The 228,897-nt window shown below is 58.1% G+C and carries 199 protein-coding genes, 6 tRNA genes, 3 rRNA genes, 1 other RNA gene and 16 pseudogenes (2 of these 225 running past the window's edge); 119 read left to right on the forward strand and 106 right to left on the reverse strand.

Annotated features, from left to right (window positions below):
• From ACZ1GU_RS02975 to ACZ1GU_RS02985, 3 genes are all read right to left on the reverse strand, one after another.
• On the reverse strand, positions 1 to 446 hold the beginning of the coding sequence (locus tag ACZ1GU_RS02975; RefSeq protein WP_472646632.1) for a tryptophan 2,3-dioxygenase. It extends 469 nt beyond the left edge of the window; the window shows 446 of its 915 coding nt (coding positions 1-446); its start codon is at positions 444 to 446; its stop codon lies off the left edge, out of view.
• Positions 447 to 654: 208 nt separating this feature from the next.
• Complete coding sequence (locus ACZ1GU_RS02980) at positions 655 to 1,692, reverse strand: LacI family DNA-binding transcriptional regulator (RefSeq protein WP_472646633.1); 1,038 nt, start codon at positions 1,690 to 1,692, stop codon at positions 655 to 657.
• A 9-nt stretch (positions 1,693 to 1,701) separates the two neighbouring features.
• Positions 1,702 to 3,036 (reverse strand): MFS transporter, encoded by a 1,335-nt coding sequence (locus tag ACZ1GU_RS02985; RefSeq protein WP_472646634.1) that lies wholly within the window; start codon positions 3,034 to 3,036, stop codon positions 1,702 to 1,704.
• A gap of 170 nt (positions 3,037 to 3,206) precedes the next feature.
• Here ACZ1GU_RS02985 and ACZ1GU_RS02990 point away from each other — a divergent pair, with 170 nt between their 5' ends.
• The 3 genes from ACZ1GU_RS02990 (at position 3,207) to ACZ1GU_RS03000 (ending at position 7,739) form a co-directional block, all read left to right on the forward strand.
• Positions 3,207 to 5,660, forward strand: coding sequence for a TonB-dependent receptor domain-containing protein (locus ACZ1GU_RS02990; protein ID WP_472646635.1), 2,454 nt, complete (start codon positions 3,207 to 3,209; stop codon positions 5,658 to 5,660).
• A 79-nt stretch (positions 5,661 to 5,739) separates the two neighbouring features.
• A complete protein-coding gene (locus tag ACZ1GU_RS02995; protein WP_472646636.1) occupies positions 5,740 to 6,855 on the forward strand; it encodes a glycoside hydrolase family 68 protein in 1,116 nt (371 codons plus the stop codon).
• Complete coding sequence (locus ACZ1GU_RS03000) at positions 6,852 to 7,739, forward strand: ROK family protein (protein WP_472646637.1); 888 nt, start codon at positions 6,852 to 6,854, stop codon at positions 7,737 to 7,739. Before ACZ1GU_RS02995 ends, ACZ1GU_RS03000 begins: the two co-directional genes overlap by 4 nt.
• A gap of 201 nt (positions 7,740 to 7,940) precedes the next feature.
• On the opposite strand, the gene ACZ1GU_RS03005 is transcribed toward ACZ1GU_RS03000, so the two are convergent.
• A tRNA-Ser gene (locus ACZ1GU_RS03005) sits at positions 7,941 to 8,032 on the reverse strand.
• A gap of 278 nt (positions 8,033 to 8,310) precedes the next feature.
• Here ACZ1GU_RS03005 and ACZ1GU_RS03010 point away from each other — a divergent pair.
• From ACZ1GU_RS03010 to ACZ1GU_RS03025, 4 genes and pseudogenes are all read left to right on the forward strand, one after another.
• Entirely contained in the window at positions 8,311 to 9,198 is an 888-nt protein-coding gene (locus ACZ1GU_RS03010) for a DUF1134 domain-containing protein (protein ID WP_472646638.1), read from the forward strand.
• Between the two features lie 98 nt (positions 9,199 to 9,296).
• Positions 9,297 to 10,473 (forward strand): annotated as a pseudogene (locus ACZ1GU_RS03015) (amino acid aminotransferase).
• A 10-nt stretch (positions 10,474 to 10,483) separates the two neighbouring features.
• Positions 10,484 to 10,681 (forward strand): GNAT family N-acetyltransferase, encoded by a 198-nt coding sequence (locus tag ACZ1GU_RS03020; RefSeq protein WP_472646639.1) that lies wholly within the window; start codon positions 10,484 to 10,486, stop codon positions 10,679 to 10,681.
• A 20-nt stretch (positions 10,682 to 10,701) separates the two neighbouring features.
• Positions 10,702 to 11,043, forward strand: coding sequence for a GNAT family N-acetyltransferase (locus ACZ1GU_RS03025; protein ID WP_472648690.1), 342 nt, complete (start codon positions 10,702 to 10,704; stop codon positions 11,041 to 11,043).
• On the opposite strand, the gene ACZ1GU_RS03030 is transcribed toward ACZ1GU_RS03025, so the two are convergent.
• Genes ACZ1GU_RS03030 through ACZ1GU_RS03055 form a run of 6 tightly spaced genes read right to left on the reverse strand, consistent with a single transcriptional unit; the run spans position 11,040 to position 15,008 of the window.
• Positions 11,040 to 11,663 (reverse strand): riboflavin synthase, encoded by a 624-nt coding sequence (locus tag ACZ1GU_RS03030; RefSeq protein ID WP_472646640.1) that lies wholly within the window; start codon positions 11,661 to 11,663, stop codon positions 11,040 to 11,042. The two genes, ACZ1GU_RS03025 and ACZ1GU_RS03030, sit on opposite strands and share 4 nt — an antisense overlap.
• Before the next feature lie 17 nt (positions 11,664 to 11,680).
• On the reverse strand, positions 11,681 to 12,628 hold the full coding sequence (gene ribD / locus ACZ1GU_RS03035; protein WP_472646641.1) for a bifunctional diaminohydroxyphosphoribosylaminopyrimidine deaminase/5-amino-6-(5-phosphoribosylamino)uracil reductase RibD: 948 nt from the start codon (positions 12,626 to 12,628) through the stop codon (positions 11,681 to 11,683).
• A 32-nt stretch (positions 12,629 to 12,660) separates the two neighbouring features.
• Positions 12,661 to 13,137, reverse strand: a complete 477-nt coding sequence (locus tag ACZ1GU_RS03040) for a hypothetical protein (protein WP_472646642.1) — start codon at positions 13,135 to 13,137, stop codon at positions 12,661 to 12,663.
• A 46-nt stretch (positions 13,138 to 13,183) separates the two neighbouring features.
• Entirely contained in the window at positions 13,184 to 13,906 is a 723-nt protein-coding gene (locus ACZ1GU_RS03045) for a M48 family metallopeptidase (protein WP_472646643.1), read from the reverse strand.
• Positions 13,903 to 14,391 (reverse strand): YcgN family cysteine cluster protein, encoded by a 489-nt coding sequence (locus ACZ1GU_RS03050; RefSeq protein ID WP_472646644.1) that lies wholly within the window; start codon positions 14,389 to 14,391, stop codon positions 13,903 to 13,905. The genes ACZ1GU_RS03045 and ACZ1GU_RS03050 overlap by 4 nt, the downstream gene beginning before the upstream one ends.
• On the reverse strand, positions 14,379 to 15,008 hold the full coding sequence (locus ACZ1GU_RS03055) for an SCO family protein (RefSeq protein ID WP_472646645.1): 630 nt from the start codon (positions 15,006 to 15,008) through the stop codon (positions 14,379 to 14,381). The genes ACZ1GU_RS03050 and ACZ1GU_RS03055 overlap by 13 nt, the downstream gene beginning before the upstream one ends.
• 99 nt (positions 15,009 to 15,107) lie before the next feature.
• Here ACZ1GU_RS03055 and ACZ1GU_RS03060 point away from each other — a divergent pair, with 99 nt between their 5' ends.
• The 5 genes from ACZ1GU_RS03060 to ACZ1GU_RS03080 all read left to right on the forward strand — a co-directional run bounded on the left by ACZ1GU_RS03060 (position 15,108) and on the right by ACZ1GU_RS03080 (position 17,907).
• Positions 15,108 to 15,758, forward strand: coding sequence for an ankyrin repeat domain-containing protein (locus ACZ1GU_RS03060; protein ID WP_472646646.1), 651 nt, complete (start codon positions 15,108 to 15,110; stop codon positions 15,756 to 15,758).
• 12 nt (positions 15,759 to 15,770) lie between these two features.
• A complete protein-coding gene (locus tag ACZ1GU_RS03065) occupies positions 15,771 to 16,430 on the forward strand; it encodes a COQ9 family protein (RefSeq protein WP_472646647.1) in 660 nt (219 codons plus the stop codon).
• 164 nt (positions 16,431 to 16,594) lie between these two features.
• Complete coding sequence (gene ssb / locus ACZ1GU_RS03070; RefSeq protein ID WP_472646648.1) at positions 16,595 to 17,119, forward strand: single-stranded DNA-binding protein; 525 nt, start codon at positions 16,595 to 16,597, stop codon at positions 17,117 to 17,119.
• 165 nt (positions 17,120 to 17,284) lie between these two features.
• Positions 17,285 to 17,680, forward strand: a complete 396-nt coding sequence (locus ACZ1GU_RS03075) for a hypothetical protein (RefSeq protein ID WP_472646649.1) — start codon at positions 17,285 to 17,287, stop codon at positions 17,678 to 17,680.
• The gene (locus ACZ1GU_RS03080) at positions 17,677 to 17,907 is read left to right on the forward strand and encodes a helix-turn-helix transcriptional regulator (protein WP_472646650.1); all 231 of its coding nucleotides are present in this window, start codon (positions 17,677 to 17,679) and stop codon (positions 17,905 to 17,907) included. The genes ACZ1GU_RS03075 and ACZ1GU_RS03080 overlap by 4 nt, the downstream gene beginning before the upstream one ends.
• Here ACZ1GU_RS03080 and ACZ1GU_RS03085 read toward each other — a convergent pair.
• Together ACZ1GU_RS03085 and ACZ1GU_RS03090 are read right to left on the reverse strand one after the other, a co-directional pair.
• Positions 17,885 to 18,421 carry a YceD family protein gene (locus tag ACZ1GU_RS03085; RefSeq protein ID WP_472646651.1) on the reverse strand — a complete coding sequence of 179 codons (537 nt, stop codon included), beginning with the start codon at positions 18,419 to 18,421 and terminating at the stop codon, positions 17,885 to 17,887. The genes ACZ1GU_RS03080 and ACZ1GU_RS03085 overlap by 23 nt on opposite strands.
• A complete protein-coding gene (locus ACZ1GU_RS03090) occupies positions 18,418 to 18,945 on the reverse strand; it encodes a ubiquinol-cytochrome C chaperone family protein (protein ID WP_472646652.1) in 528 nt (175 codons plus the stop codon). The genes ACZ1GU_RS03085 and ACZ1GU_RS03090 overlap by 4 nt, the downstream gene beginning before the upstream one ends.
• A 238-nt stretch (positions 18,946 to 19,183) precedes the next feature.
• Between ACZ1GU_RS03090 and ACZ1GU_RS03095 the strand changes: the two genes are divergently transcribed.
• The 6 genes from ACZ1GU_RS03095 to ACZ1GU_RS03120 all read left to right on the forward strand — a co-directional run bounded on the left by ACZ1GU_RS03095 (position 19,184) and on the right by ACZ1GU_RS03120 (position 24,958).
• Positions 19,184 to 19,666, forward strand: coding sequence for an outer membrane protein assembly factor BamE (locus ACZ1GU_RS03095; protein ID WP_472646653.1), 483 nt, complete (start codon positions 19,184 to 19,186; stop codon positions 19,664 to 19,666).
• A 45-nt stretch (positions 19,667 to 19,711) separates the two neighbouring features.
• A complete protein-coding gene (gene hslV, locus ACZ1GU_RS03100) occupies positions 19,712 to 20,272 on the forward strand; it encodes an ATP-dependent protease subunit HslV (protein ID WP_472646654.1) in 561 nt (186 codons plus the stop codon).
• A 23-nt stretch (positions 20,273 to 20,295) separates the two neighbouring features.
• Positions 20,296 to 21,594 carry an ATP-dependent protease ATPase subunit HslU gene (gene hslU / locus ACZ1GU_RS03105; protein WP_472646655.1) on the forward strand — a complete coding sequence of 433 codons (1,299 nt, stop codon included), beginning with the start codon at positions 20,296 to 20,298 and terminating at the stop codon, positions 21,592 to 21,594.
• Positions 21,594 to 21,989 (forward strand): ACT domain-containing protein, encoded by a 396-nt coding sequence (locus ACZ1GU_RS03110; RefSeq protein WP_472646656.1) that lies wholly within the window; start codon positions 21,594 to 21,596, stop codon positions 21,987 to 21,989. Before hslU ends, ACZ1GU_RS03110 begins: the two co-directional genes overlap by 1 nt.
• A 91-nt stretch (positions 21,990 to 22,080) precedes the next feature.
• The gene (locus ACZ1GU_RS03115) at positions 22,081 to 23,292 is read left to right on the forward strand and encodes a M16 family metallopeptidase (protein WP_472646657.1); all 1,212 of its coding nucleotides are present in this window, start codon (positions 22,081 to 22,083) and stop codon (positions 23,290 to 23,292) included.
• Entirely contained in the window at positions 23,243 to 24,958 is a 1,716-nt protein-coding gene (locus tag ACZ1GU_RS03120) for a M16 family metallopeptidase (protein WP_472646658.1), read from the forward strand. Before ACZ1GU_RS03115 ends, ACZ1GU_RS03120 begins: the two co-directional genes overlap by 50 nt.
• Here ACZ1GU_RS03120 and ACZ1GU_RS03125 read toward each other — a convergent pair whose 3' ends face one another.
• The 3 genes from ACZ1GU_RS03125 to ACZ1GU_RS03135 form a co-directional block, all read right to left on the reverse strand.
• The gene (locus tag ACZ1GU_RS03125; protein ID WP_472646659.1) at positions 24,959 to 26,791 is read right to left on the reverse strand and encodes an ABCB family ABC transporter ATP-binding protein/permease; all 1,833 of its coding nucleotides are present in this window, start codon (positions 26,789 to 26,791) and stop codon (positions 24,959 to 24,961) included.
• A gap of 69 nt (positions 26,792 to 26,860) precedes the next feature.
• Positions 26,861 to 27,814, reverse strand: a complete 954-nt coding sequence (locus ACZ1GU_RS03130; RefSeq protein ID WP_472646660.1) for a retropepsin-like aspartic protease — start codon at positions 27,812 to 27,814, stop codon at positions 26,861 to 26,863.
• Between the two features lie 94 nt (positions 27,815 to 27,908).
• Complete coding sequence (locus ACZ1GU_RS03135) at positions 27,909 to 29,450, reverse strand: lipopolysaccharide biosynthesis protein (RefSeq protein ID WP_472646661.1); 1,542 nt, start codon at positions 29,448 to 29,450, stop codon at positions 27,909 to 27,911.
• Positions 29,451 to 30,071: 621 nt separating this feature from the next.
• Here ACZ1GU_RS03135 and ACZ1GU_RS03140 point away from each other — a divergent pair.
• From ACZ1GU_RS03140 to ACZ1GU_RS03180, 9 genes are all read left to right on the forward strand, one after another.
• Positions 30,072 to 31,557 (forward strand): 16S ribosomal RNA (locus tag ACZ1GU_RS03140).
• A gap of 176 nt (positions 31,558 to 31,733) precedes the next feature.
• A tRNA-Ile gene (locus ACZ1GU_RS03145) sits at positions 31,734 to 31,810 on the forward strand.
• Positions 31,811 to 31,820: 10 nt separating this feature from the next.
• Positions 31,821 to 31,896 (forward strand) — tRNA-Ala (locus ACZ1GU_RS03150).
• A gap of 270 nt (positions 31,897 to 32,166) precedes the next feature.
• Positions 32,167 to 34,955, forward strand: a 23S ribosomal RNA gene (locus tag ACZ1GU_RS03155).
• A gap of 131 nt (positions 34,956 to 35,086) precedes the next feature.
• Positions 35,087 to 35,202 (forward strand): 5S ribosomal RNA (gene rrf, locus ACZ1GU_RS03160).
• The 16S, 23S and 5S rRNA genes sit together here with 3 tRNA genes alongside, the layout of an rRNA operon.
• A 115-nt stretch (positions 35,203 to 35,317) precedes the next feature.
• Positions 35,318 to 35,394: transfer RNA gene (locus ACZ1GU_RS03165), tRNA-Met, on the forward strand.
• 161 nt (positions 35,395 to 35,555) lie between these two features.
• A complete protein-coding gene (locus ACZ1GU_RS03170; protein ID WP_472646662.1) occupies positions 35,556 to 36,857 on the forward strand; it encodes a FecR domain-containing protein in 1,302 nt (433 codons plus the stop codon).
• Between the two features lie 27 nt (positions 36,858 to 36,884).
• On the forward strand, positions 36,885 to 38,354 hold the full coding sequence (locus ACZ1GU_RS03175; RefSeq protein WP_472646663.1) for a CHASE2 domain-containing protein: 1,470 nt from the start codon (positions 36,885 to 36,887) through the stop codon (positions 38,352 to 38,354).
• Positions 38,314 to 39,060, forward strand: a complete 747-nt coding sequence (locus ACZ1GU_RS03180) for a sensor histidine kinase (RefSeq protein WP_472646664.1) — start codon at positions 38,314 to 38,316, stop codon at positions 39,058 to 39,060. Before ACZ1GU_RS03175 ends, ACZ1GU_RS03180 begins: the two co-directional genes overlap by 41 nt.
• A gap of 18 nt (positions 39,061 to 39,078) precedes the next feature.
• On the opposite strand, the gene ACZ1GU_RS03185 is transcribed toward ACZ1GU_RS03180, so the two are convergent.
• The 13 genes and pseudogenes from ACZ1GU_RS03185 to ACZ1GU_RS03245 all read right to left on the reverse strand — a co-directional run bounded on the left by ACZ1GU_RS03185 (position 39,079) and on the right by ACZ1GU_RS03245 (position 52,352).
• Positions 39,079 to 39,360 (reverse strand): hypothetical protein, encoded by a 282-nt coding sequence (locus ACZ1GU_RS03185; protein WP_472646665.1) that lies wholly within the window; start codon positions 39,358 to 39,360, stop codon positions 39,079 to 39,081.
• Between the two features lie 259 nt (positions 39,361 to 39,619).
• Positions 39,620 to 40,321, reverse strand: a complete 702-nt coding sequence (locus ACZ1GU_RS03190; RefSeq protein WP_472646666.1) for a response regulator transcription factor — start codon at positions 40,319 to 40,321, stop codon at positions 39,620 to 39,622.
• A gap of 161 nt (positions 40,322 to 40,482) precedes the next feature.
• A complete protein-coding gene (locus tag ACZ1GU_RS03195) occupies positions 40,483 to 42,351 on the reverse strand; it encodes a methyl-accepting chemotaxis protein (protein ID WP_472646667.1) in 1,869 nt (622 codons plus the stop codon).
• A 148-nt stretch (positions 42,352 to 42,499) separates the two neighbouring features.
• Complete coding sequence (locus ACZ1GU_RS03200) at positions 42,500 to 43,963, reverse strand: methyl-accepting chemotaxis protein (protein WP_472646668.1); 1,464 nt, start codon at positions 43,961 to 43,963, stop codon at positions 42,500 to 42,502.
• Positions 43,960 to 45,495, reverse strand: a complete 1,536-nt coding sequence (locus ACZ1GU_RS03205; protein WP_472646669.1) for a putative bifunctional diguanylate cyclase/phosphodiesterase — start codon at positions 45,493 to 45,495, stop codon at positions 43,960 to 43,962. The genes ACZ1GU_RS03200 and ACZ1GU_RS03205 overlap by 4 nt, the downstream gene beginning before the upstream one ends.
• Positions 45,496 to 45,641: 146 nt before the next feature.
• Positions 45,642 to 46,496, reverse strand: coding sequence for a CheR family methyltransferase (locus ACZ1GU_RS03210; RefSeq protein ID WP_472646670.1), 855 nt, complete (start codon positions 46,494 to 46,496; stop codon positions 45,642 to 45,644).
• The gene (gene cheB, locus ACZ1GU_RS03215; protein WP_472648691.1) at positions 46,487 to 47,542 is read right to left on the reverse strand and encodes a chemotaxis-specific protein-glutamate methyltransferase CheB; all 1,056 of its coding nucleotides are present in this window, start codon (positions 47,540 to 47,542) and stop codon (positions 46,487 to 46,489) included. Before cheB ends, ACZ1GU_RS03210 begins: the two co-directional genes overlap by 10 nt.
• A 75-nt stretch (positions 47,543 to 47,617) precedes the next feature.
• Positions 47,618 to 47,974, reverse strand: a pseudogene (locus ACZ1GU_RS03220) (response regulator); the annotation flags it as partial.
• Between the two features lie 56 nt (positions 47,975 to 48,030).
• A complete protein-coding gene (locus ACZ1GU_RS03225; RefSeq protein ID WP_472646671.1) occupies positions 48,031 to 48,471 on the reverse strand; it encodes a chemotaxis protein CheW in 441 nt (146 codons plus the stop codon).
• Positions 48,468 to 48,665 (reverse strand): hypothetical protein, encoded by a 198-nt coding sequence (locus ACZ1GU_RS03230; protein ID WP_472646672.1) that lies wholly within the window; start codon positions 48,663 to 48,665, stop codon positions 48,468 to 48,470. Before ACZ1GU_RS03230 ends, ACZ1GU_RS03225 begins: the two co-directional genes overlap by 4 nt.
• A 4-nt stretch (positions 48,666 to 48,669) precedes the next feature.
• On the reverse strand, positions 48,670 to 48,942 hold the full coding sequence (locus ACZ1GU_RS03235; protein ID WP_472646673.1) for a hypothetical protein: 273 nt from the start codon (positions 48,940 to 48,942) through the stop codon (positions 48,670 to 48,672).
• Positions 48,896 to 50,875 carry a chemotaxis protein CheA gene (locus ACZ1GU_RS03240; RefSeq protein ID WP_472646674.1) on the reverse strand — a complete coding sequence of 660 codons (1,980 nt, stop codon included), beginning with the start codon at positions 50,873 to 50,875 and terminating at the stop codon, positions 48,896 to 48,898. Before ACZ1GU_RS03240 ends, ACZ1GU_RS03235 begins: the two co-directional genes overlap by 47 nt.
• An 85-nt stretch (positions 50,876 to 50,960) precedes the next feature.
• Positions 50,961 to 52,352 (reverse strand): MATE family efflux transporter, encoded by a 1,392-nt coding sequence (locus tag ACZ1GU_RS03245; protein WP_472648693.1) that lies wholly within the window; start codon positions 52,350 to 52,352, stop codon positions 50,961 to 50,963.
• Between the two features lie 111 nt (positions 52,353 to 52,463).
• On the opposite strand from ACZ1GU_RS03245, the gene ACZ1GU_RS03250 reads away from it, so the two are divergent.
• Positions 52,464 to 53,243, forward strand: coding sequence for a class II aldolase/adducin family protein (locus ACZ1GU_RS03250; protein ID WP_472646675.1), 780 nt, complete (start codon positions 52,464 to 52,466; stop codon positions 53,241 to 53,243).
• Positions 53,244 to 53,252: 9 nt separating this feature from the next.
• Here ACZ1GU_RS03250 and ACZ1GU_RS03255 read toward each other — a convergent pair whose 3' ends face one another.
• A complete protein-coding gene (locus tag ACZ1GU_RS03255; RefSeq protein ID WP_472646676.1) occupies positions 53,253 to 54,545 on the reverse strand; it encodes a hypothetical protein in 1,293 nt (430 codons plus the stop codon).
• Between the two features lie 110 nt (positions 54,546 to 54,655).
• Here ACZ1GU_RS03255 and ACZ1GU_RS03260 point away from each other — a divergent pair, with 110 nt between their 5' ends.
• Positions 54,656 to 55,222 carry a (2Fe-2S)-binding protein gene (locus tag ACZ1GU_RS03260; RefSeq protein ID WP_472646677.1) on the forward strand — a complete coding sequence of 189 codons (567 nt, stop codon included), beginning with the start codon at positions 54,656 to 54,658 and terminating at the stop codon, positions 55,220 to 55,222.
• Positions 55,223 to 55,244: 22 nt separating this feature from the next.
• A complete protein-coding gene (locus tag ACZ1GU_RS03265; protein ID WP_472646678.1) occupies positions 55,245 to 55,589 on the forward strand; it encodes an arsenate reductase family protein in 345 nt (114 codons plus the stop codon).
• Between the two features lie 4 nt (positions 55,590 to 55,593).
• Here ACZ1GU_RS03265 and ACZ1GU_RS03270 read toward each other — a convergent pair whose 3' ends face one another.
• On the reverse strand, positions 55,594 to 56,967 hold the full coding sequence (locus ACZ1GU_RS03270; protein ID WP_472648694.1) for an MFS transporter: 1,374 nt from the start codon (positions 56,965 to 56,967) through the stop codon (positions 55,594 to 55,596).
• Between the two features lie 115 nt (positions 56,968 to 57,082).
• Here ACZ1GU_RS03270 and ACZ1GU_RS03275 point away from each other — a divergent pair, with 115 nt between their 5' ends.
• The gene (locus ACZ1GU_RS03275; protein ID WP_472646679.1) at positions 57,083 to 57,715 is read left to right on the forward strand and encodes a class I SAM-dependent methyltransferase; all 633 of its coding nucleotides are present in this window, start codon (positions 57,083 to 57,085) and stop codon (positions 57,713 to 57,715) included.
• A gap of 5 nt (positions 57,716 to 57,720) precedes the next feature.
• Here the strand turns inward: ACZ1GU_RS03275 and ACZ1GU_RS03280 are convergent, their stop codons facing one another.
• Positions 57,721 to 58,368: a DUF7847 domain-containing protein gene (locus ACZ1GU_RS03280; RefSeq protein WP_472646680.1), complete on the reverse strand. Its 648-nt coding sequence runs from the start codon at positions 58,366 to 58,368 to the stop codon at positions 57,721 to 57,723.
• A gap of 231 nt (positions 58,369 to 58,599) precedes the next feature.
• On the opposite strand from ACZ1GU_RS03280, the gene lipB reads away from it, so the two are divergent.
• Both lipB and ACZ1GU_RS03290 read left to right on the forward strand, forming a co-directional pair.
• On the forward strand, positions 58,600 to 59,307 hold the full coding sequence (lipB, locus tag ACZ1GU_RS03285; protein ID WP_472646681.1) for a lipoyl(octanoyl) transferase LipB: 708 nt from the start codon (positions 58,600 to 58,602) through the stop codon (positions 59,305 to 59,307).
• Entirely contained in the window at positions 59,292 to 59,651 is a 360-nt protein-coding gene (locus ACZ1GU_RS03290; RefSeq protein ID WP_472646682.1) for a hypothetical protein, read from the forward strand. The genes lipB and ACZ1GU_RS03290 overlap by 16 nt, the downstream gene beginning before the upstream one ends.
• A gap of 1 nt (position 59,652) precedes the next feature.
• Here ACZ1GU_RS03290 and ACZ1GU_RS03295 read toward each other — a convergent pair whose 3' ends face one another.
• Positions 59,653 to 60,765, reverse strand: a complete 1,113-nt coding sequence (locus ACZ1GU_RS03295) for an alkene reductase (RefSeq protein ID WP_472646683.1) — start codon at positions 60,763 to 60,765, stop codon at positions 59,653 to 59,655.
• 67 nt (positions 60,766 to 60,832) lie between these two features.
• On the opposite strand from ACZ1GU_RS03295, the gene ACZ1GU_RS03300 reads away from it, so the two are divergent.
• Positions 60,833 to 61,732: a DMT family transporter gene (locus ACZ1GU_RS03300; protein ID WP_472646684.1), complete on the forward strand. Its 900-nt coding sequence runs from the start codon at positions 60,833 to 60,835 to the stop codon at positions 61,730 to 61,732.
• On the opposite strand, the gene ACZ1GU_RS03305 is transcribed toward ACZ1GU_RS03300, so the two are convergent.
• Together ACZ1GU_RS03305 and nadA are read right to left on the reverse strand one after the other, a co-directional pair.
• Complete coding sequence (locus ACZ1GU_RS03305) at positions 61,729 to 63,048, reverse strand: DUF2254 domain-containing protein (protein ID WP_472646685.1); 1,320 nt, start codon at positions 63,046 to 63,048, stop codon at positions 61,729 to 61,731. The two genes, ACZ1GU_RS03300 and ACZ1GU_RS03305, sit on opposite strands and share 4 nt — an antisense overlap.
• 41 nt (positions 63,049 to 63,089) lie before the next feature.
• Positions 63,090 to 64,091 carry a quinolinate synthase NadA gene (gene nadA / locus ACZ1GU_RS03310; protein ID WP_472646686.1) on the reverse strand — a complete coding sequence of 334 codons (1,002 nt, stop codon included), beginning with the start codon at positions 64,089 to 64,091 and terminating at the stop codon, positions 63,090 to 63,092.
• 99 nt (positions 64,092 to 64,190) lie between these two features.
• Here nadA and ACZ1GU_RS03315 point away from each other — a divergent pair, with 99 nt between their 5' ends.
• The gene (locus ACZ1GU_RS03315) at positions 64,191 to 65,798 is read left to right on the forward strand and encodes a class I adenylate-forming enzyme family protein (RefSeq protein ID WP_472646687.1); all 1,608 of its coding nucleotides are present in this window, start codon (positions 64,191 to 64,193) and stop codon (positions 65,796 to 65,798) included.
• 151 nt (positions 65,799 to 65,949) lie between these two features.
• Positions 65,950 to 66,414: a FecR family protein gene (locus ACZ1GU_RS03320; protein WP_472646688.1), complete on the forward strand. Its 465-nt coding sequence runs from the start codon at positions 65,950 to 65,952 to the stop codon at positions 66,412 to 66,414.
• 7 nt (positions 66,415 to 66,421) lie between these two features.
• Here the strand turns inward: ACZ1GU_RS03320 and ACZ1GU_RS03325 are convergent, their stop codons facing one another.
• Positions 66,422 to 67,294 (reverse strand): MBL fold metallo-hydrolase, encoded by an 873-nt coding sequence (locus ACZ1GU_RS03325; protein ID WP_472648696.1) that lies wholly within the window; start codon positions 67,292 to 67,294, stop codon positions 66,422 to 66,424.
• Positions 67,295 to 67,460: 166 nt separating this feature from the next.
• Here ACZ1GU_RS03325 and glpK point away from each other — a divergent pair, with 166 nt between their 5' ends.
• Positions 67,461 to 68,930 (forward strand): glycerol kinase GlpK, encoded by a 1,470-nt coding sequence (gene glpK / locus ACZ1GU_RS03330; RefSeq protein WP_472646689.1) that lies wholly within the window; start codon positions 67,461 to 67,463, stop codon positions 68,928 to 68,930.
• Positions 68,931 to 68,970: 40 nt separating this feature from the next.
• Here glpK and ACZ1GU_RS03335 read toward each other — a convergent pair whose 3' ends face one another.
• Both ACZ1GU_RS03335 and ACZ1GU_RS03340 read right to left on the reverse strand, forming a co-directional pair.
• Positions 68,971 to 69,423: a DUF1465 family protein gene (locus ACZ1GU_RS03335; RefSeq protein WP_472646690.1), complete on the reverse strand. Its 453-nt coding sequence runs from the start codon at positions 69,421 to 69,423 to the stop codon at positions 68,971 to 68,973.
• Between the two features lie 119 nt (positions 69,424 to 69,542).
• A complete protein-coding gene (locus tag ACZ1GU_RS03340; RefSeq protein ID WP_472646691.1) occupies positions 69,543 to 69,740 on the reverse strand; it encodes a YdcH family protein in 198 nt (65 codons plus the stop codon).
• Between the two features lie 254 nt (positions 69,741 to 69,994).
• On the opposite strand from ACZ1GU_RS03340, the gene ACZ1GU_RS03345 reads away from it, so the two are divergent.
• The 5 genes and pseudogenes from ACZ1GU_RS03345 (at position 69,995) to tilS (ending at position 75,713) form a co-directional block, all read left to right on the forward strand.
• Entirely contained in the window at positions 69,995 to 70,162 is a 168-nt protein-coding gene (locus ACZ1GU_RS03345; protein WP_472646692.1) for a YdcH family protein, read from the forward strand.
• A gap of 111 nt (positions 70,163 to 70,273) precedes the next feature.
• Positions 70,274 to 72,545, forward strand: a pseudogene (gene ptsP / locus ACZ1GU_RS03350) (phosphoenolpyruvate--protein phosphotransferase).
• A gap of 174 nt (positions 72,546 to 72,719) precedes the next feature.
• Positions 72,720 to 73,562, forward strand: coding sequence for a helix-turn-helix domain-containing protein (locus ACZ1GU_RS03355; RefSeq protein WP_472646693.1), 843 nt, complete (start codon positions 72,720 to 72,722; stop codon positions 73,560 to 73,562).
• 197 nt (positions 73,563 to 73,759) lie between these two features.
• Positions 73,760 to 74,713, forward strand: a complete 954-nt coding sequence (locus tag ACZ1GU_RS03360; protein WP_472646694.1) for a tetratricopeptide repeat protein — start codon at positions 73,760 to 73,762, stop codon at positions 74,711 to 74,713.
• The gene (tilS, locus tag ACZ1GU_RS03365) at positions 74,679 to 75,713 is read left to right on the forward strand and encodes a tRNA lysidine(34) synthetase TilS (protein WP_472646695.1); all 1,035 of its coding nucleotides are present in this window, start codon (positions 74,679 to 74,681) and stop codon (positions 75,711 to 75,713) included. The genes ACZ1GU_RS03360 and tilS overlap by 35 nt, the downstream gene beginning before the upstream one ends.
• A 35-nt stretch (positions 75,714 to 75,748) precedes the next feature.
• On the opposite strand, the gene ACZ1GU_RS03370 is transcribed toward tilS, so the two are convergent.
• The 5 genes and pseudogenes from ACZ1GU_RS03370 to zwf form a co-directional block, all read right to left on the reverse strand.
• Complete coding sequence (locus tag ACZ1GU_RS03370) at positions 75,749 to 76,567, reverse strand: L,D-transpeptidase family protein (RefSeq protein WP_472646696.1); 819 nt, start codon at positions 76,565 to 76,567, stop codon at positions 75,749 to 75,751.
• 162 nt (positions 76,568 to 76,729) lie between these two features.
• On the reverse strand, positions 76,730 to 79,504 hold the full coding sequence (locus ACZ1GU_RS03375; RefSeq protein ID WP_472646697.1) for a phosphoenolpyruvate carboxylase: 2,775 nt from the start codon (positions 79,502 to 79,504) through the stop codon (positions 76,730 to 76,732).
• A gap of 11 nt (positions 79,505 to 79,515) precedes the next feature.
• Positions 79,516 to 80,490, reverse strand: a complete 975-nt coding sequence (gene glk, locus ACZ1GU_RS03380) for a glucokinase (RefSeq protein ID WP_472646698.1) — start codon at positions 80,488 to 80,490, stop codon at positions 79,516 to 79,518.
• 3 nt (positions 80,491 to 80,493) lie between these two features.
• Positions 80,494 to 82,306 (reverse strand): annotated as a pseudogene (gene edd, locus ACZ1GU_RS03385) (phosphogluconate dehydratase).
• Positions 82,299 to 83,756, reverse strand: a complete 1,458-nt coding sequence (gene zwf, locus ACZ1GU_RS03390) for a glucose-6-phosphate dehydrogenase (protein WP_472646699.1) — start codon at positions 83,754 to 83,756, stop codon at positions 82,299 to 82,301. Before zwf ends, edd begins: the two are co-directional and overlap by 8 nt.
• Before the next feature lie 159 nt (positions 83,757 to 83,915).
• Between zwf and ACZ1GU_RS03395 the strand changes: the two genes are divergently transcribed.
• Positions 83,916 to 84,923 (forward strand): LacI family DNA-binding transcriptional regulator, encoded by a 1,008-nt coding sequence (locus ACZ1GU_RS03395; RefSeq protein WP_472648697.1) that lies wholly within the window; start codon positions 83,916 to 83,918, stop codon positions 84,921 to 84,923.
• A 10-nt stretch (positions 84,924 to 84,933) separates the two neighbouring features.
• Here ACZ1GU_RS03395 and ACZ1GU_RS03400 read toward each other — a convergent pair whose 3' ends face one another.
• The 5 genes from ACZ1GU_RS03400 to serS all read right to left on the reverse strand — a co-directional run bounded on the left by ACZ1GU_RS03400 (position 84,934) and on the right by serS (position 90,542).
• Positions 84,934 to 85,728, reverse strand: coding sequence for a transglutaminase-like domain-containing protein (locus tag ACZ1GU_RS03400; RefSeq protein ID WP_472646700.1), 795 nt, complete (start codon positions 85,726 to 85,728; stop codon positions 84,934 to 84,936).
• A gap of 271 nt (positions 85,729 to 85,999) precedes the next feature.
• Positions 86,000 to 87,337, reverse strand: a complete 1,338-nt coding sequence (gene rimO / locus ACZ1GU_RS03405; protein ID WP_472648698.1) for a 30S ribosomal protein S12 methylthiotransferase RimO — start codon at positions 87,335 to 87,337, stop codon at positions 86,000 to 86,002.
• Between the two features lie 54 nt (positions 87,338 to 87,391).
• A complete protein-coding gene (locus tag ACZ1GU_RS03410; protein WP_472646701.1) occupies positions 87,392 to 88,492 on the reverse strand; it encodes a potassium channel family protein in 1,101 nt (366 codons plus the stop codon).
• Positions 88,485 to 89,261, reverse strand: coding sequence for a 5'/3'-nucleotidase SurE (gene surE, locus ACZ1GU_RS03415; protein ID WP_472646702.1), 777 nt, complete (start codon positions 89,259 to 89,261; stop codon positions 88,485 to 88,487). Before surE ends, ACZ1GU_RS03410 begins: the two co-directional genes overlap by 8 nt.
• Entirely contained in the window at positions 89,262 to 90,542 is a 1,281-nt protein-coding gene (serS, locus tag ACZ1GU_RS03420; RefSeq protein WP_472646703.1) for a serine--tRNA ligase, read from the reverse strand.
• A 107-nt stretch (positions 90,543 to 90,649) separates the two neighbouring features.
• Here serS and ACZ1GU_RS03425 point away from each other — a divergent pair.
• The 3 genes and pseudogenes from ACZ1GU_RS03425 to ACZ1GU_RS03435 all read left to right on the forward strand — a co-directional run bounded on the left by ACZ1GU_RS03425 (position 90,650) and on the right by ACZ1GU_RS03435 (position 91,448).
• Positions 90,650 to 90,736 (forward strand) — tRNA-Leu (locus ACZ1GU_RS03425).
• 74 nt (positions 90,737 to 90,810) lie between these two features.
• Positions 90,811 to 90,975: pseudogene (locus ACZ1GU_RS03430) on the forward strand (response regulator); the annotation flags it as partial.
• Between the two features lie 44 nt (positions 90,976 to 91,019).
• Entirely contained in the window at positions 91,020 to 91,448 is a 429-nt protein-coding gene (locus ACZ1GU_RS03435) for a chemotaxis protein CheW (protein ID WP_472648700.1), read from the forward strand.
• 196 nt (positions 91,449 to 91,644) lie between these two features.
• Here the strand turns inward: ACZ1GU_RS03435 and sppA are convergent, their stop codons facing one another.
• The gene (gene sppA / locus ACZ1GU_RS03440) at positions 91,645 to 93,531 is read right to left on the reverse strand and encodes a signal peptide peptidase SppA (RefSeq protein ID WP_472646704.1); all 1,887 of its coding nucleotides are present in this window, start codon (positions 93,529 to 93,531) and stop codon (positions 91,645 to 91,647) included.
• Positions 93,532 to 93,874: 343 nt separating this feature from the next.
• On the opposite strand from sppA, the gene ACZ1GU_RS03445 reads away from it, so the two are divergent.
• The gene (locus tag ACZ1GU_RS03445) at positions 93,875 to 94,906 is read left to right on the forward strand and encodes an aspartate carbamoyltransferase catalytic subunit (protein WP_472648701.1); all 1,032 of its coding nucleotides are present in this window, start codon (positions 93,875 to 93,877) and stop codon (positions 94,904 to 94,906) included.
• Complete coding sequence (locus tag ACZ1GU_RS03450; RefSeq protein ID WP_472646705.1) at positions 94,903 to 96,132, forward strand: dihydroorotase; 1,230 nt, start codon at positions 94,903 to 94,905, stop codon at positions 96,130 to 96,132. Before ACZ1GU_RS03445 ends, ACZ1GU_RS03450 begins: the two co-directional genes overlap by 4 nt.
• A gap of 189 nt (positions 96,133 to 96,321) precedes the next feature.
• Here the strand turns inward: ACZ1GU_RS03450 and ACZ1GU_RS03455 are convergent, their stop codons facing one another.
• From ACZ1GU_RS03455 to ACZ1GU_RS03465, 3 genes are read right to left on the reverse strand one after another with little or no spacing between them, the layout of a single operon-like run.
• Complete coding sequence (locus ACZ1GU_RS03455; RefSeq protein ID WP_472646706.1) at positions 96,322 to 97,701, reverse strand: SPOR domain-containing protein; 1,380 nt, start codon at positions 97,699 to 97,701, stop codon at positions 96,322 to 96,324.
• A 53-nt stretch (positions 97,702 to 97,754) separates the two neighbouring features.
• Positions 97,755 to 98,273: a toxin-antitoxin system HicB family antitoxin gene (locus ACZ1GU_RS03460; protein WP_472646707.1), complete on the reverse strand. Its 519-nt coding sequence runs from the start codon at positions 98,271 to 98,273 to the stop codon at positions 97,755 to 97,757.
• A 16-nt stretch (positions 98,274 to 98,289) separates the two neighbouring features.
• Entirely contained in the window at positions 98,290 to 99,015 is a 726-nt protein-coding gene (locus ACZ1GU_RS03465; RefSeq protein WP_472646708.1) for an AAA family ATPase, read from the reverse strand.
• 235 nt (positions 99,016 to 99,250) lie between these two features.
• Between ACZ1GU_RS03465 and ACZ1GU_RS03470 the strand changes: the two genes are divergently transcribed.
• The 4 genes and pseudogenes from ACZ1GU_RS03470 to bfr form a co-directional block, all read left to right on the forward strand.
• Complete coding sequence (locus ACZ1GU_RS03470) at positions 99,251 to 100,300, forward strand: SPOR domain-containing protein (RefSeq protein WP_472646709.1); 1,050 nt, start codon at positions 99,251 to 99,253, stop codon at positions 100,298 to 100,300.
• Between the two features lie 104 nt (positions 100,301 to 100,404).
• The gene (locus ACZ1GU_RS03475; protein ID WP_472646710.1) at positions 100,405 to 101,703 is read left to right on the forward strand and encodes a DUF418 domain-containing protein; all 1,299 of its coding nucleotides are present in this window, start codon (positions 100,405 to 100,407) and stop codon (positions 101,701 to 101,703) included.
• A 111-nt stretch (positions 101,704 to 101,814) separates the two neighbouring features.
• Positions 101,815 to 102,018, forward strand: coding sequence for a (2Fe-2S)-binding protein (locus ACZ1GU_RS03480; protein WP_472646711.1), 204 nt, complete (start codon positions 101,815 to 101,817; stop codon positions 102,016 to 102,018).
• A gap of 160 nt (positions 102,019 to 102,178) precedes the next feature.
• Positions 102,179 to 102,643, forward strand: a pseudogene (bfr, locus tag ACZ1GU_RS03485) (bacterioferritin); the annotation flags it as partial.
• A gap of 89 nt (positions 102,644 to 102,732) precedes the next feature.
• Here bfr and ACZ1GU_RS03490 read toward each other — a convergent pair.
• The 4 genes from ACZ1GU_RS03490 to ACZ1GU_RS03505 are packed head-to-tail and all read right to left on the reverse strand — an operon-like array spanning position 102,733 to position 105,848.
• A complete protein-coding gene (locus ACZ1GU_RS03490; protein WP_472646712.1) occupies positions 102,733 to 103,581 on the reverse strand; it encodes a hypothetical protein in 849 nt (282 codons plus the stop codon).
• Between the two features lie 20 nt (positions 103,582 to 103,601).
• Entirely contained in the window at positions 103,602 to 104,066 is a 465-nt protein-coding gene (locus tag ACZ1GU_RS03495) for a DUF2721 domain-containing protein (RefSeq protein ID WP_472646713.1), read from the reverse strand.
• Positions 104,066 to 105,511 (reverse strand): ribosome biogenesis GTPase Der, encoded by a 1,446-nt coding sequence (der, locus tag ACZ1GU_RS03500; protein WP_472646714.1) that lies wholly within the window; start codon positions 105,509 to 105,511, stop codon positions 104,066 to 104,068. The genes ACZ1GU_RS03495 and der overlap by 1 nt, the downstream gene beginning before the upstream one ends.
• Positions 105,512 to 105,563: 52 nt before the next feature.
• A complete protein-coding gene (locus ACZ1GU_RS03505; protein WP_472646715.1) occupies positions 105,564 to 105,848 on the reverse strand; it encodes a DUF3297 family protein in 285 nt (94 codons plus the stop codon).
• 133 nt (positions 105,849 to 105,981) lie between these two features.
• On the opposite strand from ACZ1GU_RS03505, the gene ACZ1GU_RS03510 reads away from it, so the two are divergent.
• The 5 genes from ACZ1GU_RS03510 (at position 105,982) to ACZ1GU_RS03530 (ending at position 111,017) form a co-directional block, all read left to right on the forward strand.
• Positions 105,982 to 106,066: transfer RNA gene (locus tag ACZ1GU_RS03510), tRNA-Leu, on the forward strand.
• Positions 106,067 to 106,129: 63 nt separating this feature from the next.
• Positions 106,130 to 107,746, forward strand: a complete 1,617-nt coding sequence (tig, locus tag ACZ1GU_RS03515) for a trigger factor (RefSeq protein WP_472646716.1) — start codon at positions 106,130 to 106,132, stop codon at positions 107,744 to 107,746.
• Positions 107,747 to 108,014: 268 nt separating this feature from the next.
• Positions 108,015 to 108,719 (forward strand): ATP-dependent Clp endopeptidase proteolytic subunit ClpP, encoded by a 705-nt coding sequence (gene clpP, locus ACZ1GU_RS03520; protein WP_472646717.1) that lies wholly within the window; start codon positions 108,015 to 108,017, stop codon positions 108,717 to 108,719.
• A gap of 217 nt (positions 108,720 to 108,936) precedes the next feature.
• Complete coding sequence (gene clpX / locus ACZ1GU_RS03525) at positions 108,937 to 110,205, forward strand: ATP-dependent Clp protease ATP-binding subunit ClpX (protein WP_472646718.1); 1,269 nt, start codon at positions 108,937 to 108,939, stop codon at positions 110,203 to 110,205.
• 119 nt (positions 110,206 to 110,324) lie between these two features.
• Positions 110,325 to 111,017: an aspartate/glutamate racemase family protein gene (locus tag ACZ1GU_RS03530; RefSeq protein WP_472646719.1), complete on the forward strand. Its 693-nt coding sequence runs from the start codon at positions 110,325 to 110,327 to the stop codon at positions 111,015 to 111,017.
• Between the two features lie 110 nt (positions 111,018 to 111,127).
• Here ACZ1GU_RS03530 and ACZ1GU_RS03535 read toward each other — a convergent pair whose 3' ends face one another.
• On the reverse strand, positions 111,128 to 111,700 hold the full coding sequence (locus tag ACZ1GU_RS03535) for a fasciclin domain-containing protein (protein ID WP_472646720.1): 573 nt from the start codon (positions 111,698 to 111,700) through the stop codon (positions 111,128 to 111,130).
• Between the two features lie 256 nt (positions 111,701 to 111,956).
• On the opposite strand from ACZ1GU_RS03535, the gene ACZ1GU_RS03540 reads away from it, so the two are divergent.
• Positions 111,957 to 113,171 carry an acyltransferase family protein gene (locus ACZ1GU_RS03540; RefSeq protein ID WP_472646721.1) on the forward strand — a complete coding sequence of 405 codons (1,215 nt, stop codon included), beginning with the start codon at positions 111,957 to 111,959 and terminating at the stop codon, positions 113,169 to 113,171.
• Between the two features lie 3 nt (positions 113,172 to 113,174).
• Here the strand turns inward: ACZ1GU_RS03540 and ACZ1GU_RS03545 are convergent, their stop codons facing one another.
• From ACZ1GU_RS03545 to mtgA, 4 genes and pseudogenes are all read right to left on the reverse strand, one after another.
• Positions 113,175 to 113,945 (reverse strand): anti-sigma factor, encoded by a 771-nt coding sequence (locus ACZ1GU_RS03545; RefSeq protein ID WP_472646722.1) that lies wholly within the window; start codon positions 113,943 to 113,945, stop codon positions 113,175 to 113,177.
• A complete protein-coding gene (locus tag ACZ1GU_RS03550; RefSeq protein WP_472646723.1) occupies positions 113,942 to 114,526 on the reverse strand; it encodes a sigma-70 family RNA polymerase sigma factor in 585 nt (194 codons plus the stop codon). Before ACZ1GU_RS03550 ends, ACZ1GU_RS03545 begins: the two co-directional genes overlap by 4 nt.
• A gap of 8 nt (positions 114,527 to 114,534) precedes the next feature.
• Complete coding sequence (locus tag ACZ1GU_RS03555; RefSeq protein WP_472648702.1) at positions 114,535 to 115,503, reverse strand: cation diffusion facilitator family transporter; 969 nt, start codon at positions 115,501 to 115,503, stop codon at positions 114,535 to 114,537.
• A gap of 4 nt (positions 115,504 to 115,507) precedes the next feature.
• Positions 115,508 to 116,180: pseudogene (mtgA, locus tag ACZ1GU_RS03560) on the reverse strand (monofunctional biosynthetic peptidoglycan transglycosylase).
• A gap of 71 nt (positions 116,181 to 116,251) precedes the next feature.
• Here mtgA and ACZ1GU_RS03565 point away from each other — a divergent pair.
• The gene (locus tag ACZ1GU_RS03565; RefSeq protein WP_472646724.1) at positions 116,252 to 116,878 is read left to right on the forward strand and encodes a hypothetical protein; all 627 of its coding nucleotides are present in this window, start codon (positions 116,252 to 116,254) and stop codon (positions 116,876 to 116,878) included.
• A 3-nt stretch (positions 116,879 to 116,881) separates the two neighbouring features.
• Here the strand turns inward: ACZ1GU_RS03565 and rpoH are convergent, their stop codons facing one another.
• Positions 116,882 to 117,838 carry an RNA polymerase sigma factor RpoH gene (gene rpoH / locus ACZ1GU_RS03570; RefSeq protein ID WP_472646725.1) on the reverse strand — a complete coding sequence of 319 codons (957 nt, stop codon included), beginning with the start codon at positions 117,836 to 117,838 and terminating at the stop codon, positions 116,882 to 116,884.
• Positions 117,839 to 117,897: 59 nt separating this feature from the next.
• Positions 117,898 to 118,851: an RluA family pseudouridine synthase gene (locus tag ACZ1GU_RS03575; RefSeq protein ID WP_472646726.1), complete on the reverse strand. Its 954-nt coding sequence runs from the start codon at positions 118,849 to 118,851 to the stop codon at positions 117,898 to 117,900.
• Positions 118,852 to 118,879: 28 nt separating this feature from the next.
• Between ACZ1GU_RS03575 and ACZ1GU_RS03580 the strand changes: the two genes are divergently transcribed.
• The 4 genes from ACZ1GU_RS03580 (at position 118,880) to rnpB (ending at position 121,122) form a co-directional block, all read left to right on the forward strand.
• A complete protein-coding gene (locus ACZ1GU_RS03580) occupies positions 118,880 to 119,263 on the forward strand; it encodes a M67 family metallopeptidase (protein WP_472646727.1) in 384 nt (127 codons plus the stop codon).
• 10 nt (positions 119,264 to 119,273) lie between these two features.
• On the forward strand, positions 119,274 to 119,927 hold the full coding sequence (locus ACZ1GU_RS03585) for a histidine phosphotransferase family protein (RefSeq protein WP_472646728.1): 654 nt from the start codon (positions 119,274 to 119,276) through the stop codon (positions 119,925 to 119,927).
• 4 nt (positions 119,928 to 119,931) lie between these two features.
• On the forward strand, positions 119,932 to 120,669 hold the full coding sequence (locus ACZ1GU_RS03590; protein ID WP_472646729.1) for an N-acetylmuramoyl-L-alanine amidase: 738 nt from the start codon (positions 119,932 to 119,934) through the stop codon (positions 120,667 to 120,669).
• A 53-nt stretch (positions 120,670 to 120,722) separates the two neighbouring features.
• An RNA gene (gene rnpB / locus ACZ1GU_RS03595) (RNase P RNA component class A) lies at positions 120,723 to 121,122 on the forward strand.
• A 122-nt stretch (positions 121,123 to 121,244) separates the two neighbouring features.
• On the opposite strand, the gene ACZ1GU_RS03600 is transcribed toward rnpB, so the two are convergent.
• The 6 genes and pseudogenes from ACZ1GU_RS03600 to ACZ1GU_RS03625 all read right to left on the reverse strand — a co-directional run bounded on the left by ACZ1GU_RS03600 (position 121,245) and on the right by ACZ1GU_RS03625 (position 128,489).
• Positions 121,245 to 122,729: an FMN-binding glutamate synthase family protein gene (locus ACZ1GU_RS03600; protein ID WP_472646730.1), complete on the reverse strand. Its 1,485-nt coding sequence runs from the start codon at positions 122,727 to 122,729 to the stop codon at positions 121,245 to 121,247.
• 175 nt (positions 122,730 to 122,904) lie between these two features.
• A complete protein-coding gene (locus ACZ1GU_RS03605; protein ID WP_472646731.1) occupies positions 122,905 to 124,071 on the reverse strand; it encodes an autotransporter outer membrane beta-barrel domain-containing protein in 1,167 nt (388 codons plus the stop codon).
• Positions 123,993 to 125,099: a hypothetical protein gene (locus tag ACZ1GU_RS03610; RefSeq protein ID WP_472646733.1), complete on the reverse strand. Its 1,107-nt coding sequence runs from the start codon at positions 125,097 to 125,099 to the stop codon at positions 123,993 to 123,995. The genes ACZ1GU_RS03605 and ACZ1GU_RS03610 overlap by 79 nt, the downstream gene beginning before the upstream one ends.
• A gap of 408 nt (positions 125,100 to 125,507) precedes the next feature.
• Positions 125,508 to 126,290 (reverse strand): trypsin-like serine protease, encoded by a 783-nt coding sequence (locus ACZ1GU_RS03615; protein ID WP_472646734.1) that lies wholly within the window; start codon positions 126,288 to 126,290, stop codon positions 125,508 to 125,510.
• A 210-nt stretch (positions 126,291 to 126,500) separates the two neighbouring features.
• Positions 126,501 to 127,812 (reverse strand): annotated as a pseudogene (locus tag ACZ1GU_RS03620) (UDP-glucose dehydrogenase family protein).
• A 5-nt stretch (positions 127,813 to 127,817) separates the two neighbouring features.
• Positions 127,818 to 128,489 carry a metallophosphoesterase gene (locus tag ACZ1GU_RS03625; protein WP_472646735.1) on the reverse strand — a complete coding sequence of 224 codons (672 nt, stop codon included), beginning with the start codon at positions 128,487 to 128,489 and terminating at the stop codon, positions 127,818 to 127,820.
• Between the two features lie 416 nt (positions 128,490 to 128,905).
• On the opposite strand from ACZ1GU_RS03625, the gene ACZ1GU_RS03630 reads away from it, so the two are divergent.
• Positions 128,906 to 129,763: a TorF family putative porin gene (locus ACZ1GU_RS03630; RefSeq protein ID WP_472646736.1), complete on the forward strand. Its 858-nt coding sequence runs from the start codon at positions 128,906 to 128,908 to the stop codon at positions 129,761 to 129,763.
• A 120-nt stretch (positions 129,764 to 129,883) separates the two neighbouring features.
• Here ACZ1GU_RS03630 and ACZ1GU_RS03635 read toward each other — a convergent pair.
• Positions 129,884 to 130,622 (reverse strand): annotated as a pseudogene (locus tag ACZ1GU_RS03635) (SIMPL domain-containing protein).
• A gap of 105 nt (positions 130,623 to 130,727) precedes the next feature.
• On the opposite strand from ACZ1GU_RS03635, the gene ACZ1GU_RS03640 reads away from it, so the two are divergent.
• Positions 130,728 to 131,165 carry a VOC family protein gene (locus tag ACZ1GU_RS03640; RefSeq protein ID WP_472646737.1) on the forward strand — a complete coding sequence of 146 codons (438 nt, stop codon included), beginning with the start codon at positions 130,728 to 130,730 and terminating at the stop codon, positions 131,163 to 131,165.
• 29 nt (positions 131,166 to 131,194) lie between these two features.
• On the opposite strand, the gene nhaA is transcribed toward ACZ1GU_RS03640, so the two are convergent.
• Positions 131,195 to 132,418, reverse strand: coding sequence for a Na+/H+ antiporter NhaA (nhaA, locus tag ACZ1GU_RS03645; RefSeq protein WP_472646738.1), 1,224 nt, complete (start codon positions 132,416 to 132,418; stop codon positions 131,195 to 131,197).
• A 96-nt stretch (positions 132,419 to 132,514) separates the two neighbouring features.
• Here nhaA and ACZ1GU_RS03650 point away from each other — a divergent pair, with 96 nt between their 5' ends.
• The 5 genes from ACZ1GU_RS03650 (at position 132,515) to ACZ1GU_RS03670 (ending at position 138,780) form a co-directional block, all read left to right on the forward strand.
• A complete protein-coding gene (locus tag ACZ1GU_RS03650; protein ID WP_472646739.1) occupies positions 132,515 to 133,927 on the forward strand; it encodes a glycosyl transferase family protein in 1,413 nt (470 codons plus the stop codon).
• Positions 133,928 to 133,962: 35 nt separating this feature from the next.
• Positions 133,963 to 135,072: a hypothetical protein gene (locus tag ACZ1GU_RS03655; RefSeq protein ID WP_472646740.1), complete on the forward strand. Its 1,110-nt coding sequence runs from the start codon at positions 133,963 to 133,965 to the stop codon at positions 135,070 to 135,072.
• 90 nt (positions 135,073 to 135,162) lie between these two features.
• Positions 135,163 to 136,074 (forward strand): sulfite exporter TauE/SafE family protein, encoded by a 912-nt coding sequence (locus tag ACZ1GU_RS03660; protein ID WP_472646741.1) that lies wholly within the window; start codon positions 135,163 to 135,165, stop codon positions 136,072 to 136,074.
• Positions 136,071 to 136,835: a TIGR02186 family protein gene (locus ACZ1GU_RS03665; protein WP_472646742.1), complete on the forward strand. Its 765-nt coding sequence runs from the start codon at positions 136,071 to 136,073 to the stop codon at positions 136,833 to 136,835. The genes ACZ1GU_RS03660 and ACZ1GU_RS03665 overlap by 4 nt, the downstream gene beginning before the upstream one ends.
• Positions 136,836 to 136,932: 97 nt before the next feature.
• Positions 136,933 to 138,780: an ATP-binding protein gene (locus ACZ1GU_RS03670; RefSeq protein WP_472646743.1), complete on the forward strand. Its 1,848-nt coding sequence runs from the start codon at positions 136,933 to 136,935 to the stop codon at positions 138,778 to 138,780.
• Between the two features lie 127 nt (positions 138,781 to 138,907).
• Here the strand turns inward: ACZ1GU_RS03670 and ACZ1GU_RS03675 are convergent, their stop codons facing one another.
• From ACZ1GU_RS03675 to ACZ1GU_RS03685, 3 genes are all read right to left on the reverse strand, one after another.
• On the reverse strand, positions 138,908 to 139,645 hold the full coding sequence (locus ACZ1GU_RS03675) for a 7-carboxy-7-deazaguanine synthase QueE (RefSeq protein ID WP_472646744.1): 738 nt from the start codon (positions 139,643 to 139,645) through the stop codon (positions 138,908 to 138,910).
• Between the two features lie 189 nt (positions 139,646 to 139,834).
• The gene (locus ACZ1GU_RS03680; protein ID WP_472646746.1) at positions 139,835 to 140,755 is read right to left on the reverse strand and encodes a hypothetical protein; all 921 of its coding nucleotides are present in this window, start codon (positions 140,753 to 140,755) and stop codon (positions 139,835 to 139,837) included.
• Between the two features lie 4 nt (positions 140,756 to 140,759).
• Complete coding sequence (locus ACZ1GU_RS03685) at positions 140,760 to 143,552, reverse strand: valine--tRNA ligase (RefSeq protein ID WP_472646747.1); 2,793 nt, start codon at positions 143,550 to 143,552, stop codon at positions 140,760 to 140,762.
• A gap of 175 nt (positions 143,553 to 143,727) precedes the next feature.
• Between ACZ1GU_RS03685 and ACZ1GU_RS03690 the strand changes: the two genes are divergently transcribed.
• From ACZ1GU_RS03690 to ACZ1GU_RS03705, 4 genes and pseudogenes are all read left to right on the forward strand, one after another.
• Positions 143,728 to 144,840 carry an ABC transporter permease gene (locus tag ACZ1GU_RS03690; protein ID WP_472648703.1) on the forward strand — a complete coding sequence of 371 codons (1,113 nt, stop codon included), beginning with the start codon at positions 143,728 to 143,730 and terminating at the stop codon, positions 144,838 to 144,840.
• A pseudogene (locus ACZ1GU_RS03695) lies at positions 144,840 to 145,660 on the forward strand (ABC transporter ATP-binding protein). Before ACZ1GU_RS03690 ends, ACZ1GU_RS03695 begins: the two are co-directional and overlap by 1 nt.
• Before the next feature lie 42 nt (positions 145,661 to 145,702).
• On the forward strand, positions 145,703 to 146,650 hold the full coding sequence (locus ACZ1GU_RS03700) for an MlaD family protein (protein ID WP_472646748.1): 948 nt from the start codon (positions 145,703 to 145,705) through the stop codon (positions 146,648 to 146,650).
• Between the two features lie 14 nt (positions 146,651 to 146,664).
• Positions 146,665 to 147,330 (forward strand): ABC-type transport auxiliary lipoprotein family protein, encoded by a 666-nt coding sequence (locus ACZ1GU_RS03705; protein ID WP_472646749.1) that lies wholly within the window; start codon positions 146,665 to 146,667, stop codon positions 147,328 to 147,330.
• Positions 147,331 to 147,345: 15 nt separating this feature from the next.
• Here the strand turns inward: ACZ1GU_RS03705 and ACZ1GU_RS03710 are convergent, their stop codons facing one another.
• The 4 genes from ACZ1GU_RS03710 to crcB are packed head-to-tail and all read right to left on the reverse strand — an operon-like array spanning position 147,346 to position 150,591.
• Complete coding sequence (locus tag ACZ1GU_RS03710; RefSeq protein ID WP_472646750.1) at positions 147,346 to 148,041, reverse strand: ATP12 family chaperone protein; 696 nt, start codon at positions 148,039 to 148,041, stop codon at positions 147,346 to 147,348.
• On the reverse strand, positions 148,038 to 148,286 hold the full coding sequence (locus ACZ1GU_RS03715; protein ID WP_472646752.1) for a hypothetical protein: 249 nt from the start codon (positions 148,284 to 148,286) through the stop codon (positions 148,038 to 148,040). Before ACZ1GU_RS03715 ends, ACZ1GU_RS03710 begins: the two co-directional genes overlap by 4 nt.
• Complete coding sequence (locus tag ACZ1GU_RS03720) at positions 148,283 to 150,190, reverse strand: RluA family pseudouridine synthase (protein WP_472646753.1); 1,908 nt, start codon at positions 150,188 to 150,190, stop codon at positions 148,283 to 148,285. The genes ACZ1GU_RS03715 and ACZ1GU_RS03720 overlap by 4 nt, the downstream gene beginning before the upstream one ends.
• Positions 150,187 to 150,591, reverse strand: coding sequence for a fluoride efflux transporter CrcB (gene crcB / locus ACZ1GU_RS03725; RefSeq protein WP_472646754.1), 405 nt, complete (start codon positions 150,589 to 150,591; stop codon positions 150,187 to 150,189). The genes ACZ1GU_RS03720 and crcB overlap by 4 nt, the downstream gene beginning before the upstream one ends.
• A 115-nt stretch (positions 150,592 to 150,706) precedes the next feature.
• Here crcB and ACZ1GU_RS03730 point away from each other — a divergent pair, with 115 nt between their 5' ends.
• The 12 genes from ACZ1GU_RS03730 to ACZ1GU_RS03785 all read left to right on the forward strand — a co-directional run bounded on the left by ACZ1GU_RS03730 (position 150,707) and on the right by ACZ1GU_RS03785 (position 160,329).
• Complete coding sequence (locus ACZ1GU_RS03730) at positions 150,707 to 151,249, forward strand: DUF5655 domain-containing protein (protein WP_472646755.1); 543 nt, start codon at positions 150,707 to 150,709, stop codon at positions 151,247 to 151,249.
• A gap of 164 nt (positions 151,250 to 151,413) precedes the next feature.
• Positions 151,414 to 151,620: a 30S ribosomal protein S21 gene (gene rpsU / locus ACZ1GU_RS03735; protein WP_006834591.1), complete on the forward strand. Its 207-nt coding sequence runs from the start codon at positions 151,414 to 151,416 to the stop codon at positions 151,618 to 151,620.
• Positions 151,621 to 151,739: 119 nt separating this feature from the next.
• The gene (locus ACZ1GU_RS03740) at positions 151,740 to 152,318 is read left to right on the forward strand and encodes an FKBP-type peptidyl-prolyl cis-trans isomerase (RefSeq protein ID WP_472646756.1); all 579 of its coding nucleotides are present in this window, start codon (positions 151,740 to 151,742) and stop codon (positions 152,316 to 152,318) included.
• 12 nt (positions 152,319 to 152,330) lie between these two features.
• Entirely contained in the window at positions 152,331 to 152,633 is a 303-nt protein-coding gene (gene gatC, locus ACZ1GU_RS03745) for an Asp-tRNA(Asn)/Glu-tRNA(Gln) amidotransferase subunit GatC (RefSeq protein ID WP_472646757.1), read from the forward strand.
• Between the two features lies 1 nt (position 152,634).
• Complete coding sequence (gatA, locus tag ACZ1GU_RS03750) at positions 152,635 to 154,116, forward strand: Asp-tRNA(Asn)/Glu-tRNA(Gln) amidotransferase subunit GatA (protein ID WP_472646758.1); 1,482 nt, start codon at positions 152,635 to 152,637, stop codon at positions 154,114 to 154,116.
• Positions 154,113 to 154,559: an FkbM family methyltransferase gene (locus ACZ1GU_RS03755; RefSeq protein ID WP_472646759.1), complete on the forward strand. Its 447-nt coding sequence runs from the start codon at positions 154,113 to 154,115 to the stop codon at positions 154,557 to 154,559. Before gatA ends, ACZ1GU_RS03755 begins: the two co-directional genes overlap by 4 nt.
• Positions 154,546 to 154,887, forward strand: coding sequence for an FkbM family methyltransferase (locus tag ACZ1GU_RS03760; RefSeq protein WP_472646760.1), 342 nt, complete (start codon positions 154,546 to 154,548; stop codon positions 154,885 to 154,887). The genes ACZ1GU_RS03755 and ACZ1GU_RS03760 overlap by 14 nt, the downstream gene beginning before the upstream one ends.
• Positions 154,888 to 155,039: 152 nt before the next feature.
• Entirely contained in the window at positions 155,040 to 156,059 is a 1,020-nt protein-coding gene (locus tag ACZ1GU_RS03765; RefSeq protein ID WP_472646761.1) for a glycosyltransferase family 4 protein, read from the forward strand.
• On the forward strand, positions 156,052 to 156,219 hold the full coding sequence (locus ACZ1GU_RS03770) for a glutamyl-tRNA amidotransferase (RefSeq protein WP_472646762.1): 168 nt from the start codon (positions 156,052 to 156,054) through the stop codon (positions 156,217 to 156,219). Before ACZ1GU_RS03765 ends, ACZ1GU_RS03770 begins: the two co-directional genes overlap by 8 nt.
• A gap of 170 nt (positions 156,220 to 156,389) precedes the next feature.
• Entirely contained in the window at positions 156,390 to 157,889 is a 1,500-nt protein-coding gene (gatB, locus tag ACZ1GU_RS03775) for an Asp-tRNA(Asn)/Glu-tRNA(Gln) amidotransferase subunit GatB (protein WP_472646763.1), read from the forward strand.
• 231 nt (positions 157,890 to 158,120) lie between these two features.
• Positions 158,121 to 158,747: a TonB-dependent receptor plug domain-containing protein gene (locus tag ACZ1GU_RS03780; protein ID WP_472646764.1), complete on the forward strand. Its 627-nt coding sequence runs from the start codon at positions 158,121 to 158,123 to the stop codon at positions 158,745 to 158,747.
• Positions 158,680 to 160,329 carry a TonB-dependent receptor gene (locus ACZ1GU_RS03785; protein WP_472646765.1) on the forward strand — a complete coding sequence of 550 codons (1,650 nt, stop codon included), beginning with the start codon at positions 158,680 to 158,682 and terminating at the stop codon, positions 160,327 to 160,329. The genes ACZ1GU_RS03780 and ACZ1GU_RS03785 overlap by 68 nt, the downstream gene beginning before the upstream one ends.
• Positions 160,330 to 160,371: 42 nt before the next feature.
• On the opposite strand, the gene ACZ1GU_RS03790 is transcribed toward ACZ1GU_RS03785, so the two are convergent.
• A complete protein-coding gene (locus ACZ1GU_RS03790; protein ID WP_472646766.1) occupies positions 160,372 to 161,979 on the reverse strand; it encodes a peroxidase family protein in 1,608 nt (535 codons plus the stop codon).
• A gap of 203 nt (positions 161,980 to 162,182) precedes the next feature.
• Here ACZ1GU_RS03790 and ACZ1GU_RS03795 point away from each other — a divergent pair, with 203 nt between their 5' ends.
• On the forward strand, positions 162,183 to 162,695 hold the full coding sequence (locus ACZ1GU_RS03795; RefSeq protein WP_472646767.1) for a hypothetical protein: 513 nt from the start codon (positions 162,183 to 162,185) through the stop codon (positions 162,693 to 162,695).
• Positions 162,696 to 162,773: 78 nt separating this feature from the next.
• On the forward strand, positions 162,774 to 163,790 hold the full coding sequence (locus ACZ1GU_RS03800; protein ID WP_472646768.1) for a hypothetical protein: 1,017 nt from the start codon (positions 162,774 to 162,776) through the stop codon (positions 163,788 to 163,790).
• Between the two features lie 78 nt (positions 163,791 to 163,868).
• On the opposite strand, the gene ACZ1GU_RS03805 is transcribed toward ACZ1GU_RS03800, so the two are convergent.
• The 4 genes from ACZ1GU_RS03805 to ACZ1GU_RS03820 form a co-directional block, all read right to left on the reverse strand.
• Positions 163,869 to 164,171 (reverse strand): hypothetical protein, encoded by a 303-nt coding sequence (locus ACZ1GU_RS03805; protein WP_472646769.1) that lies wholly within the window; start codon positions 164,169 to 164,171, stop codon positions 163,869 to 163,871.
• Between the two features lie 152 nt (positions 164,172 to 164,323).
• Positions 164,324 to 164,575, reverse strand: a complete 252-nt coding sequence (locus ACZ1GU_RS03810) for a hypothetical protein (RefSeq protein WP_472646770.1) — start codon at positions 164,573 to 164,575, stop codon at positions 164,324 to 164,326.
• On the reverse strand, positions 164,511 to 167,135 hold the full coding sequence (locus tag ACZ1GU_RS03815) for a M16 family metallopeptidase (RefSeq protein WP_472646771.1): 2,625 nt from the start codon (positions 167,133 to 167,135) through the stop codon (positions 164,511 to 164,513). Before ACZ1GU_RS03815 ends, ACZ1GU_RS03810 begins: the two co-directional genes overlap by 65 nt.
• Before the next feature lie 140 nt (positions 167,136 to 167,275).
• Positions 167,276 to 169,519, reverse strand: coding sequence for an acylase (locus ACZ1GU_RS03820; protein ID WP_472646772.1), 2,244 nt, complete (start codon positions 169,517 to 169,519; stop codon positions 167,276 to 167,278).
• A gap of 152 nt (positions 169,520 to 169,671) precedes the next feature.
• Between ACZ1GU_RS03820 and clpB the strand changes: the two are divergent.
• Positions 169,672 to 172,249: pseudogene (clpB, locus tag ACZ1GU_RS03825) on the forward strand (ATP-dependent chaperone ClpB).
• 113 nt (positions 172,250 to 172,362) lie between these two features.
• On the opposite strand, the gene ACZ1GU_RS03830 reads toward clpB, so the two are convergent.
• Both ACZ1GU_RS03830 and ACZ1GU_RS03835 read right to left on the reverse strand, forming a co-directional pair.
• On the reverse strand, positions 172,363 to 175,413 hold the full coding sequence (locus tag ACZ1GU_RS03830; protein ID WP_472646773.1) for a TonB-dependent receptor domain-containing protein: 3,051 nt from the start codon (positions 175,411 to 175,413) through the stop codon (positions 172,363 to 172,365).
• 344 nt (positions 175,414 to 175,757) lie between these two features.
• The gene (locus ACZ1GU_RS03835) at positions 175,758 to 178,763 is read right to left on the reverse strand and encodes a TonB-dependent receptor domain-containing protein (RefSeq protein WP_472646774.1); all 3,006 of its coding nucleotides are present in this window, start codon (positions 178,761 to 178,763) and stop codon (positions 175,758 to 175,760) included.
• A gap of 400 nt (positions 178,764 to 179,163) precedes the next feature.
• Between ACZ1GU_RS03835 and ACZ1GU_RS03840 the strand changes: the two genes are divergently transcribed.
• The 9 genes and pseudogenes from ACZ1GU_RS03840 to ACZ1GU_RS03880 all read left to right on the forward strand — a co-directional run bounded on the left by ACZ1GU_RS03840 (position 179,164) and on the right by ACZ1GU_RS03880 (position 187,090).
• The gene (locus ACZ1GU_RS03840) at positions 179,164 to 179,718 is read left to right on the forward strand and encodes a hypothetical protein (protein WP_472646775.1); all 555 of its coding nucleotides are present in this window, start codon (positions 179,164 to 179,166) and stop codon (positions 179,716 to 179,718) included.
• Between the two features lie 133 nt (positions 179,719 to 179,851).
• Complete coding sequence (locus ACZ1GU_RS03845) at positions 179,852 to 181,024, forward strand: acetyl-CoA C-acetyltransferase (protein ID WP_472646776.1); 1,173 nt, start codon at positions 179,852 to 179,854, stop codon at positions 181,022 to 181,024.
• Between the two features lie 29 nt (positions 181,025 to 181,053).
• Entirely contained in the window at positions 181,054 to 181,839 is a 786-nt protein-coding gene (locus ACZ1GU_RS03850) for an SDR family NAD(P)-dependent oxidoreductase (RefSeq protein ID WP_472646777.1), read from the forward strand.
• 667 nt (positions 181,840 to 182,506) lie between these two features.
• Positions 182,507 to 183,913, forward strand: a complete 1,407-nt coding sequence (locus tag ACZ1GU_RS03855; RefSeq protein ID WP_472646778.1) for a hypothetical protein — start codon at positions 182,507 to 182,509, stop codon at positions 183,911 to 183,913.
• Positions 183,868 to 184,716, forward strand: a complete 849-nt coding sequence (locus ACZ1GU_RS03860; RefSeq protein ID WP_472648704.1) for a hypothetical protein — start codon at positions 183,868 to 183,870, stop codon at positions 184,714 to 184,716. The genes ACZ1GU_RS03855 and ACZ1GU_RS03860 overlap by 46 nt, the downstream gene beginning before the upstream one ends.
• A pseudogene (locus ACZ1GU_RS03865) lies at positions 184,683 to 184,841 on the forward strand (hypothetical protein); the annotation flags it as partial. The gene ACZ1GU_RS03860 and the pseudogene ACZ1GU_RS03865, both read left to right, overlap by 34 nt.
• A gap of 57 nt (positions 184,842 to 184,898) precedes the next feature.
• Entirely contained in the window at positions 184,899 to 185,360 is a 462-nt protein-coding gene (locus tag ACZ1GU_RS03870) for a YadA C-terminal domain-containing protein (RefSeq protein ID WP_472648705.1), read from the forward strand.
• A 298-nt stretch (positions 185,361 to 185,658) separates the two neighbouring features.
• Positions 185,659 to 186,531 (forward strand): crotonase/enoyl-CoA hydratase family protein, encoded by an 873-nt coding sequence (locus ACZ1GU_RS03875; protein WP_472646779.1) that lies wholly within the window; start codon positions 185,659 to 185,661, stop codon positions 186,529 to 186,531.
• A gap of 64 nt (positions 186,532 to 186,595) precedes the next feature.
• Positions 186,596 to 187,090, forward strand: a complete 495-nt coding sequence (locus ACZ1GU_RS03880; protein ID WP_472646780.1) for a MarR family winged helix-turn-helix transcriptional regulator — start codon at positions 186,596 to 186,598, stop codon at positions 187,088 to 187,090.
• Positions 187,091 to 187,208: 118 nt separating this feature from the next.
• On the opposite strand, the pseudogene ACZ1GU_RS03885 reads toward ACZ1GU_RS03880, so the two are convergent.
• The 7 genes and pseudogenes from ACZ1GU_RS03885 to ACZ1GU_RS03915 form a co-directional block, all read right to left on the reverse strand.
• Positions 187,209 to 188,206: pseudogene (locus tag ACZ1GU_RS03885) on the reverse strand (type II secretion system F family protein).
• 16 nt (positions 188,207 to 188,222) lie between these two features.
• Positions 188,223 to 189,194 (reverse strand): type II secretion system F family protein, encoded by a 972-nt coding sequence (locus tag ACZ1GU_RS03890; protein WP_472646781.1) that lies wholly within the window; start codon positions 189,192 to 189,194, stop codon positions 188,223 to 188,225.
• Positions 189,195 to 189,289: 95 nt separating this feature from the next.
• Positions 189,290 to 190,570, reverse strand: coding sequence for an AAA family ATPase (locus tag ACZ1GU_RS03895; protein WP_472646782.1), 1,281 nt, complete (start codon positions 190,568 to 190,570; stop codon positions 189,290 to 189,292).
• Between the two features lie 3 nt (positions 190,571 to 190,573).
• Positions 190,574 to 191,218 (reverse strand): CpaD family pilus assembly protein, encoded by a 645-nt coding sequence (locus ACZ1GU_RS03900; RefSeq protein ID WP_472646783.1) that lies wholly within the window; start codon positions 191,216 to 191,218, stop codon positions 190,574 to 190,576.
• Positions 191,219 to 191,239: 21 nt separating this feature from the next.
• Entirely contained in the window at positions 191,240 to 192,880 is a 1,641-nt protein-coding gene (locus tag ACZ1GU_RS03905) for a type II and III secretion system protein family protein (RefSeq protein WP_472646784.1), read from the reverse strand.
• Positions 192,881 to 192,972: 92 nt separating this feature from the next.
• Positions 192,973 to 194,091 (reverse strand): Flp pilus assembly protein CpaB, encoded by a 1,119-nt coding sequence (gene cpaB, locus ACZ1GU_RS03910; RefSeq protein ID WP_472646785.1) that lies wholly within the window; start codon positions 194,089 to 194,091, stop codon positions 192,973 to 192,975.
• A gap of 87 nt (positions 194,092 to 194,178) precedes the next feature.
• On the reverse strand, positions 194,179 to 194,697 hold the full coding sequence (locus ACZ1GU_RS03915) for an A24 family peptidase (RefSeq protein ID WP_472646786.1): 519 nt from the start codon (positions 194,695 to 194,697) through the stop codon (positions 194,179 to 194,181).
• A 139-nt stretch (positions 194,698 to 194,836) separates the two neighbouring features.
• Here ACZ1GU_RS03915 and ACZ1GU_RS03920 point away from each other — a divergent pair, with 139 nt between their 5' ends.
• The 3 genes from ACZ1GU_RS03920 to ACZ1GU_RS03930 all read left to right on the forward strand — a co-directional run bounded on the left by ACZ1GU_RS03920 (position 194,837) and on the right by ACZ1GU_RS03930 (position 197,143).
• The gene (locus tag ACZ1GU_RS03920; RefSeq protein WP_472648706.1) at positions 194,837 to 195,793 is read left to right on the forward strand and encodes an alpha/beta fold hydrolase; all 957 of its coding nucleotides are present in this window, start codon (positions 194,837 to 194,839) and stop codon (positions 195,791 to 195,793) included.
• Positions 195,793 to 196,905 (forward strand): NAD(P)/FAD-dependent oxidoreductase, encoded by a 1,113-nt coding sequence (locus ACZ1GU_RS03925; RefSeq protein ID WP_472646787.1) that lies wholly within the window; start codon positions 195,793 to 195,795, stop codon positions 196,903 to 196,905. The genes ACZ1GU_RS03920 and ACZ1GU_RS03925 overlap by 1 nt, the downstream gene beginning before the upstream one ends.
• Before the next feature lie 61 nt (positions 196,906 to 196,966).
• A complete protein-coding gene (locus ACZ1GU_RS03930; RefSeq protein WP_472646788.1) occupies positions 196,967 to 197,143 on the forward strand; it encodes a YegP family protein in 177 nt (58 codons plus the stop codon).
• A gap of 93 nt (positions 197,144 to 197,236) precedes the next feature.
• Here the strand turns inward: ACZ1GU_RS03930 and rnhA are convergent, their stop codons facing one another.
• Genes rnhA through ispH form a run of 3 tightly spaced genes read right to left on the reverse strand, consistent with a single transcriptional unit; the run spans position 197,237 to position 199,706 of the window.
• Positions 197,237 to 197,701, reverse strand: a complete 465-nt coding sequence (rnhA, locus tag ACZ1GU_RS03935; RefSeq protein WP_472646789.1) for a ribonuclease HI — start codon at positions 197,699 to 197,701, stop codon at positions 197,237 to 197,239.
• A gap of 42 nt (positions 197,702 to 197,743) precedes the next feature.
• Positions 197,744 to 198,697 (reverse strand): homoserine kinase, encoded by a 954-nt coding sequence (locus ACZ1GU_RS03940; protein ID WP_472646790.1) that lies wholly within the window; start codon positions 198,695 to 198,697, stop codon positions 197,744 to 197,746.
• Positions 198,698 to 198,716: 19 nt separating this feature from the next.
• The gene (gene ispH, locus ACZ1GU_RS03945; RefSeq protein WP_472646791.1) at positions 198,717 to 199,706 is read right to left on the reverse strand and encodes a 4-hydroxy-3-methylbut-2-enyl diphosphate reductase; all 990 of its coding nucleotides are present in this window, start codon (positions 199,704 to 199,706) and stop codon (positions 198,717 to 198,719) included.
• A 118-nt stretch (positions 199,707 to 199,824) separates the two neighbouring features.
• On the opposite strand from ispH, the gene ACZ1GU_RS03950 reads away from it, so the two are divergent.
• From ACZ1GU_RS03950 to tatC, 9 genes and pseudogenes are all read left to right on the forward strand, one after another.
• Entirely contained in the window at positions 199,825 to 200,475 is a 651-nt protein-coding gene (locus ACZ1GU_RS03950; protein WP_472646792.1) for a hypothetical protein, read from the forward strand.
• Positions 200,476 to 200,666: 191 nt separating this feature from the next.
• Positions 200,667 to 202,414, forward strand: a pseudogene (gene argS / locus ACZ1GU_RS03955) (arginine--tRNA ligase).
• Positions 202,415 to 202,449: 35 nt separating this feature from the next.
• On the forward strand, positions 202,450 to 203,166 hold the full coding sequence (locus ACZ1GU_RS03960; RefSeq protein WP_472646793.1) for an SPOR domain-containing protein: 717 nt from the start codon (positions 202,450 to 202,452) through the stop codon (positions 203,164 to 203,166).
• Positions 203,167 to 203,246: 80 nt separating this feature from the next.
• A pseudogene (nagZ, locus tag ACZ1GU_RS03965) lies at positions 203,247 to 204,266 on the forward strand (beta-N-acetylhexosaminidase).
• Positions 204,263 to 205,126, forward strand: coding sequence for a segregation and condensation protein A (locus tag ACZ1GU_RS03970; RefSeq protein WP_472646794.1), 864 nt, complete (start codon positions 204,263 to 204,265; stop codon positions 205,124 to 205,126). Before nagZ ends, ACZ1GU_RS03970 begins: the two are co-directional and overlap by 4 nt.
• Positions 205,123 to 205,833, forward strand: coding sequence for an SMC-Scp complex subunit ScpB (gene scpB, locus ACZ1GU_RS03975; protein ID WP_472646795.1), 711 nt, complete (start codon positions 205,123 to 205,125; stop codon positions 205,831 to 205,833). Before ACZ1GU_RS03970 ends, scpB begins: the two co-directional genes overlap by 4 nt.
• A gap of 91 nt (positions 205,834 to 205,924) precedes the next feature.
• A complete protein-coding gene (tatA, locus tag ACZ1GU_RS03980) occupies positions 205,925 to 206,167 on the forward strand; it encodes a twin-arginine translocase TatA/TatE family subunit (protein WP_472646796.1) in 243 nt (80 codons plus the stop codon).
• Between the two features lie 37 nt (positions 206,168 to 206,204).
• On the forward strand, positions 206,205 to 206,642 hold the full coding sequence (gene tatB / locus ACZ1GU_RS03985; RefSeq protein WP_472646797.1) for a Sec-independent protein translocase protein TatB: 438 nt from the start codon (positions 206,205 to 206,207) through the stop codon (positions 206,640 to 206,642).
• Position 206,643: 1 nt separating this feature from the next.
• Complete coding sequence (tatC, locus tag ACZ1GU_RS03990) at positions 206,644 to 207,486, forward strand: twin-arginine translocase subunit TatC (RefSeq protein ID WP_472648708.1); 843 nt, start codon at positions 206,644 to 206,646, stop codon at positions 207,484 to 207,486.
• Positions 207,487 to 207,600: 114 nt separating this feature from the next.
• On the opposite strand, the gene ACZ1GU_RS03995 is transcribed toward tatC, so the two are convergent.
• From ACZ1GU_RS03995 to ACZ1GU_RS04005, 3 genes are all read right to left on the reverse strand, one after another.
• Positions 207,601 to 207,822 (reverse strand): hypothetical protein, encoded by a 222-nt coding sequence (locus ACZ1GU_RS03995; protein WP_472646798.1) that lies wholly within the window; start codon positions 207,820 to 207,822, stop codon positions 207,601 to 207,603.
• A 358-nt stretch (positions 207,823 to 208,180) separates the two neighbouring features.
• On the reverse strand, positions 208,181 to 209,842 hold the full coding sequence (locus tag ACZ1GU_RS04000) for an amidohydrolase (protein ID WP_472646799.1): 1,662 nt from the start codon (positions 209,840 to 209,842) through the stop codon (positions 208,181 to 208,183).
• A gap of 10 nt (positions 209,843 to 209,852) precedes the next feature.
• Positions 209,853 to 210,755: an NAD(P)-dependent oxidoreductase gene (locus ACZ1GU_RS04005; RefSeq protein ID WP_472646800.1), complete on the reverse strand. Its 903-nt coding sequence runs from the start codon at positions 210,753 to 210,755 to the stop codon at positions 209,853 to 209,855.
• A gap of 110 nt (positions 210,756 to 210,865) precedes the next feature.
• On the opposite strand from ACZ1GU_RS04005, the gene ACZ1GU_RS04010 reads away from it, so the two are divergent.
• From ACZ1GU_RS04010 to ACZ1GU_RS04035, 6 genes and pseudogenes are all read left to right on the forward strand, one after another.
• Positions 210,866 to 212,131 carry a threonine ammonia-lyase gene (locus ACZ1GU_RS04010; protein WP_472646801.1) on the forward strand — a complete coding sequence of 422 codons (1,266 nt, stop codon included), beginning with the start codon at positions 210,866 to 210,868 and terminating at the stop codon, positions 212,129 to 212,131.
• 257 nt (positions 212,132 to 212,388) lie between these two features.
• Positions 212,389 to 213,232, forward strand: a pseudogene (locus tag ACZ1GU_RS04015) (arginyltransferase).
• 10 nt (positions 213,233 to 213,242) lie between these two features.
• Positions 213,243 to 213,674 (forward strand): hypothetical protein, encoded by a 432-nt coding sequence (locus tag ACZ1GU_RS04020; RefSeq protein WP_472646802.1) that lies wholly within the window; start codon positions 213,243 to 213,245, stop codon positions 213,672 to 213,674.
• A gap of 7 nt (positions 213,675 to 213,681) precedes the next feature.
• Positions 213,682 to 215,442 carry an autotransporter assembly complex protein TamA gene (locus ACZ1GU_RS04025; protein ID WP_472646803.1) on the forward strand — a complete coding sequence of 587 codons (1,761 nt, stop codon included), beginning with the start codon at positions 213,682 to 213,684 and terminating at the stop codon, positions 215,440 to 215,442.
• Positions 215,442 to 217,382 (forward strand): translocation/assembly module TamB domain-containing protein, encoded by a 1,941-nt coding sequence (locus tag ACZ1GU_RS04030; RefSeq protein ID WP_472646804.1) that lies wholly within the window; start codon positions 215,442 to 215,444, stop codon positions 217,380 to 217,382. The genes ACZ1GU_RS04025 and ACZ1GU_RS04030 overlap by 1 nt, the downstream gene beginning before the upstream one ends.
• A 662-nt stretch (positions 217,383 to 218,044) precedes the next feature.
• Complete coding sequence (locus tag ACZ1GU_RS04035) at positions 218,045 to 219,649, forward strand: translocation/assembly module TamB domain-containing protein (protein WP_472648709.1); 1,605 nt, start codon at positions 218,045 to 218,047, stop codon at positions 219,647 to 219,649.
• Positions 219,650 to 219,655: 6 nt separating this feature from the next.
• On the opposite strand, the gene ACZ1GU_RS04040 is transcribed toward ACZ1GU_RS04035, so the two are convergent.
• Positions 219,656 to 220,291 carry a lysozyme gene (locus ACZ1GU_RS04040; RefSeq protein ID WP_472646805.1) on the reverse strand — a complete coding sequence of 212 codons (636 nt, stop codon included), beginning with the start codon at positions 220,289 to 220,291 and terminating at the stop codon, positions 219,656 to 219,658.
• Entirely contained in the window at positions 220,288 to 221,037 is a 750-nt protein-coding gene (locus ACZ1GU_RS04045) for a hypothetical protein (RefSeq protein WP_472646806.1), read from the reverse strand. The genes ACZ1GU_RS04040 and ACZ1GU_RS04045 overlap by 4 nt, the downstream gene beginning before the upstream one ends.
• A gap of 186 nt (positions 221,038 to 221,223) precedes the next feature.
• Here ACZ1GU_RS04045 and ACZ1GU_RS04050 point away from each other — a divergent pair, with 186 nt between their 5' ends.
• Together ACZ1GU_RS04050 and ACZ1GU_RS04055 are read left to right on the forward strand one after the other, a co-directional pair.
• A complete protein-coding gene (locus ACZ1GU_RS04050; protein ID WP_472646807.1) occupies positions 221,224 to 221,433 on the forward strand; it encodes a helix-turn-helix transcriptional regulator in 210 nt (69 codons plus the stop codon).
• Positions 221,434 to 221,438: 5 nt separating this feature from the next.
• Entirely contained in the window at positions 221,439 to 222,134 is a 696-nt protein-coding gene (locus tag ACZ1GU_RS04055) for a hypothetical protein (RefSeq protein WP_472646808.1), read from the forward strand.
• Positions 222,135 to 222,271: 137 nt separating this feature from the next.
• On the opposite strand, the gene glnA is transcribed toward ACZ1GU_RS04055, so the two are convergent.
• The 5 genes from glnA to ACZ1GU_RS04080 all read right to left on the reverse strand — a co-directional run bounded on the left by glnA (position 222,272) and on the right by ACZ1GU_RS04080 (position 227,080).
• The gene (gene glnA, locus ACZ1GU_RS04060) at positions 222,272 to 223,681 is read right to left on the reverse strand and encodes a type I glutamate--ammonia ligase (protein ID WP_472646809.1); all 1,410 of its coding nucleotides are present in this window, start codon (positions 223,679 to 223,681) and stop codon (positions 222,272 to 222,274) included.
• A gap of 70 nt (positions 223,682 to 223,751) precedes the next feature.
• Positions 223,752 to 224,090, reverse strand: a complete 339-nt coding sequence (locus tag ACZ1GU_RS04065; RefSeq protein WP_472646810.1) for a P-II family nitrogen regulator — start codon at positions 224,088 to 224,090, stop codon at positions 223,752 to 223,754.
• A gap of 220 nt (positions 224,091 to 224,310) precedes the next feature.
• A complete protein-coding gene (gene argC / locus ACZ1GU_RS04070; protein WP_472646811.1) occupies positions 224,311 to 225,237 on the reverse strand; it encodes an N-acetyl-gamma-glutamyl-phosphate reductase in 927 nt (308 codons plus the stop codon).
• 19 nt (positions 225,238 to 225,256) lie between these two features.
• Positions 225,257 to 225,598 carry a hypothetical protein gene (locus tag ACZ1GU_RS04075; protein WP_472646812.1) on the reverse strand — a complete coding sequence of 114 codons (342 nt, stop codon included), beginning with the start codon at positions 225,596 to 225,598 and terminating at the stop codon, positions 225,257 to 225,259.
• 81 nt (positions 225,599 to 225,679) lie between these two features.
• Positions 225,680 to 227,080 (reverse strand): leucyl aminopeptidase family protein, encoded by a 1,401-nt coding sequence (locus ACZ1GU_RS04080; RefSeq protein WP_472646813.1) that lies wholly within the window; start codon positions 227,078 to 227,080, stop codon positions 225,680 to 225,682.
• 116 nt (positions 227,081 to 227,196) lie between these two features.
• Here ACZ1GU_RS04080 and map point away from each other — a divergent pair, with 116 nt between their 5' ends.
• On the forward strand, positions 227,197 to 228,024 hold the full coding sequence (map, locus tag ACZ1GU_RS04085) for a type I methionyl aminopeptidase (protein ID WP_472646814.1): 828 nt from the start codon (positions 227,197 to 227,199) through the stop codon (positions 228,022 to 228,024).
• Here map and ACZ1GU_RS04090 read toward each other — a convergent pair.
• Together ACZ1GU_RS04090 and ccmA are read right to left on the reverse strand one after the other, a co-directional pair.
• Positions 228,021 to 228,671 carry a heme exporter protein CcmB gene (locus ACZ1GU_RS04090; RefSeq protein ID WP_472646815.1) on the reverse strand — a complete coding sequence of 217 codons (651 nt, stop codon included), beginning with the start codon at positions 228,669 to 228,671 and terminating at the stop codon, positions 228,021 to 228,023. The genes map and ACZ1GU_RS04090 overlap by 4 nt on opposite strands.
• On the reverse strand, positions 228,668 to 228,897 hold the final stretch of the coding sequence (ccmA, locus tag ACZ1GU_RS04095) for a heme ABC exporter ATP-binding protein CcmA (protein ID WP_472646816.1). The gene runs 352 nt beyond the window's last position; the window shows 230 of its 582 coding nt (coding positions 353-582); the start codon falls outside the window, past its right edge; the stop codon is at positions 228,668 to 228,670. Before ccmA ends, ACZ1GU_RS04090 begins: the two co-directional genes overlap by 4 nt.

Here is a 228,897-nt window from a genome sequence, read left to right on the forward strand (position 1 = left end):
TCTGCGCGCTTGAGCCCGAGGCGGAATTCGAGTTCGCGGAACTGATGCGACTGCATCCCGGAGGCGCGCTTCAAAAAACCGCGGAACGTCACAAAGTCGTGCGGCGTCAGGGTGGCGAGCACTTCCCAGCTATGCGTCATATGCCGCAGGACGGTCTCGATCCGTTCGAGCGTTTTGCACGCTTGCGCGACGCGGTCTTGACGCATCTCGGCGACCAATTGAGCTGTTTCGTGCAAGACGAGCTTCATCCATAGCTCCATGCTCTGATGCATGATGATGAAGAGCATTTCGTCCGGCTTATCGGAAACCGGAACTTGGGCGGAAAGCAGCTTTTTGGTTTGCAGGTGGCTCGAATAGGTGAGCTCATTGTCCCACGTAATCGTTTCGCCTTCGATCACCGCTTCGAAGACATCTTGCCCGTCAATACTGTGTTTGCGCACGCTCATGCTGTGGTTCTCGCCTACTTTGCGGGGTCAACGGGCTATGGCCGATGTGCCCGTGTGCCTCAAGTGGCGAAGGTTTGATTGGCAAGGTGGCGGAGATGGAGGTGGCAGGCTTGAAGGTCCAAACAATTGATCCTGAGAACAAATTTCAATCGCCAGAAGTTACAGCTTCCACAATTGCTTCCACACCGACGCCATGATGCATCAGGTGTTAGGCACTGTCGCGAATCATGAGGCGAGGTGGCAAGACAAGGCTTTCTGTATCTTCACCAGCCAGGCGTCGCAGTAACAGGTCTACGAGGCCCTTTGCACCGGCGGCTATGTCTTGTCTGACTGTCGTGAGAGGCGGCACCGTTTGACTTGAAATTGGCAGGTCGTCGAAACCGACTATCTTGAGCTGGCGGGGCACTTCGATGCTGCGTTCCCGAAGTTCTTTGAGGCATGCGACTGCGATCGTGTCTGTTGCCGCAAAAATGCCGTCGACTTTTCCCTCGATTTCTCGCAAATGCCGTGCGATTTCCTCGCCGGTCCGCTCAGGCGACAAGTGAGTAGGAAGGGCGCGGATAGCTAGACCCAAATTTTCGGCGACTTCTTTCGCGCCAGCGAAGCGGGCGGCGAACTCTATCGGCTGCGTGTCGCCCAAGAATGTGAGGCTCTTGGCTCCCGACGCGATGAGCCTCTCGGCGGCGAGCTTTCCGCCTAAACGGTTGTCGGAACCGACCACACAATGTCGCTGTCCCTCTTGGTGGTTCCCCCAAACGACCATCGGCAGATAGCCATCTGCCACATCCTCAATCCGTTCAAACTGGTCGGACTGGCCAATCACGATCACGCCATCGACCATGCCAGAGCCGATGAAACGGTCGAGCCAATCTTCATCCTGAGCGGGAATGACACGCCTCAGCATGAGGTCATACCCCTTCTCGGTCAGCTCGTCTGCCAGGTAGCCCAGCAGGGTCATAAAGAAGGTGTCGGAGATCTGTTGTCTCACGTCATGGCCGAGCGGGATTGCGACGCCAATAACTCCTGTCTTTTGCCTCCGCAGCTTGCTCGCCATCTGGTTCGGTCGGAAGCCATGCTCGCGTGCTATGGCTTCGATCTTCTCACGCGTTTTCGTGTTAACGAGACTATTGCCGGCAAGCGCCCGCGAAACAGTGCCGGGCGAGACGCCTGCTATCTTGGCGAGGTCAGCGAGAGTGCGGACTTTGGTCGCGCTTTCTTCGTGATTATGAGCGTCTGCATCGGTCATTCTTACCTCTTAGCTCGCCAGAGCCTTTTGTTCACGCGGAACTCTGTGGCCCGCGTCAACAAAGAGGGTTGCGATCGCACCGACAATCATAAGCGCTCCGCCCAGAACCAGCACATTGCGCGGATCGCCGCCCAAAACTGGATTGTAGATCAGCGGCATCGTCAATGTCTGGAAAAGCATGGGGATGACGATGAACATGTTGAAGATGCCCATGTAGATACCATTGCGTTCCGCCGGAATGGAGTCGGCCAGCATTACATAGGTGTTCCCCATCATTCCGGCCCAGCCAATGCCAATGCCGAGCATGAGCGCGAAGAGAGCCGATGCCGTCTCCACTCCGGGAATGAGCAACATCGCAACTCCCGAGGCTGTCAAGCACACCGCATGGACAGATCGCGCGCCAAGCTTCGCCACGATCGGGATCAGTAACAATGCCCCCACGAAGGCAATGAAGTTGTACAGAGCGCCCGCCTGCTGTGTGGTCAGCGTTGCTTCGCGGAATGCTGCGCTGGACGGATCAGACGTATCGTAGATCGAGCGACCGACCGCGAACGTGATGTACTGCCAATAGGCGAACATGGCATACCATTGGCACAGCATGGCTAGCGCGAGTTGGCGCATCGGCCTTGGCATGTCGCGTATTGCGTCGACGATTTCCGCGAACGTGTCTTTCACGGTCAGCGGTTTCTGCTCCAGAACCGCCTTCTCATCCTCGGTCATTGGCAGTTCGGGAACGCGCCAGACCGACCAGACGATCGTCGAAATCGACAGGATCGCCCCGATGATGAATGCAATGCGGACGATCACCGGAATGCCGTTATCGTCCAGCACATCTTGCGCAACGAAGGCCGTCAGCAAAGTAGGCGCGAGATAGGACAGGGTTTGCGCAAGGCCCGTGAAAGCACTTTGAGTCAGAAAGCCGATCGATCTTTGGTTTGGTACGAGCCGGTCAGCAACATAGGCACGATAGGGCTCCATGGTGATGTTGTTGCCGGCATCAAGGATCCAGAGCAGCGACGCAGCCATCCAGAGCGTGGAGGAATAAGGCATCAGGAACAGGCTGATCGTGCAGATGATCGCACCGATAAGGAAGTAGGGTGTCCGCCGTCCAAAACGCGTGTTGGTGCGATCGCTCATCGCACCAACAATCGGCTGGATAATGAGGCCGGTCATGGGACCCGCCAGCCATAGGAGCGGCATTGTCGCTTCCTCGGCACCGAGAAATCCGTAGATCGGTCCCATATTGGCTTGTTGCAATCCGAAACTGAATTGTAGCCCGAAGAACCCGATGTTCATTTCAATGATTCGCAGCAGCGAAAGCCGTGGTTTTACGGCGGTTTGCATAGTTTCAAATCCTCTCGCTCGCCATTGTGTTACCGGCGTTGTGGTATTTTCGTGACATAGATTGCGCGCAATTGCAATCGTTTGCAATTTGCTGTTGCAATCGATTGCAATCAGATTATGCCTTATTGCGAATCGCGCAAAATGGTGCGAGCACAAAGGAGAGTTTTGCCATGAAGTTCCGTCACGCTTTGGCCTTCGGCGTCGCGCTGAGTGCCCTTTCTACCCCCGCTTTCGCACAGGATGCGGATACTGCCTCTGATGAAGGCGTTGATGAAGGCAACGTCATCATTGTTACTGCCGTTGCGCGCGGCCAGAACCGGCTCGAAAGTTCGGTTTCGGTCAGCACGGTCGGGGCCGAACAGATCGCCGATCTTGCTCCGCCTTCGTCAGCCGACCTTATTCGCCAGATCCCGGGCATTCGCTCGGAAGCATCAGGTGGTGAAGGTAACGCCAACATTGCTGTGCGGGGCCTGCCCGTTTCGACCGGTGGTGCGCGATATATCCAGCTGCAGGAAGACGGTCTGCCCGTTCTCGAATTCGGCGACATCATTTTTGGTAACGCCGACAATTTCCTCCGCGCTGACCGCAACGTCGCGCGGGTTGAAGCGGTTCGCGGTGGCTCTGCTTCCACATTTGCTTCAAACGCCCCAGGCGGTGTGATCAATTTCATCTCGAAGACCGGTCAGCGCGAAGGCGGTGCGATCCAAGGTACAATCGGTGTCGACTTTGAAACTTACCGCGTCGATTTCGATTATGGCGCGCCGCTCGACGACGATCTCTATTTTCATGTCGGCGGTTTCTATCGCACCGGCGAAGGGCCGCGCGATATTGGCTATAACGGCTATGATGGCGGCCAGATCAAGGCCAACATTACCAAGGAGTTCGATGGGGGCTACGTTCGCTTTCACGCCAAATTCCTTGACGACAGCACACCCACCATCTTGCCGCAGCCGGTTTTTGTCGGCGGCACGGATAGCGATCCTGACTATGATGCCATTCCTGGATTCGATCCACGTTCGGACTCGCTCTATAGTCCGCTGATCACCACCGCTTTGACACTTGATGGCGGTAACAATCCGACCACTTTCAACATCAACGATGGTCTCTCGGTTGAATCGCAAGCCTTCGGTGTTGAAGCCGAGATCGACGTGGGCTCCGGTTGGACTCTGACAAATCGCTTCCGCTACGCCAACAATTCCGGCAGCTTTGTTTCTCCTTTCCCAGCGAGTGCGGGTGCGGCGCAAGATATTGCTGATGGTATTGGCGGAGCTGGATCAAGCATCGTCTTTGCGACCGGTCCGAACGCTGGTGCGGCAGCAGATGCTTCAAGCATTGGTGGCAACGGACTGCTCAGCAATGTTGTGCTCTTCAATACCCGCTTGAACAGCCTGGACAACATCACCAACGACTTCCGCATCTCCAAAGACTTCGACTTTGGTAGCGGTTCGGCTATCTTTACCAGCGGCTTCTACCTTTCGCGTCAGGATGTCGACACCGACTGGCTGTGGACCTCGTTCGTCCAGACGGTTGAAGGTGACGGCAATGCGGTTCTCGTCGATATCGTCGATGCAGGAGGCAACACCGTCACCGACAATGGTGTAGTTGGCTTTGGCGCAAACTTCTTCGGCAATTGCTGCCGTCGCAATTACGATGTGCAGTACAGCACTTACGCGCCTTTTGCATCGCTTTCACTCGAGTTTGACCGCCTGACCCTCGATGCCAGCATTCGTTATGATTATGGCGATGCCAACGGCACGATCACCGGCGATGGTCCGGTCACCGACTTCGACTTTAACAATGATGGCGTGATCAGTACGCCTGAATCGCTGACCTCGGTACTTCCGCTGGGAGACGCGAGCCCGGTCAACTACGACTTTGGCTATTTCTCATGGTCGCTTGGTGCCAATTATCTGCTGACGGACGATCTGGGCATTTTCGCACGTTACAGCCAGGGTGGGCGCCACACCGCCGACCGCAGCCTTTTCTCGCCCGCCATCAGCCGCACCGATGGCGGCCTACCGGGCGGCGATGATGGCGTGATTGCCGATGTCAATCAGCTCGAAATGGGCTTGAAGTATCAGGGAAGCGGGTTGTCGATCTACGCCACCGGCTTCTATGCTGAAACCAGCGAGACGAACGTGGAAATCGCTCCTCTGCTTCTGACCGATACCGACTACGAAGCCTACGGTATTGAGCTTGAGGGTTCGTATTCGACCGGACCGTTCACTTTGAGCGCTGGTGCCACTTGGACCGATGCCGAAATCAAGGATTCGCTCAATGCAGCGGTCATTGGCAACACACCGCGTCGTCAAGCCGACTTTGTCTATCAGGCAACCGCCGCATACGATGACGGCTTCTTCAAAGCTGGCGCCAACCTGATCGGCACTACGGACAGCTTCACGCAGGACAACAACCAGCTTAAGCTGCCTGCATACGCCCAGGTGAACGCATACCTTGCCGTTCGCCCTGTCGACCGTGTCGAAGTGGCGCTCAACGCCAACAACCTGTTCAACAGCGAAGGCTACACCGAGGCAGAAGAAGGATCGATCCCGGCTAACGGTATCGTACGGGCTCGCTCTATCGCAGGTCGCACAATCGCCGCGTCGGTCCGTTTCGAATTCTGATGCGACGGACAAGGGCCGGCCAGACACCTCCCTGTTGGTCGGCCCTTATTTTTTCCAATCATTTGCTTAGGGTGCTGGCATGACGACTGCCTGGACCGCTGACTGCGTGCGCAAAATCAAAGACTCACGCATTCCGCGCATTCCAATTATCAAAGAGGATGGTCTCGGCACGCTCGATGCTGGACGCGTCTATTGGGATATGTGGCCGATACAGAACCAGGATGGCCGCGTTGCGTCGATCCACGGGCGCGAACTATGGATGGCTTTGTCCGCACCTGATCGGACCGATCCAAGCCTACGCCATTTCGAGGCGAAAATTCGCCTTATCGAGCGCAGGTCAGGAAGGTGGTTCGATCTCGGTGACGTTCTCCCTGAATTCACGGTAGACTATGAGCGCGAATGGGCGGGTTCTGCGGTCACCGATGGCGAAGGTGTTAGTCTGTACTTCACTGCTGCCGGAACAATTCAGCGTCCTGGGGGCTATCAACAGCGCCTCGTGGAAACGCATGCGATTATCGGCACAGATGGGCTACCGGACGCTTGGACCGCGCCCCGTGCATCAATCAGCGAATTGGCTCCCGAATATATGCTCGCAGACGCGCATGAAGGGGAAGCAGGCAAGATCAAGGCGTTCCGTGATCCGGCCTATTTCCGCGATCCTGTCGACGGGCAGGAGTATCTGATATTCACGGCCTCTCTCGCGGGTACCGGCAGCGATTACAACGGCGCAGTCGGTATCGCCCGGCGAACCGGCGATGGATGGGAGCTTTTGCCACCGCTTATCCACGCCGACGGCGTCAACAATGAGCTGGAACGTGCGCATGTCGTCCACCACCAAGGTTACTATTATGCGTTCTGGGCGACCCAAAGCACAACATTCGCGCCCGACCTGGGCCATGCGCCCAACGGCCTCTATGGTATGGTCGCCGACAGCTTGTTTGGTGAGTATCGTCCACTCAATGGATCGGGTCTGGTACTCGCCAATCCTGATGAAGAACCTCTTCAAAGCTACAGCTGGTTTGTGACGCGCGAGCTTCTCGTTTCCAGCTTCGTCGATTTTTGCGGCCTGAAGGGCACGCCTGTTCCTACCGATCCCGTTGAAGCCAGCAGACTGTTTGGCGGCGTACCCGCTCCACTTTTGAAGCTGACCATTGATGGTGATCGCTGCGAATTGGCGGAAACGGTGGAGGTATGAGTTCGGCAGGCAAACCGCTATTGGGTGGTATCGAGGCTGGCGGAACCAAGTTTGTGCTCGCTGTCGGACATTCACCGACCGAGATCATCGAACGGCATGAAATTCCTACGCGTGATCCTGCGACTACACTGGCTCAGGCCAGCGAGTGGTTTGAGGGTCAGGGGGCGATCAGCGCGCTTGGAATCGCGAGCTTCGGTCCTGTCGATCTCGATCGGTCATCGCCGCGCTGGGGTCACATAACCAACACGCCCAAGCCAGGCTGGGCAAATTTCGACTTGGCCGGTTACTTCGCTGAGCGCTTTGGAGTGCCAATCGGCTTCGATACAGACGTGAATGGGGCTGCACTCGCTGAATATGAGCACGGCGTGGGAAAGGGAGCATCATCGCTTGCCTACATCACCGTGGGTACCGGGGTTGGTGGAGGTCTCGTGCTTGACGGGCGAGCCGTCCATGGAGCTGCGCATCCAGAGATGGGCCACATCTTCCCACGCCGCCATGCGGGTGATCGCGAGTTTGAGGGAATATGCCCTCACCACGGCGACTGCCTAGAAGGACTGGCGAGCGGTCCGGCGATCAAAGCGCGTTGGGGAGCGTCGCTTTCCGAGTTACCGGCAGATTACATCGCGCATGAAATCATCGCCGATTATCTGGCGCAGCTAGCGCACTCTCTTATCGCTATGACGGCAGTGGAGATCATCGTTTTTGGCGGGGGCGTCATGAGAACGAATGGCTTGCTTGAGCGTGTGGACCGGAGGGCATCGGAACTCGGCGCAGCATATTTTCCAGGTGGGTCGAAGCAAAAGATCACCTCACCGGGACTAGATCACAATGCTGGTCTCGTAGGAGCGCTAATGCTCGCAAATACCGTCCAGCCGAACCACTAATTCACTGAAGTCCGCTTATAGGTCGTGAGGCGAACGTCCGGTTTGCTGATTTTCGGACCTCGAAACCGCCCTTTTGCAATCGGCCCAACTTCAGAGCTGTTGAAGTAGTTCGTGCAAGACCCTTAGTGACCGACCTATAGGGGTGCACAATTGGGAACAACGATCCAGCAAAACAGAAAAATCAAATATTTCAATAAAAAGTGGCGGAGACGGAGGGATTCGAACCCTCGATACCCGTTACCAGGTATGGTTCCTTAGCAGGGAACTGGTTTCAGCCACTCACCCACGTCTCCGCACGGGCAGCTGTTTGGCTGCGAGACCGGCGCTATAGTCGCGGTGATTGGCAGCGGCAAGCCACCTATTGAGCAAAATTGAGTATCGCGTCCGCCAAGGACCGAATTCCGCGCGTTGCCAAGCGCAAACATGCAGATTTCCCCGCTTCAACGCGCAATCAGATTCGGTTCGTCGTATTTTCGATTCGATTCATCGCCGGGCAATTGTCGGACGGTCATCAAAGGACTCTGCTCACCCGCGATACCGGCGTGATTTCGCAGTTTGAAAGGTCCGATCGATGAAGTTTTCTCAGCTGATTACCCGCACGGGCTTTGCGTTGGCAGGTGGCATTGCTTTGCTAAGCGCTCCGCTTGCCGCACAAGGCGTTGAAGAATTTGATCCGAACCGGGTTTATGACAGCGCAGCGCAGACCGATCTCGCGCCTATTGACGGTGATCTCGATCCGGCAAGCTCGACTGCAACCACTACTAACGCCCCTGTGCCAGTTCCCGCGCAAGGCGACACCACAGCGGATTGGAACGTGTCGGGCCCAGCCGAGACAGCACCTGTTACCTCGCAACCATCCTTCGATGATGAATTCGCAACCTATTCGACCGATAGCGAGGTCGCGCCCGAGTGGTCGGAACCTGGCGCAGTCAACGATGGCACGCTGCCAGAGGGAAACACCCAAGCGGCCAGCGATAGCACCTATGGCGAAGATGATTTGATCGGCGCAGCAGAAGGAATTTTCGGCAAAGGCGCCGAGGGGCTCGCGCGCATGATTCAGGATCTGCTTAAAGAACAAGGCCAACCCAATGGCTACATTGTCGGGCGTGAGGCGGGTGGTGCCTTCATCATTGGTGCGCGCTATGGCTCAGGCACGCTTCACCACAAGGTCGAAGGCGAACGCAAAGTCTATTGGACAGGTCCGTCGATTGGTTTTGATGCCGGTGCGAACGCGGCCAATACGTTCGTGCTGGTCTATAACCTCCATGACACCGAAGAGCTGTTCGAACGCTATCCTGCCGGTGAAGGGCAAGCCTATCTCGTAGGCGGCCTAAACGCGAGTTACATGCGCAAAGGCGATACTGTCCTGATCCCGATCCGGGTCGGCGCTGGCCTTCGGCTGGGCGTGAATGCCGGCTATATGAAGTTTTCCAAGAAACAGCGCTGGCTTCCGTTCTAAGGAATAGGCGTCGGATTGCCGGTTAAACTCAGGCAAACGGCAAAAACACGGATAGCCGCTTGCGAGTTGAGCACGCGCGGGGCATTGGCATTCGCGCTATGCTCAACCGACTCGAAACCCAATCGCCTGATGCGCTGCTCGCGCTCATCAAAATGTATGCCGATGATCCGAGGCCCGATAAGATCGACCTTGGTGTGGGAGTTTATCGCACTGGGCAAGGCGACACACCGGTCTTCGCAGCGATTAAAGCGGCGGAGCGAAATCTGGTCGATACGCAGGATTCGAAGAGCTATCTCGGTCCTGAAGGTGACATTGGGTTCGTTACAGCATTGATGCCCTATATCTTTGGCGAAGACGCGACGATGGGCGGGCGCGTTTCCGGAATGCAGACCCCGGGCGGCACAGGCGCCGTGCGTCTAGCCGCCGCTTTGGCGCAGAAGGCAGGGCTTGAGCGGCTCTACATGGGCACGCCAAGCTGGCCCAACCACGCGCAGATATTCGGCGATATTGAGCTGGAGTTTGTCCCGTTTGAACACGCTAAGGAGGACGGCAGCGCAAACCTTGATGCTCTGCTTGAAGCCATCCGTGGCGCTCCAGCCAATTCGGGCGTGCTGCTACATGGCTGCTGCCACAATCCAACTGGCGTCGACTACACGGTACGAGCAATGGGAAGCGATTGGCGACGCTATCGCCGAAACCGGTATCTTCCCGATTATCGACACTGCCTATCAAGGTTTAGGAATGGGACTGGAAGAGGATGCTACCGGGATGCGCAGCGTGCTCGCCAAAGTCCCCGAGGCTTTCATCTGCTACAGCTGCGACAAGAACTTCGGCATGTACCGCGACCGCGTTGGTGCGTTCTACATTATGGCAGACGATGCTGAAGTGTTAGAGAAGGCGTTCTCCAATGCGAATGCGCTTGCGCGGGCCAGTTGGTCCATGCCGCCGGATCACGGCGGCGCGGCGGTTCGGATCATCCTGCGCGATCCAGAATTGACTAAAATGTGGCTCGACGAGCTCGACACGATGCGCGAACGGATGCGCGACGTGCGCGATCGATTGGCAGAGGCTGGTCAGGCTGGCGGGGTCGACCTAACACCGCTTGGCAAGCAAAATGGGCTGTTTTCTGTGCTCCCCGTGAGCAAAGAACAAGTGGCGCAGCTGCGCGAGGATCATGGCATCTACATGGCGGCATCGGGCCGGGTGAACATTGCTGGTTTGACGATGGCCAACATTGACAAATTCATCGACGCCGTTGCTGAAGTGACTGGTTGAGGAAGCTCGCGTGGATCGCCAACCGACCTTGGATGGCGAGCGCGTACTGCTGCGCCCCTTGCACCAAGACGATTGGGGCGCGCTTTATGCGATCGCTTCTGATCCGGCGGTGTGGGAACAGCATCCGATGCACGATCGGTGGCGTGAAGAAGTGTTCCGGGAATTCTTTGCTGACGCCATCGCTCAGGGGGTGCTCTCGCTGTCATAGATAAGGCGAAGGATGAGATCATAGGCTCGTCTCGATTCCAGCATTTTGAGCCGGAAGCAGGGGGATCGGTCGAGATTGGCTGGACGTTCATTGCGCCACGCTATTGGGGGCGGGGCATAAACCAAGAAATGAAGCGGCTGATGCTCGCTCACGCATTCCAAAGTGTCGAGCGCGTCGACTTCCGCGTAGGCGAGACCAATTATCGCTCACGCATTGCACTGGAAAACATCGGCGCTAAACGCACGCGGGAGACGGAGCTTGCGCGCTATCAGAGCAAGCGCGTGCTGCATCTGGTCTATGCGATTGCCGCTACGGATTTTGCGAGCGGTCCTTTGATGACCGGCCCACAAAGCGCCGATTAGCCTGCGGCGGCCAAGCTCTGCATCCGCTTAAGATATCGAGCCAAGACGTCGATTTCGAGGTTCACATGAGCGCCCCCCTTAAGGTCGCCCAGTGTCGTCACCTCCCACGTGTGCGGGATGATGTTGAGCGAGAAAGTGCACGATCCGTCATCATTGTCGGCCACCTTGTTTACGGTCAGCGATACGCCATCGACGGTGATAGAGCCCTTGGGGGCAATGTAGGGAGCGAGCTCTGCAGGCGCGCGGATTTTGACCGTGTGCGATCCGCCAACTTCAACTGCGCTTTCCACTTCGCCCACTGCATCGACATGGCCGGTCACGATATGCCCGCCCAATTCATCACCGAGCTTTAGCGCTGCTTCGAGGTTCAGTTTCGACCCTGCATCCCACATTCCGGCAGCGGTCTTGGAGACGCTTTCGCCCGAAACATCGACCGCGAACCATGCGTTGCCTGCTTCACCGCCGCGTTCGACCACCGTCATGCATGCGCCAGAGCATGCTATCGAGGCTCCGATGGCGATGTCGGCCGGGTCATAGGGGCAGGCGATGCGCACGCGCAGATCGCTCAACTTTTCGGAGCTTTCGATGGTGCCGATGGCTGTGACAATTCCGGTGAACATGCGCGCGAAACTCCTGATTACCGCGTGCGCAGATAGGCGGTGAAGCTGTCGCTGCCAAGCTGGCGCTTTTCGCTTGCCTGCCAACGACCATGCGCGGCCTCAAGCGTGGGCAGGTCAAGCGCGCCAAGCGCGCGCATGCCATCTCCTATCACGATGGGCGCGCGGTAAATGTGCATCTCATCGACCAAGTCTTCTTTAAGAAAGCTCGCTGCCGTTTCCCCGCCGCCTTCGACATAGAGATATTGCACCCCGTCGAGCTGCGCGATTTGGTCAGGGCGGTTGATGACTTTGACGCCGTCAGGCGCGACACCACGGGTCAAAAGGACGCGCGCGGGGCTGCGATCCTCAAGGCCTGGCAGGCGGACATCCAAACGCGGATTGTCAGCGCGCCATGTCCCGCCGCCAACCAGGATCGCGTCATTGCGGGCGCGCTGGGCATGGACGTGCGCGCGGGCCGGCTCACCGGTGATCCAGCGGCTTGTCCCATCCGCCAGAGCGATGCAGCCATCGAGCGACATGGCCAGCTTAAGCGTGACGTAAGGCCGATCAAGCCCTGTGTTGCTCAGGTATCCGTCGAGGCTTTGTCGCGCCTCTTCGCAGTCGATGACGTCCACAAGAATGCCAGCCTCTTTGAGCCGCGCGATCCCAGCACTCGCTGTGCGCGGATCGGGATCAGTAATGCCGATTACAACTCGGGCTGGAGCGGCCTTTGCAAGCAAATCGGCGCAGCTCGGCCCGCGAGTCGACTTGTGTGCGCAGGGCTCGAGCGTGACAAAAACGGTAGCGCCTTTGGCTCCCTCGTCGCCGAGAGAGGAAAGTGCGTGCGCTTCTGCGTGGGGTCTCCCGCCAACTTGTGTCCAACCGCGTGCGATCAATCTGCCGCCGCGGATAACCAATGCTGCAACGCCTGGATTAGGGCTGCTTAGTGGGCGTGCACGCGCGGCCAAGCGGCTTGCAGCTGCCATCCAATCTGCGTCTGAGATTTGGTCCGGCGCGCCTATTGCGTGCCGCCTTCAGCGGTAGAGGCCTGATCTGCACTATCGCGCACGTTGGCTAGTACCTCCTGGCGCTCGGCCTCCGCCGCAGCCTCTTCGGCGGCGCGCTCCGCTTCAGCCCGTCGCTCCATTTCCTCGACATCGAAGCCGCTCGCCGCGCCCAAAGCTTTGTACGCCTCACGCTTTTGATCTTCGAGTTCGGCAATTTGCGCCGCGCGCTCGTCCTTGCGCTTTTGGTTCTCGATGTTCGAGGCAACGATCTCTTCGTCAGTGCGCCCGGGAGCAAAACTCGGAATGTATGTCACCGTGGGGCGCTCAGGTGGAATGTAAGCTGCCTCCGATGCCGCCCAACCGATGATCAGAGCTATCGGCACCATCGACACGCCAAGGATCGGCCAGCGATAGGGCTGTGGCTTCCGGATATATTCCCAGAAGTCGAGTGCACCGGTTTTGGGGTTGAAGCGCGATTTCGAGAGCATGTCGCGAATATAGGGCGTGAGCGCGCGCTATACCAGTGCAGGTTTCTCAACCAAAAGCCGAGTACAGCGAACGCCCATTTTCTTTTAGCCATCCATCGGCTTGCTTGATGTCATCTTCATAGATCTGATCAAGCAGCGCGTGAAAGGCCGGACTGTGGTCAAAGTGCACTAGGTGTGTGACTTCATGCGCGACCACTGAGCGGCGAACAAAATCAGGTGCTTGGACAAGGCGCCAATTGAGCCGGATGCGTTCTTTGTCAGAACAACTGCCCCAGCGTTTTTGCGCTCTCGACAAGGCGACAGGGACAGGGGCCAAATTGGCACGCGCCACATAGTCCCTCATGTCGCTCTCAAACAATCTCAAAGCTGTTCTTTCGAGCCAGCCTTTCAACCTTTTTTCGAGCGATTGTTCGGGACCGCCGACCTGCACTTGAGTGTCAACGAGCTTCGGTCGTCTTGGCATCTCGTATTGCCAATTGATGGTCAAACCTTGGCCTCGAAACAACAGTGTACTGCCCGCGCGAGGTGAAGTTCGGCGGGGAATTTTGGCAAGTTGCTGCGCCAGCCAGTCGGTTCTCGCGTGCGCGAATGCCAACGCTTCGCTATCGCGCGCCCAGTTGGGCAGGGTGATCCGGACTTCGCTTCCATCAGGCGCAAGTCGAAGGGTAAGCCGCCTGGCTTGCTTCATCCGCCGCAAGACTATGGGTAAGGTTTCGCCGCCCAGTTCAATCTCTTGTGAGAGCGGATTGCGGCGCATCCAATCGATCATGCACCGTGCTCGCTTTGGTCGATGTCAGAGCCAACGGTCCGCTTGGGGGCGCCCCAATCCACGATGTGATGTTCGAGCGGCCCGGCCTCGGTTTCGCTCACCACTCGCCCAGCAACCGAAACACCAGCGCGCTTAACTGCTTCGCGATCCCCGCTAATGAGATAGTGCCAGTCGGGGAGGCTGCGGCCTTCTGCGCGCCGACGATAGGCGCAGGATGACGGCAGCCAAGGCACTTCTTCGACAATGCTCATCGTCAATCGCAGGCAATCCGGCACGAACGCTTTGCGATTGCGATAATCGGTGCATTGCGCGGTTTCGCAATCAAGCAGCTTGCAGGCGACATTGGTATCCTCGATCTCGCCCGTGTCGGCATCTTCGATCTTATGCAGACAGCACCGGCCACAGCCATCGCAAAGTGCCTCCCACTCGGCCCGCGTCAGATCTGCGAGCTCGAGCTCCCAGAAGCGGTCCCTCAATTCACCCATTTCGACAGTTCTTCTGCGACAGCTTTCGGTCCTTGATCGGTCGGCAGCGTGGCCAATGGCTCACCCTCAGGGCCGAACAGATAGGTGATGGCGGAATGGTTGACGAGGTAGCCGCCGTCCGGAGTATCCTCGCCGCGCTCATAATAAACGCGAAAGTTATCAGCGGCGGTTTTGACCTGTTCAGGTGTGCCGGTGAGGCCGATGAGCTTGTCAGAAAACGCGCTAGCGAATTCACCGACGATTTCCGGCTTGTCGCGCTTTGGATCGACCGAGACGAAGATCGGCTGGATTTTGCTGGCTCTTTCTGGATCGCTCTCGGCGAATTGCGCAAGCCCTTGTGTGAAGCGCTGCACATCGGTCGGGCAGATGTCAGGGCAAAACGCAAAGCCGAAATAGATGATCACATATTGGCCGCGGAAGTCTTCCCATCGCACCGTCTGACCGTCGCTGTCGGTAAGTTCGAATGGGCCACCGATGGTTGCGCCAGCTAAGGGAGGTTCGGCTGCAGGGGCGTCGGCTGCGGGAGCAGAACATGCCGCCAGCCCCAGCGCGAGGCTGAATGTCACAAAACCGCGTCGAAAATTGCGGTGAATGGGTGCGATGGCGCGGTGGTTCATGGTCTGCTAACAGGGTCTCAGCAAAAGGTTGAAGTCGGACGAGGCCACCATAGATTGGCTTCAAAGCATATGTGGCATTGTTTGCGAAAGGTTCAAAGCGTGGGGCGCACTTTTTTACGCAGGGTTGGATTGGTCGCTGTGGTCGCGAGCGGATTGGCAGTGGGAGCAGGGCTGACAGGACTGGGCTTCGCACCGGCGGCCACCGCACAAGGCTTTTCAGTTGGCTATGAATTTCTGAAAGCGGTCGAAGATCGCGATGGCGATGCCGTCACGAACATGCTCAATGAACCGGGCACGACCATCGTCAATACCCGCGATATTACCACTGGCGATACCGGGCTACATATCGTTACAGCGCGGCGCGACAGTGTGTGGGTACGGTTTTTGCTTCAACGCGGGGCTAATCCCAATATCCGCAACAAAAAGGGCGTCGCGCCCTTGCAGGTCGCGGTCAGCCTTGGATTTATCGAAGGTGTCGAAGAATTGCTCAAGCGTGGCGCTGAGGTCGAGATCAGCGATCGTGCTGGCGAAACACCACTGATCGCAGCGGTCCACAAACGCGACACTTCGCTGGTGCGCTTGCTGCTCGACAAAGGTGCTAATCCGGATCGCGCGGACAATTCTGGCCGTACTGCGCGCGATTACGTGAACCTTATGAACTCCAACACGTTGATGTTGGAAGAGTTCGAACGCGCAGATGAAGAGCGCGCCAACAAAGAGGCTTCGGGCGGGAATTACGGCCCATCATAAGGATGCGCGAGCATGACTGATTTCGCTGACATGACTTTGGACGAGCTGCGCGTGGCGATCGCCCCGGATATTGCCGCCTCGGCGATTTTTGACGGCTGGAATGAAACGGCCTTGCTGGCCGCAGCGGACATGGCGGGATGCGATCCGGATGTCGCAAAGTTGGCGTTTCCCGGCGGTGCGATGGAGATGATCGCAGCTTGGATCGCCAGCGTCGATGCGCAAATGGAGGCCGAGTGGCCCAAGGAAAAGCTGGCCGAACTAAAGATCCGCGAGCGTATCCGTACCCTTGTCGCGTTTCGTTTGCAGGCGATTGACGGCCTTGACGAAGCATTGCGCCGCGCGCTTGCGATTATGTCTTTGCCGCAGAATGCACCGACGTCACTGAAGATGGGGTGGAATACGGCAGACCTCATGTGGCGACTCGCAGGCGATACGGCGACCGATTACAATCACTACACCAAGCGCACGATTCTGGCTGGCATTTACAGCGCAACGCTGGCTGTGTTCGTCAACGATGAAAGCGAAGGCAAAGAAGCGACCTACGCCTTTCTCGATCGCCGCATCGACGGCGTGATGAAGTTTGAAAAGGCCAAGGCAAAGTTCCTCGGTGGGGACCGCGAGACCTTCAGCCTGACGCGCTTTCTCGACCGCCTGCGTTATCCCAGCACTTAGGCGCACGGCTCTCTCAGGCGATATACGTAGAAACCACCATAATGGAGGTGGAAAAGCCCGTGCGGCGCTCGCCAGCGCGGGTGCGGTCGCTTATGACGGTAAGGGAATCGAGGTGGTGCGACGCAGGCTCGCACCGTCATCACGCATTTGGGAAGGTTTGAAAAATGGCGGGTTCGCTCAATAAGGTAATGTTGATCGGTAATCTGGGCGCGGACCCTGAAGTGCGATCGTTTCAGAATGGCGGGCGCGTTGCCAATCTTCGGATCGCGACGAGCGAGACCTGGAAGGATCGCAACACCGGCGAGCGTCAGGAACGCACCGAGTGGCATACCGTGGCGATTTTCTCCGAAGGTCTCGTCAATGTATGCGAGAATTACCTCAAAAAGGGCAGCAAGGTCTTTGTCGAGGGCAAGCTGCAGACCCGCAAATGGCAGGATCAATCCGGCAATGACCGCTATTCGACCGAGGTCGTGCTGCGCGGCTATGATGGTACGCTGACTATGCTTGACGGCCGCAGCGGCGGCGGTGGAGGAGGCGGCCAGGGCGGCGGCTATGGCGGCGGAGGCCAAGGCGGTTCGTCCGGCGGTGGCGGCTGGAACCAAGGGGGCGGCGGCTCCGACGGCGGGAATGGCGGTGGCTCCCAAGGCGGCGGCGGTTATGACGACCTCGACGATGATATTCCGTTCTAGGATTGAAAAACGACAATTTTTGCGAAGGCCTCGTGGGGAAACCTACGAGGCTTTTTTGTGCTCAATTTGGACTGGTCCAAGTCGCATCAATGTAAAAACAGTTTGACATTCGTGATAATATGTAAAAAGGTTTAGACATAACGAGACTGAAATGGATGTTTTGCAATGTCTTACAAATCGAAATTTTGGCTCTTCACAGTGCTTGCGTTCGGATCGTCGCTGATTGTGGGAGCAATTATCGGAAAGACCGTTCCAGCGAGCGGCGGTGTGGATAATCCGGCGTTAGTCCTGCCTTTGCTTCTGGGCTTGATCACTCTGCTTATGGGGGTCACGTGGCTGTGGTGGCAAAAGACGGATGACCTGCAGCAACAAGGCCAGATGTTCAGTTGGTGGTGGGGCGGCAATATCGGCGCACTAGTGATGATCGTCTCTGTGGTGGTCCTGACCGGTCGGCATAGCGATCTCAGTCTTGGCGCGATTTACATGTTTATGGCCCAGTTTGTGGGGTTCGTCGCGGTTTGGCTCGGCTGGAAATTCCGTGGCCGGGGCACAGCAGAATGAAGAACTGTTTGCGTGATCTGCGCAAAGGGCGCGGGCTTAATCAGGCGGATCTTGCGGAGGCTCTTGAAGTTTCGCGTCAGACGATCATCGCAGTCGAGGCGGACAAGTATGATCCTTCTCTGCCGATGGCCTATCGGCTAGCAGCGTATTTCGATGTCCCGGCAGAGGAGCTTTTTTCAATCCTTGGAAGGAGACGGGCGAGGCTTAGTCGCTCTTCAACTCCTTGAGCATTTCAGCGAGCGGCCCTTCCTCTTCGCCCTCCTGCGAAATGCCAGCAGACTTGCGCGCTGCATCTGCGTTTGGCCCTTCGGCGTACGGGTCAATCGCAAGGCCAAGGGACTGTGCGATCGCTTCACCCAAATCGAGGCAGTCGCCGGTGTACTCGACTTCATCAAGTTCATCAGCATCGAGTTCGATTTCAAGGTCTTCGCTATCCTCGGCCTGGGCGGCTCTTGTTGTGGTCGCATCTATGAAGCGCAAGGCTATCGGTTCGTTCACTTCGACGCCAAAGTTCTCGCCCGAAACCGAGCAGGCCTGCATGAATTGCGCATGCATCCCGCCATTGGCAAGCACTGCTGCGCCGTCTTGTTCGAGCGTAACTTCTGCCCGCAGAAACTCGATCGAGGTAAGGTCGAACCTTCTGGCGAGCGCGGCGCACTCTGCGCCACTGGCCTCGATCGTAACCGGCGCTCCGGGCAATTGCCGCAGTTTGATCTGGCGAGAGAGTTCTGGCTCGCTCACAGTGCAAAATCAGCTTTCAGCAAAGCCTCGTCGCTTACCGCAGCGAGCCTGATTGAGAGATCCTGCAGCTTTCTCGCCACGCAAGCAGCCGCGGCGCTTTCATCTTCGCCTTCGGCGAAAGTCGTGTTGCGCGCGACGGCTGCTGCCATTTTTCCAGCGTCTCCATCCAGCAATGCGCTGCGATATGCGCCAAGCCTACCGCCCAAAACGCTCATCAGTTTGCCAACGCGCTTACCAACGACCACATCATTGACGCCAAATTCGCGCAATTGGCCGTCCATATCCTCGACAAACAATTCAGCGAGCAGCGCACTTTCACTGCGCATATCAGCCGTCTCGACGCGCACAATCACGACGCTGAGCATGGCAGTGATCATATCGAACCGCCCGTCGACGCTATCAGCGACACCGCATTCTTCGTAAAAAGACGGCTCGCGCGCCAGCTCGACCACACGGTGCCATAGAGGGCGAACCTGCTCGCGCGGATCAGGTGCGAGGCCTAGCATTTTCGAGAGGAATGACATTCGATAACCTTTCGATGGCGCGGTACGGAATGCCGCGATGGGTGAACTACGAATTTTGCGGACCGCTTGATGCATTCAGCGAGAATTCAACCGTTTCACCCCAGCTCCCTGACGCAGCAGCGTTGCAACGTATGAACGAGGGCCGTAAAGCCTTGTTCCACGCGATATAGGACGCGGCGTTCGTCGGGCAATAGCAAGACGTGCTGCCGCGAATGCGAACGAAGGATTGTAGACAGTAATGATACGGATCGAAGGTGGAGCGCAGGTGGCGCGCAGGATCAAGACGCTGGCTTTGATTGCAGGCGCTGGCCTTGCGCTGTCTGGGTGCTCGTCAATCCGCGAATCGCGCGGCTACGTTGTCGACAACACTCTGCTGCAATCGATCCAGCCGGGTATTGATAATCAGCGCTCGGTTGAAGGCACGCTCGACCGCCCCAGTTTTACCAGCCAATATGGCGAGCCGACTTGGTACTATGTCTCTAGTGTAACAGGGCGCAGGCCGCTGGTGCGTCCGCGTATCCAAACGCACTCGGTTTTGGCTGTGAAATTTGACGCAGCTGGCAATGTTGCGTCAGTCGACAGCTCGGGCGTTGAGGACGTGGTTTATCTCTCTCCTGATGGCGATAAAACACCGACCTTGGGTCGCGAGCGCGGCTTCCTAGAAGATCTGTTCGGCAATATCGGCACTGTAGGTTCAGGTGGCCCTGCTCCTGGCCAGTAAACGAGGTTGCTTGATTGCTTCAGTTCAGGGCCCATATTGCGCCGCATGAACAATGATACGGCTAGCCACGGCCTAACCCAGTGGCATGGCACCACCATCGTTGGCGTAAAGCGGGGCGACAAGATCGTTGTCGCTGGCGACGGGCAAGTCTCGATGGGCAACACCGTGATGAAGCCCAATGCCCGCAAGGTTCGCCGGATCGGCGAAGGCGGCAAGGTTGTCGCCGGATTTGCTGGGGCAACTGCCGATGCATTCACTTTGTTCGAGCGGTTGGAGAAAAAGCTTGAGCAATATTCAGGGCAATTGCTGCGCGCCGCGGTTGAGCTCGCCAAGGATTGGCGCACCGATAAATACCTCCGCAATCTCGAAGCGCTGATGATCGTTGCCGACAGCGAAAGCCTGTTGGTGCTGACCGGCAATGGCGATGTGCTGGAGCCAGAGGGCGGGATTGCGGCGATTGGCTCGGGCGGCAATTACGCTCTCGCTGCGGCGCGCGCGATCGCCGAATATGAAGAAGATCCGGAGAGAATCGCGACCAAAGCGATGGCCGTCGCGGCCGAGATCTGCGTTTTCACCAATGGCAATGTGACCCTCGAAACCGTTTAGGTTTGCTGGGACTGAGAGAATTCATGGACAATTTGACACCCAAGGCGATCGTCGCCGCATTGGATGAACATATCATCGGCCAGAAAGATGCGAAGCGCGCGGTCGCCGTGGCGCTACGCAATCGTTGGCGGCGTCAGCGCTTGAACGCGGATTTGCGCGATGAGGTGACGCCCAAGAATATCCTTATGATCGGTCCCACCGGCTGCGGTAAGACTGAGATCAGCCGACGGCTTGCCAAGCTCGCCGAGGCGCCATTCGTGAAGATAGAAGCGACCAAGTTTACCGAGGTCGGCTATGTCGGGCGCGACGTCGAACAGATTGCTCGCGACCTTGCCGAGGAAGCGATCCGGCTGGAAAAAGAGCGTCGGCGTGAAGCTGTGCGCGAGGCGGCAAGCGATGCAGCGATGGAGCGTTTGCTTACCGCTCTGGTTGGCGACAATGCATCCGAAGCAACCCGCGAAAGCTTTCGCCAGCGAATCGTGCAGGACGCGATGAACGAGGTTGAAGTCGAAATCGACGTGACCGAAGCGCCCAACATGCCGTTCGACATGGGCAATATGGGCGGAAATGTCGGCATGATCGACCTTTCCGACATGATGGGGAAAGCCTTCGGCAAAACGCCGACCAAGCGTCGCAAGATGCGGGTGCCAGAGGCGTGGGACAAATTGGTTGATGAAGAGGCGGACAAGCGGCTCGACGATGATGATGTTGCGCAAACCGCTCTGCGCAATGCCGAGACCAACGGCATCGTATTCCTCGACGAGATCGACAAAATCGCAGTCAGCGATGTGCGCGGAGGCTCTGTCAGCCGCGAAGGCGTGCAGCGCGATCTGCTGCCGCTGATCGAAGGCACGACGGTTGCGACTAAATATGGTCCGATGAAGACCGACCATGTGCTGTTTATCGCAAGCGGCGCATTTCATGTCGCTAAGCCTTCAGACATGCTTCCCGAATTGCAGGGCCGCCTGCCGATCCGGGTCGAATTGCGCGCGCTCACAGAAGAGGACTTCGTACGCATCCTCGGCGAGACCAAGGCAAACCTGGTCGAGCAATATCGGGCCCTGATCGGCACCGAAGATGTGACGCTAGATTTCAACGACGATGCTGTTGCGGAGGTTGCGAAGATTGCCGCGCAAGTGAACGAAAGCGTCGAAAATATCGGCGCGCGACGTCTTCAGACGGTGATGGAAAAGTTGCTCGAGGAAATCAGCTTCGAAGCGGAAGAGCACAAAGGCGAAACCATCACGATTGACGCTGGCTATGTACGCAAACGGCTGGACGAGCTTGCGAGCGACAGCGACCTGTCGAAGTATATCTTATAATGACTGATCAGCCCGTCAGCGCGCTTGCTGATATGCTGGCGGGGATGGACCCGGTGCTGGATGATCAGGCGTATGTGTTTGCGAGCTCTTCCGGCGAGCCCGAATTCCAGTCTCCCTTCGCGATAATCGTTGAAGACGAGGGCAAAACCTTTGTCCGGCCTGCGGACGAAGGCGATAGCCAGCCGAAATTCTCCCGCATGACCCTACAAGTCCATTCCGACCTTGAAGGTGTCGGTCTGACCGCGGCGGTTTCGTCAGCGCTCGCAAATGCTGGAATTGCCTGCAATGTCATCGCCGCGTTTCATCACGATCACCTTTTCGTGCCGTGGGATCATCGCGGAGAAGCGCTGCAAATCCTCAAGGACTTATCGGACAACGCTCGTCGAAAAGTATAGGGCATTCGTCCCCGCGCACCCTTTCAAACTTGAGATCGGCGCCCGCCCGCGCTTTAGTGCAAGCAATTGAAATCCAATTGGGGACTGGTTCATGATGAAATACAAAATGCTCGCTGGCGCTGCCGCTGCCGCTATGGTTTTCGCGACACCTGCAATGGCGGATGATCACGCCGATACGGACGGCGCTCCGACGCTGTCAGCACCCAAGATAGAATACACCAGCTGGACCCTCGACAACGGGCTTACAGTCATCGCGCTGCCTGATGATTCGACAGCCAACGTTACTACCTCGCTGTGGTACAAGGTCGGGTCAAAGCACGACCCCGAAGGCCGGTCAGGTTTCAGCCATTTGTTCGAGCACATCTTGAGCCGCAAGACGGTCAACATGCCCTATAATCTGATCAACAAGCTGACCGAGGATGTCGGCGGTCAGCGCAATGCCTCGAACTGGATCGACCGTACCAACTACTTCGAGACGGTGCCTGCCCAATATCTCGAGACAATGCTGTGGACTCACCGCGAACGGATGGCTTTCCCGGTTGTCGATGCCGAGGTGTTCGAGAACGAGCGCAATGTGGTGAAGGAGGAACTTCGGACCCGCGTGCTCGCGCCGCCCTATGGCCGCTTGCAGCGCTTCGTGATCCCCGAAAACGCATACGATGTGCTGCCGATGCGGCGTCCGGGTATCGGATCGATCGAGGATTTGGATTCGGCTACGCTGGATGACGCACGCGCGTTCCACCAGGCCTATTATGGCCCCGATACCGCGACGCTGATCGTGGCCGGCAACTTCGAGATAGAGGAGCTGCGTTCGCTGGTCGATCAGTACTTCGCTGACATTGAACCGCGGGCAATCCCGATCAGCCTTGAAATCGAAGGTGAAGAGCCTGTCCGAACTGAACCGCGAGAAGTCAATGCGACCGCGCCCAATGTGCCGCTGCCTTTGGTGGGCGGTATTTGGAAAGCGCCATCGGTTATGGATGAAGATGCTGCCGCGATTGAATTGCTTACAGCAATCCTCGCGCGCGGTGATAATAGTCGCTTGCACAAAGCACTGGTTCGTACAGGCAAAGCTGTTCAGGCAACGCACTTCGATTCGATGACGATGGATGGCGGTTTCATTGCCAACTTCGCCGTGTTGAGTCCTGTGGCCCAGCCAGATGAAGCGCGCACAATCCTTAACGCGGAGTTGGAGCGTGTGCGGGCAGAACCGGTCACCGAAGCCGAGCTGCGCGAAGCGAAAAACGAGATTTTTGCGAGCGCGCTTTCTCAGCGTCAGACTGTCCGCGGTACGAGCCTTTGAACTGGGCGAAGCATTGGTTTCGACCGGCAATCCTGATGCGGCGGACTTGCGGCTTGAGCGGATTGCAGCCGTTACGGTTGAGGATATTCAACGCGTCGCTGCAAAGTGGCTGAACCCAAACGCCAAGGTTGCGATGACCTACACAGCCGGCGAGGACGATCCGAGCAGCTATGCAAATCCGGTTCCTCGCCCCGCTTACAGCACCGTCCCGCCTGCTACCGGGGAGCCACTTGAGCTGCTGCCCGAGGGTGAGCGGATGGTACCACCGCCTCCGGGTGAAAAACCAGAAGTTGTCCGGTCTGCCTTCGTTGACACCGAGCTCGCCAATGGCATTCCGCTCGTCAGCACACAGACAAGCAATGTGCCGATTGCGACTATCACTGTGGTGTTCCCAGGCGGGAATGCGAGCGATCCAGCCGGAAAAGCAGGGGTTGCTGGTTTCGCGGCGACCTTGGCTGACAAAGGCACGGCGACGCGCAGCGCGCCCGAAATTGCAGCTACGCTCGAATCGCTCGGTGCAAATGTAGGTTTCACCAGTGGTCTTGACGGGACATTTGTCAGCCTGACTGCGCCAAAGGTGAACCTTGCCGAGGCGGGTGAAGTCCTCGTCGATATCATTCAGAACGCAAGCTACCCGGCTGATGAGCTTGAGCGCGAACGCAAACGCGCGCTCGACGGCATCACCGCGGTCTATAAAGATCCTGGCTCGCTTGCAGGCCTCGTTGCGACCCGCGTGATGTATGGCGATGCGCCCTATGGCCGCGTTTCAACCGAGACCAGCATTCCGAAGATCACTCGCGAAGATCTGGCCGCTCATCGTGAGACCTATTGGCATCCGGCAGCGGCAAAGATCGTTGTGAGTGGCGGTATCAGCTCTGAAGAAGCCGAGAGCCTCGCCAGCGGATTGTTCGGTGACTGGACCAGCGACAGTGCGCCGCCTGCTCCCGTTTCAAACCCGGCTGGCAATGGCACGCAGCCTCGCACACTGGTGATTGATATGGAGGATGCAGGTCAGTCGGTTGTCATCGCCGGAGTTCGCGGCATCTCGCGCAAGGATGAGGATTTCTATCCCGTTTGGCTCGCAAACACAGTGCTTGGCTCCGGGTCAAACGGACGCCTGTTCGAAGAGGTGCGGACGAAGCGCGCGCTCGCTTACGGTGCATATTCCCAGCACGGCCAGGCTGCTGATGCATCAGTCTGGCGCGCTCAGGCTCAGACTGACCACAGCACGGTCGATGAAGTGGCTACGGTGTTCTTCGACGAGTTCGAAAAACTGTCCGAGCAACCAGCAACCGAAGAGGAAATCGAAAAGCGTCGTCTCTTCCTTGGCGGGGCAATCGCCCGCAGCCTTGAGACCAGCGGCGGGTTCAACGGTCAGGTTGCAAGCCTGATGCTGCAAGGTATCGAACCGGCGGAAGCCTTCGCGATCGCCGATCGCCTGTCGGATGTCAGCGCAGAAGAAGCGGCGGCAATCGCGGACAAGTATCTGACCGAAGAACGCACGTCACTCGTCGTAGTTGGCAAGGCTTCAGAATTCCTGAGCGAGCTCGAGGAACTGCGCGGCGAAGTTGAAGTCATTGCGTTCGACGATCTCGATCTGGCCGCCAGCGATCTTCGGAAAGCTGATTCTGGAACGAGTGAGAACGCCGGCGCCGCCGGAGAGTAACTAAACAACCGTTTCTGTCTCGCCGGGCGCTTCGCTCGCCTGGCGGGCCCACATTTCGGCATAAAGGCCGTCTTTGCTGAGCAGTGCGCTGTGCGTCCCTTGTTCAGCGAGGCGGCCTTTTTCGAGCACGATGATCTGATCGGCATCGGCGATGGTTGAAAGGCGGTGCGCAATGGCGATGGTCGTGCGTCCGGCCGAGATCCGGCGCAGCGTGCCGAGAATTTCCTGCTCAGTGCGCGTGTCGAGCGCGCTTGTTGCTTCGTCGAGTAGCAATATCGGCGGGTTCTTGACCAGAGTGCGAGCAATGGCAACGCGCTGTTTCTCGCCGCCTGACAGCTTGAGCCCGCGCTCGCCGACCATTGTATCGAACCCGTCCGGCAGGCTTTGGATCAGCGGCATCAGAGCAGCATCTTGCGCAGCCTTTCGGATCGTTTCTTCATCGGCATCTGCCGCGCCATAAGCAATGTTGTAGTGAAGCGTATCGTTGAACAGCACGCTGTCCTGGGGGACAATGCCGATTGCTTCGCGCACGCTGGCTTGCTGGACTTGAGCGATGTCTTGGCCATCGATCAGGATCCGGCCTGAAGTCGGATCGTAAAACCTGAACAGGAGTCGTCCGATCGTGCTCTTGCCTGCGCCTGACGGGCCGACGATGGCGACAGTGTTGCTGGCTGGCACTTCAAAGCTGAGCCCGTGCAAAATGGTGCGCTCTTCTTCGTAGGCGAAGGTCACATTGTCGAAGACGAGGCGAGGCTGCTTGACCACCAAACCCGGAGCGCCTGGCGCGTCGACCACTTCCATGTCGGTGTCGATCAGGCGGAACATCTCAGCCATGTCGACCAATCCCTGGCGGATGGTGCGATAGACCCAGCCAAGCAGGTCAAGTGGGCGAAACAGCTGCATCAGATAGGTGTTCACGAACACGAGGTCGCCGACAGTCAGCAGTCCGCGGCTCCAACCCCACACGGTGTAAGCCATCGCACCTGCCATCAGGGCGTTGGTGATCAGCGACTGCGTCATATTGAGGATGCCGAGCGAATTTTCGCTCTTTATCGCAGCTTCGGCGTAGGCCTTTGCCGCCTGACTATAGCGACGCTCTTCTCGATCTTCCGCGCCGAAATATTTCACCGTTTCAAAGTTGAGCAGCGAGTCGACAGCGCGATGTAAGGCCTGACCGTCGAGATCGTTCATCTCGCGCCTAAGTTTCGTGCGCCATTCGGTAATCCAGCGCGTGATCGCAATGTATGTGACAACCGTGAGGGCGGTTGCAGCAACGAGCTCCCAACCGAAATTGATGTAGAAGATGACGCCAACCGCGATCAGTTCGATGGCGGTCGGAGCAATGTTGAACAGCAGGAAGTAGAGCATCATGTCGATGCTCTTGGTGCCACGCTCGATGATTTTGGTTACCTCACCAGTGCGGCGGGAGAGGTGGAAACGTAGCGAGAGACGATGGAGGCGGTGGAATACATCTTCGGCAAGGCTGAGCGTGGCGGCCTGTCCGACCCGCTCGAACGTGATGTTGCGTAGATTGTCAAAAAGGAGTGAGGTAAACCGGCCTAGCGCGTAGGCGACCACCAATGCCAGCGCGACAGTCGCACCATCGCTGACCGGTCCAGCCATCTCATCGGCGGCGCCTTTGTAGGCAAAGGGAAGGGCGAGGGTGACGCCCTTGGCCGCGAGCACCAAGACCATGGCGATGACGATCCGCCAGCGTAGGCCCGGATTGTCCTTGGGCCACAGATAGGGGAGAAAGCGCTTTAATGTGTGCCAGCCTTCGGTCTCGACAGGCTTCGCCTTGTCAGCCTTAGAATAGGAAAAGTCGCTGCCCATCGTGCTCGCCCATGTGGGCGCGTGGAGACCAGCGCGCAAGTCCGCGCAAATCAATCAGCTTTATTCAAGTCACTTGGTTCGTGGAGTGTACGACTTGCGATTGAGATCGCGGGACACTCTGCGCGGCAGATCAAACAGGATGCGCTGACGCGAGAAGTCGATCGCCACCCGGTCGAACATCTTGAGGTGATTCATCCCCAACGACAATACCGGCTGATCTTTAAGTCCGAGCGCTTCGAAAGCAGGCGTATCAGCAAAAGTGATGGGGACATTGCGCAAGGTCACGCCTTCTATCTCGAGCGTACGAACGAAGGACATTTCACCTTGAAGCGAGACGCCGTTGACGTCGGTGGTCGTGACCTCTTGCGCGCGCTTGGTCCTGATGCGTTGCTGCAAGGCAGTATTAGCAAGGCTTGCCTGAGCGCCCGTGTCGATAATGACGGTTGCCGTCACCCCTTCGATTTCTGCGTTGGTTATGAGAAGCTGACCTAGCTTGTGCCGCGCGCGAACGACGATTTCAAACCCGCGTTGGCTGCCGCGCTTTTTGGTGACGTCTTCGACCAGCATCTCATCTTTGCGGAAGTCGATCAACACACGGAAATCTTGCAGGCTATCGAGCCCGATGATGCCGTCTGCTCCAACATGATGCCTGTAGAGTACAGGTGCAGCGAGATTGTGGATCGTGCTGTTGCCCATTTCCAGGCTGTCGAGTTCAACCAGAGGCACCGCACGGCGGCTCGCCATGCCCACCAAGGTCGCTGTTCCCAAAGATTCAAGGCCTAACGCATTATTGATTTCGTGGCTGACGGCGGTTGCCTGGCTGCCCGTATCAATCATGAAGTTGTATGGGCCGCTCCCGCCGATCGTGACCGGGATCGTCATGCGATCATGACGTTCTTCTTGAAGGCTCAGTATTTCGGCATCGGGATTGGCAAAACTAGGCGCAATCGATTGCTGCTCAGTGCTTTGCCCAAAGCCAATCGCGGCCATCGCCAATGCAGGGCCGTAATAGAGATAATGCATTTGCGTATCCTCTCCCGGGGATGCCGGTTTCAAAAGCTCAACCAATCCGCCAACGAGAGCTTATCAGAGGAGTTTCAGAATCCCAAACAAGATGTCAGGCCGAATTTTCGGCGTGCGCCAAGCCAGTGTCGCGGTTACGAAGAAGGTTCCATGTTTCCAGAACAAGTGGCCTCCAAGCGAACCAGAACGTAGCGGCATATACACTCGCGCCAGCGAGTGCATTGAAGGCAAGCTCGATCAATGGCGATTTGATCGGAAAGACTGATTGAAGGACTAACACGACACCAGCCATCGCACCGCACGCGAGAGCAACAGGAGCGACTTCTTTAACCAGAGCCAGCGGCGATACCCCAATTCGCGGTAATGTCATCGCCAAAGTGAAGCAGCAAAGCAGCGGCGCCGCGACCCACCAGGCGTGTACCAATCCTATCGCACCGTCATCCCCTTCAACAAATCCGCCATTAACGCCCCACAAGAACGCGAGCGGCATGATGATCGCTCCAACAATGCTGGTGGCGAGATAAACCTGCGTTCTTCCCATCGCGTTGGTCACTGGCGAACAAATAAAGTGTAGGGCCATAAACGGCATGACCAATGCGAGGCCTGCTACGATCGGAATCATCCCGGCCCACTTATCTCCAAACAGAGTGAGAATGGCCTGCTCACTCGTCAGAGAGAGTCCAACATAGATCGGCGCAGTGACCATCATCACCATGCGCGCTGTTTTCAGAAAGTAAGGGCCGAGCGGTTTGGTCGCGCGATGCAATTCAGAATAAGCGGCGAGGGCGACCTCATTGATTGGAGGAAGGAACCGCCCAGTGACGATCAACGTGAGGAATAAGGCTTCTGAGTAAAGGCCAAGATTATAGGTCGACATAGTGCGCCCGGCGATAACGATATCGCTCTGGCTTTGGATGATCCAGAATATCTGGCACAAGGTGAGTGTGCCCCCAAACGTCACAAGATCCCAGGCGCCGCGCGGGTCGAACACAGGCTTCACCAGAAGGCGTGCGGCCACAGACAATCCGATTGCTCGACTCGCGAACATTGCAATCGGCGCGTAAACGAGAGCCCAGACGCCCCAGCCAAACCATGCAAGGGCCAACGCCACGACGGCGCCGATGACGGCGGCCGCCATATTGACTTGGCCTTGCTTGCGAAACTCAAGCCGCCGCGCGAGCAACTCGGAAGGGAGCGCAGTGAAAGGCACCGTCAGGAATATGACAGCTTGCACCCGAAGCATTTGTTCGACCAGCGGCTCGCCAAAATAGGCTGCGGCAAAGGGGGCGAACACAAATTGTATCAGCGCCATCGCACCATTAAAAACGAGAAGCAGACCGAAGATCTGGCCTATGCGTCTTTTATCGACGTGTTTCGTCTGCACCAATGAGGTCGCAAAGCTCTGCCCATTGAGTATCGCAAGCGCGGTCAGCACGACCTGCGTCATCGCGAACAGGCCGTAATCGGTACCGGCTCGAGCAAGCGCACCACAAGAATGGTAGACGTCCAGGTAATGATCTGTGCAGCGACCTGAGTGCCCCAACGCCACTTCACCGCGGAACGTACGCGGTACGGCAAATCCGTCCGCGTCGCCTAATGGCGAATCATGGACCGAATCTGGTTCGGATCGTGGCATGGTTGAGCTCATGCAGGCGCGGATAACGCTTAAAAGTGAAGATTTGGCATGGAATCACGGGATGATTCTGCAAAATCCCGCACGCAAAAAGGGGTCCAATTGCCAATCCGCCCTTGAACGGTACGGGAGAAGCCCCATTTCATTCACTGTTGGGAGGGCGCAAATCCGCAGGAATCTGCGGTTGTTTCCAACTTTTGAAATAAAATTGCAAAAAGGCGTTGACCGAATCTGAGGTCGCCCATATATGCCCTCTCACCGACGCGGCGCTGACGGTTTCAACCGCCTCCATCGCGACGGTCGCCAACATCATACGGACAACCGGTCCCCCGGTGAAAATCGGGGAGCGATAGTTGTCCGCTTTTGCTTGTTGGATGGCTCTTTGACATCGTTAGATTATGATGAAGGGACATGTGGGCGACGGCGCCCGGTCCGAGGACCTCAAGGCCTCGGTAACCGGTTAACCTTAAGCCGATTGCCACATCCTTATCGCCTCCACAGGCGGTTTGTGATGATGCATGTTCATTCGTATCCATTACGTTTGACAGTGCAGGTATCGGCTCCTTGAAGCTCATGCCTAGCAGGTTGGCGGAGTTCGCTCCGTGCTTGCTTAGTATGTGACACAAACTTGAGAGTTTGATCCTGGCTCAGAACGAACGCTGGCGGCATGCCTAACACATGCAAGTCGAACGAACCCTTCGGGGTTAGTGGCGCACGGGTGCGTAACGCGTGGGAACCTGCCTTTAGGTTCGGAATAACTCAGAGAAATTTGAGCTAATACCGGATAATGTCTTCGGACCAAAGATTTATCGCCTTTAGATGGGCCCGCGTTAGATTAGATAGTTGGTGGGGTAACGGCCTACCAAGTCGACGATCTATAGCTGGTCTGAGAGGATGATCAGCCACACTGGGACTGAGACACGGCCCAGACTCCTACGGGAGGCAGCAGTGGGGAATATTGGACAATGGGCGAAAGCCTGATCCAGCAATGCCGCGTGAGTGATGAAGGCCTTAGGGTTGTAAAGCTCTTTTACTAGGGATGATAATGACAGTACCTAGAGAATAAGCTCCGGCTAACTCCGTGCCAGCAGCCGCGGTAATACGGAGGGAGCTAGCGTTGTTCGGAATTACTGGGCGTAAAGCGCGCGTAGGCGGCTTTTCAAGTCAGGGGTGAAATCCCGGAGCTCAACTCCGGAACTGCCCTTGAAACTGGATGGCTAGAATATTGGAGAGGTAAGTGGAATTCCGAGTGTAGAGGTGAAATTCGTAGATATTCGGAAGAACACCAGTGGCGAAGGCGACTTACTGGACAATTATTGACGCTGAGGTGCGAAAGCGTGGGGAGCAAACAGGATTAGATACCCTGGTAGTCCACGCCGTAAACGATGATAACTAGCTGTCCGGGCTCATAGAGCTTGGGTGGCGCAGCTAACGCATTAAGTTATCCGCCTGGGGAGTACGGTCGCAAGATTAAAACTCAAAGGAATTGACGGGGGCCTGCACAAGCGGTGGAGCATGTGGTTTAATTCGAAGCAACGCGCAGAACCTTACCAGCCTTTGACATCCTAGGACGGTTTCTGGAGACAGATTCCTTCCCTTCGGGGACCTAGTGACAGGTGCTGCATGGCTGTCGTCAGCTCGTGTCGTGAGATGTTGGGTTAAGTCCCGCAACGAGCGCAACCCTCATCCTTAGTTGCCATCATTTAGTTGGGCACTTTAAGGAAACTGCCGGTGATAAGCCGGAGGAAGGTGGGGATGACGTCAAGTCCTCATGGCCCTTACAGGCTGGGCTACACACGTGCTACAATGGCGGTGACAGTGAGCAGCTAACTCGCAAGAGCAAGCTAATCTCTAAAAACCGTCTCAGTTCGGATTGTTCTCTGCAACTCGAGAGCATGAAGGCGGAATCGCTAGTAATCGCGGATCAGCATGCCGCGGTGAATACGTTCCCAGGCCTTGTACACACCGCCCGTCACACCATGGGAGTTGGTTTCACCCGAAGATAGTGTGCTAACCTTTTAGGAGGCAGCTAGCCACGGTGGGATCAGCGACTGGGGTGAAGTCGTAACAAGGTAGCCGTAGGGGAACCTGCGGCTGGATCACCTCCTTTCTAAGGATTTTCACGAAAGCGCCGACGCTAGTCGTTGGAAGAGCTTCGTGATCTCCAAAGAACATTGCCGTCGTCCTCATGTCCTTTCATCAATCGGAAACAACGCTTCAGGGTGTTGTTATCCTGAGCCGGCTCACGCCCACTCGCGGCCTATTAGGCTGGCGAAGGACAGGTGTGGGCCTGTAGCTCAGTTGGTTAGAGCGCACCCCTGATAAGGGTGAGGTCAGAAGTTCAAATCTTCTCAGGCCCACCATTTACCTTAAGGGGCCTTAGCTCAGCTGGGAGAGCACCTGCTTTGCAAGCAGGGGGTCATCGGTTCGATCCCGATAGGCTCCACCAGGTATTTTATTCCGATTGTTTGAAAAGAAACGAGATCCCGCGCTTTAGCGGGTCAGGCGGATTTGCCGCCGATCATTTGACATTGTGAATGGGTTTTTAAATCGATGCCGTGGCGCATAGATTGTTTAGAAGGGTCTAGCCGACCCGTTTAAGCATTTAAGTCTATGCATCACAAATCAATCAAATTGATTATCTGGCTGAGATAATTCTCTACGCTATCGCGAAGATGGTGAGCTTTTATGCAGGCTTGTCGTTGATGGTGTAGATTCTCAAGCGTGAGGTAAGAGCATTTGGTGGATGCCTTGGCATGTACAGGCGAAGAAGGACGTGGCACGCTGCGATAAGCGTCGGGGAGTTGTGAGCAAACTTTGATCCGACGATTTCCGAATGGGGAAACCCACCTTCACCATTTCTTTCATTTTCTCTTCGGAGAGATTGAAAGAGGTGGATAAGGTATCACCTTAGTGAATATATAGCTTTGGTGAAGCAAACCCAGGGAACTGAAACATCTCAGTACCTGGAGGAAAAGACATCAACCGAGATTCCGTTAGTAGTGGCGAGCGAACGCGGACCAGGCCAGTGCCTTTTCATAAATTAGCAGAACTCTCTGGAAAGTGAGACCATAGTGGGTGACAGTCCCGTATGCGAAAGTGATTGAAAAGGACTTGAGTAGGGCGGAACACGTGAAATTCTGTCTGAACATGGGGGGACCACCCTCCAAGCCTAAATACTCGTACATGACCGATAGCGAACACAGTACCGTGAGGGAAAGGTGAAAAGCACCCCGATTAGGGGAGTGAAACAGTACCTGAAACCGGATGCTTACAAGCAGTTGGAGCCCCATAGGGGGTGACAGCGTACCTCTTGCATAATGGGTCAGTGACTTAATCTAGCATGCAAGCTTAAGCCGTTAGGTGTAGGCGAAGCGAAAGCGAGTCTGAATAGGGCGACTGAGTATGTTGGATTAGACCCGAACCCCGGCGATCTAGGCATGAGCAGGTTGAAGGTGCGGTAACACGCACTGGAGGACCGAACCGTTGCATGTTGAAAAATGCTCGGATGACTTGTGTTTAGGGGTGAAAGGCCAATCAAGCCGGGAAATAGCTGGTTCTCCGCGAAATCTATTGAGGTAGAGCGTCAGATTTTTGCCAATGGGGGTAGAGCACTGGATGGGCTAGGGCTGCGCGAGCGGTACCAAACCTAACCAAACTCCGAATACCATTGAGTCTAGTCTGGCAGACAGACGGCGGGTGCTAAGGTCCGTCGTCAAAAGGGAAACAGCCCTAACCTACAGCTAAGGTCCCCAAGTAATACCTAAGTGCGAAAGCATGTGGGAATCCCAAAACAACCAGGAGGTTGGCTTAGAAGCAGCCATCCTTTAAAGAAAGCGTAACAGCTCACTGGTCTAAATAAGGGTTCCTGCGGCGAAGATGTAACGGGACTAAAGGTATTCACCGAAGCTTAGGGTTGCAGTTTACTGCAGCGGTAGCGGAGCGTTCTGTAAGTTGATGAAGCGGAAGGGTAACCGACCGTGGAGATATCAGAAGTGCGAATGCTGACATGAGTAGCGATAAAGAGGGTGAGATGCCCTCTCGCCGAAAGACCAAGGGTTCCTGCTCAACGCTAATCGGAGCAGGGTTAGCCGGCCCCTAAGACGAGCCCGAAGGGGGTAGTCGATGGGAACCACGTAAATATTCGTGGGCCTGGTGGTGTGTGACGGTTTGTGGAAGTAGTTTGTCCTTATTGGATTGGGCAGGCTGCCAAGCAGATCCAGGAAATAGCCCCACCGTATAGACCGTACCCGAAACCGACACAGGTGGTCAGGTAGAGTATACCAAGGCGCTTGAGAGAAGTATCCTGAAGGAACTCGGCAAATTGCCTCCGTACCTTCGGAAGAAGGAGGCCCCGTTAGAAGGCAACTTTTAGCGGGGGGCACAGGCCAGGGGGTAGCGACTGTTTATCAAAAACACAGGACTCTGCTAAGTCGGCTTCAAGACGACGTATAGGGTCTGACGCCTGCCCGGTGCTTGAAGGTTAAGAGGAGGAGTGCAAGCTCCGAATTGAAGCCCAAGTAAACGGCGGCCGTAACTATAACGGTCCTAAGGTAGCGAAATTCCTTGTCGGGTAAGTTCCGACCTGCACGAATGGCGTAACGACTTCCCCACTGTCTCCAGGATATGCTCAGCGAAATTGAATTCTCCGTGAAGATGCGGAGTACCCGCGGTTAGACGGAAAGACCCCGTGCACCTTTACTGCAGCTTTAGAGTGGCATTAGGAAAGAACTGTGTAGAATAGGTGGGAGGCTTTGAAACTTGGGCGCCAGTCCGAGTGGAGCCAACCTGTGAAATACCACCCTGTTGTTTTCTGATGTCTAACCTAGGTCCGTTATCCGGACCAGGGACCCTCTATGGCGGGTAGTTTGACTGGGGCGGTCGCCTCCTAAAGAGTAACGGAGGCGCGCGATGGTATGCTCAGGCCGGTTGGAAACCGGCTGCGAGAGTGCAATGGCATAAGCATGCCTGACTGCGAGACCGACAGGTCGAGCAGAGACGAAAGTCGGTCATAGTGATCCGGTGGTCCCTCGTGGAAGGGCCATCGCTCAACGGATAAAAGGTACGCCGGGGATAACAGGCTGATACTGCCCAAGAGCTCATATCGACGGCAGTGTTTGGCACCTCGATGTCGGCTCATCACATCCTGGGGCTGGAGCAGGTCCCAAGGGTTTGGCTGTTCGCCAATTAAAGTGGTACGTGAGCTGGGTTCAGAACGTCGCGAGACAGTTTGGTCCCTATCTGCCGTGGGCGTCGATACTTGAAAGGAGTTGCCCCTAGTACGAGAGGACCGGGGTGAACATACCTCTGGTGTACCAGTCATGCCGCCAGGCGTGCCGCTGGGTAGCTATGTATGGACGGGATAACCGCTGAAAGCATCTAAGCGGGAAGCCTCCCTTGAGATTAGGTATCATCGAACCGTCATAGACCATGACGTTGATAGGCCGGGTGTGGAAGCGCAGTAATGTGTGTAGCTAACCGGTCCTAATAGTTCTGTTCGCGCTTGTAGAATCTGCACTGTCAACGAGAAGCCTGTTTGGCTCAGCGTTGATTGGCAAGAGAATTCCTCAAGCCAGATACGCCCTTACAACCCTCAAAAGGTTCATCGATTTAAACCCCTCTTTGCGCAGGCTTCATTGCTTGGTGGTCATAGCGTCTGTGACCCACCCGATCCCATCTCGAACTCGGTACGTGAAACCGGATAGCGCCGATGGTACTGTGTCTTAAGGCACGGAAGAGTAGGTCGCCGCCAGGCATTGCAGCTTGCGCAAATAGCGGGAAAAACCCATTCACTAGTCAAAGGGCTGGCCTTTTTAGGTTGGCCCTTTTGGCGTCTCTGGGCCAGATAGCTGAGACGCAATTAACGGTGCCGCGGGATGGAGCAGTCCGGTAGCTCGTCAGGCTCATAACCTGAAGGTCGTTGGTTCAAATCCAACTCCCGCAACCACCGTCTTCGAGCATCTATTGGAACACAGGTTGGCCTCGATGCATATTGGGGATTGCCGCGCAGCCCATTGCGCTAGCCATTGTAAAAATTCATTGCAAATCACGTGTCTTGATTTTTTGCGGGCGTTTCCCGTGCTATCATCATCGCACTAGGGGATTGCCATGAGAATTGCCGCTTTCAAATTGCTCGTATTGTCCTGGATTGCTGCTTTCGCTCTGCCATTGAGCGCCGCTCCAGAAGGCGAAATAACATATGAAGTGAAGCGCAACGACACGCTTATTGGTCTCACCAATCGCTATTTCGTGAACCGAGCGGCGCTTCGACAAGTGCAAACCCGCAACAAAATCACCAATCCTCGCCGTATGCCGATTGGACAGCGGCTCAAAATTCCGCGCCGACTGCTAAAATATCGCGACGTTGACCTGCTCTTACAGAGCTTCAAAGGTTCAGTCTCTATCCGGCAAGGTCAGCGCAATGTCGCGCCAAGGGTTGGTTTGGCTCTGCGGGAGGGTGCCGAAGTGACCACTCTGGCCAACAGCTTCGTTTCAATTGCTGGGGATGGAAATTCCCGGCTTTCGATCCCGTCGAATTCGCGGATACGGCTCGTGGATGCACGGAGTTATCTCATCAATAATCAGATCGATGTTCAGATACGCGTGCTGAAAGGCCGCGGTGAAGTTATTGCACCCAAGATCCGCGGTGATGGCCGCTTTCGCGTCGGAACACCCATGGCGGTAACCGCAGTTCGGGGCACTGAGTTCCGCGTCGGATTTGAGCCTGACACAGATGTCAGCCTGTCTGAAGTAATCGAAGGGCAGGTTTCTGTCGCCGCTGGCGGTTCGGAAACAAATCCCGCAGCTGGTTTCGGCGTGGCATCAGCTGGCGAGATGCTTGGAGAGCAGGAAAAGCTGCTCCCTGCTCCGGAACTTCTGGACGCAGGGCGCATCCAGACCGAAGAGACTGTCAATTTTGCGATTAAGCCCGTTGAAAGTGCATCTGGCTATCGGACTACGGTGGCGCGCGATGCGGGGTTCATCGAGGTTGTGACAGAGCAGGCCACGCCAGTACCTCTTGTTGTGTTCGACGAGCTCGAGGATGCGCGGTATTTCGTTCGTTCAAGACCGATTGCGGCAAGCGGCTTGGAAGGCTTTTCGCGCACTTACACTTTCCGCCGCAAGCGCGCGGGCGCTGAAGCAGGCGCAGAACCGGCTCCGTTTGCGGATGCGTTCAAGTTTGCCTGGAGAGCCCAGGGTTCGGGTAATGCAGTGTATGCCTTCCAGCTATGGAATGCTGCCAAGCCCGGCGAAATGCTGGTCGACGAAGTCGCGATCACTGATTCTGCGATAATCCTCTCCAATCTTGAACCGGGACAATATCGTTGGCGTGTAGCCAGCTTCGAAGTGGATGAAGGTGATGTCATCAAGGTTTGGACAGCAGCTCAGGAGCTTTCCGTAACCGAATAAGTCTGGGTGGGCTAAGACGGAATATCAATGAAGAGTTTCCGCCTCTTTGGTGAATGGATCACCCTGCTCGGTGTGACGATTCTACTCGTCTTCATCGCTTGGCAGCGGGACTGGGTTGAAAGGGTCGATTTCAGCCTCCTCGATCTTGTGTCGCAACAGCGCCTTTCAGAGCCTTCTCAAGATATTGTTTTGGTCGAGATTGATGATCGTGCTCTTTCGGCAGTTGGCAATTGGCCTTGGGATCGCGCCCGCCATGCAGAGCTGGTCCGGCAATTGTCGACCTACGATCCGCAGACAATCGTGATCGATATTCTGTTCGTCGATCCCGGTGATCCGGAAAGCGACGGGGCGCTTGCAGAAGCGGTCACGGAAGCGGGAAATGTGGTGCTGGCGCATACATTCGCCGCGCAAGCTGGCGGCGTCGATGATCTTGCACCGGTGTTGCCGATCCCAGAGCTTGCTCAAACTGCCGAGGATGTCGGACATGTCGCAGTTCGTCCTGACAGTGATGGGATTGTCCGTCGCTTTGCGCTCAAGCTTAATGTTGGAGGCGAGAGCTACCGGCACATGTCGCGTGTTGCTTTTGATCTTGCGAAACCAGACGCGGCGCAAGATGCAAGACCGTCTGGAGAACCCATCATCGCGATGCATGGGCCGGGGGCGTTCCGCTCCATTTCCGCCGTCGACCTGTTGTCGGCGCAGGTTCCGCGAGAATTTCTAGAAGGCAAAATTGTCTTGATAGGTGCCACGGCCCAAGGCTTGGGGGACCGCTACGCCGTACCCAACCACGCTGGCAGGATCATGACCGGCGTCGAGATCCAGGCCAACGTCATCAGTGCCTTGTTGCAGGACCGCACTATTCGTGAAGGTAGCCCAACATGGACGGGTGCATTGATGTTTGGCACAATCATTCTGCTGTTTATTGGGTTTTGGCAGTTGCCCCCGCAATGGGGTCTTCGCGTCTCATTGGTCCTAATCGCTGCCTTGATCCTAATCTCTGGTCTACTGATCATAAACGGCACTTGGTTGCCAGTTTTTCCAGCAATCTTGGGTATTCTCCTCGCCTATCCGCTTTGGGGTTGGAGACGATTGAGCGCGGTGAGCAGCTTTCTCGAAACTGAAGCGCGCGAACTGATGGCGCGCCCAGGCTCGCATGTTCCGCAAAACCAGTCAGGCTTTGATATGGTCGCCCAGCAGGTTTCTTTGGTGCGGGGGCTGATCGGGGCTACGCGCGAAAGACTGGCCTTCTTGCGCCGAACTTTGTCCGCCTCTCCCGACCCAATGATGGTGTTCGATGAACAAGGCAAAGCGGTGCTTATGAATGAGCGGGCGGAGAGCCTGTTTGGCACGGAGTCGGCGTGGACCGGGCTCGCGTTGTCCGAGATACTCGCGCAGAGCAAAGCCACCAGAGATGCCACAAAGCAGGAACTCCAGACGGTTGACGAGCCGCGTGTTTTTGGTCGCATCTTCCAGCGTAGAATTGGAAGAGCAAGGTAAGATCGTCACTTTGCGGGACATATCCTATATGCGCGAAGCCGAAGCGCAGCGGCGGGAAATGCTCGAATTTCTTTCGCACGATATGCGTTCTCCTCAGGCGGCGATCGTAGGTCTTGTCGGCCTCCCAACGAATAGTATGCCGATCGACGAACGTCTTGAACGGATCGAGGCTCAGGCGCGCCGAACGCTTAAGCTGACCGACGATTTCGTGCAGATTGCCCGGCTTGAGTATGAGGGCATCCAGCCCGAAGAAACCGATCTTTCTGCGCTGCTCTACGAAGCCCTCGACAGGGCTTATCCATTGGCGCAGCGCAAGGCGATATCGCTTGCGGCTGACATTCCTACTGATCCTCTTTTTTGCTTGGTTGACCCGTATTCGTTCTCACGCGCAATCGACAATCTGGTTGGCAATGCACTGAAATTCTCGACCGGTGGTAAGAGCATCACTCTGGGCCTGTCGCGCGATGAGCATAGCGGCATCGTCGTCACAGTTTCTGATGAAGGCCCAGGCCTTCCCCCTGAGCGTGTCGAAAATACGTTTGCCCGGTTTGGTGCACGCGAAACCGCTGCTGGCCCAAGTGCCGGCCTAGGCCTCGCCTATGTCAAAAAGGTGGTCGATGAGCATAATGGAACGATTGCGGTTCGCACCGAGGACAATATCGGCACCACTTTTGCGATCACATTGCCGGCGGAACGCGCCTGTTAATCGGCCAGCCGCTGCTATTTAGTCGGTGAGAATATTGTCCGTCAGAATTGCGGCCAAGTCCGTGAACGGCAGTTCGTCGCCCTCGCAAACCGTAGCTTGAGCGCTGCTGCGCTTCGCCAGTTTTCCGGAAGACCGATCAAACACGGCCAATCCGGCCTGCACGCGAACCGGAGTGCAGAGATCAAGCCACCGGGATTTCCGGGGTTCGCTGACAGGGCGAGGTTCGCGGTCCGATTTACCGGCTTCGCTAACATAGACGCCGACTTGAGCATCGCCGCTTGAGACTGAAAATTCGCCCACTGTTTCTGCATCTTTTGAAACAGCAATTCCTCGTCCGTTCAGAGCGTCCGTCAATGCTGCGTGCATAGCAAGGCGCTGGCTTTGTTCGGCTTCAGGCAACAGCAAGTGGATTGAACCGAGAATCGGTTTTGCACCGTCGCTCGTCTTGATTTCGGGTGTAGATCTGACGGCGCAGCCCGAAACGAGCGCCGGGAGGAGCAAAATGGATAAAAATGACCGTCCACCTGCGCTTAGATTGCAGGGGCGAACTCTCCCACCTTTAGCCGTCGCTTTGCTCATCGTTATAGGCATCCATTCGGTAGCCGAAGCCAAACACGGTGCTGATGACAAACCCATTGGCTGGGTTCAGCTTCAGCTTTGACCGCAGACGTGAAATATGCACGTCAACTGTGCGTGTCTCAAGTCCTGCGTTGCCGCCCCATACCTTCGAGAGCAAATAACCTCGAGACAGTGGCCGATCAAAATTCTTGAAGAGCAGGTCAATGAGGTCAAATTCCATCGAGGTAACCGCAACTGGTTCGTCATCTATTTCAATGGTCTTGGCTTTCCGATTGAGGTTATATTTCCCGTATGTGGCCTCAGTCTCTGGCTTGGCTGTGTCTGCTCGTCGACCGGCTGCTTCCACGCGCGCACGAATAACCTCATCAGATTCGGGCTTGGTGATGTAATCGACCGCCCCAGCTTCAAGCCCGTGCACGATGTCTTCCTTCGCGCCCCGGCTCGTGATCACGATAAAGGGTGGGGGCACATCAAGATTTTCCTGAGCCCAGCTGACGACCTCGGGGCCGGTCTTGCCCGGCATATTCCAGTCGAGCAAAACCACGTCATATGTCTCGCGTTGCAATGCCCTTTGCAGGTCCGTGCCAGTTCCAAACGTCTCGACCTCGTGCCCGGCAGTGAGGATCACAGCTTCGACTTGCTCAAGCAGTTCCTTTTCATCATCGGCAATGGCAACGCGCATAGGATCATTCTCCCGCCAATCAGTCGACGCAAACAGCACGCCCGCTTAGAGGCTTAGTGCAGGCTGAAATCGGCCGCAAGATACGGTCGGGGAGGGTGCCCGCCAAGGCGCGCGCTGTAAATTCTTATTGAACGCAGGCCCCGTGAAATTGCCCGATGATATTACGCGGCGCGGACTTCTTTGAGGAAGGCGTCGACCTGTTCGCTGAGCGTCCTTGCCTGCTCTTCCAAATCTGTCGCGCTTGTCAGCACCTGGCTCGCGGCGGCGCCTGTCGACAGGGATAGCTCGCGCACGTCTTCGATGTGACCAGAAACTTGTTCAGTGCCGCGCGCAGCCAGATCAATGCTGCGGGCGAGGTCTTGGCCTGCAACCGACTGCTGGTCTACCGCACTAGCGATCGAAATCGCTGTCGTCTCCAACTGGCGCACTTGCCCGGCGATCGAGCGCAGGGCGGAAACGCTGGCGCCCGTAGTGTCCTGCATCGCGCTGATTTGTCCTGCAATTTCTTCGGTTGCGCGCGAGGTTTGCATAGCGAGCTCTTTGACTTCGCTCGCCACAACAGCGAATCCGCGACCTGCTTCACCGCCGCGTGCCGCTTCGATCGACGCATTGAGCGCGAGCAAGTTGGTACGTTGAGCGATTGACTGAATGAGTTCGACAATCTGGCCCACTTCCTGCGCAGATGCTGACAGTTCCGAAATTGTGGTGTCTGCCTCTTCGGTCGCGCTGGTCGCAAGGCGTGCGAGCTCACTGGAAGATGCTGCCTGCCTGCTTATTTCGCCGATCGAAAGGGCGAACTCGTCACTCGCCGCAGCGGTACCGCGGTAGCCCCAGAATTCGCCTCTTGCATGTTCTGTGTGACTTCGAGCGTCTTCTCGCTCGATTGTTCGGCACGTCGAAGCCATTTTTGTGGCCGTAGCTTGCAACTGGCTCGATGCGGCAGCGACGCCGCTCACGACATCGCCAATTGTGTTTTCGAACTGGCGCGCAACGCTGGCAAGCAGATCCGCCCTGCGCTGCTCAGCTTCCTTCCGCTCGCGCTCGCGTTCTTCCTGGTGACGAGCCTGCTCGTCAGCTCGTCTTGCACGTTCCTGCGCCCAACTTTCCATTTTCCGGTTGGCCCGTTTGAACAGTTCGAGCGCATTGGCCATGTCACCAATCTCGTCTTTGCGTTCATGACCTGTGACTTCGAAATCCTGCCGCCCGCTGGCAAGCATGTTCATGCCATTTGTGATCTCGCTGATCTTTCCAGAGAAATGGCGCGAGAGATAACGTAGCCCGGAAACAAGGATGATTGAAGCGAGCAGGGCCAGCGCTGAAACTATGGCGATCATCGCAAAGAAGTAATTCACCCCGCTGCGGTGCAGCTCATCGGCATGATTCGACAAATCAATCGCAAATTGGCGCGAGTTTTCGAACACCGCTTCTCCCTCGCTTTCCAACTGAGCGGCGAGTTCGGCGATGCGTTCGGTTCGTCCGGCTCCAGCCTGTATGGAACTAAGAGCCTCAAAGGTGCTATTGTACTCTTCAAGATCGGTGGTGATCTGCGCCAAGCGCCCCGTCATTTCTGGGACCCGATTTGACAGCATCTGGTTGACCAGAGCGACTTGAGCCTTGGTAGCTTCAAAACTGTCGCGTTGGCGTTCCAGCACGCTGGTTTCAGCGCCAAGAAAGTATTTGACCGAGTTGTAGCGCAGCTCGCCAGCCATTCCGCGCAACTCGGTTGATGCAATTACCGCATCTTTGACTTGGTCAGTTGCCGTGTTTCGCGACCACAATTCGGCCATGCCAATCGCTAGCACCAAGACCATCGCAAATCCTGTGGCGAAAAATGTGCCAGTAATGAAATGGACTTTGCCGGCGAGACGCAAATCCCGGAACCAGGAAATGCGATCAAACAGATTCGTCGAGTTGCTGCTCGATGTCGCTTCAGTCAGCGCAAAATCATTCGAGAGTTCTTCGCGCATCTCACGCGCAAAATCGGGCAGCGCGAGTTCTTCACGTTCTTCATGCCCAGACATCATGTTCATTCGTGCATTTCCCGTCACTAAGGTGCGGATTATTTCCTGAACGAAAATGCTTTACAAATTATTGCTCGACCTTCCTCAGCCCGGTGGTTTTGGGGCGGGCTTTGGCCATCTGTTCTGTGTCTTAGCGACTATGGAGATTGGAAGTGCGCTAATTCGGCCTAATTTGAGCGAGGAAATCGTCCACCTGCAAACGCAGCGTGCTGGCTTGGCCTTGGAGTGTGTCCGCGCTCTGCAGCACTTGTGCCGCCGCTGAGCCAGTAGACAGTGACAGTTCGCGTACATCCTCAATATGGCCAGCCACATTGTGCGTACCGGCTGCTGCCATCTCCACGCTGCGTGCGAGATCTTGTCCGGCAACCGATTGCTGGTCGACCGCGCTCGCGATGGAGATTGCTGTCGTCTCCAGCTGGCGGACTTCACTTGCGATTGAGCGAAGAGCGCCGACGCTTGCATTAGTCGAGTCTTGCATCGCAAGGATTTGTTCGGAGATCTGCTCTGTTGCGCGGCTGGTTTGCATCGCCAACTCTTTGACTTCACTGGCCACAACAGCAAATCCGCGACCAGCTTCGCCGCCTCGCGCTGCTTCGATCGACGCGTTCAGCGCGAGCAGGTTCGTTCGACGAGCGATATTATGAATAAGATCAACAATTTCGCCGACTTGGATCGCTGATTGCGAGAGAGCAGACACTGTCGCATCGGCCTCGCTCACGGAATTGGTGGCCTTGCGCGCGAGCTCAGCCGAAGAGGTCGCCTGACGGCTTATTTCATCAATTGAAAGAGCAAATTCATCGCTGGCAGCGGCTGCCGCGCTAGCGCCTGTGTTGGCTTCTTCCATCGACTTTGCGACGTCGTCAGTTCGGGCGCTGGCTGTGGTAGCGGTTTTGGCCATTGCAGTGGCTGTAGACTGAAGCTGACTTGATGCAGCTGCCACGCCATTCACCACGTCACCAACGGTCTGCTCAAACTGGGTGGCCAGGTTCTGGAGCAATTGATCGCGTTCAAGGCTCGCCTCTTCTCGTTCCAATTCCTGTTGAGCCTTTGCGGCTAGCTCGGAATGGGCGTGATCTGCACGCTCGCGGTGCAGTTCGACCGCTTCAATGGCAGCAAGCCGAAGCTGTTCAATTTCGACGCTCATCTCGCCGTATTCATCAATGCGGTTTTGGTGCGGCACCACGATGTCGTGCTCACCCGATGAGATCCGCTTCATGCAATCGATAATCTGGCGCGAAGTGCGAATAATGTCGTTCCTGATTGCTTGGAACAAGATCAGCATGAAAGCGAAGCTAACGCCGACTGTGGCAACCATTGCAATACGGAGAACTTCAACCTCTGCCGCGGCTTCCGCCATCCGGTCCTGCTCGCCGCTTGAGATCGCATCAGAAATATGACCCAAGCCAACAAAAGCGAAGACCGCCGAGATGAGCACGATCAGCGCAGGCACTCCTACTGTGAGGAGCACTTTTTGACTCGTGGAGCGCCTACGGAACCAACGGGTCAACGGCCCGACCGAGGTGTCATACCGATAGGCGGCCTCGTTTGGTTCGATAACAGACCTGTTCGGCAGATCGCCGGCTTTATCTTCAGGCACCAATTCGGACTGCATCATATTCATTGGATTGCGCCCCCCGCGCGTTGTTTCCTAGTCTCGTCGGCACCCTCATTCCCAACGAGCAATTCGTCGATCTCTCCGGCTGGCAAAGCCTTGTAGTAGAGCCAGCCCTGGATCTGGTCGCATCCCGCCGTCCGGACCAAATCAGCCTGTTCTTGCGTTTCCACGCCCTCTGCGGTCACTGCCATTTTCAATGCCCGGGCGACGGTAATGCTCGATAACATCATCGCACGGCTGCCTTCGTCTTCACCCGCTTGAACGACCAGACTGCGGTCAAGTTTGAGCTTTTCAAAGCGAAATTGGCGAAGGAAACCGATGGAAGCATAGCCCGTTCCAAAGTCGTCGAGCGCCACATTCACACCAAAGCCCCGGATCACGTCCAACGTTCGCTCGGCAACGACCGGATCAAGTACCAGACAGGTTTCCGTGATTTCCAATTCGAGTTGTTCGGGAGGGAAGTCGGTTTCTTCCAAGATCTGGCCGAGCTGAATGGGAAATTCAGGATTGCGCAATTGCGCTGCCGAGATGTTTACGGACAGCTTGATATCGGGCCAGTTCGTCGCATCGCTAACAGCCTGGCGCAGCACCCAAAGACCAATCGCATTGATCAGCCCGCTTTCTTCAGCAACTGGAATGAAGATGTTTGGGCCAATATTCTTGCCATCAGGGCGGTTCCAGCGCAGCAAGGATTCGACCGCAACGATATGACCGTCATCGGCATCTACAAGTGGCTGATAAGCTAACGCGAATTCCTTGTTTGCAAGCGCAACGCGTAGCTCGTCTTCCAGTTGACGAACCGCCTCCCGGCTGCGGTCAAAAGCGTCGCTAAACCAGGTGCAGCGCATTTTGCCAGCACGCTTTGACATGGCCATTGCAACATCACTGCGCCGCATGAGTTCGGATGAATCCAACCTTTCCTCGGCGGACGTTTGAGACAAACCAATGCTTGCACCAATCGCAATTCGGCGTTCTTCCAGAGCGAGAGGCTTGGAGAGCTTTTCGAGGGCTCCTCGGCACATTCCCTCAAGGATCGTCCCAGCAACCGGCCCCGACATCATGATCGCAAATTCATCGCTACCAAGCCGGTAGCAGCGGGCCTCTTGCTGGCAATTCTCCTGAAGAATTTCCGCGCACTTCTGGATAAGTACGTCGCCGATCGAGTGACCGAAATGATCATTCACCTGCTTAAAACCGTCGAGATCCACAAGCGCGACGGCAACTTCACTCGGCAGGTCTTGAGCGGCTTTGATGTCTGTATGCAGCGTTTTTCGATTGGGCAGACCGGTCAGGCTGTCGACCTTATTGATCGATGCCAGTTCGCGGGCTTGGGAAAGGCCCAGTTTTCCGAGGAAGAAGATGGTCGCGGCGTAAACCAGCAAACCGGAAATCAGCAGAGCAGCCGGCGACCTGAATGCAATTGTGTCGCTGGCCAAAACGATAAGCGAAATTGCGCCGAAAATTGCGGATAAAACCACTAACGGGACCACCAGCAAGGTGGTCGGTGTGACCTTTATCCCCATTGTCTTTTGCGACACTTGCGTTCCCCGATCTGCGCTTTTGATGCGCATGCATTCAAGGATGCGGAGCTAAAGAAAAATGGCTAAGGAAGCGTAAACCTTAACAGCTTTGCTTATGTCGAATTCACCTATGGCCCGAGGGCACCCGCGTTGGTTGAGCACTATTAGCCGTTGGCTGCAATCGGCATCGGGCGCCGGGCATCACGTGCCGGGGCGTAGATACTTGGGCGCTCTGAAATAGGCGCGAAGGCGTCAGTTTGGCCGACGACGGTTTCACCCGCGCCGAGCATCAGATACCCATCCGGGGCGAGCGCGCCACGCAACCGCTCAAATGCGCTCGCGCGAGTGACTGGATCAAAATACAACAAAACATTGCGGCAAAGCACGAGATCGAATTTCTGGCGCGTAGGTGGTTCGCTCAAAACGTTGTGCTGCTGAAACCTCGTATATGCCCTGACATCATCGTGGATTTGCCAGCCGTCCTTCGTCTCATCAAAATGGCGCAGCATCTCGACAACACCTAGACCCCGCTGAACTTCAAATTGCGAATAGCGACCTTCGCGCGCGGAGTTGATCGCGCCATGCGAGATGTCGGTACCCAGAATGTCGATTGTCCAGCCTTCCCACCGGGCTATTTGATCAGCAAAGATCATCGCGATGGAATGCACTTCCTGTCCTGTGGAACAGCCAGCGCTCCAAATCGACAGGCGCTTGGTCTGAGAGCGCTTTTCTGCAAGCTCCGGCAAAATCTCATTCGGAATTTGATCGAAAGTGGGCTTGTCGCGATAGAAATAGGTCTCGTTGTTGAGCAGAGCCTCGACGACGTCTTGCGCCAGCTTGGATTGCCCCGGATTGGCGAGCAAGCAGACAAGCTGATCGACATTGCTGATGCCGTGCTCGCGGAAAACACCGGATAACGCTGTGCCAACGCGCCAGCGACGGCTTTCCGTCAATTGTTGTCCGGTTCGTGCAGCCAGCAGATCGGCGATAATGTTGTGGGATGCGTCGCTTACTTCCACGTCGCCGCACCGGTCTTTGCAAGGCCAGCTTGGCTTAGAATTGCCTCGCGCAGTTCGTCAGGCGCAGCAACAAGGCTCGCGAGCCCGGCCTTTGCGACGGCGCCGGGCATTCCCCATACGGCGCTCGTTTCTGCGTCCTGCGCGAAAATGCTTCCGCCAGCGGCAGCCAGTTCGCCGGCCCCTTCCGATCCGTCGCGTCCCATGCCGGATAGGATGACGGCGAGAACGCGGCCATCGCATTCACGGGCGAGGCTTGAAAGCATCGGATCAACCGAAGGCATGCAGCCGCTGCTAGCTGGAGTGTTTGAACATTGCGTGAAAAGCTGGTCGCCGCGGCGTTTGACGATCATATGACCATGGCCTGCGGCGATTGTGACTTCGCCTCGCCGGATCTCTGTTCCTTCATCCGCGATACGGGTGGCGCGACCACAGGCCATCTCAATCTGACGGGCAAATACCGGGATGAACGATGCCGGCAGGTGCTGTGTGATAAGGATCGGCAAATCGAATTCTGCCGGCAAATCACGGAGCAATTGATTGAGCGCGTGAATGCCCCCAGTCGATGCACCTATCGCCAGCACTTCAGGGCGTTTTCCGGTGGGTGGCACCGGGAGTTTCACAGCCGAAGCCCTGGCGCGCGCTTCGCTTGCGTCGGTGCCGGCCTTGTCAATTCCTCCCAAAGCACGGATCTTGGCCAGCAATTGGTCGCGATACTCGTCATTGAAACCGCCTGGGCGCGGCTTCAGCATCGTATCAGCAGCACCCATCGACAAGGCTGCCATCGTATGCTCGGCGCCGTCCTGGGTTAGCGATGAAACGACCAGAACTTGCACATTTTCAAGGGTCTCAAGTATTTTCGGTAGCGCATCGAGCCCACCCATACCCGGCATTTCCAAGTCAAGCAGGATGACATCAGCCGGCGCGGAATCGAGCTGCGAAATCGCTCGTTCTGCACTGCTGGCTGTGCCTGCGATCGCCATGTCGGGATCGCTTTCGACCATACGCTTGAAGACAGTCCGCACCGTAAGCGAATCGTCGACAATCATCACCTTTACAGCGGCATCGTTCTTGCTCGCTTCAGGTCTTGGCCGGGAAATTGGAAGGGGTGCGGTCACGCAGAATCCAACCAGCTGGAGTTTGATCTGAAGAGTTTCATGATCAAATGGCTTCATGACATACTCGTCGGCGCCAGCCTGGATCGCCTCACGTATGTGGGCCACGTCATTTTCGGTGGTGCAGAACACGACTTTTGGCGCGTCTCCGCCTGGCCGCTTACGCAACTGAGTTATAAATTCGATGCCGGTCATAACTGGCATATTCCAGTCGAGTAAGACGACATCTGGCATCTGCTCGTCGCACCGATCCAGACCCATCTGTCCATTTTCGGCTTCGTCTACGTTGAAGCCAAGCGTTTCGAGTATATGTCTCGAAACCTTGCGGATAACCCGCGAATCATCGACAATTAGACACGTTTTCATTGGGACCCCTGCTTTTTTATTTGCATGCGGGCTTACCCCCACCGGTAAGCAATTGCTTAAGCTGCCTCTCCGAGCGTTTCTGGACCGGCGATCAATTTGGGCAGGTCAATAAGGAGAGCTGGTCCCATTGCTGTTTCCACCATCCCGGTTGCGATACGGGTCCATTCCGGCCCAAATCCGCCACTGACCTTTTGCGCTTCGGATTGCGCCGTGGTGATGTCGTCTACGAGATCGACAATGAGCGCATAAGAGTGGTTTTCGACCTTAACGACAGCGCCGCGATGGTCGGTTTTGAACGGGGCTGGATCGATGCCCATCGCCAACCGGCAATCAATCACCGTGAGCGATTGGCTCCGCATTGCAGTGATCCCAGCGATAAAATCAGGCGTGCGAGGCACAGGAGTCAAATTTCCCAATTCGATAATTGAGGACACGTCATGCGCGTTCAAGACGCAGCGCCGACCCGCAATCTCTACGGTCACCATCAATTCGTTCATCGAGTGCCTCCTGCACGGGCGCGGCGCAGGGCTTCGATGACCCCTGCGCGATCATAACGATAAATCGATCCGTCATTGTCACTGGCTTCGGGCTGGCTGCGCAGGCGAATGCATTCACCTTGAACGGTAACCAGGGCGTCCTCGCCGTCATCCAGGACAATAGCTATGTCGCTTCCGGCATTGCTATCGCTCACAACGTCATAGCCGGCGGTACGTCACCAAAGGTCCTAGGATCGTCCGCGCCCAATCACTGTCAGGGATGTGACACGTCGGTTTGGCCGTTGCCTCGGGCGGTTCGCCAAAGCGAGAGAACAGTTCATGGCCATCAAGCAGCGCAACGGTTTGTCCTTCGATAAGAGTCAGCGCTTCTATCAATGGATCATCGTCCGCCGGCTTCAACTTGCCGGTTAGCTCGACAGCATCATCAACTTCTCGAACGGCGTAGAGCAGTTCGCATGCCTGATCGGTCATGCGCAGGAAGCGAATCTTGCCGCTCGGTACGTGCACCCACCGGGAGGCCAACCAGTGGCAGGATAACGCCGTCGATTACGGCGCGTTTGCCGTTCGGCGCGATGTCGATGTTTTCGGCCAGCGCGGTCTCGATGCGCTGGACCAGTTCAAGCCGGACTGCACAGCGGCGATCTTCATAGTCCGTGAAGAGCATTGCATGGCAGGCGTTCTCTTCTTGGGTGCTGCCTTCGTTCTCCTCGGTTTGAAGAGCGCGTGTGCGCGCATCAGACACCAGGTCATATGCAGCGGCAATATTGGTTACGTCGAGCAGGAGGATGGGTGACCCATCGTCGAGCAGGGTTGAGCCAGCGTAAACGCCGCTTTTCATGACGGCGGGCGCGAGTGGTTTCACGACCAGATCCCCGTGATGGTGGATTTTGTTCACCGCAAGCGCAAACAGGTCGCCGCTGGCTAGCCGCAGAATTACCATTGTTTGTTGCGCTCGCGCTTCGTCGGCGACGTGTAGCTCGAGAACCTCTGCAAGTTTGAGGCATGGGACGCGGTTGCCCCGGAATGTAATCAGAGACGTCTCGCCGACTTGCGTCGTGTCCAGCGCCTTTGACGATGCGTCGATGATCTCCTCGACATAGCTTTGCGGGATCGCAAAGCGTTGTTCGCCGATTTCGACTGTCAGACCAGCGATGATGCTGAGCGTAAGCGGAACCTTCAGGGTAAATATCGTGCCCACGCCAGGGGTGCTCGTAACGCTGATCGAACCGCCGACCTTTTCCAGATTGTCGCGAACGACATCAAGGCCAACGCCTCTGCCTGAGACAGCGCTGACTTCATCCGCGGTTGAAAAACCCGGCTCGAAAATCAATTGCAGGACTTTGTCGCGGCCCATGGCTTCGCGTTCGGAGGCTGTGAGCAACCCGGTTGAAACCGCTTTGTCAGCAATGCGTTGCTCATCGAGGCCATTCCCATCATCGCTCACGACGATCGAAATGGTGTTGCCAGATTGGCGCGCCGAAATCGACAGCATTCCAATTTCACGTTTGCCACCGGCAAGCCGCGCTGAAGGCGTTTCGATACCATGATCGATGGCGTTGCGAATGATATGGGTCAGCGGGTCGCGAACGGTTTCGATCATCTCGCGGTCGAGCTCGACATCGCCGCCTTCCAGATCGATCATGACCTGTTTGCCAAGCTCAGCAGAAAGATCACGGACCAGACGCGGCATTGCGCTGAACAGTGTTTCAATCCGCTGCATCCGCATGCGGGTCACCGCATCACGGACGTCTGAGAGAATGGAAGTCAGGCGCTCGAATGGACCGTCAATGGTCGGCTGATTGCCCGCTTGGCGAAGGCGGTGTCCCAAATCGTTGCGCGCCAGAACCATATCAGAAACGCCGCTCATCACACGATCAAGCAAGTCTACAGGAAGCCTGATCGAACGCTGGACAGAAGGGGAATTGTCGGGCCGCTGTGTGGCGCTCTCACTATCGCTGTCGTCGTATGCGTCGCACCCTTCGAGTAATTCCGTGGCGGGCGCATGTGTGGTTTCGGTCGATGCCTCGGCTGGAACGAAGCCTTCTTCCAAGGCAGAGATAAGGTGATCATCACCGCCAGCCGGCATGTCATGCCCAGCTTCGATAGCATCAACCATTTCGACAATCCGGTCTATGATCGCGAGCACTGCTGTGACTAGCGCGCTATCCGGTTCTCTGCGCCCCGCGCGGCAATCGGAAAGAGCATCCTCGGCGGCATGGCTCAACTCAGCAAGGCGAGGAAAATCGAAGAAGCCGCAATTGCCTTTGACCGTGTGCACAAAGCGAAAGATTGTATCCAGCCGCGCACGGTCTGCCGGATCAGCCTCCCAGGCGATAATCTCGCCTTCGCTAGCTTCCAACATTTCCCGGGTTTCTGCGACGAAATCCGCCAGCAGTTCATCCATGACGCCATTGCCCCTAATCGTTTCTGAGGCTCTCTATGGGCGATGATGGTTAACGAAGGGTCACCAGCCGGGCGCTGATGGCAGCTCAGGAAGCAGGTTTGCGGCGCAAGATATAAGCCACGATCAGCGTAGCAGTGACTGCGCCAAACAGGTTCGCTGCCAATTCGGCAGCATAGATGGCTTCGCTGCCCCAGCTCGATTGCAAGAACCAAGCGAATGGCAACATGACCAGGAACACACGGGCGAAGGACTGGCCCAGCGCAAAGCTGGCCCGGTCAACTGCGTTAAGGATTCCATTGCCGACAATGAGCAATCCGAACCCTGCATACCCCCAGGCCGCTATCTCCAGATACAGCGCGAATTCTTCGATTACTGCCGGGTCTTCGGTGAAGAAGTCAGCAAACCACTCACCCGCAGCGACCATCGCGATGGCGATTGCGAGACCCCAAACAAGGCAGAAACCTCCAGCATAGAGCGCGGCTTCGCGTGCGCGATCCAGTTTCCTTGCGCCCCAGTTTTGGCCGACTATCGCACCGATAGAACCGGACAGAGCCAGCAGCGGCACGACCGCAAAGCTCTGAAGGCGTCCGGCGGCTCCGAACCCTGCGACAGCGGCTTGCCCCTCCGCAGCTATCAGGGCCGTAAGAACGGAAAGTCCTATCGGATTGATCGCATTGGAACAGGCAGCGGGAACTCCAACCCGCAGAATAGAAATCATCGGGTCAATTATGCTCGCGCCGCGCAATTTTGCCGGATTGAACGGCAGATCAGTCTGCGACAGCAGGTAAAACGCCATCGCAAGTCCAAGTGCCCAGCCAATAATCGTTGCATAAGCGGCACCGACAATCCCAAAACCTTCAAATCCGAAAGCGCCAGTGATCAGGATCGGATCAAGCACCCAGTTGGCTGCGGCGTAAGTGACCGAAACATAGCTCGTCTTGCGCGCTTCGCCCTGGCCGCGCATCACGCCGTTCACGCCCATGATGGCAAGGATCAACGGGAACCCGGCGGCGTAGGGGACCATGTAGGTCATGATGATCGGCAGCAGATCGTCCGGCGCGTTCATCAGGCGGAACAACGGATCAAGCAGGAGATAGAGAGTGAGCGCCATGATGAGGCCGCTCACCACTGCAAAGATCACACCGAAATTCGCCCGTCGGGTTGCCTTATCATCTTCCCCTTCGCCCAGCGCTCGTGCAACCACCGAATTGATCCCGACCATCACGCCGACGCCCAAGCTGCTCAACGCTACCGATATCGGGAAAATGAAAGAGATTGCGGCGAGTTCAGCGCTGCCTAATTGACCGATGAAGTATGAATCGACCAAACCGATCGACATGATCGCGGCGACGCCGATCACCATCGGGAGTGTCTGGGAGACCAGATGGCCGGGAATGGAGCCTGTGGTCAGCTTGGCTGAATTGGTGCTGGACGCGCCCTCTTCATCAGTAGTCTTGGATTGATCAGAGCCGCTCATCGTCGACGCGACTAGCTGGATCAGCGCACCGCGCATAGCGAAATCCTTGTGCGGCGAACTCAAATCATGCGATATGCCCTTGCAGACGAGAAAAAGACAGGAATCGATACGATGGCAACTCAGCTCAAACCCGGTCAAACCAGCCTTAAAGATCAGGTCAGCAAGGAAGAGTGGCAGGCACGCTTGGATTTGGCCGCATGCTATCGCATCTTCGATCACCTCGGGTGGTCAGAATCGATCTACAACCACATTTCGCTGAAGGTTCCGGGTGAAGAGGACACGTTCCTCATCAATCCGTTTGGTATGCTCTATGACGAAGTGACCGCGAGCAACCTCGTGAAGATTGATGTCGAAGGCAACAATGTCGGCGGTTCCCCCTATATGGTGAACAAGGCTGGCTTCACGCAGCACGCCTATTTCCACAAGCATCTGGGCGAGAAGGCGGACGCGATCTGTCACGTGCACACCACCGCGACGATGGCCGTGTGCAGCCACAAGGACGGTTTGATGCCGACCAATTTCTACGCCTGCAATTTCCAGGATCAGATCGGCTATCACGATTTTGAAGGCGTGACGGTTCGCCCGGAAGAGGGAGAGCGGCTGGTCGAGAACCTAGGTAATCACTCGATCCTGATGTTGCGTAACCATGGGCCGGTTGTGATGGACAAGACCATCCAGGGCATGTTCGTGAAGATGTGGGCCCTTCAGCGTGCCTGCGAGATTCAGGTCGCGACGCTCGGAATGGGCAATCCCAATGTTGTCCCGCAAGAGGTGGTCGATGTGCACCAGCGCGATATCTCGGTCATGCAAGGCCAAGGCGGCGCGGGCATGTTCGACTTTGAAGCTTGGAAGCGCCGGGTCGACAAGATCGACGATAGCTGGCGTAACTAGGGCTTTGCCTTAGCCTTCCTGTTCCAGCGATGGGTTGGGGCAGGTGTAGACGCCATCATTTGTCGCGGATCCTTCACTCGCCATCAAGTTGGCGAGGAACGAGGTCTGCGTTTCGATCTGCTTTAAATAATCGGCGAAGGGGTGCTTTTCGCCATTCGCGGTGCGCTTGAAATCATAAGCAGTGACGGAAATGTCCTGCGCTGAAAGGCGCGGGTTATCGGCCAGATATTCGCAATAGTTTTCATAGCTGGATGCCATGCAGGTGACGCCGAAGCGCTCGCAACCGAGGAATCCCTTGGTGATCACCTCGTCATCCGGATTGATCCCATAGAGCAACCGCGCGCCCTTGGTCATGATCCCCGCGCGCGTATCGTCGGCTGAACCAGAGAAGGTCTTCACCGTGGTCGCCGGAGCCAGCAGCCCGATCGCGAGATCGCTGAACTGCGGGACGCGGTAAAAGCCTTCGGAAGCCGCTGCGTTGTCGGCAAAGCGCTGGTAGGCGAAGTCTTTCTCGTCATCGAGTAGCGGCAGGACATCGCCGGGATTGCCGACGGTGGAGCCGATAACGAACGCGCCTGAACTGTGCGAGAGCATTCGCACCTGCGCGCGCGCACCGCTTTGTGCCAGCGTATCGTTCATGGCGTTGAACATCGGGCGCATGTAGAACCCCACCAGCGGTCCGCTGGCTTGTGCTTGACCCCAGCATCTCACTCCAAGAGCGTCTGCGCAGCCATCCCAGAACACTTCGACAAACAAGGCGTTTTCATTTTCGCCAAGCGTCTGCCTGATCAAGCGTCGCGCCGCGATAAAGTCTGGGACCGCCTCAGCAAAGCGGGTGTTGAACCCATGAAAAAGGAACACGATTTTCGGTTCTTCGCCCTGCTTGAGCGCGCGACTTGCGATCACATCTCCGCGCGTGCGCCAGAGCGACAATTGGCTGTCATACCACGCGGACAGCTCGGCATATTCGCGTGCTTTTTTGGATAGATCATCCGAGCCCGCCCGCTCGATCGCCTCGCACAAGGTGCGGACTTCAGACGCCATCAGCTCTGACCGGCACGGTGACTTCCCGCCTGCGAAATGCTCAAACAGGCTGCCGTTCCAGTGATAATCGGCGATGGAATCCGCCGCCAGAGGTTCGCGCGGATAGACGCTGCCGAACCCGTCGACATAGACCCGCATCACATCGTCAGCAGGCGCGGCTGCAATCGCATCGAAATAGGAGATGCGGTGCGTGGTCGCGCAGGCGCTGAGCGTAACTGTCAGGGAAGCCAGCAAGGCCAGGCGAAGAGGGGCGAACATCAACTGTTTCCTCGGAAGGGGGTGGGAGGAGAGGCCTGCACATAAGGCGGTCGTGCAAAATCAGCAAAATTTGTTGGAACGATCAAGAGCAGGCGTTTAATGGCGGGTGAATGCCGCGCATGACAGTCAATGATCGCCCGGTCGAGTTCGACATGGAGCCTGATACGCCGCTGCTTTATGCGTTGCGCGAGGCTGCGAACCTGACCGGGACAAAAAGCTGCGGCGGGGGCGATTGCGTCGGCGCGTGCATGGTTCTGGTCGATGGCGCTGCTTTGCGGTCCTGCCTGATCACCATTGCTGAGGCAGAGGGCCGCTTTATCACGACGATTGAAGGATTGTCGCGCGATCGCTCGCATCCGGTCCAGCAGGCGATGGTGGCGGAACAGGCGATCCAATGCGGCTATTGCACGCCAGGTATCGTGATCGCAGCCGCAGCGCTGATCCAGCGCAATCCTTCGCCCAGCCGTCAAGAGATCGAAGAGGCGATCCCCAATATGTGCCGCTGCGGGGTCTATCCGCGCCTAGTGCGTACGGTGCAGCGCGCGGGCCGCGTGTTGCAGCGGCAAGAGAGCATCAGCGCAGCGCCTGCGCCGGGCATCAGCGCCGCCGATGCTGCCGAACAAGTGCCTGCATTGCGTGTCGTCAATGGTGACGATACGGCGGCGGCTGACGAATAGAGATTGAGACTAAGAGGACGAGATGAAAGCGACCATCTGGCACAACCCCAAATGTGGTACATCGCGCAAAACATTGGCGATTTTGGAGAACCTCAAGAACGTCGATCTGGCGGTGGTCGAATACCTCAAGGACCCACCAAGCCGCGAAAAGCTCGCTCAGCTCTATTCGGATGCCGGAATTACTCCGCAACAGGCCTTGCGGTTGCGCGGCACAGATGCCGAGGAGCGCGGGCTTCCCGATGCGGATGCTGACACGGTGCTTGATGCGATGGCGGCCGATTCAAGCCTGATGGAGCGGCCTGTTGTCGAGACCGAAAAGGGTGTCGCGATCTGCCGCCCGCAAGACGAAGTGCTTAAGCTGCTTTAGGCGTTCAAGCCTTTTCAGTCGTCAGCGTTGCATCCGATTGCAGGGTGCGCGCGCCAATCGCCAAGACGATCATGCAAAACGCGATGACCAAGCCGAAGCCGAGCCAATCGCTGATATTGTAGAGCCAAACTCCCAGGGCGGGCGCGTAAATGAAGCTTGCCCCGGCCACGCTGGCAACAACACCGGAAGCTTGGCCTTGCTCGGCGCGCGATACAGCCAGCGATGTGCCTGCGGTTGTGCCGGGCCTAAACAGACCGAAGCCAAGCGAAGCGATCGAATAACCAAGCGCGATGGTGTGCAATTGGTACGCCGCTCCCAGCACCGCGACCCCAAATGCAGCGATGACAATGCCCCAAAGGGTCGCGGCTCTCGGCCCGAGGTTGAGGCGCGGGATCAACCCCCATTGGGCGAGCAAGGTGGCGAGCGCGCCCGCCATCAGCACCAGACCAACAGGGCCAGCGCCTTCGGCAGGTGTCTCGCGCAAGCCAAGGCGATCGAGCACGAGGAAGCCCGAAATGCCGAGCACCATTGCCTGCGCGTGGCCGCCGAGCAAGCCTGCGATTACCCAGGGGCGCAGGCGCGGTTCAAACCATCTGAGGCGGCGCGGTTCCCCGGAAGGTTGCCTGCGTTCAGCCTCGTCATCCTCCTCCTCGTCGCTATGGTCGCTGCCCGATCCGGTAGAATAGGGGGCATCATAGGTGCGTCCGCGTGCGGGGAATTGCGGCTCGTCATCCGGCAAGCGAAATCGCAGTAGAACAAGCACGACCAGCGCCAGCACGGCGAAGCACAGGAACGGGCCGGTCAGGCCGATGTCCATGAACGGCAGGACCATCAGCGGCGCAAGCGCCGGACCGATCACCGTCCCGACGCCAAAGCTGGAGGCGATCAGCGACAGCGCATTGGTTCGCTCTGACCGGGCAGTGCGCGATGCAACATAGGCTTGCACCGCAGGCGGGGCTGCGCTGCCAAACCAGCCGAACAGGCTGCGCGCGGCGGCAAAGGCGATCAGCGTCCAGAACGCGGTCATATATCCGCTCAGGCCCGCCCACAGCGCGATGCCACACAAGGTCATCGAAACGACAAATCCGGTGAGGCCCAGTGCCATCATGGCTTTGCGGCCGCGCTGGTCAGACTTGCGTGCCCACATTGGTGCGCAGACAACCCAGAGCAGGGCTGACCAGCTGTAAGCCAAGCTGATCCAAACATCATTGACCTGCAATGCCGTGCCGATTGAGGGCATGACCGATTGCATCGCTGTGTTACCCGCAGCGGTGACGAGCATCACCATGAACAGCAGCGCCATCCGACCGTTTGAAATTGCACGCTGCGTCGCCACTGCAGATGTATTGACAGGATTTGGAGGGGCGGCGTTCGTCATAGCGTGCCGCAGCGCTAGGCCAGCGTGTTCACGGTTGCAATTGCCAATCCACGCTGTCACATCGCCTGCGAGACGGAAACGACGCTCTAATCGCGTCAGGTGGGGTCGAAAACGCATGAATTCCAATGATGTGGTAGTCGGCAAGCGGGCCAAATGGCGTGAGCGCTGGCGGCTTTATGCGGCGCAGTGCAGCGTGTTCTTTCGCGGCTTCCTTGAACATCCACGCATGGTTGGTTCTATCATTCCCTCCTCCAGATTCACGGTTAAGCGGATGCTTGAGCTGGTCGATTGGGGCAGGTGCGAGGTATTTGTTGAATACGGCCCCGGCATCGGTACGTTTTGCCGCCCGGTGCTGGAAAAGCTGCGCGGCGACGGCGCGTTGATCGTGATCGACACCAACCCGCTTTATATCGACTATTTGCGCAAGACGATCCGCGATCCGCGCTTTCACGCGGTTCTAGGATCAGCCGAGCATGTCGAGCAGCATCTATCGGACCTCGGCTTTGAACATGCCGATTATGTTCTGTCGGGTCTGCCGTTTTCGACGCTGCCAAGTGGGGTTGCGCCGGCTATCGCGAAGGCGACCTACGATGTGATAAAGCCTGGTGGCGCGTTTCTCGCCTACCAGTTCACCGCCGCCGTGCGTGACGAATCCGCAAAGTTTTTCGAGCGGATCGAGGCTGGGTTCGAGTGGCTCAATATCCTGCCGGTCAAGCTATACTGGGCGTGGAAGGAACCACGCAATTAGCCCGTCTATTCGAAGGTTTCGCTCACGTCCTCGGTCGAAGGACCTGCAAGCTGCTTGTATAGCGCAGCGTAGACCGCAATCGAAATCGTTGATGTCGCTGCGCCGATAAGCGCCTCGAAGAACGACATTGTCCAGAGCGACACAGTGTCGCTGGGGATTAGCGCGGCGACCAGACCAAACGCTCCCCCGACGAGTGTGGAAATGATCAGCAGAACGACGATCAAAAGCACCAGAAACAGCGCGACATAGCGCGTGTTGCCTTTGACAAGATCCCACGACCCTTTGATCGCGGCGAGTGGATTGAGGTTGCCCTCGATCGCCATAATGGGTCCGATAAGGACAAGCCGGAAATAGATGAAGACGGTGGCGATAAAAAGCGCGATGCCCAGAATTGCACCGACTGCGGCGCCGGCAATTGAAGACAATGCCGCAACTACGCCAAAGAACAAGCCGATCACCATACCGACCAGCACTGCTGCCAGAATGTAGGGGATCAAAGCCTTCAGACCGACATTGATAGCCTCACCGACAGTTGGTCGCTGGGTGCGGCCTAGCAGCGCCAGCAAGGCCAGAGTGCCAACAGTGCTGACCAGGCCATAGGCAACAATGTAGGGCCAATTGTCGCTGAAATACGCGCTTAGAGCAGCCTGCAACTGCTCCGGGTCTAGCCGCCGCAGCCTCAAGTTCGGCTGCCGGAGACAGCACGCCCAGCGCCAATGCGGGCAGGAACAGAAAAGCGCCTGCAACCACCACAACCAATTCGCGGTTTCCAAACAGCATCGCAACTGCATCGTCCCAGGCTTTTCCGATATCGAGTTTCACGTGTCGATCCCCTATAACTTTGCCACTTGATAACCGCGATAAACATCCCCACGCAATTGCTCATGTCTCACAATGCCCAATCCTCTTCGGTTCTTCAGGATATATCGCGCGCTATCGAGTGGCTGCGCGAGGATCGCCAAGTGCCCTACACCGAGGCGCTGGAGATGATGGAGGTGCGCAATATCGCGATTTCAGATGGCGAAGCGAGCGAGCTGATCTGGATGCTTGAGCACCCGCCAGTCTACACCGCAGGGACTAGCGCGGCAGACGATGAATTGCTCGACCCGCGGTTTGAAGTCGTGAAAGCAGGGCGCGGCGGGCGCTACACCTATCACGGCCCGGGCCAGCGGGTCGGTTATGTGCTGCTCGATCTCAAACAGCGCGGGAAGGATGTTCGGTGCTTCGTCCACGCCCTTGAACAATGGGTGATCGCCGCGCTCAAGGATTTCGGGGTGGAATCTTGGGCGGTCGATGGCCGGGTTGGGATCTGGACCAAAGATATTGACGGTCGCGAGGCCAAGATTGGCGCGATCGGCGTGCGTGTGCGCCGCTGGGTGACGATGCACGGCTTCTCGGTAAATCTAGATCCAGACCTTTCGCACTTTACCGGCATTGTACCGTGCGGAATTGATGAATTCGGCGTCACCAGTCTAGCGCGTTTGGGTCTCGACATTTCGCCCGCCAAGTGGGACGAGGCCCTGATTGCGCAATCCAGCGCATTTCTTGAAACGCTTGAAAAGGCAGAAGCCCGACGATGCGCGACAAAGTGACCGTTTTCCGCCCATTGGTTTTGGCTCCGCTGGCGCTTGTGCTGGCTAATTGCGGTGATGACGTAGCGACTGAAGAGGCGTCGACCAGCGATGCCGATGCGACCGCAAGCGGTGAAGTGCTGGGCGGCGCGATAAGCGACGATATGCTACCGCTCGATCAATTGCGGTCGCAATCACCCGCTGCGCCGCGCGCCGCTAGCACTGGCAGCAGCAGTTCCAACGCCAGCAGGTCCAACGATGACGATACTGGCGAGCCGAGCGAGCCTGCGAGCGACGAAACGCCAGAGGCCGATGTTTCCGACGAAGCACCGGCCTCCGAAAGCTCTAACGATAGCGAAGGCTGAATTAGGCGGCGCTGGCCGCCTTTTCTTCCTCCAGCGTTGGATAATCGATGTAGCCCTCTGCAATCGGGAAATACCAGCTTTTCGGCACGTTCACGTTCGGGTTGAAGTCCGCACCCACAGCGATCCGCTTTTCCAGATCAGGGTTCGATATATAAGGGCGACCAAAGCTCACCGCATCGCAGCGCCCGCTTGAGACATCGTCATCCGCTTCCTGCGCGGTGTAATCGGAATTGAGGATCAGCGCGCCTTTGTAATGCTCGCGGATCACTGCATCCTGCTTGGGAACGTCGGTCTGGCCGAAAGTGCCGTCGGGCCCAGGCTGGCGCAATTCGACGAACGCGAGATTCAAGTCGTCACACACTTTCGCTGCAGCGCCGAATGTTGCTGCCGGATTGCTGTCATCGGTACCTTGGCTATCGCCGTTTGGCGAGAGGCGAATGCCGACCCGGTCTGCACCCCACACGTCGATTAGCGCCTCCAGCACCTCGCGCATCAGGCGCGTGCGGTTTTCGGGCGAGCCGCCATATTCGTCTTCGCGGTGATTGGTGCCATCGCGCAGGAATTGGTCGATGAAGTATCCGTTGGCGCCGTGCAATTGCACACCGTCAAAGCCGGCATTCTTCGCGTTCTCTCCGGCGCGGTGGTAGTCATCGACCGTACGCTTGATATCATCGAGGGTTGCTGCACGAGCCTCGGCATAGGGCTGCTTGCCAATCGGCGTATGCGCTTCACCCGGAGCGGTCGTGGCGCTCGCTGACAAGGGCGCTTTGCCATCGAGGAAATAGGGATGGACGATCCGGCCCATATGCCACAGCTGCATGGCGATAAGTCCGCCTTCTTCCTTCACACCCTCGACAATCGGCTTCCACGCCTCGGTCTGTTCATCGGTCCAGATGCCAGGAGCAGACGGCCAGCCGAGCCCTTCGGCGCTGATGCCGGTAGCCTCGGTCAGGATAAGCCCTGCGCCTGCACGTTGGCGATAATAGGTGCCCATCATCGCATTGGGCACGAACATCGGCTCAGCCGCGCGTCCGCGTGTGAGCGGAGCCATGAAAATGCGGTTTTTGGCTTCAAGCGCGCCCATCGTGAGCGGTTGGAAGAGAGCGTCGTGCATTGGGTCTAGTCCTCTTTTGAAATGCTTTATGGTTCGCACTTGGCGTGTGGAACGCTAAGGCGCAAGCATGGAAAATCGCGGGGCTTCCCAAGAAAAGCTGTTTGATGTGCGCGCCGCGCTGCTGCTCGCAGCACTGCTCGGCGGCAATATCGCGCTCGCTTTGGGGCCGTGGTTCGTGCGCGAGGCTGATACCGGACCGGTAAGCGCGGCGTTCTGGCGGCTCTTCCTGGCACTGCCGTTCTTGGTGGTGTTCGCGAGAATGGCGGGGCAACCGCTTACGGGAATGCCGAGGAAGACGCTCGTTCTGGTCGCCATTGGCGCGACAGCGTTCGCGATGGACCTCGCCAGCTGGCATGTCGGCATCGGTCTGACGCGGCTGGGCAATGCGACACTGTTCGGCAATGCCGGGTCGATCATTCTGCTGTTCTGGGGATTTATCATCGCCCGCCTGCTTCCGCGCGGTATGGAATGGCTGGCGATTGTCTTTGCGCTCGGCGGCGCAGGGATATTGTTGGGCCGAAGCCTTGAAATTTCGACCGAGACCTTTGTCGGCGACCTGTTCTGCCTCACCGCAGGGGTGCTATACGCCGTCTATCTGCTGACCCTTCAGGGTGAGCGGGCGCGGTTCGGATCGTGGAGCCTGCTAGTATGGGTGAGCATCTTCGCCTGCCCGTCACTTCTGGCGCTCGCCCTCGCGCTGGGTGAGCCGGTCATGCCCACGAACTGGACGCCGATCCTGATCCTGTTCGTCACCAGCCAACTGATCGGACAGGGGCTGCTGGTTTATTCGCTCGGGCACTTCCCGCCGCTGATTATAGGGCTTGCGCTGCTGACCCAGCCGGCGGTAGCGGCGGTCATTGGCTATGCGCAATTCGGTGAGGTGCTGACACCGCTGGATATTACGGGAATGATCCTGCTCGGCGGCGCGCTCGTGGTTGCGCGCGCTTCTCGCAGCCGCGCCGCTTAGTCCCAGAACCTGCGATCAAACGCGCTGTGACGTTCTTCGACCATTTCGAGATCGGGACCCTTGAGCTTGGTCCGCGCCTGCTCGACCAACAGCCTACCGTGATTGCGTAGCACGCTGCGGCGCGCCTCGTCTTTGATTGGTGTTGCCGCATCGGCCAGCACATCAAGCATGACACGTGCTGCATTGGGGCTGGTGGCAACCGCGCTGCGCATGGCTCCAAACCCGCGCTCGGCATAGTGCGCGAAGCCATCGGGGCAGGGGATAACCGGACAACTATCTGCGTCTTCCCCGCACACATCCTTTCGCAAATCGCGCCGGCCAATCTCCGAGGTGGCAGCCCCCAGCCAATGCATCGCCGTAATCGCTGTAAAAGGGTCGTTGATACCGGGCGAAAGCGCTCGCAGCCCAATTTCAACCAACTCGTCGATCAGGAACTGAGGATCCTGTTCAGGTGTGCGGTAGGGGCCGAGAGTGAAATGTTCGCGCACCTTGTCGGCAATTTCGTCCGGATCTTTTCCATCGACATGCATAAGCGGCAGGTCGCGGTGCACGAAATCTCCGGTGCGCACGGTCAGCGAGAACGTGCAGTCATGCTCGCGCGCGAGCTCTTCCAGATCCGCGAAGTCGATCAATTGGACATAGCCCGTTTCGCAGGCGGCGACCGGCTCCCCGCCTTCGGGCTCTCTTGCCTCGGAGAACTGATCTTCGACCGGGTAGGTCTCGCGGATCGCATCGAGCAAGCGCGAACCGATGCCCTCAAGCACCTTGTTGATGCGAATGGAGGAAGGGATGTGGTTGAGAAAGAATACGAGGACAGCAACGCACAGTGCGAGCAGGATGTAGGCGACCAGAAGCGATAATTGCGGTGTGAAGCCCGGCAATGCTCCGGCAACCGCCCCGGTGCCAGTCGCAGGCGTCTCGTCTTCGGCGCGCACGCTGCGCAGCACGATCAGAGCGTAGACAAAGCTGCCGATGAATGTCGCAAGGCTAACCTGGTTTCCCTTGTCCTCAAGGAAGTTTGTGAGCAGCCTCGGGCCGTAATTTCCGCTCGCATAGGTCACCGCTACGAGCGTGATCGAGAAAACGGTCGCGGCCACTCCGATCATGCTGCCAGCCATCACGGTGAGCATGTCTGCCGCGCCCTTGGGACGGGCTGAAATCCACCAGTCTGCGTTATTCAGGAAGTCGGCGAAACCGCTGCGATCAAGCCACACCACAGCGAAGGCAAGCAGCGCGGCCCCGATCGAAAACAACGCAGGGTAGAACCAGTAATTGGAATTGAGCCGCGCCCAGAAGAATTGAATTTCCGCCTTCATGTCGAGCTAAACGCTCGAAACGCGGAAATGGGTATGGTCCTCTAATCCGCGCTAAAGGGAACTTTACCCAGATCGCCCATGCCGACAGTGCCGCCAGCCATGCCGAGCATGCGGTCGAGGCTCTTCTTCGCTTTCAGGCGCAAATCTTCCTCAATTTCGATCCGCGGCTCCAGATCGCGCAGTGCAACATAGAGCTTCTCCATCGTGTTGAGCGCCATGTAGGGGCAGATATTGCACGAGCAATTTCCGTCCGCTCCCGGTGCACCGATGAAGTTCTTCTCCGGCAGCGCTTTTTCCATCTGGTGGATGATGTGCGGCTCGGTTGCGACGATCAGCGTGTCGCCTTCAAACTCTTTCGCAAACTTCAGAATGCCGCTCGTCGAGCCGACATAATCCGCGTGGTCGACGATATTAGGCGGGCATTCGGGGTGCGCGGCGATTGGTGCATCGGGGTGCTGTTCCTTAAGCTTGAGCAGCTCCGTCTCGCTGAAGGCTTCGTGCACAATGCACACGCCTGGCCACAGCAGCATTTCGCGGTTGAACTTGCGCGCCAGATAGCCGCCAAGATGGCGGTCCGGGCCGAAAATGATCTTTTGATCTTCGGGGATTTGCTGGAGGATCGTCTCCGCGCTGGAGCTGGTGACGATGATATCCGAGAGCGCTTTCACCTCGGTCGAGCAATTGATGTAGGTCAGCGCGATGTGATCGGGGTGCGCCTCGCGAAAAGCGCGGAATTTATCCGGCGGGCAGCTGTCTTCGAGGCTGCACCCCGCATCCATATCTGGCAGCACAACGATCTTTTCCGGAGAGAGGATTTTGGCGGTGTCCGCCATAAACTTCACTCCGCAAAAGGCGATCACATCCGCATCGGTTTCAGCCGCCATTTGGCTGAGCTGGAGCGAGTCCCCGACATTATCGGCGATGTCCTGAATATCGGGCGTCTGGTAATAATGCGCCAGGATCACCGCATTGCGCTCTTTGCGTAGACGATCAATCTCGGCGAGCAAATCCTCGCCTGATGGCACTTTATTCTCAACGCTCATGAAAATGATCCCCGGCAATGTGTTGTTCTGGCGCTGATATAGGGTTTTTGCTGGGATTTGCGAGCGTTTTGGCTAGCATGTTCTCGAGGAGAGAGCGGCATGTATGAGCTGGACTTGAGCGAAGCCTATTGCCCGGCGCAGGAGGACACCGAGTATCGCGAGCGCACGATTGAGGATGTGCTGCGCGAGCAAGCCGCGATCCGGCCCGATGGCAAGGCTTTGCGCGAACTTCAGCCGGATGGTTCTCTGGGGCGCGAGTGGACCTTTGCCCAATTGCTAGCCGATAGTGAGAAGTGCGCGCGCGCGCTCGCCGCTCGTCATGCCGCTGGCACGCGCATCGCGATCATGGGCGGCAATTGCCCGGAATGGATCCTGGTTCAGCTTGGCGCGGCCATGGCAGGCCTGACGATTGTGACGGTGAACCCGTCTTTCACCCCGCGTGAAGTGCGCTATGTGCTCCAACAATCTGGCTCCAGCGCGGTCTATTACCAACCGCATGTGCGTGGGTCAGCCTTGCGACCGGTGGTCGACGAGGCAGCTGCGGGATTGCCAGCGAGCGCCTTCATAATCGACATTGAAGATCATGGCGAGCTGTTCGCGGGCGAGGGTGATGGTGAGCTGCGCGCAACCAAGCCGCACGACATCTGCATGATCCAGTATACGTCTGGCACAACCGGCTTTCCCAAGGGCGTGCTGCTGCATCAGCACGGGCTGGTGCAGAGCAATTACGATGTGTTTTCGCGCTGGAACTTGCGGCCCGGCGCGCAGGTGCTGTGCCCGTTCCCGCTGTTCCACACAGCTGGCAGCGCGGTGTGTGTGCTCGGCTGCCTGGCGCATGGGGCGACTATTCTGCTCGTCACCCTGTTCGATCCAGCAGCGGTGGTAAGCGCGATTGCGCGCGAGAAGCCAGAAGTGGTCGGCGGGGTTTCGACCATGATTTTTGCCATGATCGAGGCGGCCAAAGCCTCAGGCACAGACATTCGTTGCGTAGAAACGGTCATTTCCGGCGGGGCAATGGTGCAGCCGGAGCTGAACCGCGCGGCACAAGAGACGTTCGGAGTGCCGATCCTGATCGTCTATGGTCAGACCGAAACTTCGCCCGCGATTACCGCTGCTTGGCCGACTGATACGGGTGCGGAACTCACCGAGACGATCGGCCAACCGTGCAGCCATATGGAAGTCGCAATCCGGTCCCCAAGCGACAATTCGGTCTGCGCGGTGGGCGAGCAGGGCGAGATTTGTATGCGCGGCTTCAACATGATGGTCGGCTATAACGACAACCCTGAAGCTACGGCTGAGACCATCGATAAAGACGGCTGGCTGCACACGGGCGATCTCGGCAGCATGAGCGCGCGCGGTTACGTGAAGATAACTGGCCGGGTGAAGGAGATGATCATTCGCGGCGGCGAAAACCTGTTTCCGGCGGAAATCGAAGCGGCTTTGCTCGAACATCCTGCCATTGCCGAAGTCGCAGTTGCAGGCGTGCCGGATGAGAAATGGGGCGAGATTGTCGCGGCGTTCCTGCGCTTGGCAGACGGAGCAGAGCGCCCCGATGATGGCGAATTGAGCGCCTTTATTCGAGAGCGCCTTTCACCGCAAAAGACCCCTGCGCACTGGGTGTGGATGCAAGAGTTTCCGCTTACGGGATCCGGCAAAATTCAGAAATTCCAGCTCGCTGAGGCTTTTGCGCGCGGCGACTTGGCGTAGCTAAAATTGGGCCAGAAACCTCTCCATTTCGGAGCGGATAGGCTGCGCGTTAACCATCGCCGGTAACGCCCTTTTAACGCACCCGCTTAAGCCGGTTGGAAGATCAGCTTGCTATCCGGGAGGCTCGAAAGAGACTTTTGGGGGCTCTAAGATGATCAAACTGTTGAAGAAACTCGCTCTGGCATTCGCTCTACTTACAGGCAGCGCGGCAATGGCTGCGGATTCAGGATGGATTATCTCGGAGACCGATGGTCAGGTTTCGATCTCGCGCGGTGAAAAGTCGGTTTACGGTGCGAAAGGGACAAAGCTGCAAATCGGCGATGTTGTGCGAACGGGTAAGGGTGCCCGCGCGGTGCTCGTGCGCGGTGACGATTTCGTGATTGTCACTCCACAAAGGCAAGTCCGCATCGCTAAAGCCGAAAAGCAAGGCATTATCGCGCAAGCGTTTCAATCTGTCGGCAATATGATCTCTGGCGTGGCGAAGAAAAACAGCTCTCAACCCAATATGAACCAGCCCGCATCTGCGACAGTTGTGAAGGGATATGGGCGGGGTGGCAAAAAGCTCGATGCCAAGGAGCAAGAAGCCGCGGTCCATACGATCAACCCGGCGAATTGATGACGGCTTAGGCCGTGCTCCACACGCCATTGACGCACGCTACCAAGCCGCGCTTTTCCAAATCGATCAGGTGAGCCTCGACGCTCATCTCCGCTGCGCCGATCAAGCGCGGATCAAGCCCCTTGTACATCTCTGGAATGAACTCGGGGATCGGGCGGGCGCGCTCCCCCATCAAGCGCAGAATCTGGTTCTCGCGCTGACGGCGATGGCCGATCATCCCGCGCACCAATTGCCTAGGCTTGGTGATCGCCGCGCCATGCGCTGAGTGATAGACTTTATCCTCGCGCGCCTGCAGCTTCTCGAGGCTCGCCATATAATCACCCATATCGCCGTCGGGCGGGATCACGACACTGGTCGACCACCCCATCACATGATCGCCGGTGAAGAGCGCTTTGCTCTCCTCCAGCGCGAAGCACAGATGGTTTGACGTGTGTCCCGGAGTGTGCACAGCGGTGAGTGTCCATCCTTGCCCTCGCATTTGCTCGCCATCCTCGAGCACTCGGTCAGGCGCATAGGTGGTGTCGAAGGCTTCATCTGCGCGCGGACGATCTGACTTCAGCACCAGCGGCGCGCAGCCGACGATCGGCGCGCCGCTCCGCTCGGCCAAGGGGGCGGCGGCGGGCGAGTGATCGCGGTGGGTGTGGGTGCACATGATCGCGGCGACTTTGGCATCGCCGATGGTCGCCATGATCGCCTCAATATGTGCCGGGTCGTTGGGCCCCGGATCGATAACTGCGACGTCGTCTCCAGCGCCGACGACATAGGTTTGGGTGCCGGTGTAGGTATAGGGTGAGGGATTCGGCGCGAGCACGCGCCGGATCAACGGGTCGAGCTGCTCTGCGGTGCCTGTCGGCCAAGGTTTGGGCGGTAGTCCTGCCATGCACTTGCATATGGAGGCGAGTGTGGCAGAAGTCACGCCAGTCTTAATGTTCGGGCCATAGCCACCCGCACCCTCCACCCTTCCACCCGGATCATGACCCGGCGTGAAAATCCGGGTGGAAGGGTGGAGGGTGCGGGTGGCCAAGCGAAACGCAGGAAAGAAACGCATGGCCGACTACATTCTCGTGCTGGATGAAGGGACAACGTCCACTCGCGCGATGCTGTTCGCGAGCGATGGCAAGATGGTGGCGGTCGCGCAGCAGGAGCTGACGCAGCATTACCCGCAAGCGGGTTGGGTTGAGCATGATGCGGCGGAGATTTGGGACAAGACTTTGGCCTGCGCGCTTGAGGTGGTTCCCAAAGCAGGCGGCGCGGCCAGCATTGCAGCGATCGGCATCACCAACCAGCGCGAGACTGTTGTTGCTTGGGACAAAAATACGGGCGAGCCGCTGCACCGCGCGATCGTGTGGCAGGATCGGCGGACAGAGCCTTTCTGCGTCGAACTGCGTGCAAAGGGTCACGAAAGCGACGTGCAAGCCCGAACAGGCCTGCTGCTCGATCCCTATTTCTCCGGCACAAAGATGCACTGGCTGCTTGATAATTCGCCAGAGGTGAAAGCGGCAGCAGGAAAAGGTACGCTCGCCTTTGGCACCATCGAAAGCTGGCTGACCTTTAAGCTGACCGGCGGAGCGCACGTGTCAGACGCCAGCAATGCGAGCCGCACGCTGCTACTCGAACTGGGCGGGGCACAATTCGATGCTGGACTGTGCGAATTGCTCGGCGTGCCGCATGGCGCGCTGCCCGAAGTGGTCGATATGTCAGGTCGCTTGGGAGAGACCGATCCCGAGCTGTTCGGGCGTGCGATCCCCATCACTGGCATGGTCGGCGACCAGCAGGCTGCGACCATCGGGCAGGCTTGTCTGTCGCCTGGAGAAACCAAAGCGACCTATGGCACAGGCGCGTTTGTGCTCACCAATCAAGGGAGCATCATACCGCGCTCGCAAAACCGTTTGCTTGGCACGGTGCTGACACAGATTGGCGGCGAGCGGACTTACGCTATTGAAGGGTCAGTATTTGTGGCCGGCTCTTTGGTCCAATGGCTGCGAGATTCTCTTGGAATCGTCGATGTGGCAAGCCAGACCGAGGAGCTGGCTCGCTCGATTCCTGATACAGGCGGGGTTACCATCGTCCCTGCGCTGGCAGGCCTGGGCGCACCGCATTGGCGAGCCGAGGCGCGCGGGCTGATTTCGGGGCTAAGCTTTGCGAGCGGAAAGGCCGAGCTGGCGCGCGCTGCATTGGAAGCGATGGCGCATCAAACGCATGATCTGGCCGAAGCCTTCGCGAAAGACGGCACACGCTGGGCCACTCTACGGATTGACGGCGGGATGAGCGCCAATGACTGGATGGCACAAGACCTCGCCGACGTGCTGAACGTCACAGTCGAGCGGCCTGAATTCGTCGAGACGACCGCATTGGGCGCGGCGATGCTCGCGGCGGCTGGGGCTGGGCTTTACTCGGATCTTGATGCCGCGGCACAGGCAATGCGCGGCAAGCTCCACAGCTTTACGCCCGGCATGGATGCGGGCGTGCGCGAGGAACGGCTCGAGCGCTGGAAGAAGGCGTTGGCTGCGGCGTAGGTTTATTATGCCATAGCCGCCCACACCGTCGATGGGGGGGCTACCCGAATTCGCGGCCCAGACGATCCTGAAACGTACGCACGGGCGAATCCGGTTCAAATCCGCCGCGCCATGCCCGGTCAAGCCGTGCGATCCGCGCATGCAGCATAACGGTTTCTTCGATCAATTCGCAGGTCGCAGGCTCGAGCAGTACCAATTGCTCAGGGTCCACCGGGCGATCTTCGGGCAGCTCGCCGTGCCGACGCACCTGGGACTCGCTTAGCTCTCCCGAAAAGTAAGCGCGCTGATTGAGCAGCCAAGCCAGCGCATGCATCATCCGTGTGGTGGTTTTCAGCCCCTCGATCGACATTGCCAGACGAACACTGTCAACCTCGCCGCTCGACGGTTGTTTCATTCCGAGCGCAAAAACTGCGCGCACTTCATCCGCGAGGACAAGTGCTTCGCTGTAAAGCGCCTCGATGATTGGCTGGGACAGGTTGTTCTTGGAATCCATAACGGCCCCAATCGCTACGCCCGGTTTTTCCGACGCGCCAGATTGGTAACCAGAATATCCCGCCGAAAATGGCATTCCGTCCCTCGCTGGGACACAATCGCAAAGCTGCTTTGGGTAGCCTATGCGATGATATCGGGCAGCAGATTGTCTTCGATGAGGGCGATTTGATCTTTGAGCCGCAACTTGCGCTTCTTAAGGCGCGCGATTTGCAATTGGTCGGTTGATCCGGCCTGGATCAAAGCGTCGATAGCAGCGTTCAAATCACCATGTTCGGTGCGGAGCAATTCCAAGCGCTTTCGCAATTCTGCTTCGTTCACGTATCCAGATCCCTCGTGACCCATATTGGGTTTCTCATTCGCGTCGCAGGATAGGTAACGGCGCGGAGAAAATCGACCACAAAGTGCGTTGGCCCCCTGCGCCTGCCGCACAAAGCAAACATCGTCTCGCAATTCGATCAAGATCCGCTTTGAATCGTTTTCGGTTTGTGGTTGTATGTGGGCATGCGGTTCGTCCGCATTGGACGAGTCGCTCCATCAACGGGGTTCATCACCCCCTATTCAGGAGACTCTTTATGGCATCGTCAGCAGGATCATCCCACCTCAACGCGCTGGAAACAAAGCATGCAGGCCTCGAAGCCCGGCTTCGCGCAGAGATGAACCGGCCTGCTCCTGATGCTGCGACAATCCAAGCGCTGAAAAAACAGAAGCTACGATTGAAAGAAGAGATGGTCCAGAACTGAGCCGATTTGCGGCAAATCACGCCGCGAACCTAGCAGATTTCTGCCCAAACGCGCGGTGGCGACGTAGTGACGCTTTGCTTTTGTGCGGCGGTTCTCTAACCGGTATAGGCTATGAGTGCAGCCGCATCCGCCCGTCAGATTCTCACCCGCCTCCACGAGGTGATGGCCTCGCGCATGCATGCGCAGGGCAAACTCGACAAAGTGGTGCAGATTATTGGCGAGTCCCTCGATAGCGAGGTTTGCTCGATCTATTTGCTGCGCGAGAGCATGCTGGAGCTATTCGCGACTGAAGGCCTCAACAAAAGCGCGGTCCACGTTACCCGTATGGCGATTGGTGAAGGGCTGACCGGAACAATCGCCGACCGGGTTGAAACGCTCAACCTGGCTGAGGCGAAGGCGCATCCCGACTTCCAGTATCGGCCAGAGACTGGTGAAGATAAATTCCATTCCTTTGCCGGCGTGCCGATTGTCTATCGTGAGCGAGCCGTCGGAGTGTTGTGCGTCCAGCATGTCGAACCGCGCCGGTACGAAGAAGTCGAGATCGAAGCGCTGCAAACCACCGCGATGGTGTTGTCGGAGCTGATCGCGAACGCAGAGCTGGTCGACGAGGAGGAAGCCCGTAGCCTTGCTGAAGGGTTGACCGGAACCCAGACCCTGAGCGGGTTGACACTGGTCAAGGGTCTCGCGTCCGGCATCGCGGTATATCACCAACCGCGCGTGCAAATCGATCAAGTGATGGCCGACGATATCGAGGCCGAGCGCGACCGGGTCTATCGCGCTTTCGACAAGATGCGCGAGCAGATCGATAACCTGTCAAACCAGGCAGAGTTTGGCATTGGCGGCGAGCACGAGGAAGTGCTCGAGACATACAAGATGTTTGCCTATGACGAGGGTTGGTCACGGCGCATCAATGAAGCAATCGACAGTGGCCTCACGGCGGAGGCGGCGATTGAGCGGGTCCAGCAACGCACCCGGATGCGCATGCGCGAGATTGACGATGCGCTGCTGGCTGACCGGATGCACGATCTGGAAGACCTTTCCAATCGCTTGTTGCGGATCGTCTCGGGCCAATTGGGAACGGCGGCCAGCCAGGGCCTGCGGCGCGATACTATCTTGATCGCGCGCAATCTGGGCCCGGCTGAATTGCTCGAATATGACCGCCGCCGTCTGAAAGGCGTGATCCTTGAAGAAGGCTCGCTCACAGCGCATGTCGTGATCGTCGCGCGCGCAATGGGCGTGCCGGTTTTGGGACGCGCTTCGGGCCTTCGCGGGGTCATTCGCGAGGGCGATGAAGTGCTGCTTGACGCCGATCAGGCGACCGCGACGGTGCGGCCCAACGCGCAAATGGCGGAAGCGTTCGAAGCGCGCTTTGCGGAATCTCGCAAGAAGCAGGCCGCCTATGCAGAACTGCGCGATGTCGAACCGTTCACCCGCTGCGGAACACGCATTCAGGTGATGATGAATGCCGGCCTGCGCGATGATATGAGTGCATTGGCCAGCAGCGGCGCGGACGGCGTCGGCTTGTTCCGCACAGAATTTCAGTTCCTCGTATCAGCGACTTTGCCGCAGCGCGAACGGCAAACAAAGCTCTATCGCGACGTGCTAGAGGCGGCGGGCGACAAGCCGGTGATCTTCCGCACAGTCGATATCGGCGGAGACAAGGCCGTGCCTTACCTCGCCAGCGCCGAAGCCGAACAAGATGAAAACCCGGCGATGGGTTGGCGGGCTCTTCGGCTCGCGCTCGAACGTGACGGTCTGCTCAAAGTGCAGGCCCGCTCTCTGCTTGAAGCGTCAGTACGGGCGTCCGCTTTATGTAATGTTCCCGATGGTTTCCGAGCCATGGGAGTTTGACGCTGCAAAATCGGTGTTCGAGGATCAGCTGGCGTTCCTGCGCCGTAAGAAGAAGATGATCCCCGATGCAATCTATTACGGCGCGATGCTGGAAGTGCCAGCACTGGCCGAAATGCTCGATTTGCTCTGCCCCAAGCTCAGCTTCTTGTCGGTGGGTACCAATGACCTGACGCAATTCCTGTTCGCAGCGGACCGCGCGAACCCTCTGCTGGCACAGCGTTACGACTGGCTCAGTCACTCGATCATGCGGTTCTTGCGCCGGGTCACGCAATCTACCGTGGGGACAAATGTTGATCTGGGTGTATGCGGCGAAATGGGTGGTCGCAGGCTGGAGGCATTGGCGCTTCTCGGGATCGGGTTCCGGCGGCTTTCGATTACGCCGGCTGCTGTGGGCCCGATCAAGGAATTGGTGCGAAAGGTCGATCTGGCAGAAATCACCGAAGCGATGACAGGCTGGCTGTCTGACCCGAGTATCAACCTGCGCGATGAGTTGAGCCAATGGGCAGCTCAACGCGAAATCGAAACCGACTGACCTGTCCTTGTCGGCATTGACCGCTCGCCAGCGCCGCCCTGCCGCGCGGGGTTGCGGTGAGGCGTTAACTTGCTTGACAGTTGGGATGTCGACCGATTGTGTGGTAAATACGCCCGTCGGGTAATGAGAAGGCTCGCAAAAGAGCTATTTTGAAAAGGTCGTAAGGTTCGGGTCATGGACAACGAACAGCAAGCAGTTGTGGACGAGCTGCCACTCGAGGGTGTGGGCGCGAAAATGCGCCGCGCGCGCGAAGAAAAAGGGTTGTCGCTGCCTCAGGTCGCAGCTGAAACCCGCATTCCCGAACGCCATCTCACTTTGATCGAAGACGGCAATTTTGCCGCACTTCCTGCGCGCACCTATGCAATCGGATTTTCGCGAACCTATGCGCGCATGCTTGGTCTCGATGAAGTTGAAATCGCCGATCAGGTCCGGGTTGAACTGAATGAGACAGAAGCGGACAGGCAATACGCACCTGCGGGAATGGAGCCTGGTGACGCAGCGAAATTGCCATCGCGCGGGCTCGCCTGGGCCGGAGGCATTGCAGCCGTTTTGCTGATTGCTGGCATGGCGACATTCTATTCGACCTTCTACGGCGCCGGAACCGGGCCGGGATCTCTGATCGACCGTTCCGAGCCGCAAGTGGCTGAAAATGAAGCTGGCGAAACCGCCGGTGAAACAGCGACCGCCGCCACGGCCACTGCGTCTGCCGACGGGCAAGTTATCCTGACTGCGCTCGAAGATATGTGGGTGCGCATCTACGATGAACAGTATGATGCGGGTGGAGAGCCTTTGTTCGAAGGGACACTTAGTAGCGGTGAAACTTTCGAATTGCCTCGCAATGTCGCCGGGCCGCGGATCAACACGGGGCGTCCGGATGCACTGGAAATCACTGTTGACGGCCAGCCGGTCCCGAAGCTGGCTGAGGAGCCCATCACCTTGGGCGATGCGCAAATATCCGCAGCGGCTCTGCTGGCGCGGGCAAGCCAGCCGTCTCCCGCAGCAACGCCGGACACCTGACGACAGCTGATCGGGCGCAGAGGCAGGCCTGTCACATCGTTTGTCACAAGGTTTTACAGGCCGAAGCGCAAATTAACCAAGGATAACGCCGCCGCGCGCCCTCGACTTGGGAGGCCCTGCACGGCACAGATTCGTCATATGTTCATCCAGCGCCACGCATGCTGGCGCCGTGTTCAATGAAGAGAGGCCAAAGACCGATGCGCGCACTAATTCCCACCACCAGACTTCGTGTGATGGCGGCTGGCATAGCGGCTGCTGTTGTCGCGACCACGCCGGTTCCAAGCATCGCGCAGGAAAATTCCGAAGCGCGAATCCGCAAGCTTGAGTCGGAAATTCGCGCGCTTCAGCGCAGGGTGTTTCCGGGCGATGATGGCCGCTTTTTCGAGCCGCAGATTTCGCCAAGCTCTTCTGCGACCGGGGCCACATCCACAAACTCGACATCGACGACAGCGGTCACGGATATCCTTGCACGGCTCGATGCGATGGAAGTGCAATTGCAGCGGCTGACGGCGCTGTCCGAAGAAAATTCCAATGCGTTCGAGCAGATCGAAACCCGGCTGACCGCACTTGAAAGCAGTGGCAGCACTGTCGGGCCAGCCATCGGGGTCGGCACGGGGGCGGCGACCGGTGCTGCAACGGCCGTAACCGAAACTGCGTCGAACACCACAACGCAGGAAACCACGCCCACGCCAGCTGCGCAGACTGGCCCGAGTGCGGAGCGTCTTGCGGCAGTTCAAGCAATCACCAAGCCGATCACAGATGATCCGGCGGATGACGAATATTCCTATGGCTTCCGGCTTTGGAACGCGGGCTATTACCCAGAGGCTCGCCAGCAGTTGAACAGCTTTGTCGAGCGTTATGGCTCGCATTGGCGGGCTACCTATGCGCGCAACCTGCTGGGCCGCGCCTATCTTGATGACAACATGCCGGAAGAGGCCGCGCGCTGGTTCCTTAACAATTACCAGGCGGACAAACAGGCGGCGCGTGCACCGGACAGCCTGCTTTATCTGTCCGAAGCGATGATCGCGCTCAATGACACCAACCGGGCGTGCATTGCGCTTGCCGAGTTTGGCGAGATTTATCCCGCGCTAGCGGCGGGTCGCCTCTCCGGCATGTATGAGCGCAACCGTCAGCGGATCACCTGCAATTGATAGCCGGGTTGCAGCAGACCTAGTCGCACGGTTTCACGACGACTTGCATGCGCTCTGGCCGCCGATGGAGCGTGAGGGACCGTTAGGGCTCGCCGCATCGGGCGGTCCTGATAGCCTCGCACTCCTTCTGCTTGCCCATCAAGCCATGCCCGGCGAGATTGCGGTAGCCAGCGTCAATCATGGCCTGCGCGAAGAAGCGGCGAGCGAAGTCGCGTTGGTTGAGCGGCTGTGCGGCGAGCTGCACGTGCCGTTTACCGCGCTCGCGATCGAAGTCGGCAAAGGCAATCTGCAAGCCCGTGCGCGGGAGGCACGCTACGAAGCGTTGGCGCAATGGGCTGCGGCTAAAGAGCTGGGCGCGATTGCGACCGCGCATCACGCAGACGATCAGGCTGAAACCTTACTGATGCGGCTTAACCGCGGCAGCGGGCTGGCGGGGCTCGCCGGTGTGCGTGCATCGACTACGATCCACGGGGGCGATCTGCCGCTGCTGAGGCCGCTTTTGAGCTGGCGCAAGGCTGAGCTTGAGCGGGTTTGCGCTGATGCTGGAGTTACTCCGGCGAGCGACCCCTCCAACCACGATGAACGCTTTGACCGGGCGCGGATGCGTGCGGCGATAGGCGATGCCGATTGGCTCGACGTGCCTGCCATCTCCGACAGCGCCCAGCATCTCGCCGACGCCTTGCGTGCGGTCGAATGGTATGCCGAGGAAGATTGGGAAGAGCGGGTCGTTCGCGAGGATGGCGATGGCGGTGCCGCCTTCAAGTACTACGCCAATGTCCCGCGCGTGATCGCAATCGAGACAATTTGCCGAATCATCAATGAGATGGGCGGCAAGGCCGCTCGCAGCGAGGCGGCGCGCGCGTTTGACAGGTTATGGAATTTCGAAAACGCGTCTATCGCTGGCGTGCTGATCACACCCGATAGCGAGCGAATCGAAAAGCTAGGTGTAGAAATGAGGGTGTGGCGGTTCGCCCCCGAACCGCCCAGGCGCGCGCATTAGGCCCGCGCCCCGCGATTTGTCGCACACCCCTCGCTTCAGATGATGGCGTCCCCCACGCCGATCATCTTTCCGCGCGTGACGATCACCTTGTCGCCGCGTTTGGCGATGGCGAACAGCTTTGCTGCGAACTCTTCAGGCACTCCGACACAGCCGTGGCTGGCATAGCCATTCGCCACCGGCGATCCGTGAATGGCGATGCCATCCCAGGTCATCCGCAAAGTATAGGGCATGGGGGCGTTGTTATACTTCTCCGAGACGTTGTCCTTTTCCTTGGTCAGGATCGGGAACGTGCCGAGCGGTGTCGGGTGCGATTTCGTGCCGAGCAACGCGACAGCCGTGCCGATTTCGTGGCCATCGCGAAACGCGCTGATGACCCGCGCATCAAGGTCGACAGTGATGACGAGCTTGCCCCTTGCAGGCGCGCGGCTTTCATCCCAGAACCACTCACCGTAACGGATGGTCCCTTCGATCGGCAGGATGCTCTTTACGACGAAGTCGTCGTTCTTTTTCTTTGCGGCGCGGCGCGGTGCCGGCTCAGCAAGGGCGGGCGCCGCATCCTGAACCACTTCGCGCGAAATCATGCGTGCGGCAGTAACGCCGTCTTCGCGGCCCGCTTCCACTACGGGCACGTCTTCGCCAATTGGCGGGAGGCCAGCGGCCATTTCAACAGGGCTTGGGTCAAGTGCCTCGGCGGGTTCGCCGGTGCTCGGATCAATCGCACGGATTGCTTCATCGGCTACTTGTTCGGCAACATCTGCAGCTTCAGAGGCCGGTGTCTGATTGTCGGCGAGCGTCGACGTGCCAGCAAGTGCGGCGAGTCCTGCGACGGCGGCAAAAGGGAGAAGTTTTGTCACTTTAACCATGCCGCGCATTATGGAGTAAATTGCGGTGAGTCGCTAGAGGCTAACGCACAGGCGTCCCTTCGAGGGACGCAGTGAGGCGCAAAGCGTTAACGCGCTTAACCAAAGAATCGCCTTCTGGTGCTGCCCAAAGCTGGCCGTAGGGCTCGCAAACTCTTAGCCATGCGCGCCAAATTCGTTGGCAATCGCCGTCGTCAGCCGCAGCATCAGCGCATAGGCGCGCTCGATCGGATCAATGTAATCGCGGCCAATCTGCGCGTAGCCCTCATTATCGCCATCGGGATAGTCGCTGGGCGCATCCACAGCGAAGTCTTCCGGTTGCGGGAAGCTCGTCGGGAAGGCGCGGCGCAATTGCGCGAGCGCATCGTCGATCCGCAGGCTAAAGACCATTTCGAGCACGTCGTCGCGGCTAATATCGTTTGCGCGGCTGAAGGCCGGGATCGAGACAGCGCGCAGGAAGATGTGCTGCATCAAGGCTAGGCGAAGGGCTTGTGCCGCACCAATCGTGCGGCGCGTGTTCTCGCGGTTCTCAAGCGGCGCTTCATCCGGGATGAGCGCAAGTAGCCGGTGGAATTTCAGTGCATCGACCCGCAGGCGCGAGGCAAGGCGGCGGAAGACGCCGGTCCGGTCGTCCTTGGTGAGATATTCGGCCAGGGCTTCGCATGCAGTGGACAGGTGGCTTTCCGTGCCGCGATAGGGCCGGCTCGCCCAATAGGCGGAGTTGAAAAGCTCGCCATGCGCCGCGACTGTCTTGATGCTGGCGAGCGCGTTCGAAGCTCGCGCCAAACGGATCAATTGCCGCCCGCGCGCGCTTTCATTGATGAGCGTGGCGATGTCTTCGTAATTGCCATCAGCCGCGCTGCCGATGCCGGAAATCACATTCACCGGATAACCGAGCTGTTGCAGAATCGAATTGTGCGGGATCGCGCGGATCTGACGCAGCGACATGTCGCGATCAGCGGAGATATCCGACTGGCGGCGCGAGACGCGGCTGCCGGTCGAATTAAGCAGGCCCAGACCAAAGGCTGTGACCGCGCGCGAATAGGTCTGGCTGCGCAAATGCTGGCGCTGGTGCGTGCGGATCGCGCGGTAAAAGTCGAGGCTGATGTCGGTGCGGTGATAGAACGGGTCGTCTGCCGCCGCTGAATCGCTCATCGGCGCGATGGCGATACGGGTCAGTGTTGCGCGGGCAAGTTCTGGCGTTGCGAAAAACATATAGCCGTCGCCGCCTTGGAAGCTGACTTCGGGCTCAAGCGTGATGTCATGCTTGGCAAAGCGATTGCGCGCCCACGGGCTGAGCGGCCAGGCCAGCCGGTCTTCCATACCGCCCGGATGCGCGCCACGCCCCATGCTTTCGCCGTGGGTGTTGAAAATCAGAGCCGCGACATCGGTCAACCCGTTTTTCGCCATGGCCTGCGCCAAGCGGCTTTGCAGACGCTCGATGGCGAGGCTGGCGGAAATCTGCCCGACGAATCGCCCCGCATCGGAAAAGCCGGTCTGGATGCAGACCCGGCCGCGCTGACGAGAATAGCTCGCATATTCGGGCTCGGCGCACAGGGCATCGAGGAAACGCCCGCCGTGCTCCAGCGCGCTTTCGGTCTCGAACAAGGGCGAGACATCGACCTTGTCTTCGATCCCGAATAGCTTCGCGAAATAGAGTGCAGCGAGAATGGTCGAGGGTTGCTCGCACTCGGCGATCAGCATGCGGATCGGCGTGTCGGCGTCCACATGGCCCAGGATTTGCGCCATGGCGAGGAATTGCCGGATCGCGGTCGAGCTTTCGATCGCGAGCGAGGCGAAATTGGTGCGCAATGGTTTCACTTCGCCCAGCAGCTTGCGCAATGTCGCCATCGCGCCTTTGCTGGCCAGGTCGAGCGTGTTGTCGGGGTCGATCCGGCGACGGATGCCGTTATGGAGCTGCTTTGCGTTCACGCGGAAGTGAATATGCGCCATGCCGAGGCCGTCGGCCCGCATCGCGGCGGCGAGCGTCTTGAGCGCGACGGCCTTGTCTGGGTCGGCATCGCGCGCTTCGCTTTCCAGCTGCTCAATCAGCGGTATCAAGGATAGCAGCTTCGCCGGGTTGTCAGCGGTCAGGCGGTTGGCGGCGAGCGAAAGCGCTTCGGGCGAGGAAAGATCGCTAGTGAACTCGCGCGCGCTCAAACTTGCTTGCGTTTGCGCATCTTTGAGTGTCGCGATCAGAGTGTGGTCGGCGTCGATCGCGGCGAGGCTGTTGGCATAGCGCCCCAAACGCTCGGCCTTTTCTGCGAGGCGGAAGCCGATCGAGGTGTACCATTTGATATCGGTCCGCCCGTCCATGTCGTAGCCAACCCAGGTCGCAAAGCGGAACGGCACAGGGTTGAGGCTGTGCCACTCACTGGGCCAGTTGCTTTGCGCATGGCCGAGCACGTCAGAGACGATGGCGTCGCGCGCATCCTGCGCATGGGCGATGGCACGCATCGCGCGGCCATGCTCATATTGGAGCGTGATCGCCGGGCGGTTGGTGCCGGGGACACACACTTCCTCGCCGATGTCGGCGTCTTTACCCGCGGATTGCGCAACGGCATCGCTCTGCTCAGGCGTGAGCAAGAAAGTAGGGTGCGCGGTAAAAACGGTGTGCAGCGAAGGCGTTTCCCACGCTTTGCGCAGTGCATCGAGGCTGCTCGCGCCAACCAAGCTTTCCTTCAGCGCAGCGCGATTGTCTGCGGTTGTGACCGGCGCGACGAGGCGCCGCAACCGTGTCGCCCGTGATTTGAGGCTCACGCATTCAAGCTCCGCCACCATCGCTTCGAGCTGATCGAGATCCGTTTCGCCACCTTCAAGCGACCGCGACAGGTCCAGCCCTAGCTGAAACACCGGGTTAAACAGCGGCGTTTCCTGCGTTTTCTGGTGCAGCTGGCTGAGGCGTTCGTGCAGGTCGTTGACGGATTTCATAACTGTCTCGCTCAAAGATGTTCTCTCGCAAATGCTGTCGCTGCGCCGAGCAGGCCGGGTTGCGGGTGGCTGACGATTTTGACCGGGATGCTGGCCATCAGTTCCTGATAGCGGCCTTTGTTGCGGAAACGCCCCGCAAAGCCCGACGAAGCAAGCGTCTCGCGAATTCGGTATCCGAGCCCTCCTGCGATCACAACGCCTCCAAAGCCCCCTTGGACGAGCGCAATGTCGCCTGCCACGCTGCCCAGCGACATGCAAAAGCGGTCAACCGCAGCGGCGGCGAGGCTGTCTTCGCCGGCAACACCCTTGGTCCAGATTTCGACATCGTCGCACTCGGCGACGGTCCGGTTTTCGAGCGCCGCAAGCGTCTGATAAATATCGACAATGCCGGGGCCGGAGACCACGCGCTCCACCGACACGCGGTTATGCCGCTTGCGAAGCCGCGCAAGGATTGCATCATCGATTGTATCGACCGGCGCGAAGTCGACATGTCCTCCCTCGGTCGCTTGCACCCAGTAGGAGCCATCGCCGCCGCGCCACAAATGCGCGACGCCAAGGCCTGTGCCCGGCCCGATTACGCTGAGTGTTCCTGTCGGTGCGAGCGGCTGATCCGGCCCGGTCAGATGGATGAAATGCTCATCCGGCAGGCGCGCAACCGCGTGGGCGACGGCCTCAAAATCGTTCACTATCGTGTATTGCGATGTTCCCAGCTTTTCGTTCACGAGGGCGGGGCGGATGATCCACGGATTGTTGGTGAAGCGGATCACGTCGCCGGTGATCGGACCAGCGATGGCAAGCGCGACATTGTCGGGCAGCGCGCCGCCCGAGCGCTCACGATAATCCTCCCAGGCGGTCTGGAAGCTGACGTGGTCTTCGGTGTGAAGCGTTGTCGGTTCGCCCAGCTCGATTGTGCCATTCGCAGCGACGGTAGCGATGGCGAAGCGGGCATGGGTTCCGCCCAGATCAACCGCGACGATCTCCGTCATGTCCTAAAGCCCCGCGCTGGCTAGCATAGCGGACGCGCCTTGCTCAGCGCCGTCGGCTTGGAATTGAAGCATGCGGAACAGCTCGCGTCCAACGCCCCATTCCTGCGCCGGATCGGGCGCGGCCTCGCGCTCGGACAGGTCGGCGGTGGTCGATAGCTCTCCTGTCTCGGCGCAGACGGTGATCATGTCGCCATCCTGCAGTTTGGCGAGCGCGCCGCCGCCTTTGGCTTCCGGCGTGATGTGGATCGCTGCGGGCACCTTGCCCGAGGCGCCCGACATGCGGCCATCGGTGACCAGCGCGACCTTGTGTCCGCGGTTTTGCAGGACGGTGAGCGATGGGGTGAGGGCGTGCAGTTCAGGCATGCCATTGGCGCGCGGGCCTTGAAAACGGACCACGACGACGACATCGCGATCCAGTTCGCCCGCTTTGAACGCCGCGACAACATCGGCCTGTGTTTCGAAGATGCGGGCTGGCGCAGTGACGGTCCAGCGCTCGCGCTCCACAGCAGAGGACTTGAAGCAGGCGCGGCCCAGGTTGCCGGTCAGCAGCTTCATGCCGCCATCGGGCTGCACCGGGTCGGTTGCGGGGCGCAGCATGTCAAGATCGCGGCTTTCCGGCACATCGGCCCAGCTAAGCGATTGCGCCTCATCTATCACCGGCTCGCGCGTATAGGCGTCGAACCCCTCGTCCCAGACAGTCAGGATATCGCCATGCGCGAGCCCCTCTTCTAGAAGGGTGCGCGCGACATAGGCCATGCCGCCTGCCGCATGAAACTGGTTCACATCGCCCGAGCCATTGGGATAGACCCGCGCGACCAGCGGCACGACTGAGGAAAGCTCGGCCAGATCGTCCCAGTCGAAGATCACGCCAGCAGCCCGCGCCATCGCAGGGATGTGGATCGCGTGATTGGTTGAGCCACCCGTGGCGAGCAGGCCAATCGCTGCGTTGATGATCGCCTTTTCATCGACGACCTGCGCCAGTGTCCGCTCGCTCGTGCCCTTGAGCGCGGCGAGGCGGTGAACGGCGGCTCGATCCAGCTCCTGCCGCAATTTCGTGCCCGGAGTGACGAAGGCGGAACCAGGCACGTGCAGTCCCATCATCTCCATCATCATCTGGTTAGAGTTCGCCGTGCCATAGAAAGTGCAAGTTCCGGGCGAGTGATAACTGCCGAGCTCGCTTTCGAGCAGGGCGTCGCGGTCAACCTTACCCTCTGCGTAGAGCTGGCGTGTTTCCTGCTTCTGCTTGTTCGAAATGCCGCTGGGCATTGGGCCGGAAGGGACGAAGATCGCGGGCAGATGACCAAAGCGAAGCGCGCCGATCAGCAAGCCCGGCACGATCTTGTCGCAGATGCCGAGGCAAGCGACCGCATCATACATCTGGTGCGAGAGCGCCACGCCGGTTGATAGCGCGATGATGTCACGGCTGAAGAGCGACAATTCCATCCCGTCCTCGCCCTGCGTCACGCCGTCGCACATGGCGGGCGTCCCGCCAGCAACTTGCGCGGTCGCGCCGACTTCGCGCGCGTAAATCTTCAAGCGGTCGGGATAGCGGTACGTAGGGCTGATGCGCGCTCAGCATGTCATTATAAGCGCTGACAATGCCGACATTCGGCCCGCGTCCGGCCTTCATCGCGTTCTGATCCTCGAGCGCACCAGCAAAAGCGTGAGCAAGGTTGGAGCAGGCAATATCCTTGTGCTCCGGTTTGCGGTCGCCTTCGCGTCGCATCAGCTCGAGATAGGCGCTCCGCGATGCGCGCGAGTTCTCGATAACGCGATTTGTAACCGCGTGGATAGTGTCATGCAGGGGCTTATTCATGCCAGCTCACTCCGTCGCGTTCGGCCAGCGCAATGGCGGCGCTCGGCCCCCAGGTTCCTGCGCCATAAGTCTTCGGCGTGATACCGGTCTCGTTCCAGACAGCGCGGATCGCATCAACCCAGTGCCACTGCGCTTCCACTTCGTCGCGGCGCACAAACAGTGTCTGATCGCCACCGATGAGATCAAGCAGCAAGCGCTCGTAAGCGATCCGGCGATGCTGTCCTACAAATGCGTCGGGCATGGCGATGTCGAGCGGCACCTCGCGCAGGCGCACGCCATCTTGGCCGAGACCTGGGACCTTCGCCATGAGCGATAGGGAGATGTTCTCTTCCGGCTGAATGCCGATCACGAGTTTGTTGGGCAGCATGGTCGCGCCCATATCCTCGAAAATCGAGTGCGGAACACAGCGGAAATGAACGATAATCTCGGTTACGCGCTCGGGCAGGCGTTTGCCGGTGCGCATGTAGAACGGCACACCTTTCCAGCGCCAATTGTCGACATGCGCCTTGATCGCGGTAAAGGTTTCGGTGTTGCTGTCTTTGCCCAGCTCGTCATCATAGCCCGGCACAGCCTGACCCTCGATCGCTCCGGCGCGATATTGGCCGGTCACGGTTTCGCTGGCCTGCACTTTGCGCAGCGCGCGCAGCACCTTCACTTTCTCATCGCGCACCGCAGTCGCATCGAAGCTGGTTGGCGGTTCCATCGCCACGAGGGCCAGCAATTGCAGCATGTGATTCTGGACCATGTCGCGCAAAGCGCCAGCATCGTCATAAAAGGCAACGCGGCCTTCGAGACCAACCGTCTCCGCCACCGTGATTTGCACGTGGTCGATGTAGTTTGAATTCCAGATCGGCTCGAACAGAATATTGGCAAAGCGCAGCGCGAGCAGGTTCTGAACCGTCTCCTTGCCGAGATAATGGTCGATGCGGAAAATCCGATCTTCGGGGAAAGCATCGGCCACCGCGTCATTGATCACGCAGCTGCTTTCAAGGTCCGTGCCGAGTGGTTTTTCCAAGCACATGCGAACGTCGTCGCCCGTCAGCCCAGCATGTTTCAGCCCAGCAATGGTCGGGCCGAAAAGGCTCGGCGCAGTGGAGAGGAATATCGCCGTGCCGGTATGGCTCGGCCCCGCTTCCTTCACCTTTTCGGCAAGTGCATCAAACCCTTCAATCGTGCTCGCATCGAGCGCCTGATAGCTCAGCCGATTGAGAAAATTGGCCATCCCGCCCCGCCGTTCGTCTGGCAGATACGTTTCCAGCGCCTCGCGCGCCATATCGCGGAATTCCGCATCGCTCATCTCGCTGCGCGCGGTGCCTATTATCTTGAGGTCGGGGGACAGCAATCCATCCGCATCAAGCGCGCATAAGCTCGGCAAAAGCATCCGGCGCGCAAGGTCACCGCTCGCTCCAAACAGGAGCAAACGGTCGGCGCTGAGCTTGGGCTGGGTCATTCTGGGTCGTCTCCCCACGACGCTTCTATGGATTTCAGGTGTTTCGCTTCTAGCGTGAAGGGCGATCGTGGGCCATAGGTTCGCATAGCTATTCGTGTGCGGCGCCAGGCGCTATTGTGGCTGGGCGAGCGCGAGCGAGGGAGAAAGCACTTGGATAATGTGCGCAGACCAGTGCGGGTAACGAGTTTCGACGTGGCCGAGCGCGCGGGCGTGAGCCAGTCGACCGTCAGCCGCGCTTTGTCCGGCTCTGCGGTGATCAGCGAGGCGACGCGCAACCGTGTGCTCGAGGTTGCGAGCGAGCTTGGCTATTTCGTGGACGAGCGTGCTGCGCGGCTGCGGCGCGGTCACACGGGCACGCTGGCGGCGGTGGTCATCACCAAGCCGGGCGGTAGCGCGCGCGATGTGAACCCGTTTTCCTATGCGTTGCTTGGCGGGATTTGCGCGGCTGCGGCGGAGCACGGGCTAGAAGTGCTGGTCTCTCTGCAAGGCGAGGAGGAAAAGCTCTTCGGCCATTATGTCGAGCGCGGCCAGGCTGAAGGGCTGATCGTCATTGGAACGACGCTGAATAGGCCTGCGTGGGATTATTTTCGCGGTGTTGGCGAGACCAGCGAGCCTGTGGCTTATTGGGGCTCTCCGCTCGGCGATCTCGACTGGGTGTCATCCGACAATGATACCGGCGCGCGCATGGCTGCAGAGCATTTAGTTGAGGCAGGTTGCACAAACCTCGTCTGCGTCGGATCGCGGGGCGGGACGCAAAGGCAATTTGCCGAGCGCGCTGATGCGTTTTTGGCGCGCGCGCGAGAGCTTGGTGCGATAGCTCGCCTCGCAGAGATCGGTGATGAGGATGACCGGCACGATCAGGGGCTTGCCGTGGGCAAAAGGCTTCTTGAAGACAACGCGGTCGACGGGGTGTTTGCGGTCTGCGATGCGCTTGCCTTTGGGGTGCTCGAAGCCTTGAATTCGGTGGGGCGCAAGGTGCCGGACGACGTTAAATTAATCGGGTTTGACGGTCTTCAGGCGGGCGAATTGTCCAGCCCACCGCTGACCACGATCGAGCCTGACCTAGATCAAGCCGGGCGCTTGCTGGTTGAAGCGGTGACAGCGGGCGGGCCGCATTCGGGCATTCGCAGGGTTCCAGTGAAGCTGTTGAAGCGCGGAAGCGTGTGAGGGAAGGGGCTTAGCTGCCCCGCGTCACTGCAACCTTTGAATACTCGAAACTTGCGGGGCCGAAGGTCGTTAGAAAGCTGACATCGGCTGCATCGCGCCCGACGCCGATAATCGCGGTGTCTTCAGGTGTTGCCATACCGGTCGCATCGACCAGATGCCACGCGCCTTCGCCCTCGCGATCGGCGAGGTAAACCTGCGCCACCGCATGAAAATCCTGCGGCTCGACCCCCGGCGCATAGCATGCGACATAGCGCGCGGGGATCACCGAGGCGCGTGCCATCGCCACCAGCACATGCGCGTAGTCGCGGCAGATCCCGCGCCGCTCTATGAAGCTGTCGCCCGCCGTCGTATCCGGCCCGCTGGCACCCGGCTCATATGTGAAATTATGAGCGATCCAATTGCGGATTGCCTCGATCCGTGCGCCGCCGGATGTCCCGTCAAAAGTGTTCTCGACGAAGTTCTGAAACTGACCCACCACAATGTATCGCGATCCGAATAGAAATTCTGCGGTATCGCCGGGTAGTTGGTGAAGAGGCAAGGCGGGCAGAGCGGTGAGGTCGGCGGCAGATCGATTGATTGCGACTGCTACTGTGTAGCTTACTTCGCAACGCCCATTGCCGCTGATCCAGACCCGCTCGCTAAGGCCTTGATGCGCCGCGACGCGGCTCAAGCGGTCCTGGCCTAGAATGCTCGTTTTTGTATCGACCAATTGCTGCTCGTGGCCATCTGCCACCTCGAATTGCAGCAAGGCATCGCCCGGCTCGTCAAAGGTAAAAGCAAATTCGGCGTTGATCGAAAGTGTCATGGCTGAACCACCATTGGCGCGGGAATTGGTTCCAGCAAGACGAAAAGGGCCATTCTTAAGTTACGGGAGGCCATCATGTTGTGTGTGCATGCAATTTTCCTACTCGATAGACGCTTGATAGCCGGGAGATCTGTCCGGAATTTTCGCCCTGTCCTGTGATCGGATCGTTCGATTGATCGGGCGCGCTGTGATTGAGAAGAATTTTGCTTCTGGAGCGTGTAACATGCGGTTCATGTGTGGCTCATGTGCGATGAACCAAGCCACCTGCTCCCTACACAACCACCCCAAATAAGTCGTGTGCGTCAGCGTCCTCGACCTCGACATCGACGATGGCTCCAGCCGCAAGCGTCGCAGGAACGTTGCGCAGGTAGACCGCTCCGTCGATCTCGGGTGCGTCGGCCTGGCTGCGACCGGTTGCGCCGATGTCGCCGTCCTCGTCCGGCTCACCGACCTCGTCGATGATGACCGGCAGCGTGCGGTCGACCTTGGCGGTGAGCTTGGCGGCGGAGATGCGCTCGGTCACCTCCATCAGCTTCGCGTAGCGTTCCTCTTTGACCTCTTCGGGGACAGGATTGGGCAGGCTGTTCGCCGCCGCGCCTTCAACTGGCTCAAAGCGGAAAGCGCCAACGCGGTCGAGCTGCGCTTCCTCAAGCCAGTCGAGGAGATAGGCGAAGTCGTCTTCGGTCTCGCCGGGGAAGCCAACCACAAAGCTGGAACGGATCGCGATGTCGGGGCAGATGTCGCGCCAGCTCTTGAGCCGCGCGAGCACCTTCGCTTCGTTGGCGGGGCGCTTCATGGCTTTGAGCACCGAAGGCGCGGCGTGCTGGAACGGGATGTCGAGATAGGGAGTCAGCAGCCCCTCGGCCATCAGCGGGATGACCTTGTCAACATGCGGGTAGGGGTAGACGTAGTGCAGGCGGACCCAAGGCGCACAGCCTTCGGCGGTGCGCAATTGGCCCAGCTCGCGGGCGAGATCGGTCATGTGCGCGCGCGGCTCGCGGCCCTTCCACGGCTTGGTCTCGTGCCGGGTGTCGACGCCATAAGCGCTGGTGTCCTGGCTGATGACAAGCAGCTCCTTCGTACCTGCTTCGACCAGCTTTTCCGCTTCGCGCAGCACCGCGTCGATACGGCGGCTGGCGAGCTTGCCGCGCAGGTCGGGGATGATGCAGAACGCGCAGGAGTGGTTGCAGCCCTCGGAGATCTTGAGATAGCTGTAATGGCGCGGGGTAAGCTTGATGTCGTATTCGGACGGCTGCGGGATGAGGTCGACGAATGGGCCTTGGCTGGGCGGAGCATGCTCGTGAACCGCTTCGACCACTTGCTCGTACTGATGCGCGCCCGTGACGGCGAGCACTTGAGGGTGGGCAGCGCGGATCGCGTCAGCCTCTTCGCCCATACAACCGGTGACGATGACGCGGCCGTTCTCGTTAATCGCCTCGCCAATCGCGGCGAGGCTCTCCTCCTTGGCGCTGTCGAGGAAGCCGCAGGTGTTGACCAGCACGACGTCCGCGCCGGCGTAATCGGGGCTCATCGCATAGCCATCGGCGCGCAGGCGCGTGAGGATACGCTCGGAATCGACCAGCGCCTTGGGGCAGCCGAGCGAAACCATGCCGACGCGCTTCTGGTCTGGTAGAGAGGTAGTCGTGCTCACAACAGTTCCGCTCTATGCAGCCTCCTCGTTTTCGTGCCCGTCGCCATTGCTGTTCCCATTCTCGGTCGGCACGATTTCGACGACGACATCGCCGGGCTGGAGGTTTTGGCATTCCTCCTCCCAAAAGCCGATGGCGCGGCCCCCGCGATAGACGCGCAAGCCCCGCCCGCCAGTTTCAAGGTTCTCGATTGAGCAACCGCATTCCTCTTCGGTGATGACCCGTTCGACCAATTGGACCCGCCCTGTGACCGAAGCGAGGTCGGCGAGGTAGTCCGCAATATGCGCGCCGCGCGCGCTGCCTGCGAGCAGCAAGCCGGTGAAGCGCACCGGGTTGATGACGTTGTTTGCGCCCGCTTGCCGTGCCAGCAGCTCGTTATCATCGGCGCGAACCACGACGCTAATGGGCACACGCGGTGCAAGATGACGCACGGTCAGCGTGATCAGAATTGAGGTGTCATCGCGCCCGGCAGAGACCAGTACGCTTTGCGCCTCGCTGATCCGAACGGCCTTCAGCGTCTCATCGCGGGTCGCATCTGCGGCGATCACGTTGACACCAAGCTTTTCAGCTTCGTTAAGCCGTTCTTCGCTCGGATCGACGACCACGATATTGCTCGGTTCCATACCGCGCTCGATCAGTTCGGTGACGCTTTCCGAGCCTGACACACCGTAGCCGAGGACAACGACGTGCTTGGAAAGCTTCTCTTGGATGCGGGCCATGCGCCACTTCTCCCAGCTACGCTTGATGATGAAATTGTAGGCTGTGCCCACGAAAATGAAGAAAACCGCGAACCGGATTGGGGTCACAATTACAGCTTCGATCAGCCGCGCGCTGTCAGTGACAGGGGCGATATCGCCAAAGCCGGTCGTGGTGATCGATATCATCGTGAAATAGACGATATCGAGGAAGCTGACCTCGCCATCCACGCTGTCGACCAGGCCGTCGCGGTCGAACCAGTGGATCATCACGACAATGAAAATAAGGAACAGCGCAAGGCCAATGCGAATGCCGAGATCGCCCCAGACGGGAATCTTCACCGCGCGGCGTAGCGGCTTGAACTTCGTTTTGCGCTTAGGCGCTTTGGTTGAAACAAGCGTGTCGAGTTGCTTAGCCATCGCCTTGCACCTCGAACCGCGCCGCGAGCGCGCTCATCGACTGCTCGTGCGTTAAATCAAGCTGGAGCGGCGTGACGGCGATGTACCCCTCATCGATCGCCTCAAGGTCTGTGCCGTGGTCGAGTGTGTGCTCGATCGCATGCAGGCCGAACCAGAAATAGCGATGGCCGCGAGGGTCGCGTCCTTCGACGACCGAGCCGCGTGAGTAATCGTGAAACCCTTGGCGCACGATGCGGATCCCCCTGACCTCGCTCGATGCCACCGCCGGGAAATTGACGTTGACCAGTGTGCGCTCCGCAAAAGGCGCATCAAGCAGTGGCGCGATCACCTTTGCGCCCCATTTGCGGGCCGCGCTGAATGGGACATCATCGCCCATGCCTTCGCGGGCATATACTTGGCTGAGCGCAATAGAACGGACCCCCGCAAGTGCGCCTTCGATCGCGGCGGAGACTGTGCCGGAATAGGTGATGTCATCGCCCAAATTAGCTCCGCGATTGACCCCTGACAAAATGAGGTCGGGAGGATCGTCGAGCACTTCGCGCAGCGCCATCATCACGCTGTCGGTCGGCGTGCCGGTGACTGCGAAGCGGCGGTCTTCGAACTTCACCAGGCGGACGGGCCTGTTGAGCGTCAGCGAGTGGCCCGCGCCCGATTGCTCTTCGGACGGCGCGCAAACCCAGATGTCGTCTGAAAACTCGCGTGCGATTTGCTCAAGCACTTGGAGGCCAGGCGCGTGATAGCCATCGTCATTGGTGATGAGGATGCGCATCTACGCGGTGGGCTCCAACTTTGTCACACCGCCCATATAGGGGTGCAGAACCTCGGGCACCAGAACGCTGCCATCGGCTTGTTGGTAATTCTCGATTATCGCCACCAAAGTGCGGCCCACCGCAAGGCCGGAGCCATTGAGCAGGTGGAAGTATTCGCTCTTTTTGGAACCTTCCGGGCGATAACGCGCATTCATCCGGCGCGGCTGATACGTCCCGCCATCCGAGCACGAGCTGATCTCGCGGTAAGCACTTTGGCCGGGCAGCCAGACCTCAAGATCGTAGGTCTTCATCATCGCAGCGCCCATGTCTCCTGAGCACAGCGCCATGACGCGGTAATGCAGGCCGAGCGCTTGCAACAACCCTTCCGCGATGGCGGTGATGCGCTCGTGCTCTTGCTCCGCCTGTTCGGGCAAAGCGGCGACAATCATCTCAACCTTTTCAAACTGATGCTGGCGGATGAAGCCGCGCGTGTCTCGCCCGGCTGCACCAGCCTCAGAGCGGAAGCATGGCGTAAGCGCAGTGAGGCGCATGGGAAAATCGCTCTCAGCAAACAGTTGTTCGCGGAAGGAATTCCCGAGCACCATCTCCGAAGTGGAGATCAGTATGCGATCATCTTTGGTCCAGAATAGGTCTTCGCCGAATTTCGGCAGTTGGCCCGTGCCATATCCCGCTTCCTCGTTGATCAGCAGCGGCGGGTTACATTCGAGGAAGCCATGCTCGCGCGTATTGGTATCGAGCATGAATTGACCGAGCGCGCGGTGCAGACGGGCCATGTCGCCGCGCAGGAAAGTGAAGCGCGCGCCGGAGATTTTGGCTGCTGTTTCGAAGTCCATGCCGAGCGCGGGGGCAATGTCGGCGTGTTCCTGCGGTGTGAAATCGAATTCAGGCTTGGTGCCCCATTCGCGCAAGTAGACATTATCGTCTTCGCTCTCTCCATCGGGGACCGACGGATCGAGGACATTAGGTAGAGCGAGCAATGTGTCTTGAAGTTTCTTGCCGACTGTCCGTTCCTGCTCTTCAAGCGCGGGCATGTCCTGCTTGATCGTCGCGACTTCCGCTTTTAGCGCTTCGGCCTTGTCAGTGTCGCCCTGACCCATCGCCTGACCGATGGCTTTGGAGGCCTCGTTGCGGCGACTTTGCGCTTCTTGCAACTTGGTTTGGACTGCTCGGCGCTCTTCATCGAGCGAGATCAGCGTCTCGGCAATCGGATCAAGCCCGCGGCGCGCCATCGCCGCATCGAAGGCGGTCGGATCATCTCGAATGATGCGAATATCGTGCATGGCCAGCGCCTATGCCCCAGGGCCGCGCCAATGAAAAGTGCCTGAATGGCGGAGATGTCGGTTGACATGTTTTGGCGCATGGTCTTAAGGCCCGCCGCCTGTGGTGAGCCCAGATGGCGGAATTGGTAGACGCGCCGTCTTCAGGTGGCGGTGGGGGCAACCCCGTGGAGGTTCGAGTCCTCTTCTGGGCACCATTTGACCGTTTCTTGACACTCCCCAATATTCCAGCAAAACCCTAGAAAGCCGCCATTTTGCGGCAGTCTCGCGTCTGATCGAACAATTGCGCGGAAGTGTGCGCCACGCAGATCGACCGATTTTGGTTTTGACCACTGAGAGTTCCGAAGTGAAGATAGCGCCCGCCCGCGAAGCTGGTGCGACCGGCTGGATCGTCAAGCCATTCGATGCTGACAAGCTGGTCGCCGCCGTGCGCTGAGTAGCCCACTGAACCAACCGGAGGATGCTGAGCCCCGCGAACTGATTACCTTTGAAGTGCCCAATCAATTGTTTGGTATCGACATTGTGGCTGTGCGCGAAGTCCGCGCTTGGTCACCGGTAACCAAATTGCCGCGTGTTACTGACTATGTTGCAGGGGTGGTTAATCTGCGCGGCGCGGTCCTGCTGCTACTCGATCTGTCGGTGAGGCTGGGTTGGGGAAAGACCGAGGCGACCCCGCGCAATCCGATCATTGTCGCCGAACATGAAGGGCAATCACGCGGACTAATTCTTCATGGGGTGAACGGTATTGTTTCGATCGAGGAAGCCAGCTTGCAACAGCCCGATACCAGTGCGCGCGATTCGATCAGTGGCGTTCTGGAAGGGCTTTCACCTAAGGGTAACGAGATGGTCATGGTGCTGGATCTCAGCACCATCATGACTTCGGGACATGAACCGGAATTGGCCGCGTGAACAACACCGGTCATCCGCGACCAATACAGACCTGTCTCGCAGAGGTTTTGTTAGAGCTATCGGACGAGATCGAAAGCCTTGCATCAGCCCTGTGCGCAGGTTTGCGGATGGCCAAAGGACATTTTGAACGCATGCAGGGTCTGGATGTGGTTTCGCAATCAGCCTCCATGCAGCAGGCTGGCGGCGAAGCAACGAGTTACTGCGATGTCAGCAAGGCTCGGAACATTGCCAAGAGCGCCGCGCTGTGATTGCTTGATTTAGCACTCATTTGCACGGGGCATTCCAAACAATAAGCTTGCACACCATTCGTCCCGGAAAGTCGCTCTACATCGCTCGCAATCCGGCTGATCGTGATGTTGCGTTGCTGGGCCGCCAGCGCAAACAAATCCGTGCCTCGTGAAGCGCGTTTGCTTTCTGCATCGGTCAGCATCTGGCGCACCAGTGAATCGTATTCGTTCACGCCGCTGCCGAGGTAACGTGCATGATAGCTGCCTTCTTCAACTTCTGCCTTTTCTGCGACCCAAGCCAAAGCCTCTTCCACGCCGCCGAACTGGTCCACCAGTTTTAGCTGACGCGCAGTGCCGCCATCCCACACGCGTCCCTGCGCAATCTGATCGACCTGATCATTGCTCATACCGCGCGCTTTGGACACGCGATCAAGAAAGTCAGTGTATGTGTTGCTGATCGTCGCTTGAAGGATCTCGTCGATTTCCGGGGTGAAGCCGCCGATCAGATCGGGCTGACCTGACAAAGGCGTGGTGCGCACACCATCGGCATTGACGCCCCACTCTGCTGCTGCTTCCTCAAATGTAGGCAGCACAGCAAACACGCCGATTGAGCCAGTGATCGTCTCTGGCTGGGCGAAGATGCGATCGCCCGCGGTTGCGACCCAATAGCCGCCACTTGCCGCGACGTTTGCGAAGGAAATAGCAACCGGGATATCCTTGGCCCGGTAGCGTTCGATGGCTCGCCGAATTTCTTCAGAGGCCGTGACTGAGCCGCCAGGGGAGTCGACCCGCACGACGAGACCGGCAAGATCGTCATCGAGAGCTTTGTTGAGGATTTCAGCGATGCGGTCTCCTCCGGCAGAACCGGGGCCGGCATCACCATCTACGATCACGCCAGCGACTGTAACGACGCCGATGGCTTTGCCTGAACTATCCGGCGCGCTGTCGGCCAGGAACGGTCCATAGTCGCTGGTCGCATAAGCTCCCGGGGTCTTGTCTAAGCGATCTTCGCCGGCCAATTCTGCAACGCGCTTGCCAAATTCCACGCGGTCACCGAGTTTGTCGACGAGACCCGCCTCAAGCGCAGCCTGAGCCAGATCGCCGCTCGAGGCATTGATCCAATCGGTCGACTGGCCGGTTACCCGTTCGATATCGACCGAGGGGCGAGCCTTTTTGACATTGGCTTGCCATTCTTCCCACAACGCTCCCAGAAAGCCAGCTGCGTTTTCGCGCGCTTCATCGGACATCGAGCTGCGGGAATAGGGTTCAACCGCCGACTTGAATTCGCCGACGCGGTAAATGCGGGCATTCACATTCAGCCGATCGAGCAAATCAGCGTAATAGAGGTTACTGCCACCTGGTCCGGCAATGATCGCCCCGCCTAGCGGATCAGCCCAAACCTCACTGGCATGAGCGGCAAGGTGCATATGGTCATCACCATAGGCCAATGCGTAGGTCAGTACCGGTTTATCCGCCGCGCGAACACGCGCCATCGCATCGCCAACCGCTTGTAGGTGAACCTGTCCGCCGCCGACAAAACTGGAAAGGTCCAAAACCACTGCCTTGATCCGGTCATCGGTCGCAGCGGCATTTAGGGCAGTGACCAGATCGCGAGCCTGAAATTCCGCGACAGGGGCTTGCCCGGTCAGAAATGCCTGGAACGGGTCGATTTCCGATTTTTCTTCGACCACAAAGCCATCGAGCTCGATCAGCAAAGCGCCTTCGCGCACCTGGCCGGGGCTGGGGCGGGCAGAGAGGATCGCGAAAAGCGCTGTGAAAAACAGTAGCATGAAAAGCAGGACGAGACCGTCCTTGATGCCGACCAGCAATTTCCAGACTTTTCCGACGAAACTCATAAATATTCTTTCCTGTTGCGATGGCGTGCAAAGTAGAGCGCAATCCGCAAAGTTCCAGCGATTTTCTGATGGTTTGACGCCGAGCGCCTGATATCACTCGGCAAACGACTTTGTTGCGACTTTGTTGGGCCAAAATGGTGTTTTGATCTGGACGGTTGGTTTAATCCAACTTAGAGCGTCGCTGATGCAAGACCTTCTGTTGGAAATTGAGCAATTCTGCCGCCGATACGACATGTCTGAGACGCGCTTCGGCGAGTTGGCGCTCAATGACAAACCCTTCGTTTCGCAACTTAAGGCCGGGCGAGATCTGCGCGGCAGCACGGCAGAGAAACTGCGGCAGTTCATGGCTGAATATGAACAGAGCGCGCCTGCCAGCCCGAAGGCATCATCGCGTTTTCCGGCTGGGAGGCTGGCCTTTGCGCATCGCGATCTGACCGGCATTGGCCAGTTGGAGCGGCACGAAATTCTCTATCTGCTCGATCAGGCCGAACAATGGGTCGCACTCAACCGGCGGTCGTCGAAGCATACGGATCTGCTCGCCGGATTAACGATCATCAACGCCTTTTTCGAAAACTCCACGCGAACTCTGTTGAGCTTCGAGATCGCGGGCAAGCGTCTAGGCGCGGATGTGGTGAATATGCACGCGGCACAAAGCTCGGTGAAGAAGGGCGAGACGCTGATCGATACGGCAATTACTCTGAACGCTATGCGCGCCGATGCGATTGTGATCCGCCATGGCTCGAGCGGTGCGACGCAATTGATTGCTGATAAGGTCGATTGTCCGGTGCTCAACGCAGGGGATGGCAGTCACGAACACCCGACGCAGGCTTTGCTTGACGCTTTGGCCCTGCGCCATGCCTTGCAACGACGCGGTGAGACGGCGGAGGACTTCACCGGTCTCAACATCGTCATCTGCGGAGATATTCTGCACAGCCGGGTCGCGCGCTCGAACCTGCTCTGCTTGCAGGCTTTGGGTGCAAGCGTGAGGTTGTGCGCCCCGCCGGCTCTAATGCCAGCGGGCGTCGAGGCGATAGGCGCTCTGGCGTTCTCCAATTTCGATGCGGCTCTCGACGGCGCGGATGTTGTCATGATGCTGCGCTTGCAGACGGAGCGGATGTCGGGTCAATGCATCCCCTCGGCGCGCGAGTATCATCATCTTTATGGGCTGACGCAGCGGAGGCTCGAAAACGCAGCACCTGATGCTTTGGTCATGCATCCGGGCCCGATGAACCGCGGTGTCGAGATAGATAGCGAGGTCGCTGACATGCTCGACCGCTCGATCATCACGCAGCAGGTCGAGATGGGTGTGGCTATTCGCATGGCTGCGCTCGATATTCTGACCCGCAGAGCGCGCGGTGTGGAGGGCTGGGCATGAAACATCATCAGCCACTCACGATCACCAACGGCCAATTGGCCACGTCGAAAGGGATGGTCGAAGGCGCGATCCGGATAGAGGACGGCCTGATTGAGCAAGCGGGTGAGGGCGTGTCACCGCAAGAGGGCGACGAAACCATCAATGCGCGGGGCAAGATCATCGCGCCAGGTCTGATCGATTTCGGCGTATTCAGTATCGACAAACCCGCCTTTCACTTTGGCGGAATTACGCGCGCGGTTCTGATGCCCGATCAGTCGCCACCACTCGATTATCCCAGTCGGGTCAATTCGGTCGCCAAAAGCGGCAAGCCTGATCTTTGGGTTCACCCGCTAGCAGCCGCCACCCGCGCGCTGGAGGGTAAAGAGCTGGCTGAAATCGGATTGATGAAAGAGGCGGGTGCTCGAGGCATTGCCACCGGGCGGCGCTGGATCGCGGATTCAGGCACAATGCTGCGGGTGCTCCAATATGCCGCCATGCTCGACCAGACGGTCGTGACTCATGCCGAGGATGATGCGCTGGTAGGGAAAGCTGCGGCGACGGCGGGCGAGATGGCGACGCGGCTTGGTTTGCCGAGTGCGCCCGCTGAGGCGGAGGCTATCGCAATCGCCCGCGACATCGCACTGGCTGAAATGGCGGGCGCGCGGCTGCATTTCCGACAGGTAACGACCAAGGCTGGGTTCGACTTGATCCGTGCTGCTAAAGCGCGAGGCTCCAACATCACCTGCGGCATCACGCCCGCGCACTTCATGCTGTCTGATCTCGCCACTGCAGAATTCCGGACCTTTGCTCGGCTTTCCCCGCCTTTGCGCAGCGAGGCGGATCGTCAAGCGGCGCTCGAAGCGATTGGCGATGGCACTGTCGACGCGATTGCATCGGGCCATGATCCGCGCGGGGCGGAAGACAAACGCTTGCCATTTGCAGATGCCGAGCCGGGCATGGCGGGCGCAGAGACATTGCTCGCAATGACGCTGACCTTGGTGCGCGATGGCGTGATCGATATGGCGCGAGCTTTCCAGCTGCTGGCGAGCAATCCGGCTCGTCTCATTGGCGTGTCGGCTGGCGAGCTCAAGATCGGAATTGAAGCGGATGTTGCGCTCATTGATCCCGACGCTCCCTGGATTATCGACCGCACCAAAATGGCGGCAACGTCAGACAATACGCCATTCGACAGGCAGGGGGCGCAGGGTAGGGTGCTGGCGCTCTATAAGGGGGGAATGCAGGTCTAAGCCTGTCGGCAACTCGGTCGCGGAGCGGCCGCAAGCGAGACTGCGCGCCCGCAGCGATGCGATCTTTGATCGCGATGAGTTACGACATAACAGCCCTTACGGGCCGCTCGCAAAAAAATGCTCCCGATGACAGGGCCACCGGGAGCAGTCTCGCTATGGTTCTGGAGTGATCCAGAGGGAATAACTGGTTCAGCTGGTCCGCGCAGCGATGCGGATACCGTTGTCGATTGCACCTGCTGGCGGATTGATCTTGGCATAGGCGAAGCAGCCTTTGCCGCCTGAACGCACGGTCGAGCACATAGAGCGGGCGCTGCGCAGGCCAAAGCCAGCGGCGGCGACGCGGTAATAGGTTTTGCCTTTCACCTTCGCCTTCGTAATCACAACGTCGTGATCTTTTAGCTGCGGGTAGCGGCCCTTGTAGATTTCCCAGGCACGGTCGGCATGTTCACGTGTCGAGAAGCTGCCCAATTGTACCAAGTGCGTATCAGAGCCCTGATCGGTGAAGCCGGTCGATGCGCCTGATGCTGCCATGCGGCGCTGAGATGGCGCACGCTGCGCTGACGCAACGCGGGAAGGCGCGCGACGTTCGGCGCGTTCTTGATAATCAGCGGGTACGGCCTGAACGACTGGCTTCGACACGAAACGAGCGCGTTCTGGTTGGGCCTGTGCAACGCGGACGGGAGCTGGAGTTTCTTCTGCAGCCGATGAAGGTGCATCGGTCAGCGGATCAACACCGCTTGAGATGTTGAAGGCCAGCGCTTCGCTTTCGGTCGGCGCGGCTTCATAAGGCGCAGGAGCTTGTGCGGCAGCTTCTGCCACCATCACGTCCTGGCCAGGGAAATTATTGAGCGCGAGATATTGCGGTTGTCCGCCGTCGTTCGCTGGAGTGACATTTAGCAGGCCTGCAATGCGGGTCTGATATGCCTCTGGCTGGGTTTGTTGTGCCCATTCGGTCAAGCGAGCGTCAAGCTGATCGGCTGGAACGTCCTCTGCCGCCATGACGCGGGCAGCGCGCCAATTGCCGGCAAGCGAATAGGTATAGGCGAGGTTCTGGCGAACCTTTGCCGTGTTCTGGCCACCGCGAAGCGCGTTGGTCAAAACATGCACGCCGCGCTCTGGCTGACCGGCCAGCGCATAGGCGAGGCCGAGATCGGCTGGATCGATGTCAGCAGCCCAGTCATCGAGCTTGGCAATCGCGCTGCCATTGTCGCCTAGCGCGGTCCTGGCGAGCGCGTAGCTCAGGACAGTGCGCGGATCGGTATCGCCAAGGTCGAGAGCATCGTCAAAGCTGGTCGCAGCAGACTGGAAGCGGTCGGACTCGAGGTAAGCCGCGCCAAGCATCGCACGGAAACCTGCATTGCGAGGTTCTGCCAGGACAGCTGCCTCAGCATGGGTCACAGCTTTGCCAGCCTGGCCTTTTTCAAGCGCGACCTGAGCTTTGGCGAAAGAAGTTTGCGCCGGTGGAGCGGATGAAGTCGTACACCCGGCCAGCGCAACGCTTGCCAGTGCGGTCGAAACGATCAGGCTCATCTTCGGTCCGGTTGCCCGGTTTGCGATGGTGCTGTTCATAGTCATTCCCCTGTGAGTATCCGTGCTTTTCTGGTCAGCTATTCTGTCGCAGATCAGTCGCGCTGCATTTTTTCCGCGAGAGCATCGAGGTCGTCGATCTCGTCGAGCATCGCGTCGAGTGCGTCAGTGACCAGAGCTTGCGCGCTGACCCCTTGCATGGTGGCAGCAAGCCTAAGTTTGAGATGTCGTGTCGGGTCGAGCCGCAAAGTGAACGCCGCGCGACGGCCCTTCGATGCGACTGATTTCTTCGATATCTTGCGCTTCTTTGGCGATTTGGTTGGTGCTTCAATCACCCGTTCGACAAGCGCTTCCTGCTGACGAATGACTTCGGGTGCTACGCCGCCTTCTTCTTCGACCAAATCATCGGCACTTGCGGGAGTGAGCTGGACCACCTTGGCGGATGATTGCTCATCCTCGTCATCATGGCCCATGTCGTTCCAGCCCAGATCTTCAAGGTTTGCCGGAGTTCCGGCATCCGGAAGATTGGTAAGCTGCGGACGCATAGCCGGTTTGGCTCCGCCCTTGCGAGCGAGAAGCGCGGGATTGAGCGAGGCAAAACTTGCTTCTGACATCGCGCTGGTGCTCCTGTTATTGAGCGACGCGACGGCCAAAGCCACCGCCGCCACCAGCTGGTCGACCTACGCCAACAGCCTGTTGCTGAGTGCCCGGTGCGGCGAACACAGTGCGGCGGAAGTTCTTTTCGAGACGGTCCGAAATATACTTCCACAGAGCCGTCATTTCGGCAGCGCTTCGGCTTTCTGGATCGACTTCCATCACCGTGCGACCGTCGATCATCGACGCTGCAAAATCGGTGCGGTGGTGAAGTGTGATCGGAGCAACGGTGCCGTGCTGTGACAGCGCGACAGCGGCTTCCGAAGTAATCTTGGCCTTTGGCGTTGCGGCGTTGACCACAAATACCAGCGGCTTGCCAGCGCGCTCACACAGATCAACCGTTGCACCAACAGCACGCAGATCGTGCGGGCTTGGCCGGGTTGGGACCACGATCAGCTCGGCAACGCCGATAACCGATTGGATCGCCATGGTGATCGCGGGCGGCGTATCAATGACAGCCAGTTTGAAACCTTGTTGACGTAGAACCTGAAGGTCATTCGCCAGGCGAGCAACAGTGGTCTGTGCGAAGGCAGGATATTCCGCTTCACGCTCGTTCCACCAATCTGCCAGCGAACCCTGTGGGTCGATGTCGATAAGAACAACTGGACCAGCGCCAGCGCGCTGTGCCTGGACGGCGAGATGCCCGGAAAGAGTCGTCTTCCCCGATCCGCCTTTCTGCGATGCTAAAGCAAGTACACGCAAAGCCTTGGTCCCCCTGTTAGGCCAATGACGCCGCCCAATTGCGGCTTGGATGACAAGGGAGATCGCAGGATACCCCTAATTTACAGTTAACGAGGGGCTCGAAAGACGTGGGTATGCCTGTGCCAGCATCCCGATAGGCTTTGGCAACGAAATCCTAACTATCGATTCACTATAAACCCTGTGTGAATCGCGCGCTTGCCGTGCGGAAGACGTTTACGCATTGCATAAGAGATTGATGATGGTTCGACCAAACGCTTGCAAATCCGAACGAATTCTCGTCAAGGCATTCCTTAGTGCAGCTGGCGCTGCGCTGATGCTGGCCAGTGTTCCGGCCGCTGCTGAAGGTCTGTCGAATGATGTGAAGGCCGGTGTTGATGCTTGGAGCGCCGGCGATTTTACCGCTGCTGTTGAGCAATGGCGTGGTCCTGCCGGAGCGGGCGATGCCGATGCGCTGTTCAATCTCGCGCAGGCTTACAGATTGGGTCGCGGCGTTGCTGCGGATGTGTCGCGTGCGCGCGCTCTTTACGCCGAAGCAGCCCGCAAAGGCCATGTGAAGGCTGCTGATAATTATGGCCTGCTGTTGTTCCAACAGGGCGAGCAGGAGCAAGCCATGCCGCTGATTACCTCTGCGGCTGGACGCGGCGATCCGCGTGCACAATATGTTTTGGGTCTCGCTCACTTTAACGGTGATTACGCAACCAAGGACTGGGTCCGTGCCTATGCGTTGTTGACCTTGTCGCAGTCTGCTGGCCTGCCGCAAGCGAGCGATGCTGTCGCGCAGATGGATCAGTACATTCCGCTAAAGCAGCGCCAGCTGGCTCAGTCTGTTGCGCGCGACCTCGAAGCGGAAGCCGCCAAAGCGCGCGCTGCGCAATTGGCGAGCGCAGAATTGGGCCGGGTGACCGATGCTCCGAAGAGCGCGAGCAGCCCTGTTCCGGTTTCTATCCCTGCGCAGGCGTCGGTCGATAGTAACTTCAGCATCGAGAACGGCTCCTCTTCAAATCCCGCTCCGCGTCAGCCAGTGCGAGCGACACCGCCCGCAGCAGCGGCCGGTAATGGTCCTTGGCGTGTGCAACTTGGCGCGTTTGGTGTTGCGAGCAACGCCGATCGTCTGTGGAACAAACTGTCGCGTAACCCTGCCTTGGCTGGTTCGCGCAAGGTCCTGGTCCCTGCTGGCAAAGTTACACGCCTGCAAGCGGGCGGCTTTGCCTCACGCGGAGCTGCCCAAAAGGCGTGCAACACCTTGAAGGCACAAGGCCAGGGCTGTCTCGTTACGAAGAAGTAAAGCGTTGCGCTCTGCCAAGCGCCGAGATTTATCGATAGATTAGTAGTCTGGGCGCTTCCCCTTGTACTGATCCCTGTTACCATGCCCGTAATGGAGGGGAGCATATGAGTAACGCGCTGACGCCAGAGACGGCTGAACAGGTTGTTGGGGATGCCGGGGTCTCGAGCGGCCCGGCCAAGTTGGCCGACCGCATCGCCAGCCTCGATTTCATTCGCGGCCTTGCTGTTATGGGTATTCTATGCGCGAACATAGTCGCGTTCGGGCAGCCCTTTAATGCTTACATGTATCCCGACGCATTCCTTGTGCCCGCGGCTGATCCAGGCGGATGGCAATGGATTACGCAGTTCGTGTTGATCGATGGAAAAATGCGCGGACTTTTCACATTGCTTTTCGGCGCGGGTATGATTCTGTTCATGGAACGCGCGTGGGCTCGTGGCCAGTCGAGGTGGCTGCAAGCTCGGCGATTGGTATGGTTGCTCGCGTTTGGACTGATCCACTTCTATCTCATCTGGATTGGCGACATCCTGTCGTATTACGCAATGGTGGGATTGGTCGTATTGCTGTGCCTTAAATGGGCGGTGAAGACCCAGTTGGTCGTGGGATTGCTGGGCTATCTGGTCGGAGCGCTACTTTACGGTGCGATGATGGTCCCCTTGAGCTTTATCGCGGATACACCAATGGGTGACAGCGGAGCGTTTGCAGAGGCGCGCGCAGATCTCGAGCGCGGTAAGCAAGAGGCGCTCGCCGATGATGCCATTGAGACAGAACTCAAGCAATCGGGGGATTACACCGGCTTGATCGAGCATCGATTGACCGAGCATGGCACTGATCCCCTGACCAATATGCTGTTCTTCGCGCTCGAAACCTTCCCGCTCATGCTGATCGGGATCGCGCTATATCGAATGGGCTTTTTCAGCGGCGAGTGGGACAGCTCAAAAATGCGCCGTTGGGGCTGGATCGGCTTTCTAGGTGGTGGCGCGATTACGCTCGCAATCGGACTGTGGGTGAAATCAAACGGCTTCACCTATTACGGTACCTTGTCAGGCTTCATGGGATTGAGCGCTATCCCGCGCTTGTTCATGATCCTGGGCCTGGCCGCATTGCTGGTCGAGGCCGCGCCGAAGGCCACCGGATGGCTCGGCCAGCGCGTTTCAGCTGCCGGCAGAGCCGCCTTCACTAATTACCTTGGTACATCAATTCTGATGATGCTGGTATTCCACGGCTGGGCTCTGGGCCTATTCGGCGAACTCAACCGCCCGCAACTTTATCTGGTTGTGCTGATCACCTGGGTGATCATGCTGACTTGGTCGAAACCTTGGCTTGACCGCTTCCGCTTCGGACCGCTCGAATGGCTGTGGCGCTGCCTCACCTATTGGAAGCTGTTCCCGCTTCGACGTACCTGAGCGCAGGGCACACTCGAAGACCATCAAAAAATGAACACCCCTACTTGCAATTGAGAATAGTTCGCATAAATTGCTCTTGCAACTAATTCGCAGGAGTGATTCTCAAGCGCCATGTATGTGTGTATCTGCAATGCAATTCGTGAAAACGACCTGCGCCAGGCCGCGGTGAGCACTGGCGGCGATGCTGAATCAGTTTACGCGACTCTGGGAAAGCGGCCTAATTGCGGCCAATGCCTTGTGAAGGCTGGCAAAATTCTGGACCAGGAACGCGCCCTGTCAAATGCGACGGCTTCCTGCAAAGAACTCGCAATCTAAACTGAGATCGCGCTACTGCGAACCTCTCGCAAACTCCTGATTTACGTACATTTTTTCGCCCCCTTACCTTGAAAAAGGGTCCACTTGCGCGCATATACTATCGCAAGTCACCACCGTTCGTGCGTCACGTCGCGCCCCCCATTTTCAAGGAGCATCACCCATGAAGGGCGATCCAAAAGTTATCGAATTTCTCAACAAGGCGCTCACCAATGAGTTGACCGCGATCAACCAGTATTGGCTGCATTACCGCGTGCTCGACGATTGGGGAGTCACCAAGCTCGCCGAATATGAGCGTAAGGAGTCCATCGAAGAGATGGAGCATGCCGATAAGCTCGCCGAGCGCGTGCTGTTCCTCAACGGCCTGCCGAACTTTCAGGCAATTCACAATCTGCGCGTCGGTGAGACAGTCGAGGAAATCCTCAAAGCCGATATGGCGCTTGAAGAAGACGCGATCCCATTGCTGCGCGATGCGGTCGAATACAGCGAAAGCGTGCGCGACTATGTCAGCCGCGATCTGTTCGCGATGATCCTAGACAATGAGGAGGAGCACGTCGACTTCCTCGAAACGCAGTTCGACATGATCGAGCGGATGGGTCTGGAAAATTACGTCCAGCTTAATAGCCGCGCGGTACGGAGACGGCGGCGAGGGCTAGCCACTAGGATTCACAAGATCGTCACGGAGAAGGCGGAGCAGCGATGGTTGCTCCGCCTTTCTTATTCTGCCGTACCGTCCAAAACTTCCTGCGCTTGCGCCAATGAGACGCGAAGGCTCACGTCCCCCTGGTCGCTTAGTGTAGGAAGTGTCCGTCCGTCAGGAAGATAATATGCGTAGCCATATTGGCCGTCGGGCCGCGCCTCGTAAACGACACAAACCTCAAGATTGGCCATGCGATCCACCATCGCGAACAAGAAGGTGTTGGTCAGCAACTTATCCTCCGACCACCGTGTGTATGGTGTTTTGCTGTGGAGGGTTACACCAACATAGCCCGAATAGCAGAGCGCGTTGCCTGTGACTTCACGTTGCTGGAAAGTTTCAAACCAAACATCAGAGGAAAACTTGAGGAATACCCTTTCACCCGCTTCGTACGGGATTTCAGGTCGAAGTGCGTAGCTTTGGAAGTTCGAGAGGCCCGGTTTTGCGGTCCCCGAAAAATCAATGATGGAAGTAATGTCCGCGCTTTCCTCAAACAGGAGGTTGTCTGCGAGCCCGCCTTCAAGCGCCTCAAACTCTTCGATGATGTTGATCCCGGTGGCTTCCCAACCTTCAACCATTGGACCGGGTTTCAGCATTTCGGCGAAGATTGGCTCGACCGCGGTGTCGATGTCTTCGTCGGCACTGAACAGAGTGAAATACTGAATGAACTGATCGGCGGTCAGGCCTTCCGGCAGAATGTCTTGCGTCTTTCTAGAACCGAACAAACCCTCGGTTGTGCCTGGTTCGTCTGACGCCTGTTCTTCAACGTCATTCGCGCTGCTGGTGCCCTGTGCGAAAGCTGGAACTGCAAGGCTCGAAAGAAGTAAAGACAATGCGAGATCTGCCGTCATCCTGGTTGGCCTGCTCATTGTTACCAATCCTCTGAAAGCTATTGTTGAGGCCCGCGCGCAGCCAGCCTTGTCTCACGCAGGAAGACGAACAAAGCCGCGATCAGAAATGCTACGGTCAGCACCCATAACAGCGCGATGACCGTCCCGATTGGCGCGCTGATATAAGTCGATACGAAGAGCAACGCGATCACCACGCTGATAATCATCGCACCTGCCGATGCGAGCATGATCGCGCGCCGTGCCAATTGTCTGCGCACCCGCAGCCATTCGACCTCGCGCTTCTGTCGCGCGGTTTTGTCGGCTTCGTCCAGCGCATCGATCCGTTCGATCCGTCCGGCAAGCCACGTCAGCCGCGCCATGATTACATTCATTATGCTGCCGATACCCACCAACAAAAAGGCAGGTGCGAGGCTTGACTGGAGCGCGCGTTGCACCGCAGGCGTGCTCGACGTCCGTTCAAGCAAATCTGTCGCCATGTCAGCGGAGATAAGCAGATCGAGCATTATGTCTTGTCCGAGCCACCGCTGTAATTGCCCCCGCCGCCTTTGTTGGCGTTGTAGGGGTTCTTGGGACTTTTCAGCAGCACGCGCACCGGCACAGCGTCAAAGCCCAGCTTCGAACGGATTCCATTCACCAGATACCGCTCATAGCTTTTCGGCAAGGATTCGAGCCGCGTGCCGAACACAACAAAACGCGGTGGGCGTGTGCCGACTTGGGTAATATAGCGCAACTTGACCCGACGGCCTTTGGGAGCGGGCGGCGGGTTGGCGGCCAACGCATCGTCAAACCAGCGGTTGAGAGCGGCGGTCGGCACGCGCTTTGACCAGCTTTCACGAAGTTCAAATGCTGCGCTAAGCATCGTGTCGAGACCTTTGCCCGTCTTAGCACTCACCGCGAACAGCGGCAGCCCGCGCACCTGCGCCAAACCATCATCAAGCGCGGCGCGAATACCGTTGAACAGGCTACTCGGTTCGACCGCGATATCCCATTTGTTGATCGCAATCATGAGCGCGCGCCCTTCTTCAAGGCACATGCTCGCGATCTTCAAATCCTGATGCTCAAGCCCTTGCGTCGCATCGAGCAGAAGCACCACGACCTCGGCAAAGTCTACCGCGCGGCGAGCATCGGCGACCGAGAGCTTTTCGAGCTTTTCGACGACATTGCGCTTTTTGCGCATGCCGGCGGTGTCGATCAGTCGGATTTCGCGGGGCTCGTCCGTGTTGGGATCAGTCCATTTCCAATCGATCGCGATGGAATCGCGGGTGATGCCCGCTTCCGGGCCGGTGAGCAGGCGATCTTCGCCAAGTAGCCGGTTGATCAGAGTGGACTTGCCCGCATTGGGGCGTCCAACGATGGCAAGCTTGAGAGGGCCGAGCGGCTTCTCCTCATCCTCGCTCGCCTCGAACTGCTCGGCGGCTTTTACTGCATCCGCCTTGTCACCGATGATCGGGAACAAAGCGCTGAACAGGTCGGCGACACCTTCGCCGTGTTCGGCGGAAAGCGGAACAGGATCTCCCATGCCGAGCGCGTAGGCTTCGAGCACGCCAGCCTCACCTTGCTTGCCTTCCGCCTTGTTGGCGACAACCACAACGGGGACTTTCTCGCCTTCGATCTCACGTTGTTCGCGGAGGAAACGGGCGATCTCGTTATCGAGCGGGGTTAGGCCGGAGCGAGCATCGACCACAAACAGGATCGCGTCTGCTCCGGTGATGCTGACTTCAGTCTGTTTGCGCATGCGACCGGGCAGGGTGTCCGGGTCTTCATCTTCCCAGCCAGCGGTGTCCACAATGGTGAACTCTAAGCCTGCAAGCTCAGCGTCGCCCATGCGACGGTCGCGCGTCACACCGGGCTGGTCATCAACGAGCGCCAGCTTCTTGCCAACCAGACGGTTGAACAGAGTTGATTTGCCGACATTGGGCCGGTCGATAATGATAACCTGCGGTTTCATGCTGAATGCCAACTGGCCCGTGCGAGCCGTTATGGCAAGCAGCGGGTGCGGTTTAGTCCTTCTTCGCGACCGGTGGATTGTCGCCGAGATCTTCGAACCAAGCTTCAACAGGACCGGTCAGCTTGATTGTCAGCGGCTGTCCGCGGCGGTCAACGGTCTTGCCGGCCTGCACACGCACCCAGCCTTCAGAAATGCAGTATTCCTCAATGTCGGTGCGCACTCGATCCTTGAACCGGATGCCAACGCCGCGCTGCAGCACTTCAGAATCGAAGGCTTTGCTATTCGGGTTCACCGAGAGATGGTCAGGCGGCACATCGTTTTTGATTTCTTCAGTCATGCGGCGCCCTTTAATCGTGCCAGTGACAGGAAACAAGCGCGTTACGCTTGCCCTTTTGCGATTGGCGATATAGAGGCGCTGCGCAGATGCGCGCGGGGGGCTTTGAGTCTTCCGCGCGGCTTCGTCTGGGTACGCGGGCGTGGCGAAATTGGTAGACGCGCCAGATTTAGGTTCTGGTATCGCAAGATGTGGGGGTTCGAGTCCCTTCGCCCGCACCAATACCTCGCCCTGATCCCAGTCGGTTAGGAATTTTCGCTCAAAAAGGCTTCAGTTTAATCCCCATGCAAACCAAGCAAACCACAAACGAAGGCCTGAAGCGGGCCTACACGATCACTTTCACCGCAGCCGAGCTGTCGGACAAGATCGACGCCGAGATCAAAAAGATCGCGCCGCAGGTGAAAATGCCGGGTTTCCGCCCGGGTAAAGTGCCAGCCAACCTTGTGAAGAAGATGCATGGCGAGCAGCTGCACGCGCAAGTGCTCAACGACACAATTCGCGATTCCATTGATGAGCTCATGAAATCTGAAGAGCTGCGTCCGGCGATGCAACCTGCCGTCAAGCTCAATGAGGACTACGAAGAAGGCAAGGATGCAGAGATTTCGGTCGAGCTAGAAGTGCTCCCGGATATTGAGGCGCCAAGCACGGATGGCCTGACCCTCGAAAAGCTGATCGTTCCAGTCAAGGACGAGCAGATCAGCGAGGCGCTCGAAGGCTTGGCTGCTCAGAGCAAGAGCTACAAAGACGCCGCGAAAAGCAAAAAGGCAGTTGACGGCAACCAGTTGATTATCGATTTCGTTGGCAAATTGGACGGTGAAGAATTCGAAGGCGGCAAAGCGGAAGATGCGGCGCTGGTCCTCGGCTCGAACACGTTCATTCCAGGTTTTGAAGACCAACTGGTCGGCGTGAAGACCGGCGATGAAAAGACGATCACGGTCACCTTCCCGGAAGACTACCAAGCGGACCACCTTGCCGGCAAGGAAGCAACGTTTGATGTCACGGTGAAGCAGGTGAAGGTCGAGACTGACACCAAGATCGATGACGAGTTCGCCAAGAACCTTGGCCTAGATGATCTCGACAAGCTCAAAGAGATCATGAAGGGTCAGCTTGAACAGCAGACCGCTGGCCTGACACGCACACAGATGAAGCGCCAACTGCTCGACCAATTGGCGGGCGATCATGACTTTGCTGTGCCTCAGAATATGGTTGATGCCGAGTTCGATCAAATCTGGAAGCAGCTTCAGCAGGAAGCGCTTAACGAAGACAAGCCGGACGAAGCGATCAAAGAACTCGAAGCGGAAAAGGACGAGTATCGTTCAATCGCCGAACGTCGCGTGCGCCTTGGCCTGCTCTTGAGCGAAATCGGTCAAGCCAATGACGTGCAAGTGAGCGGTCAGGAAATGCAGATGCTGATCCAGCAGGCTGCTGCGCAATATCGCGAAGAAGACCGCGAGCGGTTCATGCAATACATCCAGCAGGACCCTATGGCTGCGGCCCAGTTGCGCGCTCCGCTCTATGAAGACAAGGTCGTCGACTTCCTGTTTGACAAGGCTGAAGTCACCGAGCGTGAAGTGACGCAGGAAGAACTGCAGGCAGCTATCGAAGCTGACGAAGCCGCGGAAGCCAAGCCAGCTTCCAAGCAGAAAGCTCCGGCCAAGAAGGCAGCGGTAAAGAAAGCGCCAGCGAAGAAGGCTGCGGCCAAGAAAGAATCAGCCAAGAAGCCAGCTACCAAAAAAGCCCCTGCCGAGAAGAAGCCTGCAGCGAAAAAGGCACCTGCGAAGAAGGAAGCCGCCAAAAACGCACCAGCCAAGAAGGCTGCTGCCAAGCCAACGAAGAAAGCCCCGGCCAAGAAGCCAGCAGCCAAGAAAGCTCCGGCTAAGAAAGCCGCCGCCAAGAAGTAGTCTGGAATCGGCCCATCTGGGCCGAGAACGCAGCCCTCTGAGTTGCGCTCCAGACCACCATGGCTCGAGACAGCCGCGCGTTATTGCGATGCGCGGCTGTTCTTTTTACGCGCCGGTTTGCGCCGTTCTGGCGTGTTCTCGCCGTGCATGCAGACCACAATTGCGCGAGATATCCCCGTTCAACGCGCGCGAAACGGTTAACCCCCTTGAACATTTTGGGTGCGCGTCCGACATAGCAGGGCCAATGCAAAGAAGGACCAAGCATCCCATGATCGATCTGTTCGACAAATCCGGCGAAACTCACGGCACTCAGGGACAATTTACCCACGACCCACTTACCGGCGCGCTTGTTCCAATGGTTGTCGAGCAGACTAGCCGCGGCGAACGCAGCTTCGACATTTTCTCGCGCCTGTTGCGCGAGCGGATCGTGTTCGTGACCGGCCAAGTGGAAGACGGAATGGCTTCGTTGATCACAGCGCAACTGCTGTTCCTTGAGAGCGAAAATCCTTCTAAGCCTATCTCTATGTATATCAACTCGCCTGGCGGCGTGGTGACCGCCGGCATGGCGATCCACGACACGATGCAGTACATCAAGCCGCGCGTTTCCACCGTTTGCATGGGGCAGGCGGCATCCATGGGAAGCTTCCTCCTTGCCGCTGGCGAGCCAGGCATGCGGGTCGCGCTTCCCAATGCGCGGATCATGATTCATCAGCCTTCTGGCGGCGCGCGCGGCATGGCGTCTGATATCGAGATTCAGGCCAAGGAAATCCTGCGCATCAAAAAGCGGATGAACGATCTTTATGTGAAATATACTGGCCAAGAGCTCGAAACGATCGAAAAGGCGATGGACCGCGATACCTTCCTCGAGGCTGACGAAGCCAAAGAGTTCGGTCTGGTCGATAAGGTTTTCGAAACCCGCCCCGAAGGCGAATCGAGCGATGATGAAAAGGGATCTGGCGGCGCACCTGAGTAAGCGCCTGGCCGGGCTGGCGATTCGCAAAGAATTGCCTGGTTCGGCTTCCCAGAGCGGGACATATGCAGCTTTGTTGCGCCATTTTTGCCGCCAAAACGGCGCAATCGCGCAAAAAAGCCCGCGTTAATGTTGATTCACAACCGACCCTATATATTGTCGGGTGATTGACCGAATGCCGTGTGGGATCCTCTGAATTTGCGGCCCAGGATGATAGGAAATGACCAAGTTGAGCGGATCAGACAGCAAAAGCACCCTGTATTGCAGCTTCTGCGGTAAGTCGCAGCACGAAGTGCGCAAACTCATTGCCGGGCCAACCGTATTCATCTGCGATGAGTGCGTTGAGCTGTGCAATGACATTATCCGCGAAGAGACGAAAGCTGGCATCGCTGGCAAGAAAGAGGGCGAGGTTCCAACCCCGTCAGAAATCTTCGCGACGCTCAACGATTATGTGATCGGTCAGGACAGCGCCAAGCGGAACCTCTCCGTTGCGGTGCACAACCACTACAAGCGTTTGAAGCACAGCGGTAAAACCGATGGTGTGGAGCTTGCCAAGTCGAACATCCTGCTCGTCGGTCCGACCGGCACGGGTAAGACTTTGCTCGCACAAACGCTCGCGCGCACGTTCGATGTGCCGTTCACGATGGCCGATGCAACGACGCTGACCGAAGCGGGTTATGTCGGTGAAGATGTCGAGAACATCATCCTGAAATTGCTTCAGGCTTCCGACTACAACGTAGAAAAAGCGCAGCACGGCATCGTCTATATCGACGAGATCGACAAGATCACGCGCAAGGCCGAAAACCCGTCGATCACCCGCGACGTATCGGGTGAGGGCGTGCAACAGGCACTGCTCAAGCTGATGGAAGGCACCACGGCCTCCGTACCGCCACAGGGCGGTCGCAAGCATCCGCAGCAGGAATTTTTGCAGGTCGACACCACAAACATCCTGTTCATTTGCGGCGGAGCATTTGCCGGTCTCGACAAGATTATTGCCGACCGTCTGCAAAAGCGCTCAATCGGCTTTGGCGCGCACGTCGCCGATCCGGACAAGCGCAAGGTCGGCGAACTCCTCGAAAAGAGCGAGCCGGAAGATTTGCTCAAATTCGGCCTGATCCCGGAATTTGTTGGTCGTCTGCCTGTGATCGCGACCTTGCACGACCTTGATGTCGACGCGCTGGTGACGATCCTGACAGAGCCGAAAAACGCCATTTCGAAGCAATATGGCAAGCTGTTCGACCTTGAAGACGTGGAGCTGACCTTCACTGACGATGCGCTCAAAGCGATCGCCGAACGCGCGATTCTGCGCAAAACTGGCGCACGTGGCTTGCGCTCAATCGTCGAAGGGATCCTGCTCGATACGATGTTCGACTTGCCCGATATGGAAGGCGTGAGCGAAATCGTGATCGACGCAGAAGTGGTCGAGGGTAAGAAAGACCCAGTCCAGGTGCTCGGCGGCAAGGACGACAAGAAAGAAGAAGCGGCTTAAGCCTTTGATGTGATCGCGAGCAAGCACTCGCCTAGCTCTTTCGCTTCAGCACCGACGGCTCTGCATCCAATAATTCGAGCGGCGATTGCCATGCTCGCTCGTCGCGATAATGACCACCCATGAAATGTATCGGCTTGATCGGCGGTATGAGCTGGGAGAGTTCGGCTCAGTACTATGCGATTATCAATCGCGCAGTGCGTGATCGACTGGGTGCTCCTCACTCGGCGAAATCAGTGATGGTCTCTCTCGATTTCGGTGAGGTTGAGCGGCTCCAGCAAAAGAACGATTGGTCCTCGCTACGCAAGTTGCTTGCTGAGAGCACCATGCAGTTGGAGGCGGGCGGCGCCGACTGCATTGTCCTTTGCACGAACACGATGCACAAACTGGCTTCGTCAATCGAAGAGGCTTCCCCACTGCCTCTAATACATATCGCTGATCCCACCGCCTCTGCGATCATGTCATCCGGGATCAAAAAGGCGGGACTTCTTGGAACGGCTTTCACCATGGAGCACGACTTCTACCGAGGACGACTGTCACAAAAGCACGGCCTCGAGGTTCTGATACCTATGGATGACGACCGCGCGGAAGTGCACCGCGTAATCTATGAAGAGCTGGTCGCCGGTAAAGTGCGTGACACTTCACGCGATGCGTACCGTGAGATCATCGTCAGTCTAGTTGATGCTGGTGCTGAGGGGATAATTCTCGGCTGCACTGAAATTATGCTGCTGGTCGGCGAAGAAGACAGCACAGTTCCTCTGTTCGATACTACCCGACTCCATGCGGAAGCGGCGGTGGACTTCGCGCTTGCGTAAAACAAAACCCCGCCCGACCAGGAGGGTGGTCGGACGGGGCCTTGGTTCGCGCTGCCTCACGTGGGAGGGAAGGGGAAGTGTGAGGCAACGCTAAGGCTAGAAACCTTGGATTAGGCCGGAAGGAACACTCCGTCGGTCACGTGGATCACGCCGTTCGAGGTCTTCACGTCAGCATTGGTGACTGCGGTCGAGCGACCAGCGGCGTCGGTGATCACCAACGTGCCGTCTGCAAGGCGTGCGGTGAGCTTGCCGCCCGAGACGGTCTCGATCGTGGCTTGACCGCCATGTTTGTTGATCAACTTGACGAGGTCGCCGCTCGTTATTTCGCCTGCCACTGCATGATAGGTGAGCACGTTCGTAAGCTGGCCCTTGTTTTCAGGCTTTAGCAGAGTGGAGACAGTGCCATCCGGCAGTTTTGCGAACGCGACATTGGTCGGGGCAAACACGGTGAATGGGCCCGGGCTCGAGAGCGTGTCGACGAGGTCAGCGGCCTTTACTGCGGCAACCAGGGTCTCATGGACGCCAGTGCTCTGCGCAGTCTCTACGATGTTTGCTGCTTGCTTCTTGGCGCTGTGGTGATGCGCGGTTGCTGGTACAGCGGCGACTACGGCAAGGCTGGTTGTCGCAGCGATTGCGGCTAAAGCAGCAGCATTGAACTTCGAGAAAACTGGGGTCTTGGGCATTGGGTATTCCTTTTCGCAAGAGCTCCCGTCCTTGCATGATGAGTTACGCAAGGCTGAGCATACCGGACGCAAAAATATTATCGCGAGGTGATTGGAGCGCTTTTTCCCGACCCAGACCCAGATGGCGTTAACACTTTCAAGCCGAGTGTTTGATTTTCGAACACGGCAACCCTTCGCGCTTCAACGTGGGCGGTTTCTGCTGCTTTATCTGCTCGGCTAAAGCCGACGGATCCACGGACACTTTCGCGAAGAAAGCATGACAAATTCAGCCAAGCCTCACTTCCATGACATCGACGGAGCGCGCTCTGTGCTGATGTTCCTGTCAGTCGCGCTGCATGCCGGAACGGTATATGCGCCCGCGCGCCCGTGGATCACCGGCAATACAGATCGGCACGATTTCTTCGATTGGCTGATCTTTGGATTTCACCTGTTTATCACGCCGACCTTCTTTTTCGTCGGCGGCTTCTTCGCGGTGATGTTGCTGTCGCGCAGGACATTTACCGATTTCCTCTGGAACCGGTTCCTGCGCACTGTCATCCCGCTGGTCACCATCGCGGTCACGTTCAACATGGTAGAACATTACCTGCGCTGGGTCGACAATAGCGGGCTAAGTGGTGTGAGCACATGGATCGCGAGCGAGGACTTCGTTCGGGTCTGGGCGAGCGGCGAATGGGCGTTGCACCTGTGGTTCCTCGTCAGCCTTGTACCGATGTTCATCCTCGCAGGTGTGATCCACAAGGTGTTGCCCGATCAATCCGCGGCGCGTCGCGGCGCGGTTTTTCTGTCCGACACCATTGCTGGCCTACTCGACAAGAGCTGGGCATTCGCGCTGTTTCTGTTAGTGCTGGCAGGGGCGAATACATTGAATTTCGCCATCGCGAGCCAGGTCCCGGGCGCTTATGATCTGATCTTTCCCGGCTTTCAGAGCTGGTACAAGCTGGTGAGCGAGTTTCCGTTTTTCGTACTTGGCGTCATGACGGCGCTGTCGCCGAGCTTGCTCAAGCGTCTCTTCCAGTGGCGCAGCTGGATGCCGGTTGCGGCAATCGTTGCGATTGGATTGCAACCGTACGCGCAACCTGATCAGGGCTTAGTTGAGGCGATGGCGATGCTGTTTGCCAATCAGCTGGCGATCTGGGTGCTGGTGCTGTTCATCCTGCAATTCTTCCATCGCTACTTCGCTGATCCCAGCCCGCGCACTGCATGGCTCGCTGATTGTGCGCTGTCGATGTATCTGTTCCACCACTGCCTGGTCTATATCTATGGCCGGATGCTCGTGCCGCTCGATTGGCCGATTGCGCTCGAATTCACGGTCCTGACTTTGGCAGCGGCGGGCACGGTGATCGCCATTCATGAGCTGCTGGTGCGCCGCCACGCGATTGTGCGGCTGCTCTTCAACGGAAAGACGGATATTGCGGCAGTGCGCAAGCAACCCGGACTTTGGCAGAGTTTCCGTCCTGCAAAGGCCAGATAAGCTTCAGACCTGTGTGAAAGCGCCTTGCGCGACTACCGGGCCGGCATCTTCGCCTTCTGGCTTGCCGCCGATCGGCTCGCGGGTAAGCACCACCTCAACCCCGTCACCCATTTTCCGAGCGATGTTATCGGGCAGCGTCACACTACGCACCTCGCCTGGCGCAACTACACCGAGCGATTGCAACTCGCTGCCATCTGCCGGGACAAGCCACAATTCGTGATCGTGCACTCCGTCAGCGGTGAGGCCGATGGCAGTCACCATCATGCGTTCGCTATCGGGCAGGTATGTGACGTCGAGCCGCAGGCCCGTCTCGCCGATTGGCACGGTCGCCATCAGCGGGTCAGCTGTCGCAACTGTTGCCGTAGGCAAAGGTCCGGGCTGTGTTCCCGGAGTGCCGCTTGGGAAGGCCAGGAAGGCGAGCGCCACGGCGGCTGCGGCGGAGGTAATCCCGGCCGTCCATTGCCAACGACGCACCTTTGCATTGAGGTCGATGATCTGAGCGCTCGAGGTCCCGCCTTTCACAGCAGTGCCTTCTTCAGCGATGGCAATGCGAGCGTGTATCTGGCGCCAGACATCCTCGCTCGGCTCCACGCCGGGCATCTCGTCGGTCCATGGCGCGAACCAATTATCCCACCAATCTTTGCGGGCCGCGAATTCTGGATCGGTCGCGAGCTTACCGCGCGCCGTGAGCAGCTCTTCACCCTCCAGCAGGCCGAGCGAGAACTCGGCTGCCATCATGGGGTTATCGTGCTTGATGTCTTTTTCCTCGCTCATTCGCTCGCCTCCAGGCAAGCGCGCAGGCGTTGTAGCCCGCGGCGGATCCAGCTTTTCATCGTGCCCAGCGGCACGTCAGCACTCTCGGCCAATTGCGCATAGGTTTTTCCATCGAAAAAGGCTGCGCGGATAAAGCGTTTGGCGCGGTCATCGAGCGTTTCGATACAAGTGTGAATTTGCGCGCTTTGCTCGGCATCGACCATCAGCGCATCAGCCAATGGAGCCTCATCGGGTAGCGGGCTGGCTTCTTCAACAGGAACTGCACCGCCGCGAACCTTGCCGGTGCGAAGCCGGTCAATCGCCCGATTGCGGGCGAACGTCGCCAACCACGAAATCGGGCTTGCCCGCGTGGGATCATAGCGATCGGCTTTCTGCCACAGATTAACATAGACGTCTTGCAAGGCGTCCTCGGCTTCCTTTCTATCGCCTAAGATACGCAGGCAAATCCCGAACAGTTTCACTCGGGTCGCGGTATAAATTTCTTCAAGAGCCGCGCGGTCACCCTCAGCGAGGCGAACCATCGCCGCCTTCAGTGCCTCGCGCGCCTCTGCGCTGGCCGGGGTTGGGGTGGAAGAAGACATGGTTGCCATCAACAGCCCGTGCCGCAATCGGCGCTGTCGCCGCGCTCAACCTGAATAGTCGCATGGTTGATGCCAAAGCGATCTTCGAGCGAGTGGGCGATTTGGTGCAGAAACTCGTCTGAACACGGCGCGCCCGGCATCACGAGATGCGCGGTCAGCGCGGTCTCGGTAGTCGACATTGGCCAGATATGCAGATCATGCACGGTTTCTACCCCTTCCAGACCCGCCAAATGACGGCGCACTTCGCCAACGTCAATCCTTGCAGGAACTGCAAGTAGGCCCATCTTCAAACTATCCTTGGCGAGACCCCAGGTTCCCCAAGCGATCATCGCGACGATTGCGAAGCTCACCAGCGGATCGATCCACCACAGGCCAGTCAGCACAATCGCGAGGCCTGCGATGACGACGCCGACCGAAACCAGCGCATCGGCGGCCATATGGAGATAAGCGCCTCTGATATTGAGGTCTTCTTGTCCGCGTAGAAATAGCATGGCCGTGCCGGTGTTGATCAGAACACCGATCCCGGCGACGATCATCATCACAATACCCTGCGGCTCTTGCGGTTCGAACAGGCGATGGAACGTCTCGAACAGGATCGCGCCGATAGCAATCGCAAGGAGCAGTGCGTTGGTCAGCGCTGCCAGGATGGTCGAGCTTTTAAAGCCGTAAGTGTAGCGTTCTGTCGGCGGGCGCTTCGCCGCATAGTTTGCCGCCCATGCCAGCAGCAGAGCGAGCACGTCGGACAGATTGTGCCCCGCATCCGCTACCAGCGCCATCGAGCCATAAAGGAGGCCGAAGGTCGCCTCGACCACGACGAACAGCGAGTTGAGCAGGATCGCGAAGATGAATGCGTTGCCAAAATCCTTGGGCGCATGGTGATGGCCGTGATGGTCATGCAATCCGTGGCAGTCGGTGTCGCCATCACCGCGACCCGGAGCATGCGAGTGGTTGTGCGTGTGGCTGTGTCCGTGCCCCATGCGGCTATTCATAGACGCACGATGCCAGCCCGTCACGCTTTACCACGCCAATCCGGGCGTTGATCGTGTTGCCATGACGCGCGAGCCAACCGCTCGGCCCAATCACCGCGCGTTTCTTGGGCAGGGGCAGGGCGAGCCGCCATGCGCGCTGCTTCCATAGTGCTCAAATTCGCAGCAGATTTGTCGAAATAGCGCTGCGCACCGGCCTCCGCGCCATAGGTGCCGATGCCTGTCTCAGCGACATTGAGATAGACTTCTATGATCCGCCTCTTGCCCCAGATCTTCTCGATCAGGAACGCGAAATAGGCCTCGATCCCTTTGCGGAAATACCCGCCGCCTTGCCACAGAAAGACATTCTTGGCGGTCTGCTGAGAGATCGTGGAACCGCCGCGAATCCGCTTGCCCGCGGCGTTGTTCTCGATCGCTTTCTCGATCGCCTCAGTGTCGAAGCCATTGTGCGAGCAGAACTTGCTGTCTTCGGCCGCGATCACCGCCGCGACGAGGTTCGGATCGATATTGTCGAGGCTCTCCCAATCCTTGGTCGCGCCGTTCGAGTCCATCGCCATCGTGGCGGTGTAGGGCACGGGCACAAATTTGAAGAGGATCACAAGACCAAGGCTGATCGCGATAAACCACAGGATGACCTTGGCCGTGATGCGAGCGAGCGTGCGGATCATTCCGGTGCGATTAGCCTTCGTTTTTGCAGTGTGCAATTGACCACGACGCGCTCGCTGCGCATGAGCGCTCCATGATCATCGTCATTGAAGGCATAAGCGCAGCTGGGAAATCGACCTATGCTAAGCAATTTGGCGAAGCGCACTGGGTGCCTGAGTTTCCCGAACGAGCGCCAGTGCTTGCAGTCGATGAGCCCGCTGAAGTTCATGCAGCTTATTGGGTGGAGCACAACGTGCGCCGCTTTCAAGCGGCGCTGGAAGTCGAGCGTGAGCACGGCTTTGCTATTTGCGATACTGAGCCGTTCAAGTTTCATTTTGACTGGTGCTTGGCGCGCGCGGGGTTCAAGACCTTCGAAGTGTTCAACGCCGCCATGCCGATTGCGCGCGAAGCTGTGGCCAAGAAGCGCTTAGGCTTCGCCAATCGTTACTTGGTCAAACCGATAGCACCTCATGTCGCTCGCGCTCAGAAAGAGGGCGACACGACCCGCACTCGCAGCCGGTTCGACATGCATCTGGCGCTGCAACCGCATTTGATGAACTGGTTTGGGGCGGTAGCGGACGTCTTACCCGACCGCGTCGCGTTTACCTTCCCAGAAAAGCGCGCTCTGTTGGCGGACATAAAAACCAAAACGCCGGAGGATGACCCCCGGCGCTTCGATGTTTCGGTGTTCGACGCGCTGTTGGCGCGTCTACCGGACTAGCGCTTACGCCACGCTAGGCAGTAGCCGCTCGCCCGCGATCCGCTGCATCGCCTTTTGCAGCTTCTCAAAGGCGCGCACTTCGATCTGACGGATGCGCTCACGCGATACGTCATAGACCTGTGACAGCTCTTCCAATGTCTGCGGCTTTTCCGTCAGGCGGCGTTCGGTGAGAATGTGTTGCTCACGTTCGTTCAGGCTACCCATGGCCTCTTGCAACATTTCGTGCCGCACATTGGCCTCTTCCGCATCGGCAACCATCTCATCCTGAAGCGGACGATCATCGGTCAGCCAATCCTGCCATTCGCCAGAACCGTCTTCGCCATTGCGCATCGGCGTGTTGAGCGAGCCATCGCCGCCCATCATCATCCGGCGGTTCATGTTGATGACTTCCTGTTCCGGCACGCCTAGATCGGTCGCGATCTTGGTCACGTCCTCTGGCGACAGGTCGGTGTCTTCGTATGCTTCGAGCTGCTTCTTCATCCGACGCAGGTTGAAGAAAAGCTTCTTCTGAGCCGCAGTGGTCCCCATTTTCACGAGCGACCAGCTGCGCAGAATAAACTCCTGCATCGAGGCCTTGATCCACCACATCGCGTAGGTCGCGAGGCGGAATCCCCGATCGGGCTCGAATTTCTTGACGCCCTGCATCAGGCCAACATTGCCCTCTGAAATGAGGTCGCTGACCGGCAGGCCATAGCCGCGATAACCCATAGCAATCTTGGCCACGAGCCGCAGGTGGCTTGAGACCAGCTGCGATGCGGCCTCTGGGTCCTCATGTTCCTGATAGCGTTTGGCGAGCATATATTCCTGCTCTGCCGTCAAAACCGGGTACTTTTTGATCTCCGACAGATAGCGGTTGAGGCTTTGCTCTCCGCTCAACGCCGGAACTGTGGTTTTGGTGTTACTCACTGTGTTTCCAACCTTTCTTACGTCGACCTCTGTGACCGGACCTCTGATGAGCATCCGATTTTTCGGGCCACTCGGTTACATATACGAGGCACAAGCGAAAAATGCTGCACCTTTCATCGATTAAAACGCATAAGTTCGTCGATTAGTTCCTGCATATCAGGGGGTAAATCCGCGCAAAAGCTGACTTTTTTATCCAAAATGGGGTGTAGGAAACCCAATTCTGCCGCGTGCAGGGCTTGCCGCGCGAATCCGAGCTTTGAAAGCAGGGGTTTCAAGGACTTTGGCGTTTTTCCGTAGATCGGATCTCCCAATAGCGGATGACCAATTGACGCACAGTGAACGCGAACCTGATGGGTCCGCCCGGTCTCGAGCCGGCATTCGAACACTGCGCTCGATTCGTGCCGCGAAAGTACCTTATAATGGGTTACCGCATGTTTGCCGCGCGAGGATTTCTTGTCGAGCACAGCCATTTTCTTGCGGTTGGCGTCAGAACGGCCAATTCTGCTCTCGATCGTGCCCTCTTTCTCTGGCGGAATTCCGCCGCAAATGGCGATGTACCGGCGGTGGACCGTGTGCTCGGCGAATTGCGCGGCGAGCCCTTCATGTGCGGCATCGGATTTGGCGATCACCAGTAGGCCGGACGTATCCTTGTCGATCCGGTGGACGATGCCAGGACGCGTGACGCCGCCAATGCCGCTTAATGTGCCGTGACAGTGGTGCAGCAGCGCGTTGACCAACGTACCATCGGGATTGCCCGCGGCTGGATGTACAACCATTCTAGCAGGTTTGTTGATGACGATCAGGTGTTCATCCTCGAAGACAACATCGAGCGGTATGTCTTGCGGCTTGGCCTCGGCTTCGACCGCTGCGGGCACGGAGATATAGAATGTAGCCCCTTCTGCGGCTTTCGCGCTCGCCGAGGTGGTAAGCGCGCCATCGACCGTCACGCGGCCCTCTGCGATCAAGGTCTGGATTCGAGCACGCGAAAGCTCGGTCGCTTCGGCCAGCGCCTTGTCCAATCGCGCTGGCGCAGTAATTTCCCCGGTGATGACTTGCGAACCAGACATGCTAGGGCCATGCGCGATGCCGATCAGCGTGACAAGAGATGTAATCAAAGCGCTGTCGCGTGCTGCCGAAGCTTCGCATCCTCAAGAAGCATGCGGCATTCTGACCGGCGAAGATGACCAGATCACCGGCTTTGTCGAGGCGCGCAATGTTCATGCCACGCCAGAAACCCATTTTGAGATCGATCCGCAGGCATTGATTGATGCGCATCGGTCTGCGCGCGATGGGGGGCCGCAAGTGATCGGCTATTTCCACTCGCATCCATGCGGGCCAGCGGCTCCTTCTTCCACCGACGAGGAAGTCGCCGCCAAAGACGGGGCAATTTGGGCGATTGCGGCGAAACGAGAGCTGGGCCTGTTCCGTGCGGGGGAAGGCAGGTTTGAATGGCTAGGCACGCACGAATTGGAGGGCTAAGACACATCTCATGACGTCACCAACTGATCTAGCGAGCCTGCTTTGCTCGCGCCTTTGCCACGATATGCTCTCACCAGTGGGCGCGCTTTCAAACGGATTGGAATTGCTCGCAGAAGAGCAAGATCCCGAAATGCGTGGCAAAGTGATAGAGCTGCTCGAACAAAGCGCCAAGATCAGCACGGATAAATTGAAGTTCTTTCGGCTGGCGTTCGGCGCAGCTGGCGGCTTTGGCGAAGCGGTTCCTGTGGAAGAGGCGCATGACGTGATCGAAGCACTCGCGTCGGATGCAAAGGACACCAAGCTCAACTGGGCGATCACTGAAAAAACCCTGCCCAAGCCGGCGATCAAAGTGATGCTCAACCTTGCTCAGATCGGTCTTGATGCGCTGATCCGCGGCGGCACGATGGATATCGGGGCAGAGCTACAAGACGGCAATGTCGAAATTGTGGTGCGTGCCAATGGTGACCGTATCGCTTTTGACGAGACGATCGGGCGTTTCCTGCAGAACGAGATTGGCGCTGGCGAGCTCAGCAGCCGTACCGCTGCCGCGTATATGATCGCGCAGCTAGCCGAGGAGTGCGGTGGCGGCCTGCAATATAAAGTGACCGATACGGCACTGGTTATGGGCGCTGTTATACCGCAACCCGAAGGGATGATCGGGTAGAGCGATGAGCGGCGGGGGAGGCAACGGTTCAGGCACTGGCGACGAGCTGGTCCACGCCGAACGCCTCTCGCCCAATTTCAACGAACGCAAAGTGCCGATCAACATGCTGGTCGTGCACTACACCGAGCTTGAGAGCGCGGAGGTGTCGATTAACCGCCTATGCGATCCCGATGCAGGGGTTAGCGCGCATTACCTGATCAGCGAAGAGGGCGAGGTCACGCGGTTGGTGCCCGAAGACAAGCGCGCCTGGCATGCGGGCCAGTCGTACTGGCGCGGCGAGAAAGACGTAAATTCAGCCAGTGTCGGGATTGAGCTGCAGCACCCGGGCCATGGCCTCGGTTATCGCGAGTTCGCTGACGCTCAGATCGAGGCTTTGGTCCCATTGATGGCGCGGATCGTAAAGCAATATGACATCCCGCGTGCCAATGTCGTGGGCCATTCAGACGTAGCCCCTGCGCGTAAGATCGATCCGGGCGAGCTGTTCCCCTGGGACCGGGTCGCGGATTACGGGCTTTGCCTTGCCAAGCCGGACAAGCTCGACCTTGGCGATCCGTTTGACACGGATGGGGCGTTTTACCTCGCGCTGGAGCGGTTCGGCTATGACATCACGGCGGGCATCAAAGCGGTCGAGGCGTTTCAACGCCGTTGGCGACCCGAGCTGATCGACGGCGTGATTGACCAGCAAATCGGTGCGATCCTGTTCCAATTGCTGCTTGACCGCGACCGCGGCATTTCGCGATAGCCAGCCTAGGGAAGGCTTGGCAGTTCGGTCCTTACGCCCTAAATCGAGCGTGTCAGGGGGCCAAGGCAGCCGCGAGCAGGTTTTACCGGTTCGAGGAAAGTCCGGGCTCCACGAAGCAAGGGTGGCGGGTAACGCCCGCCGTGCGCAAGCACAGGGAAAGTGCCACAGAGAGTATACCGCCGATGGAGGCTAAACCTCACAGGCAAGGGTGAAAGGGTGCGGTAAAAGCGCACCGGGGCTCTGGTAACAGCGTCCGCATGGCAAACCCCACCCGGAGCAAGGCCAAATAGGGGTCTCGCGCTGAAAAGCAGTGGCGCTTCGCCGCGAGAGACCCGGGTTGGCTGCTTGAGCGGCTTGGCAACAGGTCGCCTAGATGAATGGCTGCCCTTGGCGGGAAGGTCCCTTGGGATACCACCGTCAAGACAGAACCCGGCTTATGCGGCCCCCTGACGCTTTCTTGTCTTCTTAGTCGAATCTGCGACCATATCCTCGCTAGATCCGCATCGATGCTCTGCCCGCAAACCAGTCGGACTGGCTCAGATCGGGTCGCAATCGCGATGCGAAATGAAAAGGGTTCAAGCCGCCTGCATGCCGGCGTTCGGGTAGAGCTCATCGAGCGGTCTAGAGCGTCCATCCGCGCACACAATCCGAACATGATACCGCTTCATTGCTCGCGGGTTGGTCACGCCGACGCTGTGCGCGATTACGCCCACTTCCTTGCGCATCTGCTTGACGAAGTTCGCAACTTTGATCGCCTTGTCTGCGGGGTCGAGGCCGCGCTGGAGGCTCGGATCGTGCGTGGTGATGCCGGTGGGGCAGGTGTTCTTGTTGCACTTCATCGCCTGGATACAGCCAAGCGCAAACATGAAGCCGCGCGCGGAGATGACGAAATCGGCGCCCGCGCACATTGCCCATGCAACCTCGCTTGGCGTGACGAGTTTGCCGCTTGCAATGACCCGGATGCGGTTTTTCAGGCCGTGCTTGTCGCGCAGATCGACCAGCATCGGCAGCGCTTCACGTAAGGTCAGTCCGACATTGTCGATAAGTGGCAGCGGTGCAGCGCCAGTACCGCCATCACCCCCATCGACGGTGATGAAATCAGGAGCGCTCTGTGCTCCACGCTCATTGATTGCGCCAAATAGCTCTTCTAGCCAGCCATAGGCGCCGATCACGGTCTTGAAGCCGACCGGCTTGCCCGTCACTTCGCGGATGTGCGCAATCGCGTCGAGCAGATCGTCGATATTGCCGATATCGGGATGACGGTTAGGCGAGATAGAGGCGGTGTGCGGCTCGATACCGCGGATTTCGGCGATCTCTTCATTCACCTTGGCTGCGGGCAGGATGCCGCCTTTTCCAGGCTTCGCACCTTGAGAGAGCTTGATCTCGAACATGCGGACCTCATCATGGGCGGCAACCTCGCGCAGCTTCTCGTCCGAGAGGTTGCCTTCCTTGTCTCGGACGCCGTACTTGGCTGTCCCGATCTGGAAGACGATGTCGCAGCCGCCTTCGAGATGATGCGGGGACAAGCCGCCTTCGCCGGTATTCATCCAACATCCGGCTTTGGCGGCCCCATTTGAGAGCGCGCGAACCGCGGGCGTGGATAGCGCGCCATAGCTCATTCCGGAAATGTTGAAGAGCGAGGGAGCAGCATAGGGCGTGCGCGCGGCGCCTTCGCCGATGATGAGAGGCGTCGTCTCCACCGCATCGGCCTCCAGCGTAGGCCAAGGGCAGTTGACGAAGATCGGCGTTCCAACGGGGTCGAGATTGCGAGTCGATCCGAAGGCAACATTGGTCGACTTGTTGCCTGCCGCATCATAAACCCAGTCGCGCTGAGCCCGGTTGAACGGCATTTCCTCGCGATCCATGGCGAAAAAGTATTGGCGGAAGAACTCACCCAATTCCGAGAAGACATAACGCAGGCGGCCAATCACAGGGTAATTGCGCCGGACAGCGTCGGATGTCTGGAAGCGATCAATGAAGAACAAAACGACGATGCCTGCCAGCAGCACGCCGACCACGAATATGAAAATGTTCGAAAGCCAGCTCAGCGTATCGATCATGATTTTACTCCATGTGGTTGCATTAGCCTCGTCTTCTAGCGCTGTGATTAGCATAGGATACAAGCGCTGGGCAGACCATTGTGCCCCTTGATGCCGGTCCCGGACTCAAGATGTGAAAAGGCCGGACCCTTCTTGCGAAGAGCCCGGCCTTGCCGATTTCAATTTGTCGCTAAGCTTAGAACTTCCAGGTCAGCGAAGCGCGGCCCTGGTTGTTGGTCAGCACGCCGCGGCCAAGATCGGAAGTCACGGAAATGCCAGCTTTGACGTTGTCCGAAAGCTGCATTTCTGCGCCAGCATTGATCGAGACCCATTCCGGATCGAGCTGGTTGCTAATCTGGAAGGCCGCTTCTGGCGCACCGAAGAAGTTGGCGCTGACTGTATCTGTCGTGTCGGCGAGTTCACGCGCATATGCGACCGAGCCGAACGCCGTGATCTTACCAGTGCGACCGACATCCAGATCAAGCGATGACATCATGCCTAGTTTCGCACCCGCAGAGGTGAAGGTCCGCCCCTGAATGTTGAGGCCAAGCTGACCAGCACCCACTTCTGAATAGCTACCCAGTTGGTTACGGACATAGTCCAGGCTGACCACCGGACCCATTTCGAAGCCGTTCGCAATCGGAACAGCATAGCCAATCCGCATGCCAGCGAAACTTTGCTGACCATCAGATTTCCCGATTGCGCTGTCATAGCTGCTCTGGAAGTCGCCCAAGCTGGCGCGCTGGACGCCAAACTCCTGGCTGGCAAAGCCGAAATACGCGTCCGCAAAGCCATTACCAGCCTGATAGGCCGCGTAGACTGCTGCTGACTGGCTCTGGTCTGCCTGAGGGCGGAATGCACCGGTGTTTGCATCGCTGTTGCGGATGTTTGTCATCGCAACACCAAGGCTTAGTCCATCGCTGATGCGAACGTCGGCACCGATGGTGAGCTCACCAGCTTGGGTGAAGGCTGCTTCTTCGAAGGCATTGACGCCGCTTGAGCGATCAATGCTCCGGGCATCAAGGAACGATCCGCTGACTGTGCCAAAGAAGCCGATCTGACCATCTTCGCTCGGAGCGGTTCCGCCCATCGCGAAACCGGCATTGCCCGCTGCAGAGAAGCCTGCTGCTGCACCGTTTGCACCGCGCAGCGCAAGAGTGCGCTGAGCGATCTGGCCGGTGAAACGCTGCGAGAAGCCATTTGCAATAGTTTGCTGGTTGAATGCGTTTACGGGCATGAGCGAGTTCAGCGAAGCACCCAATGTGTCGATACCCGCGGTGTCGATCACATTGAAAATCGACGCGAACTCGTTGTACCGACCGCCAAAGCGCAGTGTGTCCAGCGCATTGCCAAGCGAAGACAAGCCACCCTTGCCTCGGAACAAATCGCGCAAACGCCTCGCGCCGATCTCGACAATGACCTCGCCACCTTCAACCCGGCTTTCGGTACCGTTAGAATAGGGTTACGAGCGATGAGGATCGTTTCGTCAAACGCTCCGTCAATCTCACCTGCAGTTAGCACGGTGAAAGTGCTGCCGAAGCGGGGGCTTCCGCGAGTATTGAACACCGCAAGTGTGCCAGCAAGCGAAGCTGAGCCCGATACGCTAATCAGGTCACTGTCGACCCGGCGGCCACGCTTTAGGATGTCCGCGACCAACAAGCCATCGCTTGTCTGCAGGAAGTCACCGTCGACCGTCAGCGTTCCAAGCGAACCGACGCCGCCTGCCGTGATCAAACCACCGACGTTCACAAGCGCATCCGAGGCAATCGTGCCGTCACCGGTCAGGATGCCGCCGAACAATCCGTATGTGCCGCCACTAATAGTGCCGTCGATCACAGAGACGCCCGAGAGCTGTTCAACGCCAATCACAGTGTTGAAGGCATATTCCTCAGGCAGGTCGAAGATAGCAAACAGATTGTCGATCACCAGTTTGTCGATCTCAACATCGAGATCGACTGTAGTTCGACCGAACCGGTTAAGGTGCACCTCGAAATATTGAGCAGGATTGGCAAAAGCTACTCCGGGTGTCCCGTCAGTGTTCTGTGGGACAAAACCAGTTGAACCTGGGCCGAGCAGGACGGAGCTTTCAGGAAGCGTGGTGTCGATGTTCTCGAAGCCAGGCGTGATATCCGTCGGGTTGCCCGAGATATCGTTGCCCAAGACCGTTCCGACTTTCGGGCCTGACGCGAAGATGCCCGGCTCATTTCCATTAGGAACGCCGTTCACCAGGTTGCCGTCGTCATCGAAAATGAAAAAACCAGGGTCGAGATTTTGTGTCCAGCGCGACGCATCTGACCAAACACCACTACCGGCTTTGGCAGAGACATATTTGTAGGGTGTGTTCTCGGTGATGAATTCAAAGAAAGGAAAGAGCGGATTATAGAAACTCACGTCGCCATAGGCACTTCCCAACCCAAAGAAGTCGAAACCGCCCGAAAGGACGCCGATCGCAAGTGGGAAATCGGCCAGTTGATCAGCAACCAGCGGTGATCCGGAATCGCCGGGAGCCGTGCCGGCTTCGAGTGGGAGCGCATCGCCGTCAAAATAGTCGATGGCGAGAACGGTACCGCTAGACTGTTGCAGCTGATATTTGAGCCTGTGAAATCACAGCCTGCTTGTTCTTCAGGCGTGCGATCTGGGTTGTCGAAGTCGGTCCAGTAATAAGCCTGAGATTCAAACCCAAGAACTTGGGTCGAAGGCGCGAAGTCTGGGAAGACACCGTCGATATAATCTCCTAGGCTACCAATGAGGCCGAGATTGTTCTCACCGACACGTCGGAGAAAACGACTTCCTGCATTGCTACCACCAGTAAGCCCTGTGCCGTTTGTGCCATAGCCCACTTGTAATACGTGGGTCAGCTCGGTCAAAGGCGAAAGCAGGATAGGCAGCGCAGGAACGTCGGTAATCGGCGAGATCTACAGCCACCAATGCGACGTCCGCCCATGGGAAACCAAGGCCGGTATTGTCTGCATTGCCGGTTGGATGGATGACTACGTCGGTGCTTTGAGCGACACCACCGTCGGCATAACCAACGCCCGAGCCGAGGTATGTGAATATGCGATCGGCACTACTCTGGCCCGTGGCAATAAGTAGAGTGGTCTCAGCCCCTGTTTCTGGGAGGCCGTATGTCTCGGACGAGGTTGTTGCGATCGGTCCGTCGCTGCCGTTTAGACAATGAGCAGCGGTCAGGATTGTGCGCGGATTGATGACGCTCCCTGTGCAATTGAAAAATACGCCACCATCGGAATTCCGTTGGACAAAGATTTGGACAGCATAAGGTGCAAGGTTGTCAGGGTCACCAAAGTCTACTCCGACATCATCGCGCACAACCAGTTCTGGATCGGGTCGCGTGACGTTTCCGTCAAAATTTGACTGTGATTCAGCGATCAACGAATCCAAAGTGATTTGGTTATCGAAATCCGCTGATTGTCGCTGTATCCTAAATCCGGCAAAATCTCCGCGCGCTTCAACTGAAATGTCCTCGTTTACGTCCTCAGCTTCTGAAGCCATGGCTGGAGTTGCCGCAAGCCCAGCCGCCAAGCCGAAAACACCGACGCTGGAAAGAATCTGCCGTCTGATCATACAAAGTCCCCACTAAGTTGTTTTGAAAAACGACTCGGTAGTTACATTATTTTAAGCATGAACACGACTCGAATTGCTGAGCGCAACGTGAATCAAGTGGAGATTCGTGAAAATAATCGTGTGCGTAAGCGCTGAGACGCAGAGAACTCCTGCACTTTTCGCTTCAGGCCAGGAACCGTCTTTTTTGGCAGATTTATGGTTAACAGAGCGTCAAATTCGCCCGATGCTGGAGTAATCGAAGCCGGCTGCACGGATATCTTCCGGGTTGTAGATATTGCGCAGATCGACAAGCACCGGCGCGTTTGCGAGTTGCTTAACCCGATCCAGGTCTAGAGCGCGGAACGCATCCCATTCGGTCACTATGGCCACGGCATCGGCGCCCTCAATCGCTTGGTAGGGCTCTACGCACATGGTCACGCCGGGCAAGAGCGGCTTGGCGATCTCCATGCCTTCTGGATCGTAGGCGGATATCGTAACCCCAGCATCACCCAGCGTTTGGGCGATCGCGATCGCCGGTGAATCGCGCATATCGTCCGTGTTCGGCTTGAACGTCAGACCAAGCATCGCAACTTTCTTGCCACGAGCAGCGTCTGGGCCACCTAAAGCATCGAGCACCTTACGACCCATTGCACGTTTGCGGCTCTCATTCACTTTAACGACCGCTTCAACGATGCGGGTTGGGCTGTCATAGTCCTCGGCAGTCTTAAGCAATGCCAGCGTGTCTTTGGGGAAGCATGATCCCCCATAACCGGGCCCAGCATGGAGGAACTTCGCTCCAATACGATTGTCCATCCCGATACCGCGCGCGACGTCCTGCACATCAGCACCAACTTTCTCGCACAGATCAGCCATTTCATTGATGAAGGTGATCTTGGTCGCAAGAAATGCGTTTGCCGCATATTTGATCAACTCGCTAGTTCGGCGGCCCACGAAGAGGATCGGAGACTCGTTCAAGAACAGCGGTACGATAAACTTCGCGCATGACCTCTCGACCGAAATCATCCTCTGCGCCGATGACTATCCTGTCAGGGCGTTTGAAATCGCCAATGGCAGCGCCTTCGCGCAAAAATTCGGGGTTTGAGACCACTGCAAACTTGTGGGTCGCGCCGGTGCCTTTGATGATCCGCTCCACCTCGTCGCCCGTTCCAACAGGGACGGTGGACTTGGTTACGACGACGGCGTCATTCGCAAGGCTCTCTCCAACTTCTCGAGCGACCTCGTAAACAAAGGTAAGGTCTGCATGCCCATCGCCCCGGCGACTTGGCGTGCCAACCGCGATGAATATCGCTTGCGCCCCGGCAATCCCGGCGGCGAGATCATTTGTGAATGATAGGCGACCGCCATCGACGTTGCTGGCGACGAGCGCATCGAGCCCCGGCTCATAGATTGGCATGATGCCGTCCTTGAGTTGCGCGATCTTGTTTTCATCTTTGTCGATGCAAACAACATCGTGGCCAAAATCGGCAAAGCATGCGCCCGATACGAGGCCAACATAGCCTGAGCCAACCATTGCAATTTTCATCGCGCCTATCCTTCGCTTGTGGTTTTGATTTTTCCGTTTTTGTCGATGGCTTTGATCGTCCGCCTGGTTGTGCCTTCGAGCACAAGTGCCGTCAGCACGCCTGACCTGAACGCCCCTGTATCAACGCCGATCCGATTGCCGCAATCCATTACGTCTGGAAAGATAGTGTGACCGTGCACGACCGTCTTCTCAAAGTCGCCTTCATGACTGAGGAACCGGTCCCGGATCCAGAGCATATCACTGCGCTTTTGCTTTTCGAGCGGACGCTTTGGGTCGATCCCTGCATGAACGAAAAGATAATCTCCCGCGATGATCATCTCTTCGAACTTAGAGAGGAACTTGCGGTCCTTTTCAGGCACAATTTTAGGCAGTTCTTCGAACAGCTCGTCCAGCGTCCAAGCGTTGAACTGCTTGCTTGATATGCCATAGCTCATGATTGTCTCACGACCGCCATGCTTCAAGAAATGGCGCAAGACATCGGTTTTTTCGAAGGCTTGGAGAAACATTTCCTCGTGATTGCCCGCAAGGATCCGGACATCCCGCTTCTTCTTCCATTTGCGGGCGCGAGCAATGACGCCAGCGCTGTCTTTTCCGCGATCAACCAGATCTCCCAAAAGGATTATGTGGGTTTCGGCTTCACCTGCTTTCTTGTCATCCTTCTCGATTGCCTCGATCAAAGCTTCGAACAGGTCGAGACGGTACGTGAATATCGCCTACCGCATAATAGCGAGTGCCCTCCGGCACGGAAGGTTTGGGCGCATCAGGGCGCGAACGGATAATCTGCCGCAGCTTCTTTAACATGGGTGCAATCAATGATTATACATCATAGCAGCGCGTACGAGCCTGAGCCGCGCGCGCAAAGCAGCGCTTTAGTCAGTCATAGGGCGAACGGCAACCTGATGCCTTAAGTGAGCCATGGTGGTGCATAATACCCACACTTTGGCCTGTTCACAGGAATCCGCGCAATTTCTCTTGTGCAGTGCGGCATATTTCGGCACGAATGTTTCGTATTCAGCCGAGATCACCGTTAATAATATGGTGGCCACTGATCACGCAGGCGGGACGAGGCAATAACACAACAAAGGAAGTTGTAATGCTCACGTCCATCCGCGGCCTTACTGCCGCTACTTTTACTACAGGTCTGCTCCTCTCCGCAGCACCTGCTCTTGCAAACGAAGCTGATGCTGGCGACAACAAATCTGTTGAAGCGACCAGCGAAACGACCACTGTCATCGATAGCGAGATCGAGCGTTCGAGCGCTCCGATTGATGCATCGAAAGTCAATTACGCTGAAGGGGAATCCGGCTTTAGCGTTTCAGCCAACGTCGCCTTGACCACGGAATACCGTTTCCGCGGTGTCGATTTGTCGGGTGGCGAAATCGCTATACAGGGCGGTGTCGACCTTTCAACTGACGCTGGCATATATCTTGGTACATGGGCATCATCGCTTGACGAGGATACCGTCGGCTTTGGCTCAACCGAAGTAGACGTCTATGGCGGCTGGAGCGGCGACATCTCGGAAGGTCTGACGGCTGACGTTGGGGTAATCGCGTACCTCTACCCGGACGCAGGCCCCGGTGACTTCGACTATGTCGAATTCTACGGCTCGCTAGGCTTCACCTTCGGTCCAGCAGAAACGACCGTTGGTGTCGCATACGCGCCCGATCAGGATTCGCTTGGCGGCATTGACAACTTTTACGTCTATGGCGACGTGGGGGTCGGTCTTCCTGGCACTCCGGTCACTTTGACCGGTCACCTAGGCTACACCGATGGCTTCCTGACCTTCACAAACGACAGCAAGGCATTTGACTGGTCAATCGGCGCAGAAGCTGCCGTTTACGGCCCACTTTCATTGGGCGTCGCATATGTCGGTGCAGAAGGTGATATTCCAGCCGGTCAGTATGACTTCGTTGATGATGCAATCGTTTTCACTCTGAGCGCTAGCATCTAGCAATTGGGAATTAGGCTCGCCAATGGGACGGGCTTGAAGAGGGCGCGGAAGCTTTTTGAAGCTGTCCGCGCCTTTTCCTTTGCCGGAGAGCTTCCGACAGTCAGCGTTGCTCTGGTGCGTCTAGTCCAAGCTGAAGTGGACGGTCGTGACGACGCGAACCTTCTTATAGGGGCTATCGCTCTTGCCCCAACCGCCACCGTCACCATCGCGAGCTTCGATTGAGAAATAGCCTTGGGTTGCGTCCTTGATCGCTCCGACCTCAGCACCCGAGTCTTGCGCGAATTGCTGGGCTGAAGAGCGGGCATCCTTGGTCGCTTCGGCTACCATTTCTGGCTTAATATCGTTCAGCTTGGTGAAGGTGTAGCTCATGCCGGAGCCCTCCTCGAGGAAGACGCCTCGGCTCGACCAAGTCGAATTGTTGAGCCACAGCCTTTTGCGCGCGCTCAATATCCTCTGTGCGCAAGGCCATTCTCTGGCGGACGGTGTATGTGGTGACACCTTGAGTGGTGTAGCTCGATACATTGGCACCGGTCGGCTGAAGCGCGTCTGCGGGAAACCCAAGCTCTTTAAAGAAGCTTTCAATCGAGGCTGTGTCGCGGCGCACCTTACCCTGCGCCTCGGCAATGTTGGTGGAGCTCGCCGAATACGTGATCGTCCAGGTCGCAAGATCGGCTGTCACGTCGCGTTCGGCGAGACCGCGCACGGTCACCGACCGCTCCGCCTCTTTAGCCCGCAGCAATCCGTCACCCAAAAGGTATCCACCCAAAGTCATTCCGATGGCAACAATCGCCGCCGTGCCGAACCATCGCCCCGTGGCCGAGTTCAATATGCCCTTGTGCACGCGGCCTTCGACCTGCATTTCTTCGTGTGGTTTCGACTCACTCTCACTCATCGCATCCTCCTATTTCTGCGATGAACTGTGCTTTAGTGTCGATGAACTGAGTTTGAACTCAAAGGGAGATCTATGACCAAATACCTCCATTCCATGATCCGCGTGACAGATCCGGATGCGACAGTCGATTTCTTCAAGCTGATCGGACTGGAAGAAGTGCGGCGTTTCGATGTCGAAGCCGGGCGCTTTACTCTGATTTTCCTCGCAGCGCCGGGCCAAGAGGGCGTGGCCGAGGTAGAGCTGACCTACAACTGGCCACCCGAAGACGGCAGTGAGCCTGAGAAATACGATGGTGGGCGCAATTTCGGTCATCTCGCCTATCGCGTCGATAACATTTATGAGACGTGTCAGCGCATTATGGATGCAGGGTATACGATCCATCGCCCGCCGCGCGACGGGCACATGGCCTTCGTAAAGACGCCGGACGGTATCTCAATCGAATTGCTTCAGGAAGGCCATCTCGAGCCTGTGGAACCATGGGCCAGCATGGAGAACACCGGTAGCTGGTGAGCGCAGCTGCATTTCGGCGCGCGCGCCAATCAGCCCTTGCTGGGCTGATTGCCTTGGTCGTTGCATTCCGCTTCGGGATGAACGGTCGTCAGTCGCAAGACCACGAAACCCAAGATCGCCGAAATTGCTGACCCTGTCAGGATGCCGATTTTTGCTTCTTCAACCAGCAAAGGCTGGGTGGGGAAGGCAAGGCCGCCGATAAACAAGCTCATGGTAAAGCCGATCCCGCACAGGATTGAGATGCCCCAAATCTCGGGCCAGCTTGCTCCCTCAGGCCGGGCCGCGAAACCCGTTTTCTCGGCGATCAGGATCGTAGTGAAAATGCCCAATTGTTTGCCCACGACGAGGCCCGCCGCAATCGCGACGGGAAGCGGAGCCAGCAATGCGCCGATCCCCATGCCCGCCAGCGATACGCCCGCATTGGCAAAGCCGAAGACCGGAACGACTAAATAGGCGCTCCAGGGGGCTAGGCCATGCTCAAGCCGCTCGAGCATGGAGTTACCATCGGCGCGCCGCATCGGAATGGTAAGCGCGGCAAGAACACCGGCAATCGTTGCGTGAACCCCGGTGTTGAGCACGCAGTACCAGAGCACCAACGCAAGCAGGATGTAGGGGGCAAATACGCTCACCTTCATGCGGTTGAGTGCAATCATCAGACCGAACACAACAATTGAGGCAACAAGCCAAACTAGCTTGATTGTTGGCGTGTAGAAGACCGCAATGACCATCACCGCGCCGATATCGTCGACAATCGCGACCGTAAGCAGGAACAGCCGGAGCGACGCCGGGACGCGGCTGCCAAGCAGGCCGAGTACGCCCATCGCGAATGCAATGTCCGTGGCCGCAGGAATCGCCCAGCCGCTCGAATATTCACCGCCGCCAGACACAGCGATGTAGACGAGTGCAGGGACACCCATGCCCGCTGCAGCTGCCAGCATCGGCAATCGGCGCGCCGCTGGATCGGAAAGCTGACCGGCAATAAGCTCCCGCTTCACCTCAAGCCCGACGACAAAGAAGAAGATCGCCATCAAGCCATCATTGATCCACAGGTGCAGATCATCGAGCTTCGCAATCGGCGTCCATGCCAGATCGCCGTAGAACAGGTTGCGATAGTCTGCTGCCAAAGGCGAGTTGGCCGCGAGCATTGCGGTCGCAGCGACCATTATAAGCAGGATGCCGGCGGAGGCGTCTCCGACGAACAAAGAGCGCACCGGTGCGAAAATTCTACGAATAGGGGAATTTGTTTGGGCCATGATTGCTGGCCCCCATCTCTAAAACTTTCCCCCGTTGCAAGCTTAAACAGAGCACGATAGTCTGCTCGCCTGCAATCGGGCGGTGGGGGCTTGTACGTGTTTGACTTCAATGTGTGGCAGTTATTGGTGCTGCTACAACATGAATTACTGCTTTTCGCGGGTATTTTCTTTTTGATTGGCGCAGCGGACGACTTGGCTGTCGACTTGGTTTGGCTGTGGATGAAAATCACAGGTCGGGCAAAGACGTCGAGGCTTGATCGAAATGCGCTGCAAAATAGCGCCCTTTCAGGCGATGCGGCGATCTTCATACCGGCATGGCACGAATCCGATGTTATTGGCTTTACCATCGCTCATGTGCTGAAAGCCTGGCCGCAGGCCGCCGTGCGGCTCTATATCGGCTGCTACCGCAATGATCTGGCAACGATCGAAGCCGCGATGCAAGCGGCAAACGGCGACCCGCGTCTAAGGATCGTCATTCATGATCGGGACGGGCCCACGACCAAGGCGGATTGCCTGAACCGGCTCTATCTGGCTCTGCGAGATGACGAGAAGCGGCGCGGAGTGCGCGCGCACATGGTCGTATTCCACGATGCTGAGGATATGGTCGATCCTGCTGCGCTCGGCCTGCTTGACCAAGCGATTGGCGATCATGCGGGTGGTGCCCAATTCGTCCAACTCCCGGTTCAACCCATGCCTCAACCGGACAGCATGCTGGTCGGCAGCCATTATTGCGAGGAGTTTGCCGAAGCACACGCCAAGGCGATGGTCGTACGGGACTCGCTTGGCGTCGGCTTACCCGGAGCAGGCGTTGGGGCAGCGATCGAGCGCGGTGCGCTCGAGCAATTGCGTCTGCGCAACCTCGACCGCCTACCCTTTGCCACTGATTCACTGACCGAAGATTATGAGATGGGTCTAAGCGTGGCTGCTATGGGCGGTCGTTCGAGGTTCTTGCGCGCGCGCGGTGATGACGGGCAGCTTATCGCAACGCGAGCCTTTTTCCCGGACCGTCTCAGCACCGTCGTTCGCCAAAAAACGCGCTGGGTTCATGGAATTGCCCTGCAGGGCTGGGACCGGATTGGCTGGTCCGGCGGCATCCTTGAAAGCTGGATGCGAACCCGCGACCGGCGAGGGCCACTGACGGCATTGGTGCTATTGATGGGGTACCTATTGCTCGCTGTGTCAGCACTCGTGTGGGGAGCGTCGCAACTCGGGACGGCACATACATTGCCGCTCTCACCGGCGCTCAAGACGCTATTGTGGGTCAATCTTGCCGCCTTTGCGTGGCGCTCTATGTGGCGCTTCGCCTTCACCACGCGGATATACGGCATCGCGGAAGGGCTGATGGCGATAGTGCGCATTCCGGTCACCAATATCATTTCGATTATGGCAGGACGGCGCGCTGTATTTGCTTATATCCGTTCGCTGCGCGGCAGTGCGGTGGTATGGGACAAGACCCATCACAATGCCCACCCGATGGGTCCGGGCGCAATGCGGGAGCAGTCCGTATGATGCATCCCTCTCAATCCCGCCGTGGCGCGCCACTGATGATGCTGGCTGCGGTGCTTACAGCGTGGGTCGGCGCGCGGGCAATGCTGTGGGAAAGCCCGTTCGCGCTTCCCGCCAATATCAGCGAAGTTGCTGAAGTGTTGCTCGCAGAGAATGAAGCCGGATCGGCGACGTTGCGTGCATCGGAGGATGCAGAGATGCAGCCGACAGCATTTTCTCCGCCGCAACTGGCTTCGCCCGTCTTAACCTTTGCAAAGCCGTTCGCAGACCAGAAACATGTCTACGAAAATCTGTTTTCTGCGCGTCCCCGGGTCGCTGCTGGTCATCAGATGCTGTTGATGGCTGCTATGGCACAAATTCCCATTCCGCGTGCGGTCGAAGACGCGTGGAGCTTTTCAAGATCTTCCGCCGCTGCGATGCAGGATCGTCCCGGCGCTGGGTGGAGTTTACCAGCGACGGATACGAAGCCATCTGGCGAGGATCGCTGGTCGGTGGACGCCTGGGCATTTTGGCGAGAGGGATCAAATTCGTCTCTCATTTCGCAGGGGCGCGTGCCAGTCTACGGCGCGAGCCAGGCAGGAGCCGTGCTGCAATATCGACTGGCACCGCAATCGGGCCACAACCCGCTCGCTTATTTGCGCGGCTATCGCGCATTGGTCAGCAATGGTGAAAGCGAAGGCGCCATGGGCCTGTCCGCCCGTCCGATTGCAAGCCTCCCATTGCGGGTCCACGCCGAGGCTCGATTGACCGATGGTTCGACTGACACCGAGTTGCGAGGCGCAGCTTTTGTCACGACTGAACTGCCTGCTGCGAAACTTCCGCTCGGCGCTCGAGCAGAGCTTTACGCTCAAGGGGGGTATGTCACGGGTCAGGCCGCGACTCCGTTTGTCGATGGCCAGCTGCATATCACGCGCGAAGTTGCACAGTTCGATCTATCCAAATCGAATTCGGCCAGACTCAGCATCGGCGGAGCGGGCTGGGCTGGTGCGCAGGATGGTGTACACCGCGCTGACCTGGGTCCAAGCGCGAGGATAGACCTGACCATCGGCCAGGTGCCCGCCCGCATTTCCGTCGATTGGCGCGAGCGGATCTCTGGAGATGCAGCTCCATCCTCAGGAATTGCAGCGACACTTTCGACACGTTTTTAGCTGACCGACAAGTCACACTTTCCTTAAAGCCGGTGACTTGGGCGCAGCATTGGCTTTTATCCGCGCTATCGCTGCGTTACGTGCAAATCTATGGATGTTTATCTACCCATTGCGAATCTATCGGTGAACGGTTTCGTCATCGTCGCATTGGGTTTTATAACAGGCATCCTCTCTGGCCTGTTTGGCGTCGGCGGTGGTTTCCTTACGACACCTCTGCTGATCTTTTACGGCATTTCACCCACGGTCGCCGCAGCGTCCGCGGCCACGCAGGTGACCGGCGCGAGCGTCTCTGGCGTGCTTGCGCATAGTAAGCGCAACGGTGTCGATTACCGCATGGGTCTGGTGATGGTCGGCGGCGGTGTCTTGGGCGCGATGTTTGGCGCGCTCCTGTTCCGTTTCTTGCAAGCGGTTGGACAGATCGATGTCGTGATCAACATCCTCTACGTCGTGATGCTCGGCACCATTGGCGGTCTGATGATGCGCGAGGCAATCGAGGCGTTATGGCCTCGAGAAGGGGCTAGCAAGCAACCGCGCAAACGTCGGCATCACCCCATGGTTGCCAGCCTGCCGATCCGATGGCGATTCTACCGCAGCGGGCTCTACATCTCGCCTTTGGCACCGTTGATTCTCGGTGTGCTGGTTGGCATTCTAACCATGCTGATGGGAGTGGGGGGCGGCTTCATTCTCGTGCCAGCTATGCTCTATTTGCTCGGTATGAGCGGAAATGTTGTGGTGGGCACGTCGCTGTTCCAGATCCTGTTTGTGACAATGGTAACGACCATGACACACGCGCTCACCACCAAGGCGGTTGATATCGTTTTGGCGGGATTGCTTTTACTCGGATCGGTAATGGGCGCGCAATTCGGCACGCAGATCGCTTTAAAGGCACGGCCTGAGCTGCTGCGCCTGATTTTGGCTGCGATTGTTATTCTGGTGGCGCTCCGAATGCTGTACGGCCTCGGCATCCAGCCGGACGAAATCTACACGGTAGACTTGCTGTGAAGTTGGGATTTCGCCTCGGATTTGTGCTGTTTGCCGCATTTGCGCTGTCTGCGCAGCGCGAGCCCATTCTGGTCCCAGAGGTAAGTCAGAACCGCGTTGAGGTTCGGCAAGGCTTCACCGGGGCCAACCTTTTGCTTTACGGTGCAATTCTTGACCCCGCCGGACCTGCAAGGGGCACAGAATACGACATTGTCGTCGTGCTAAAGGGACCGACGGAAGCGATCCGGCTGCGGGAAAAAGAACGCATTGCCGGCATCTGGATGAACGCGGGCAGCTCTGACTTCCGCTCTGCCCCGTCCTTTTTCGCGGTTGTTGCCTCAAGCCCGATCAGTGAGATTGTGGATGAGCGAACGGCGGCAATTTATGAGCTAAGCACAGATTTCATCCAGCTCAGCCCCTCCGGAGAGATCGAACCAGAAGAACAATTGCGATTTGCCAGCGGACTTGTCGAGATGCGCGAACGTCTGGGTCTCTACAAGCAGGACATGGACGGCGTTCGGATCACCGAAAAGGTGCTGTACCAAGCGCGAATTTCGCTCCCCTCGAATGTGACGACCGGGCGATACACGGCGGAGACCTTCGCGATTGCCGATGGCAGGGTTTTAGCGAGCGCAACCGCGGATATCGAAGTGGAGAAAGTCGGGCTGGAAGGTCGGGTGGTCTATGCGGCTGACCGCTTCTCGCTGCTCTACGGTCTTGGGGCGATTTTGCTGTCGGTCTTCATGGGATGGTTTGCTGGCCGCGTCTTTGCCCGGCTTTAGTCGAAACGTAACAAGGCACGCTTCATCTTTGTTGACGCGATCTTAACCTAAATATCGCATCACCCACTCTGATACGAGTTTGGGGAAAGACTAGCTCATGAATGATATGGGTAATCAGGGATTTGGCCGGTCAGAGGCCAGTGGATCGCGCGCAACCGATGGCGCGGAAGAAGCGCTTGCGCAAATTCGCCCGGCGCCTCAACCCGCCGGGACTCCGCCGCAATCAGAGACACCAACGCAGCTGTCGACAGCTCCGACCCAGCCACCAGCCTCTTCGCAGGCAGGCACGGCTCCTGCTGCGTCTCCACCACCGCAGTCAAAGCCAAAGACAGATACCGAGTGGGACAATTCCAAGCACCCCATTGGTATCGTGCTCGAAGTTTCGGGCGCGGGATCGCAAATCGCGGTCGATTTGAAGCGTCTCAACCAATGTATGCAAGATGAGGATCCTTCGATTGCGCTCGCCGGTCAGGTGGGCAGCCAGATCAAGATCCGCGTTGGTGACGCTTGGCTGCTCGCCAACGTTCGCGACCAAAAGAAAGATCGCCGCAACGAAAACAGCATTACAGCGAGCATCGACTTCCTCGGTGAAGGTCAGGAAGAGAAGCTGACTGGCCGTATCCATGGGTTCCGTCGCGGTGTGACCCGCTATCCGGTCCCGGGTGCGATGGTTTATCCTGCGACGACTAAAGACCTTGAGCAAATCTACGCCAGCGATGGCCGCGCCAACATCACGATCGGAACCGTCTATCCCACCAAGGACATCCGAGCCGGCCTCTATATCGACGCGATGCTGGGCAAGCACTTCGCGCTGCTCGGCTCGACCGGTACCGGTAAATCGACCAGCGCCGCGCTGATCCTTCACCGCATTTGTGAGGCCGCGCCTAAGGGTCACATCGTGATGATCGACCCTCACGGCGAGTATTCCGCAGCGTTCCGCCAGACCGGCCAGATTCTCGATGTGTCAAACCTGCAAATGCCGTATTGGCTGATGAACTTCGAGGAGCACTGCGAAGTTCTTCTCACCAGCGATGGCAATGAGCGGCAGGTTGATGCCGATATTCTCGCCAAGTGTTTGCTCCACGCGCGGGGAAAGAACCGCTTGGCCGAGCATATGGGCAAGATCACAGCGGATTCGCCAATTCCCTATCTTCTGTCCGACCTTGCGACCAAGCTGCAGGACGAGATGGGTAAGCTCGACAAAGCCACTTCGTCTGCGCCGTATATGCGGATCAAGGGCAAGCTCGACGAGCTGAAAGCCGATCCGCGCTATCAGTTCATGTTCTCCGGCATGCTCGTTGGTGACACCATGGCTGACTTTATCGCTAAGGTGTTTCGCATGCCAGGCGATGGCAAACCAATCTCGATCATCGACGTTTCAGGCGTTCCATCCGACATCACCTCGACCGTGGTCGCAGTGCTTAGCCGCCTCGTGTTCGACTTCGCCATCTGGGGCCGCGAAGAGAAGCAGCGTCCAATCCTGCTCGTTTGCGAGGAAGCTCACCGCTATGTGCCAAGCGAGAAGAATGCCGACGGTTCATCCGTTGCAGACATTCTCAGCCGGATCGCAAAAGAGGGCCGCAAATACGGCATCTCACTCGGCCTCATCACGCAGCGCCCATCCGACTTGGCCGAAGGCGTGCTGTCGCAGTGCGGCACGATCCTCTCAATGCGTCTCAACAACGACCGCGACCAAGCCTTCGTAAAGGCAGCCATGCCGGAAGGCGCGCGCGGTTTCCTCGACTCCATCCCCGCACTGCGTAACCGCGAGGTCATCATCTGCGGCGAGGGTGTGGCTATTCCGATCCGCGTGAGCTTCGATAACCTCGAAGAGAGCAAGCGTCCGGCGTCTGAAGACCCGAGCTTTGTCGAGCTCTGGAACGAGGCCGGCGGTGAAGAGGAAGTCGTCGACCGCGTTGTCCAGCGCTGGCGTAGCCAAGGCTAGGGTTTTAATGCTCCGCACCCCATCCGGGGTGCGATATCCTCGCTCATGCGATCAAAGATCGCGTCGCTCTGGGCAGCCGCTTGGCCTTGCGGGCCTATGGCCCGTTCTGTGTTCCAAGACCTATACATCACGTTCCTCTTTCATCCCCGTAGAGGTGGATGTGCAGCCGGTCTGACATGCGAAACCCGTGCTTCACGCATAGCGGCGCGAGCCATTCCTCGCGCGCTCGCAGCGTCTCGCTGTCCGTCCCTTCAGGCATCAGGAAGACGTGTCCCGGCTTGAAGCGATAGCGCTTTTGCAGGGCAAGCACTTCGTCAACATCCTCGGGCGAGGCGATCACGAACTTGAAGTAGGCGCGCGGATCGCTCGCATAGTGATCGAGCCGCTCGGGGATCAGCGCAAGGTCCGCGTCATTGCCCGAATGCGCCAGCTTGGGACTGACATTGTACTGATCGACGCGGATGTCGACATGCGCATTCGCCTTGGTCGTGCCGTTGGTCTCGATCTCGATCTCCATGTCCGGGAGCTCAGCCAGCAAGTCTGCCAGCGCGCCCGCCTGCATCAGGGGTTCGCCACCAGTGATTACGAGCCGCTTCTTCCTCAGCGCGAGGATGCGCATCGCGGCATCGCCGACATTGAGCGTCACCTGATTGGCTTTGCGGTCATAGGTGACACCATCGCGGTGTTCGCGCTCATCACCCTCGAAGTGCCAGGTGTAGGCCGTATCGCACCAGGTGCAGGCGAGGTTGCAGCGCGACAGCCGCACGAAGGCGACCGGCATGCCTGCGCTCGGCCCTTCGCCTTGGAGAGAGGCGAAGATCTCCGGCCTTCCGTTGTCGTCTGTGGCCAGCACTAGGTCAGCCATTTGCACCTCCACTCATCGCTCGTAAGCCACACATGGACCGCATGTTACACGGTCCTGAGGCAAAGTCCCCTTCGTTCACAGACACGCCTTTTGATCGAGTGAAGCGAACAATCGAGGCAAGATTGAGTGTGTCCAAAGCCATGCCGTCCTGGTGCCACGAATGCCGAGCGTAGGAAATGTGCGAAGCGGTCACGGAAAATCCCATTCGTCGAGATACCAGCCGCCATCTTCGCTGCGCCTTACGGTCGCCAAGTAGCTCCAATGCCACTCCAATTCTTGAGCTGTATATTCAAACACGCAGTAATCCTGCGCCGAGCACGATATCTTGGTCAGCTTGTGATCGGACTTGAACGCCTGGCGGCTCAAGCTCGGTCGTTCATCCTCCTCGCCATGGTCACCGCCGCCATCAATCGGGACAAGTCTGATGCCAACTTTTTCGGCTTGGTTTGAATAGATATGGTCGGCGATCTCCTCGCGAATATGCGCGTCAATTGCCTCGCGCTCGGTCCAGCCGAGCCGCGTCATCGACAAAGCTGCATTTTGCGCGTTGGGACCCATTGGTTCGAGAATCGCCTCCAGCACCAGCTCCTGCCCCTTCCAGTTGCGAACCTGGCCGAAGAACTCGATTATTCCCACATGGGGATCAAACTGACCCAGCTCTGGATCGGTGAAAGCGACAGGCTTGAGGATGCTGTTTGCCGCAGCCGTCACTTCATCATCGGGTGAGGCCGGCAGCACCACGGCTAGCTCTGCCTGGGCGGATTGCGGGCCACCCGTTTCGCCGCGAAAGTTGACCCCGTCTTTGACCATGAAGCGGACGAGGCCGTTTTCAAGAAACTGGTCGGCAATCGCTTGAAGCTCAGCGAGCGAAGACGCTTCGAATGATACCCACAAAATCGTCGTATCAACCGGTTCCTTGCCTTGACGCCAAGCCGCCATTCGAACCGATTGTGAAAATTTGTCGCCGTCATTGAGCGGCGCGAGGTAGTAGTCCAGGTCGCGCACCACACCGGTGACGATGACCCGCTCTTCGACTTCTTTCGCCTTTCCAGGCGACGCGATCCCCGTTGGTATCGCCACCGCCAGCACGAGCAGGAAGGCGCGTAGCATTGGCCTACCCCAACCGCGCGAGCGCGCCTTCGAGCCGTCCGACCTCGGCTGAGTGATGCGCGAAGTCGGCCTTTGCTTTCTCGACCGCTTCTGGCTTGGCGCGTTCCACGAAATTGGCGTTGCCAAGCCGGCCTTCCAAAGACTTTACCTCTTTGCGAGAGGTTTCGAGCGCCTTTTCGAGACGGGCCTTTTCTGCGTCGATGTCGATCACCCCGGCCAGATCGACTAAGATCACATCACTGCCAACAGCAATTTCCATGGCCGGTTTGGGAACCGGACCCGGCAGGTTCTGATCGCCGATCTGCCCTGTCATTACGAAAGGCCCCACACGCGATAACCGCTCCATGGCGGCGGCACCGTTGCCGCCCAGAACCTTGCGCGCGAGTTCCGAAGGATTTGGGATCACGGCTTTCAGTTTTGTACCGGGCGGGATGCCGATTTCGTTGCGAGCGGTGCGCGCATTGGCGACGAATTCGATCGTCCAGTCAATCGCATCGGTCGCTTCTTTTGACACTTCGGCGCGCGGATCAGGCCATTTGGCGGTGATCAGCGGATAGTCGCTACGATCCATACCGTTAAGCGTGCCTTGCGCATGCCAAAGTTCTTCGGTGATGAAGGGCATAAAGGGGTGCAGCATGACGAGGATCTGGTCGAGCGCCCATCCGGCCACTTCGCGCGTTTCGGCAATCGCGGCGTCGGATGCGGGTGGCTGAATATCGTCTTTGACTAGAACCGGCTTGATCAGTTCGAGATACCAGTCGCAAAACCGGCTCCAGGTGAACTGATAAATCGTGTTGGCTGCCGCATCGAAACGGAGATCCGCCATCGCCTTGTCCAGCGCATCAAGTGTCTGCTGTACTTCGCCGATGATCCATTGGTTTACCGCCATGCGCGCCTTCGGCGCTTTCACGGTGCTGGATGCGCCAATGCCATTGGACTGGCAGAAACGCGTCGCATTCCAGAGCTTTGTCGCGAAATTGCGGTATCCTTTGACCCGCTCATTATCCATTTTGATATCACGGCCTTGGCTTTCCATCGCCGCCATAAAGAACCGCAGCGCATCGGCGCCGAACTCGTCAATCAGGCCGAGCGGATCGACAACATTGCCCTTCGACTTGGACATTTTCGCGCCGTCTGCCGCGCGCACAAGGCCGTGCAGATACAGCTTAGGCCAGGGCGCTTTGCCCATATTGTACTGCCCCATCATCATCATCCGCGCGTCCCAGAAGAACAGGATGTCAAAGCCGCTGATCAGCAGATTGTTGGGGAAGTGCTTTTCGAGCAGATCGGTCTCGTTGGGCCAGCCAAGCGTGGCGAAAGGCCACAGGGCGGAAGAGAACCACGTGTCGAGGACGTCGGGGTCTTGAGTTAGGGTGACGCCAGCGCCTGCTTTGCTTTGCGCTTCTTTCTCAGACAGGGCGACATAGACCTCGCCCTGATCATCAAACCAGGCCGGAATCCGGTGGCCCCACCACAGCTGGCGGGAAACGCACCACGGCTGGATGTTCTCCATCCAGTTGAAGAAGGTTTTCTCCCAGCTTTGCGGGATGAGGTCAATCTCGCCCGACTTCACCTGCTCAATCGGTTTCGCCGCGAGCTTTTCCGCATCGACATACCATTGGTCGGTCAGCCAAGGCTCAATCACCACGCCGCCGCGGTCGCCAAAGGGCGTCGCGATGGTGCGCGGTTCGGCGTCAAGTTCTTGCTCCTCACCCTTTTTGGTCTTGGTGATGTGCGGGATGAGGAAGCCTTGCTCCTTCAGTCGCTCGATCACCAATTCGCGCGCGCCCGGCGTGCCGTCGCGTTTGAAGCGGTGTAGGCCTAGGAATTCATCTGGCACCAGCCCGTCGGCGGTCTGGCAGACATTGGCATCGCCATCCAGCATGTTGAGCATGTCGCCCGCTGCGATCCCGGCGCGCTTGCCGACTTCGAAGTCGTTGAAATCGTGCCCCGGCGTGATCTTCACCGCGCCTGAACCAAGCTCGGGATCGGCGTGCTCGTCCGCGACAATCGGCACTTTGCGGCCCGTGATCGGCAGCACGACATGCTTGCCAATAACGCTCTCATAGCGCTCGTCGCTTGGGTGAACCGCGACCGCCATGTCGGCCAGCATCGTCTCGGGCCGGGTGGTCGCAACCTCGATGTAATCGCGGCCATCGGATAGGGTCACGCCGTCTTCCAGCGGATATTTGAAGTGCCAGAAACTGCCCTTCAAATCCTGCGTTTCGACCTCGAGATCGCTGATCGCGGTCTTTAGCTTCGGGTCCCAATTGACCAGCCGTTTGTCGCGGTAGATCAGGCCATCATTGTAGAGATCGACGAAGGTCTTGAGCACCGCTTTCGTAAAGTGCTCGTCCATCGTGAATTGTTCGCGTGACCAGTCCATTGAGCAGCCGAGCCGGCGCAGCTGGCGCGTAATCGTGCCGCCGCTTTCGTGCTTCCACTCCCAAACCTTGTCGACGAATTCTTCGCGCGAATAATTGGTGCGCTTGTCCTGGCGCTCTTCCATTTGGCGCTCGACCACCATTTGCGTGGCAATCCCGGCGTGATCGGTGCCGACGACCCACAGTGCGTCCTTACCGCGAAGCCGCTCATAGCGAACGACGATGTCTTGCAGCGTATTGTCTAGCGCATGGCCAATATGCAGCGACCCGGTCACATTTGGCGGCGGGTTCACGATGGTGAAGGGTTCCGCATCCGGACGCTCAGGCCGGAACAGGCCTTTTTCTTCCCAATGCTGGTACCAGCGCGCCTCGATATCGGCGGGATCGAACGTGGTTGGCAGTCTGTCGGTCATTGTTCTGCTTGCGTGCTCGCTTTTGCTCGCGGAAGGCTCCGGTCCCGCCGAGAAAACTCAAATCCTCAAACCCCTCCAATACAGTCACTATTGTGCGACGCAACGAAGAGTTTCGCGTCTTGGGCCGACTACTGGCTTGTTTGCTGGGCGATTTATCCGCATAGCTGGCGAGGCTATGGAAGGGGCAGCGCAATTTTCGCTCGATGAAGAGGAGACGGGACAGACCCGTCTCATGCTGCAAGGCTCGTTGCTTGTCTCCACTATCGGCGCGCTCGATCATAAGCTTGAAGCGCTGGGCGGAGCGTTCGACCTCATAGACCTGTCAGAAGTCGAGGACATCGACACAATCGGCGCGTGGGTGATGTGCCGCCTTGCCGCGCGCAATGAGGCCGAGATCGTCGGCGCCAGCGAGCGCGCGAAGCGGCTGCTCGATGCGGTTGAAGACGCCGGAAACGAAGCTGAACTGCGCCCGCCGCGCCTGCCCGTGTGGGAGCGCGTGCCGCAGGGGATGGGCGAATTGGTGCTCGGTATGCGCGCCGGAATCGTCGGCGTGGTTGGCTTTCTGGGCCGCGTGCTGATCGGCTTTGGTCAGCTGGCCGCCAATCCAAGCCGCTTCCCTATGAAGGCGATGGTGCGCCAGATGGAGCTGGTCGGCGTGTCGGCACTGCCGATCATTGGTTTGATGAGCTTCCTGATCGGGATTGTGATCGCCCAGCAAGGCGCAGTGCAATTATCGCAATTCGGCGCCGAGACGCTGACGGTGAACCTTGTCGGACGGATCACCCTGCGCGAACTCGGCGTGCTGATGACAGCGATCATGGTCGCAGGTCGCTCAGGCAGCGCCTTTGCCGCGCAATTGGGCACGATGAAACTTACCGAAGAGGTCGACGCGATGCGCACAATCGGCATCTCTCCAGTCGAAAGGCTGGTGATCCCGCGCATTCTCGCCGCGACATTCATGATGGTGCTGCTGGGCTTCTACGCCTCTATCGTAGCGATCATCGGCGGCGCGGTCGTCGGGCAATTTGCCCTTGGCATACCCTTCTTCACGTTTCTCGAGCGCATTCAGGAGGTTGTGCCAACGCATGACCTTTGGGTGGGCCTCATCAAAGCGCCCGTCTTCGGCCTCATAATTGGCCTCGCAGGCTGCTATCACGGCATGCGCGTGCAGGGGAATTCCGAGGAAGTCGGACGGCGCACGACCTATGCGGTGGTCTCGGCAATATTTGCGGTCATCGTGCTTGATGCGTTCTTCGCGGTGTTCTTCACCGAAGTAGGGTGGGGCTGATGGACGATACGCTCAACCCGCGCTTCAGCGGCGAACCGCCAGTGGTGGTGCATAACCTCAAGAATCAGTTCGGCGATTTCGTCGTGCATGAGGATCTCTCACTCGAAGTTCAGGAAGGCGAGATCATCGGCGTGGTCGGAGGCTCGGGCACCGGCAAGTCTGTCCTGATGCGCTCGATTATCGGGCTGCAAACGCCCACTGCCGGCGATATCTCGGTTTTCGGACGAAAGATCACCGGCATAGATCCCGACCAAGATCTCGGTGTGCGCTGCCGCTGGGGGTGATGTTTCAGGGCGGTGCGCTGTTCTCAACCCTAACAGTGGGCGAGAATGTCGAAGTTCCCTTGAAGCAATTCTACCCGGACATCGACCCGCAGCTGCGCCGTGAAATCGCGCGCTATAAAGTTCTGCTCTCCGGCCTGCCGGAAGAGGCCGTGGCAAAATACCCATCCGAGCTTTCGGGCGGGATGAAGAAGCGCGCAGGCCTGGCCCGAGCGCTCGCGCTCGACCCGGAGCTGCTGTTCCTTGACGAGCCAACGGCTGGTCTCGACCCGATTGGCGCAGCAGCCTTCGACCACCTGACCAAGGAACTTAAAGAGACACTCGGTCTCACCGTTTTCCTCATCACTCACGATCTCGATACGCTTTACGAGATTTGCGACCGGGTGGCGGTGCTGGCAGACAGACAGGTCGTGGCGGTCGGCACGATTCCAGAGCTGATCGCGACCGGACATCCCTGGATCGAAGACTATTTCAACGGCCCGCGCGGGCGCGCCGCACTGGCAACGCATGATCGCGGCGAACAACAGGCGAAAGGGTAAAGGCATGGACAAGCCAGCGCCCTTGAGTTCATAGGGAAACCAATGGAAACACGGGCCAATCACCTTTGGGTAGGAGCGGTAACGCTGGTTTTGTTGGCAGCGCTGGCAGCCTTCATCGTCTGGATCGCGCGGCTGGGGCAGGGCGAGCAGAACGAATATGACATCTTTTACGCGCAGTCGGTTTCCGGCCTCGCCAACGGTTCTCAAGTCTCGTTTGCCGGTGTTCCGGTCGGTCAAGTGAAAGAGATTTCCCTCTCGCAAGATGATCCCGAATTTGTGCGCGTTCGCATTCGTGTCAAAGAAGACGTGCCGATCCTGGTGGGCACCGAAGCGCAAATACAGGCAAGCTTCACCGGGGTTTCAACGATCCTGCTCGATGGCGCGCGCAAGGATGCGCCTGCCATCACCTGCGAAACCACCGCTTGTCCCGAAGGACGTCCGGTGATTCCGCCGGGACGCGGCGGGATTGGCGAGATTTTTGCGAGCGCGCCATTGCTGCTTGAGCGGCTGGCGACATTGACCGAGCAATTGAACACGATCCTAGGGCCGGAAAATCAGGAACAAATCTCCGGTATCCTAAGCAACACCAACCGCCTGTCGGGCGAGCTGGCCAATGCAGCGCCTCGGCTGGAAGGAACCTTTGCTGAGCTGGAAAACGCACTCGCCGAAGCTGCGCAGGCGCTTGATGCATTCGAGAAAGTGACCGCTTCGACCGACAATCTCTTGAACAACGAAGGTCCGGCCTTGTCGAAGGAACTACGCGGTACGCTCGCCTCGGCCAATCTCGCAGCGGCGGAGCTCGCCAAGACGCTAGAAGACACGCGGCCCGCAGCGCGGCAACTGCGCGAGAGCACCATTCCAAATGCAGAGGCGACTTTACAGGATTTGCGCGCGACCAGTCGTGCGCTGCGCAATGTGACGGAAAAGCTCGATGATCGCGGTGTCGGCGCGCTGTTGCAGGGGCAACCATTGCCGGATTACGAGCCTTGAGGGGGCATGACAGAATGAGCCGTTCACCCAACCGTTCTGATTCGATGACGCGCGCGCTCAAATGGGCCGTGCTTGCGCCGGCTGCGCTTGCTTTGTCCGGCTGTCTCAGCCTGGGCGCGGAGCCGCCCGAGAGCCTGCTGACGCTGACCGCGAGCGAGACTGCGCCCAGCGGGCAGGGCGGCCCGATCGTCAACGCTGACGCAATATTCGTCGCGACCCCTGAAGTGCCGGCTCGGCTCGATGTGACCCGCATCCCCGTGCAGGTGAGCGCCAATGAAATCGCCTATTTGCAGGATGCGTTTTGGGTCGAGAAACCCGCTCGCCTTTTCCGCCGATTGGTCGGCGAAACGATCAGAGCGCGCAGCGGTGTCCTGGTGCTCGACACCGATGATGCGCCATTGAACGCAAAGATCGCCATTCGCGGGACCTTGCGCGAGTTCGGCTATGACGCGACACGTTCAGCCGTCATCGTGCGCTATGATGCCATCTTTTCAAGCGATCAGGGGTCAGATGACAGCCGCTTTGCGACGCGCCGTTACGAAGCTGTGGTGGAAGGCGTGACGCCCGATCCGTTGTCCGTCGGCGAAGCCCTGAACCGCGCGGCCAACCAGGTGGCGCAGGAGCTCGCCAGTACTTTGGTGGAACAGTCTGCGGCAGCGGACACTGCCGAGTCCGAATAGACTGCGCTTTGCGGGTTAGCTGCGGGCGAGCGTCAGGAATTCATGCGCTTTAAGAAAGTCGTTGCGACGCTTGGCGCGGCGTTCTTCGGCCTCATGGTCGCGGCCCCAGAGATCCGCCTGCCATTCTTCCTCTAGTGACGCTGCGAGCCATAGGTTCTCCACATCCGCATCGGGCTCGTTCGACAGGATCGCGATGCTGAGCGAGGCCGAGAGGGCGGTGATGGTTTCGAGCGCAGCGAGCGCGAAGGGCGATTGGTCAGTGATCCGGGCCTTTAGGCCAGCGAGCGTTTCTTCGCTTTGCGGCTTGTGCATGATGCCGCTCACGCGGGTGAACGCGATTTCATCGTTCCTTTCAAGTTGGGCAAGCAGCGGCTCCCACACCTTTTGCTGGCGAGCGTAAAGCGCGTCTTCTGGGTCAGCGCGATAGCAGAGCGTGTCAGTCTCACCGTAGCTCAGCAGCTTGGCGATCGTCTCCTCGCGTGCGCCGCTGACAATGTCGATCGCGTAGTCGGCCATGTCGCGAAAGATGAAGCACGCCGTGTCTATCTCCTCGCCTTGGTCGGCCCATTCGCGCGCCATCGCGTTGGCGAGAGATTCGGTTGGCACAATTTGAGGCGCGCCTTTGACGGTCTTTATGCCGCGCCCGTCGAGCGCAGTTTGCCAGCCATCACCGTTTTGGGTGACGCTAACCTCTTCATAGAAGCGCTTCATTGCCGGTCGTTATCCTGCTCGCCGCGCTTCCAATGGCGCACCAAAGCGTAAGGTCCGAAGAAGAAGCCTATCGCTCCGGCAAAGCAAAGCAAATAGGCAAGTGCGTCGGGATATCCTTCGATCGCACCCTGCGTCATCGCGATGCCGATCATGGCAATGATAATCGAGACGATGCGCGCAGCGTTCATCATGCCGACGCGCTGCATTGCTTGCTGCTCTTTCTCTTGCGGTGTCAGGTCGCTCACAGCAATCTCTCCAATTGGGCGCCGAGTTCGTCCATTGTGTTTGCGACACTCAATGCACCGGCGTCGCTCAATTCGTGCGCCTTGTGATAGCCCCAAGCGACGCCAATGCTGCGGATATTGGCTTCGCGCGCCATCACGATGTCGAAAGTCGTGTCGCCGATCATCACAGTGTCGGCGGGCTGAGCGCCTGCCTCGAACACGGCGGCCTCCAGCATGGCCGGATGGGGTTTGGACGGGTGGCGGTCGGCGGTTTGCAGCGAGACAAAGTGGTCGCGAATATTGTGTGCGGCGAGCACAGACTCAAGCCCGCGATCCGATTTGCCGGTGGCGACCGCGAGCTGCCATCCGACCTCGCGCAAACCATCGAGCAATTCGCGCATCCCATCGAACAAGGGCTCGTGCAGCAAGCCTTCCTGACGGCGCGCGAAATAGCCCGATTTGTAGAACTCGACTACATGGCGGACGTCATCCTCGCCAAGGCCTGGCGCGAGCTTGCGGATCGCCACCGGCAGGCTTAGCCCGACAATGCGGCGCACTGCATTGCGGCTCGGCTGTTCGAACCCAGCGCGGGCAAAGGCTTGTTCCATCGTGTCGCAGATATCGGCCTGCCCATCGACCAGAGTGCCGTCGCAATCGAATACGGCGAGTTTTGGTCTACCTTGGGGCGCTCTCATTTGCGCTTGCCCGCTGGTTTTCCATTGGGTTTGCCCGAACGCTTGGAGGGCTTGCGCTTCTTTCCTCTTGGGTCGCCGCCGGTATTGCCGCGCGTACCGGCTCGTGCGGGATTTTCGCTCGCCCCTACGATCCTTCCGGTATTGCTTGGCATGCTGGCGCGCCGCCTGCTTTTTCTCTGCCTTCGTCTTTTCCGGCGCGAGATCGAGCCGCGGATCGGCATCGCTCGCATTCTCGTCAAAGCCGAGCGCTTCCATGCTGGCTGCGAAATGCTCTGGTAGCGGCGCGGTGACGTCCAGCCTGCCGCCGCCCGTCTCCTTGCCACCGGTTGCCCCGCGTCCGGGCTCGGAAATGATCAGCCGACGCGCATGCAAGTGCATTTTGCGGCTGATGCTGCCTGTCAAAAACGCATCCTGCCCGCCATATTTGCCATCGCCGACAATCGGGTGTCCAATCGCCGCCATATGCACGCGCAGCTGGTGCGTGCGTCCGGTCAGCGGCTCAAGCTCGACCCAGGCGGTGCGGTTGCCTGCTCGCTCGACGACGCGATAGCGGGTCTTGGCCGGCTGGCCGTTCTCCTCATCGACATGCATCTTCTCGCCGCCGGTCCCCGGCTGCTTGGCTAGTGGCGCGTCGATAGTCCCTTGCGGCACTTCTGGAATGCCGACGATCAGCGCCCAATAGACCTTGCGCGCGCTGCGCCCGGAAAAGCGCTTGGAATAGCTCGCCGCGGCGCCCGGAGTGCGCGCGATCAGCAGCACGCCCGACGTATCCTTGTCGAGCCGGTGGACGAGGCGCGGACGCGGAGTGTCCTCATCCTCGACAAAGGCATCAAGCAGCCCGTCGACATGCTTGGTCGTCTTGCTGCCACCTTGGGTGGCAAGGCCTGGAGGCTTGTTCAGTACAATCGCGGTTTTGGTCTCGCGGATGACCATATCTCTGGCTTGGCTAATTTCGTCGGCGGTCAACTCGCGGCGACTTTTTGGAGCCTTGCCGCCCGACCTTTGTTCGCCGCCTGGAGGAACGCGCAGCACCTGCCCTTCGGCCAGACGATCTTCGGGCTTGGCACGCTTGCCATCGACCCGCAGCTGACCAGTGCGGGCCCAGCGCGACACGGTTGCAAAGCCAATCTGCGGCAGATTGCGCTTGAACCAGCGATCGAGCCGGATGCCGTCATCGTCCTCGCCAACAGTGAACTGGCGGACATTGGCATCTGCGTCAGACTTGCTCATGCCGCACCTCGCACGATCACAAGGCCAGCATAGAGCGCGGCCAGACCGGCGATCACCGAAATGCCAGCATAGGTGACCGCGAGGCCTGACTGTCCACGCTGGAACAGCAGCAACAATTCGAGGCTGAACGCGCTGAATGTCGTGAAGCCGCCGAGCAGTCCTACGCCTAGGAGCAGGCGCAGGCTCTCATTCGCACCGCCCTCGCGCGCGAGCCAGCCGAACAGCAGGCCCATAGCGAGGCTGCCGAGCACATTTACACTCAGCGTTGCCCACGGGAAACCGCCGGGCGAAGCCAGTGCGTGCGTCACCGCGCGGCCCAATTGATAGCGCGCAGCAGCGCCAATCGCGCCGCCCAGTGCGACATAGCCCGTGGCCAGTAATGGAGAGACAGAAGAAGACATTGCGAGGCTCTTAGACGCGGTCAGGCCGTTCGTCATCTGCGCATTGCGATGAGGGGAATTTTATAGTCGCACTCAAATCTGTTATCCTGACCTGGTTCGCACGAGGGAGGGCGTGATGGCTACACCAGAACAGCAACTTGCGACGATGGTCGCCAACATTCCGGAAAAGACGGGCAAGTCCTTGCAGGACTGGATCGAGATCATCGAAAAATCGGGCCTACAAAAACATGGTGAGATCATGGGCCTGCTCAAGGGCGAGTATGGCGTGTCGCACGGCTTTGCCAATCTGTTGATTTCGAAGTCGAAGGAGAGCGATGAAGAGGTTGATCTGGTCGCAGAGCAATATTCTGGCGCGAAAGCGGGGCTGAAGCCGATCCACGATGCGATCGTGCTCTATGCCAATGCGCTCGGCGGCGATGTCGAGATTGCACCCAAGAAGGCCAGCGTGAGCCTTCGGCGCAAGAAGCAATTCGCCTTGATCACACCGGCCACGAAGTCTCGCATCGATCTTGGCTTGGCGTTGAAAGGCGAGGAGCCTGCCGGACGGCTGGAGGCATACAATGCGATGTGCAGCCACCGCGTGAGGTTGGAGAGCACGGCTGAATTCGACGATGAGGTGAAAGCGCTGGTGCAAGAGGCCTACAACCGGGCTGGCTGAATCGCGCAAATGCTTGCCAAAATAGTCGGTAATGGCTAATACCCCGCCATGTGAGTGCGATCCTGCATGGGATTCGCACCAAAGTTACATTCATTTTCTGCGCTATTCCGCGCGTTTCGCGGGGTTCGGCGCTGTTGCGAGATAAGGTAAGGTAGTAGTCGTTTATGCAAATCATGGTTCGCGATAACAATGTCGATCAAGCTCTCCGCGCGCTCAAGAAGAAGCTGCAGCGTGAGGGCGTTTATCGCGAAATGAAACTGCGTCGTCACTACGAAAAGCCAAGCGAAAAGCGCGCCCGTGAAAAGGCTGCTGCCGTTCGTCGCGCTCGCAAGCTTGAGCGTAAGCGCATGGAGCGCGACGGTATCAAGTAATTTGCGTGGCAATTCAGGCGAAATCAGCTTGAATGCCAACACGTGATAAGCCATCAGGGCGCGGTTCAATACCGCGCCCTTTTGCTTTGTAGGCGCCCTCACTCAATCAGGATCATTTCATGGCCGAAGTTACCCGCGTTCCCTTGCAGCCGATTGCCAAAGGCTCGCTATCCAAATTGTGGCTTGGCGTGCTCGTTGCCATCCTGATTGGCGGCGGCCTTGCATGGGCTGCAATCCCCAAGGGGCTGAGCATCGATACGATCACCGCTGGCGAAGGCGCGATGCCTAGCGAGGGCGACATGGTGTTCGTCAAATATACCGGAAAACTGGCAGATACCGGCGAAGTGTTCGACGAATACACGCCGATCCCGCTACCGGTTGAGGGCATCTTTCCCGAAGGATCGCCATTCCCGGTAGAGGAAGGCGCAACGATCCCAGGTTTTTACCAAGCGCTGCAACAGGTGCAAAAAGGCGGCAAATACGAAATCTATATTCCTGCCGATCAGGGTTATGGCAGCTCTCCGCCGCCAAATTCTCCCATCCCGGCTGATGCCGATCTGATCTTTGATCTAGAGGTTGTCGACTTCATGGGCCGCGAAGAATTCGAACGTAAACTGGGCATCTTGCAGCAGGCCTTGGGAGCGCAGCAGGGCGCGCCCGCTGGCGAGCCGCAAGCGGCGCCTGTTCCACAGCAATAAGCAGGACTGACCATGTCGGTAGACAAACAGACCGTCGCCAAAATCGCCGGGCTCGCGCGTATCAAGATGGGTGATGATGAGCTTGAGCGAATGGTGCCAGAGCTCAACAATATCCTCGAATGGGTCGAGCAATTGGGTGAAGTCGACACCAGCGGCGTCGAGCCGATGAGCGCGGTGATCGAAAACGACCTGCGCCTGCGTGACGATGTGATTGATGCCGATCCGAAGACAGCAGGTGGGCGGCGCGAGGATGTGCTCGCCAATGCGCCAGCTGCAGAGCACGGCTTTTTCGGTGTTCCCAAGGTGATCGAATAGAATGACTGATGTTACCAATCTTGGTGTGAAGGCCATCCGCGATGGAGTCGCGGCAGGCGATTTCACCGCGCGCGAAGTCGCGGAAGGTTTCAACGCGGCGGTCGAGGCCGCAAGCGCGCTCAACGCCTTTATCGTCGCGACGCCTGATGCAGCGCTCGCAGCAGCCGACGCGGTCGATGCGAAGCGCGCAAAGGGCGAAGCGTTGGGCGCGATGGGCGGCGTGCCGATCGGCATGAAGGATCTGTTCGCAACGCATGGTGTGCAAACCACTGCGGCCTCGCACATCCTCGAGGGGTTCAATCCGCAATATGAAAGCACCGTCTCGCAGAACCTGTGGGATGCGGGCGCTGGCATGCTGGGCAAGCTCAATCTCGACCAGTTCGCCATGGGAAGCTCGAACGAGACGAGCTATTTCGGTAACGTTTCTTCGCCTTGGCGTAAGGAAGGCACCAATGCGGCGATGAGCCCCGGCGGCTCTTCGGGTGGTTCATCGAGTGCCGTCGCGGCGCGGATTGCGCCTGCTGCGACCGGCACAGACACTGGCGGTTCAATCCGTCAGCCTGCCGCCTTCACCGGCATTTGCGGGATCAAGCCGACCTATGGCCGCTGCTCACGCTGGGGCGTCGTGGCGTTTGCCTCTTCGCTCGATCAGGCCGGCCCGATGGCGCGTTCGGTTGAGGATTGCGCGATCATGCTCGGCGCGATGGCCGGATTCGATCCCAAGGACGCGACCTCACTGAAAGTCGATGTGCCCGATTGGGAAGGCGCTTTGTCAGCTGACTTCAAAGGCAAAAAGGTCGGCATTCCGCGCGAATACCGTATGGACGGAACCGATGAGGCAATCCTAGCGAGCTGGGAGCAGGGCAAGGAATGGCTACGCGATGCAGGCGCCGAGATCGTCGATGTCTCGCTGCCTCACACCAAATATGCGCTGCCCGCTTACTACATCATTGCGCCTGCCGAGGCGTCCTCGAATCTCGCGCGCTATGACGGCGTGCGCTACGGTTTGCGCGATCTGCCAGAGGGCGCTGGCTTGCAGGACATGTATGCCGAGACCCGCGCGGCTGGCTTTGGTGATGAGGTCAAACGCCGCATCCTGATCGGCACCTATGTGCTGTCGGCAGGCTTTTATGATGCCTATTACAATCAGGCGCAAAAGGTGCGCGCACTGGTCGCGCAGGATTTCGACAAGGCATGGGAAGAGTGTGATCTGATCCTCGCGCCGACCACGCCAACGGCGAGCTTCCCACTGGGATCGCTCGATGCCGACCCGCTGACCATGTATCTGAACGACGTCTTCGCAGTGCCCGCCTCGCTTGCTGGCCTGCCAGCCATGTCAGTTCCGGCGACGCTCAACCCCGATGGCTTGCCTTTGGGGCTGCAATTGGTCGGCAAGGCGTTTGACGAGCAAAGCGTGCTGAACGCTGGCCTCGCGATCCAGCAGCGCGCCGGGTTCGACCATGCGCCGGAGAAGTGGTGGTGAGATTATGGACCCAGGCGCAGCGGACGATAAAGCGGTTCAACCGACTGAGATCTGAAGCTGGGCTTGGACCAAGTCTGCACTGGCTGACGGCGACAATCCTGCGTCGCCGCCGCGTGATCGCTATCACTATTCGCGGCATTCCGATTGAGATCAGGGCGGTAACGTCTGATCTCGAAGCAGCACTCGATTCCCTTTGCGGTGAATTTGATGAATTGATCGAACGCATGCCGCGCTTGGAGCATGATTTTATCATCGACGCCGGGGGCTATATCGGTTCGGCAGCGATCGTTTTTGCGCGAGCCTATCCCGATGCGACTATCGTTTCAGTAGAGCCGAGCCCTGACAATTTCAGGATGCTAGAGCGCAATACCAGGCGTTATTCGACGATCATCCCGGTCAATGCTGCGATTGCGGTACGAGCAAAGCGCATTGCAGCTCTATGATCGCGGCATGGGGGAGTGGGGGTATTCGCTAGTCGCCGATCCCGCTGCTTCGACGCCATCAGTTCTTGCGACGGTCGATTGCGTTTCGGTCGAAGCCTTGCTGGCCCGCTATGGCAAGGCTGGTGTCGATATAATCAAGCTCGACATAGAGGGCGGCGAATACGCATTGTTCAGCGACAATATTGATTGGATCGTCAAGACTGAGGCGATCTGCATAGAATTGCACGACAGGGTCGTCGCAGGGGCGAGCGAGGTCTTTGCTGCAGCAACAAAGGGACGGCGCAATGTTGCGATGGAGGGGGAGAAGATGCTCTCCCTTATCCGATAATGCGCATCGCTGTTGTCGCCGGCGGTGATCCTCGTGACAGACGAATCTTTTCCGGAACGACCCGATCAATTCTCGATGCTCTGACCGAGGAAATCGGTCAGGTGGAGACGGCCTTTCCCCGTCGCCATCGAGCGGTAGATTTCGCAAGCAAGGTGAGTCGCAAGATCACTGCGCAACGCTACGATTTGCGACATTTGAGCTGGCTTGAAGACGCTCTGGCGAATGACGCACTCGGTCAGCTTCGCGCCAAGCGCATTGATCTAGCCATAGTGGTCGCCGCCAGTGCGCTCGCAGCGCGGCTCGGACGTCACTTTCCAACCGTCCATATTTCTGACACGACCTTTGCGTTGATGCGCGATTTTTATCCGAGCTTTCGCGCAATGTCGGAGGTGCAGGCGCGCCATGCTGAGGCCAATGAGCGCGCAGCAATTGCCAACGCCGCATTAGTCTCAGTCTCCTCTCCGTGGGCGGCAAGGTCGGTCATTGGCGAATATGGCAAGCCGAAAGAACGCGTCCTAACCGCCCCGTGGGGGTGCAATTTTGCACCGGTTGCGCGTCAACAGGTCAAGTCGCAGGTCGATGACGATAAGCTGTGCCGACTGCTCTTTGTCGGTCTGGATTGGCAGCGCAAAGGGGGCGATATCGTCTTAGAAACTGCCAAGATACTGGATCGAGAAGGATTTCCGTTCCGAGTCGATTTTGCTGGAGCAGCGCCAGCCCAAATGCCCCACATGGAGCAACTGCAATTCCATGGCGTCTTGCGCAAAGGTGATATTCAGCAGGAACGCCAACTCATGTCGCTGTTTCGCGAGGCGTCTTTCTTGTTCCTTCCCACCCGGCAGGATTGCACCCCGATGGTGTTCGCCGAGGCCAACGCCTATGGCGTGCCGGCGATCAGCGCAGATGTAGGAGGCGTGTCGGGAGTGGTGCAGCACGGCATAAACGGTTTGCTACTGCCTTCTGAAGCGAAAGCGTGCGATTTTGCCGAGGCCATCATACAAGCCTGGCGTGATCGCACTTCCTATCTGGCGCTACGCAAAGGCGCCCGTAATGCCTATGAGACGGAGTTTAATTGGGGCATTTGGGCAAAGCGTTTTCGGCAGGCTATTGAAGTGCTGCCTGAATTGACGCACATGCGGCCCGAACAGCCGATGAGACAAGCAAATGAGTGATCAGACCGCTTTGACAATTGCCGGTATTGGGATTGCGATTGCGGTCCCAGCGACTTTCATGTTCGCCAATTGGGTGCGCAAGAATGTCGATCACGGCGAAGCGCGGTTTGGGCTAGATGGCAAGGTGATAGAGGATAAGGACAAAAGGGAAGGCGAATAGTTGGAAGAGCTCCTACTCCTCCCCGTCCTTCTTGCGGTCGCCATAGCTAAGCTCATTGTCCTTCTCATCGCTGATGTCTGCGGTTGGGCAATGGGACTGGGCTGGAGGCATTATTCGCAGAAGCGGGCGGCACAAAAGGCCGAAAAGAAGAAGCTGAAAGAGACGTTCAAATGAGTAATTACTGCATCCAAGGCGCAACCGGCCAATGGGAGGTCGTGATCGGCCTCGAAGTACATGCGCAGGTCACCAGCCAGTCAAAGCTGTTCTCGGGCGCTTCGACCGCTTTTGGCGCAGAGCCGAACACGCAGGTCAGTCTGGTCGATGCGGCCATGCCCGGAATGTTGCCCGTGCCGAACGCGGAATGCATCCGTCAGGCGGTGCGCACCGGCATGGCGATCAAGGCGGAGATCCACAAATGGTCGCGTTTTGACCGCAAGAATTACTTCTATGCCGATCTGCCGCAGGGCTATCAGATTTCACAGCTCTACCACCCGATTGTGGGGGAAGGGCAGCTGCTGGTCGAGGCGGACGAAAAGTCCGGCATTCCTGAAGACAAGGTAATCGGGATCGAGCGCATCCATGTCGAGCAGGATGCGGGCAAGCTGATGCACGATCAGCACCCGACCATGTCCTATGTCGACCTCAATCGCAGCGGCGTCGCCCTGATGGAGATCGTCTCCAAGCCAGACATGCGCTCGCCCGCTGAAGCCGGCGCCTATGTCCGCAAGCTGCGCAGCATCCTGCGCTATGTTGGAAGCTGCGATGGCAACATGGAAGAAGGCTCGATGCGCGCCGACGTCAACGTTTCGGTGCGCAAGCCGGGCGAGGAGTTCGGGACGCGGACCGAGACGAAGAACGTCAACTCGGTGCGTTTCGTCATGCAAGTGATCGAATATGAAGCGAACCGCCAAGTCGATGTGCTGGAAAGCGGCGGCACGGTGGATCAGGAAACGCGCCTGTTCGACGTTGCCACCGGCACGACGCGGACGATGCGAAGCAAGGAAGACGCGCATGATTACCGCTACTTCCCCGATCCCGACCTGCTGCCGGTGGTGCTAGAGGATGACTTCCTTGAGGAATGCCGCGCATCGCTGCCCGAACTGCCCGATGCCAAGCGCGTCCGGTATGAAACCGAGCTGGGCCTTACGCCTTATAATGCACGCGAGTTGACCGCAGAGGTGGAGACCTTTGCGCGGTTCGAGACTTTGCTGAGCGCGGCGGCGGAGGCCATCGGCAAGCCGGAAACTAAGGTCGCAACGCAGGTCGCCAATTGGGCGCTGTCGGTTGCGCCGGGCGTGGTGAAGGGCCTTGGCGATGAGGCTGACCTGTCGAACTCTACCCCGCAGGCGCAGGCCGCGATCCTCAAGATGCAGGATGCTGGTGAGATTTCGGGCGGACAGGCGAAAGAGATTTACGAGATCGTACTGCGCGAAGGGCGCGACCCGGCTGAAATCGCCGAAACTGAGGGGCTCAAGCAAGTCTCCGACACCGGCGCTATCGAAGCGGCGATCGACGATATCCTTGCGGGCAATCAGGACAAGGTCGAGCAATATAAGGCCGGCAAGGACAAGCTGTTCGGCTTCTTCGTCGGTCAGACAATGAAGGCGATGCAGGGCAAGGCGAACCCGCAAGTGGTGAACCAGATCCTGAAGAGTAAGCTCGACGGCTAATCGCGCCGCCCAAAAACTCGGATATTCCTGATACGGACGCGGTTTGGGCGGCTCTCAGTCGCCATTGCGGCGTCCCGCTCATTCATATTTTTCTTGGCTCTCCGCATGTTTGAGGGAGGCGCGGCGGCGCATATCCACTCGATTCATCCTTCTTTTTGATATTGCGATTGACTTGCAATAGCGTGAGTCCTAGTCCGCTTTTTAACGGACACACGAAGGGCCTTTTTACTCATGATTCGCAACGCTGCCTGGCTCCTCCGCGCCACTGCTCTCTCAACGATTCTCGCGTCAACCGGCGCGCTGGCAGGAGAGGAAAAGGACGCTACATCGGTTCCACCGAGCACCGCGAATGAGTCGAGTGCGGCCCCCTCGTCAACCGGCGCTCTCATCCCCGATGACGGCCTTTCCATCGCTTATGGAGAGGAGATCGTGGTCACCGGCGACGTGCTCTATTCCAATCAGGTCAACGCGCTGAAGACCCCGACCCCGGTGCTCGACGTGCCGCAGAGCCTGTCAATCACCACGCAGGAAGACATCACTAGGCGCGGCTTCAACTCGATCGGTCAGATCGTCGACTACACTCCGGGTGTGAACACCTCGCAGGGTGAGGGGCACCGCGATGCGATCGTGTTTCGCGGTGTGCGTTCGACCGCGGACTTCTTCATCGATGGCGTTCGCGATGACGTGCAATATTACCGCGCGCTCTACAATCTTGAGCAGGTCGAGATCCTGCGCGGCCCCAACGCCCTGTTGTTCGGTACAGGGCGGAACGGGCGGCATCCTCAACCGCGTGACCAAGAAGGGCGCACTGGGCGAAACCTTCGTCGGCTATCAGGCGAGCCTCGACACGCTCGGTGAATTTGGATTTCAGGTCGACGCCAACTTCTCGACCAGTGACAGCGCCGCATTCCGCATCAACGCGATGTATGAGCGGCTAAACAATCACCGCGATTTCTATGATGGCGACCGCATCGGCATCAACCCGACCGCACGGTTCCAATTGTCGCCCGATACTCTGCTCGACCTGTCTTACGAGTACATCGATCACGAACGGTTCATTGATCGCGGTATCCCGACCGGCGCGGATGGTCGCCCCGTCGAGGCGTTCGAGGACATCGTGTTTGGCGATCCGGTTGAGAACTTCAACGATCTGGAGGCGCACACCTTCCGCGCGCTGCTTCAGCATGATTTTTCGGAGAACCTGAAGGCGAACTTCAGCGCGTTCTACGGCGACTATGACAAGGTCTATTCGAACTTCTACGCCTCAGCCTATGACGAGGTGAACACTCCGAATGAAGTCACGCTCGATGGTTATATCGACGAGACGCAGCGCGAAAATCTGATCCTATCGGGCAATCTTGTTGGCCAGTTCGAGACGGGCAGCATCGGCCACACGGTGATCTTTGGCGGCGAATATATCCGCACGTCGTCCGACCAGTTTCGCTTCAATCCGGTCTGGGACACCAATGGCGACGATACGGAGAGTTTCCTGATCGAACGCCCGCTGGCGCTTCGAGGCGGGGTTGGGACCAACGCGGCGGGCGCTGCAGCGACGAGCGCATTCACTGATCTCAATGACGATACGCGCGTCGATATCGACGTATTTTCCGCTTACATCCAGGACGAGATCGAACTCGCAGATTGGCTCAATATCGTGCTCGGCGTGCGCTTCGACAGCTTCGACATCACTGTCGACAATGTCCCCGCTGCCGAAATCCGCACCCGCAAGGATGAGGAATTCTCGCCTCGTGCTGGCCTCATCCTCAAACCACGCGAGAATATCTCGATTTATGCGAGCTATTCGGAGAGCTTCCTGCCACGCTCGGGCGAGCAATTCGCCAACATCAACGGCGACAACAACGCGCTCGATCCCAACACCTTCACCAATCTTGAAGCGGGTCTGAAGTGGGATTTCGCCAGCGGCCTGAGCCTCACCGCAGCGATCTTCCAGATTGAGCAAAGCTCTCCGCAGCCGAATGACGACGATCCCGCGACGCTCGATGTTATCGACTCAGAGATCCAGGGCTTTGAATTGCAGCTGTCGGGCCGCATCACCGGTTTCTGGTCGATCACCGCGGGCTATTCGTACCTCGATGGCGAGCAGGTCGATGAGTTCGGCAACACCGGGCTGCGCCTGCGCGAGCTGCCGGAGAATACTTTATCGGTCTGGAATGCGTTTCAGGTCACCGACAAGTTCGGCCTTGGCCTTGGCCTCACCTATCAGGATGAGAGCTTCATCAACAATGGCAACACCGCGATCCTGCCAAGCTATGCGCGGGTGGATGCTTCGGCTTTCTATGACGTGTCGGACAATCTGCGCCTGCAGGTAAATATCGAGAACCTAACCGATGAGCTCTACTTCCCCAATGCGCATGCGACGCATCAGGCGACGGTCGGCACACCAATCAATGCGCGCTTCGGGATCAGCGGGCGCTTCTAACATGCCCCGACGGCGAGGGGTACTCTTCCCCTATTCCATCCCCTACTCAAGCCCACGCCGCCAACCCTCCCTGGTCATTCCAACAAAGCGTTCACCAAGACCGTCAGAATTGCGGATCAGGATATCCCGCAGGCTCGATGTCTGTTCAATCGCCCGGATCCCTTCGAAAGTGAAGGTGTCGCGTTTGACCGCGCGGTCGCCCCAGATGTGCTCCGACAGCAGCGGATTGGTGAGCGCCTGCGAGAACGCGTCGACGGCAACCATGCTCTGAAGCAAGGGCGGCAATGGCCCATCTGGCGTGCGCGGCTGTGCGAACAGGCCGGTATAGAATTCGAGCCGGTCGACGGTGCCATAAAGCGCACTTAGCTCTTCCTGAAGTGCTCGATCAGGCGTGATCTCGGCAAAGCTGGTCGCGGGCCGTTCGCCAAATGCCGCCTGATAATGCGTGAAGGGCGCAATGCGGTTTTCCTGTGCTTGCCGCACGGCTGCGACCTCAACGTCGATCAGGAAATTGGCGGTGTTGTGTAGGCCCAGCTCGGTCGCACGGTTCGCGCTGATATCGACGAAGGCGTTCGCGAGACCGTGGTCTAACACCAGCCTGTTATTAAGCCGCAGCACACCGCCCGGACGTTCCTCACCCGCCCAGCGCATTTTCTCAGGGATCAGCGAATGCCAGCGGTAGAGCAGGCTGAATTCCGCCGTGATCCAGTTCGGCTTGTTCCAGCGCTTCTTCCACGCAGTGCCGGGGTCGGCGACCAGCATCAGCGGGGTCGAGTTGATGTGGTTGATATATTCCTCAACCACGATCTTGATGAACATTACCGTTGTGCAGGCACGCGCCGCATCGAACACGCGCTGATCACTCCATCCGGGATTGCTCGCCGCGATTACGGCTGCCAGGCGGTTGTGTTCGCGCAGGAACAAGGTGTTGAGCATGGTCACCTGCGGGGCGGCATTGGCGCGGTCCCCACCGACCGCAAACAATGTCTCGCGCATCTCGGGCGTCGTCTTGTTGATGCCCAGCGGCTGATCGAGCAGCAATTTGCCATCGGAACGCATGAAGATCGGATTGAAGCGCTCCCCGCCCGGCTCAAACAGGCGGAGCGGATATTCTTCGCCGTCGATCACCTCCGACTTAAGCTTGCCGCGCTCGCCATCGGCCTCTGACATGGTACGCAGCGCGATCACCTGCTCCTGTGTGCGGCCATAGAGCGGGGAAAGGTCAATCTCGTGATTGGAAGTGTTGCGCCGCCGGTCCTCGACATCTTCTTCCACGCCGAACTCATTGGAGATCATGGTGCGGATGAAGCCGTCAGTCAGATATTGCGCGAAGGCTGGAAATAGGCAGGTCGATTTGGGGCAGAGCCGCTGCTGTTTCCCTTCGGGAACGCGGAACAGGTCACCCACGCGCGCGGGGTCGGGCGGGTCGGGAATGTCGTAGGCCGGCAGGTGCCGGGCGGAATAGCTGCGATCGGTAAGACCGCGCCAGCTCACATGATCGCCCAGAGTGCTCCAGGGGTGCGGGCGATTGCGGGTCTTGGTGACCAGCCGATTGATCGCGAAACCGTTTATCCATGTCGCGAGCAACGGCGACAGCTTGGCGAGGAACGCCCCGATCCGATAAGCGAATTTGAGTAAGGTAGATGACATAGGACCCTCCCATTGCGCGTGGAGAGTATAGCGGCGAAGTGCGCGCAATAATTGCCGTTTCCCGACAATTTGCGGATTGGCAAATTTCCACAGCTTGGAAGCCCAGCCCAAGGCCGCGAACTGTGCAAGAGGCCAACAAATCCAGTTGCTTGCCGCTCGCGATTTGATAAATTGCTGGGCAGGGTTTGTAACAGGGGGTAATCATGAAATCACGCGTGGTCGCGCAATGGAGCGCGCCTTTGCTTGCGCTGGCTATGGCCGGGGCAAGTCCGGCGCATGCCCAGAAAATGACAGATGATGAATGGCGCGAATGGCAGCCTGATCCGGCGGCTCTCGCCATGCCGGAACTGGAATTCGAAGCCGACGAAAACGACATCAAGAATTACAAGAAATATTATTATTTCAACCGCGCAGAAACGAGCTTCGATGAGGCGCTGACCGATGTGCGGTTCTGTGATGAGTTGGCGCGCGGTCTAGCGGTTGGCAATTACTATCCTGATGCCAGCTCCTACGCGATGTATGGCTTGGGCGGCGCAGTCGGCGGCCTGATTGGCGGCGCGATTGCTCAAGCAATCTACGGATCGGTACGAGGCACGGGCCAAGCGCCGCACCAACATGCGCCGCTGTATGCATTTCAAAGGATATGCACGCCACGGCCTGGCCAAAAACCTCTGGAAAGAATTCAATTTCGAGGAGGGCAATTCCACCGTCGCTGAAGAGGATCGGCAAAAGATGCTCGCGGTTCAGGCGCTCGTTGCTTCGAGTGAATTGTCGGGCAAGGAGGACATCGGGCTATGAAAACTCTCAAATTGACGCTCGCGGCCCTTGCTGCCGGATCGCTTCTCACAGGCACACCCGCGCTTGCGGATGACGAATATGAGATCGAGTTTGAAACCACCATTGTGAAGGATCGGGACGAGGTCCCGCTTGATCCGTCCAAAGCCTACATCCTGATGCAATCGCCGGCCGCCGTGCCAGCGACTTTCTTCAAAGTGCCAACCGATGCCGAACGCGAAACCGTTTCGATGGCGCGGGCAGTGGCACTTACAAAGGCGCAGGAGAAATGGGTTCGCAAGCAAAGGGGCTGGGAACAGCGCCGCGACCGCGCAAAGAACCGGCGCGAGCGCTTTACTGAAGAAAGGCCAATCGAACCAACGGAAGAAAACTTCAATTGGCCACCTGCCGAACAGGAGATGATGTTCTCAATTGGGCCGCTGAACCGGTTCGATAAAGGTAAGGGGCTGTCGCTTTACCTGCAGGAAGTGCCGCCAGGCGAATATGTCTATTACGGCACAATAAACCTCGGCCTTGGGGCATGCGCCTGTATGGGCACAGTGAAGTTCGATGCCGACGCAGGAACGATCACTGCCCTGCGCTATGACGGAGTCTGGCTCGGCGAGAAAGGCGAGCCAATCGGTCGCGGCAAGATGCCCGAAGGCGTCGATACCGTCGACGCTATGGTGCGGGTGGCGATGATCATCGAGCCGGTTGATGAAGCCGCATATGATCCGCGCTTGCCGCAGGACTGGATCCGCGATGCCGAATTGACGCCCGTGTCGTTCGTCCCGAACTGGTTCGGGGCGGAGGTCAACCGCCTCGCGCCGATCCCGGGCGTGCTTGCCTACAACCGCGACGAGGTAATCGACGTGCTGGCGCAATTGGCGCTCGAGGAAGCTGAGAGAGAGCGCGCAGCTGCAGAAGCTGAAGCCGAAGCGCTGCGTGTCGCATCAGAGGTGGCTTCGGACGGCGAAGACGCAATTGCTATGGACGTAGCGGAGCCAGGCGCTGGTGAGGATAGCGGTCAGGACTGACCGGCGATCCCATCCACCCAAACAAAAGGGCCGCCGGAGTTTCCTCCAGCGGCCCTTTTCGTTAACGAGTTTCGCTGTTTAGGCGACTTTCTCGCCGGTCAGTGGCATCGCGCCGAATGCGCCAGCGTTAACGTTGCCTGCGAGCGTATCGCCTTCAACGGTCGCTTCGCATTCAAGCTTCATCGGCATGGGAACGGTCATGTTCATTTCCCAGGTCAGCGTGTTGCCATCGACTTTGCCGTTTTCAACATCCATCGAACCCATGCCGCCAGCCATGTTGCCGCTGAAGGTGCCGTCGCCATTGTCGACTACGGTGAACGTGCCTTGTTGGTCGCCCATCGGGCTCTTCACGGTGGTGTTGTAGCTTCCTGCAACTGACATTCTTTTTCTCCGTTGGTACTCAGCGGGGCGGGGTGCCCCGGAAATTGCGGTGCGCGTGGTTTACACTTGTGTCAGTAAGACTCAACTGGAATCCGCGCCCGAAAGCGGCAGGGGGCAAGACCTGAAGGTCTTGCCCTTACCGCGCCGTAGCGTCAGTCCTCCGAAGGAAGTTCGCGGACTTCCAGCGGCATGCCGAGCTCTTCGAGTTGTGATTGCACGACGGTTGCATCGCCAACGACGACCCACACGAAATTGTCGACATCCAGCGCTTGCCGCGCAGCAGCATCCAGGCTTTCGGCAGTCTGCGCCTGATACTTGGCGACGAGCGTTTCGTAATAGTCATCCGGACGGTACGAACAGAGCGTTGCTTTGCATCGCTCGGAGCACGGCTGGCGAGGTTTCAAAGCGACCCGGCAGTTCGCCGACTTCCGCAGCCACGTTGCGCGCAAGCTCTTCTTGCGTAACGCCGTTGGTGGTCAGGAAGCTCTCAGTCTCGCGGATCATCTCGGCGACGGAATCGCCGGTGCGGTCAGCTTGGACCCCGCCAGAGATCGCATAGAGCACCGCGTTTTCCTGAGCCTGTGGCCCGCCGCGAACGCCATAGCTCCAGCCCTTTGTCTCGCGCAGGTTCATGTTGAGCCGTGCGAGGAAGTTGCCGCCAAGCGAGTTGTTGGCATTGGTGAAGTCGATGTAGTCGGGATCGCTTGCATTCAGCCCGGTCAGCTGTGCACCAACGATCACGCTTTGCGGTGAGTTCGGACGGTTGATCAGGATGATGCGGCCACCCGGCGTCGCCTGACCAGTGTTGGAGAAGGTCTTCGCTCCCTTGCTGGTCGCTGGGGCCGTCCAATCGCCGAACACTGCATTCAGAGCGGTAACGACTTCGTCCATCGGACGGTCGGAGATTACGAAGAGCTCGCCATTGTCTGGGCGGATCCATGTGTCCTTGAATATGAAGAGATCATCGCGGGTGATCGAGCTGACGCTCTCCACCGTGCTGCTGCCGCCATAAGGGCTGTCGGCACCAAAGATCTCCGGGGCAACTGCGCGGCGAGCGAGTGCCTGAGGCGTCTTCAGCTGCTGCTTGATCCCTGTAATCGTCTGAGTGCGCACGCGCTCCAGATCGTTTTCATTGAAAGCAGGGTTGCGGACAATCTCGCTCATCAGCTCAAGTGATGGAGTGAGGTTCGAAGAGAGCGCCGACAGAGTGAAAGTCGAACGGTCGAACCCGCCGCCAGTGGCAATGGTCAGGCCCAGTTTCTCGCGCTCTTCGGCGATATCCTGGCTTGTCATGTCTGCCGTGCCCTCGTCGAACAGCGCCATAGTCAGGTCTTCGAGCCCGCGCTTGGCTATCGGATCCGCTGCGCTGCCTGCGTTGAACGACATGGTGACGTAAGTGGCAGGGACGGCGTCACGCTGCGCGTAGGTGAGCTTCATGCCGTTCGCGAGCGTTGTGCGCTCTAGATCCGGGAAGTCGAGCTGAGCCAGCGTATCAATGGGCGGAGCAGGACGCTCTACCGAGACGGTGATCTCTTCTGCGCCGCGATCACGCTCAGATGCGTTGTCATCGCCTGATGCGACCGATGCCGCTTCCTCATACGAGCTGTCGCGTTCGCCCGGCTCAAGCACCAGAGTGAAGCTTGGGCGGGTCATCCAGCGCTGCATGGCTGCTTTCACATCAGCAGGTGTGAGTGTCGCAAGCGTCTCGAATTGCTTGCGGTAGAGGCCCGGATCGCCGGCGAGCACTTCGCCGCGTGCCAGAGTGACGGCTTTACCGCCGAACCCGCCAACTTGTTCCAGTCCGCGGATCGTGCCCGCCAGCTGGTTGGTGGCCGCGCGGCGCACTTCCTCTTCGTTCGGGCCTTGAGCGATGTAATCAGCGATCAGCTCATCAAGCCGCGCTTCGAGCGTTGCCAGCTCGACACCTGGCTTCAGGGTCGCGCTGACGCCCATAATGCCGACCCGCTGAAAATCGGCATTGAACGCGCCGACGCTGACGGCGAGCTGCTCGTCGCGCACCAGAACCTCGTCCAACCGGCTGGATGCCAGTCCGCCAAAGATGCTGGTCCCAATGTTGAGCGCGGTCAGCTCTTCGCTGGTGATGCCAGGAGCAGGCCAGTATTTGGTCACAGTCGTTGCTGCGACATTGTCTCTCATCACCGAGCGGATGTCTTCTGGCAGAACAGGGATTTCAGCCTCAGCCGGATTGTTGACCGGGCCGCGTGCGATGGGGCCGAAGTACTTCTCGACCAGCGGGCGCGCTTCAGCAGCAGAGACGTCGCCAGCGAGCACGACAGTCGCGTTGTTTGGGCCGTATTTGTCGCGGAACCAGTTGCGCACGTCCTCCATGGAGGCGCTGTCCAAGTCCGCCATCGAACCGATGACCGAGTGGCCATAGGGATGACCCTCGGGGAACATCTTGTCGAGGATCTCATAGAAGACGAGGCCGCCCGGCTGGTTGTCGCCCTGACGCTTCTCGTTCTGGACAACGCCGCGTTGGTTATCAAGCTTTTCCTGCGTCACCGCGCCGAGCAGATAGCCCATGCGGTCGCTTTCGAGCCACAGAGCGCGTTCAAGCGCGGGCCGCGGGACGGTTTGGAAGTAATTGGTACGGTCGAAATTGGTCGTACCGTTGTAATCGGTTGCGCCCATTTCCTGAAGATACTGGAAATAGTCGTTCGGGGCGTTTTCGCTGCCGTTGAACATCAGGTGTTCGAACAGATGGGCAAAACCCGTCTTGCCCTCTGGCTCATCCTTGGAGCCAACATTGTACCACACCGCGATGCCGACCACGGGAGCCTTGCGATCTTCGTGCACGACCACGGTCAGGCCATTTTCAAGCTGGAATTCTTCGTAGGGGATGGAAACCTGCGCAACCAGATCGGTGAGGTCGCCTAGCCGCTTCCGATGCTTCGACGTGATCGTCGGCAAGAGCAGGCGCAGCTGGCGCGCTAACCAGTGCAAGGCCCAGCGCTACGCCCAAGGCGATGCGGCTGGAGGCGGCAAAACATTTCTTCATAACAGTCCCTAACGGTCAAAATTGGCGTCGAAAACGTGGTTAACGCCTCGGTCGTTTCTGGCAAGTCCGCGCGGAGTGACGGGTATCAGTCAGTGCTCTTCACCCGATAGCGTCGCTGCGCATTTGCGAGCACGTCTTCACGCCAAAAATACACCGGCTTCAGCTTGTGATCGACGAACAGCTGCATTTGGTCTGTGTAGTGCGGACTCTGGGGGCGGGTGATGGCTGCACCGAAGGGCTGGATCGACCGAGAGTACACGCGCCCGCCGTCTGTTGGCCATTCGACCCATTGGATAAAGCTGTCGCCGTGGACGAGGCTTAAGCGGCCATCCTCGTCAACTTTCCAGGTGGTCGAGGCGCGCAACGTGTCCGAGCCGCCGTCGAGCGGCAGATCGACATCGCCTTGTCGCAAGCGGAGAAGATCAGACATGGGCGGATCGAGCCTGCCGAAATGCTTCATCAGGTGCTTGGCTGATTTGTCGAGCATTTCGGTGACGTCGGGCGCTTCAGTCTTGTTCTGATACTCAGCCGACATAAAGTCGCGGATCATCAACAGCGCGAGCGCATCGGCCGGGCCTTCATTATCAGCGGTAAAATCCCACTCCAGCAAAAGGTCGCGCGCACGCGCCAGATCGAACTGCCCGGTGTCTTTCATGCGGGGTGGTATCTCGATTTTCTCCAAGCCGTCCCACAGCTCTGCGATATAACCCTCGCGTTCATAGGCGGTGTCGTACTTGATCCGCTCTAGGTTCTCCCGGTCAAGCACATTGGCCTCGCTCAGCAGCTTCCAAGCGCGGCGTGATCGGTTGGTCTGTTTAAGTTCGACGCCGAGCACGGGCGAGAAATCGTCAGGTGACAGGTCGCTGCCGGGGCCAGCGGCTGTGTAAGGCTCGTTATTGGCGTTGTAGAGCCAACCAGAGGCGGGATTGATCAGCTTGGGCAGCTCTTCATAGCTGACCGTGCCGTCCCAGATCAGATCGCTACGATTGCCGGGCAGTACGCCGCGCCAATTCGCCTCGACATCCTCTGGCCGATCGGGGATCGCGGCGTTGTAGACATAGGCGATATTGCCCGCTTCGTCCGCGTAAATGAAATTGGTCGACGGGATTGCCATGCGCGCCATTTGCGCCTGCCATTCTTCAAGGTTGGTTGCCTTGTTGATGCGATAATAGGCATCGAGCTGGTCGAGCTTGTCCATCCCGCCATAACGGATCGCAAAAGCGCCGTTGTCGTTGATGATGACCGGCCCATGCATGCTGCGATGAATGGTGCGGCGGATTGGCAGTGTTATAGGGCCGAGCTTGACCGGCAGCGTCACCGTCTTGCTTTCGAGATCGCGCCATTCACCGTCCAACTCATAACGCGTACCGCTCTCATCGAGTACCAGCTCGTAAATATCGACCATGTCCGGGCGGTTGACCGTATTGGTCCAGCCGAGGTGGCGATTGTGCCCCAGGAAGGGGAAGGGCGATCCGGGGAAGTTGGCACCTGTAAAGTGCCAGCCTTCTTCGCTTTCAACGCTGAATTCGTACCACGCGACCCCGCCGCGCAATGGCTGGTGCGAGTTCGAAATGAGCTTGGTCGGTCCGCCTGTTTTCTCTGGCGCGACCGCAAACGCGTTGGAGCCGAGCAATCCGGCATCCTCGCCCCACGGCAGAGGATGCACGCCCGAATGCGCCATATCCTCTGTGCCGGGCTCTTTAGCGGACTCGGTCTCGTCGCGCGGGAAGCCAGGAATGTCCGGTCCAAACTCGCGCCGCAAAGGCTCGCCTTCGACCAAAGGCCCGATCACATTGGCGAGTCCAAAGAAGAACGGCTGGCGCAGGGCAAAGCCCGCCGCGACATCCTTGCCGCTCATTGGAAACAGGTTTGCGAGCTTCACTTCGCCCTGGTTTTGCGCGGCATAGTGATTGAGCCCGCTGGCATAAGCATCGAACAGAGCGCGCGTATCAGCGGGCAGGCTGTCATAATGCCGGTCTGCCGTGCCGCGCGCGTCGATAAGATGATAGGCAAAGTCGAACACCGCGCCGTCTTCCCCTGCGATCGCGCCATAGCGCCCGCGCGACATCGCCGCGACATCCTGAAGCGTGAAGAAATCGTCCTCTGCCTGCGCAGTGGCCACGCCAAAGGCGACATCGGCATCGGTTTCGCCATAGATATGAGGCACGCCATATTCGTCGCGGACGATCTCAGCTGAATATTGGCGTTGGTCAGAGCCGGCGGGCTGCGCGGTCGAATGCGCAAAAAACGGCTCCCAAGTGGCCAGCGCGATAAAGCCTGCAATCACCAACACCAACAGCGCCCAGCCGCCGCGTTTCAACCATTTCATCTCTGTGTCTCTCCCAAGACTTGCTTGACGCCAACATTGCCCGCGTCTTGATTGAGGTCAATGGCACAGACTGCGCGCCTTGTAATCATGCTGGGCGAACCCACCTAGTTGAGTAACACACCTGTCAGAATACAGAGAATGAGGGGTCTCTCATGAATCTCGAAAAGTTCACCGACCGCGCCAAGGGCTTTCTACAAAGCGCGCAAACGGTCTCGATCCGTATGAACCATCAACGGATTTCGCCGCTGCATTTGCTCAAGGCACTGCTTGAAGACGAAGAAGGCATGGCCGCTGGCCTGATCCAGCGTGCCGGCGGCGAAGCGGTCCTTGCGGTGAGCAAGGTTGACGAAGGCCTATCCAAGATACCGGTCGTCACCGGTGGCGGCGCGCAGCAGACACCGGGCCTCGATAATGATGCGGTGCGCGTGCTCGACAATGCAGAGCAGGCCGCCGAGAAGGCAGGCGACAGCTATGTGACGGTCGAAATGATCCTGGTCGCGCTCTCGCTCGCTTCGGGCGACGCAGGCGAAGCGTTGAAAGCCGCGAGCGTCACGCCGCAAAGCCTCAATTCTGCGATTGACCAGCTGCGCGGCGGCAAGAAAGCCGACAGCGCCAATGCTGAAAGCGCCTATGACGCGATGGAGAAATACGCCCGCGATCTGACGCAGGCTGCGCGTGACGGCAAACTCGATCCGGTTATCGAGCCGCGACGAGGAAATCCGTCGCACTATCCAGATCCTCGCCCGCCGGACCAAGAACAACCCTGCGCTAATCGGTGAACCCGGCACGGGTAAGACCGCGATTGCCGAAGGACTCGCTTTGCGCATCGCTAATGGCGACGTGCCCGATAGTCTCAAGGGCCGCACGCTGATGAGTCTCGACATGGGCGCGCTGATCGCCGGTGCGAAGTATCGCGGCGAGTTTGAAGAGCGGCTCAAGACTGTTCTTGACGAGGTGAAGAATGCCGATGGGCAGATCATCCTGTTCATTGACGAGATGCATACGCTGATCGGCGCGGGCGCGAGCGAAGGCAGCATGGATGCCTCGAACCTGCTTAAGCCTGCCCTGTCGCGCGGTGAACTGCACTGCATCGGCGCAACCACGCTCGACGAATATCAAAAGTATGTCGAGAAGGACCCGGCGCTGCAGCGGCGCTTCCAGATGGTCTATATCGATGAGCCGAGCGTCGAAGACACGATCTCGATCCTGCGCGGCCTCAAAGAGAAGTATGAGCTGCACCACGGCGTGCGGATCACAGATGGCGCGCTGGTTGCCTCGGCGCAGCTTTCCAACCGCTATATTCAAAACCGTTTCCTGCCGGATAAAGCCATCGATCTGATGGATGAGGCAGCCTCGCGCATCCGCATGGAAGTGGAGTCCAAGCCTGAGGAGATCGACGAGCTTGATCGCCGGATCATTCAGCTAAAGATCGAGGAAAGCGCGCTCGCTAAAGAGGATGACGCCAATTCGCAGGATCGGCTGGTCACTCTGCGCGAAGAACTTGCAAACCTTGAACAGGAAAGCGCCGAGCTAACCACCCGCTGGCAGAACGAGCGCGACAAGATCGAAGCCGAGGGCAAGATCAAGGAAAAGCTCGACGCCGCCCGGCTGGAGCTGGAACAGGCGCAGCGGATCGGCGATCTAGCCAAGGCCGGGGAGATTTCCTACGGCAAAATTCCCGAGCTGGAAAAGCAGCTGGAGGCGGCAGAGGCTTTGTCCGACGATGCATTGCTGCGCGAGGAAGTCACCGAAGAAGACATTGCGAGCGTTGTTGCACGCTGGACCGGCATCCCGATGGAACGGATGATGGAAGGCGAGCGCGACAAGCTGCTGAATATGGAAGAGCTGCTTGGCAAGCGCGTGATCGGTCAGCGTGAGGCGATAGAAGCCGTGTCGAAGGCCGTGCGCCGCGCGCGTGCCGGTTTGCAAGATCCCGGGCGACCGCTGGGCAGCTTCCTGTTCCTAGGCCCGACCGGTGTCGGCAAGACCGAGCTGACCAAGGCGCTCGCTGAATTCCTGTTCGATGATGATCAAGCACTTGTTCGCATCGACATGAGCGAGTTCATGGAGAAGCACTCGGTTGCCCGTCTGATCGGCGCGCCTCCAGGCTATGTCGGCTATGATGAGGGCGGGGTGCTGACCGAAGCGGTACGGCGCCGACCTTATCAGGTGGTGCTGTTCGACGAGGTCGAGAAGGCACACACCGACGTTTTCAATGTGCTGTTGCAGGTGCTCGACGATGGCCGCCTGACCGATGGGCAGGGCAGGGTGGTCGACTTTTCGAACACGCTGATCATCCTTACTTCAAACCTCGGCAGCCAGTTCCTGTCGAACCTGCCTGATGACGGTAAGGTGGCCGATGTCGAGAACGATGTGATGGATGTGGTGCGCGGGCATTTCCGACCCGAATTCCTCAATCGCCTCGATGAGATCATCATGTTCCACCGCCTCGCGATGGAGCATATGGCGCCGATCGTGGCGATCCAGGTCAAGCGGGTTCAGAAGCTGCTTAACGACCGCAAGATCACGCTCGACCTTACTGAAGCGGCTTTGCGCTGGCTCGGGCGGGTTGGCTATGATCCGGTCTATGGTGCAAGGCCGCTGAAACGCGCGGTGCAAAGGTACTTGCAAGACCCGCTGGCGGAAAAGCTGCTTGAGGGCGATGTGCCCGATGGCTCGACTGTGAAAGTCGACGAAGGCGACGGAGAGCTACAGATCGAGGTAGCCTAGTTGACTATGGGTTGATCGGGCTTTGCCCAGTAGCCGCTCCTGAAATCTGAAACGGCCAACAAAAAAGGGCCCCGGTTCCCCGGGGCCCTTTCTTTGTGCGTGATCGCTTCGGATCAGTCGAGTTCTACGCGGAAACCAGCGTACAAGGTACGACCGAAGTTGTCGAAGATGCCCGAGCCTGCGCCCGCACCCGAGAGACCGAGTGGTGGCAGTTCATCAAGCAGGTTATCGACACCAGCGAAGAAGTTGTACTTCTCGTCGATTTCCCAGTTCAGACGGATGTCCTGATAGAACACGTCACCGTAGTAACGCTGACCGAAGGCCAGAGGGTTGTTCGCTGGGTTACCGTTGAAGGCAAACTCGTCTTCGAATTCCTGGATCAGCTGACGGCCAACGTAGCGAACGTCGTAACCGACGGTAAAGTCACCAACTTCATAATCGACCGAAAAGTTCGCCGCGAAGGTTGGGTCACCAAGTTCGCTCTGGATGCGATCTGGAACATCAGGGTTCGCAATGTCGAGGAACGTTACGTTACGCAGGACATAGTTCGCCAGCAAACGCATAGACAGCGAACTGTCGTTCTCGAACGAGGTGCGATAGCGAACATCAAAGTCGAGACCTTCAGTTTCGAGGGCCGCAAAGTTGAACGAACCACCGATGAGCACTGGGTCATCGAAGAAGTTGTCACCATCACGTGGGTTGATCGATGGGCAGAACGCATTGTTCGGGAAGTTGCCCGGATCAGCGTCAAAGCAGTTATCGAGAACTGCTTGTGCGCCCACACCAGCAATCACGTTCGTGATGTTGATGTTGTAGTAGTCAACAGTGACAGCGAAACCTGGCAGGAACTCAGGCTCCCAAACCACACCGATTGTGTAGCTTTCTGATTCCTCTTCTTGAAGCAGCGGGTTGCCGCCGGTGAGGAATGGTAGTGACTGAGCACGTGCCGGAACGTTCACAAAGTTCGCGCTTGGCGGGATGCCAATAGCGGTACAGTTTGCAACACGGTTCGGACCGCCATTGTTGATGTTCTGGATATCACAAGGGTCAGCAACGAACGCAAAGTTCTGCGACTGTGGCGAGAACAGATCCGATGGGTTCGGAACACGGATCGACTTCGAGAAGTTACCGCGGAAACGCAGACCTTCTACAGGCGACCAGATTGCGCCAGCGTTCCACGTGAACACTTTGTCAGCAGCCGTGTTGTAATCCGAATAACGCGCCGCACCATCGACAGTCAGCTCGTTAAAGAAAGGCATGTCTGCAAGGATCGGGATGCGAAGCTCGCCGAACACACTCTTCTCAGTGAACTTAGGTGGATCGAACGTCGGAATGATATTCAGGAACGTAGCACCCGACTGGGTCAGATCATCGAAATCAGAGAACGACGTCTCTTCACGATATTCTGCACCAAGCGAGAAAGCGACCGGACCGCCTGGGAGTTCGAAGAGCTGCGATGAATCGCCGCTCATGAATGCGGTTACGACGAACTGTTCTGCGTTTTCATCGCGAGTGGAATCGAACGCAACGTAGTCGATAGCAGCCTGGCTTGGGCTTCCCGAACCGAAAATGTTGATCGGCACACATGCAGGATCATCGTTCGATGGATCAGCATCGTTGTTGATGGCACAGACAATGTTGCCTGTTCCGTCAAACACCGCAGCAACTGCGTTGCTGAAGTTTTGCTCGATGATCTGATTGCGCGAAGTCAGGAACGTGTCGAGACGACCGTAAACAGCCGAAATCTCGTATTTCCAGTCATCGTTGAAGTCGCCGCGGACACCGCCAACAAGGCGGAACATCTCACGTTCGTTGATTTCCGAACGACCGCCGAGGTCGACGTTGAAACGCGAGTAGAAGAAGCCAGTGCCGCCGGTGAAGGCGGGCTGAAGCGTGTTCTGGATGAAATCTGCATCAGCAGGGTTCAGGAACGCGTTATCGAAGGTTACTACTTCATCGAAGAAGCGGAAAGTTGGCTGACCTTCCTGCAGGGCTTCAAGGCGGTTGTACTTACCTTCGAAGAAGACTTCAAACGCTGGCGAGAACTCATAGCGGGCAAGAACGTTGGCCGTGTAACGATCAAGGCCAGGCGCAAGCTGACCCGTGTTGGTCAAGGTTGAACCGATGCCGCCCAGCGTGTTGTTGCTACCTGCACGGCGGAAGTCGAGCTCTGGCTGGTTGCGTACCAGACGACCATTCGTATCAAACACGTAGAGCGCTTCTTCACGAGCGCCAGCCGGATTGAATACGTCACCGTTGCGGTCAGTTGCACAGGTCGCAGCTTCGAGAGCTGGCGTGCTGTCATTACAGGATAGACCAAGAATGTTGGTGCCATCCGAAATGTTGCCGTTGCGTACACCGGAACGGAAGAAGGTAAAGGTGTTTGCACCGTTACCAGCTGATGTACGGTTGAACTGACGGCGACCGTTGAACGCGCCGGTTTGAGCGTCGCGCTGACTGTTGAACAGCGCTTCTGCGCGGGCATACTCGCCAGAGAAAGCAATGTTACCGCGGCCATCTGCAAAGTTTGTGCCTGCAGTTACAGCAAGATATTGCTGCGGACGATCACCACGGCTGGTGATTGAGCTTTGGCCAGTGACACGAACGCCTTCGAAATCTTCACGCAAGATAAAGTTAACGACACCAGCAACAGCTTCTGAGCCGTAAATTGCTGAGTTACCGCCCGTGACCACGTCAACCCGCTCAAGCAATTCAGCGGGAATGGTGTTTACGTCGATGCGGAAGTCACCTGGCAGCGCGCCAACTTGACGACGGCCATTAATGAGGACCAGCGTACGGTTCGTTCCGAGACCGCGAAGGTCAAGCAGGTTAAGGCCTGACGTACCGATGAAACGGTTCGAGTTTGCTTGCGAGAACGTCGAACGCAGCGAAGGCAAATCGTTGAGCGCGTCGCCGAGGCTGACGTCAGCGCTATCGATCAGGTCTTCAGCGCCAACTGATGTGACCGGAACGGTCGAGTCGAGGTTTGGACGGGCAATACGCGAACCAGAAACGATAATTGTTCCTGTCGGCTCTTCGACATCTGCCGATTCGTCGGTGTCGGTATCAGTGTCGGCGTCCTGCGCGATGGCAGGTGACGCGACAAGCGCCAAACTGATCGCGAATGCGCCGGCACTCGACCGGAGTGTATTCGAAATTTTCATTTGATCTCATACCCCTATGATTGATCAATGCCACTGGCTGCACAGCGGCTATGTGAGAGAAAAACATGCTGCGACAATGCATTTTCAACCAATCGCAACGCGAATTCCAGATTTGACCACGGTGGTGGAACGCCGTCAGTAAACGGAATTCCAGCAACTTGCTCATTGCTCCACGTAAAGCGGTTTCAACTGAGAGCAAAATCTCTTCGCCCCCGTTCAGCCAATTGAAAGCTGCCTGTAGCAGTTTTGCAACATTGCGGGGTTCTGCGTGGATGTGGCTCAGGCAACAAAAAAAGCCGCGGTCCGAAGACTGCGGCTTTCTTTGTTTAGGCTTTCGCCGGTGATTAGAACTTGAAGTTCACACCTGCGAAGAACTGACGAGCGGTGTCGTAGATCGTCGGGAACGTGTTACCGTTTCCGAGTGGTGGACCCGACGAGTTCGATACCGGTGGCTGCTCATTGAGGAAGTTCAGCACACCGCCGCGCAGCGAGATCACGTCGTTCACGTCGTAGAAGAACGAGAAGTCGAGATAGTTCACTGCTGGGAATGAATCGTCGATGACTGGGTTGTCAGCAACCGGCTCATTCTCAGTGCCGCTGAAGTGACGCCATGCCAGGTTCAAGTCGATACCGGCCAGCGTTTGCAGGCCAAGAACGACGCGGTGACGATATTCAGGCGTCACAGGCGATGGGCAACCATTTTCGAGGAACCCTGCGCATTCGATTGGATCACCGCCAGGGAATGGGATGAAATCAAATCCGTCAAGGATGGTTCCGACATAGTCGAGGCTGACGCCGCCAATGCCATCAATATCGGTCGAGTAAGACGCCTGGATGTCAAAACCAGAAGTCGTCAGCTCGGCGATGTTGATGTTGGTGGCCAGGAAGCCAACGCCCGGAAGACCAGCAGCAAGTGTGCCCGAAGGCGCACGAGTGATCAGGTCACAGAACGCTGGGTCACCAGTCGCAAGACAGTTGTCGAGCGTAACCTGAGCAGCAATACCGCCCGAAATTGCGTCTTCAACAGTAACGTCGAAATAGTCGACCGACAGGATCAGGCCTGGAACAAAGCGTGGTTCAAACACAGCACCGATGGTGATCGTGTCGGAGCTTTCAGGCGTGAGGTCCGGGTTACCACCAGTAATCGACTGGGTTTGGCCCGAGATCACGTCCAGAATGTTGCCAAACTGAGCAGCGGTAACGCCGGTGCGTGCGCACTGTTCGAGAGTTGCGATCGGAGCGTCCGAAGCACACGGATCAAACAGAGCGATGCCGTTGGCGTTAGTGCCAGCCGAGTTCAGGTTCGGAAGACCAGTGTCCTGACCAGTGAACAGTTCGATCACGTTTGGTGCACGCACCGAACGCTGGAACTGAGCACGGAATTTGATGTCAGAAACCGGAACCCAGACACCCTCAATACCGAACGTGTCGGTGCTGACCGAGCTGGTCGTGCCGTTGCCGCTGTTGGTGTAGTCCGAATAACGGTAAGAACCTTCAAGCGTCAGCTCTTCGAAGAAAGGACGGTCGGTTACCAGCGGGATCTGGACTTCGGTGAAGATCTCATAGACCTGTACCGAGCCGGAGACTGGCAGGTCAGCGCCGCCAACACCGGTGAAACCACCGCCAGGGACCTGGCTGATTTCGTCTGGTGTCGATTCCAGAGTGTCTTCACGATACTCAACACCGACGAGGAAGCCGATGCCGTCATCGCTGAACGGTGAGCTGAACCCGTATTCGCCCAAGTCAGCCTGAACGAAACCGCCTGCAACCAGCTGGCTGGTTTCACCAAGAACAATACCGACGCCTTGGATGAAGTCAGTCTGAGCTTGAGTGATTGCAGTCGTGCCGTCTGGGTTACGTTGGAACGGGTTGTAAGGAACACAGCCGCCTGTTGGGTCGCGACAAACGACGTTACCGGTGCCGTCATCAACAGCGAAAAACGCTTGCTGAAGGTTGGCGACGATGAAGTCGTTGGTCGAAACCGACACGTCGTTAGTTTCGGCGTACTGACCGAAGACTTCGAACGACCATACGTCGTCGATATCACCGCGAAGGCCAGCGACCATGCGGAATGTCGAGTTTTCAAGGCGCGAGTTACGTGGGCCGCCTTCGACGTTACGGTGCGAAGCGGTGATTCCGCTCACATCGTTACCGGCAGCGATATCAGCTGCAGTACAGCCGAAGATGTCGGTCAACTGCTGGCCCGGAGTGTTCTGGATGAACGGGTTGTCACAGTTGATCGAGTATGCGCCGATACCGAATGAAGCGGTCTGAGCGATCTGTGCGTCCGATACGTTGTCGACGTAAGACAGGTCAGCAAAGAACTCGAGATTGTCAGTGATCTCGTACTGACCCTTGGCGTAGATCGTAAAGCGCTCCGAAGGACGCTGGAAGAAGTTGAACTCGCCAAAGTTGAAGCGCTGATCTGGCGTACCAGCGAAGTCAACGATCGTGCCGTCGGCTTCCTGGAAGGTAAAGCCGCCAGGGCCGCCGAACAGACGGAAGTTTGCCGAACCAAAGCAGCCGACACCGCCGAAGCTGATGTCTGGGTTCGAGCTTGAGTCGAGCGTACAAGCCGAGAAGTCACGATCTGCTTGAACGACAGATTCACGACGCTCGTAGTTCGCATAGATGGTTACGTTGCCGCGGCCATCAGCAGTGTTGGTGCCGAGGATACCCGTGATCGAATATTCTGCGCCGTCAGTTACTGGGCCAGGGGTCGAACCGCCGAATGAGTCAAGAACGTTCGCGAAGAACTCTGAACCATTGCCGGTTTGCTGGAAGCCGCCCTGGACGTCGATTTCGAGACCTTCGAAATCACGCTTGAGGATAAAGTTGGCAACACCGCCAACAGCGTCCGAACCGTAAACAGCCGAGCTACCACCGGTCAGCACGTCAACGCGCTCGATCAGCTGGGTAGGGATGACGTCGAGGTTGGCAGACGAAATTGCCGAAGAGCCGTATGGCAGACGGCGACCGTCGATCAGAACGAGAGTCCGCTGTGAGCCGAGACCACGAAGGTTCAGCGTAGCGGTACCTGATGCACCGTTCGAAACTTCACCGGCCTGACCAGCGAATACTTGCGGGAGCTGGTTTACGAAGTCCTCGATACGGACTGTACCTTGACCCTGAATTTGTTCTGCGGTGACAGAAACAACCGGGTTTGCACCTTCGAGGTTCGGGTTAACGTTAAGACGCGAACCGGTAACGAGGATCGGTGCGCCTTCATCGACCGCTGCATCATCGTCAGTCGTGACATCGGCATCCTGAGCAAAGGCCGGAGCCGATACCAGAGCCAAGCCTACTGCGAATGAGCCTGCGCTCGTTCGGAGTTGATTGGAAAACTTCATATGGTTTCATACCCTTATGATTATGGCTGCCAAAATTGGCGCACCATGTTGCAAGAATTGGACTGCGTTGTTCCAGCTTTCGTCGGAACGGTGCAATCCGCATCCAGTTCATCGGTTAGGGCGTGCTGCAAAGCCCAGGATATATCCTGTGAGGCGCCGCAATTAGCCCATCCGTGCATGCGGCCTAGGACTCTTGGGGGTCACAATGGAAGCCGGACTGCAACAGAACGTAAAATTGACACAGCGGTGTAGCAGCTATGCAACACAGGTAACTGGGGCCCATTAACCATAACTCGCGGGCTGAAATCAGCCATTTTGGCGATCCTGGTCGAGAGAACCTTAACGGGCTATCTAGCGCGCGGCATTGGACTGTGACATTCTGACCGTGAAAGGAATGCTCATGCAATTGCTCACCAAATTCGTCCACGCCAGTATTCTCACGTTTGCGTTCGGCGCTGGGGCGGGTGTCGCTGCGCAATCCGAAGAGGGCGAGGCCGAGCCTGTGGCTACCCCGCAAATCGTGAGCGAGTTGTTTGAGTGCCGCTCGATCACTGACTCGACCGAGCGCCTCGCCTGCTTCGACCGCGAGGTAGCGCGCGTCTACGAAGCGCAAAACTCGCGAGAATTGGTTATCGCTGATCGCGAGCAGGTTCAGGAGACCAAGCGCGGCCTGTTTGGGCTGAAGCTACCCAAGATCGGCCTGTTCCGCGGCGGCGATGATGACGCGGATGCCGTCAACGAGATCACAGCCACATTGGCGAGCGCTAAGAAGCTGGACAGTGGCCGTTACGTCTTCGAGCTGGAAGATGGCGTCCGCTGGCTCGAAACCGAAAGCGTCTCGGGATTCCGCAGGTTCAATGCGGGCGACACGATCGTCATCAAGAGGGCAGCGCTTGGCAGCTTCAAGGCGAAGGTGAACGGCAAGCGAGCCGTGCGCGTTCGGCGGCTAAACTGACCCGCCGCCGGATGCCGTAGCGTTAGGCTGAGTGAAGCGCGGAAGCACGCCGGAACTCGGTTGACGTCCACGTAAGGTCGCCTTACGTCGAGTGGCAAATAGCAACGTTTACGTAATCGAGAGGACCTCCCCTATGCCTACAGCCTATATCGTTGACGCCGTCCGCACCGCCGGTGGCCGCAGGGGAGGGCGCCTTGCCGGCGTTCACCCGGTCGATTTGCTCGCAAAATCGCTCGACGCCGTGGTAGAGCGCAGCGGCATTGATCCCAATGCTGTCGACGATGTGGTCACCGGTTGCGTCAGCCAGGCTGGCGAGCAGGCGATGCAGGTCGGGCGCATGGGCGTGCTTGCCTCGAAGCACCTCCCGCAATCGACCCCTGCGGTTACGATTGACCGCCAGTGCGGCAGCTCGCAGCAGGCGATCCAGTTCGCCGCGCAAGCCGTGATGAGTGGTACGCAGGACGTCGTCATCGCCAGCGGTGTCGAAAGCATGACGCGCGTGCCAATGGGCTCGACCGCGACCTTCCACATGAAGGAAGGCTTGGGCCATTACAAATCGCCCGGCCTTGAAGAGAAATACCCCAAGGTGCAGTTCAGCCAGTTCATGGGCGCGGAGATGATCGCGAACAAGCACGGCTTCACCAAGGAACAGCTCGACAGTTTCGCGCTCGAAAGTCACATGCGCGCAATCAAGGCGACCGAAGCCGGCGCATTCGAAAACGAGATCGTGCCGGTTGAGATAGAAACGCCCGAAGGCACCGAAATGCACACGTTGGACGAGGGCATCCGCTTCGACGCGACACTCGAAGGCATCGCCGGGGTCAAGCTGATCGCGCCCGATGGCAAAGTCACCGCCGCCTCTGCCAGCCAGATCTGCGATGGATCGTCAGCGGTAATGGTCGTTAGCGAGGAAGCACTGAAGGCGCATGGCCTCACCCCGCTCGCGCGCATTCACAACCTCACCGTGACGGCGGGCGATCCGGTCATCATGCTCGAAGAGCCGCTGTTCGCGACCGACAAGGCGCTGGAGCGCGCCGGCATGAAAATCGACGACATCGACCTTTACGAAGTGAACGAGGCGTTCGCGCCAGTTCCGCTCGCATGGCTCAAGCACACCGGCGCGGACCCGGACAGGCTCAACGTCCACGGCGGCGCCATCGCGCTCGGCCACCCGCTCGGCGCATCCGGCACCAAGCTGATGGCGACGCTCGTTCACGCGCTCAAGCGTCATGACAAGAAATACGGCCTGCAAACGATGTGCGAAGGCGGCGGCGTCGCCAATGTCACCATCGTTGAAGCGCTCTAAGTTACCCAATATCGAGAGGATTTTTGAACATGGAAGTATCAGCCAATACCCCAGCCGTCGTCACCGGTGGCGCATCCGGCCTCGGCGAAGCGACCGCCCGCGCGCTCGCAGCCAAAGGCGCAAAAGTAGCCATCTTCGACATGAACGAAGAAAAGGGCGAAGCCGTCGCTGCCGACATTGGCGGCGTGTTCTGCAAGGTCAACGTGACCAGCGATGAAGACGTCGATGCAGGCTTTGCCAAGGCGCGCGAAGCGCACGGCCAGGAGCGCATCCTTGTGAACTGCGCAGGCATCGGCAACGCGATCAAGACCGCCAGCCGCGACAAACAGACCGGCGAGATCAAGCACTTCCCGATTTCAGCCTTCGACTTCGTGATCCAGGTAAACCTGATCGGCACATTCCGCTGCATCGCCAAATCGGCTGCTGGCATGATGAGCCTCGACCCGCTCACGGACGAGGGCGACCGCGGCGCAATCGTCAACACGGCTTCGGTTGCGGCTGAAGACGGCCAGATGGGCCAGGCGGCATACTCCGCATCAAAGGGCGGCGTTGTCGGAATGACCCTGCCAATCGCGCGCGACCTGATGCGTGAAGGCATCCGCGTTAACACGATCCTGCCGGGCATCTTCAACACCCCGCTCATGAACGCTGCCCCGCCGCAGGTGAAGGAAGCGCTAGCAGCCAGCGTCCCGTTCCCCAAGCGTTTGGGCAATCCGGAAGAGTATGCGAACCTTGCGATGTGCATGATCGAGACCGGCTACTTCAACGGCGAAGACGTGCGGCTCGACGGCGCGATCCGCATGGCGCCGAGGTAAGAGCCGAACACCTCTATTTGCGAAACGCCGCTCGCGCCAACCAGCGCGGGCGGCGATTTTGTACAATTAATCCAATTGCATTCGGTTATAGAACTCCGCACCATGCAAGGGGGAGTCGACAATTCCGGCGCTGAAAAAGCCATAAGACCGGAAGTTTCGGGCCGCTTGCACGCCTCCCTTTCTCACACGGAAGAAGGGGAATACATGTGAAGAAGTCACTTTTGCTCTCGACTGTCCTGTCGGCTAGGGCTGGCCGCGCCGGCTGAGGTGCGCGCGGAAGACTGCCTGAGCGTTGACCGCCTCACCTTTAGATAGATGAAATTCGGACGCGACCTCGACACTACCCAAAGCAGCAGAGTGCTCGATTGGAAGGGCTAGGACATCCCGGCTTGAGACGATCATAGTTATAGCGAAGATATGCCTCGGGCGCTCGCAGACTGTCCGAATTTGGCGACAATCAAGAATCTTGCGTAATTCTTGGATGAAGAAGCATCCAAAAATTTGCCTCTAACTGTCTAGATTTTGGCGTTTTGATCGAAAACGTCTAGCGTCGGCCCTGGGTAACAATGGGGGGCGATTCAAAAAGACTGGGCATGCATTGGGCGCGCAGGCGAATAACGCCGCCGCAAACAGCCTCCCTTTCACGCGATTTGCGAAAGGGAAATGTATGAAAAAGACACTTCTACTCTCGACGATTCTGTCGGCTGGCATTGCTAGCGCTATGTTTACAGCACCGCACGAAGCGAAGGCTGAAGACTGCCTGCTGGACCGCGACGATGACGGCGTAGTGGATGCTGCCACCGACAACGACGGCGCGGCAAACTCAGGTGACGATGACAATTCGCTCGCCTGCGGTGTTGGCGCGAATGCTTCCGGATCATTTTCTACGGCGATCGGTTCTACCGCCATCGCTGGTGCAAATGATGCCGTTGCTGTCGGTTACGGTGCGGATGCACTGCAAATTGAATCAGTTGCTATTGGCGATACTTCAACCGCAAATGGCGAATATGCCATAGCCATTGGGTCCCAGTCTGATGCGACCAGGGATCGTGCGATTGCAATCGGCGGCGATGGAGGGGATGCCGATGGCCTGGGCGCGCAAGCGATGGGCGTCGGTACCGTCGCCGTCGGGGCAGATGCCGTTGCGAGCAACAATTTCGGAGTGGCGGTTGGCGAACGGGCAAATGCAGCGTTAAATTCCGGTGTTGCAGTTGGCTTTTTGGCCAACGCAATGTCTTTTGCGGGCGTGGCCATAGGGGGTGAATCGGTCGCTGACGGGACGGGAGCGATTGCGATCGGTGAAAGCCCGGAAGCAACGGCAGACAACACTATCGCGATTGGCCGGTTGAGTGACGCAACATTTGCTGGTGCCATTGCGATCGGAAGCGATACCGCCGCAACCGGTGACAACGCATTGGCTATCGGAAATGGTGCACAGGCCACCGAAACGAGAAGCACTGCCATTGGCGGAGGTGCTTCGGCAACAGGCGATGAAACAACCGTTGTCGGCCATAACGCGAGCGCGGCTGGTAGCAACGCGACAGCGGTTGGCGAAGGTGCATTAGCGACAGGACAAAGCTCGTCGGCGTTTGGAGCGAATGCGGTGGCAAACGGTGATGGAACAGGTCTGGGGCGGACATCCAATGCAGGTATCAATTCTGTAGCGATAGGTGCCTTTACTAGTGCCGCTGGAGAACAATCCGTAGCTGTTGGCGCACGCTCAAACGCCACAATGGCAGGCGCAATCGCCATTGGCGGTGATGGAACGGATGTAGGCACCGATGGCGCGCAAGCGACCGACGCTGAAGCTATTGCGATTGGTCAAGATGCTTTGGCGAGTGCGCGTCGTTCGATTGCATTTGGTCCTGCGGCCAATGCAACTGGGGTCGGCAGCACGGTACCGTGGGCAGGGGTGCTTCTGCAACAGCTCAAGGCAGCCTCGGAGTTGGCTTTGATGCTGCTGCAACTGGGGCCCAAAGCACGGCTTTGGGCATTTTGGCTGATGCGGCGGGAAGCGGTAGCACGGCTTTGGGTGTTGGTGCAGTGGCACAGGCGCTCAACAGCACGGCTGTAGGCGGCGGTGCTAGCGCAATAGCTGAGGGCAGCTTAGCTTTGGGTATTAGCGCAAATGCATCTGGAGAAGAATCCTTGGCTTTGGGCAAATCATCAGACGCTACGATGATCGGATCGATCGCGATTGGTAGCGATGGAACGGATCCGAGCTCTATTGGCACCCAGGCGACGGGCGCGGACGCCATCGCAATTGGGACAAATACCCTAGCAACAGCTGACGGCAGCGCAGCTTTGGGCAACCGTGCTGATGCAACAGCGCGTAACAGCACGGCTTTGGGCAATGGTGCCACTGCAGCAGCTGAGGGGAGCGCGGCTTTGGGCTCGGATTCCTCTGCCACAGGACAGTTCAGCATAGCTATCGGCATTTTTGCTCAAGGTTCAGAGGAGCGCAGTACCGCTCTCGGCGCTGGTTCCAATGCATCAGGGATCCGCAGCACGGCTTTGGGTGCTAGCACTTTGGCTAGCGGAGAACGTTCCCTGGCTCTTGGTGAGTTCTCAAGCGCAACAATGACCGGCGCGATCGCCATTGGTGGTGACGGAGCGGACGGCGACATACTGGGCGCGCAGGCGACGGCTGATTTCGCGACGGCCTTGGGTGCGGATGCACTGGCGCTGGGACAGGACTCCACCGCTATCGAACGACGACGCGAGCCTCCGGTCTGCGCGGTGCTGCCTTTGGCCGGAGTTCGCGCGCGCTCGGGACCAGCTCTGCGGCCTTTGGCGACACTGCCTTTGCTGTTGGCGGACGCGCCACGGCTGTCGGTCAGCGCGCGCTGGCCAATGGAGGGCGGTCAACGGCGGTAGGATACGATACAGAGGCGGGGTCTAACGGCACCGCCGTTGGTGACACCGCTGTTGCAACCGGCAATGGAGCCACGGCTGTTGGCTTTCGCGCGACCGTGACCCACGCAAACTCTACTGCTGTGGGCGCGAACGCGACCACAACCGCTGACGAACAAGTCACTCTTGGCGGGGCGGGCTCATCAGTGCGGATCGGCGACATTGATGCCTCAACCGCTGCGCAGGTTGGCCCGGTTGATGCTGTGACGGTTGACGCCAATGGCACGCTGGGACGGCAGACAGTCGCAACCGCGGCCTCGGTCTACAATGTTCGTGTGGCTCTGAACGCCTTCTCGCAGGTCTCGACCGCGCAATTCGATGCGCTCAGCGGGCGGGTCGATAATCTGGCGTTCCGCTTGGAAGACCTCGATGACGACATGCGTTCAGGCGTTGCCGCCGCAATGGCTCAGGCAGAGGCTCCGTTTCCGCCCGAGCCGGGCCAGACTGGCTACGCAGTGCGCGGAGCGACGTTCCGCGGGCAGCAGGCCTTCAGCCTTGGCCTGTCGCATCGTTTGAATGTGAATATTCCGATTACGATCAACGCCAGTGTCAGCCATGCTGGCGACAAGAACACCGGTGCAAGCGTAGGCGTTGCCGGAATATTCTAAGACCTGACCGCTTGGCGGGGCGAATGTTCCCTTGTGAGGGGAGTGTTCGCCTCACCGTGTCTCTTTGACATGGCTGGCGCGTTGAGCGCCGATCTTTCCTACCTGCATGCTCGCGCTCTATGGATCCGGGCATGCACAGCTTCCAAAATTTCATTAGTTCGTTGGGACAAATCGAGCGATTTCGCCCGGCGCAGCTTTTAGCCTCAAGACCATGTAACATGCGGTCCATGTGTTGCTTGACAGCGTTGAACCGAGTGGGGACAAGCTCGTCATCAGGGGCGTCAGAGGAGAGAGCAGCATGACCGACTACACCCAGATCCTTGTCGACAAGGCGGATGGCGTGGCCACCATCACGCTCAACCGACCGGACAAGATGAACGCCTATACCCGCACGATGGGCGCGGAGATCATAGCTGCGATGGATGACATCGACGCTGATGACAGTGTGAGAGCGGTGGTCTTCACGGGATCTGGGGAGCGTGCGTTTTGCGCGGGCGCTGACCTGACACCGGAAGGCGGGGGGCATGTGTTCTCCGACCCGAGCGAGGTGAAGGACCTCTCCAACCCCAAAGTGCGTGATGGCGGCGGCTTGCTGACACTGCGGTTGTTCGAAAGCACTAAGCCGCTGATCTCTGCTTGCAACGGTGTCGCGGTGGGCGTGGGCGCGACGATGCAGCTGGCGATGGACATAAGGGTGGCAAGTGAGACGGCGCGCTATGGCTTCGTGTTCGCGCGGCGCGGAATCGTGCCTGAGGCGGCCTCGAGCTGGTTCCTGCCGCGGATCGTCGGGATCAGCCAGGCGCTCGAATGGTGCTACACGGGCAGGGTGTTCGATGCAGCTGAGGCGAAAGAGGGCGGGTTGGTGCGTTCAGTGCACGCGCCTGCCGATCTGCTACATGCGGCTGAGGATCTGGCCCGCGAGATCACGGACAACACCTCGGCGGTCTCGGTCGCGATGACGCGGGCGATGATGTACCGGCTTTCGACTGCGGATCACCCTATGGAAGCGCACAAGATCGACAGTCGGGCGATCTACCGGCTGTCGCGCGGCAAGGACGCGAAAGAGGGCATCGCGAGCTTCCTTGAAAAGCGCAAAGCCATGTACCCCGGCAAGGTCAGCGAGGACATGCCCGATTTCTACCCGTGGTGGGATGAGCGCGAATACGAGTGAAGACAGGGGATGGAGAGCTGGCGAACGGTTGCCAGCGTCGCTCGTCTCAGTAGAAAACATCGTCATGAACAGGGATCATCCAGCGCGGGACACAGAGCGGGCAGCGGGGCGACTCGCTGATTTCCTGCCCTATCAGCTTTCGATCGCGTCAAATGCCGTGAGCGACCTGATCGCCGAGCGCTATCGCAAGCGGTTTGGACTGAAAATACTCGAGTGGCGGGTGATGGCAGTGCTTGGAGATGCGGCCGCGCGCGGCGAGCCGATGACCCAGAGTGCGCTTACCCGCGCGACTTTAATGGATAAAGTAGCGGTCAATCGCGCTTGTAAGGTGCTTGAGGATCGCGGCCTCATCGTGCGGGCCCCCAATGCTCGAGATGGCCGTTCGCATTTGCTTGAGCTGACAGCAGACGGCTGCGCTATCCATGCAGAGGTAATGCCGCTTGCACAGGCCACCGAGAGCGAGCTGTTTGCAGGGTTCTCGGACGAGGAGGAACTGCAATTGCGCGAGCTCTTGCGACGAATGCGCCAACGCGCGGCAGAGCTTGCGAGCGACGACTAAATCGAGAATTTTCGCTTGCTGAAATGACAAAAAGGCCCGGTGGTGACACCGGGCCTTTCGTCTTTGCAGGGCGCAAGCCAGCTCCGTGCCGCGCGCTGCGTTGATCGTTCGGCTGACCTTAATCGATCAGAGCATCCGAGATCGAGCATGCTGCTGGACCCAGAATAACAATGAACAAAACCGGCAGAATGAACAGGATCAGCGGTACCGTCATGATCGCTGGAAGACGTGCGGCTTTCTCTTCCGCACGCATCATGCGCTCGTTACGGAATTCGGTACCGAGAGCACGCGCAATGCCGAGGCGAGTGGCGTACCATAGCGTTCAGTTTGAACCATCGTCGTCACCACGCCTTTTACCGCTTCCAGATCGACCCGGTAGGCAAGGTTGTTAAACGCATCGCGGCGCTCGTTCAGGAACGACAATTCAATCGCAGTGAGCGCGAATTCATCGCCCAACTCTGGATAGGCCCGGCCCAATTCCTTCGCCACACGGTTGAATGCAGCGTCAACAGTCAGACCAGCTTCAGCGCAGATAACCAGCAGGTCGAGCGCGTCTGGAAGACCTTTTTGAATTTCGGCGGTCCGCTTGCCAGCCTTGTTCGACAAGAACAGCTCAGGCGCTTTATAACCGCCGAAGATCATCAGACCGAGGCCACCAATACGCTTCATCGGTCCCCAGTCGGGGAAGAAGTCGACCAGATAGATCATGACGCCAGCAAAAATGCCAAGCACGACCGGCAACACTGCGCGGGCAATGATGACATAGACCGCGAGTTCCTTGTTGCGGATACCGGCATGAGCGAGCTTCTGCGCAACCTCTTCGAGCTGGCTTTGCTGCAGCACTTTCATGCTGTTCAGCCGCTCTTTCATCCGGTCGGTTTTGTCAGTTTTGCGGACCAGACTTGCGCGCTTTTTAGTTCCGCCCATGACGATGCCGGCTTTCAGCTCGTCGCGTCGGGCTTCAAGCGATTTGACCCGCTTGGCCATCGGATCCTTGATCGTCACGGCGGTATAAATCGCGAACATGACTGCCATCGCGGCAAGGCCAGCCAGGAGCGTGCCGACAAGCACGACGTCGAAGCCTAAGAGCGTGGGCCCGGGTTGAGAATTCAACATGCTAACTCGTCCCTCTTTAGATTTCGAAGCTGACCATCTTGGCCATGATAAAGGCACCGATGGACATCCACACTAGGCCACCAAGGCCGGTTACAATCAGGCGATCATCGACAAAGAAGTCGCCGATATAGCTTGGGTTGATCCACCAGATCATGCCGAACACTATGAATGGTAGGGCACCAACGATGTAGGCCGATGCTTTCGATTCAGAGCTCATCGCCTTGATCTTGAGCTTCATCTGCGCACGTTTACGCAGAACGTCAGCAAGGTTCGACAGAGTCTCTGCCAAGTTACCGCCCGTTTCGCGCTGGATAGCCAAAGTGATGCAGAAGAAATTGAATTCGGGAATGCCGAGACGGTCGGCGGTTTCCTGGAGCGAATCTTCCATCGTTTTACCGATCTTGATCCGTTCAACGATGCCCTTGAATTCGATGCCAACTGGGCCATCAACTTCTTGTGCGACTACACCGAGGGTCTCTGTGACAGGCAGGCCCGAACGTAGACCACGAACCAGCAACTCGATCCCTTCAGGGAATTTCGTATTGAAATCGTTTGTGCGCTTGCTGATGAAAAAGCTCACGACAAAGTGAGGCAAAGCTGCACCGATGAACAGACCGACACCAAGTGAGAGCAGAAGAGCTCCCGAACGCAGAAACATTACCACTGCGATTGCAAGCGCAAGGCCCAACGACGCATAGAAGTATTGCTGGATCGACCAACCTTTGCCGGTCCGATCAAGCCGAATTCTCAAGGCATCAATCCGCGAGCCTGCACCAGCGACCTGGTGTGCTTTCGGTTTACGCGCAGCGATCGCCTTTTTCAGCTGGGCATCGACCTTCGTGTCGGTGCTCTGCGAGTGACGGTAGCGCAATGAGTCAAGGCGACGCTTCTGTGCCTTACCCGCGCCTGACCCGGTCACGAGGACGTAGCCGACGACCAAAACGGCGAAGATCGCAAATGTGATGAGCAGGAGTTGGAAATTATCCATACTGTGGTCCCGCCTTTCTCTTATCAGGCTCGATTGATCGGAATGAGCTGGCGAGAGGGGAGAAAGTGAATGTCACGCCGCCCCTCTCAATCGGATTACTCAGCCGGTTCAGCTTCGGGTTTGTCTTTTTTGGCCAGCAATGACTTGAAGTCGAAGCCGCCCAAAAGTGACTTCTTCTCTTCAGTGATCGATTCCAGATCGTCTTCGCTCGCACCCATGATGCGCTCGCCGATCTGTTTGATCACGCCGGTTGCCTTGCTCGAACGGTTTGCGTCGACGAAGACCTGACCCAGCTTGGCCGCGTTCGATGCGGCTTTGATGTCGTACGGGACAGAGAAGTCGATCTTGCGCTCGATCGAGGCTTCAAAATCGGCCTTGCTGATTTCAGCGGAACCGTTTTGGACCTTGTTGCAAACGACCATCGGGTGGGCGTGAGCAGCGTTAGTCTTGAGCCAAGACAGAACGCGAATGGTATCGCGCGCCGACGCCAGCGTCAGTTCGCAAGCCACGATCACGAGGTTCACCTCACCCAGCAGATGCGGGAAGTTGATCAGCATGTTGCGTGGCAGATCGATGACAGTCATTTCGAACGCCTGGCGGAATTCCTCCTCCAGTTGAACGAAGGCAGCGCCATCGGTCATAAGCGGCTGGTTGATCGGAGCCTCAGCCGATAGGATCGACAGATTGTCGTTGGCGCGGATCATGGCGCGTTCAATGAACAGGCCGTCGATACGGCTTGGGTTGTCGATTGCGTCAGTCAGACCGCGGCCTGGCTCAAGGTCGAGCGCAAGAGCGCCCGTGCCGAAGTGCACATCAAGGTCCAGCAGTGCAGTCGGAGAATTATGCTCCGAGCTGAACAGCCAAGCCAGCGAAGTTGCCAGTGTAGAGGCACCTACGCCGCCACGAGTGCCGACAATCGCGGTCGAGATGTGACGGTGCACTTGCTCGCCTTCGCCAGCCTTAGGCGCGGTAAAGACAGCCAAAGCCTGATTGAGAGAATCGTGCAATTGCTGGGCTGAAAGTGGCTTCAGCAGATAGTCGTGGATCCCGCTCGCGAGCAGATCGCGATAGAGACGCACGTCATTCACTTGACCAATGGCAATCACAACTGTGCCTGGTTCACAAACCTCGGCCAATGCGTTGATGTCATTCAGCGGATCGCCGCTTTCCGACAGATCAACCACAAGGATTGCAGGGCTGGCGCTGACTGACAGCGATTGGATCGCGTTGCGCAGGCCGCCTTTGTTGCACTTCTCCGGCTGCCAGCCCATTTCGATGACCACCGGACGAAGAACGTCGAGTGCAGCGTCATCGCAAATGTATGCGGCGAACGGATCACGATTTCCGGGTAGTCCAGATTTCCAAGGAGCATTCATGGATCAGTTCCCCCCACGGTTAGCGTTTTGCAGACCGCCCGCTCCGGTTGGAGCGCGGTCGCGATAGGTGTCGATGGCTTTGGTGCCGGTTGCGATTACGGTTTCACCGGTGCCTTCCTTGCCTTCGAGCAAGTCTTGCGGATCAGCGACCATCGCTGCGAGGTTGCTGTTTACAGCGCAGCCGTAACCTGGGCTTGTAGCGTTGTTGTAATTCATGTCCGACTTGGCGCTCCAGTCGGGGCAACCCGGAACCGAAGCATTCGAACGTGTGATTACGATGCGGGCCTGACCCGGCTCGATAAAGCCGCTTGTGGTCGGGGCCGCTTCGCTAACCAGCAGGCCATAGCGGCCAGCCAGATCGTTCACGGCTGTGCGCAGCGCAGGATTGTTGGTCGGATCGTCGATCGAGACACGGTCCCCATAAGAAAGGTTCATTGTCTCGAACCAGCCATCTACGCGCTGCTGCTCTGAGATAGGCATACCGCCGCGGTTGGTTTGAACGTCGAGCGTGAAATTGGTGCGCTCAACGACCGGTTGTTTGACGCTGTAAAGGCTCTTGTTGGTCGGCATTCCGCCGCAACCCGCCAGTACTGTTCCGAGCGAGAGGGCAATCGCACCCGCCAGCTTGCTGTGTTTTGCAAAGGGCATTGTTGTTACCTTTCTCGTTTCTTAGAGGCTGAAGCCAGGAGCCGCGGCATCTGCCTGACGGTCTTTCTTCCGGCTCTTTTTCTTGGCGCGGCGTTCATCGTCACGGTTCGAACCGGGAACGATTGCGGCTGGATCAGTTGCGCTCACACTCGGTGGCGGAGCGTCATCGCCAGTGGCGGTAGGACCGGGACGGGCCTCGCCGCTCTTGCCGGCATTGTCTTGATATCCGATCAACTGCTGCACTTCGCTGGCAGCGTTAAAGCCATCAGTTGGTAGCTTGATCTGGTTCGCGTTCACCGGCTTCACCAGATATGGCGTGACGATGATGACCAGCTCCGTTTCGCCCTTACGGAACGAACGCGAGCGGAACAGATTGCCGAGGATCGGAACATCACCAAGGCCAGGTGCCTTGTCGATGAGATTCTGTGAGTTGTTGCTCATCAGACCCGCGATCATGAAGCTTTGGCCGGAGCCAAGCTCGACCGTTGTCTCGGTGCGACGCACTGTCAGCGATGGGACCTGAAAACCGTTGAGCGAGACCGCGCCTTGGGTCGACAGCTCCGAGATCTCCGGGCGGACGCGCATCGAGATCCGACCATTGGCCAGAACGGTTGGCGTGTAAGACAAGCTAACACCAAAGTTACGATACTGGATCGATACCGAACCCAGACCTTCGCTGACCGGGATCGGGAATTCGCCGCCGGCAAGGAAGGTTGCCGTTTCACCTGAAAGTGCAGTCAGATTTGGCTCGGAAAGAGTGGTTACCAGTCCGACCTGCTCCGCAAGGTCGAGGGCGCCCAAGGCATCGAGGCCGAACAAGCGTCCCAAACCGCCGATCGTCGTACCGCCATTGGTGTTGACGCCTGGACCGTTAATGGTCTGGGTCACGATTGTTCCATTGGCGTTGAGCACCGGGTTCCCGGCTGCATCCAAGACCGGAACGATCAAGCCAGGGTTCTGGACGCCGTTACCGACAGCAATTGGGCCATCTAGACGGAAGTCGCCGGTTCCGAGCGTGCGGCCTGTGCCGACGGCACCGCGGAAACCACCGGTGGCAAAGTCGAAAGTCGACAGGTTGCCGCTAATATCCCGGGTGAGCGAGCGGCTGACTTCGGCAAAGGTAACTTTCAGGTTGACCTGCAATGGTGTCGCCGTTTTCAGGCGGCTGATCACGTTAGCGTTATCGCCAACAAATGCCTGAACCAGTCGTTCTGCTTCGGCGGCATCTTCTGGAGCTTTGACGGTGCCGGTAAGCAGAACCGTGTTGGTACCCATGGTCGCAACGCCGATTTTTGCTTCTGGCATCGCTAGGGCGAGCATCTGGTCGATACTGCCGATATTCGACCCAACGCGAATGTTGGCCGACCAGATCACATTGCCCGATGCGTTGCTGGCATAGATGGTGGTCTCACCACCGGCTTTGCCGAATACATAAAGCTGACGCTGTGATTTGACCTGCACATCAGCGATCGAATCGTTGGCGATGAACACATCAGCCATGTTGCCCGGCACGGTGATAAGCTCACCCTTGCCGATGGACAGAACGACGTCCTGGTTCGGGCTCTGCGATTGCTGAGCGATGGCCATGTTTGCCGGCGCTGCAACAAGCGGCAGTGCGGCAATGCTGGCCAGCAGCATCTTGGCGGTAGCTTTGCGTTTCATTTTAGGGCCCCTCAATGATTTCCCTGTTTCCGCTGGTGCGGTTGCCCCGATATTGGGCAGATTCGTGGTCTGATGTGACATTTTCAGTCCCCTCAGCGGATCAGCACAGCGCCAGCGCTTGGAACGGTTTGACCCGCTTCACGCACATTGCTGGCATTGGATGAGTTAAAGTTCGTTGCTGCACCGCGAACGCCGCCGACTGGAACTTCAGTCGTGCTCTTGCCGCGGGTGACGCGAACCGCTGGTCCGCGTGGTGCGCCGCCTTGAGTGGACGGGACGCCCAATGCAGGTGCCGTTTTTTTGTTGGCAGCAGCGCGCTCAGCTTTGGTTGGCGGAACGGTCTTGCGCTCAAAGCGTGAGACGTCACCGCCGGTTGAATAGGTCGTGCCTTTGTCAATCGGCTTGTTCATTGCAGCGCGGAGAATCTCTTCTTCTTCTTCCGGCGAAACGCCGTCAGGAATGTTGACATCACCCGATGCGATTGCGCGCTCAAGTTCAGCTTGATTGTCAGCAATCGAGCGCAGCACGAGGCTCAATGTGCCAAGCGTTTGCGCAACAGCAACCTTCTCTGCGATCTTCGGCGTCACTTCGAGAGTGACTGTGCGGAATGACTTAACGACAGTCCTGCTTCCATCTTCCGAACGTGATGTGCCGGTGCGTTGGTCGGTTGCCAGAACGCGCAAGTTGCGGAGCACAGTTTCAGCCGCCTTGAGCGTGCCTTGGCCGTCGCCGCCGCTGCCAACAGTCTGGGTCAATACCAGGTCAACACGGTCGCCTGGGAAAACAAAGCCTGCAACGCCGGTGCGTGCGGACACTGGGACAGTGACAGCGCGCATACCTGGGCCTAGAGCCGCAGCCAGAAAGCCGCGATCGCCTGGCTTGACCAGCGAACCTTGGGTCACCGGTTCACCAGCGGTGATCGGGTGACGCACAACAGTGCCGATCAATTGAGCCACATCGGATTCGCCATCAAGGAAGTAGGCGTCTTGCACCAGCTCTTCCGGCCACTGCTGATAGCGAAGTGCATCAGCTGTGATGATGGTGCCAGTTGACAGACCGCGCTGTGCAACCAGAACTTTTGGACCGACCGGCTCAGGCGCCGCTTCGGCTTCTGGGGCAGCTGCCCCTGCGAACATGCTTCGTGCAGCAAAAGCCGTGCCGACCGCAATGATCAGCGCCCCAAGCAGCAAAACAAGCTTCTTCTTGTCCATGGCTCAATAGCCCCCTTTAAGTGGCCCGATTCAGTTTGCGGGCAGGTATGGTTGCGCTTGATAAGCGCGGATTGGTTAAAATCAGGTTCATCCCAGACTCGCCGCGACAGCAGGGCTGGAGAAATAGGTTGTAGTGAGCACCCAGAGGCCGCCGAATGCGATGGCGACTCCATAAGGAATGGCGAGACGTTCTTTCTGGCGGCGGATGAAATGCCAGCCAGCCATCACGATCGTCAGCAGGCCGCCGAACAGGGCCATGATGATCAACAATTGAAGGAAAGCGCTCGGTTCGATCCAAAGCGCGAGTGCGGTCAGCAGTTTTACGTCACCGCCGCCCATCATCTTGATTGCGAACAAGCCGGCGCTCACGATAAATACGGCCAGAGCGATGACTATTTGGAATGCAACGCTGGTCGGATCGAAAATCGTCGGGCCCTCAGGCAGCAATGAAATGCCGCTGGCCCACCAGAAAATCGGTGCGCCAAGGACAATGGCGAGATTGAGCTTGTTGCTGATCTGACGCCGCTTGATGTCTGTGTATGAGGCAAACACCAGCGCAATTGCCAAGGCAATGAGCAATCCGTAGTGAAGATATTGACTAAGCATTTTGCCCCCAAAAGTCCCCTGCCGGTTTGTCCGGCGGTTCCTTGAAGGGTGTTGCTACAGAACATGGCTTACCAAATAGTAACCAACATCGAAGGGTTAGAATTAGTGACGGTAAGATGCGGTGAGCGGGCGCGGCACTATGGTTGATGACGCGATGGACCGGCGATCCATTCCTGCTGCAGCGCGCGAGAGCACTTGGCGTGCAGCTGACGGGCACGAATTGCGACGCATTGACTGGTCTGCCGGCGATAATGCGCGCGGGTCGATTCTGTTTTTGCCGGGCCGCGGTGACAATTACGAAAAATATCTCGAAAGCCTGGATGAATGGCATCGCGCTGGCTGGCGCGTAACGGCGGCAGATTGGCGCGGGCAGGCAGGATCAGGGCGGCTAGGCAATGATCCGGTGACCGGCCATATCGATGACTTTTCGACTTGGATTGCTGATCTGGCGGCATTTTGGGCCGAGTGGAAATCACAAACTCCCGGGCCGCATGTGCTCTCCGCGCATTCGATGGGCGGTCACCTAGTGATGCGTGCCTTGATTGAAGCCCGCGTTGATCCAGACGCGGTTGTTCTGAGCGCGCCTATGCTCGGTATGGCTGGTCCGCCCCTGCCGCTGGCAATCCTGCACGGTGCGGCGAAACTGATGCGCGGAATCGGCGACGAAGCTCGGCCAGCATGGAAGTGGAGCGAAAAGCCAGGCGAGATGCCAGCGCGCCGCAGAGAACTGCTGACCCATGATGATGACCGTTATGAGGATGAGCTGTGGTGGCGCGAGCACCGCCCCGAACTCGTCATGGGGCCGGGAAGTTGGGGCTGGGTCGAACGTGCCTATGCCTCTACCCGCGTTCTGGAAGCGCCGGGCGCAATGGAAGCCGTCAGCGTCCCGGTGCAGATCATTTCAACCCGCGAAGACAGATTGGTGAGCCACGATGCGTGCGTGCGCGCGGCAGAGCGTTTGCCCAAGGGCGAATTGGTCGAGTTCGGCTCCGAAGCGCGGCACGAGATCCTGCGCGAGGTCGATGCCGTGCGAGACAAGGCGATGGTCTCGATTGCCGGATTCCTCGACCGGGTAGTTCCAAAAATCGACGCGTGATGACAGAGCAAGTTTACGATTTTGCCGTCATCGGAGCAGGTATGGCGGGCGCGAGCATCGCCGCTGAAATTGCGCCCTACGCCAGTGTGGTCGTACTCGAAGCAGAAGACGCCCCGGGATATCATTCGACCGGTCGCTCGGCGGCGTTTTGGGAGGAGTGTTACGGCGGGCCGGGAGTGGTTCCGCTGACGCTCGCGTCGGGAGACTACTTGCGTGATGGCGGCTTCCTAAGGCCACGCGGCGCGCTGTATGTCGGGCGCGAGCAAGACCGCGCCGCAATGGACAGTTTCGTCGAAACTTTCGACGGCTTAGGTGTCACGATTGAACGGCTCGGTCGCGTAGAACTCTCAGAAAAAGTGCCCGCTCTGCGCGAAGACTGGTGCGATGCGATCTGGGAACCGGCATGCGCGGATATTGATGTCGCAGGTTTGCATCAACATTACTTGAGAGACCTGAAGCGGGCAGGGGGCGTACTCCGATGCCGCGCCAGATTGGTCGCGGCAGACCGGAATGACGGCGTTTGGACGCTCTCGACGCAAGGCGGTGGCACAGTCCAGGCGTCGACGCTTGTCAACGCTGCCGGTGCTTGGGCCGACAGTTTGGCCGAGCTTGTCGGCGCGTCGCCTTTGGGCATCCAGCCGCATCGCAGAACGGTAGCGCAATTGCGGGTGTCACCTGCCGCCCCTGATGATTTGCCTTTGGTTCTCGACATCAATGGCGGGTTCTATTTCAAGTCAGATAATGGCCGTCTGTGGCTCAGCCCGCATGACGAAATCCCCAGCGACCCATGCGACGCAGCGCCGGAAGAATTGGACGTCGCGCTCGCAATCGACCGTTTTCAAAATGTGACCGACTGGCCAATGGAGCATGTCGAGCATCGTTGGGCAGGCCTGCGCAGTTTTGCGCCCGACCGCTTGCCGATCTACGGCTTTGATCCGCAGACCGAAGGATTTTTCTGGTTCGCCGGGCAGGGTGGGTTCGGTATTCAGACCGCGCCAGCTGCGGCGCGCTTTGGTGCGCAAATCGCGCTTGGCCTCGACGTAGATGGGATGACAGCGTCGCTTTCACGCACTCGCTATACCCCGCAACGCTTTGTTACAGCTTGCGCCTAGCCAAGGCGAAATTGATCTGTAAGGTATCCAACACAAAAGTTTAACAACCGGAGGGAAAAGCATGTCTCACAAATTTGAAATCTACAAAGACAAGAAGGGCGAGTTCCGCGTCCGGTTCAAATTCAACTCGGAAATCATGTTCTCTACCGAAGGTTATTCGAGCAAATCTAGCGCGAAGAACGCGATCGCTTCGATCCAGAAGAACGGCCCGAAGGCTCCGATCGAAGACAACAGCTGATCAGATTTGCTCACGCCGCGCTGCGGCTTGATCGAATCAGATAGAACGGGCGGGCCCGAGTGGCTGCGCCCGTTTTTTGTGGCCTAGCTAAATCTAGGCGTCCTCATTCTCGCTCGGTTCCTCCAACGCGGCGCGATCGGCTTCATCGCTGGCGAGCTTGTCGACCCGTTCATTCTCTGGGTGACCGTTGTGGCCCTTAACCCAATGCCATTCGACCTGATGCTTTGCCGCAACTTCGATCAGCTCATGCCACAGATCCGCGTTGCGCACTGGCTTCTTGCTCGCGTTGATCCAACCGCGCCGCTGCCAGCCTTCAACCCATTTGGTCATCCCGTCTAGAACATATTTGCTGTCTGAATAAAGGTCGACGGAGCATGGCTCGATCAGAGCAGATAGCCCCTTGATTGCGGCCATCAATTCCATCCGGTTGTTGGTGGTGTCGCGCTCGCGACCGGAAAGTTCCTTTTCGTGCCTTCCCATTCGCAGCAATGCTCCCCAGCCGCCGGGGCCAGGATTGCCTTTGCACGCGCCATCAGTGAAGATTTGGACCTGTTTCATTTCCACTATCAATGCCTGAAAAGTTAATTTACGTGAATAGACTTATGCGAAGGCACTGGCACCCGCTTCATCGTAAAAGTGCCACCGTGAGACGAATTGCATTGGGTCCTTGCGTGTGACTAACGCGTCATCCGGAGTGTTGAGCCAGTCTTCCGCGCGGCTCGCAACGAAGCGCAGGCAAGCGCCTTTGGCGATCTCCGGTAACAGCGCTCGTTCGTCAGATCCAAGTGAGCGCACCGATTCGTACCCCTCGATTATCCCTTTGCCCACAGCAGTATCGAAAACTGAGCCATCAGAGCTGAAGCTCCATGCCGCGTGGGTGGTGGAGAGATCGAGCGCCATTGTGCCGGTGCAAGCAAAATAAAAATCGATCATGCCAGACACAGCGTCGCCCAGCATCAGCACGTTGTCAGGGAACAGGTCTGCGTGGATGTTGGAAACCGGGAGCGCTGATTGATCGAGTGCAGCGGCGACGCGGGCCGGTTCGAGCACTGCCGGAAGATCAGGATCGATAGCCGCCAGACCCTCTTTGTATGCTTCGAGCGTCGCCAGATTATCGGCAAAACTCATCGTATTTGCGCGCTTGAGCTCGAAATCTTGCGAAGCCAAATGCATCTGAGCCAGCGCTGCACCAACCGAGTAGGCCTGATCGCGGTTGGGCCGGGTCGGCGAAACGCCTGGCAAGAACTCGATCAGAGCTACTGCTTTGCCATCAATCATCCGGAAGGCAGCGCCATGGCGATCATGGATCGTGCGAGGAACTGGGCATTGGCGCGCTGCCAAATGGTCGAGAAGACCGAGAAAATAGGGCAGATCATCAAGCTCGATTCGCCGTTCATACATGGTCAGGATGAAACGCGCTTTGGTGGTTTCAATCAGCCAGTTTGAATTGGATACACCCTCGGCAATCCCTTTTGCGGACACCAGATCGCCAACATCATATTGCGCGATCAACGCCGCCAGTTCTTCTGTCCCTAAATGGGTGTAGACCGCCATTGCTCGCGCCCCCGCTGGCTTACTCGGTCAATTGGCGCGGCAGCTTGAATACCATTTTCTCTTCAGCTGCTGTGATCGTCGTTTCCTGAACATCGCGAAGCTGTGAAAGCGCATCGACGACCTCGCGCACCAGAATTTCCGGAGCCGAGGCGCCTGCGGTGATACCCATCGTTTCAATGCCTTCGAGCCATTCGGGATCGATCTCGGAGGCGCGCTGGATCAGTTTGGCCGGTGTTCCCAAGCGCTCGGAGACCTCAACCAGCCGCAAAGAATTGGACGAGTTTGGCGCTCCAATCACCAGCACGAGATCACAGGCTGGCGCGAGATCCTTTACTGCAGTCTGGCGATTGGACGTCGCGTAGCAAATGTCTTCTGCCTTGGGCCCGTGAATGTTGGGATAGCGCCATTCGAGCGCTGCGATGACCTCTGCCGTATCATCCACCGAGAGAGTGGTCTGGGTGAGGTAGGCCAGCTCTTCATCGCTGTCGAATGGCAGCTTGTCGACATCTTCAAGATCTTCGACCAGGGTCATCTGGCCTGGCTCGACCTGTCCCATAGTCCCGATGACTTCGGGATGCCCTTCATGCCCCACAAATATGATGTGGCGGTTCTTTTCGATCTGCCTTTCGGCTTGGCGGTGCACTTTCGAAACCAGCGGGCACGTCGCGTCGACATAGATCATGTTGCGCCGCTCGGCCTCGGCTGGAACCGTTTTGGGCACGCCGTGCGCGCTGAACACCACAGGTGCATCATCGGGCACTTCGTCCAATTCCTCGACGAAAATGGCGCCTTGGGCTTTCAATGAGTTCACTACATATTTGTTGTGGACGATTTCATGGCGGACATAGACCGGTGCGCCATATCGCTCGATCGCTTTCTCGACGATCTCGATGGCCCGATCGACACCGGCACAAAAGCCGCGCGGGGCGGCGATCAATAGATTGAGCGGGGGCTTGCCAGCAGGTTCGCGAGAGCCGGATGGGCCTGAGTTTGGAAAGGGAGCGTTCATACCGCACCCACTAGCGCTTTATGATGCGTGCCGCTAGGGCGTGTTGCACAACGGCAGGAGGCATGATGTTGAAGCCATCGAGCGTCCGCCAAGGGATTTATCGAGGACGAGATTTTTCATGACCTTTCGCAAGCCGATATTGCCTGCTCTTGCTTTGGTTGCCGCTCTTGCAGGGTGCGCCCGTGAAGGTGAACTGGTGGTTGATCAGGGCGTTGGTATCACAGCGGTTCTTACCTCTTGCCCCGCAGTAGGCATCCCCAATTACACCGGGGACGTCACGGCATTCCGCACGGCAGGCGCGCCGACTGTCGCCAATCTCGACATGACCGCAACGATCACCAATCTGCGCTCGACCTGCGATGAAAGCGGCGAGCGCGTTTACAGCGGTGCGACTTTTGATGTTCTTGCTCGCCGCACGGATACACGCGGCGCACGGACAGTCACTCTGCCCTATTTTGTGACCGTTCTGCGGGGCGGTAGCGCGGTTGTGACGAAGCGGCTGGGTCAGGTGACGTTGAATTTTGCCGATGGTCAGGAGCGCGCGCAAGCGAGCGGGACTGCAGGCTCGTTCATCAATCGCGCTGACGCGACTTTGCCGGCTGACATTCAAGAGCGTATCACTCGCAAGCGACGAGCGGGCGATGTCGATGCTGCGCTTGATCCGCTTTCCGCGCCAGAAGTTCGCGCAGCGATCCAGCGCACGAGCTTTGAAATGCTGATCGGTTTCCAGCTGACTGAAGACCAGCTTGCCTACAACGTAACGCGTTAGTTTTCCGCACGCCCATCCGGGCGCGCGATATCCTTGCTCACGCGACTTTTTTTGGCCCTATCGCTTCGCTATTTGAGGGCCAGGGTCGCGTCGCTGGGGGCGGCCGGTCGGCCTTGCGGTTGCTGCGCGACCGTGGCTGAGCGCTGACAGCCTCTTGCGCGAGCGAAAAATTAGGGTAGCTCCAGCGACCAATGAATACGACAACCCTTTACGCTGCTTATGCAGGCAAAACGCACGCTGTATTGGAAGCGCTTCAGTCCGAGGGCGTGCTGCCCGATGACGCGAATTTCGCAAATGTGACATTGGAGCCGCCTCGCGATCCATCGCATGGTGACCTAGCAACAAACGCGGCAATGGTGCTGGCCAAGCAGGCCAAAACCAATCCTCGCATGCTGGCTGAACAGATCGCTGAAAAGCTTGAAGCCGATCCGGCAATCACCAGTGCGGAGATAGCCGGACCGGGGTTTATCAATCTGCGCCTTGATCCTGCTGCCTGGATCGAAGAATTGCGTGGCATTGCCGCCATGGCGTCAGATTACGGTACCGCTCGAATGCTGGCTCTGGCACGAGCGTGAACGTGGAATATGTCTCGGCCAACCCGACCGGCCCGATGCATATGGGCCATTGCCGCGGCGCGGTTGTAGGCGATGCACTCGCGAGCCTGCTCGAGTTTGCCGGGCATGATGTGACGCGTGAATACTACATCAATGACGCGGGCGGTCAGGTCGATGTACTCGCCCGGTCTGCGCATTTGCGCTATCTCGAAGCGCTAGGTCAGGAAATTGGTGAAATCCCAGAGGGCCTCTATCCCGGCGACTATCTGAAACCGGTGGGCGCGGCACTCGTCGAGCAATTTGGTGACCAATTCAAATCCGCAGATGAGGCAGAATGGCTTCCGGCGTTTCGCGCGCAAGCGGTCGACAAAATGATGGACATCATCAAATCGGACCTCGCGTTGCTGGGCATCCATCACGATGTTTTCGCCTCTGAGGCTGAACTCCAAGCTGCCGGCAAACCAGAGGCTGCTGAAAAATGGCTGCGCGAACATGGTTTTGTCTATGACGGCGTGCTCGAGGCACCCAAAGGCAAAGCGCCACCAGAAGACTGGGAGCCGGTCGAGCTGCCGCTATTCCGTTCGACGCAGTTTGGTGATGATCAGGACCGCCCGATCAAAAAATCAAACGGCGCGTGGACATATTTCGGCGCCGACCTCGCCTATCACATGCAAAAGGCGGAAAGCGCCGATGCGTTGATCGACATCTGGGGCGCGGATCACGCCGGTACTGTCAAGCGGATCAAGGCGGCGGTTGCTGCGCTGTCTGAAGGCAAGGGTAAGCCCACGCCGTTTGATGTGAAGCTCGTCCAGATGGTGCAGCTGATGAGAGCGGGTGAGCCTGTCAAAATGTCCAAGCGTTCGGGCAATTTCATCACCATCGCCGACATGGTCGAAGAAGTCGGCAAGGATGTTGTGCGTTTCACCATGCTGACCCGAAAGCCCGAAGCGCAAATGGAGTTCGACTTCGCCAAAGTAGTCGAAGCGTCGAAGGACAATCCTGTGTTTTATGTGCAATATGCGCATGCTAGAATCCGCTCGACCTTGCGCAAGGCGGCTGAGGCGGGGATGGCACCATCGGCTGACAATCTCGCGCAATTGGGTGAGGAAGAACTGGCGCTCATCAAGCGTGCGGCGCAATTTCCTCGCGAAATCGAGGCTGCGGCCAAGGCGCGCGAACCGCACCGGATTGCATTCTATCTCTATGATCTAGCGTCCGAGCTTCACGCTTTCTGGAATTTGGGCAACGACTCGCCGCAAAAACGCTTCATCGTGGAACAGGATGCGGGTTTGACGGGCGCAAGGCTTTTCCTTGCCGACGCAATCGGGCAAGTAATTCGCAATGGGCTCGGCGTGCTTGGCGTTGAAGCCGTGGAATCGATGTAAGGCGCGTTTGGGCGCGCACAGGGGAAGGGGCCCTGATGACTATGTCTGGGGACGAACACACGGATGATGCTGTAGAGCTGGATCTGGCAGATGATGAAAGCCTGCCTTGGCTTGAGTCCGATGAGGAGGACGACGGAGCAGGCGGCGTTGATACTGCGCGAATAATCGGCTTCGCGGCCATCCTGCTTGTCCTGGCAGCAGCGATTTTGGGTTCCGTCTGGTTCTTTTCAAACCGCGCCGGTGATCCCGAGTTGGTCGCTGATGGTAGCACAATACCCGCCCCCGATGGCCCCTACAAAGAGCGCCCCGATGACCCCGGCGGAAAGGAATTCGCCGGTACGGGCAATGTTGCACCTGCGGTCGGTGAGGGTGAAACCCGCGAAAGCGTGGTTGCTGATGGCGGCGAGAGCGCTGGAACAGCTGCGAATGCAAATGTGGGCTCATCAGGTGCAGGCGAAGCTAGTTCTGGCCCATCAATCGCGACCCGGACCACCGATGAGAAGCCTGCTGCCAGCGATGGCATAGGTGTTCAGGTTGGCGCGTATGGCAGCCGCGCCAAGGCAGAAGCTGGTTGGGCCACTCTGACCCGCCAAACCAGTGTGCTCAATGGCGTGAGGCATCGTGTGCAAAAGGGCCAGGCTGACATCGGCACTGTCTACCGTTTGCAGGCTGTGGCCAGCGATCTTGCCGCTGCACAAAAGCTTTGCAGCGACCTTAAAGCCGATGGCGTCGCTTGCCAGGTAAAGCGTTGAAGGTTCCGATAGTCGGGTTTTCCCCATTGCTCAGGGTTTCTACGCTTGCCTGAGAGGCGAGCGCCTGCGAGGCTTCACCTATGACACCGGCGATTTTTGGCATGTCCGGTCTTGAATTGACCGATGACGAACGCGCCTTTTTCAAGGATGCGGACCCGGCTGGCTACATCCTGTTTGGCCGTAATTGCGACAATGCCGAACAATTGCGCGTGCTCACTGATGAATTGCGCAGCATTCACGGTCGCAACAAGCTGCTTATCTCTATCGATCAGGAAGGGGGCGTGTTGCCCGCCTGCGCCCGCCACATTGGGCCGGCTATCCTTCTGGAGAGAAGTTCGACGAGCTATATCAAATTGCGCCAACGAGCGCGATTGAGGCTGCGCGCGCCAACGCCCATGCAATGGCGCTCGAACTGTCGGCAATGGGCATAAATGTGACCTATCACCCGCCGCTCGACGTGAGGCAGCCGGGGACAACCGATGCCATTGGTGACCGATCGTTCGGAAGCGACCCGATGCAAGTCGCCGCAATCGGTACGTGCGACGCTGGACGGGCTGGCCGCTGGCAATGTAGCTGGCTGCATCAAGCACATGCCGGGTCATGGCCGTGCGCTAGTTGATTCGCACAAGGAGATGCCCTGCGTCGATGCGAGTGAGGACGAGCTGGAGGCTGATATAGCGCCATTCCGCGCGCTTAATTCGGCGTCCATAGGGATGACCGCGCATTTGCTGTTTCCGGTATGGGACACGGAAAACCCGGCGACCCAATCCCCTACGATCATTCGCGACATTATCCGAGGCAAAATCGGGTTTGATGGACTCTTGCTGACCGATGATATCGACATGGAGGCGCTCGGTGGCACAATCCCCGAGCGCTCGGCCAAGGCCTATGCTGCTGGATGCGATGTTGTCCTCAATTGCTGGGCGAAGATGGACGATATGAAGGGCATTTGCGAAGCGCTGCCCAGCATGTCCGATGAGACGAGAGTGCGGCTCGATCGCGCGCTTGAACCCACTGAAATCCGCGATAATCTAGGCGAAGCGAGTAACCTGCTCGCGAAACGCGATGCCTTGCTAGGCCTCGTCGGGGAGGCGGCATGAACACGGATGGATTTATGCTGCCGGATGGTACTCCAGACAATCAGGAGCCGGGCGCGCTCAACGCCGAGGGTGAAGCGGAATGGGGCGTTCCGGCAGTGGATCCGGCGGAGAAGACTGAGCGTGAAAAGGCGCTTTATCTGGAGCTTGATGGGTGGGAAGGGCCGCTCGATCTACTGCTCGACCTTGCCCGGCGTCAAAAGGTTGATTTGCGGCAGATTTCGATCCTTGCGTTGGTCGATCAATATCTGACCTATATTGAGCAGGCCGAGGCACTGCGGCTGGAGCTGGCGGCAGACTATTTGGTGATGGCGGCGTGGCTGGCCTATCTGAAGTCTGCGCTGTTGCTGCCTAAAGATGAGCAGGAAGACCCTAGTCCTGAAGAGCTCGCACTGCGTCTGCAATTGCGGCTCCAGCGACTAGGCGCGATGCGTGAGGCTGCGGCGCGGCTTATGGCTCGCGACCGGATCGGGCGCGATATCTTCCTTCGAGGTGTTCCTGAAGGGCTGCGGATCGATCGCAAGACCAAATGGAGAAGCGACGCCTATTCTCTGATCCAGGCATATGGACAGGTGAAAGCGCGCACGGCGCCGCGCATCTATCACGTCTCCGACCGTCCGGTAATGACGCTCGACAGCGCGTTGGAGCGGGTGTCGTCCATGCTGGGCGTAACGCTCGACTGGATGGAAATTCGCGATTTTCTGCCGCCTCATGCGGAGCCGGAACTGCGCAGATCCGCGCTCGCCTCGAGCTTTGTTGCGGCACTGGAATTGGCTCGTCTAGGCCGGGCTGAATTGTCGCAAGAAGAGGCCTATGGCGCGCTCCGCGTCCGCCGTCTGCGCGAGAAAGCGGTCAGCGCATGAGCGCGGAACAGCAAAATGACGTGGTGCGCGGATTGGAGGCGACCCTGTTTGCCTCCGAAGAACCGCTGAGCGTTGAGGCGCTGGGTACGCATCTGGGCGGGCTCAGCAATTCCGAGGTTCGCGATGGTCTAGCCCAACTGGCTGAGGATTACGCCAAGCGGGGCGTTCATCTGGTCGAGCGCGGCAAGCGCTGGCATTTTGAGACAGCGCCTGATCTCGCGCATTTGCTTCGCCGCGAGCGTGAGCAAGTTCGGCGTTTGAGCCGCGCAGCGACTGAAGTGTTGGCGATTATTGCCTATCATGAGCCTGTGAGCCGCGCTGATATCGAATCGATCCGAGGCGTGCAGACCGCGAAGGGGACGCTAGACGTGCTGATGGAGGCGGGCTGGATCAAGCTTGCTGGCAGGCGCGAAGTTCCCGGACGTCCGGTCATCTATGCCACTACGCCTGAATTCCTTGATCACTTTGGTCTTGGTTCACGGCGAGATCTGCCTGGTATTGACGAGTTAAAGGCTGCAGGTCTGCTTGATCCGGTCGATCATGCGCTGGAAGAGGCGATGAATCCTGAAACCGGCGACGAAGAGCAGGATGATCCCGTTGAAGGCGCAGAGGCGGCAGAGATGGACGAGGCCGAAGCAGGCGTGGTTTCGCCTGGAGAGTTTGGCGCTATGCCCGGAAGCTCGCCATCTGCTGGCCAAGCGGAATAGCGCGCTCAGATCAATTTGCCGCTAGTGACTGGCGCGCGGCCCGCATCGCGCCTATATTGAGTGCAGGATAAGCAGAGGAAGTTATCGCCCTATGGGTTTTAGTGTCTGGCAGATTGCCATTGTTGCCATCGTCGTTCTCGTGCTGTTTGGGCGCGGGCGCATTTCGGAAATGATGGGGGATTTCGGCAAAGGTATTTCGAGCTTTAAGAAAGGCATGAACGAAGATGTTGATGCCAGCTCAACCAAGCCGGCTGAACAGATCGAAGGCCCGACCGCCGAGGCTAAGCCTGCTGATGAGAACAAAGCGTCAGATCAAAAAGACGCTGCAAACTGACCTCTAGACGGAGAGCGGCCACGCGCCGGACCCGACCATGTTCGATCTAGGTGCTGCTGAACTGCTGGTCATCGTGATTGTCGCGGTGATCGTGATTGGCCCCAAAGACTTGCCTTTGGCGATGCGCACTGCGGGGCGCTGGATCGGTAAAGTGCGTAAGGTTTCCGCGCACTTCCGCACTGGGCTCGATGCGATGGTGCGCGAAGCCGAGCTCGAAGACATGGAAAAGAAGTGGCAGGAGCAGAATGAGGCGATCATGAAGCGCAGCTCTGGCGTTGCCGCTGAGAGCGCTGGCGAACCGGCGATGACTGGCCCGCCGCTTTCAAAGCCGCGCACCATGACGCCGCCTAGTGAAGCGTCGAGCGAAGAGACGAAGTCACCGATAGCCAAGTCGAGCGAGCCTGAGCTGCCATTGGGATCAGACGGCCAGTCCAGGCCAGCTGTGCAACCGCTAGAAGGCGATGAGCAGAACTGACATGGCGCTGGGTATAAAGGACATTGACGAAACGCAGGCGCCTTTGCTCGATCATCTGATTGAATTGCGCGGTCGCCTGGTCAAATGCGTGATTGCGCTCGGCATCGCTTTTTCGATCTGTCTCTATTTCGCCGACGATATTTTCGGCTTTCTCGTGAAGCCACTGACCGCCGCGTTCCCTGAAGGACAAGGCAAGCTGATCTACACTCAGTTATATGAAGCGTTCTTTGTCGAATTAAAGGTCGCGCTGTTCGCAGGTTTCTTCATTTCGTTTCCGGTGATCGCGAACCAGCTCTGGGCGTTTGTAGCGCCAGGTCTGTACGCGAAGGAAAAAAAGGCTTTTCTGCCGTTTCTGGTCGCAACACCGCTGCTTTTTACAGCCGGCGCAGCGCTTGCATATTACGTCGTAATGCCAACCGCATTCAAATGGTTCCTAGGATTCGAGGGGCAGGTGGGCGGTCTGGACATCGAAGCTCTTCCTGGGACTGGCAATTATCTCGGCCTCGTCATGCAATTTATTCTGGCGTTTGGTGTTACGTTTCTGCTGCCAGTCTTGCTTTTGCTGCTCAATCGCGCGGGGATCGTTTCGCGAGAGCAATTTGTGGCGGCAAGGCGCTATGTGATCGTTGGAGTTGTGGCACTGGCCGCAATCGTAACGCCGCCAGACCCGGGGTCGCAGATCATTCTGGCTGTGCCGCTTTTGCTCCTGTTTGAAGGATCGTTGGTCCTCATGAGACTGCAAGAGCGGATGAACCGGAGCAATCCAGCATCAGATAAAGCTGAGCCAGAACCTCTCGAAAACACTGGAGTAGCTCTCGAAAAGAGCACTGACCTTACCGATTAGCGCGGCAAGTGGCGACTACCGTCTTCGAGAACCGAAGCTCATCCTTCAAATACAGTGCACACAAAAAACGGGGCCCATAAGGGCCCCGTAATTGTATCGATGTGTCGCTAACGCTTAGGCGCTGGCGGGATCGTCGTCATCACCGTCTGCAGCGATGACGATGCCACCGATAACAGCAGCAGCAGCCAGAAGTGCAATGATGATGCCCGAGTTGCCCTCAAGTTCGCTTTCGCCTTCGACCGGTGCAATCGAACGGTCAAATGCGGCTTCTGCGATAGCCGGGGTTGCTGCGAGCGAAACAGCTGCGGTAGCAGCGGCAAGCGTACGGAATTTCATCGATAATCTCCTAATGAATTTTATTTCTTCGATATCTGTTGGTTAACTAGGGCACAGACCGTGAAGTGACAACCCTCTTTTTCATTCAGACTGAAACCAATTTTGTCCTAATAAAGCTTTTATATCAGGCCCCTACCAATTTGGCCGCCGAAATGGTGCATTTATGACGCACTGCACAAACTAGTTTTGTTGCAACCGCGCAATCAAGACTCGTCCGAGCAGATAAACAAAAACCGATTCGAACCTTTCGCGTGGTTAGGCCCAACAACCTTCGGATTCGAAGGCGCCACGCCTATGTGGTCTATAGGGTTAATAATTCATGACGATCCGTTCGCAAGGCGAAGTAGTTCACAAGAACCTAGGGTGCGGTGACCCGTTCGCCGCCAATCCAAACTCCGACAATTTCGGTTGTACGAATGTCCGCAGGTGAAGCGATTAGCGGATCGCGATCGACAAAAATAAAGTCGGCGCGCTCCCCTTGACCAATCGGCCAAACCGGTACGTCGGCAAAGCCTGCGAAAGCAGCATCCGCTGTAAAAGCTTTGAGAGCTTGTTCACGGCTGACGGTCTCTTGTGCCCTCCAGCCACCGAATGGCTCGCCATCCGCATCAGTCCGGCTGATCGCAACGGCGAAGCCAGCGAATGCGTTTGCGGGTTCAACCGGCGCATCGGATCCGAAGGCGAGCTTTCCACCGACATTTAAAATGCTGCGCCAAGCGTAGGCACCACCCAATCGGTTCGGACCCAGCCGGGCCTCTGCCATCGTTCGGTCGGACGTTTGGTGGAGAGGCTGCATTGAAGAAACAATCCCGTATTGCCCGAATATGGGCAGGTCTGCCGGATCAGCAATTTGGGCGTGCTCAATACGCCAGCGTCGATCACCCGTGTAGCTCTCATTGAGTTCAGCGATCGCGGCCAGCACATCCGCATTGGCTGCATCACCGATTGCGTGCACCGCTGGCTGGAAATTGTCGAGCGCAGCCCTGCTCATAAGGTTGCGGAGCTGAGCCTGCGACAGTAGCGGCAGTCCGGTTGTCCCGGGTTCGTCAGAGTAGGGCTCCTTCAGGGTCGCCCCACGCGAACCGAGCGCCCCGTCGAGATACAGTTTGACCCCGCCCATTCGCAATCTGTCATCGTACAGCCAAGGGGTCGGCCCCGGACCGCCGATCAGCTCCATGGTCTGCACGCTATCGGCGTACGACATAATGCGCAGCTTGAGCGTGCCATTGTCACCAGCCCGACGGAAAGTGTGCCAATGCTCGATCTTCGTGCCCATATCGGCAACGGCTGTGATGCCATTGGCGAAGAGAATCTCTTGGGCTTTGCGCAGCGCGAGATCGCTATCTTCCGGGCGCGGGGCGGGCACAACTTTATTGATATACTCCTCTGCAGCGTCAACAAATACGCCTTGCGGTTCACGGCTACCGGGCTTGCGGATGATCCGTCCGCCTGACGGATCGGTCGATGCGGCGGTGACACCGGCGGTTTCCATCGCCTTTGTGTTGGCCCAGCTAGCATGGCCATCAACGCGCTGTAGCCAAACCGGACGGTCTGACACGACTGCATCCAATTCCTCAGCGGTTGGGAAGCGTCCAAGCCCCCACTTTTCCTGGTTCCAGCCGCGACCTAGGATCCAGGGACGGCCAGGGTTCTCGGCGGCGAACTCGGCAATCTTGGCAAGAGCGTCTTCGAGCGAGGTGGTTTCTGACAGATCCAGCGTGAGTGCGCCGAATCCGATGCCCATGACATGGACATGCGCATCGATCATTCCAGGCAGCATCACGCGTCCCTCGCCGTCAATCGCAAACTCGACATCACTGGGGCGATCTTCGCCGCGCTCGACGATATCGGTAATAACGCCATCGTCGTTGAAAACTAGGCCGACGAAGCGTTCGACGTCGCCGCTCTCTCCGATGGTGATGCCATCAACATTGTAGACCAGAGTGTCGGCATGAGCGGGTGAAGCGACTGCGGCGGACAGCGCGGCACCCGCGCAAAGAGTGGCAAGTTTGCGGATCATCTCAAAGTCCCTAACCCTGTTTGCTTTGCGGCAGGCGGGTGATGAGCGCGCTCGTATCAAGCCGCCCTCCGCCCTGATTTTGCACATCGGCGTAGAATTGATCGACCAGCGCGCTCACTGGCGAAGACAGGCCGAGGCGCTTCGTCTCTTCGAGCGCATACCCCAAGTCCTTGCGCATCCAGTCGATCGCGAAGCCGAAGTCGAAACTGTCCGCGGCCATCGTTGCCCAGCGATTGTCCATCTGCCAGCTTTGCGCTGCGCCGCCTGAGATCGCCTGGTAGGTCTTGTCCATGTCGAGCCCCGCCGCGTCAGCTAAGCGGATGCCTTCTGACAGACCGGCGAGAACGCCAGCGATGCACATCTGGTTGACCATTTTAGCTGTTTGTCCTGCTCCGACATCGCCGACACGCACAATCGATTTGGCATAGCAATCCATTACCGGAGCTGCTCGAGCGAGTGCTTCTTCGCTGCCGCCACACATAATTGCCAGTTGCCCGTTTTCCGCGCCAGCTTGCCCCCCAGACACGGGTGCATCGACAAATTCAATCTGGCTTTCAGCAGCCTTTGAGGCTAATTCGCGTGCCATCTTCGCCGATACAGTTGTGTGATCGACGAGCAGAGTGCCGGATCGCATCGCAGAAAGTACGCCATTTTCGGCCATTGTAACGCTTGCCAGGTCTTCATCATTGCCAACGCAGATGAAGACTATCTCCGCATCTTCGGCGGCGTCAGCGGGGGTCGCGGCAAAATTGACGTCCAAGGCTTCATTCGCCCAAGTGTCGCGCCATTTCTGGGCGCGTTTTGCTGAGCGATTAAAGGCTGTGACTATATGTCCTGCTCGGGCCAGATGCCCGGCTATCGGTCCGCCCATGACGCCAAGGCCGATAAAGGCGACAGATTTGGAATTGCTCATGGGTCAAAGCCCTAATGGCTATTATTCGCCCCGCCAAGCCAGTGAATTCGTCTGCTCTCAAGCTAAGTTCATTGCCCTAATCAGCGCAAAGCCGTAACCGCACCTGCGTTATGACCGTTGAATCCGCATCACCACAGCCTGTCCCCAACGCTTCAAAAGGCGCTGCCGACCTTACTATTGACGATGTGCGGGCAGCAGCCGCGCGGATTGAAGGTGCTGTGGTCAAGACGCCGATGATGCACTCGATAACCTTGTCAGAGATTACCGGCGCGGAAATCTGGCTGAAGTTCGAAAACTTGCAGTTCACAGCTGCCTATAAAGAACGCGGGGCGCTCAATGCTCTGCTCCAGCTCAGCGACGAACAGCGCCAGCGCGGTGTGATTGCAGCCTCGGCTGGCAATCATTCACAAGGCCTCTCATATCACGGCACTCGTCTTGGCGTGCCGGTGACCATCGTGATGCCGCGCACCACACCGACGGTGAAGGTGATGCAAACCGAAAGCGTCGGCGGCAACGTCGTGCTCGAAGGCGAAACCTTCGATGATGCGAATGCTCATGCGCGCAAGCTCGAAGCGGAAATGGGGCTGACCTTTGTCCACCCGTTTGATGATCCGCATGTCGCAGCCGGACAGGGCACGGTTGCGCTCGAAATGCTCGCGCAAAAGGCTGACTTCGATTGCCTGGTCACGCCAATCGGCGGTGGCGGCTTGATTTCGGGCATGGCGACTGTGGCGAACGCGATCAATCCTCAGATCGAAATGGTCGGGGTGCAAGCGAGCCTGTTCCCTAGCATGTATGCGCGGATCAAGGGCGAAGACCGGGTTTGCGGCGGCGACACCTTGGCCGAGGGAATCGCGGTGAAGCTGCCCGGCGAGTTTACCAGCAAAGTGATCGCTGAGCGGGTCAATGACATTCTGTTGGTGGACGAGCCCGCGCTCGAAAAAGCGGTGTCGCTGCTGCTCCAGATTGAAAAAACGGTAGTTGAGGGTGCTGGCTCTGCTGGCCTTGCTGCTGTCTTGCAGAACCCTGAACGTTTTGCCGGCAAATCAGTCGGTCTGGTGCTGTGCGGCGGCAACATTGACACGCGTCTGCTCGCCAATGTTCTGCTGCGTGACTTGGCTCGGCAGGGCAGGCTCGCAAGACTGCGAGTAACCCTGCAAGACCGCCCTGGCGCTTTGTTCAAAGTGATGCGCCTGTTTGACGCGCATAACGTTAACATTATCGAGATCTACCATCAGCGTATCTTCACGACGCTGCCCGCGAAAGGCCTCATAACGGACATTGAATGCGAGGCGCGCGATGCCGACCAATTGAACGCTTTGGTCGAAGCTTTGCGAGATGCTGGCTATACGATTTCCGTCGCTGAACTGGCCTAAGTCTCTCATTGAAGGGCAAATTTCCGGATTGCTCTAACGAGCCTGCGTGGCAGCGAGATTTAATCCAGTTTGGTCGGAACTGGAATTCCGCTCCGTGCATTGATACTCTACGTATGCGCCGAGATGTGCATAGTAAGGCTTTGTTCACTCTGTTTCATGGTTAAGAGTCTTTTACTCGTCCTACCAAGCAGGCATAAGATTGCCTTAACGCAGCGCCCTCGCTGATTCCTTTTAGTGAAAGGTAACAAGGCAAACCCGTGACGGCTCCGATACGCTTCCCCCGGTTTTTCGTGACAAGTCCTGCTCCATGCCCATATCTTCCGGGCAAAAGCGAGCGTAAAGTCTTCACGGAGCTAAAGGGCGGTCATGCGGATCAGCTGAATGAGGCGCTTGGGCGGATCGGTTTTCGCCGCAGCCAGACGGTCGCTTACCGGCCAAGCTGCCATGATTGCCAAGCCTGTGTTTCAGTCCGCGTCGTCGCCAATGAATTCAAGCCATCCAGCACACAAAAGCGCTTGCTTAAGCGCAACAAGGATGTCGTGGTTACCGAGTGCCGCCCGTGGGCAACTGACGAGCAATTCGAACTGCTCACCAAATATCTCAACGCGCGTCACCCCGATGGCGGCATGGCGGCAATGGATGAACTCGATTATGCCGACATGGTCGAGCATACGCCGGTTACCAGCTATCTTGTGGAGTATCGCGAGCCTAGCGTCGATGGCGAGCCGGGGAAGCTAATTGGCGCTTGTTTGACCGATCGTCAGGGCGATGGCCTTTCGATGATCTACAGTTTTTATGACCCGGATCATGGAACGCGCGCGGGTTTGGGGAATTATATAATTCTCGATCATATTCAACGGGCTGCGGTACGAAGGGTTGCCATATGTTTACCTCGGCTACTGGGTGGCAGGCTCCCCGAGGATGCAATACAAGGTGCGTTATCGACCACTTGAACGCCTTACCCGAGATGGCTGGCAACGTATGCCAGACGAAGAGCAAAACGCTCTCATCGCAGCGGCAACCGCACCGCGTAGCCAATCCGCTGCTATGCCTGCCGCGAGCGGGAAAGATGGTCAGCCCGTCAAGCTCCCGGCGGACTAGCCAAAATTCCTTGCGCACTTTCTGGCTGAGCGTCGCAGCTAGCAGCGCGGCTTTTGCTGCCCCGCTTCATGCGCAAGACCAAGGTTCGGATCCCGCGCAGCCAGTCGAGCAAGCAGAGCTATCCGATCCTGATCCAGCAGAAGCTGAAGTTCCTTCGGTACCAGAGCGATCTCTGGACCTTGATGACCTGATCCCAGACAGCGCGGTCGAAGATCCGGAAAGTTGGGCCGTTCAAGGCGCCCCTGCGCAGCCCACGGAAGGGGAGATTGCACAAGAGGCACCAATCAGCGCCTCCCAAGATGCGATTGACCTTCAACTCGAAGAGTTTGAACTGGCTTTGCCCGAGCCCTTGGAGTCCGATCCAGAGGTCGAGGCGCTGGCTGAAATCGATGCGCCGGACCTGATTGATCTACCCGAATTGGCGCCTGAGCAGAATCAGTGACGAACTGGTGCTTGCGTTTCCTGCCGATCGCGAGAATTTTCCCGAGGGCACCGACTTCGTCACCCGTTTCAAAGCCCTGTCGGCGGTGCAGCAGCTTGATACAGATGACGACTCGATCGCTCAGCTTGCGGCGCGGGCGCGGGCCGACCAGGAATTGCTCGAAGACCTGCTTCGCAATTACGGATACCATGACGGGCAAGTCATACGGCAGATCAGCGGTCGCCGCGTCGGGGAAGAAGTCGCTGAAATTGATCCGGGGGTGCGCTTTGATATCCTTCCGGGCATCCGATACGAATTTGGCGCGATTGATTTAGGGGCACTCGACAGCGCGCCTGATTACCCCAACTTGCGCTCAGCTTTCGGAATTGAGCGTGGCCAGCCGCTCAACAACGATCGGATCGTTGAGCAAGTCGCCTCGCTCGACACCGCGCTGGGCGAGCAAGGCTATCCTTTTGCCGAGATTGATGAGCCCGAACTGTTGATCGATCATGATCGCCGTGAGGGTGATCTCAATCTTCCGGTGCAGCCGGGCGGGAAATATGTCTTCGGCGAAGTGAACAGCAGCCTGCCGAAGTTTTTGTCCGGCCGCCATCTTGCCCGAATCGCTCGGTTTGAGCCAGGCGATACCTATCAGCGTAGCCTTGAATTTGATTTGCGCCGAGCGGTGACTGCCACCGGGCTTGTGTCTGCGGTGACAATCACGCCGCGCGAAGTAACCCCGCCGCAGGGCGATGAACCCGGCGTGGTCGCGATGGATGTGGGGCTGGAAAAGGCAAAATTGCGGACCATCGCAGGCGCGATCGGTTTTGGCTCCGAAGATGGGCTAAAGGTGGAGGCGAGTTGGCAGCATCGAAACCTCTTCCCTCCCGAAGGGGCTTTGACCGCACGTGCGATCGTAGGAACGCGCGAGCGTCTCGCCAGCCTCAGCTACAAGCGCAGCAACTTCCGCGCGCGCGACCAGGTGCTCACAATCGACGCGTATGCCAGCGATATTGAGACCGAAGCGGTTGATGCGCGCACCATCGCACTTCGCGGCACCTTTGAGCGGCTATCCAACCTGCTCTTCCAGAAACCGTTCAGCTGGGCGGTCGGAAGCGAATTCCTGCTGTCTAGCGAACGCAACCAAGGCGTGGGCGGCGTTGAAGCTCCTCGGCAAGACTTCACGATTGCTGGTTTCTTCTCTCGCGCGACGATTGATGGCAGCGATGATCTGCTCGACCCAACATCGGGTTTTCGTCTTACCGGTGCACTCGCCCCGGAGGTTTCGCGCAGCGAAGGCGTGACGAGCTTCTATTTCCGCAGCGAAGTGGACGCGACTTACTATAAATCCATCGGATCGACAGTGCTGGCAGGCCGAGGCCGATTGGCGACGATCCAGGGGGCTGACACAGATGTTATTGCTCCGTCACGCAGGCTCTATGCCGGCGGCGGCGGTTCGGTGCGTGGCTACGGCTTTCAAGCCATCGGCCCCCGCGACCCGGTAACCGGTGAGCCTACAGGCGGGCGCTCATTGGTCGAGTTGGCGATCGAGGCGCGCATTCAGACCGGCTTCTTCGATGGCGCATTGGAAGTTGTGCCATTTGTCGATGCCGGGTCTGTGTCAACCGGAGGAACGCCCGACTTTGGCCTGATCCGCGTCGGCGCAGGTCTGGGCGTGCGCTACAAGACTGGCTTTGGCCCGATCCGGCTGGATGTCGGCGTGCCGCTCAATCCGAATGAATTCGATAGCCCGGTGGTCGTGTATGTTAGCCTGGGGCAAGCGTTCTGATGAGCGAAGAGGCCGCATCATCGGAAGGTGAAAGCCCTCCCAGAAAGCGGAAGCGTCGCTGGGCCAAGCGGCTTGGCTGGGTTCTGGCCATATTGTTGCTCCCCGTGCTGTTAGTGGGAGCGTTCCTAAGCACCTCGATAGGCAAGCGGTTCGTAGCGGACCAAATTGCGCAGGTTGCGCCGGCTTCCGGACTGCGGTTCGAGGTAGGGCGCATTGACGGCGACATTTACGGGCAGGCCACACTGAACGATGTCACACTGTACGATCCGCAAGGCGAATTCTTGAGAATTCCGGAGGTCGAACTCGATTGGAACCCGCTCGCCTGGCTGTGGAGCGGGCTCGATATTCGCGAATTGACCGCACGACGGGGCACACTATTGCGCCTGCCGGAATTGTTGCCGGGTGATCCTGACGCGCCGATTCTGCCGGACTTTGACATCCGCATCGACACGTTTGCGATTGAAGAATTGACCCTTGCGCCGGGTTTGGTCGGCGAAGATGCGCAGCGGGTCAATTTGACTTCTCGCGTCGATATTCGCGCCAACCGCGCGTTTATTGAGGCCGATGGCAAACTCGGAGAAATCGACAGTCTCTCCTTGTTACTCGACGCTATGCCTGACGGAGACCGGTTCGACCTGGAATTCGACTACTCCGCTCCGGAGGGCGGCGTAATTGCTACATTGGCGGGCCTTGATGAGGGGTACCGCGCGCAGATTACTGGCGATGGGACATGGACCGAATGGCTTGGCTACGGCCTCGTTACGAGCAGTTCAGCGCAAGATGACGAAGTTGAACGTGTGGCGGGCTTCCAATTGGCGAACCGCGCGGGTGAGTACAGTCTTCTGGGCCAAATTGCCTCGCCTGTGGAAGGTAATGGCTTAACCGCGCGAGCTCTGGGTGAAGCGGTGTCCTTGGCAGCGATCGGTACACTTGAAGAGAGCACTTTTGACGGGAAGGTTACCGCGGTAACCGCGTCTTTGTTCGCCCGAGGGGAAGGCGAAGTCGACCTAGCCGGAAATGCCTTCGATGGCTTCTCAATTGATGCAGTGCTGCGCGATCCTGCGCTATTCGGGCAGTCGCTCACGCTCGCGGATACCAGACTTTTTGCCACGCTTGATGGTCCGTTCCGCGATTTAGCAGCGGCGCACGAGCTTTCCATTGGCCGGCTCACATCGGGCGAGATTGAGCTCGCTTTGCTGCAGCAGGCGGGCACGGCCCGCTACGATGGGGCAGGGTGGTCTGTGCCGCTCAATGTCTCAAGCGGCCAAGTGACCAGCGGGATTGCATCGATTGATCCTTACCTGGCCAATGGCACATTGAACGGAGTTCTTGATTGGCGCGCAAACCGGCTAAGCAGCGATGATCTAAAGGTTTCGTTCGGGCAGATCGCTGCCAATCTGACCTTGCGCGGCGATACAGCAGCTGGAGCCTATGCGATCGCTGGACCGGTCGCAGGGCGCGGTCTAGCGCTTGAGGATATTGGCACTGCCAATGCGACCGCAAAAATATTGTTCAAGCTCGCGGCAAACGCACCGTGGAGCTTGCGAGCGAATTTCGTAGGCGATCTTGCAAGTATCTCAAACGAGACTGTGGCCAATGTTGCTGGTGGTCCGATCAAGCTGCGAGGCGGATTGTCTGTCGGCGGGAATTCACCCTTGGCAATCAATGCGCTGTCGGCTGAGAGCGCGAACCTGACTTTGAACGCTGACGGTACCGCGTGGTCGACGGGCGCACGACGCTGGTCGGATCGGGCAGGCATAGCGAATACGGCCCGTTTGATATCGACGCGACATTTGCTGTCGATGGCCCAAGGGCTGTTCTTGTCTTCGCAGATCCCTTACCAGCCGCTGGTCTTTCGGATGTTCGCGTCGCGATTGCCCCCAGCGACAATGGCTTTGCAATCGATACCGAAGGCGGCTCGCTTCTTGGCCCGTTCGTAGGTTCCTTGGGTCTGGCATTGCCCGGCAATGCGCCCGCGCAAATCGACATCAACACTTTGCGGGTATGGCGCACCGATGTGACCGGAGCTTTGACACTCGAGGAAAACGGAGTGCGCGGGCAGCTTTCGCTCAGTGGAGGTGGATTATCAGGCCGGATAGGTTTGGCTCCGGAAGGTCCGGCGCAAGGTTTTGCCGCCGATCTAACCGCGAACAATGCGTCGTTTGGCGGCGATGTTCCCATCGCTCTCGACAGTGCATCGATCACCGCACGCGGCGCGTTTGCTGAGGGTGCCAACCAAGCACAAGCAGACATAGCCGGCGAAGGCTTGCGATATGGCGGGCTTTACATCGCCCGTTTCGCTGCAGACGCCGACATCACCAACGGCAGCGGGAATGTTACTGCTTCGATTGCCGGACGACGCAGCGACCGCTTCGCGCTGAAGTTCGACGGCGATTTTGAACCCAATCGCATCGCGGTTTTGGCGCGGGGCGAGTTTGCAGGGCGGGCAATCACAATGCCGCGCCGGGCGGTGCTCACCTCTTCGCAAGGCAGCGAGGGATGGCGCTTGGCCCCGACGCAAATCGGCTTTGGGCGCGGCTATGCGATTTTGGAAGGCGCGCTTGGCGGAGCGGAAACGGCCATTGAAGCTAAGCTAGCCAACATGCCGCTCTCGCTCGCTGATCTGGCAGTCGCAGATCTTGGCTTTGGCGGGGTGATTTCGGGTCTGGTCAATTACCGCCAGGTGGGGGCAGCTGCGCCGAGCGCAAACGCCAAGATCAGGATCGAGAATTTTACGCGATCAGGACTGGTCTTATCATCGCGTCCGGTAAACTTGCTGGCTGTCTTCGACCTTACCCCCTCAAGGCTTGATGGCGGTGCGGTCCTTCGCGATCAGGGCAATCGGTTGGGTAAGGTAAAGGGGACAATCACCGGCCTTCCGTCGGGCAGCGATCTCATCTCTCGCCTACAGCGCGGAAGGCTTGCTGCGAATATCAACTATGATGGCCCGGCGGAATCTGTGTGGAGGTTGGCGGGGATCGAGACCTTTGATCTCACAGGCCCGGCAAGCATCTCCTCACGAGTAACTGGCACATTGCTTGATCCGGTATTTAACGGACGTGTTTCAAGCGACAATCTGCGCGTTCAAAGCGCATTGTCAGGGACAGATATCGGCAATGTTGCGGTTCGCGGGCGTTTTGCTGGATCGCGGCTGGAATTGACCCGGTTTGCAGGGACGACCTCGGGCGATGGCACTGTCACTGGCAGCGGTACTGTAAATTTTGCTGGTCTACGGTCAGGACGTGCGCCGCAAATTGATCTGCGCGCAGCGGTCAACAGGGCACGTCTGCTCAATGCCAACGGTTTGTCCGCGACGCTAACTGGACCCTTGCGGATCGTTTCTGATGGGCGTGGCGGAACCATTGCAGGGAAGTTGCGCATCAACCGGGCGAGCTGGGTGCTGGGCGTTGCCGCCGACGACTTGGCATTGCCCAACATTCGCACGCGTGAGGTCAATACCCCGCGCGACGCCATGCCAAGAGCTGCTTCTGCGTCATCCTGGCGTTACCTTGTGAATGCGAGTGGTGGCAGCCGGATCGAGGTTGATGGGCTTGGCCTCGATAGCGAATGGGGGGCTGACATTGTCTTGCGGGGAACGACCAGTGACCCTCGCATAGGAGGGCAGGCGAATCTCGTGCGCGGCGCATACAGCTTTGCCGGTACACGCTTTGAACTGACCCGTGGCCGGATCGCTTTTGATGCCAATCAGCCGATCAATCCGCGCCTCGATATCGCTGCAGAATCCGAAAGCGATGGCATTGATGTAACGGTGGCCATTACGGGCAATTCCGAAGCGCCCCAGATCGCGTTCGATTCAAACCCTCAGCTCCCCGAAGAAGAAATTCTTAGCCGGCTGCTCTTTGGTGGCTCGGTCACTTCGTTGTCCGCGACTGATGCGTTACAATTGGGAGCGGCCTTAGCGAGTTTGCGCGGAGGCGGCGGGGTCGATCCGGTTAGCCGCTTGCGCAATGCCATTGGCCTTGATCAGCTACGTATCGTCAGTGCCGACCCGGCGCTCAATCGCGGAACTGGAGTTGCGCTGGGCAAGAATTTAGGTCGCCGCGTCTATGTCGAGATTATCACCGATGGGCGTGGCTACAGCGCGACAAGCGTAGAATACCGGATCACGCGGTGGCTTTCGCTTCTTGGAAGCGTTTCGACGATCGGGCGACAGAGTGTCGTTGCAGAAATCAGTCGCGATTACTGATTTCAGTCAGGAGGCATATAGGCGGGCTTCGGCTGCGCGCCTGCGCACCAGCCCTTTAAGCACGCGCCCGCCTGCCTTGTTCCAACGAGCAAACTCTCGGGCCGCCCCCTCGAAATCACCCGCAATATGCTTCTTGGTCAAAGTCGCTCGCGCAATCGCGCCGGTGTTGTAGTGGAAGCTGACCATTGCATCGAACTGGGCCTGTGTGGTTGGCGCGTTTCCGAGCGCGCGTGAGACACCGTCTCCATAGCGGACAAGATCTTGTTCCAGCCGCTCGTCGCATTGTGCTTGGGTCCAAACGCTGTCGCGATCGACACCGCGCCCGGTTGCTCCCCAGCCGATTGTCCAAGGGTCAGCGCCGGTCCCTGGATCAGGATAGGCTTCGACAAGTCCGTCAGTCCGCAACCGCGCGCAGCCTTCAAACCTCTTGATCAGCGCAATTCCCGCCTCTCCGATGCGACTAGGTTGATCGGTTGATCTGACAATTGCAGCCGACACGCTCGTTCGAGGCAGTTGCTCGCAAACCTCATCATCGCCCTCCATGCAATCGATCGCGCGGTCGATTTGGTCGACTTCGGCTTGGCGAATGCCACGACCCAGAATTGCTCGCAGCGCTTTAAAAATTGGCTTTCGCGTGTTCATATCTGCAACTCCAAATCCATTTTTTTCTTCATGACGGCGCTGAACAATGAAGACTCTGTCAGGATGGCACCAAGTTCCAATGCCGCGTCGCGCGTCATCGGATAGACCAATTTGTTCTCTTCCAGAGGGGTGCGAATGCTCACAGCGAGCAGGCCAATCGGCTGCCCATCAAGGTTGCGCAAAGGACACGCGACAGACGCTCTGAGATTGCCGGCAATAAGAAATGCCTTCAATTCCTCATCTTCATAATCATCAACATTTCGCGCGATGCATTGGGGCACATCGCTCGCGAGCATGTAGTCGAGTGTGTGCCGCAGAGCAGTCAACGGAAGGGGGCGGTTGCGAATGCCTGTCCTTTCCGTACGAATGTCCATGCTTTCGAACACATCAATTATACCGACGACCTGCTCAGATTGGTCGATGTCAAACACAAGCGCGCGAATGACTGCACGGCTGGATGATGATCGCCGCCTGAGATGAAGCAAGCGAGCGCGAATTAGCTCGTCAACTTTGACAGCCTTGGCGCGCGCCAATCTTTCGCGCTCTTCATCAACGACTTGGCGAGAATACTCGCGGTCGGTCTGCGCTTCGTACAAACTGATCAGTGAAGGCGCTTGCCAAGCCGCAAACATGATCACCAGAAAAAGGGCGAGAAGGGGGAGGGCGATCGCTGCCCTGCGGGGATGCTTGTCAATTAGCGCGACGCTGCGATCAAGCAGGCCAAGATAGGTGTCGGTTTCAGGCAAATCGGGCGCCTCGTCGCAGGTGCGGAAGAAGAGGCAGACGTATTAGGCAGAAATTATCCGAGTAGGAAAATGGTTTGTGTTTCGTGGGGCGTGCAAAACGGGAATTGTAAAGAGCTCTTGACTGACAAGAGGTCTTTACAGTAAAGAGGTCTTTACAGGCACGAATCGCCAACGAGGAATTGAAGGTTGAAAAACCGATTGAAAGAACATCGTGAAACGCACGGCTGGAGCCAGGGAGAGCTGGCAAAGCGCTTGGGTGTGTCACGGCAGACGATCAATGCGGTTGAGACCGACAAATACGATCCTTCCCTGCCGCTCGCGCTGCGCATGGCGAAGCTGTTCGGCGTGAATTTGCCCGACTTGTTTATTGATGACTGGGAGCCAGAGGTACAGTGACTGCTATGACCAAAGATCAAACTGAAATTGTTGAACCAGGGCTGGCCCGCCGTACTTGGGACTTCTTTAAAATGCCCTTACTCGTCGGCTTCATCGTCGGCGTTTCATTCTCGCTGATCCGGAGGGCGATGGGTTGGGATGTCGGACAGTGGATTGAAGGTCTTTCCCTCACTGGACTATTCGAACCTTCGATAATCACTGCACTCACGGTTGGAGGGTTGATGGTTTTTATCAGCCTCTTTGTAGGTGCAGGCGCATTCTTTCCCAACTACGGGATCAGAGCGAAGATGTTTGCTGATCGCGAAGACTGGGAGGATCAGCGCAACCTATTTCGAACAAGTGCGATTGGATGCTTTGGTTGGGGAGGGCTTATGATCTTGCTCGCTCTAGTAGAGCCGCTTTCATTGTCGCTCACGCCATTGCTGTCGGTCTTGCTTCTCCTTTGCTTGGCTTTTCTCGGGTATTCTTGCTGGATGATGTTGCGCGGGTTTGATGAACTTTGGGACGATGTGCACCGTCTGATGTGCGTCTGGGCATTCTATGGTGTGTTCGTCGTCGGAGGCATTTGGTCCGTGCTCGCACACCTCAATCTGATCCCAGCTCTGACACCTCTCGACTGGATTTCTCTATTGACGATATCGTCATTGGTTGGATCGGTGATCGCCAATGGACAGCGCGGTCTCTTGCAGGATCAATTCTGACTCAAGCACCTCGTGCTCTCTGCAATCAAAAAAAGGCCGCCCGGTTTCCCGAGCGGCCTTTTCTATTGTCCTACCGCTTCGCTGCTTGAGGACGGGGGCAGTCGATTTTTGACCGCCCGCGAGCCCGAATCAGCGAATTACGAGCTGTAATACATGTCGAATTCAACGGGGCATGGCGTTGTTTCCATACGCATGACCTCTTCCCATTTGAGTTCGGCATAGGCCTCGATTTGATCTTTCGAGAACACGTCACCCTTCAACAGGAAGTCGTGATCGGCTTCGAGCGCCTCAAGGGCCTCACGAAGCGAGCCGCAGACCGTTGGAACTTGTGAGAGTTCAGCTGGCGGCAGGTCGTAAAGGTTTTTGTCCATCGCATCGCCCGGGTGGATCTTGTTCTCGATCCCGTCGAGGCCAGCCATCAGCAACGCCGAGAAGGCGAGGTACGGGTTGGCGAGAGCATCCGGGAAACGGAACTCCACGCGCTTGGCCTTCTCGCCAGCGCCGTAAGGAATACGGCAAGATGCCGAGCGGTTGCGCGCCGAGTAGGCAAGCAGAACAGGTGCTTCAAAACCCGGAACCAGACGCTTATAGCTGTTGGTGGTTGGGTTGGTGAAAGCATTTAGTGCCTTGGCGTGTTTGATCACACCGCCGATGTAATAGAGGCAGGTTTCCGAAAGACCGGCGTATTCGTCACCAGCAAAAGTCGGCTTGCCATCCTTCCAGATCGACATGTGGCTGTGCATGCCGCTGCCGTTATCAGCCTTGATTGGCTTGGGCATGAAAGTTGCGGTCTTGCCATAAGCGTGAGCGACTTGCTGAACGACATATTTGTAAACCTGAACGTGGTCAGCCGATTTGGTCAGCGTTTCAAAGGTGATGCCAAGCTCATGCTGTGCGGCAGCAACCTCGTGGTGATGCTTGTCCATGTTGAGGCCGATTTCCATCATAGTGGAAACCATCTCGCCGCGGATGTCCATTGCGCTGTCTACGGGAGCGACGGGGAAGTAGCCTCCGGTCGCGCGTGGGCGATGGCCCATATTGCCCATGTCGTATTCTTTGCCGGTATTTGTTGGCAGTTCGACATCGTCGATGGCGAAGCCCGAACCGGCATAGCCGTCTTCAAAGCGAACATCGTCGAACATGAAGAACTCTGGCTCTGGACCGACATAGACTGTGTCACCAATGCCGGTCGAGGCGAGATAGGCCTCGGCGCGCTTGGCGGTCGAGCGTGGGTCGCGGTAGTAAAGCTGGCCGTCGGATGGCTCGATGATGTTGCAGAAGATGCTGATCATCGGGGTCGCGCTGAACGGGTCAGCATAGACCGCGTCGAGATCTGGTTTCAGGATCATGTCAGATTCGTTGATGTCCTTCCAGCCGGCAATAGACGAGCCGTCGAACATCAAGCCGTCTTCAAGAGCATCTTCGTCCATGACCGATGCAGCCATCGAGAGGTGCTGCCATTTGCCCTTTGGATCGGTGAAGCGCAGATCGACCCATTCGATCTCTTCATCCTTGATGCGTTTTACGATGTCTTTTGCACTTGCCATGACGGTGTATTCTCCAGCTGGTCTTTTGTTTGTCGCCCGCTTGCTTGCGAGCAGAGAGGTTGAACGAGATCTAGATAGCGTCGTCGTTGGTTTCGCCAGTACGGATGCGCAAAGCGGTTTCGATCGGGGAAACGAAGATTTTTCCATCTCCAATGCGCCCTGTTTGAGCAGCAGCGGCGACGGCTTCGACAACGCGTTCGGCGAGGTCATCACTTACGACAACTTCGAGTTTCACTTTGGGCAGGAAGTCCACGACATATTCGGCGCCGCGATAAAGCTCCGTGTGACCTTTTTGTCGGCCAAAGCCGCGCGCTTCGGTCACCGTGATACCCGACACGCCGATCTCGTGCAGCGCCTCTTTCACTTCATCGAGCTTAAAGGGTTTGATGATTGCTTCGACTTTTTTCACGGCCCGGATGGTCTCCCCTGACAGGCCTGAGTAGCGCCTGCTTTATTTCGCATGCGCGATCCAAGAATCGTGCCAAATGATGGGCATGATCTGGTAAATCATCCGCCCGTCTGCGCAAGGGTGATTCCGTATCCAGGCAGATTGCGCAAGAAAGTATCAAGCGAATGAATTGTGCTTAAGCGTAGGGCGCAGGGTGCCTAATTTTTGGGCAGTTCGCTGGTTAAAGCCTCAGGCCGGTCGTTTCTGGCAGTCCGCACATGATGTTGAGATTCTGGATTGCCGCGCCGCTCGCGCCTTTGCCTAGATTGTCGAGCCGGGCGATGAGGCGCGCATTCCAGCCGCCTTCATTTCCGCAAACAAACAGCTCCATCCCGTCATTGGCGGATTGACCATCGCGCAGCAATAGTTCGGTAGGGGTGTCACCGCTTCTGACGTGGACGACCGTTGATCGCTCATAAAACTTCTGGAGTTCTACTTCCAAATCCTCGGCGCTGGGATCAGTCGGCATCGCCCCGAGATGTAGCGGAACTTCTACAATCATGCCGCGCAACGCAGGGACTACCGATGGCGCAAACAACACTTCATGCTTCAGGCCAGCGTGCAGCTTCATCTCTGGCCGATGCTTATGAGCAAGCGTCAAACCGTAAGTGCGAAACGCAATGTCGGTTTCGCTTTCAAACCGTTCGATCAGAGCGTTTCCGCCGCCCGAATATCCGCTGACTGCGTTCACCGTGAAAGGCCAATCGGCTGGCAGAAGTCCGGCGCGCACAAGCGGTGCGACGAGTGCAAGAAATCCGGTAGGATAACATCCCGGATTGGCGACAAACTGTGCATTGGCAATTTTGTCTTTGCCGATGATTTCGGGAAAGCCATAGGTCCATCTCTCCGCCACACGGTGCGCGGACGACGCGTCGATAATCCGAGTGTTGGACCCTTCGGCGAGCTTCACCGCGTCGCGCGCGGCATCATCTGGCAGGCAGAGGATCGCGATGTCCGCTTCGTGCAGAGCTTCTTTGCGCGCGGCCTCATCTTTGCGGCGGTCATCATCGAGCACCAGCAGCTCAAACTCGTCGCGGCCCGCAAGCCGGTCGCGAATCTCGAGACCGGTCGTTCCGGCGGCTCCATCGATGAATATGCGGTGCGTCATGCCCGACGCTCTAGCGCCTTCAGTCGGCGAGACAACTGGCTTTCATATAGCCGCTTGGACCATGCGGGCCGAGACAGCCCCAAATCCACTCGCCCGCGACATCGAGGACTTCGATTGCAGTGCCCGGTTCAAAATGCGCGACAACGGGGCTGTCATCGCGGGTGTTTTCCATCACGTCCGCGCCATTTGGGCCGATGAAACGGCTCTGCGGGATGACATAGTGCGCCGCCAAATGTGTGCCAGCTAGGGCGATGTGGGCCAAGTCTCCTCGCAGCGGCAGTGTCCCGGGCTCCGGACGAGCGACAGGGCCGGTCAGCCCCAGCACACCGGTTGGCACGTCATATGTCGCTTTCTCGCTCATCTGAGCTTAGTCCCCTAAGGTGCCGCGCGCGATAACTTACGCGGTCGCGCGCCCCTATACGGCAAAATTCTTTCGGGCAAGTTAGCTACCGCTATAGCGTTTTTGCAAGGCGTGCCAGCTGGCGCGTAGGCCATAGGCTGTTCCGCCTTTGCTGCGGCCCGGTTTGGGGTAGGGACGCCAGCCAAAGGTGTCGTAGTGCACCCAATCAATTCCCTCGCCTACAAACTTGTCGAGGAACAGGCCTGCGACGCTGGCTCCTGCGTATGGATTGCTCTGAGCGTTGGTGAAATCGGCGATGTCGGATTTTAGGTACTCGAAATAGGCCTCGGGCAACGGTAACCGCCACGGCTCGTCATCAGCCGACCTACCCGCTTCGATCATTTCCATTGCGGTTGTATCACGCCGCGCCATCATTGCGGCATAATCCGGGCCGAGCGCGATCCGCGCCGCGCCGGTCAAAGTCGCAAAGTCGATGATGAGTTCAGGCTCTTCCTCGCTTGCTCGGGTGAGCGCATCGCCGAGGATCAACCGGCCCTCTGCGTCGGTGTTGTGAATTTCGACCTTATGACCCTTGCGGCTGTCCAAGACATCGCCGGGCCTGAATGCTGGGCCCGACACTGCGTTCTCAACCGCCGGGATGAACAGGTGCAGATTAACCTTCAGTCCCGAACGCATGATCAAGCCGGCTAAGGCGATAGCATGCGCAGCGCCGCCCATATCCTTCTTCATCAGCCGCATGCCCACAGCCGACTTCATATCGAGCCCGCCGGAATCGAAGCACACGCCTTTGCCGACCAACGCGATCACTGGCGTTTTGTCATCTGCGCCCTTGGGCTTCCAGCTGAGATGCATGATGCGCGGCGCGTGATGGCGAGCCGCCGCGCGTCCCACAGCGTGCACCATTGGATAGCCTTGCTCCAGCGCATCGCCCTTCGTCACTTTCAGCGTCCCGCCAAATTCCTTGGCCAGCTTGTCGCATTCCGCTTCCAGTGCGGCTGGACCCATATCTTCAGCAGGCGTGTTGATCAGATTGCGCACGAGGATTTCAGCTTCGGCCTCGGCCAACACAGCTTCGATCCGCTGCGCCTGTTTGGTCAACAGCACGCGCGGGCCGCTCGCATCGTCATCCTTCACGTAGCGATCAAATTTATAATGCGCGGTAAGCCAGCCGAACATCGCTGCGCCCGCATCGTGGCCTTCCAGCCGATAGGTGCCTTCGGGAAGCCGCTCTGCCAGTGATGCCAGGCAGTAACTTGTGAGGCTGTCGGGATCAGCAACCCCGCCCGCTGCAAACCATGCATCCCCATCGGGCACAATCGCAACTTGTCCAACGCTGCCATCGAACTTTTGCCCCTGAAGCGCGGCGCGTTTCCCAGCGCTGAGTCCCTTTAGCCATTCCTGGCATCCCGCTTTGGTCACAAGGTGGATGGCGATGGCGTCTTGCCCGCGATCAGGCTGGATCAATTCTCTCACGTCAGTCATGCGCCTAGTCCTTAGCTAGCGGCGCAAAATTGCCAAGCGTCAATTGCGCTTGCCGCCGCGCGGTGTGGAACATTTGTGATCTCGCAAAGCGCGGCGATTGTCGCTACATAGCGCGCATGACAGAATATCAGCTAATTGAAGGCAGCGACACCGTCTACCGCGACGGCACGATCAAATTGCACACTGAAGAAGGCTTTGAAGGGATGCGCAAGGCGGGCCAATTGGCCGCGCGGATCCTGGACGAGGTCGCAGGCTGGGTTCAGCCGGGTGTGACGACAGAGAGTGTCGACACCAAAGTGCGCGAGATGATGCTCGATCACGGCGCAGTTCCGGCAACGCTTGGCTATCGCGGGTATACGCATAGCTGCTGTATCTCGATCAACCATGTGATTTGCCACGGCATCCCGAGCGATAAAGTCTTCAAGGAAGGCGACATCGTCAATGTCGATGTGACGCCGCTGCTCGATGGCTGGCATGGCGACACGAGCCGCATGTTCTTTGCCGGCGAGCCATCGCTCAAGGCCAAGCGGCTGGTCGAAGTCACCCATGAATGTCTGATGCTCGGGATCGAGGCTGCCGGTAAGCCCGGCGCGCGGCTCGGCGATATTGGCGCTGCGATTGAGGCGCATGCCAAGCAGTTCCGCTACGGCGTGGTGCGCGAGTTTTGCGGACATGGCCTTGGCCGCCTGTTCCACGATGCGCCAGAGGTTGTGCACGCGGCGAAAGCGGGCACTGGGCCAGAGCTGAAACCGGGCATGTTCTTCACGATTGAGCCAATGATCAACCTCGGCAAGCCTTGGGCTAAAGTGCTGGGCGATGGTTGGACTGCGGTGACGCGCGACAAGTCGCTAAGCGCGCAGTTTGAGCACTCACTGGCTGTGACTGAAGAGGGCACTGAGATATTCACGCTCAGCCCGACGGGTAAAGACAAGCCGCCTTATTAGCCTTCCCTTGCAGCCCTAATCGCGGAGCCCGCCGCAAACGGCGCGATTGCTACCAGCAACAGACTGATCGCGGCTACGAAACCGAGGCTCGCCTGATCCATGCGGGCCAGTGCGCCTGCGCCGAAGATCAAGATCGGCAGCGCCAGCGGGATCAGCAACAGGCCGGACAGGGCTGCGCCAGCGCGCAGACTGGCCGTGAGGCTCGCGATCATAAGGCCGATGGCTGCCAAACCCGGAGTGCCCGCCAAGAGCCCCAGCAAAAGCACATGCAGTGTCGCTCCATCGAGGCCAAGCAACGCGGAGGCTGGAAAGGTCGCAATGATCAGCGGCGGGCCGAAGCTCAGCCAATGTGCGAGCAATCTCACCGACATGCTGATTTCTTCGGTTACGCCGCGCAGTTTGAGCTGATCGAAGACGCCATGCTCGATATCGCGTGCGACCAGCCCGTCCAACGGCAGGATTGCGGCGAGCAGAGCGGCGATCCACACCACGCCGCCGCCGGTTTTGGCGAGTACATTCGCATCGGGTCCGACCGCGAACGGGTAAAGCATCGCAACCGCGAGGAAGAAGATCAGCGGCAGCGCTGCGCCGCCGCCCGCAAACGGGAAGAACCGCGCCAAATCGCGCCGTAAAAGCGTGCCGATCATTCCGCGTAATCCTCAATAGCGAGCGTTTTGAGTCCCTCAATCGCCAACTCCTGATGCGAAGCGATCAGTGCGATCCCTCCATCTGAGCAATGCGCGGCAATCAGCGCAGTCACCTGGTCGATTGCTTTCGCATCTAGCCCGCTCAAAGGCTCATCGAGTAGCCAGATTGGCGCGCTCCGATTCATGAGGCTCGCAAGCGCGGCGCGCTTGCGTTGTCCGGTCGAAA

It is taken from the genome of Erythrobacter sp. HA7-11 (assembly GCF_055693605.1).

Coding starts and splice junctions, on each gene's coding strand:
- ACZ1GU_RS02980 (WP_472646633.1), bottom strand. CDS start 1,692: ATGACCGATGCAGACGCTCATAATCACGAAGAAAGCGCGACCAAAGTC.
- ACZ1GU_RS02985 (WP_472646634.1), bottom strand. CDS start 3,036: ATGCAAACCGCCGTAAAACCACGGCTTTCGCTGCTGCGAATCATTGAA.
- ACZ1GU_RS02990 (WP_472646635.1), top strand. CDS start 3,207: ATGAAGTTCCGTCACGCTTTGGCCTTCGGCGTCGCGCTGAGTGCCCTT.
- ACZ1GU_RS02995 (WP_472646636.1), top strand. CDS start 5,740: ATGACGACTGCCTGGACCGCTGACTGCGTGCGCAAAATCAAAGACTCA.
- ACZ1GU_RS03000 (WP_472646637.1), top strand. CDS start 6,852: ATGAGTTCGGCAGGCAAACCGCTATTGGGTGGTATCGAGGCTGGCGGA.
- ACZ1GU_RS03010 (WP_472646638.1), top strand. CDS start 8,311: ATGAAGTTTTCTCAGCTGATTACCCGCACGGGCTTTGCGTTGGCAGGT.
- ACZ1GU_RS03030 (WP_472646640.1), bottom strand. CDS start 11,663: ATGTTCACCGGAATTGTCACAGCCATCGGCACCATCGAAAGCTCCGAA.
- ribD (WP_472646641.1), bottom strand. CDS start 12,628: ATGGCAGCTGCAAGCCGCTTGGCCGCGCGTGCACGCCCACTAAGCAGC.
- ACZ1GU_RS03040 (WP_472646642.1), bottom strand. CDS start 13,137: ATGCTCTCGAAATCGCGCTTCAACCCCAAAACCGGTGCACTCGACTTC.
- ACZ1GU_RS03045 (WP_472646643.1), bottom strand. CDS start 13,906: ATGATCGATTGGATGCGCCGCAATCCGCTCTCACAAGAGATTGAACTG.
- ACZ1GU_RS03050 (WP_472646644.1), bottom strand. CDS start 14,391: ATGGGTGAATTGAGGGACCGCTTCTGGGAGCTCGAGCTCGCAGATCTG.
- ACZ1GU_RS03055 (WP_472646645.1), bottom strand. CDS start 15,008: ATGAACCACCGCGCCATCGCACCCATTCACCGCAATTTTCGACGCGGT.
- ACZ1GU_RS03065 (WP_472646647.1), top strand. CDS start 15,771: ATGACTGATTTCGCTGACATGACTTTGGACGAGCTGCGCGTGGCGATC.
- ssb (WP_472646648.1), top strand. CDS start 16,595: ATGGCGGGTTCGCTCAATAAGGTAATGTTGATCGGTAATCTGGGCGCG.
- ACZ1GU_RS03075 (WP_472646649.1), top strand. CDS start 17,285: ATGTCTTACAAATCGAAATTTTGGCTCTTCACAGTGCTTGCGTTCGGA.
- ACZ1GU_RS03080 (WP_472646650.1), top strand. CDS start 17,677: ATGAAGAACTGTTTGCGTGATCTGCGCAAAGGGCGCGGGCTTAATCAG.
- ACZ1GU_RS03090 (WP_472646652.1), bottom strand. CDS start 18,945: ATGTCATTCCTCTCGAAAATGCTAGGCCTCGCACCTGATCCGCGCGAG.
- ACZ1GU_RS03095 (WP_472646653.1), top strand. CDS start 19,184: ATGATACGGATCGAAGGTGGAGCGCAGGTGGCGCGCAGGATCAAGACG.
- hslV (WP_472646654.1), top strand. CDS start 19,712: ATGAACAATGATACGGCTAGCCACGGCCTAACCCAGTGGCATGGCACC.
- hslU (WP_472646655.1), top strand. CDS start 20,296: ATGGACAATTTGACACCCAAGGCGATCGTCGCCGCATTGGATGAACAT.
- ACZ1GU_RS03110 (WP_472646656.1), top strand. CDS start 21,594: ATGACTGATCAGCCCGTCAGCGCGCTTGCTGATATGCTGGCGGGGATG.
- ACZ1GU_RS03115 (WP_472646657.1), top strand. CDS start 22,081: ATGATGAAATACAAAATGCTCGCTGGCGCTGCCGCTGCCGCTATGGTT.
- ACZ1GU_RS03125 (WP_472646659.1), bottom strand. CDS start 26,791: ATGGGCAGCGACTTTTCCTATTCTAAGGCTGACAAGGCGAAGCCTGTC.
- ACZ1GU_RS03130 (WP_472646660.1), bottom strand. CDS start 27,814: ATGCATTATCTCTATTACGGCCCTGCATTGGCGATGGCCGCGATTGGC.
- ACZ1GU_RS03135 (WP_472646661.1), bottom strand. CDS start 29,450: ATGCCACGATCCGAACCAGATTCGGTCCATGATTCGCCATTAGGCGAC.
- ACZ1GU_RS03170 (WP_472646662.1), top strand. CDS start 35,556: ATGAGAATTGCCGCTTTCAAATTGCTCGTATTGTCCTGGATTGCTGCT.
- ACZ1GU_RS03175 (WP_472646663.1), top strand. CDS start 36,885: ATGAAGAGTTTCCGCCTCTTTGGTGAATGGATCACCCTGCTCGGTGTG.
- ACZ1GU_RS03190 (WP_472646666.1), bottom strand. CDS start 40,321: ATGCGCGTTGCCATTGCCGATGATGAAAAGGAACTGCTTGAGCAAGTC.
- ACZ1GU_RS03195 (WP_472646667.1), bottom strand. CDS start 42,351: ATGAACATGATGTCTGGGCATGAAGAACGTGAAGAACTCGCGCTGCCC.
- ACZ1GU_RS03200 (WP_472646668.1), bottom strand. CDS start 43,963: ATGAATATGATGCAGTCCGAATTGGTGCCTGAAGATAAAGCCGGCGAT.
- cheB (WP_472648691.1), bottom strand. CDS start 47,542: ATGATTGTCGACGATTCGCTTACGGTGCGGACTGTCTTCAAGCGTATG.
- ACZ1GU_RS03225 (WP_472646671.1), bottom strand. CDS start 48,471: ATGAACGAATTGATGGTGACCGTAGAGATTGCGGGTCGGCGCTGCGTC.
- ACZ1GU_RS03235 (WP_472646673.1), bottom strand. CDS start 48,942: ATGACCGATCAGGCATGCGAACTGCTCTACGCCGTTCGAGAAGTTGAT.
- ACZ1GU_RS03240 (WP_472646674.1), bottom strand. CDS start 50,875: ATGGATGAACTGCTGGCGGATTTCGTCGCAGAAACCCGGGAAATGTTG.
- ACZ1GU_RS03245 (WP_472648693.1), bottom strand. CDS start 52,352: ATGAGCGGCTCTGATCAATCCAAGACTACTGATGAAGAGGGCGCGTCC.
- ACZ1GU_RS03250 (WP_472646675.1), top strand. CDS start 52,464: ATGGCAACTCAGCTCAAACCCGGTCAAACCAGCCTTAAAGATCAGGTC.
- ACZ1GU_RS03255 (WP_472646676.1), bottom strand. CDS start 54,545: ATGTTCGCCCCTCTTCGCCTGGCCTTGCTGGCTTCCCTGACAGTTACG.
- ACZ1GU_RS03260 (WP_472646677.1), top strand. CDS start 54,656: ATGCCGCGCATGACAGTCAATGATCGCCCGGTCGAGTTCGACATGGAG.
- ACZ1GU_RS03265 (WP_472646678.1), top strand. CDS start 55,245: ATGAAAGCGACCATCTGGCACAACCCCAAATGTGGTACATCGCGCAAA.
- ACZ1GU_RS03270 (WP_472648694.1), bottom strand. CDS start 56,967: ATGACGAACGCCGCCCCTCCAAATCCTGTCAATACATCTGCAGTGGCG.
- ACZ1GU_RS03275 (WP_472646679.1), top strand. CDS start 57,083: ATGAATTCCAATGATGTGGTAGTCGGCAAGCGGGCCAAATGGCGTGAG.
- lipB (WP_472646681.1), top strand. CDS start 58,600: ATGTCTCACAATGCCCAATCCTCTTCGGTTCTTCAGGATATATCGCGC.
- ACZ1GU_RS03290 (WP_472646682.1), top strand. CDS start 59,292: ATGCGCGACAAAGTGACCGTTTTCCGCCCATTGGTTTTGGCTCCGCTG.
- ACZ1GU_RS03295 (WP_472646683.1), bottom strand. CDS start 60,765: ATGCACGACGCTCTCTTCCAACCGCTCACGATGGGCGCGCTTGAAGCC.
- ACZ1GU_RS03300 (WP_472646684.1), top strand. CDS start 60,833: ATGGAAAATCGCGGGGCTTCCCAAGAAAAGCTGTTTGATGTGCGCGCC.
- ACZ1GU_RS03305 (WP_472646685.1), bottom strand. CDS start 63,048: ATGAAGGCGGAAATTCAATTCTTCTGGGCGCGGCTCAATTCCAATTAC.
- nadA (WP_472646686.1), bottom strand. CDS start 64,091: ATGAGCGTTGAGAATAAAGTGCCATCAGGCGAGGATTTGCTCGCCGAG.
- ACZ1GU_RS03315 (WP_472646687.1), top strand. CDS start 64,191: ATGTATGAGCTGGACTTGAGCGAAGCCTATTGCCCGGCGCAGGAGGAC.
- ACZ1GU_RS03320 (WP_472646688.1), top strand. CDS start 65,950: ATGATCAAACTGTTGAAGAAACTCGCTCTGGCATTCGCTCTACTTACA.
- ACZ1GU_RS03325 (WP_472648696.1), bottom strand. CDS start 67,294: ATGGCAGGACTACCGCCCAAACCTTGGCCGACAGGCACCGCAGAGCAG.
- glpK (WP_472646689.1), top strand. CDS start 67,461: ATGGCCGACTACATTCTCGTGCTGGATGAAGGGACAACGTCCACTCGC.
- ACZ1GU_RS03335 (WP_472646690.1), bottom strand. CDS start 69,423: ATGGATTCCAAGAACAACCTGTCCCAGCCAATCATCGAGGCGCTTTAC.
- ACZ1GU_RS03345 (WP_472646692.1), top strand. CDS start 69,995: ATGGCATCGTCAGCAGGATCATCCCACCTCAACGCGCTGGAAACAAAG.
- ACZ1GU_RS03355 (WP_472646693.1), top strand. CDS start 72,720: ATGGACAACGAACAGCAAGCAGTTGTGGACGAGCTGCCACTCGAGGGT.
- ACZ1GU_RS03360 (WP_472646694.1), top strand. CDS start 73,760: ATGCGCGCACTAATTCCCACCACCAGACTTCGTGTGATGGCGGCTGGC.
- tilS (WP_472646695.1), top strand. CDS start 74,679: ATGAGCGCAACCGTCAGCGGATCACCTGCAATTGATAGCCGGGTTGCA.
- ACZ1GU_RS03375 (WP_472646697.1), bottom strand. CDS start 79,504: ATGAAATCCGTCAACGACCTGCACGAACGCCTCAGCCAGCTGCACCAG.
- glk (WP_472646698.1), bottom strand. CDS start 80,490: ATGACGGAGATCGTCGCGGTTGATCTGGGCGGAACCCATGCCCGCTTC.
- zwf (WP_472646699.1), bottom strand. CDS start 83,756: ATGACCCAGCCCAAGCTCAGCGCCGACCGTTTGCTCCTGTTTGGAGCG.
- ACZ1GU_RS03400 (WP_472646700.1), bottom strand. CDS start 85,728: ATGACACTTTCGATCAACGCCGAATTTGCTTTTACCTTTGACGAGCCG.
- rimO (WP_472648698.1), bottom strand. CDS start 87,337: ATGGTTTCGCTCGGCTGCCCCAAGGCGCTGGTCGATTCCGAGCGTATC.
- ACZ1GU_RS03410 (WP_472646701.1), bottom strand. CDS start 88,492: ATGGCTAAGCAACTCGACACGCTTGTTTCAACCAAAGCGCCTAAGCGC.
- surE (WP_472646702.1), bottom strand. CDS start 89,261: ATGCGCATCCTCATCACCAATGACGATGGCTATCACGCGCCTGGCCTC.
- serS (WP_472646703.1), bottom strand. CDS start 90,542: ATGCACGATATTCGCATCATTCGAGATGATCCGACCGCCTTCGATGCG.
- sppA (WP_472646704.1), bottom strand. CDS start 93,531: ATGAGTTTCGTCGGAAAAGTCTGGAAATTGCTGGTCGGCATCAAGGAC.
- ACZ1GU_RS03445 (WP_472648701.1), top strand. CDS start 93,875: ATGGCTGAATATGAACAGAGCGCGCCTGCCAGCCCGAAGGCATCATCG.
- ACZ1GU_RS03450 (WP_472646705.1), top strand. CDS start 94,903: ATGAAACATCATCAGCCACTCACGATCACCAACGGCCAATTGGCCACG.
- ACZ1GU_RS03455 (WP_472646706.1), bottom strand. CDS start 97,701: ATGAACAGCACCATCGCAAACCGGGCAACCGGACCGAAGATGAGCCTG.
- ACZ1GU_RS03460 (WP_472646707.1), bottom strand. CDS start 98,273: ATGTCAGAAGCAAGTTTTGCCTCGCTCAATCCCGCGCTTCTCGCTCGC.
- ACZ1GU_RS03470 (WP_472646709.1), top strand. CDS start 99,251: ATGATGGTTCGACCAAACGCTTGCAAATCCGAACGAATTCTCGTCAAG.
- ACZ1GU_RS03475 (WP_472646710.1), top strand. CDS start 100,405: ATGAGTAACGCGCTGACGCCAGAGACGGCTGAACAGGTTGTTGGGGAT.
- ACZ1GU_RS03480 (WP_472646711.1), top strand. CDS start 101,815: ATGTATGTGTGTATCTGCAATGCAATTCGTGAAAACGACCTGCGCCAG.
- ACZ1GU_RS03490 (WP_472646712.1), bottom strand. CDS start 103,581: ATGAGCAGGCCAACCAGGATGACGGCAGATCTCGCATTGTCTTTACTT.
- ACZ1GU_RS03495 (WP_472646713.1), bottom strand. CDS start 104,066: ATGCTCGATCTGCTTATCTCCGCTGACATGGCGACAGATTTGCTTGAA.
- der (WP_472646714.1), bottom strand. CDS start 105,511: ATGAAACCGCAGGTTATCATTATCGACCGGCCCAATGTCGGCAAATCA.
- ACZ1GU_RS03505 (WP_472646715.1), bottom strand. CDS start 105,848: ATGACTGAAGAAATCAAAAACGATGTGCCGCCTGACCATCTCTCGGTG.
- tig (WP_472646716.1), top strand. CDS start 106,130: ATGCAAACCAAGCAAACCACAAACGAAGGCCTGAAGCGGGCCTACACG.
- clpP (WP_472646717.1), top strand. CDS start 108,015: ATGATCGATCTGTTCGACAAATCCGGCGAAACTCACGGCACTCAGGGA.
- clpX (WP_472646718.1), top strand. CDS start 108,937: ATGACCAAGTTGAGCGGATCAGACAGCAAAAGCACCCTGTATTGCAGC.
- ACZ1GU_RS03530 (WP_472646719.1), top strand. CDS start 110,325: ATGAAATGTATCGGCTTGATCGGCGGTATGAGCTGGGAGAGTTCGGCT.
- ACZ1GU_RS03535 (WP_472646720.1), bottom strand. CDS start 111,700: ATGCCCAAGACCCCAGTTTTCTCGAAGTTCAATGCTGCTGCTTTAGCC.
- ACZ1GU_RS03540 (WP_472646721.1), top strand. CDS start 111,957: ATGACAAATTCAGCCAAGCCTCACTTCCATGACATCGACGGAGCGCGC.
- ACZ1GU_RS03545 (WP_472646722.1), bottom strand. CDS start 113,945: ATGAGCGAGGAAAAAGACATCAAGCACGATAACCCCATGATGGCAGCC.
- ACZ1GU_RS03550 (WP_472646723.1), bottom strand. CDS start 114,526: ATGTCTTCTTCCACCCCAACCCCGGCCAGCGCAGAGGCGCGCGAGGCA.
- ACZ1GU_RS03555 (WP_472648702.1), bottom strand. CDS start 115,503: ATGGGGCACGGACACAGCCACACGCACAACCACTCGCATGCTCCGGGT.
- ACZ1GU_RS03565 (WP_472646724.1), top strand. CDS start 116,252: ATGATCATCGTCATTGAAGGCATAAGCGCAGCTGGGAAATCGACCTAT.
- rpoH (WP_472646725.1), bottom strand. CDS start 117,838: ATGCTCATCAGAGGTCCGGTCACAGAGGTCGACGTAAGAAAGGTTGGA.
- ACZ1GU_RS03575 (WP_472646726.1), bottom strand. CDS start 118,851: ATGTCTGGTTCGCAAGTCATCACCGGGGAAATTACTGCGCCAGCGCGA.
- ACZ1GU_RS03585 (WP_472646728.1), top strand. CDS start 119,274: ATGACGTCACCAACTGATCTAGCGAGCCTGCTTTGCTCGCGCCTTTGC.
- ACZ1GU_RS03590 (WP_472646729.1), top strand. CDS start 119,932: ATGAGCGGCGGGGGAGGCAACGGTTCAGGCACTGGCGACGAGCTGGTC.
- ACZ1GU_RS03600 (WP_472646730.1), bottom strand. CDS start 122,729: ATGATCGATACGCTGAGCTGGCTTTCGAACATTTTCATATTCGTGGTC.
- ACZ1GU_RS03615 (WP_472646734.1), bottom strand. CDS start 126,290: ATGATCAGACGGCAGATTCTTTCCAGCGTCGGTGTTTTCGGCTTGGCG.
- ACZ1GU_RS03630 (WP_472646736.1), top strand. CDS start 128,906: ATGCTCACGTCCATCCGCGGCCTTACTGCCGCTACTTTTACTACAGGT.
- ACZ1GU_RS03640 (WP_472646737.1), top strand. CDS start 130,728: ATGACCAAATACCTCCATTCCATGATCCGCGTGACAGATCCGGATGCG.
- nhaA (WP_472646738.1), bottom strand. CDS start 132,418: ATGGCCCAAACAAATTCCCCTATTCGTAGAATTTTCGCACCGGTGCGC.
- ACZ1GU_RS03655 (WP_472646740.1), top strand. CDS start 133,963: ATGATGCTGGCTGCGGTGCTTACAGCGTGGGTCGGCGCGCGGGCAATG.
- ACZ1GU_RS03660 (WP_472646741.1), top strand. CDS start 135,163: ATGGATGTTTATCTACCCATTGCGAATCTATCGGTGAACGGTTTCGTC.
- ACZ1GU_RS03670 (WP_472646743.1), top strand. CDS start 136,933: ATGAATGATATGGGTAATCAGGGATTTGGCCGGTCAGAGGCCAGTGGA.
- ACZ1GU_RS03675 (WP_472646744.1), bottom strand. CDS start 139,645: ATGGCTGACCTAGTGCTGGCCACAGACGACAACGGAAGGCCGGAGATC.
- ACZ1GU_RS03680 (WP_472646746.1), bottom strand. CDS start 140,755: ATGCTACGCGCCTTCCTGCTCGTGCTGGCGGTGGCGATACCAACGGGG.
- ACZ1GU_RS03685 (WP_472646747.1), bottom strand. CDS start 143,552: ATGACCGACAGACTGCCAACCACGTTCGATCCCGCCGATATCGAGGCG.
- ACZ1GU_RS03690 (WP_472648703.1), top strand. CDS start 143,728: ATGGAAGGGGCAGCGCAATTTTCGCTCGATGAAGAGGAGACGGGACAG.
- ACZ1GU_RS03700 (WP_472646748.1), top strand. CDS start 145,703: ATGGAAACACGGGCCAATCACCTTTGGGTAGGAGCGGTAACGCTGGTT.
- ACZ1GU_RS03705 (WP_472646749.1), top strand. CDS start 146,665: ATGAGCCGTTCACCCAACCGTTCTGATTCGATGACGCGCGCGCTCAAA.
- ACZ1GU_RS03710 (WP_472646750.1), bottom strand. CDS start 148,041: ATGAAGCGCTTCTATGAAGAGGTTAGCGTCACCCAAAACGGTGATGGC.
- ACZ1GU_RS03720 (WP_472646753.1), bottom strand. CDS start 150,190: ATGAGCAAGTCTGACGCAGATGCCAATGTCCGCCAGTTCACTGTTGGC.
- crcB (WP_472646754.1), bottom strand. CDS start 150,591: ATGTCTTCTTCTGTCTCTCCATTACTGGCCACGGGCTATGTCGCACTG.
- ACZ1GU_RS03730 (WP_472646755.1), top strand. CDS start 150,707: ATGGCTACACCAGAACAGCAACTTGCGACGATGGTCGCCAACATTCCG.
- rpsU (WP_006834591.1), top strand. CDS start 151,414: ATGCAAATCATGGTTCGCGATAACAATGTCGATCAAGCTCTCCGCGCG.
- ACZ1GU_RS03740 (WP_472646756.1), top strand. CDS start 151,740: ATGGCCGAAGTTACCCGCGTTCCCTTGCAGCCGATTGCCAAAGGCTCG.
- gatC (WP_472646757.1), top strand. CDS start 152,331: ATGTCGGTAGACAAACAGACCGTCGCCAAAATCGCCGGGCTCGCGCGT.
- gatA (WP_472646758.1), top strand. CDS start 152,635: ATGACTGATGTTACCAATCTTGGTGTGAAGGCCATCCGCGATGGAGTC.
- ACZ1GU_RS03770 (WP_472646762.1), top strand. CDS start 156,052: ATGAGTGATCAGACCGCTTTGACAATTGCCGGTATTGGGATTGCGATT.
- gatB (WP_472646763.1), top strand. CDS start 156,390: ATGAGTAATTACTGCATCCAAGGCGCAACCGGCCAATGGGAGGTCGTG.
- ACZ1GU_RS03780 (WP_472646764.1), top strand. CDS start 158,121: ATGATTCGCAACGCTGCCTGGCTCCTCCGCGCCACTGCTCTCTCAACG.
- ACZ1GU_RS03790 (WP_472646766.1), bottom strand. CDS start 161,979: ATGTCATCTACCTTACTCAAATTCGCTTATCGGATCGGGGCGTTCCTC.
- ACZ1GU_RS03795 (WP_472646767.1), top strand. CDS start 162,183: ATGAAATCACGCGTGGTCGCGCAATGGAGCGCGCCTTTGCTTGCGCTG.
- ACZ1GU_RS03800 (WP_472646768.1), top strand. CDS start 162,774: ATGAAAACTCTCAAATTGACGCTCGCGGCCCTTGCTGCCGGATCGCTT.
- ACZ1GU_RS03805 (WP_472646769.1), bottom strand. CDS start 164,171: ATGTCAGTTGCAGGAAGCTACAACACCACCGTGAAGAGCCCGATGGGC.
- ACZ1GU_RS03820 (WP_472646772.1), bottom strand. CDS start 169,519: ATGAAATGGTTGAAACGCGGCGGCTGGGCGCTGTTGGTGTTGGTGATT.
- ACZ1GU_RS03830 (WP_472646773.1), bottom strand. CDS start 175,413: ATGAAAATTTCGAATACACTCCGGTCGAGTGCCGGCGCATTCGCGATC.
- ACZ1GU_RS03835 (WP_472646774.1), bottom strand. CDS start 178,763: ATGAAGTTTTCCAATCAACTCCGAACGAGCGCAGGCTCATTCGCAGTA.
- ACZ1GU_RS03840 (WP_472646775.1), top strand. CDS start 179,164: ATGCAATTGCTCACCAAATTCGTCCACGCCAGTATTCTCACGTTTGCG.
- ACZ1GU_RS03845 (WP_472646776.1), top strand. CDS start 179,852: ATGCCTACAGCCTATATCGTTGACGCCGTCCGCACCGCCGGTGGCCGC.
- ACZ1GU_RS03850 (WP_472646777.1), top strand. CDS start 181,054: ATGGAAGTATCAGCCAATACCCCAGCCGTCGTCACCGGTGGCGCATCC.
- ACZ1GU_RS03855 (WP_472646778.1), top strand. CDS start 182,507: ATGAAAAAGACACTTCTACTCTCGACGATTCTGTCGGCTGGCATTGCT.
- ACZ1GU_RS03875 (WP_472646779.1), top strand. CDS start 185,659: ATGACCGACTACACCCAGATCCTTGTCGACAAGGCGGATGGCGTGGCC.
- ACZ1GU_RS03880 (WP_472646780.1), top strand. CDS start 186,596: ATGAACAGGGATCATCCAGCGCGGGACACAGAGCGGGCAGCGGGGCGA.
- ACZ1GU_RS03890 (WP_472646781.1), bottom strand. CDS start 189,194: ATGGATAATTTCCAACTCCTGCTCATCACATTTGCGATCTTCGCCGTT.
- ACZ1GU_RS03895 (WP_472646782.1), bottom strand. CDS start 190,570: ATGAATGCTCCTTGGAAATCTGGACTACCCGGAAATCGTGATCCGTTC.
- ACZ1GU_RS03900 (WP_472646783.1), bottom strand. CDS start 191,218: ATGCCCTTTGCAAAACACAGCAAGCTGGCGGGTGCGATTGCCCTCTCG.
- ACZ1GU_RS03905 (WP_472646784.1), bottom strand. CDS start 192,880: ATGAAACGCAAAGCTACCGCCAAGATGCTGCTGGCCAGCATTGCCGCA.
- cpaB (WP_472646785.1), bottom strand. CDS start 194,091: ATGGACAAGAAGAAGCTTGTTTTGCTGCTTGGGGCGCTGATCATTGCG.
- ACZ1GU_RS03915 (WP_472646786.1), bottom strand. CDS start 194,697: ATGCTTAGTCAATATCTTCACTACGGATTGCTCATTGCCTTGGCAATT.
- ACZ1GU_RS03920 (WP_472648706.1), top strand. CDS start 194,837: ATGGTTGATGACGCGATGGACCGGCGATCCATTCCTGCTGCAGCGCGC.
- ACZ1GU_RS03925 (WP_472646787.1), top strand. CDS start 195,793: ATGACAGAGCAAGTTTACGATTTTGCCGTCATCGGAGCAGGTATGGCG.
- ACZ1GU_RS03930 (WP_472646788.1), top strand. CDS start 196,967: ATGTCTCACAAATTTGAAATCTACAAAGACAAGAAGGGCGAGTTCCGC.
- rnhA (WP_472646789.1), bottom strand. CDS start 197,701: ATGAAACAGGTCCAAATCTTCACTGATGGCGCGTGCAAAGGCAATCCT.
- ACZ1GU_RS03940 (WP_472646790.1), bottom strand. CDS start 198,697: ATGGCGGTCTACACCCATTTAGGGACAGAAGAACTGGCGGCGTTGATC.
- ispH (WP_472646791.1), bottom strand. CDS start 199,706: ATGAACGCTCCCTTTCCAAACTCAGGCCCATCCGGCTCTCGCGAACCT.
- ACZ1GU_RS03950 (WP_472646792.1), top strand. CDS start 199,825: ATGACCTTTCGCAAGCCGATATTGCCTGCTCTTGCTTTGGTTGCCGCT.
- ACZ1GU_RS03960 (WP_472646793.1), top strand. CDS start 202,450: ATGACTATGTCTGGGGACGAACACACGGATGATGCTGTAGAGCTGGAT.
- ACZ1GU_RS03970 (WP_472646794.1), top strand. CDS start 204,263: ATGAACACGGATGGATTTATGCTGCCGGATGGTACTCCAGACAATCAG.
- scpB (WP_472646795.1), top strand. CDS start 205,123: ATGAGCGCGGAACAGCAAAATGACGTGGTGCGCGGATTGGAGGCGACC.
- tatA (WP_472646796.1), top strand. CDS start 205,925: ATGGGTTTTAGTGTCTGGCAGATTGCCATTGTTGCCATCGTCGTTCTC.
- tatB (WP_472646797.1), top strand. CDS start 206,205: ATGTTCGATCTAGGTGCTGCTGAACTGCTGGTCATCGTGATTGTCGCG.
- tatC (WP_472648708.1), top strand. CDS start 206,644: ATGGCGCTGGGTATAAAGGACATTGACGAAACGCAGGCGCCTTTGCTC.
- ACZ1GU_RS03995 (WP_472646798.1), bottom strand. CDS start 207,822: ATGAAATTCCGTACGCTTGCCGCTGCTACCGCAGCTGTTTCGCTCGCA.
- ACZ1GU_RS04000 (WP_472646799.1), bottom strand. CDS start 209,842: ATGATCCGCAAACTTGCCACTCTTTGCGCGGGTGCCGCGCTGTCCGCC.
- ACZ1GU_RS04005 (WP_472646800.1), bottom strand. CDS start 210,755: ATGAGCAATTCCAAATCTGTCGCCTTTATCGGCCTTGGCGTCATGGGC.
- ACZ1GU_RS04010 (WP_472646801.1), top strand. CDS start 210,866: ATGACCGTTGAATCCGCATCACCACAGCCTGTCCCCAACGCTTCAAAA.
- ACZ1GU_RS04030 (WP_472646804.1), top strand. CDS start 215,442: ATGAGCGAAGAGGCCGCATCATCGGAAGGTGAAAGCCCTCCCAGAAAG.
- ACZ1GU_RS04035 (WP_472648709.1), top strand. CDS start 218,045: ATGCCGCTCTCGCTCGCTGATCTGGCAGTCGCAGATCTTGGCTTTGGC.
- ACZ1GU_RS04040 (WP_472646805.1), bottom strand. CDS start 220,291: ATGAACACGCGAAAGCCAATTTTTAAAGCGCTGCGAGCAATTCTGGGT.
- ACZ1GU_RS04055 (WP_472646808.1), top strand. CDS start 221,439: ATGACCAAAGATCAAACTGAAATTGTTGAACCAGGGCTGGCCCGCCGT.
- glnA (WP_472646809.1), bottom strand. CDS start 223,681: ATGGCAAGTGCAAAAGACATCGTAAAACGCATCAAGGATGAAGAGATC.
- argC (WP_472646811.1), bottom strand. CDS start 225,237: ATGACGCACCGCATATTCATCGATGGAGCCGCCGGAACGACCGGTCTC.
- ACZ1GU_RS04075 (WP_472646812.1), bottom strand. CDS start 225,598: ATGAGCGAGAAAGCGACATATGACGTGCCAACCGGTGTGCTGGGGCTG.
- ACZ1GU_RS04080 (WP_472646813.1), bottom strand. CDS start 227,080: ATGACTGACGTGAGAGAATTGATCCAGCCTGATCGCGGGCAAGACGCC.
- map (WP_472646814.1), top strand. CDS start 227,197: ATGACAGAATATCAGCTAATTGAAGGCAGCGACACCGTCTACCGCGAC.
- ACZ1GU_RS04090 (WP_472646815.1), bottom strand. CDS start 228,671: ATGATCGGCACGCTTTTACGGCGCGATTTGGCGCGGTTCTTCCCGTTT.